Source organism: Bradyrhizobium sp. HKCCYLS1011 (assembly GCF_051167795.1).
Lineage (GTDB): Bacteria > Pseudomonadota > Alphaproteobacteria > Rhizobiales > Xanthobacteraceae > Bradyrhizobium.
This window is the reverse complement of record NZ_JBNPTT010000002.1, coordinates 173,014-401,394: the sequence shown is the minus strand read 5'-3', so window position 1 is coordinate 401,394 and position 228,381 is coordinate 173,014. Positions and strand designations below refer to the sequence as shown.

Annotated in this window: 210 protein-coding genes, 1 tRNA gene, 1 pseudogene and 2 riboswitches (2 of these 214 cut by a window edge); of the genes and pseudogenes, 84 read left to right on the top strand and 128 right to left on the bottom strand. The window is 64.2% G+C overall.

What is annotated here, in order from left to right:
- Positions 1-1,529 carry the 5' portion of a 3-hydroxyacyl-CoA dehydrogenase NAD-binding domain-containing protein gene (locus ACQR1W_RS06430; RefSeq protein ID WP_434850007.1) on the bottom strand. The gene continues 568 nt to the left of window position 1, outside the view, so 1,529 of the gene's 2,097 nt are visible here — the first part of the coding sequence; its start codon is at positions 1,527-1,529; the stop codon falls past the left edge of the window.
- Between the two features lie 197 nt (positions 1,530-1,726).
- Between ACQR1W_RS06430 and ACQR1W_RS06425 the strand changes: the two genes are divergently transcribed.
- The 8 genes from ACQR1W_RS06425 to ACQR1W_RS06390 all read left to right on the top strand — a co-directional run bounded on the left by ACQR1W_RS06425 (position 1,727) and on the right by ACQR1W_RS06390 (position 10,299).
- A complete protein-coding gene (locus tag ACQR1W_RS06425; RefSeq protein ID WP_434850006.1) occupies positions 1,727-2,635 on the top strand; it encodes an IclR family transcriptional regulator in 909 nt (302 codons plus the stop codon).
- A gap of 51 nt (positions 2,636-2,686) precedes the next feature.
- Entirely contained in the window at positions 2,687-3,484 is a 798-nt protein-coding gene (locus tag ACQR1W_RS06420; RefSeq protein ID WP_434850005.1) for an ABC transporter ATP-binding protein, read from the top strand.
- Positions 3,481-4,194, top strand: coding sequence for an ABC transporter ATP-binding protein (locus tag ACQR1W_RS06415; RefSeq protein ID WP_434850004.1), 714 nt, complete (start codon positions 3,481-3,483; stop codon positions 4,192-4,194). The genes ACQR1W_RS06420 and ACQR1W_RS06415 overlap by 4 nt, the downstream gene beginning before the upstream one ends.
- An 11-nt stretch (positions 4,195-4,205) precedes the next feature.
- The gene (locus tag ACQR1W_RS06410; RefSeq protein ID WP_434850003.1) at positions 4,206-5,084 is read left to right on the top strand and encodes a branched-chain amino acid ABC transporter permease; all 879 of its coding nucleotides are present in this window, start codon (positions 4,206-4,208) and stop codon (positions 5,082-5,084) included.
- 3 nt (positions 5,085-5,087) lie between these two features.
- Positions 5,088-6,104, top strand: coding sequence for a branched-chain amino acid ABC transporter permease (locus ACQR1W_RS06405; protein ID WP_434850002.1), 1,017 nt, complete (start codon positions 5,088-5,090; stop codon positions 6,102-6,104).
- 41 nt (positions 6,105-6,145) lie between these two features.
- Positions 6,146-7,372, top strand: coding sequence for an ABC transporter substrate-binding protein (locus ACQR1W_RS06400; protein ID WP_434850001.1), 1,227 nt, complete (start codon positions 6,146-6,148; stop codon positions 7,370-7,372).
- Between the two features lie 315 nt (positions 7,373-7,687).
- Positions 7,688-8,911 (top strand): ABC transporter substrate-binding protein, encoded by a 1,224-nt coding sequence (locus tag ACQR1W_RS06395; protein ID WP_008971275.1) that lies wholly within the window; start codon positions 7,688-7,690, stop codon positions 8,909-8,911.
- Positions 8,912-9,018: 107 nt separating this feature from the next.
- Positions 9,019-10,299 carry a glycerate kinase type-2 family protein gene (locus ACQR1W_RS06390; RefSeq protein WP_434850000.1) on the top strand — a complete coding sequence of 427 codons (1,281 nt, stop codon included), beginning with the start codon at positions 9,019-9,021 and terminating at the stop codon, positions 10,297-10,299.
- Positions 10,300-10,358: 59 nt separating this feature from the next.
- On the opposite strand, the gene ACQR1W_RS06385 is transcribed toward ACQR1W_RS06390, so the two are convergent.
- On the bottom strand, positions 10,359-10,889 hold the full coding sequence (locus tag ACQR1W_RS06385) for a MarR family winged helix-turn-helix transcriptional regulator (RefSeq protein WP_434849999.1): 531 nt from the start codon (positions 10,887-10,889) through the stop codon (positions 10,359-10,361).
- A gap of 193 nt (positions 10,890-11,082) precedes the next feature.
- Between ACQR1W_RS06385 and ACQR1W_RS06380 the strand changes: the two genes are divergently transcribed.
- The 4 genes from ACQR1W_RS06380 (at position 11,083) to ACQR1W_RS06365 (ending at position 16,320) form a co-directional block, all read left to right on the top strand.
- Positions 11,083-12,123, top strand: a complete 1,041-nt coding sequence (locus ACQR1W_RS06380; RefSeq protein ID WP_434849998.1) for a branched-chain amino acid ABC transporter permease — start codon at positions 11,083-11,085, stop codon at positions 12,121-12,123.
- A 4-nt stretch (positions 12,124-12,127) separates the two neighbouring features.
- Entirely contained in the window at positions 12,128-13,897 is a 1,770-nt protein-coding gene (locus ACQR1W_RS06375) for a branched-chain amino acid ABC transporter ATP-binding protein/permease (RefSeq protein ID WP_434849997.1), read from the top strand.
- On the top strand, positions 13,894-14,622 hold the full coding sequence (locus ACQR1W_RS06370; protein ID WP_434849996.1) for an ABC transporter ATP-binding protein: 729 nt from the start codon (positions 13,894-13,896) through the stop codon (positions 14,620-14,622). Before ACQR1W_RS06375 ends, ACQR1W_RS06370 begins: the two co-directional genes overlap by 4 nt.
- Before the next feature lie 231 nt (positions 14,623-14,853).
- Positions 14,854-16,320 carry a hypothetical protein gene (locus ACQR1W_RS06365; RefSeq protein WP_434849995.1) on the top strand — a complete coding sequence of 489 codons (1,467 nt, stop codon included), beginning with the start codon at positions 14,854-14,856 and terminating at the stop codon, positions 16,318-16,320.
- 74 nt (positions 16,321-16,394) lie between these two features.
- Here the strand turns inward: ACQR1W_RS06365 and ACQR1W_RS06360 are convergent, their stop codons facing one another.
- The 6 genes from ACQR1W_RS06360 to ACQR1W_RS06335 all read right to left on the bottom strand — a co-directional run bounded on the left by ACQR1W_RS06360 (position 16,395) and on the right by ACQR1W_RS06335 (position 23,230).
- Positions 16,395-17,540: an ABC transporter substrate-binding protein gene (locus tag ACQR1W_RS06360; protein ID WP_434849994.1), complete on the bottom strand. Its 1,146-nt coding sequence runs from the start codon at positions 17,538-17,540 to the stop codon at positions 16,395-16,397.
- A 137-nt stretch (positions 17,541-17,677) separates the two neighbouring features.
- Positions 17,678-18,097, bottom strand: a complete 420-nt coding sequence (locus tag ACQR1W_RS06355) for an acyl-CoA thioesterase (protein WP_434849993.1) — start codon at positions 18,095-18,097, stop codon at positions 17,678-17,680.
- Between the two features lie 156 nt (positions 18,098-18,253).
- A complete protein-coding gene (locus ACQR1W_RS06350; RefSeq protein ID WP_434849992.1) occupies positions 18,254-19,015 on the bottom strand; it encodes an SDR family NAD(P)-dependent oxidoreductase in 762 nt (253 codons plus the stop codon).
- A 25-nt stretch (positions 19,016-19,040) separates the two neighbouring features.
- On the bottom strand, positions 19,041-20,909 hold the full coding sequence (locus ACQR1W_RS06345) for a feruloyl-CoA synthase (RefSeq protein ID WP_434849991.1): 1,869 nt from the start codon (positions 20,907-20,909) through the stop codon (positions 19,041-19,043).
- A 37-nt stretch (positions 20,910-20,946) separates the two neighbouring features.
- Positions 20,947-21,747: a crotonase/enoyl-CoA hydratase family protein gene (locus ACQR1W_RS06340; protein WP_434849990.1), complete on the bottom strand. Its 801-nt coding sequence runs from the start codon at positions 21,745-21,747 to the stop codon at positions 20,947-20,949.
- Between the two features lie 985 nt (positions 21,748-22,732).
- Positions 22,733-23,230: a hypothetical protein gene (locus ACQR1W_RS06335; protein WP_434849989.1), complete on the bottom strand. Its 498-nt coding sequence runs from the start codon at positions 23,228-23,230 to the stop codon at positions 22,733-22,735.
- Positions 23,231-23,860: 630 nt separating this feature from the next.
- Here ACQR1W_RS06335 and ACQR1W_RS06330 point away from each other — a divergent pair.
- On the top strand, positions 23,861-24,169 hold the full coding sequence (locus ACQR1W_RS06330) for a hypothetical protein (protein WP_434849988.1): 309 nt from the start codon (positions 23,861-23,863) through the stop codon (positions 24,167-24,169).
- 178 nt (positions 24,170-24,347) lie between these two features.
- Here the strand turns inward: ACQR1W_RS06330 and ACQR1W_RS06325 are convergent, their stop codons facing one another.
- From ACQR1W_RS06325 to ACQR1W_RS06315, 3 genes are all read right to left on the bottom strand, one after another.
- Positions 24,348-24,587, bottom strand: coding sequence for a DUF1127 domain-containing protein (locus ACQR1W_RS06325; RefSeq protein ID WP_434849987.1), 240 nt, complete (start codon positions 24,585-24,587; stop codon positions 24,348-24,350).
- Positions 24,588-24,775: 188 nt separating this feature from the next.
- Entirely contained in the window at positions 24,776-26,239 is a 1,464-nt protein-coding gene (locus tag ACQR1W_RS06320; protein ID WP_434849986.1) for a hypothetical protein, read from the bottom strand.
- Positions 26,240-26,875: 636 nt separating this feature from the next.
- Entirely contained in the window at positions 26,876-27,793 is a 918-nt protein-coding gene (locus tag ACQR1W_RS06315; RefSeq protein ID WP_434849985.1) for a DUF1127 domain-containing protein, read from the bottom strand.
- Between the two features lie 159 nt (positions 27,794-27,952).
- On the opposite strand from ACQR1W_RS06315, the pseudogene ACQR1W_RS06310 reads away from it, so the two are divergent.
- A pseudogene (locus ACQR1W_RS06310) lies at positions 27,953-28,279 on the top strand (winged helix-turn-helix domain-containing protein); the annotation flags it as partial.
- A gap of 860 nt (positions 28,280-29,139) precedes the next feature.
- Here ACQR1W_RS06310 and ACQR1W_RS06305 read toward each other — a convergent pair.
- The 4 genes from ACQR1W_RS06305 to ACQR1W_RS06290 form a co-directional block, all read right to left on the bottom strand.
- Positions 29,140-29,619, bottom strand: a complete 480-nt coding sequence (locus ACQR1W_RS06305) for a DUF3237 domain-containing protein (protein ID WP_434849984.1) — start codon at positions 29,617-29,619, stop codon at positions 29,140-29,142.
- The gene (locus tag ACQR1W_RS06300; protein ID WP_008974004.1) at positions 29,619-30,938 is read right to left on the bottom strand and encodes a TRAP transporter large permease; all 1,320 of its coding nucleotides are present in this window, start codon (positions 30,936-30,938) and stop codon (positions 29,619-29,621) included. Before ACQR1W_RS06300 ends, ACQR1W_RS06305 begins: the two co-directional genes overlap by 1 nt.
- A gap of 6 nt (positions 30,939-30,944) precedes the next feature.
- Positions 30,945-31,454 carry a TRAP transporter small permease gene (locus ACQR1W_RS06295; protein WP_434849983.1) on the bottom strand — a complete coding sequence of 170 codons (510 nt, stop codon included), beginning with the start codon at positions 31,452-31,454 and terminating at the stop codon, positions 30,945-30,947.
- A gap of 207 nt (positions 31,455-31,661) precedes the next feature.
- The gene (locus ACQR1W_RS06290; RefSeq protein WP_434849982.1) at positions 31,662-32,678 is read right to left on the bottom strand and encodes a TRAP transporter substrate-binding protein; all 1,017 of its coding nucleotides are present in this window, start codon (positions 32,676-32,678) and stop codon (positions 31,662-31,664) included.
- 404 nt (positions 32,679-33,082) lie between these two features.
- Between ACQR1W_RS06290 and ACQR1W_RS06285 the strand changes: the two genes are divergently transcribed.
- Positions 33,083-33,502, top strand: coding sequence for a PaaI family thioesterase (locus ACQR1W_RS06285; RefSeq protein ID WP_434850444.1), 420 nt, complete (start codon positions 33,083-33,085; stop codon positions 33,500-33,502).
- Between the two features lie 6 nt (positions 33,503-33,508).
- Here ACQR1W_RS06285 and ACQR1W_RS06280 read toward each other — a convergent pair whose 3' ends face one another.
- A complete protein-coding gene (locus tag ACQR1W_RS06280; RefSeq protein ID WP_434849981.1) occupies positions 33,509-34,393 on the bottom strand; it encodes a LysR family transcriptional regulator in 885 nt (294 codons plus the stop codon).
- 121 nt (positions 34,394-34,514) lie between these two features.
- Between ACQR1W_RS06280 and ACQR1W_RS06275 the strand changes: the two genes are divergently transcribed.
- Positions 34,515-35,144: a pyridoxamine 5'-phosphate oxidase family protein gene (locus ACQR1W_RS06275; protein ID WP_434849980.1), complete on the top strand. Its 630-nt coding sequence runs from the start codon at positions 34,515-34,517 to the stop codon at positions 35,142-35,144.
- Here ACQR1W_RS06275 and ACQR1W_RS06270 read toward each other — a convergent pair whose 3' ends face one another.
- Together ACQR1W_RS06270 and ACQR1W_RS06265 are read right to left on the bottom strand one after the other, a co-directional pair.
- Positions 35,145-35,873 carry a glutathione S-transferase family protein gene (locus ACQR1W_RS06270; RefSeq protein ID WP_434849979.1) on the bottom strand — a complete coding sequence of 243 codons (729 nt, stop codon included), beginning with the start codon at positions 35,871-35,873 and terminating at the stop codon, positions 35,145-35,147.
- Complete coding sequence (locus tag ACQR1W_RS06265) at positions 35,873-35,995, bottom strand: hypothetical protein (RefSeq protein ID WP_434849978.1); 123 nt, start codon at positions 35,993-35,995, stop codon at positions 35,873-35,875. The genes ACQR1W_RS06270 and ACQR1W_RS06265 overlap by 1 nt, the downstream gene beginning before the upstream one ends.
- A 105-nt stretch (positions 35,996-36,100) precedes the next feature.
- Between ACQR1W_RS06265 and ACQR1W_RS06260 the strand changes: the two genes are divergently transcribed.
- Together ACQR1W_RS06260 and ACQR1W_RS06255 are read left to right on the top strand one after the other, a co-directional pair.
- Positions 36,101-36,799, top strand: coding sequence for a helix-turn-helix transcriptional regulator (locus tag ACQR1W_RS06260; RefSeq protein ID WP_434849977.1), 699 nt, complete (start codon positions 36,101-36,103; stop codon positions 36,797-36,799).
- On the top strand, positions 36,792-37,103 hold the full coding sequence (locus ACQR1W_RS06255; RefSeq protein WP_434849976.1) for a YkgJ family cysteine cluster protein: 312 nt from the start codon (positions 36,792-36,794) through the stop codon (positions 37,101-37,103). The genes ACQR1W_RS06260 and ACQR1W_RS06255 overlap by 8 nt, the downstream gene beginning before the upstream one ends.
- A gap of 16 nt (positions 37,104-37,119) precedes the next feature.
- On the opposite strand, the gene ACQR1W_RS06250 is transcribed toward ACQR1W_RS06255, so the two are convergent.
- The 6 genes from ACQR1W_RS06250 to ACQR1W_RS06225 form a co-directional block, all read right to left on the bottom strand.
- A complete protein-coding gene (locus ACQR1W_RS06250) occupies positions 37,120-38,688 on the bottom strand; it encodes a tetratricopeptide repeat-containing sulfotransferase family protein (protein WP_434849975.1) in 1,569 nt (522 codons plus the stop codon).
- A gap of 100 nt (positions 38,689-38,788) precedes the next feature.
- A complete protein-coding gene (locus ACQR1W_RS06245; RefSeq protein WP_434849974.1) occupies positions 38,789-40,795 on the bottom strand; it encodes an alkaline phosphatase family protein in 2,007 nt (668 codons plus the stop codon).
- Positions 40,796-41,257: 462 nt separating this feature from the next.
- A complete protein-coding gene (locus tag ACQR1W_RS06240; RefSeq protein ID WP_434849973.1) occupies positions 41,258-41,650 on the bottom strand; it encodes a hypothetical protein in 393 nt (130 codons plus the stop codon).
- 130 nt (positions 41,651-41,780) lie between these two features.
- Positions 41,781-42,131, bottom strand: a complete 351-nt coding sequence (locus ACQR1W_RS06235; RefSeq protein WP_434850443.1) for a DUF3307 domain-containing protein — start codon at positions 42,129-42,131, stop codon at positions 41,781-41,783.
- A gap of 370 nt (positions 42,132-42,501) precedes the next feature.
- Positions 42,502-43,386 carry a DUF6537 domain-containing protein gene (locus ACQR1W_RS06230; protein WP_434849972.1) on the bottom strand — a complete coding sequence of 295 codons (885 nt, stop codon included), beginning with the start codon at positions 43,384-43,386 and terminating at the stop codon, positions 42,502-42,504.
- A gap of 20 nt (positions 43,387-43,406) precedes the next feature.
- Positions 43,407-44,075: a Crp/Fnr family transcriptional regulator gene (locus ACQR1W_RS06225; protein ID WP_008974020.1), complete on the bottom strand. Its 669-nt coding sequence runs from the start codon at positions 44,073-44,075 to the stop codon at positions 43,407-43,409.
- Positions 44,076-44,385: 310 nt separating this feature from the next.
- Between ACQR1W_RS06225 and ACQR1W_RS06220 the strand changes: the two genes are divergently transcribed.
- The 5 genes from ACQR1W_RS06220 (at position 44,386) to ACQR1W_RS06200 (ending at position 48,646) form a co-directional block, all read left to right on the top strand.
- Positions 44,386-45,501, top strand: coding sequence for a cyclic nucleotide-gated ion channel (locus ACQR1W_RS06220; RefSeq protein ID WP_434849971.1), 1,116 nt, complete (start codon positions 44,386-44,388; stop codon positions 45,499-45,501).
- Complete coding sequence (locus ACQR1W_RS06215) at positions 45,498-46,295, top strand: enoyl-CoA hydratase/isomerase family protein (protein WP_434849970.1); 798 nt, start codon at positions 45,498-45,500, stop codon at positions 46,293-46,295. The genes ACQR1W_RS06220 and ACQR1W_RS06215 overlap by 4 nt, the downstream gene beginning before the upstream one ends.
- A 484-nt stretch (positions 46,296-46,779) precedes the next feature.
- Positions 46,780-47,514 (top strand): LuxR family transcriptional regulator, encoded by a 735-nt coding sequence (locus tag ACQR1W_RS06210; protein ID WP_008974024.1) that lies wholly within the window; start codon positions 46,780-46,782, stop codon positions 47,512-47,514.
- A 105-nt stretch (positions 47,515-47,619) separates the two neighbouring features.
- Positions 47,620-48,303 (top strand): acyl-homoserine-lactone synthase, encoded by a 684-nt coding sequence (locus tag ACQR1W_RS06205; protein WP_434849969.1) that lies wholly within the window; start codon positions 47,620-47,622, stop codon positions 48,301-48,303.
- Between the two features lie 160 nt (positions 48,304-48,463).
- A complete protein-coding gene (locus tag ACQR1W_RS06200) occupies positions 48,464-48,646 on the top strand; it encodes a hypothetical protein (RefSeq protein ID WP_008974027.1) in 183 nt (60 codons plus the stop codon).
- Positions 48,647-48,735: 89 nt separating this feature from the next.
- Here the strand turns inward: ACQR1W_RS06200 and ACQR1W_RS06195 are convergent, their stop codons facing one another.
- The 7 genes from ACQR1W_RS06195 to ACQR1W_RS06165 form a co-directional block, all read right to left on the bottom strand.
- Positions 48,736-49,383, bottom strand: a complete 648-nt coding sequence (locus ACQR1W_RS06195; RefSeq protein WP_434850442.1) for a nitroreductase — start codon at positions 49,381-49,383, stop codon at positions 48,736-48,738.
- An 86-nt stretch (positions 49,384-49,469) separates the two neighbouring features.
- Positions 49,470-50,717: an acyl-CoA dehydrogenase gene (locus ACQR1W_RS06190; RefSeq protein WP_434849968.1), complete on the bottom strand. Its 1,248-nt coding sequence runs from the start codon at positions 50,715-50,717 to the stop codon at positions 49,470-49,472.
- Positions 50,718-50,840: 123 nt separating this feature from the next.
- Complete coding sequence (locus tag ACQR1W_RS06185) at positions 50,841-52,085, bottom strand: acyl-CoA dehydrogenase (RefSeq protein ID WP_434849967.1); 1,245 nt, start codon at positions 52,083-52,085, stop codon at positions 50,841-50,843.
- A 123-nt stretch (positions 52,086-52,208) separates the two neighbouring features.
- On the bottom strand, positions 52,209-53,336 hold the full coding sequence (locus ACQR1W_RS06180; protein ID WP_434849966.1) for an acyl-CoA dehydrogenase family protein: 1,128 nt from the start codon (positions 53,334-53,336) through the stop codon (positions 52,209-52,211).
- Between the two features lie 172 nt (positions 53,337-53,508).
- On the bottom strand, positions 53,509-55,383 hold the full coding sequence (locus ACQR1W_RS06175; protein ID WP_434849965.1) for an AMP-binding protein: 1,875 nt from the start codon (positions 55,381-55,383) through the stop codon (positions 53,509-53,511).
- A 224-nt stretch (positions 55,384-55,607) separates the two neighbouring features.
- On the bottom strand, positions 55,608-56,366 hold the full coding sequence (locus tag ACQR1W_RS06170) for an SDR family NAD(P)-dependent oxidoreductase (protein ID WP_434849964.1): 759 nt from the start codon (positions 56,364-56,366) through the stop codon (positions 55,608-55,610).
- An 87-nt stretch (positions 56,367-56,453) separates the two neighbouring features.
- Positions 56,454-57,113 carry a TetR family transcriptional regulator gene (locus tag ACQR1W_RS06165; protein WP_434849963.1) on the bottom strand — a complete coding sequence of 220 codons (660 nt, stop codon included), beginning with the start codon at positions 57,111-57,113 and terminating at the stop codon, positions 56,454-56,456.
- Between the two features lie 137 nt (positions 57,114-57,250).
- On the opposite strand from ACQR1W_RS06165, the gene ACQR1W_RS06160 reads away from it, so the two are divergent.
- From ACQR1W_RS06160 to ACQR1W_RS06145, 4 genes are all read left to right on the top strand, one after another.
- Positions 57,251-58,423, top strand: coding sequence for an acetyl-CoA C-acetyltransferase (locus ACQR1W_RS06160; protein WP_434849962.1), 1,173 nt, complete (start codon positions 57,251-57,253; stop codon positions 58,421-58,423).
- Between the two features lie 169 nt (positions 58,424-58,592).
- Positions 58,593-60,134: an acyl-CoA synthetase gene (locus ACQR1W_RS06155; RefSeq protein ID WP_434849961.1), complete on the top strand. Its 1,542-nt coding sequence runs from the start codon at positions 58,593-58,595 to the stop codon at positions 60,132-60,134.
- A gap of 328 nt (positions 60,135-60,462) precedes the next feature.
- Entirely contained in the window at positions 60,463-61,536 is a 1,074-nt protein-coding gene (locus tag ACQR1W_RS06150; RefSeq protein ID WP_434850441.1) for an alpha/beta fold hydrolase, read from the top strand.
- A 114-nt stretch (positions 61,537-61,650) separates the two neighbouring features.
- The gene (locus tag ACQR1W_RS06145) at positions 61,651-62,031 is read left to right on the top strand and encodes a hypothetical protein (protein WP_434849960.1); all 381 of its coding nucleotides are present in this window, start codon (positions 61,651-61,653) and stop codon (positions 62,029-62,031) included.
- Between the two features lie 77 nt (positions 62,032-62,108).
- Here ACQR1W_RS06145 and ACQR1W_RS06140 read toward each other — a convergent pair whose 3' ends face one another.
- Complete coding sequence (locus ACQR1W_RS06140; RefSeq protein ID WP_434849959.1) at positions 62,109-62,831, bottom strand: hypothetical protein; 723 nt, start codon at positions 62,829-62,831, stop codon at positions 62,109-62,111.
- Between the two features lie 200 nt (positions 62,832-63,031).
- Between ACQR1W_RS06140 and mbfA the strand changes: the two genes are divergently transcribed.
- The 4 genes from mbfA (at position 63,032) to ACQR1W_RS06120 (ending at position 67,003) form a co-directional block, all read left to right on the top strand.
- Positions 63,032-64,003: an iron exporter MbfA gene (gene mbfA, locus ACQR1W_RS06135; RefSeq protein ID WP_008974041.1), complete on the top strand. Its 972-nt coding sequence runs from the start codon at positions 63,032-63,034 to the stop codon at positions 64,001-64,003.
- An 11-nt stretch (positions 64,004-64,014) separates the two neighbouring features.
- Positions 64,015-64,887: a hypothetical protein gene (locus tag ACQR1W_RS06130; RefSeq protein ID WP_434849958.1), complete on the top strand. Its 873-nt coding sequence runs from the start codon at positions 64,015-64,017 to the stop codon at positions 64,885-64,887.
- 24 nt (positions 64,888-64,911) lie between these two features.
- A complete protein-coding gene (locus ACQR1W_RS06125; protein WP_434849957.1) occupies positions 64,912-65,454 on the top strand; it encodes a cytochrome b in 543 nt (180 codons plus the stop codon).
- Positions 65,455-65,533: 79 nt separating this feature from the next.
- Positions 65,534-67,003: an amidase gene (locus ACQR1W_RS06120; RefSeq protein ID WP_434849956.1), complete on the top strand. Its 1,470-nt coding sequence runs from the start codon at positions 65,534-65,536 to the stop codon at positions 67,001-67,003.
- A gap of 95 nt (positions 67,004-67,098) precedes the next feature.
- Here the strand turns inward: ACQR1W_RS06120 and ACQR1W_RS06115 are convergent, their stop codons facing one another.
- Positions 67,099-68,187 carry a Zn-dependent alcohol dehydrogenase gene (locus ACQR1W_RS06115; RefSeq protein ID WP_434849955.1) on the bottom strand — a complete coding sequence of 363 codons (1,089 nt, stop codon included), beginning with the start codon at positions 68,185-68,187 and terminating at the stop codon, positions 67,099-67,101.
- A gap of 35 nt (positions 68,188-68,222) precedes the next feature.
- Positions 68,223-70,007 (bottom strand): acyl-CoA dehydrogenase family protein, encoded by a 1,785-nt coding sequence (locus ACQR1W_RS06110; protein ID WP_434849954.1) that lies wholly within the window; start codon positions 70,005-70,007, stop codon positions 68,223-68,225.
- A 153-nt stretch (positions 70,008-70,160) separates the two neighbouring features.
- Here ACQR1W_RS06110 and ACQR1W_RS06105 point away from each other — a divergent pair, with 153 nt between their 5' ends.
- Both ACQR1W_RS06105 and ACQR1W_RS06100 read left to right on the top strand, forming a co-directional pair.
- Positions 70,161-70,862, top strand: a complete 702-nt coding sequence (locus ACQR1W_RS06105; RefSeq protein WP_434849953.1) for an SDR family NAD(P)-dependent oxidoreductase — start codon at positions 70,161-70,163, stop codon at positions 70,860-70,862.
- A gap of 210 nt (positions 70,863-71,072) precedes the next feature.
- Positions 71,073-71,903 carry an enoyl-CoA hydratase gene (locus ACQR1W_RS06100; RefSeq protein ID WP_434849952.1) on the top strand — a complete coding sequence of 277 codons (831 nt, stop codon included), beginning with the start codon at positions 71,073-71,075 and terminating at the stop codon, positions 71,901-71,903.
- Between the two features lie 43 nt (positions 71,904-71,946).
- Here ACQR1W_RS06100 and ACQR1W_RS06095 read toward each other — a convergent pair whose 3' ends face one another.
- Positions 71,947-72,543, bottom strand: a complete 597-nt coding sequence (locus ACQR1W_RS06095; RefSeq protein ID WP_434849951.1) for a GNAT family N-acetyltransferase — start codon at positions 72,541-72,543, stop codon at positions 71,947-71,949.
- Positions 72,544-72,611: 68 nt separating this feature from the next.
- On the bottom strand, positions 72,612-72,791 hold the full coding sequence (locus tag ACQR1W_RS06090; protein WP_434849950.1) for a DUF1127 domain-containing protein: 180 nt from the start codon (positions 72,789-72,791) through the stop codon (positions 72,612-72,614).
- Between the two features lie 118 nt (positions 72,792-72,909).
- Here ACQR1W_RS06090 and ACQR1W_RS06085 point away from each other — a divergent pair, with 118 nt between their 5' ends.
- From ACQR1W_RS06085 to ACQR1W_RS06070, 4 genes are all read left to right on the top strand, one after another.
- Positions 72,910-73,821, top strand: coding sequence for a transcriptional regulator GcvA (locus ACQR1W_RS06085; RefSeq protein ID WP_434849949.1), 912 nt, complete (start codon positions 72,910-72,912; stop codon positions 73,819-73,821).
- A 141-nt stretch (positions 73,822-73,962) separates the two neighbouring features.
- Positions 73,963-75,276, top strand: a complete 1,314-nt coding sequence (locus tag ACQR1W_RS06080) for an MFS transporter (protein WP_008973529.1) — start codon at positions 73,963-73,965, stop codon at positions 75,274-75,276.
- Between the two features lie 66 nt (positions 75,277-75,342).
- Positions 75,343-76,377, top strand: coding sequence for an esterase (locus ACQR1W_RS06075; RefSeq protein WP_434849948.1), 1,035 nt, complete (start codon positions 75,343-75,345; stop codon positions 76,375-76,377).
- Between the two features lie 49 nt (positions 76,378-76,426).
- The gene (locus tag ACQR1W_RS06070; RefSeq protein WP_434850440.1) at positions 76,427-76,909 is read left to right on the top strand and encodes a CinA family protein; all 483 of its coding nucleotides are present in this window, start codon (positions 76,427-76,429) and stop codon (positions 76,907-76,909) included.
- A gap of 186 nt (positions 76,910-77,095) precedes the next feature.
- On the opposite strand, the gene ACQR1W_RS06065 is transcribed toward ACQR1W_RS06070, so the two are convergent.
- The 10 genes from ACQR1W_RS06065 to ACQR1W_RS06020 form a co-directional block, all read right to left on the bottom strand.
- A complete protein-coding gene (locus ACQR1W_RS06065) occupies positions 77,096-78,418 on the bottom strand; it encodes an HlyD family type I secretion periplasmic adaptor subunit (protein WP_434850439.1) in 1,323 nt (440 codons plus the stop codon).
- A 26-nt stretch (positions 78,419-78,444) separates the two neighbouring features.
- The gene (locus ACQR1W_RS06060; protein ID WP_434849947.1) at positions 78,445-80,190 is read right to left on the bottom strand and encodes a type I secretion system permease/ATPase; all 1,746 of its coding nucleotides are present in this window, start codon (positions 80,188-80,190) and stop codon (positions 78,445-78,447) included.
- A 203-nt stretch (positions 80,191-80,393) separates the two neighbouring features.
- Complete coding sequence (locus ACQR1W_RS06055) at positions 80,394-80,663, bottom strand: GlsB/YeaQ/YmgE family stress response membrane protein (protein WP_008973524.1); 270 nt, start codon at positions 80,661-80,663, stop codon at positions 80,394-80,396.
- Positions 80,664-80,786: 123 nt separating this feature from the next.
- On the bottom strand, positions 80,787-81,770 hold the full coding sequence (locus ACQR1W_RS06050; protein ID WP_434849946.1) for an ABC transporter ATP-binding protein: 984 nt from the start codon (positions 81,768-81,770) through the stop codon (positions 80,787-80,789).
- 343 nt (positions 81,771-82,113) lie between these two features.
- A complete protein-coding gene (locus tag ACQR1W_RS06045) occupies positions 82,114-83,526 on the bottom strand; it encodes an amidase (RefSeq protein WP_434849945.1) in 1,413 nt (470 codons plus the stop codon).
- Positions 83,523-83,720: a hypothetical protein gene (locus tag ACQR1W_RS06040; protein ID WP_008970024.1), complete on the bottom strand. Its 198-nt coding sequence runs from the start codon at positions 83,718-83,720 to the stop codon at positions 83,523-83,525. The genes ACQR1W_RS06045 and ACQR1W_RS06040 overlap by 4 nt, the downstream gene beginning before the upstream one ends.
- A gap of 11 nt (positions 83,721-83,731) precedes the next feature.
- Positions 83,732-84,790, bottom strand: coding sequence for an ABC transporter ATP-binding protein (locus tag ACQR1W_RS06035; RefSeq protein ID WP_434849944.1), 1,059 nt, complete (start codon positions 84,788-84,790; stop codon positions 83,732-83,734).
- 235 nt (positions 84,791-85,025) lie between these two features.
- Positions 85,026-85,928 (bottom strand): ABC transporter permease, encoded by a 903-nt coding sequence (locus tag ACQR1W_RS06030; RefSeq protein ID WP_008968158.1) that lies wholly within the window; start codon positions 85,926-85,928, stop codon positions 85,026-85,028.
- A 2-nt stretch (positions 85,929-85,930) separates the two neighbouring features.
- Positions 85,931-86,884 carry an ABC transporter permease gene (locus ACQR1W_RS06025; RefSeq protein ID WP_434849943.1) on the bottom strand — a complete coding sequence of 318 codons (954 nt, stop codon included), beginning with the start codon at positions 86,882-86,884 and terminating at the stop codon, positions 85,931-85,933.
- A gap of 194 nt (positions 86,885-87,078) precedes the next feature.
- Positions 87,079-88,698 carry an ABC transporter substrate-binding protein gene (locus ACQR1W_RS06020; RefSeq protein WP_434850438.1) on the bottom strand — a complete coding sequence of 540 codons (1,620 nt, stop codon included), beginning with the start codon at positions 88,696-88,698 and terminating at the stop codon, positions 87,079-87,081.
- A 268-nt stretch (positions 88,699-88,966) separates the two neighbouring features.
- On the opposite strand from ACQR1W_RS06020, the gene ACQR1W_RS06015 reads away from it, so the two are divergent.
- A complete protein-coding gene (locus ACQR1W_RS06015; RefSeq protein ID WP_434849942.1) occupies positions 88,967-90,562 on the top strand; it encodes an ABC transporter substrate-binding protein in 1,596 nt (531 codons plus the stop codon).
- Between the two features lie 235 nt (positions 90,563-90,797).
- Here the strand turns inward: ACQR1W_RS06015 and ACQR1W_RS06010 are convergent, their stop codons facing one another.
- A complete protein-coding gene (locus ACQR1W_RS06010) occupies positions 90,798-93,026 on the bottom strand; it encodes a CHASE2 domain-containing protein (protein ID WP_434849941.1) in 2,229 nt (742 codons plus the stop codon).
- Positions 93,027-93,172: 146 nt separating this feature from the next.
- Positions 93,173-99,448 (bottom strand): Npun_F0296 family exosortase-dependent surface protein, encoded by a 6,276-nt coding sequence (locus ACQR1W_RS06005; RefSeq protein ID WP_434849940.1) that lies wholly within the window; start codon positions 99,446-99,448, stop codon positions 93,173-93,175.
- A gap of 613 nt (positions 99,449-100,061) precedes the next feature.
- Here ACQR1W_RS06005 and ACQR1W_RS06000 point away from each other — a divergent pair.
- The 3 genes from ACQR1W_RS06000 to ACQR1W_RS05990 all read left to right on the top strand — a co-directional run bounded on the left by ACQR1W_RS06000 (position 100,062) and on the right by ACQR1W_RS05990 (position 103,208).
- Complete coding sequence (locus ACQR1W_RS06000) at positions 100,062-100,844, top strand: transglutaminase-like cysteine peptidase (protein WP_434849939.1); 783 nt, start codon at positions 100,062-100,064, stop codon at positions 100,842-100,844.
- Positions 100,845-100,935: 91 nt separating this feature from the next.
- On the top strand, positions 100,936-101,685 hold the full coding sequence (locus ACQR1W_RS05995) for an ABC transporter ATP-binding protein (RefSeq protein WP_434849938.1): 750 nt from the start codon (positions 100,936-100,938) through the stop codon (positions 101,683-101,685).
- Positions 101,682-103,208 carry a permease gene (locus ACQR1W_RS05990; RefSeq protein WP_434849937.1) on the top strand — a complete coding sequence of 509 codons (1,527 nt, stop codon included), beginning with the start codon at positions 101,682-101,684 and terminating at the stop codon, positions 103,206-103,208. The genes ACQR1W_RS05995 and ACQR1W_RS05990 overlap by 4 nt, the downstream gene beginning before the upstream one ends.
- Before the next feature lies 1 nt (position 103,209).
- Here the strand turns inward: ACQR1W_RS05990 and ACQR1W_RS05985 are convergent, their stop codons facing one another.
- Positions 103,210-104,151, bottom strand: coding sequence for an alpha/beta fold hydrolase (locus ACQR1W_RS05985; protein WP_434849936.1), 942 nt, complete (start codon positions 104,149-104,151; stop codon positions 103,210-103,212).
- 112 nt (positions 104,152-104,263) lie between these two features.
- On the opposite strand from ACQR1W_RS05985, the gene ACQR1W_RS05980 reads away from it, so the two are divergent.
- Entirely contained in the window at positions 104,264-105,079 is an 816-nt protein-coding gene (locus ACQR1W_RS05980) for an MBL fold metallo-hydrolase (protein ID WP_434849935.1), read from the top strand.
- 21 nt (positions 105,080-105,100) lie between these two features.
- Here ACQR1W_RS05980 and ACQR1W_RS05975 read toward each other — a convergent pair whose 3' ends face one another.
- Positions 105,101-105,553, bottom strand: coding sequence for a cupin domain-containing protein (locus ACQR1W_RS05975; protein WP_434849934.1), 453 nt, complete (start codon positions 105,551-105,553; stop codon positions 105,101-105,103).
- Positions 105,554-105,862: 309 nt separating this feature from the next.
- Here ACQR1W_RS05975 and ACQR1W_RS05970 point away from each other — a divergent pair, with 309 nt between their 5' ends.
- The gene (locus tag ACQR1W_RS05970) at positions 105,863-106,339 is read left to right on the top strand and encodes a DUF4399 domain-containing protein (RefSeq protein ID WP_008968171.1); all 477 of its coding nucleotides are present in this window, start codon (positions 105,863-105,865) and stop codon (positions 106,337-106,339) included.
- Positions 106,340-106,426: 87 nt separating this feature from the next.
- Here the strand turns inward: ACQR1W_RS05970 and ACQR1W_RS05965 are convergent, their stop codons facing one another.
- Positions 106,427-107,683, bottom strand: a complete 1,257-nt coding sequence (locus tag ACQR1W_RS05965; protein WP_434849933.1) for an aminopeptidase — start codon at positions 107,681-107,683, stop codon at positions 106,427-106,429.
- A 205-nt stretch (positions 107,684-107,888) separates the two neighbouring features.
- On the opposite strand from ACQR1W_RS05965, the gene ACQR1W_RS05960 reads away from it, so the two are divergent.
- From ACQR1W_RS05960 to ACQR1W_RS05950, 3 genes are all read left to right on the top strand, one after another.
- Positions 107,889-108,209, top strand: a complete 321-nt coding sequence (locus ACQR1W_RS05960; RefSeq protein WP_434850437.1) for a heavy metal-binding domain-containing protein — start codon at positions 107,889-107,891, stop codon at positions 108,207-108,209.
- Entirely contained in the window at positions 108,209-108,433 is a 225-nt protein-coding gene (locus tag ACQR1W_RS05955) for a hypothetical protein (protein WP_434849932.1), read from the top strand. Before ACQR1W_RS05960 ends, ACQR1W_RS05955 begins: the two co-directional genes overlap by 1 nt.
- Before the next feature lie 141 nt (positions 108,434-108,574).
- Positions 108,575-109,525 (top strand): c-type cytochrome, encoded by a 951-nt coding sequence (locus tag ACQR1W_RS05950; RefSeq protein ID WP_434849931.1) that lies wholly within the window; start codon positions 108,575-108,577, stop codon positions 109,523-109,525.
- A gap of 32 nt (positions 109,526-109,557) precedes the next feature.
- Here the strand turns inward: ACQR1W_RS05950 and ACQR1W_RS05945 are convergent, their stop codons facing one another.
- The 8 genes from ACQR1W_RS05945 to coxB all read right to left on the bottom strand — a co-directional run bounded on the left by ACQR1W_RS05945 (position 109,558) and on the right by coxB (position 116,409).
- Entirely contained in the window at positions 109,558-110,322 is a 765-nt protein-coding gene (locus ACQR1W_RS05945; protein ID WP_434849930.1) for an SURF1 family protein, read from the bottom strand.
- Between the two features lie 154 nt (positions 110,323-110,476).
- Positions 110,477-110,860 (bottom strand): DUF983 domain-containing protein, encoded by a 384-nt coding sequence (locus tag ACQR1W_RS05940; RefSeq protein ID WP_434849929.1) that lies wholly within the window; start codon positions 110,858-110,860, stop codon positions 110,477-110,479.
- 157 nt (positions 110,861-111,017) lie between these two features.
- On the bottom strand, positions 111,018-111,914 hold the full coding sequence (locus tag ACQR1W_RS05935) for a cytochrome c oxidase subunit 3 (RefSeq protein ID WP_008968179.1): 897 nt from the start codon (positions 111,912-111,914) through the stop codon (positions 111,018-111,020).
- 88 nt (positions 111,915-112,002) lie between these two features.
- Positions 112,003-112,644, bottom strand: coding sequence for a cytochrome c oxidase assembly protein (locus ACQR1W_RS05930; RefSeq protein WP_434849928.1), 642 nt, complete (start codon positions 112,642-112,644; stop codon positions 112,003-112,005).
- Positions 112,644-112,811 carry a hypothetical protein gene (locus tag ACQR1W_RS05925; RefSeq protein WP_008968181.1) on the bottom strand — a complete coding sequence of 56 codons (168 nt, stop codon included), beginning with the start codon at positions 112,809-112,811 and terminating at the stop codon, positions 112,644-112,646. The genes ACQR1W_RS05930 and ACQR1W_RS05925 overlap by 1 nt, the downstream gene beginning before the upstream one ends.
- A gap of 20 nt (positions 112,812-112,831) precedes the next feature.
- Positions 112,832-113,767 carry a heme o synthase gene (locus ACQR1W_RS05920; RefSeq protein ID WP_434849927.1) on the bottom strand — a complete coding sequence of 312 codons (936 nt, stop codon included), beginning with the start codon at positions 113,765-113,767 and terminating at the stop codon, positions 112,832-112,834.
- A gap of 110 nt (positions 113,768-113,877) precedes the next feature.
- Positions 113,878-115,491, bottom strand: coding sequence for a cytochrome c oxidase subunit I (gene ctaD / locus ACQR1W_RS05915; RefSeq protein WP_434849926.1), 1,614 nt, complete (start codon positions 115,489-115,491; stop codon positions 113,878-113,880).
- Positions 115,492-115,578: 87 nt separating this feature from the next.
- Positions 115,579-116,409: a cytochrome c oxidase subunit II gene (coxB, locus tag ACQR1W_RS05910; RefSeq protein WP_434849925.1), complete on the bottom strand. Its 831-nt coding sequence runs from the start codon at positions 116,407-116,409 to the stop codon at positions 115,579-115,581.
- Positions 116,410-116,877: 468 nt separating this feature from the next.
- Here coxB and ACQR1W_RS05905 point away from each other — a divergent pair, with 468 nt between their 5' ends.
- Positions 116,878-117,444, top strand: coding sequence for an invasion associated locus B family protein (locus tag ACQR1W_RS05905; protein WP_050886381.1), 567 nt, complete (start codon positions 116,878-116,880; stop codon positions 117,442-117,444).
- A 33-nt stretch (positions 117,445-117,477) separates the two neighbouring features.
- Here ACQR1W_RS05905 and ACQR1W_RS05900 read toward each other — a convergent pair whose 3' ends face one another.
- Positions 117,478-117,993: a GNAT family N-acetyltransferase gene (locus ACQR1W_RS05900; RefSeq protein WP_434849924.1), complete on the bottom strand. Its 516-nt coding sequence runs from the start codon at positions 117,991-117,993 to the stop codon at positions 117,478-117,480.
- Positions 117,994-118,077: 84 nt separating this feature from the next.
- Between ACQR1W_RS05900 and tldD the strand changes: the two genes are divergently transcribed.
- From tldD to ACQR1W_RS05885, 3 genes are all read left to right on the top strand, one after another.
- Entirely contained in the window at positions 118,078-119,505 is a 1,428-nt protein-coding gene (tldD, locus tag ACQR1W_RS05895; protein WP_434849923.1) for a metalloprotease TldD, read from the top strand.
- Complete coding sequence (gene lepB / locus ACQR1W_RS05890) at positions 119,502-120,290, top strand: signal peptidase I (protein ID WP_434849922.1); 789 nt, start codon at positions 119,502-119,504, stop codon at positions 120,288-120,290. The genes tldD and lepB overlap by 4 nt, the downstream gene beginning before the upstream one ends.
- A 92-nt stretch (positions 120,291-120,382) precedes the next feature.
- Positions 120,383-120,952 carry a nucleotidyltransferase family protein gene (locus ACQR1W_RS05885; RefSeq protein WP_434849921.1) on the top strand — a complete coding sequence of 190 codons (570 nt, stop codon included), beginning with the start codon at positions 120,383-120,385 and terminating at the stop codon, positions 120,950-120,952.
- Positions 120,953-120,998: 46 nt separating this feature from the next.
- On the opposite strand, the gene ACQR1W_RS05880 is transcribed toward ACQR1W_RS05885, so the two are convergent.
- The 3 genes from ACQR1W_RS05880 to ACQR1W_RS05870 form a co-directional block, all read right to left on the bottom strand.
- A complete protein-coding gene (locus ACQR1W_RS05880) occupies positions 120,999-121,643 on the bottom strand; it encodes a PAN domain-containing protein (protein ID WP_434849920.1) in 645 nt (214 codons plus the stop codon).
- Between the two features lie 236 nt (positions 121,644-121,879).
- Positions 121,880-123,250 carry a glutamate--cysteine ligase gene (locus ACQR1W_RS05875; protein ID WP_434849919.1) on the bottom strand — a complete coding sequence of 457 codons (1,371 nt, stop codon included), beginning with the start codon at positions 123,248-123,250 and terminating at the stop codon, positions 121,880-121,882.
- A gap of 96 nt (positions 123,251-123,346) precedes the next feature.
- Complete coding sequence (locus tag ACQR1W_RS05870; RefSeq protein WP_434849918.1) at positions 123,347-123,835, bottom strand: MarR family winged helix-turn-helix transcriptional regulator; 489 nt, start codon at positions 123,833-123,835, stop codon at positions 123,347-123,349.
- Between the two features lie 145 nt (positions 123,836-123,980).
- On the opposite strand from ACQR1W_RS05870, the gene gstA reads away from it, so the two are divergent.
- Positions 123,981-124,595 (top strand): glutathione transferase GstA, encoded by a 615-nt coding sequence (gstA, locus tag ACQR1W_RS05865; RefSeq protein WP_434849917.1) that lies wholly within the window; start codon positions 123,981-123,983, stop codon positions 124,593-124,595.
- 223 nt (positions 124,596-124,818) lie between these two features.
- Here the strand turns inward: gstA and ACQR1W_RS05860 are convergent, their stop codons facing one another.
- The 4 genes from ACQR1W_RS05860 to ACQR1W_RS05845 form a co-directional block, all read right to left on the bottom strand.
- Positions 124,819-127,032 (bottom strand): FAD-dependent oxidoreductase, encoded by a 2,214-nt coding sequence (locus tag ACQR1W_RS05860; RefSeq protein ID WP_434849916.1) that lies wholly within the window; start codon positions 127,030-127,032, stop codon positions 124,819-124,821.
- A 135-nt stretch (positions 127,033-127,167) separates the two neighbouring features.
- On the bottom strand, positions 127,168-128,376 hold the full coding sequence (locus ACQR1W_RS05855; protein ID WP_434849915.1) for an acetyl-CoA C-acetyltransferase: 1,209 nt from the start codon (positions 128,374-128,376) through the stop codon (positions 127,168-127,170).
- A gap of 89 nt (positions 128,377-128,465) precedes the next feature.
- Positions 128,466-130,256 (bottom strand): acyl-CoA dehydrogenase C-terminal domain-containing protein, encoded by a 1,791-nt coding sequence (locus tag ACQR1W_RS05850; protein ID WP_434849914.1) that lies wholly within the window; start codon positions 130,254-130,256, stop codon positions 128,466-128,468.
- 131 nt (positions 130,257-130,387) lie between these two features.
- Entirely contained in the window at positions 130,388-130,774 is a 387-nt protein-coding gene (locus ACQR1W_RS05845) for a nuclear transport factor 2 family protein (protein ID WP_434849913.1), read from the bottom strand.
- A 137-nt stretch (positions 130,775-130,911) separates the two neighbouring features.
- Here ACQR1W_RS05845 and ACQR1W_RS05840 point away from each other — a divergent pair, with 137 nt between their 5' ends.
- The 5 genes from ACQR1W_RS05840 to ACQR1W_RS05820 all read left to right on the top strand — a co-directional run bounded on the left by ACQR1W_RS05840 (position 130,912) and on the right by ACQR1W_RS05820 (position 138,019).
- The gene (locus tag ACQR1W_RS05840; protein WP_434849912.1) at positions 130,912-131,499 is read left to right on the top strand and encodes a PadR family transcriptional regulator; all 588 of its coding nucleotides are present in this window, start codon (positions 130,912-130,914) and stop codon (positions 131,497-131,499) included.
- A 190-nt stretch (positions 131,500-131,689) separates the two neighbouring features.
- Entirely contained in the window at positions 131,690-135,160 is a 3,471-nt protein-coding gene (locus tag ACQR1W_RS05835; RefSeq protein ID WP_434849911.1) for a hypothetical protein, read from the top strand.
- Between the two features lie 122 nt (positions 135,161-135,282).
- On the top strand, positions 135,283-136,104 hold the full coding sequence (locus ACQR1W_RS05830) for a hypothetical protein (RefSeq protein ID WP_434849910.1): 822 nt from the start codon (positions 135,283-135,285) through the stop codon (positions 136,102-136,104).
- Positions 136,105-136,319: 215 nt separating this feature from the next.
- Complete coding sequence (locus ACQR1W_RS05825) at positions 136,320-137,246, top strand: sulfite exporter TauE/SafE family protein (RefSeq protein ID WP_434849909.1); 927 nt, start codon at positions 136,320-136,322, stop codon at positions 137,244-137,246.
- Positions 137,243-138,019, top strand: coding sequence for a TIGR02186 family protein (locus ACQR1W_RS05820; RefSeq protein ID WP_434849908.1), 777 nt, complete (start codon positions 137,243-137,245; stop codon positions 138,017-138,019). The genes ACQR1W_RS05825 and ACQR1W_RS05820 overlap by 4 nt, the downstream gene beginning before the upstream one ends.
- A 54-nt stretch (positions 138,020-138,073) precedes the next feature.
- Here ACQR1W_RS05820 and ACQR1W_RS05815 read toward each other — a convergent pair whose 3' ends face one another.
- Both ACQR1W_RS05815 and ACQR1W_RS05810 read right to left on the bottom strand, forming a co-directional pair.
- Positions 138,074-138,835, bottom strand: a complete 762-nt coding sequence (locus tag ACQR1W_RS05815) for an MBL fold metallo-hydrolase (protein WP_434849907.1) — start codon at positions 138,833-138,835, stop codon at positions 138,074-138,076.
- Complete coding sequence (locus tag ACQR1W_RS05810; protein ID WP_434850436.1) at positions 138,832-139,740, bottom strand: DMT family transporter; 909 nt, start codon at positions 139,738-139,740, stop codon at positions 138,832-138,834. The genes ACQR1W_RS05815 and ACQR1W_RS05810 overlap by 4 nt, the downstream gene beginning before the upstream one ends.
- Before the next feature lie 160 nt (positions 139,741-139,900).
- On the opposite strand from ACQR1W_RS05810, the gene ACQR1W_RS05805 reads away from it, so the two are divergent.
- A complete protein-coding gene (locus ACQR1W_RS05805) occupies positions 139,901-140,767 on the top strand; it encodes a LysR family transcriptional regulator (RefSeq protein ID WP_008970002.1) in 867 nt (288 codons plus the stop codon).
- A 115-nt stretch (positions 140,768-140,882) separates the two neighbouring features.
- Here the strand turns inward: ACQR1W_RS05805 and pdeM are convergent, their stop codons facing one another.
- From pdeM to ACQR1W_RS05785, 4 genes are all read right to left on the bottom strand, one after another.
- Positions 140,883-141,572 (bottom strand): ligase-associated DNA damage response endonuclease PdeM, encoded by a 690-nt coding sequence (pdeM, locus tag ACQR1W_RS05800; RefSeq protein WP_008970003.1) that lies wholly within the window; start codon positions 141,570-141,572, stop codon positions 140,883-140,885.
- A gap of 63 nt (positions 141,573-141,635) precedes the next feature.
- Positions 141,636-144,251: a ligase-associated DNA damage response DEXH box helicase gene (locus ACQR1W_RS05795; RefSeq protein ID WP_434849906.1), complete on the bottom strand. Its 2,616-nt coding sequence runs from the start codon at positions 144,249-144,251 to the stop codon at positions 141,636-141,638.
- 177 nt (positions 144,252-144,428) lie between these two features.
- Positions 144,429-145,658, bottom strand: a complete 1,230-nt coding sequence (locus tag ACQR1W_RS05790) for an ABC transporter substrate-binding protein (RefSeq protein ID WP_434849905.1) — start codon at positions 145,656-145,658, stop codon at positions 144,429-144,431.
- Between the two features lie 116 nt (positions 145,659-145,774).
- The gene (locus ACQR1W_RS05785; RefSeq protein WP_434849904.1) at positions 145,775-146,701 is read right to left on the bottom strand and encodes a methyltransferase domain-containing protein; all 927 of its coding nucleotides are present in this window, start codon (positions 146,699-146,701) and stop codon (positions 145,775-145,777) included.
- A gap of 51 nt (positions 146,702-146,752) precedes the next feature.
- Here ACQR1W_RS05785 and ACQR1W_RS05780 point away from each other — a divergent pair, with 51 nt between their 5' ends.
- The 5 genes from ACQR1W_RS05780 (at position 146,753) to ACQR1W_RS05760 (ending at position 152,193) form a co-directional block, all read left to right on the top strand.
- Complete coding sequence (locus ACQR1W_RS05780; RefSeq protein ID WP_434849903.1) at positions 146,753-147,802, top strand: ligase-associated DNA damage response exonuclease; 1,050 nt, start codon at positions 146,753-146,755, stop codon at positions 147,800-147,802.
- Complete coding sequence (locus ACQR1W_RS05775) at positions 147,799-149,622, top strand: ATP-dependent DNA ligase (protein WP_434849902.1); 1,824 nt, start codon at positions 147,799-147,801, stop codon at positions 149,620-149,622. The genes ACQR1W_RS05780 and ACQR1W_RS05775 overlap by 4 nt, the downstream gene beginning before the upstream one ends.
- A 109-nt stretch (positions 149,623-149,731) precedes the next feature.
- Positions 149,732-150,037, top strand: coding sequence for a DUF6460 domain-containing protein (locus ACQR1W_RS05770; protein WP_434849901.1), 306 nt, complete (start codon positions 149,732-149,734; stop codon positions 150,035-150,037).
- A gap of 13 nt (positions 150,038-150,050) precedes the next feature.
- On the top strand, positions 150,051-150,785 hold the full coding sequence (locus ACQR1W_RS05765) for an MBL fold metallo-hydrolase (protein WP_434849900.1): 735 nt from the start codon (positions 150,051-150,053) through the stop codon (positions 150,783-150,785).
- Positions 150,786-150,861: 76 nt separating this feature from the next.
- The gene (locus ACQR1W_RS05760) at positions 150,862-152,193 is read left to right on the top strand and encodes an MATE family efflux transporter (protein WP_434849899.1); all 1,332 of its coding nucleotides are present in this window, start codon (positions 150,862-150,864) and stop codon (positions 152,191-152,193) included.
- A gap of 116 nt (positions 152,194-152,309) precedes the next feature.
- Here ACQR1W_RS05760 and ACQR1W_RS05755 read toward each other — a convergent pair whose 3' ends face one another.
- Together ACQR1W_RS05755 and ACQR1W_RS05750 are read right to left on the bottom strand one after the other, a co-directional pair.
- On the bottom strand, positions 152,310-153,404 hold the full coding sequence (locus ACQR1W_RS05755; RefSeq protein ID WP_434849898.1) for a quinone-dependent dihydroorotate dehydrogenase: 1,095 nt from the start codon (positions 153,402-153,404) through the stop codon (positions 152,310-152,312).
- Positions 153,401-153,745 (bottom strand): DUF952 domain-containing protein, encoded by a 345-nt coding sequence (locus ACQR1W_RS05750; protein WP_008974748.1) that lies wholly within the window; start codon positions 153,743-153,745, stop codon positions 153,401-153,403. Before ACQR1W_RS05750 ends, ACQR1W_RS05755 begins: the two co-directional genes overlap by 4 nt.
- Before the next feature lie 270 nt (positions 153,746-154,015).
- On the opposite strand from ACQR1W_RS05750, the gene ACQR1W_RS05745 reads away from it, so the two are divergent.
- Positions 154,016-154,765: a carbonic anhydrase gene (locus ACQR1W_RS05745; RefSeq protein WP_434849897.1), complete on the top strand. Its 750-nt coding sequence runs from the start codon at positions 154,016-154,018 to the stop codon at positions 154,763-154,765.
- A gap of 392 nt (positions 154,766-155,157) precedes the next feature.
- Positions 155,158-156,099 carry a 2-dehydropantoate 2-reductase gene (locus tag ACQR1W_RS05740; protein ID WP_434849896.1) on the top strand — a complete coding sequence of 314 codons (942 nt, stop codon included), beginning with the start codon at positions 155,158-155,160 and terminating at the stop codon, positions 156,097-156,099.
- A gap of 102 nt (positions 156,100-156,201) precedes the next feature.
- Here ACQR1W_RS05740 and ACQR1W_RS05735 read toward each other — a convergent pair whose 3' ends face one another.
- Positions 156,202-157,107: a LysR family transcriptional regulator gene (locus ACQR1W_RS05735; protein ID WP_434849895.1), complete on the bottom strand. Its 906-nt coding sequence runs from the start codon at positions 157,105-157,107 to the stop codon at positions 156,202-156,204.
- A gap of 114 nt (positions 157,108-157,221) precedes the next feature.
- Here ACQR1W_RS05735 and ACQR1W_RS05730 point away from each other — a divergent pair, with 114 nt between their 5' ends.
- Together ACQR1W_RS05730 and ACQR1W_RS05725 are read left to right on the top strand one after the other, a co-directional pair.
- Complete coding sequence (locus tag ACQR1W_RS05730; RefSeq protein ID WP_434849894.1) at positions 157,222-158,580, top strand: FAD-dependent oxidoreductase; 1,359 nt, start codon at positions 157,222-157,224, stop codon at positions 158,578-158,580.
- A gap of 4 nt (positions 158,581-158,584) precedes the next feature.
- Positions 158,585-159,811: an MFS transporter gene (locus tag ACQR1W_RS05725; protein ID WP_434849893.1), complete on the top strand. Its 1,227-nt coding sequence runs from the start codon at positions 158,585-158,587 to the stop codon at positions 159,809-159,811.
- Positions 159,812-159,969: 158 nt separating this feature from the next.
- Here the strand turns inward: ACQR1W_RS05725 and ACQR1W_RS05720 are convergent, their stop codons facing one another.
- The 7 genes from ACQR1W_RS05720 to ACQR1W_RS05690 form a co-directional block, all read right to left on the bottom strand.
- Complete coding sequence (locus ACQR1W_RS05720; protein WP_434849892.1) at positions 159,970-161,610, bottom strand: lysine--tRNA ligase; 1,641 nt, start codon at positions 161,608-161,610, stop codon at positions 159,970-159,972.
- Positions 161,611-161,756: 146 nt separating this feature from the next.
- Positions 161,757-162,665, bottom strand: coding sequence for a transporter substrate-binding domain-containing protein (locus tag ACQR1W_RS05715; RefSeq protein WP_434849891.1), 909 nt, complete (start codon positions 162,663-162,665; stop codon positions 161,757-161,759).
- Positions 162,666-162,764: 99 nt separating this feature from the next.
- Positions 162,765-163,358 carry an SCO family protein gene (locus tag ACQR1W_RS05710; protein ID WP_008974757.1) on the bottom strand — a complete coding sequence of 198 codons (594 nt, stop codon included), beginning with the start codon at positions 163,356-163,358 and terminating at the stop codon, positions 162,765-162,767.
- Positions 163,359-163,376: 18 nt separating this feature from the next.
- Positions 163,377-163,571: a hypothetical protein gene (locus tag ACQR1W_RS05705; RefSeq protein WP_434849890.1), complete on the bottom strand. Its 195-nt coding sequence runs from the start codon at positions 163,569-163,571 to the stop codon at positions 163,377-163,379.
- Positions 163,572-163,693: 122 nt separating this feature from the next.
- Positions 163,694-164,221, bottom strand: a complete 528-nt coding sequence (locus ACQR1W_RS05700) for a hypothetical protein (protein ID WP_008974759.1) — start codon at positions 164,219-164,221, stop codon at positions 163,694-163,696.
- A 422-nt stretch (positions 164,222-164,643) separates the two neighbouring features.
- Positions 164,644-164,907: a hypothetical protein gene (locus ACQR1W_RS05695; RefSeq protein ID WP_434849889.1), complete on the bottom strand. Its 264-nt coding sequence runs from the start codon at positions 164,905-164,907 to the stop codon at positions 164,644-164,646.
- 154 nt (positions 164,908-165,061) lie between these two features.
- Positions 165,062-165,325, bottom strand: coding sequence for a hypothetical protein (locus ACQR1W_RS05690; protein ID WP_434849888.1), 264 nt, complete (start codon positions 165,323-165,325; stop codon positions 165,062-165,064).
- Positions 165,326-165,608: 283 nt separating this feature from the next.
- On the opposite strand from ACQR1W_RS05690, the gene ACQR1W_RS05685 reads away from it, so the two are divergent.
- The gene (locus ACQR1W_RS05685; RefSeq protein ID WP_434849887.1) at positions 165,609-165,974 is read left to right on the top strand and encodes a nuclear transport factor 2 family protein; all 366 of its coding nucleotides are present in this window, start codon (positions 165,609-165,611) and stop codon (positions 165,972-165,974) included.
- A 308-nt stretch (positions 165,975-166,282) separates the two neighbouring features.
- Positions 166,283-168,130 carry an AMP-dependent synthetase/ligase gene (locus ACQR1W_RS05680; RefSeq protein ID WP_434850435.1) on the top strand — a complete coding sequence of 616 codons (1,848 nt, stop codon included), beginning with the start codon at positions 166,283-166,285 and terminating at the stop codon, positions 168,128-168,130.
- Between the two features lie 27 nt (positions 168,131-168,157).
- Here the strand turns inward: ACQR1W_RS05680 and ACQR1W_RS05675 are convergent.
- A tRNA-Gly gene (locus ACQR1W_RS05675) sits at positions 168,158-168,231 on the bottom strand.
- Between the two features lie 258 nt (positions 168,232-168,489).
- On the opposite strand from ACQR1W_RS05675, the gene ACQR1W_RS05670 reads away from it, so the two are divergent.
- Complete coding sequence (locus ACQR1W_RS05670; RefSeq protein WP_008974766.1) at positions 168,490-168,891, top strand: SPW repeat protein; 402 nt, start codon at positions 168,490-168,492, stop codon at positions 168,889-168,891.
- 147 nt (positions 168,892-169,038) lie between these two features.
- Here ACQR1W_RS05670 and ACQR1W_RS05665 read toward each other — a convergent pair whose 3' ends face one another.
- On the bottom strand, positions 169,039-169,551 hold the full coding sequence (locus tag ACQR1W_RS05665) for a GcrA family cell cycle regulator (protein WP_035984201.1): 513 nt from the start codon (positions 169,549-169,551) through the stop codon (positions 169,039-169,041).
- 487 nt (positions 169,552-170,038) lie between these two features.
- Here ACQR1W_RS05665 and ACQR1W_RS05660 point away from each other — a divergent pair, with 487 nt between their 5' ends.
- The 3 genes from ACQR1W_RS05660 to ACQR1W_RS05650 all read left to right on the top strand — a co-directional run bounded on the left by ACQR1W_RS05660 (position 170,039) and on the right by ACQR1W_RS05650 (position 173,414).
- Entirely contained in the window at positions 170,039-171,250 is a 1,212-nt protein-coding gene (locus ACQR1W_RS05660; RefSeq protein WP_434849886.1) for an aspartate aminotransferase family protein, read from the top strand.
- Complete coding sequence (gene argF / locus ACQR1W_RS05655; protein ID WP_434849885.1) at positions 171,247-172,173, top strand: ornithine carbamoyltransferase; 927 nt, start codon at positions 171,247-171,249, stop codon at positions 172,171-172,173. The genes ACQR1W_RS05660 and argF overlap by 4 nt, the downstream gene beginning before the upstream one ends.
- A gap of 242 nt (positions 172,174-172,415) precedes the next feature.
- Positions 172,416-173,414 (top strand): Hsp33 family molecular chaperone, encoded by a 999-nt coding sequence (locus tag ACQR1W_RS05650; protein WP_434849884.1) that lies wholly within the window; start codon positions 172,416-172,418, stop codon positions 173,412-173,414.
- 266 nt (positions 173,415-173,680) lie between these two features.
- Here ACQR1W_RS05650 and ACQR1W_RS05645 read toward each other — a convergent pair whose 3' ends face one another.
- A complete protein-coding gene (locus ACQR1W_RS05645; protein WP_434849883.1) occupies positions 173,681-176,014 on the bottom strand; it encodes a molybdopterin-dependent oxidoreductase in 2,334 nt (777 codons plus the stop codon).
- Between the two features lie 873 nt (positions 176,015-176,887).
- Positions 176,888-177,280, bottom strand: a complete 393-nt coding sequence (gene apaG / locus ACQR1W_RS05640; protein ID WP_008974776.1) for a Co2+/Mg2+ efflux protein ApaG — start codon at positions 177,278-177,280, stop codon at positions 176,888-176,890.
- A gap of 355 nt (positions 177,281-177,635) precedes the next feature.
- Here apaG and ACQR1W_RS05635 point away from each other — a divergent pair, with 355 nt between their 5' ends.
- The 3 genes from ACQR1W_RS05635 to ACQR1W_RS05625 are packed head-to-tail and all read left to right on the top strand — an operon-like array spanning position 177,636 to position 180,806.
- Positions 177,636-178,889, top strand: a complete 1,254-nt coding sequence (locus ACQR1W_RS05635; RefSeq protein ID WP_434850434.1) for an OpgC domain-containing protein — start codon at positions 177,636-177,638, stop codon at positions 178,887-178,889.
- Positions 178,889-179,674, top strand: coding sequence for an SGNH/GDSL hydrolase family protein (locus ACQR1W_RS05630; RefSeq protein WP_434849882.1), 786 nt, complete (start codon positions 178,889-178,891; stop codon positions 179,672-179,674). The genes ACQR1W_RS05635 and ACQR1W_RS05630 overlap by 1 nt, the downstream gene beginning before the upstream one ends.
- Positions 179,675-179,687: 13 nt before the next feature.
- On the top strand, positions 179,688-180,806 hold the full coding sequence (locus tag ACQR1W_RS05625; RefSeq protein WP_434849881.1) for an SGNH/GDSL hydrolase family protein: 1,119 nt from the start codon (positions 179,688-179,690) through the stop codon (positions 180,804-180,806).
- 131 nt (positions 180,807-180,937) lie between these two features.
- Here the strand turns inward: ACQR1W_RS05625 and ACQR1W_RS05620 are convergent, their stop codons facing one another.
- Positions 180,938-182,152: an O-succinylhomoserine sulfhydrylase gene (locus ACQR1W_RS05620; protein WP_434849880.1), complete on the bottom strand. Its 1,215-nt coding sequence runs from the start codon at positions 182,150-182,152 to the stop codon at positions 180,938-180,940.
- A 76-nt stretch (positions 182,153-182,228) separates the two neighbouring features.
- Positions 182,229-182,308, bottom strand: a riboswitch (SAM riboswitch).
- Between the two features lie 132 nt (positions 182,309-182,440).
- Here ACQR1W_RS05620 and ACQR1W_RS05615 point away from each other — a divergent pair.
- Positions 182,441-183,547, top strand: a complete 1,107-nt coding sequence (locus tag ACQR1W_RS05615) for a 2'-deoxycytidine 5'-triphosphate deaminase (protein ID WP_434850433.1) — start codon at positions 182,441-182,443, stop codon at positions 183,545-183,547.
- A gap of 21 nt (positions 183,548-183,568) precedes the next feature.
- Here ACQR1W_RS05615 and ACQR1W_RS05610 read toward each other — a convergent pair whose 3' ends face one another.
- The 18 genes from ACQR1W_RS05610 to ACQR1W_RS05525 form a co-directional block, all read right to left on the bottom strand.
- Entirely contained in the window at positions 183,569-184,090 is a 522-nt protein-coding gene (locus ACQR1W_RS05610) for a hypothetical protein (protein ID WP_434849879.1), read from the bottom strand.
- A complete protein-coding gene (locus tag ACQR1W_RS05605; RefSeq protein WP_434849878.1) occupies positions 184,087-184,488 on the bottom strand; it encodes an SRPBCC family protein in 402 nt (133 codons plus the stop codon). Before ACQR1W_RS05605 ends, ACQR1W_RS05610 begins: the two co-directional genes overlap by 4 nt.
- A gap of 15 nt (positions 184,489-184,503) precedes the next feature.
- Positions 184,504-184,863, bottom strand: coding sequence for a VOC family protein (locus ACQR1W_RS05600; RefSeq protein WP_434849877.1), 360 nt, complete (start codon positions 184,861-184,863; stop codon positions 184,504-184,506).
- Between the two features lie 54 nt (positions 184,864-184,917).
- Positions 184,918-185,757, bottom strand: a complete 840-nt coding sequence (locus ACQR1W_RS05595) for a helix-turn-helix transcriptional regulator (protein WP_434849876.1) — start codon at positions 185,755-185,757, stop codon at positions 184,918-184,920.
- A gap of 9 nt (positions 185,758-185,766) precedes the next feature.
- A complete protein-coding gene (locus ACQR1W_RS05590; RefSeq protein WP_434849875.1) occupies positions 185,767-186,339 on the bottom strand; it encodes a methylated-DNA--[protein]-cysteine S-methyltransferase in 573 nt (190 codons plus the stop codon).
- A gap of 303 nt (positions 186,340-186,642) precedes the next feature.
- Positions 186,643-187,347, bottom strand: a complete 705-nt coding sequence (phoB, locus tag ACQR1W_RS05585) for a phosphate regulon transcriptional regulator PhoB (protein ID WP_008972608.1) — start codon at positions 187,345-187,347, stop codon at positions 186,643-186,645.
- Between the two features lie 15 nt (positions 187,348-187,362).
- A complete protein-coding gene (phoU, locus tag ACQR1W_RS05580) occupies positions 187,363-188,079 on the bottom strand; it encodes a phosphate signaling complex protein PhoU (RefSeq protein WP_008972607.1) in 717 nt (238 codons plus the stop codon).
- 183 nt (positions 188,080-188,262) lie between these two features.
- Complete coding sequence (pstB, locus tag ACQR1W_RS05575) at positions 188,263-189,084, bottom strand: phosphate ABC transporter ATP-binding protein PstB (RefSeq protein WP_035983084.1); 822 nt, start codon at positions 189,082-189,084, stop codon at positions 188,263-188,265.
- Entirely contained in the window at positions 189,081-189,956 is an 876-nt protein-coding gene (pstA, locus tag ACQR1W_RS05570) for a phosphate ABC transporter permease PstA (RefSeq protein ID WP_008972605.1), read from the bottom strand. Before pstA ends, pstB begins: the two co-directional genes overlap by 4 nt.
- Positions 189,957-189,972: 16 nt before the next feature.
- Positions 189,973-190,971: a phosphate ABC transporter permease subunit PstC gene (gene pstC / locus ACQR1W_RS05565; RefSeq protein WP_035983082.1), complete on the bottom strand. Its 999-nt coding sequence runs from the start codon at positions 190,969-190,971 to the stop codon at positions 189,973-189,975.
- 109 nt (positions 190,972-191,080) lie between these two features.
- Complete coding sequence (pstS, locus tag ACQR1W_RS05560; protein WP_434849874.1) at positions 191,081-192,091, bottom strand: phosphate ABC transporter substrate-binding protein PstS; 1,011 nt, start codon at positions 192,089-192,091, stop codon at positions 191,081-191,083.
- A 142-nt stretch (positions 192,092-192,233) separates the two neighbouring features.
- Complete coding sequence (locus tag ACQR1W_RS05555; RefSeq protein WP_008972602.1) at positions 192,234-193,541, bottom strand: sensor histidine kinase; 1,308 nt, start codon at positions 193,539-193,541, stop codon at positions 192,234-192,236.
- 182 nt (positions 193,542-193,723) lie between these two features.
- The gene (locus ACQR1W_RS05550) at positions 193,724-194,779 is read right to left on the bottom strand and encodes a lysylphosphatidylglycerol synthase domain-containing protein (protein ID WP_434849873.1); all 1,056 of its coding nucleotides are present in this window, start codon (positions 194,777-194,779) and stop codon (positions 193,724-193,726) included.
- Positions 194,780-195,235: 456 nt separating this feature from the next.
- Entirely contained in the window at positions 195,236-195,664 is a 429-nt protein-coding gene (locus tag ACQR1W_RS05545) for a GNAT family N-acetyltransferase (protein WP_434849872.1), read from the bottom strand.
- A gap of 59 nt (positions 195,665-195,723) precedes the next feature.
- Positions 195,724-196,635 carry a haloalkane dehalogenase gene (locus ACQR1W_RS05540; protein WP_434849871.1) on the bottom strand — a complete coding sequence of 304 codons (912 nt, stop codon included), beginning with the start codon at positions 196,633-196,635 and terminating at the stop codon, positions 195,724-195,726.
- The gene (locus ACQR1W_RS05535; protein WP_434849870.1) at positions 196,632-197,222 is read right to left on the bottom strand and encodes a TetR family transcriptional regulator C-terminal domain-containing protein; all 591 of its coding nucleotides are present in this window, start codon (positions 197,220-197,222) and stop codon (positions 196,632-196,634) included. The genes ACQR1W_RS05540 and ACQR1W_RS05535 overlap by 4 nt, the downstream gene beginning before the upstream one ends.
- Positions 197,223-197,316: 94 nt before the next feature.
- A complete protein-coding gene (locus ACQR1W_RS05530; RefSeq protein WP_434849869.1) occupies positions 197,317-197,622 on the bottom strand; it encodes a hypothetical protein in 306 nt (101 codons plus the stop codon).
- A 5-nt stretch (positions 197,623-197,627) separates the two neighbouring features.
- Positions 197,628-199,022 carry an OmpA family protein gene (locus ACQR1W_RS05525; RefSeq protein WP_434849868.1) on the bottom strand — a complete coding sequence of 465 codons (1,395 nt, stop codon included), beginning with the start codon at positions 199,020-199,022 and terminating at the stop codon, positions 197,628-197,630.
- Between the two features lie 397 nt (positions 199,023-199,419).
- On the opposite strand from ACQR1W_RS05525, the gene ACQR1W_RS05520 reads away from it, so the two are divergent.
- Positions 199,420-200,478, top strand: a complete 1,059-nt coding sequence (locus ACQR1W_RS05520; protein WP_434849867.1) for a polysaccharide deacetylase family protein — start codon at positions 199,420-199,422, stop codon at positions 200,476-200,478.
- A gap of 204 nt (positions 200,479-200,682) precedes the next feature.
- On the opposite strand, the gene boxB is transcribed toward ACQR1W_RS05520, so the two are convergent.
- The 4 genes from boxB to ACQR1W_RS05500 form a co-directional block, all read right to left on the bottom strand.
- Complete coding sequence (gene boxB, locus ACQR1W_RS05515) at positions 200,683-202,134, bottom strand: benzoyl-CoA 2,3-epoxidase subunit BoxB (protein WP_434849866.1); 1,452 nt, start codon at positions 202,132-202,134, stop codon at positions 200,683-200,685.
- Between the two features lie 115 nt (positions 202,135-202,249).
- Complete coding sequence (boxC, locus tag ACQR1W_RS05510) at positions 202,250-203,938, bottom strand: 2,3-epoxybenzoyl-CoA dihydrolase (RefSeq protein ID WP_434849865.1); 1,689 nt, start codon at positions 203,936-203,938, stop codon at positions 202,250-202,252.
- A gap of 97 nt (positions 203,939-204,035) precedes the next feature.
- Positions 204,036-204,839: an alpha/beta fold hydrolase gene (locus ACQR1W_RS05505; RefSeq protein WP_434849864.1), complete on the bottom strand. Its 804-nt coding sequence runs from the start codon at positions 204,837-204,839 to the stop codon at positions 204,036-204,038.
- 134 nt (positions 204,840-204,973) lie between these two features.
- Positions 204,974-206,563, bottom strand: coding sequence for a benzoate-CoA ligase family protein (locus ACQR1W_RS05500; RefSeq protein ID WP_434849863.1), 1,590 nt, complete (start codon positions 206,561-206,563; stop codon positions 204,974-204,976).
- Positions 206,564-206,639: 76 nt separating this feature from the next.
- Between ACQR1W_RS05500 and ACQR1W_RS05495 the strand changes: the two genes are divergently transcribed.
- From ACQR1W_RS05495 to ACQR1W_RS05485, 3 genes are all read left to right on the top strand, one after another.
- The gene (locus ACQR1W_RS05495) at positions 206,640-207,563 is read left to right on the top strand and encodes a helix-turn-helix transcriptional regulator (protein WP_434849862.1); all 924 of its coding nucleotides are present in this window, start codon (positions 206,640-206,642) and stop codon (positions 207,561-207,563) included.
- 138 nt (positions 207,564-207,701) lie between these two features.
- The gene (locus ACQR1W_RS05490; protein ID WP_434849861.1) at positions 207,702-208,058 is read left to right on the top strand and encodes a PilZ domain-containing protein; all 357 of its coding nucleotides are present in this window, start codon (positions 207,702-207,704) and stop codon (positions 208,056-208,058) included.
- 5 nt (positions 208,059-208,063) lie between these two features.
- The gene (locus tag ACQR1W_RS05485) at positions 208,064-208,327 is read left to right on the top strand and encodes a hypothetical protein (protein ID WP_434849860.1); all 264 of its coding nucleotides are present in this window, start codon (positions 208,064-208,066) and stop codon (positions 208,325-208,327) included.
- A 4-nt stretch (positions 208,328-208,331) separates the two neighbouring features.
- Here the strand turns inward: ACQR1W_RS05485 and ACQR1W_RS05480 are convergent, their stop codons facing one another.
- Positions 208,332-208,709 carry a hypothetical protein gene (locus tag ACQR1W_RS05480; RefSeq protein WP_434849859.1) on the bottom strand — a complete coding sequence of 126 codons (378 nt, stop codon included), beginning with the start codon at positions 208,707-208,709 and terminating at the stop codon, positions 208,332-208,334.
- A gap of 15 nt (positions 208,710-208,724) precedes the next feature.
- Here ACQR1W_RS05480 and ACQR1W_RS05475 point away from each other — a divergent pair, with 15 nt between their 5' ends.
- The gene (locus ACQR1W_RS05475) at positions 208,725-208,865 is read left to right on the top strand and encodes a hypothetical protein (protein ID WP_434849858.1); all 141 of its coding nucleotides are present in this window, start codon (positions 208,725-208,727) and stop codon (positions 208,863-208,865) included.
- Here ACQR1W_RS05475 and ACQR1W_RS05470 read toward each other — a convergent pair.
- The 12 genes from ACQR1W_RS05470 to ACQR1W_RS05415 form a co-directional block, all read right to left on the bottom strand.
- The gene (locus ACQR1W_RS05470; RefSeq protein ID WP_434849857.1) at positions 208,859-210,064 is read right to left on the bottom strand and encodes an agmatinase family protein; all 1,206 of its coding nucleotides are present in this window, start codon (positions 210,062-210,064) and stop codon (positions 208,859-208,861) included. The two genes, ACQR1W_RS05475 and ACQR1W_RS05470, sit on opposite strands and share 7 nt — an antisense overlap.
- A 35-nt stretch (positions 210,065-210,099) precedes the next feature.
- Positions 210,100-210,873: an ABC transporter ATP-binding protein gene (locus tag ACQR1W_RS05465; RefSeq protein ID WP_434849856.1), complete on the bottom strand. Its 774-nt coding sequence runs from the start codon at positions 210,871-210,873 to the stop codon at positions 210,100-210,102.
- Complete coding sequence (locus tag ACQR1W_RS05460) at positions 210,873-211,694, bottom strand: ABC transporter permease (protein ID WP_434850432.1); 822 nt, start codon at positions 211,692-211,694, stop codon at positions 210,873-210,875. The genes ACQR1W_RS05465 and ACQR1W_RS05460 overlap by 1 nt, the downstream gene beginning before the upstream one ends.
- A 76-nt stretch (positions 211,695-211,770) precedes the next feature.
- Complete coding sequence (locus ACQR1W_RS05455; RefSeq protein WP_434849855.1) at positions 211,771-212,841, bottom strand: putative urea ABC transporter substrate-binding protein; 1,071 nt, start codon at positions 212,839-212,841, stop codon at positions 211,771-211,773.
- Between the two features lie 80 nt (positions 212,842-212,921).
- Positions 212,922-213,028: riboswitch (guanidine-I (ykkC/yxkD leader) on the bottom strand.
- Positions 213,029-213,173: 145 nt separating this feature from the next.
- A complete protein-coding gene (locus ACQR1W_RS05450; RefSeq protein ID WP_434849854.1) occupies positions 213,174-213,887 on the bottom strand; it encodes an ABC transporter ATP-binding protein in 714 nt (237 codons plus the stop codon).
- A complete protein-coding gene (locus tag ACQR1W_RS05445) occupies positions 213,880-214,647 on the bottom strand; it encodes an ABC transporter ATP-binding protein (protein WP_434849853.1) in 768 nt (255 codons plus the stop codon). The genes ACQR1W_RS05450 and ACQR1W_RS05445 overlap by 8 nt, the downstream gene beginning before the upstream one ends.
- On the bottom strand, positions 214,640-215,587 hold the full coding sequence (locus tag ACQR1W_RS05440; RefSeq protein WP_434849852.1) for a branched-chain amino acid ABC transporter permease: 948 nt from the start codon (positions 215,585-215,587) through the stop codon (positions 214,640-214,642). The genes ACQR1W_RS05445 and ACQR1W_RS05440 overlap by 8 nt, the downstream gene beginning before the upstream one ends.
- Complete coding sequence (locus tag ACQR1W_RS05435) at positions 215,584-216,501, bottom strand: branched-chain amino acid ABC transporter permease (protein ID WP_434849851.1); 918 nt, start codon at positions 216,499-216,501, stop codon at positions 215,584-215,586. The genes ACQR1W_RS05440 and ACQR1W_RS05435 overlap by 4 nt, the downstream gene beginning before the upstream one ends.
- A gap of 139 nt (positions 216,502-216,640) precedes the next feature.
- Entirely contained in the window at positions 216,641-217,813 is a 1,173-nt protein-coding gene (locus tag ACQR1W_RS05430) for an ABC transporter substrate-binding protein (RefSeq protein WP_434849850.1), read from the bottom strand.
- Positions 217,814-218,056: 243 nt separating this feature from the next.
- On the bottom strand, positions 218,057-219,271 hold the full coding sequence (locus ACQR1W_RS05425; protein WP_434849849.1) for an ABC transporter substrate-binding protein: 1,215 nt from the start codon (positions 219,269-219,271) through the stop codon (positions 218,057-218,059).
- Between the two features lie 73 nt (positions 219,272-219,344).
- Positions 219,345-219,668: a 2Fe-2S iron-sulfur cluster-binding protein gene (locus ACQR1W_RS05420; RefSeq protein ID WP_434849848.1), complete on the bottom strand. Its 324-nt coding sequence runs from the start codon at positions 219,666-219,668 to the stop codon at positions 219,345-219,347.
- Between the two features lie 8 nt (positions 219,669-219,676).
- Positions 219,677-220,912 carry a cytochrome P450 gene (locus tag ACQR1W_RS05415; protein WP_434849847.1) on the bottom strand — a complete coding sequence of 412 codons (1,236 nt, stop codon included), beginning with the start codon at positions 220,910-220,912 and terminating at the stop codon, positions 219,677-219,679.
- 77 nt (positions 220,913-220,989) lie between these two features.
- On the opposite strand from ACQR1W_RS05415, the gene ACQR1W_RS05410 reads away from it, so the two are divergent.
- The 3 genes from ACQR1W_RS05410 to atzF all read left to right on the top strand — a co-directional run bounded on the left by ACQR1W_RS05410 (position 220,990) and on the right by atzF (position 225,201).
- Positions 220,990-221,520, top strand: coding sequence for a MarR family winged helix-turn-helix transcriptional regulator (locus tag ACQR1W_RS05410; protein WP_434849846.1), 531 nt, complete (start codon positions 220,990-220,992; stop codon positions 221,518-221,520).
- Positions 221,521-221,905: 385 nt separating this feature from the next.
- The gene (locus ACQR1W_RS05405; RefSeq protein ID WP_434849845.1) at positions 221,906-223,180 is read left to right on the top strand and encodes an NAD(P)/FAD-dependent oxidoreductase; all 1,275 of its coding nucleotides are present in this window, start codon (positions 221,906-221,908) and stop codon (positions 223,178-223,180) included.
- Positions 223,181-223,407: 227 nt separating this feature from the next.
- On the top strand, positions 223,408-225,201 hold the full coding sequence (gene atzF, locus ACQR1W_RS05400; RefSeq protein WP_434849844.1) for an allophanate hydrolase: 1,794 nt from the start codon (positions 223,408-223,410) through the stop codon (positions 225,199-225,201).
- 4 nt (positions 225,202-225,205) lie between these two features.
- On the opposite strand, the gene ACQR1W_RS05395 is transcribed toward atzF, so the two are convergent.
- The 5 genes from ACQR1W_RS05395 to ACQR1W_RS05375 all read right to left on the bottom strand — a co-directional run.
- On the bottom strand, positions 225,206-225,949 hold the full coding sequence (locus tag ACQR1W_RS05395) for a hemerythrin domain-containing protein (protein WP_434849843.1): 744 nt from the start codon (positions 225,947-225,949) through the stop codon (positions 225,206-225,208).
- Between the two features lie 11 nt (positions 225,950-225,960).
- On the bottom strand, positions 225,961-226,179 hold the full coding sequence (locus ACQR1W_RS05390) for a hypothetical protein (RefSeq protein ID WP_434849842.1): 219 nt from the start codon (positions 226,177-226,179) through the stop codon (positions 225,961-225,963).
- A 75-nt stretch (positions 226,180-226,254) separates the two neighbouring features.
- Positions 226,255-226,986: a GntR family transcriptional regulator gene (locus ACQR1W_RS05385; protein WP_434849841.1), complete on the bottom strand. Its 732-nt coding sequence runs from the start codon at positions 226,984-226,986 to the stop codon at positions 226,255-226,257.
- 3 nt (positions 226,987-226,989) lie between these two features.
- Entirely contained in the window at positions 226,990-227,382 is a 393-nt protein-coding gene (gene hpxZ, locus ACQR1W_RS05380; RefSeq protein WP_434849840.1) for an oxalurate catabolism protein HpxZ, read from the bottom strand.
- Positions 227,383-227,385: 3 nt separating this feature from the next.
- Positions 227,386-228,381: the 3' portion of an AtzE family amidohydrolase gene (locus ACQR1W_RS05375; protein WP_434849839.1), read on the bottom strand. Its footprint extends 381 nt past the window's final position; only the last 996 of its 1,377 coding nucleotides appear in the window; the start codon falls outside the window, past its right edge; the stop codon is at positions 227,386-227,388.

Sequence of the window (228,381 nt, the reverse complement as noted above, 5' to 3'; positions counted from 1 at the left end):
GTGACGACCGCATCGACCTGTTGTGGCAGCGCGCCCTCGAACAACAGCTTCTCGGCCTGCTTGCCGCGCTGTGCCAGCATGCGATTGCCGACGAAGCCGTCGCAGACGCCGACCACCGCCGGCACCTTGGCGATCTTGCGCGCGATCGACACCGCCGTGACCAGCGCATCCGGCGCGGTCTTCTCGGCGCGGACGATCTCGCACAGCTTCATCACATTGGCCGGCGAGAAGAAGTGCATGCCGAGCACGTCCTGCGGCCGGCTGGTCTGCTTGGCGATCTCATCGATGTTGAGATAGGAGGTGTTGGAGGCGAGCACGGCGGCGGGCTTGGCAAACTGATCGAGCTTGCCAAACACCTCTTTCTTGACCGCCATGGTCTCGAACACCGCCTCGATGACGAGGTCGGCATCCCTGACATTCTCCAGGCCGACCACGCCATTGATCAGCGCCATGCGCTTGGCCGGCGCATCCGCCGGGATGCCGCCACGCGCCGCGGTCGCCTCCCAGTTCTTCTGCATGATGCCCAGGCCGCGCTTGAGCTGCTCCTCGCCGGTCTCGATCAGCGTGACGGGAACGCCGGCATTGGCAAACGACATCGCGATACCGCCGCCCATGGTGCCCGCGCCGATGATCGCGACGCGTTGCACCGGACGCGACTTGGTGCCTTCGGGCACGCCGGCGATCTTCGACGCCTCACGCTCGGCGAAGAACGCATAGCGCTGCGCCTTGGACTGATCGCTGGTGAGCAGGCGGAGGAAATCCTCGCGCTCCTTCTTCAAGCCTTCGTCGAACGGGAGATCGATCGCGTAGCCGACCGCATCGGCGGCCGCGAGCGGCGCTTCCAGCCCGCGCGACTTCTTGGTGAGCGTGGCCACCGCGCTGGTGAAGATCGAGCGGTCGGCCTTGGCGGCCGCGAGCTTGGAATCATCGTCGCGCAGCTTGCGCAGCGGACGGCCTTCGGCCACGACCTTGCGTGCGAACGCCTCTCCGCCGGACGCCGGACCTTCGACGATCTCCTCGATCAGCCCGGCCTTATGTGCCTCCGCCGCGCCGATCGGATCGCCGCCGACGATCATCTTGACCGCGAGCTCGGGGCCGACCGCGCGCGGCAGCCGCTGGGTGCCCCCGGCGCCGGGCAACAGGCCGAGCTTCACCTCTGGCAGGCCGAGCTTGGCCTCCTTGGTGGCGACGCGATAATGACACGCCAGCGCCACTTCGAGCCCGCCGCCGAGCGCCGTGCCATGGATCGCGGCGATCACCGGCTTCGGGCTGTTCTCGATTGCGCTCAGGACGTCGTTCAGCGCGGGCGGCTTCGGCGGCTTGCCGAACTCGGTGATGTCGGCGCCGGCGATGAAGGTGCGGCCCGCGCAGGTCAGCACGATGGCCTTGATCGCAGGGTCCGCGACGGCGGCCTCGACGCATTCCAGAATGCCGCCGCGCACCGCGGCACTCAGCGCATTGACCGGTGGACTATCGACGGTCACGATACCGACGATGTCATGGGACTCGAGCTTCACCACTTCGCTCACGCTGCGCTCCTTGGGAATAGCGTTTTCTTGTTAGCCGATTGATTTGCCGCCCCGGACTTGCGTCGAGTAGCTACACGGCTTGCGTTTACCCGCTGCAGAACCCCAATTTCGCACTGCGAAATTCAATTCCGCATCTTGACATCAACGGTTATTTTGAAGCACGACCGTTGTCAACGAAGCAATCGACCACCGGTGAGATGAAACGTCCAGGGAAGAAAGCCGCGACCGATCGCAGCTTCGTCATCGCGCTGTCCCGCGGGCTCGACGTCCTGCGCGCGTTCCGTCCAAATGACGGACTGCTCGGTAATCAGGAGATCGCCGCGCGCACCAATCTGCCCAAGCCGACCGTATCGCGCCTGACCTATACGTTGACCAAGCTCGGCTATCTGATGCCGGTGCCGCGGTTCGAGAAATATCAGCTGGCGCCGGCGGCGATGGCGCTCGGTTACGCCGCGCTTGCCAATCTCGGCGTCCGGCATCTCTCCGAGCCGTTTCGCGAACAATTGATGCGGGAGACCGGCGGCGCGGTGGCGATCGGGGCGCGCGACCGGCTGAGCATGATCTATTTCGGACAGAGCCGGAACGGGGTCGTCAATGTTCAACTTGACGTAGGATCACGCATTCCGATCGCAACTACGGCGATGGGCCGCGCCTATATCTGGGCACTTCCCGATGAGGAACGCATTGCTCTCCTGCGCGAACTGCGCGACCATTACGGCAGCCGCTGGCCGAAGATGCGCGACGGGATCGAGCGTTCCGGCGAGACGGTTGCGAAATATGGTTTCGCGATCTCCGCCGGCGAATGGCAGGACGACGTGCATGCGGTCGGCGTCGCGTTGAAGCTGAATGACGGTACGGGACCGTACGCTGTGAATTGCGGCGCGCCGGCATTCCGCTTCACGGAGGAGCGGCTGCGCACCGACGTTGGACCGCGTCTGGTGGCAATGGTAAGGACCATCGAGGCGGCGCTCGGAGGGGTCGCGCCGCAGCCAACAAAGCAATTGAACTCAAAACAAACAACAAACAAAGAAAACAGCAAAAAGCTGAAGCCAGGAGGGAAAGTTGCCAAGGTTGCCGAAGGAATCAGACAGCCGTCATCGTCCTGACCGGACCAATGTGCACCGTATCGCTCCGCTGCATGGCAGGGGCGAGACGACATGACGCAGCTTAAGCTCGCGCAGGCTGCGGATCCGCTGCTTGCGGTGCGCGACGTCAGCGTCGTGTTCGGCGGCATCGTCGCGCTCAACGGCGTGTCATTCGACATGCATTACGGCCAGATCCTCGGCCTGATCGGACCGAACGGCGCCGGCAAGACGACGCTGTTCAACTGCCTCTCACGGCTCTATCAGCCCAGCGCCGGCGACATTCTGCTGGAGGGCCGCAGCATCCTGAAGCGGCCGCCGCACCGGATCGCCGAGATCGGCATCGGCCGCACCTTCCAGAACGTCGCGCTGTTTCCCAATCTTTCAGTGCTCGACAATGTCCGCGTCGGCACCCATGCCCGCACCGCGAGCGACATCATCTCGGATTCGCTCAAGCTCGCCTGGGTCCGCCGCAGCGAAGCGGCTGTCAACGCCAAGGTGCAGGAGATCCTCGCCTATCTCGAGCTCGAGAGCGTCGCCCACAAGACGGTGTCGGGCCTGCCATTCGGCACCCAGAAGCGCGTCGAACTGGCGCGCGCGCTTGCCGCAGATCCCAAGATCCTGCTGCTCGACGAGCCGGCGGGCGGCCTCAATCACGAGGAAGTCTATGTGCTCGGCGACCTGATCCGCCGCATCCGCGACCAGCGCGACGTCACGGTGCTCTTGGTCGAGCATCACATGGGCCTGGTGATGTCGATCGCCGATCACGTGGTGGCGCTGAATTTCGGCAAGAAGCTCGCGGAAGGCACGCCGGCCCAGGTGCAGGCCAATCCGGACGTGATCAAGGCCTATCTCGGGAGCAAGGATCAATGACGGCACTTCTGAACGTCAGGGATCTTCGCGCTTATTACGGCCAGGTGCAGGCGCTGCACGGCCTCTCCTTCTCGCTCAACGAAGGTTCGCTGACGACGCTGCTGGGCGCCAACGGCGCCGGCAAGACCACCACCTTGCGGGCAATCTGCAACATGGTGCGGACCACCGGCACGATCGAATTCGACGGCAGGCCGCTCACCAGCCGCTCGACCGAGGCCATCGTCAGCCTCGGGATCGCCCACGTGCCGCAGGGCCGCGGCACTTTCACCACCCTGACCGTGGAGGAGAACCTGCAGCTCGGCGCCTACACGCGCAACGACAAGACCACCATCGCCTCCGACATCGAGCGCATGTACGCCTATTTCCCGAAGCTGAAGGAGCGGCATACCCAGCAGGCCGGCACGCTCTCGGGCGGCGAGCAGCAGATGCTGGCGGTGGCGCGTGCGCTGATGCTGCGGCCGCGGCTGATGCTGCTCGATGAGCCGTCGTTCGGCCTGGCGCCACTGATCGTGCGCGACCTGTTCAAGATCCTCGGCCAGATCAATCGCGAGGAGAAGGTCTCCCTGCTCGTGGTCGAGCAGAACGCCCAGCTCGCGCTGGAACTCGCCGATCAGGCCTATGTCATCGAGACCGGCCGCATCGTGATGGCGGGCGGGGCCAAAGAGATCTCGAACGACGAAAACGTCCGCAAATCCTATCTGGGCTATTGAAGGGAGCGGCCATGGAACTTTTCACCAACCAGGTCCTGGCCGGCATCGCCACAGGCGCGATCTACGCCTGCATGGCGCTCGCGGTCGTGATGATCTACCAGGCGATCGACCATCTCAACTTCGCGCAAGGCGAGATGGCGATGTTCTCGACCTTCGTGTCCTGGCAGCTGATGCAATGGGGCCTGCCCTATTGGGCCGCGTTCCTGCTCACGCTGGCCTTCTCCTTCGCCGGCGGCATCGCAATCGAGCGCATCCTGTTCAAGCCGCTCGCGAAAGCGCCGATCCTGACCCAGGTCGCAGGCTTCATCGCGCTGTTCTCGATCATCAACTCCTGCGCTGGACTGATCTGGGACTTCACCATCAAGCAATATCCGACCCCGTTCGGCTCCGCGCCGTTCCTGGGGAGCCAGCTGATCTCGACCCATCAGGCCGGCATGATCGGCATCACCGTGCTGCTCCTGATCGGGCTCTATGTCTTCTTCCAGTATACCCGCGTCGGGCTTGCCATGCGCGCGGCCGCCTCGGTGCCGGAATCGGCGCGCCTGGTCGGCATCAACACTTCCTGGATGATTGCGCTCGGCTGGGGCATGGCGGCGGCGATCGGCTCGATCGCGGGCATGCTGATCGCACCTGTGGTCTTCCTCGAACCCAACATGATGGGCGGCGTCCTGATCTACGGCTTTGCCGCCGCGGTGCTCGGCGGGCTGACAAGTCCGTTCGGTGCCGTGGTGGGCGGCTTCCTGGTCGGCATCTTCGAAAATCTCGCCGGCACCTACATCCCGGGCGTCGGCAACGAGCTGAAGCTGCCGATCGCGCTGGCGCTGATCATCACCGTCCTGGTCGTCAAACCCGCAGGCCTGTTCGGCCGGCACATCGTCAAGCGAGTCTGATCCATGAGCGCAGTCGAGGAACTCGCAAGCCAGGCGCCCGCGGTCCAAGCCGTTCCGAAGCGCGCCATGACCTTGAGCTCGGGCACCGCTTTCGTGGTGGTGCTGCTGCTCCTGATCGTCCCGCTGTTCGCCAAGAACTTCGTCATCTTCCAGCTGACGCAGCTCCTGTACTACGGGCTCGCCGTGCTGGCGCTGAACATCCTGACCGGCGGTTCGGGCCAGTTCTCGCTCGGCCAGAGCGCGTTCTACGCCATCGGCGCCTATACCTCGGCGATCCTGATGGAGCAGTACGATGTCAACTACGCACTGACCTTGCCGATCGCCGGGATCATCTGCTTCGCGGCCGGGTTCCTGTTCGGCCAGCCGGCGCTGCGGCTCTCCGGCGTCTATCTGGCGCTCGCGACCTTTGCGCTGGCGACCGCGATGCCGCAGCTGCTCAAGCTCGGCTTCTTCGAGAAATGGACCGGCGGCGTTCAGGGCCAGGTCGTCACCAAGCCTGACGCACCGTTCGGCCTGCCGATGTCGCAGGACATGTGGCTGTACTACTTCACACTGGCTGTCACGATCGCGATCTACATCTTCTCGGTCAACCTGCTGCGGTCGCGCTCGGGCCGTGCCTTCATGGCGATCCGCGACAACGAGATCGCGGCCTCCGCGATGGGCATCAACGTGGCACTGTACAAGACGCTGGCCTTCGGCGTTTCCGCTGGCATCACCGGCGTCGCCGGCGGCTTAGGGGCCATCGCGGTGCAGTTCGTGGCACCCGACAGCTTCACGATCACGCTCGCCATCCAGCTGTTCCTTGGCATGGTGGTGGGCGGTGTCGGCTGGCTGCCGGGCTCGTTCATCGGCGCGGCGTTCATCATCTTCGTTCCGAACATTGCCGAGAGCATCTCCAAGGGCCTGTCCGGCGCCGTGTTCGGCGTGCTCCTGTTCCTGGTGATCTTCCTGGTGCCGCACGGCGCCAGGCAGGTGGCCATGGTGGGTCAACAGCTGCTCGAACGGGCGCGCAAACGCTGAAGATCTCTGAGTCTGGCTTAGTGTCAACCAGGAGGACAGTTTTGAACCTCAGCCCAATACTTCGAATCGCCGCGTTTGCGACGGCGGTCATCGCGCTCACCTCGGGCGGAGCACTCGCCCAAAAGAAATACGACGCCGGCGCATCCGACAGCGAGATCAAGATCGGCAACATCATGCCCTATAGCGGCCCCGCATCGGCCTTTGGCGTGATCGGCAAGACCGAGGAAGCCTATTTCAAGAAGATCAATGCAGAAGGCGGCATCAACGGCCGCAAGATCAGCTTCATCAGCTATGACGATGCCTATTCGCCGCCGAAGGCGGTCGAACAGATCCACAAGCTGGTCGAGGACGACGAGGTGCTTCTGGTTTTCAATCCGCTTGGCACGCCCTCGAACTCGGCGATCCAGAAATATCTCAATGCGAAAGAAATCCCGCAGCTGTTCGTGGCGAGCGGCGCCTCCAAGTGGAACGCCCCCTCGAGCTTCCCATGGACCATGGGCTGGCAGCCGAGCTACCAGGGCGAGGGCCGCATCTATGCGAAGTACCTCCTGAGGGAGAAGCCGGACGCCAAGATCGGCGTGCTGTTCCAGAATGATGATTTCGGCAAGGACTATCTCAAAGGCCTGAAGGACGCGCTCGGCGAGAAGGCCGACGCGATGATCGTGGCGGAGGAGAGCTACGAGACCTCCGAGCCCTCGGTCGACACCCATATCGTCAAACTGAAGGCCTCAGGCGCCGATGTCTTCTTCAGCGTGACCACACCGAAATTCGCCGCACAAGCGATCAAGAAGCTGGCCGAGATCGACTGGCACCCGATGCACCTCCTGGTCAGCATCTCGGCCTCGGTCGGCAGCGTGATCCAGCCGGCAGGATATGAGAATTCGCAAGGTATCCTGTCGGCCGCCTACGACAAGGACGCCGCCGATCCGCAGTGGAACAACGATCCCGGGATGAAGAAATTCACCGAATTTCTCCAGCAATATTATCCTGATGGCAACAAGCTCGACAGCTCGACCATCTATGGCTATGGCGCCGCGCAGACGCTGGTGAAGGTGCTGCAGATGTGCGGCGACGATCTCACCCGCGCAAATGTCATGAAGCAGGCCGCGAGCCTGAGGGATTTCCAGCCGGATACGCTGCTGCCGGGGATCAGGATCAACACGACACCGGACGACTTTGCGCCGATCCAGCAGCTCAGGATGATGCGCTTCAAGGGCCAGAACTGGGAGTTGTTCGGCGACATCATGAGCGGAGAGATGGAGAGGTGAGCCGCATGGCGGCGTGCTGGCCCGGCTATCATACCGTATCCAGCAGAGCCCCTGCGGTCACGCGCGGGGGCTGTTGTTTTCCGGTCATGCGATCGGAACGGCCCTGACGCCCACCTTTGGAGTCAGCAATCGGCATCGTTTGTTAACTCTTCCGCACTGCACCCGCGACCTGACATGCGGCCTTTGTCGCATGCACTCTCCCACGTAGCTTCTGTTATAGTCCCGGCGACAAGAAGAGCCTTCAGTAAAGGAGGCCAGCGACACGTCATCTTAAAATTGTCGTCAAGAAAACAAACCCGGAGGGAGAAACACATCATGAGCATTGCCCGGAAAGCAGTCGCTGCAGCGGCGGCCTTTGTCGTCCTTAGCGCTGCCGGCGCACTCGCCGCCGAGAAGAAATACGATCCCGGCGCATCCGATACCGAGATCAAGATCGGCAACATCATGCCCTATAGCGGACCAGCCTCCGCCTACGGCATCATCGGCAAGACCGAAGCTGCCTATTTCAAGAAGATCAATGACGCGGGCGGCATCAACGGGCGCAAGATCAATTTCGTCTCCTATGACGACGCCTACTCGCCGCCAAAAGCAGTCGAGCAGGCGCGCAGGCTGGTCGAGAGCGACGAAGTGCTGTTGATCTTCAACTCGCTCGGCACGCCCTCGAACTCGGCGATCCAGAAATACATGAATGCAAAGAAGGTGCCGCAGCTGTTCGTCGCAACCGGCGCCACCAAGTGGAACGATCCGCAGAATTTCCCATGGACCATGGGCTGGCAGCCGAGCTACCAGGCGGAGTCGCGCATCTACGCCAAATGGCTTCTGAAGGAGAAGCCCGACGCCAAGATCGCCGTGCTCTATCAGAACGACGATTACGGCAAGGACTATCTCAAAGGCTTGAAGGACGGGCTCGGCGCGAAGGCGGCATCGATGATCGTGGCCGAAGAGAGCTATGAGACCACCGAACCGACCATCGACAGCCATATTGTCAAGCTGAAATCATCGGGCGCCGACGTCTTCATCGACATCGCAACCCCGAAGTTTGCAGCACAAGCAATCAAGAAGACGGCCGAGATCGAGTGGAAGGCGCTGCACATCCTCAACAACGTCTCGGCCTCGGTCGGCAGCGTGATCAAGCCGGCCGGCTTCGCCAACGCTCAAGGGATCGTTTCCGCGCAGTACCTCAAGGACACCACGGATCCGCAATGGGGCAGCGACCCCGGCATGAACACCTATCTGGAGTTCATGACCAAGGATTTCCCGGAAGGCGACAAGCTGGATAACGGGACGGTCGTGGGCTACGGCGTCGCGCAGACCTTGGTGCAGGTGCTCAAGCAATGTGGCGACAACCTGACCCGCGAGAACGTGATGAAGCAGGCTGCCAGCCTGCGCGACTTCCGCACCGAGGTGCTGCTGCCCGGCATCACCATCAACACCTCAGCCACCGACTTCGCGCCAATCAGCCAGTTGCAGCTGATGCGCTTCACCGATGAGCGCTGGCAGTTGTTCGGCGACGTCATCTCGGCCGATGTCGGTGGCTGATCAGCTGCCGACGCTCGAGTGCGTCCCCCGCAAGGCTGCTTGCGGGGGTTTTCTTTTGCACACGGACAAGGGATAACGGCAGCAATGTCACATTTGCCCGGGGACCAATGACCGACCGCCGTCCGCTGTTGCGCGCAATCTTCGATGCCGCGGTTGCCGCGGCGCATCCCGACGTGGTGCTTGCCGCGCACCTGCCCGCGCCACCGCAGGGCCGCATCATCTGCCTCGCTGCCGGCAAGGGCGCAGCCGCGATGGCCGCGGCCGCAGAGCGGCACTATCTCGACACGCTCGACTTCGATCCTGCGCGGCTCACCGGTATCGCGACCACGCGCCATGGTCATGGCGTGCCGACGCGGCGGATCAGGGTGATCGAGGCCGGTCATCCGATGCCGGACGAGGCCGGGCTGAAAGCCGCGGACGGAACCTTGGCGCTGGCGGCTGAAGCCGGGCCCGATGATCTCATGCTGGTGCTGCTCTCCGGCGGCGGCTCGGCCAACTGGATCGCGCCCGCTGATGGCGTGACGTTCAGCCAGAAGCAGCAGCTGACGCGGGCGCTGTTGCGCTCCGGCGCACCGATCGGCGACATCAATACGATCAGGAAACATCTGTCGCGGATCAAGGGCGGACGGCTGGCCCGCGCCGGGCAGAGAGCCAAGATCGTCACGCTGGCGATCTCCGACGTGCCGCACGATGATCCGTCCGCGATCGCCTCAGGGCCGACGGTGCCGGATCCGACGACGCTTGCCGACGCACGCGCGATCATCGCGAAATACAAGCTCGCTTTGGACCCGGCGGTTGCGCGCGCGCTCGACAATCCCAACAACGAAAGCTGCAAGCCGGGCGATGCCGCCTTTGCGCGCACCAGCTTCGTGCTGCTCGCGCGCCCGCGCGCCTCGCTCGATGCGGCGGTCGCGCGTGCCAAAGAGGTCGGCTATGACGTGATCGACCTCGGCGCCGATCTCGAAGGCGAGGCGCGCGAGGTCGCCGCCGACCATGCCAAGCTCGCGCTTTCGGCCCGTGCACAAGGCCGTCGTGTCGCGATCCTCTCCGGCGGCGAGCTCACGGTCACCGTCACCGGAAATGGCCGTGGCGGCCCCAACCAGGAATATGCGCTGGCGCTCGCCGGCTTGCTGAAGGATACGCCTGATGTCGCAGCGCTGGCCGGCGACACCGACGGTGCCGACGGAGGCGGCGGCAGTGCCTCCGATCCGGCCGGCGCAATCATCGACGGCGCAACGATTGCGGCGATGCACGCGCAGGGGCTCGATCCGCAGGCCTATCTCGCCAACAATGACGCCACCGGCTTCTTTGCTGCGACCGGCGACCTGTTGCAGACCGGGCCGACGCTGACGAATGTGAACGACGTCAGGGTGATCTTGGTGGATTGATGCGTCACGTCATTCCGGGGCGGTCCGTCAGGACCGAACCCGGAACAACACCGAGGACCTCAAAATTCCTGCGCGATCTTGGTCAGCATCGACAGCAGCGTCTCGCGACCATCGGAGCCCAACAGCTCGTTCAACCGCGACTCGTGCTTGGAGATGACCAGCTTCTTGGCTCGCGCCAGCACGCCGCGACCCTTCTCGGTCAGCACCAAAATGTGCGAGCGGCGGTCATGCGGCGAGCGGACCCGGGTGCAGAGGCCGCGGCTCTCCAGGCTGTCCAGCAGCGAGACGAAGTTCGGCCGGAGAATGCCAAGCGTGTTGGCGATCTCGGTCTGGTTGCGGCCGGGATTGTTGTCAAGCAACAGCAGCACCGAGAACTGCGCCGGGGTCAGTTGCAATGGCGCAACGCAGCTCAAAAAGTCCTCGAACACCTTGAGCTGAGCCCGCTTGAGCACATAGCCGAGCAGATCGGACAGCTCGCCCAACTGCACCGCTTGCGTCTCGTTGGCCGGTTCGGCAGGCTCCTTCGGAATCCTGGCTTGACCGGTCCGGGCTTGACTGCTTCCGGCTGGATTTTTGGCGCCGTCAGCCATCGCAGTTCATGGTGAGGGTCATGGCGTCGGGCTCCCATCCCGCTCCCGAAGGCCGCATTGTTACAGTGGCCTTGAGATTATACTTGATAATTGTTATCCACCATATCAAACATCCGCAGCCGATTTCAACTGCTGCGACCGAACGGCGGCGCGTGCCGGCCCGATCCGGTCATCAAAGGGGGAGCGTCCGGTCTTGAACACAACGATCATGCTGTTCCTGCTGCAGGACGGCATCACCAACGGCGCGATCTATGCCCTGCTCGGGCTGGCGCTCGTGCTCGTGTTCGCGGTGACGCGCGTGATCCTGATCCCGCAGGGCGAATTCGTCACCTATGGCGCACTGACCTATGCCTCGCTTGCGTCCGGCCAGATGCCCGGCACCGCCAAGCTCGCCTTCGCCATGGGCCTTGTCGCCTTTGCCTTCGATCTCTACGCGGCGCGCAAATCGCTGCATTGGCAGCGCATTGCGCGCGCTTTCGCGCTCAATGTCGTCTTCCCCGGCCTGGTTCTGGCCGCGACCGTCTGGGCTGCCGGCCAGCGTCCACCGGCCGGGATCAACCTCGTGCTCGCACTGCTGATCGTGGCGGCGATCGGGCTGTCGCTCTACCGCGTCGTGTTCCAGCCCTTGGCGCACACCTCGGTGCTGGTGCTGCTGATTGCCTCAGTCGGCTGCCATCTGGCGCTGCAGGGCTTGGGGCTATTGTTCTTCGGTGCCGAGGGCCAGCGCGGCCCGACCCTACTCAATGCCTCTGCCGTGCTGGGTCCCCTGCGCTTTACCGGTCAGGGCATGGCGGTCTACGGCATCACCGTCGCCTTCATCGTCGCGCTTTGGCTGTTCTTCGGGCTCACGCTCTACGGCAAGGCGCTACGCGCCACGGCCGTGAACCGGCTCGGCGCGCGGCTGGTCGGTATTCGTACCACGCTGTCGGGCCAGATCGCCTTCCTGCTGGCCGCCACGATCGGCGCACTGTCGGGCATCCTGATCGTGCCGATCACGACACTCTACTACGACTCCGGCTTCCTGATCGGCCTGAAGGGTTTCGTCGCGGCGATCATCGGCGGCCTCGTCAGCTATCCCCTGACCGCCGTCGCGGCGCTCTTGGTCGGGATCGTCGAGGCCTTCTCCTCGTTCTACGCCTCGAATTTCAAGGAAGTGATCGTCTTCACGCTGCTGATCCCCGTCCTGGTGTTGCGCTCGCTCGCTGCGCCTGCGGTCGAAGAAGAGAAGGACTAGCGCGATGCGCGAGCGTTGGCCCCTCATCATCTTCGCCGCGGTGATGGCCGCGGTCCCGTCCATTCCGGGCATGCCGCCGTTCTGGATCGTGCTGCTCGACAATATCGGCCTGTCAGCGCTGGTCGCGATGGGACTGGTGCTGCTCACCGGCGTCGGCGGCCTCACCTCGTTCGGCCAAGCCGCCTTCGTGGGCTTCGGCGCCTACACCACCGCGGTGCTGTCGGCGAACTACGGCGTGTCGCCCTGGCTGACCCTCCCGCTGTCGCTTCTGGTCGCGGGCGGAGCGGCCGTGCTGCTCGGCCTCGTTACGGTGCGGCTGTCCGGCCACTATCTGCCGCTCGGCACTTTGGCCTGGGGGCTGGGGCTGTTCTACCTGTTCAGCAAGCTCGCATTTCTCGGCCGCAATGACGGCATCTCCGGCATCCCGCCGCTGTCGATCGACGGGCTGAAGATGCTCGATCCCGGCACCATCTACTATGCGATCTGGATCGCGGTGCTGCTCTCGGCGCTGCTGACCATGAACCTGCTGGACTCCCGCACCGGCCGGGCCATCCGCGCGCTGCGGCGCGGCCACGTCGCGGCCGAAGCGTTCGGCGTCTATGCGCCGAGCGCCAAGCTCCTGGTCTTCATCTATGCCGCGGTGCTGGCCGGTCTCTCCGGCTGGCTCTATGCCCATTTCACCCGCGCGGTGAACCCGACCCCGTTCGGCGCCCAGGCCGGCATCGAATATCTGTTCGTCGCGGTGGTCGGTGGTGCCGGCTATGTCTGGGGCGGCGTGCTGGGTGCAGCGATCGTCGTGATCCTCAAGGAGGTGCTGCAGAGCTATCTGCCGCTGCTGCTGCACGGCGAGGGTCAACTAGAGACCATCGTGTTCGGCATCCTGCTGGTTGCTCTGCTCCAGCTCGCACCGACCGGCCTGTGGCCGTGGCTGACGGCATGGCTGCCGTTAAAGCCTGCGGGCAAGAAGCCGAACACCTCGCTCACGCTGCCCGCGCGCGAACGGCCGGAAGCCATCCCCGACCTGCTGCTACAGGTCGACAATGCCCGCAAGCAATTCGGCGGTGTAGTCGCGGTCAACAACGTCTCCTTCGACGTGCAGGCGCGCGAGATCGTGGCGCTGATCGGCCCGAACGGCGCCGGCAAGAGCACGACCTTCAACCTGATCACCGGCGTGCTGCCGGCCACCTCAGGTAATATCTCGATGCTGGGCAGGCCGATCGGCAAGGCTCCGCCGCAGGACGTCGTCAAGCTCGGCATTGCCAGAACCTTCCAGCACGTCAAGCTGGTACCCGATATGACCGTGCTGGAGAACGTCGCGATCGGCGCGCATTTGCGCGGGACCGCCGGCGCGCTGTCCAGCATGGTCCGGCTCGACCGCGCAGACGAGGCCAAGCTGCTCGCGGAAGCCGCGCGGCAGATCGCGCGCGTGGGCCTTGCCGAACAGATGGACCAGCTCGCAGGCTCGTTGTCGCTCGGGCAACAGCGCATCGTCGAGATCGCGCGCGCGCTCTGCGTCGACCCAGTGCTCCTGCTGCTCGACGAGCCCGCCGCCGGCCTGCGCCACATGGAGAAGCAGCGACTCGCCGCCCTCTTGCGCGAGCTCCGCGCCGGCGGCATGTCCGTGCTGCTGGTCGAGCACGACATGGGATTTGTGATGGATCTCGCCAACCGCATCGTGGTGCTCGATTTCGGTACCAAGATCGCCGAAGGCACGCCGGCCGCGATCAAGACCAATCCCGAGGTGATCAAGGCCTATCTCGGAGCCACCGCATGAGCACGCTGCTGTCGGTTGAGGACGCGCATGTGTCCTATGGCAAGGTCGAAGCGGTGCGCTCGGTCTCGCTCGAGGTCGGCGACAACGAGATCGTCACCATCATCGGCGCCAACGGCGCCGGCAAGACCACCCTGCTCAGCGCCATCATGGGCGTGCTGCCGCTGAAAGGCCGCGTCACGTTCGCCGGCGAGAACCTCGCACGGCTCGAGATCGAGGACCGCGTGGCGCTCGGCCTGTCGCTGGTGCCGGAGCATCGCGAGCTGTTCGCCAGCATGAATGTCGAGGACAATCTCGAGCTCGGCGCCTTCCGGATGAGCAAGGCGCGCACCGCGGCCGGCTTCGAGCACGTCTACACGCTGTTTCCCCGGCTGAAGGAGCGACGCAAGCAGCTTGCTGGCACGCTGTCCGGCGGCGAGCAGCAGATGCTGGCGATGGGCCGGGCGCTGATGGGCGCGCCGAAACTCCTGATGCTGGACGAGCCCAGCCTGGGCCTTGCGCCAATTATCGTCGCCGGCATTTTCGAGATCATCGCCAAGCTGCGGCAGGACGGCGTTTCGGTGCTGCTGGTGGAGCAAAACGCCAAGGCCGCGTTGCAGGTCGCGGACCGCGCCTATGTGATGGAGCTCGGCGAGTTCGTGCTGAACGGCAAGGCCAGCGAGATCGCGACCGACCAGCGCGTGGCGGCGAGCTATCTGGGCTTTGCCGAGAGCGCTGCGGCCGGCTGAACCACACACCATCGGCGAAGCGCAGCCGGAGCTTGAGGAAGGCGGCGGATGCGAGCGATAGTGTGCTCATGCTACGCCGCCATTTGTAGTTGACTCGATCCGGCAAGCTATGCAGCCTGCGTCCAGCCAATCGAACATCGATCGTGCTGGACGGAGGTTCGCTTGCCCGACCTTGCCGCAGTCTTCTCGATATGCGCGGACAGAGGCCGCCGAACGCCTTTGGCATCGGTCATGGCTCTCCTGCTGATGCTTGCGGGAATGTCCATGGTCGCGCCGGATTGCCGGGCAGAAGATGCGGCAAGCGACGCCAGCCGGCCGGCCGCTCCCGTGGCCGGCGGCCCGACGATCAGCCCCTCGCCAACGATCCCGCCTGCCGGTGATGCAAGCAAAGCTGCAACCCCGCCGGAGGCCAGCCTGAACGATTGCGCGGGCGGTGAGGATTTCAAGGACCGGCTGTCTCATTCCGCCAACAGCCCGGCCATCGTCTATGACGCCAACCTGCTGCCCGCGGGAAACTCGGTGGATGTCGGCCTCGCCACGCCGATCGCTTCGGATGCGCATTATTTCGCGATCCTGCTCGACAAGAACAATCAGCCGCTCGAGGGCGGCACGCTCCGCGACGACATCAGCCGGCGCGCGCGCGAGAGAAAAGCCGCCAACACCGACGATCTCGTCACCAGACATCTGCTCTCTCCCGGCGAGACGATCGTGACGATCGATGTTCCGACGGCGGCTGCGGGTTTCTGGACCAAGCGAAATCTCTTCATCTATCAATGCCGGGGGCGGCGCCCCTTCAACGTGTCCTTTATGCCGGTGCATGTCAGTCCGCTCGGATGGAGCATCGCCTTCACCATCCTGATCGGCGTCGCCGTCTACGGCGCGGCGGCCCGAGCCATTCAGCGGGTAACCAAGCTCAAGCTGACCGGTCTTCAATCCTGGAATCCGATCCGCATCACGGCCGGTTCGGACAATCGCGGAAGCCTGTCGACCTTTCAGGTGTTCTTCTTCACGGTCCTGGTGTTCGTGATGCTCGCCTTCGTGCTGATGCGCACCGGGGTGCTGTCCGACCTCTCGACGACCGTGCTCGAATTGCTGGGCATCTCCGGCATCGGGGCCGCCGCCGCGAAAGGAGCCGAGACCTCTAAAACCGCCGTCGATCCCGCCAACCAGGCCTGGCTGTTGAACAAAGGATGGTTCGACACCCCCAACATCCGCCTCGACGCTGATCCGACCTTCTTCGACCTGATCTCGACCGACGGCAATTTCGACGTCTATCGGTTTCAGAGCCTGCTGTTCACGGCCGCCGTCGGAGGAGCGCTCTTCATCGGCGGGGTGTCGCAATTGTCGTCGTTCACGGTGCCGCAAAATATCCTGGGCATCCTCGGCCTCAGCCAAGTGGTCTACATCGCCGGCAAGCTCGTCAACCAGAGCAGCGCCTCGCAGATCAACGCCGTCATCACCGATCTGCGCAACGCCGAGGCCGAATTCCGCGAGGCCGTTCTCACCTATCGCCCGTCGCCCGGAGCTGCGGTGATGGCTCCGCCTTCCGGACTGGAGGAGGCGGTCAACCGTGTCGGCGCGGCCGCCTACGCCAGATATCTCGACAAGGCCAAGGCCGCGGCAAGACTGTTTACCAGTGCGACCGGCTATGTGGTCGACGCCGACAAGCTCAAGCCGTCGATCGGCGCCCTCGCCTAGTTGCCGCTCCTTCGTGAGAAACGGGCCAGCCCAGAGAGCCGGCCCGTCTTGTCTGCCTCAATGACTCCGCGCGCTCACTGCGCCGGGACGTATTTGCCGTCCTTCACCGTCAGGATGATGCGGGCGCGATCGTCGAGGCCCGAGCGGTCCTTTTCGGTGAAGTTGTAGACGCCCTGGCTGGCGGCGAGGTCCTTCTCGCTCAACAGCGCCTGGCGGATCGCCTCGCGAAACTCCGGCGTGCCGGGCTTGGCGGTCTTCAGCGCCACCGGAATGATGCGCTTCAAGATCTCGAAGGCATCATAGGAATGGCCGGCGAACTGGCTGCGGCTGTTCGCGCCGTATTTGGCCTCATAGGCCTGGTCGAGCGCAAGGCCGGGCGCCTTGGTCAGCGCGCTGTCTGCTTGCGTCTCCGGTGACATCACCGGACCCGAAGCCATGATCACGCCTTCCGCCGCCTTGCCGGCGATACGGATGAAATCCATGCTGGCGGCACCGTGGGTCTGATAGATCAGGCCCTGGTAGCCGCGCTCGCGCAATTCGGACTGAGGCAGCGCGGCTGCGGTGCCGGACGCGCCGACCAGGATCGCATCCGGGTTGGCGGCGACCAGCTTGAGCACCTGGCCGGTCACAGAGGTGTCCGGACGCGCGAAGCGCTCCTCGTCGACGATGGAAATCCCCATCGGCACCGCCTGGTTCTTCAGATCGTTGAACCAGAGATCGCCGTAGGAATCGGAATAGCCGATATAGCCGACGGTCTTGATGTTGTGCGCCTTCATGTGCTCGTACAGCACCTTGCCCATGATCGGCACCGGCTGCGGCATCACCACCGACCACTTCATCCGCTCCGGCGTGACCGGGAACGGCGCCAGGCCGAAATGCGGAATGCCGGCTTCATTGGCGACGTTGGACACGGCGATCGTCGGCGGCGTCAGCGCCGAGCCCATGATGATGTCGGCCTTGGACTCCGTGACAAAGCGCCGCGCATTGGTGGTGGCGGTGGTCGGATCACCACCGTCATCGAGCACGATCACCTTCAGCGGCACGCCGCCGATCTCCTTCGGCACGAATTCCAGCGCGTTGCGTTCGGGGATGCCGAGGGCCGCACCGGGGCCGGTGGTCGTGGTCGTGATGCCGATCGTGATCTCGCTCGTCTGCGCCAGCGCCGGTACTGCCGCCGATATTGCCGCGACGGCTGCCGCCGCTAAAAGGGCCTTTCTCATTCACTCCTCCCAGGGATGTCGTTCAGTTCGGGTCTCGCGTTTTTCTTTAGCTTATGATCCAGAAAATTCGATAACGACCTTCGTCAAAGCACGGGCAAGCCGTAAAGGAAAGCATTTCAGGCGTAACGCAGGCGCCATCAAGCTTGCAGGAATTTAACCTTCATCTCCTCCGGAAAAGGGGCCGACTTGAGCTTGTCGGGATTGTCGGGGTCGCGCCCGACCAGGACGCGGGTCTCGAACCCTTCGATCGCAAGCTGATCGCCCTTGAACACCTTGTGCAGCACCTCGAAGGAGGAGCGCTTGATGCTCTCGATCCGGCTCTCGATCGTGATCCAGTCGCCATAGGTCGAGGGGATGTAGAACTTGGCGCGGGTGTCGACCATGGGGATGCCGACCAGGCCGTAACGGCGGACGATGTCCTGCTTGGAGAAGCCGGCCGCCTCGAACATGACCGAGGTGGAATCGTCGAACATCGCGAAATAACGCGGGTAGTAGACGATGTTGGCGGGGTCGCAGTCGCCCCATTGGATCTGCACGTCGCGGCGGTGGATGAACATGTTGGCTACCGATTTCTCTCCGCGGTCATTCCGGGGCGGCTCGAAGAGCCGAGGCCGGAATCCATCTCACCACCGCCACTGACGCCAAATCGATTCCGGGCCCGACGCTCACGCGTCGTCCCGGAATGACGGCCATGATCAGTTGATCCGACGAGCTCACTTCGGCGCCATGCGCAGCGCGGCATCGAGCCGCACCACCTCGCCGTTCAGATAGGGGTTCTCCACCATGTGCAGCGCGAGCGCGGCGAACTCGGAGGCATCGCCGAGTCGGCGCGGGAACGGGATCGCGGCGGCGAGCGAATCCTGCGCCTCCTGCGGCAGGTTGGCGAGCAGCGGCGTCAGGAACAGGCCCGGCGCAATGGTCAGCACGCGGATGCCGAACTGCGCGAGCTCGCGCGCGATCGGCAAGGTCATCGCAACGATGCCGCCCTTCGACGCCGAGTATGCCGCCTGGCCGATCTGACCGTCATAGGCCGCGACCGAGGCCGTGTTGACGACGACGCCGCGCTCGCCGGTCGCCTGCGGCTCGAGCTTCGACATCTCGGCGGTCGCCAGCCGCAGCATGTTGAACGAGCCGATCAGGTTGACCTTGATCACCTTGTCGAAATCGGAGAGCGCCATCGGCCCCTCGCGGCCGATCACGCGCTTGGCCACGCCGATGCCGGCGCAGTTGATCAGAACCCGCGCCGGTCCATGTGCTTTGGCCGCCTGCACGATGCCGGCTTCGGCGGACGCGGCGTCGGAGACGTCGCACACGACGGCGGTGCCCTTGATTTCCGCCGCGACCTCCTCCGCCAGCTTGGCGTTGAGATCGAACACGGCGACCTTGGCGCCTTGCGCGGCGAGCTTGCGGGCAGTCGCCGCGCCCAATCCGGAGGCGCCGCCGGTGACGATCGCAGCCTGATCCTTCAACAACATGATTGTTCTCCTTCTGATGCGCGGTTCAGCCGACCACGATGATCTCGTCCGACGGCGTGGCCGCGTAGAGCTGCTCGATCAGCTCTTTCCGGTTCTCCAAAACCGCACGCTGGTTGATCGAGCCTTTGTCGGTAACCTCGCCCTTGTCGATCAAGAGCGGCGTTCCCAACAGCACCGCACGGGTGATCCGGGTCGACGAGCCGGTCGCGGTGGCCAGGAATTTCACGAAGCGCTCGCGGAACGCCTCGCGGACCAGCGGATCGGCCGCGGTCGCGGCGAGATCATCATAGGGCAAGGTCGCGTTGATCAGCCGGCAGCCGTCGAGATCGAGCACCACGATGGCGGCGACCTCGTCGCGGTTGATGCCGGCGATGACGACGTCGCGCGCCAAGGGCGCGCAGGCCGCGATGAAGCGGGCGCGCAACGGACCGACCGAGACCCAGGTGCCGCTGGCCAGCTTGAAGTCCTCGGCGATGCGGCCGTCGAAATCGAAGCCGGCATCGAGATCAGCAGGATTGGCCGGCTTCAGCGCATCGCCCATCCTGTAGAAGCCTTCCTCGTCGAAGGCCGCAGCTGAGACGTCCGGCTGGCGCCAATAGCCTGGTGTGACGTTCGGTCCCTTGGCGCGCACCTCGAGCTTGCCATTGTTGGGCACGAGCTTGGCCTCGTTGCCGGCGACCGGCAGCCCGACATGGCCGGAGCGGCTGGTGCGCGGATTGACCGACATGAAGAACGGTGCGGTCTCGGTCGAGCCGAGGCCGGTGAGCATCGGCACGCGCGTCCCGGTCTCCAAGACCGAGAGCTCGTCGAGTTCGCTCCAGACATGCGGCGCCATCGCCGCGCCTGAGAAGAACATCGCGTGCAGGCGGCCGAAGAATGTCTTCCGCAGGGACGCGTCCTCACGCAGATAAGGCAGCAGCGACTCATAGCCCTTGGGCACGTTGAAGTAGACGGTCGGCGAGATCTCGCGGAGATTGCGCACCGTCTCTTCGATGCCGCCCGGCACCGGCTTGCCCTTGTCGAGATACATCGAGCCGCCGTTGTACAGGGTGAGCCCGACATTGTGGTTGCCGCCGAAAGTGTGATTCCACGGCAGCCAGTCGATAATGACCGGCGGTTCGTCCTTCAGGAACGCCATGGTCTCGCGGATCATCACCTGATTGGCGCAGATCATCCGCTGGGTGTTGATGACCGCCTTGGGATTGCCGGTCGAGCCTGAGGTCAGCAGGAATTTCGCGATCGTCTCCGGGCCGATCTGGTCATGAGCTGCATCAAGCCCCGGATGAAGCGGGGTCGCGATCAGATCGGCCAGCATCGTGACCGTGCGGCCCGGCACCGCGCCGAACGAAGCGGCCATCTCCGTCCCCTCAGGCACGTTGGCTGTGAGCGCATCGGCAAACTTGTCGGCGTCGTCGACGAACACCAGTCCCGGCGTCAGCAGCTTCATCAGGTAGGACAGCTTGCCGTAGTCGCGCGACACCAGCGAATAGGCAGGGGACACCGGGCAGAACGGCACGCCGGCATAGAGCGCACCGAACGCCACCAGCACATGGTCGATCGAGTTGCCGGACAGGATCATCACCGGACGATCCGGCGACAATCCGCGCTGCAGCAGTGCCGATGCGATGTGCCGGCTCGCGGTCAGCAGCGTGGCGTAGCTCAGCTCGCGCCAGCCCGTCGGCCCAACGCGTTCGGCCATGAACACGCGCTGTGGCGCGGTCTCGGCGAAATGATGCAGGCGGTCAGTGATGCGCCGCGGATAGTCCGCCAGCGGCTGCTTGGGGCGAAGATAGATCGTGCCGTCGCCGCGACGCTCGATGGTCACCGCGGGGTCGTTGAACGAGATCGCGCGCAAGGGATGGGCACCCGGCGTTTGCGCCGGCGTCTCGTTCATTCCTCCCTGTGTGCTTGTTATGATTGGCGCGTTCATGTCACGTCGGTTTCACCTTTGCGGTCTTGTGATCGAGAAAGGCGCGGATACGGCGCTTGGCCTCCTGGTCGCTCTGCGCGACGGTGGCCATCAGCGATTCCATCAACAGGCCGGTCTGCGGGTTTGCTTCCGCGATCAGCGGCAAGGCCTGCAGAACGGCGAAATTGGTCAGCGGCGCGTTGCTCGCGATCTTCTCGGCGAGTTCCAGCGCCTTGGCCAGCGCGGTGTCCGCGTCGACCAGATATTGCGCGAAGCCATAGGCCGAACCTTCGGTGGCGGAATAGACGCGGCCCGTGAGCATCATATCCATCATCCGCGCCACCCCGATCAGCCGCGGCAGCCGCACCGAGCCACCGCCGCCGACGAAGATGCCGCGCTGGCCTTCCGGCAGCGCGAAATAGGCCGACGGCTCGGCGACGCGGATATGCGCCGCACAGGCAAGCTCGAGTCCGCCGCCGATCACCGCGCCCTTCAGCGCCGCGATCACAGGCACGCGGCAATATTGGATGCGGTCGAACACGCGATGCCAGGTCTGCGAATGCACCAGACCCTCGGTGGCGTCACGCTCACGCAATTCCGAGAGATCAAGGCCAGAGGAGAAATTGTCACCGAGGCCATGGATGACCACAGCACGAACGTCATCCGGCAGGCCGGCAAAGCAGTCACCGATCTCCTGGATGATGGCATCGTTGAGCGCGTTGCGCTTGGCCGGCCGGTTGAGGCCGACGGTGAGGACGGCGCCCCGCTGCTCGATCTGAAGCAGCGCGAAGGCTTGCGCTGGTGCGCTGTCGGCGTTTCCCATGGGCGCTATTGTGTCCTATTCAGAATAGTTATGTTTTATAACGATTTTGCCAACTGTCAACAACCGCCTCGCGGCATCGTGTTGTGCGATGCGGTATATGCGGCGCAACAAAGACATGCGCGCGCAGTCTCGCGGCAGATTATGCCCGAGTGTTGAAGACGATAGGCCCCTCTAGAGATCGAGAGGGCGCAAGGAAGGCCGGGCGCCGGCCGGCGCCCGCGGCCCGCCTGCAGCAAAAAATGCAGGCGGCAGGTACCACAGGCTCAGCCGAGACGACCCGGCCTTCCCTGCGCGATGGTCTTCACGCTTATACGTGATCTCCCCGGGGACCGGCTTGATTGCCCCCGTCTGCGTGAAGCGAAGCTTCATCGCGCTGCGCATGACGCTTGCGCGTCAGCGCGGCCTCAGCACCGGGAGGCCAGGACCACACGACTTCACGTCCGCAAGAACATCGTTCGTCCGCATCTCCGCAAAGGACATGCTGCGACATCTCGCGGCCACCGCTCCCCGCCCCGCGTGTCGTGACGATCGCGCGCAACGCCCCTCTTCGATGAGGCGGGATGGGAAGAGACAAACACAATTTCTGGAAAAGCGAAAGAGGAAATTTAGGAGATATTGCTCCCGCGAGCCGCACCATATTGAAACGGTTTGCGAAATAAGTTTTTCCAAGAGGACGAATCTTTCCCGTCTGGCGAACATACTCTGCCGCCTGACCATGCAAACTCGCAAACTGATTTGCCCGACAAGCTATCAAGTTCACAGCGTCGTCCCCGGCGAACACCGGGACCCATAACCACAGGCAGAGGTGACGAAGCAAGCTGATCGCGCTAGCCTTCGGCAAAAGAAGGCCGGTGGGTATGGGTCCCGGCGTTCGCCGGGACGACATCGCATATGCGGCGCGCTTGAGCGATCAATCGAGAACTTCCCATGACGCCCGCAGTTTCGTCGTCCGTCATTGCGAGGAGGGCATAAGACAGAACACGCCTCACGCATCAGGCAGCAATCCCGCCAATTGCTTCAGCTCATTGACGATCGGGTCTACGCGCCAAAATCGAATGGCAATACGCCGCTTAGGCATGAACTTTGCTCGGTCACCGAACTCAGTGGCGACCCTAAAATAGATCGTGACTGGTCGGATATTTAGCCAACGATTTTGTCTAACGTCCTGAACGGCGTTTAAAGGGATGCAGATTTCGCGACGGTAGTTGGAGACAAACAGCTGTCGTCCATCTGCGCGCACTCGCTTTAGTCCGGCGCAAACCCACAAAATGAATACTGATCCTACAATCCACACCCCGAGGAATACAAACTTCTCCACCGAGGGCGGCAATTCGTTGTTTCTACCGTGGAAAGCGTCCAACCAAAGAGAGACGGTTCCTAGTCCAAAGCCTGATATCCAGAGAGCCGGAAATACAAACTTGGCTGAAAACGTCCAAGCCGACGATAGACCGATCTTGCGCATGACGCTGCCGCTCAGTTCCACCCGTGACGTCCAGATGGATTCTCATCCAGTTTTGTCGATTCGATAAAGTTCGGTTTCACACCATGCGCAGCGGTAGATGCGCCCCGCACTGATCACTCGGGCTCCCAATGCCTTGCGCCGGCATCGGCTACAAACGACGCCCTCCGCTTCGTCGCAGCCGGGGTGGGTTGCCAGATACTGCTCAAGTGTGGGGTAAGACTTCCAGCGGCGGCGATAGATCAACTGGTTGAGTAGCAGGACTGCCGCTAGGGCAGCGAAGCCAACGATCCAGCCGTGATACCGATCAAGGAATTCCAATACGGGTGAGAGGGGTTTCCACATGCCTCAGATGAGCGGAGGGATTTGGCTCGCCACGTTCACGAACTATGATGAGTTTACCTCGACGATCCACTCAGGTGCGAGCAGGCCGGCGTCCGAACCGAAAGTGTTGCCCAGGTCTCCCGAACAAACCGTAAATTCATCTGTCCGGAATGGGGCCCCATGCAGACTTGATCCCAGGCGGGCAGCGGCAATTCTGGATTCCGAGGCGCGGAGGCCGGCTTCGGAGATGAACGGCGAACAACGGCATGTTCAGCATGGCTTCAATGCGCGCCATGTAGAAGGTAACCACCATTCAAATGGAGGGGACACATGGCTTCGCTCAAGACATCTCTCACAGGCGGTATCGCCGCGCTCGCCGTGACCGCAACTCTGTTCGCCGGCACGGCGCCAGCTCAAGCCCATGACGGACGCAACGCGGCGCTGATCGGCGGCCTGGTTGTCGGAGCTCTCATCGGCGGCGCACTGGCCTCGGAAACGCAAGCGTATGAGCGCGCGCCTGCCTACCACTCCCACTATCGCTACCCGGCCTATGACGGCTACGGCTACGCGCCGGCTTACCGATATCGAAATTGCGACCACGACTACGGCAGCGTTTCGGATTGGGACGACGACGAGTAGACGACTGGCAGATCCAGGCAGTCGTTGCGAGCGAAATGACTCGTCCGCCATAGGCCCGAACGGCTATGGCGGACGCGATGCAGACGACGTCTGCAGAACGACTGGATTGCTTCGAGCTATCGCTCCTCGCAAATGACGGGGACGTCGGAGGTCTGCGACACCCCAGCGGATTTCGGACCTATTCGGCGGATACAGCGCCCCTGGGGTCGATATCCCGATGCGACGCGACAAAGTCGATCTCGCCGCGCGTGGTGCCGATGTCCAGCAGCTCCCTGTCGCTGAGGCCGGACAAGGTGGCGCGGACCATTCGGCGCTCGCGCCAGTCCCGAAACGTCACCTGAAGCCTCGCGAAAAATCCGACGGGTTTGATCGGCACGAAGGTGCGCGGTAACCTCAGTATGTCGTGGGTCGTGCTCATCGCGGCAGCTCCGCCGATTGATCCACCCGGCACGATGCTGCCACACCACGACGGGTGCGCTTGTTACCCAGATTACATTTTGCTGATCGCAGGCTCGTTCTTTTCGGACATCACGTCATCGCGATTGCAGTCGGTGGGGCGCCCTGATCTGGCTTCACCGGTGGGAATAGCAGCGCGTTGAGCAGCGTCTACTTCACAGCGCGAACATGCACCACGGCCCAGTCGTTGGCGAACACTCTGTGCCAGCCGTCGAGACGATCGAGCAGCTGCGCGGCGGGTGTCGATGAAAGCAGAAGCGTGGCCTCGATCTTGTTCTCATCGAGAATGCGAAACAGCACGTTGGGATCCTGCAACGATACCGCGTTGAAGTAATCAAGCCCGAACTGCTCGCCGTAGAGTTCGGAACGTCCATCGATGAACGGCGCCATGCCCTTCCAGATCATGTAGCCGCCGAGCGCGTCCTCGTTGAACACCCGCGTCACGTTCTGGGCGCGCAGCGCCGCGATCGCCGGCTGGAACTGCTCATCAGCCGCGAGCCGGATCGGGCGCAGCGCGGCGACGCCGATAATCAGCAACACCGCCGCGACAACCGCCGTGACCGTCGCCACGCTCCGCGCTGCAGGAGCAGCGTCGCTCGGCCCGCCGAACCGATCGGCAAGCGGCGTCAGCAACACCAGGGGCAGCAGCAGCGCGAACACCTCAATGTGGCGGTCATGGCTCAGCGCCATATGCAGCAGTCCGAGCGCGAGGAGGATCCGCGTCGGCGGCAGCATCACGCCAAAGTAAAGCACCGCCGCGATCGCCACCAGCAGGCAGACTTCGAACGTGCTGACTTGCGCGAAGCTGACTGGCCCCCATTCAGAGATCAGCGCCAGCACGCCGCCGAGATCGAGAATCTTCCGGGCCGCGAACAGCGTGTCCCAGCCATAGGGCGTCGCACAGCTGGCGATCAACGCGCCGATGCCAAACAATGCCCATTTGAGTGCGAGCATCTTGCGCCGCGGCGCTTGCGCATTCCACACCGCATCCAAACCGATCGGGGCGACCAGTCCGAGCCCGAGCAGGAAGCTGCCATGAACGTTGGCCCAGAGCGCGAGCAGCGGCAGCAGCCATGGTGACGGCGCGGCGCGACGATCGGCCGCAGCAATGAGGCCGGAGACCCAGGCGACCATCACCGGCATCGCCAGCACATGCGGCCGCGCCAGCAGATGATGCTGCGCCAGCGCGAACGCGACCATCGCCACCACACCGGCGGCGGCGATGGAGGTCCGCGAAGTCAGCACCCGCACCAGCAGCGCGAACGCGGCCGCGATGGCGAGCGCGGACAGCGCGACCACGCCAGGCCATCGCGCCAACTGGTAAGCGGCTGCGAACAGCATCTGCGACAGCCATGACGATGATATCCAGGGCGCACCGGCCTTGGTCCAGGAGTAGATGTCGACATGGGGGACCGCATGCTGCGCAAGGATCCACCCGCCGACCTTGATCTGCCAGAACGTATCGGTGTCGGTGAGCAGGTTGTTGCCCTGGAGCACGACCAGCACGCCAACGATGACAGCGGCCCAGAACCAGGCCGGCACCCGGGCCAGAATCTGGGCGCGGCCGTCCATGAGGCCGCAGCCGCGCGCCCTGTCGACGCTGGTAACGCTCATGGTGAGAACCCTGCCGGACCGCCAAGGGAAGCGCTGGGTACGACGGCGGACGCCTCATGCAAGCAGGCAAGCGGTAATTTTTCGTGAATCGCGGCCTGGCAGCGCCCTGCCCCTGCAGCACCAGATGCACGTTCGACAACCCGTTGGTCGACGTGGCGGACGACAGAGGCGACGAAGAGTTGCTGCATCAGCCAGCGATGGTTTTCCCCATTGGCAGACCAAGCCGTCAGGGCTGTTTTCTTCTGCCGAGTGCCTTTAAGAAAGTCGCGATCACGAATGGTGCCAAAACCAGAAGACAGGCACCAATTGCAAATCCTAGGAAGTCTTGCACCAACGCCTTCGAAAAGAGGATCGGAGAGTAAGAACTATCCCTGAGGCTCCCGAGAAGCTCAACCTTCCCTGTCGTGTACCAGATATAAATTGCCGCGCCATTGTACCCGGCCAAAATGAAGCCAGTTGCGACTATCACCCATATCCCTATTGCAACTGCCCGCCGTGGCGTCATAGGGACAATTCAACACGTCAAAGGTGAAAACCCTCTGAACGCAATCTACGTGGATATCGGCCTTTAGCCAATCGACCGTGGTCGCCACTTCAGAGCTGAGAACAGCTCACATCGGATCCGTGCATGACGTACTAATTGGCCAGTGCTGCGGTCTCCGCAGCGGCGGATGGATTGGGCCGCTCGAATACAAAACGTGATGTCACCGAAATTTCCGCATCGTCGCGGGCCTCCTGGCCGATCAGAATGAGGCCTGCTCCGCCATTGGCGACCGTCAGGATGACCGGTTCACCCGCCGACGTCCTGATCGGCTCCATCCCGATGATCAGAAATTCACCGATCGGTTGATCCATGTACTGAAGCCTCAGTTGTGGACCGATTTCGGCGGGCGCGAGCCGGAAACCCAGCCGTTGTGCGCGCAGATAAATGTCCTTCAAGGGAGCCGTCTCGCCCTTAAAGCCGAGTTCGGTGCCCGAGACAGCAACAAGCTGCACGTCAGCTTTCTTTCCGCTGACAGCAAAATACGGCTGGCCAAGTATATCGGCTGCGGAATTTCCGACGCCGCAACCCATTGCACGCATGGCGCTACGAAGAGCGAGCGAGTCCGTGAACGTTCCTATCGCAATCGTCTTCCACACCGGAACACCGGTAGCCGAGCTGACAGGAACCAGCGATTCCGGTGGCCGCGGAACGGCCTTGAGCGTCGCGTAGTTCCGCAGAACGTCTCGCGCAGTGCATTGAGCTTGGGCGTCATTTGCGAAAGCGAGAATAAGCATCTGACAAAGCAGCAGGACAACGAAGGTAACGCCGCTGTGCCGGCCTGTCGAACGAGGCGGCCTCGCGATACCTTTCTGCGAGGCGACGTAGTCGATCTCGCTACGCGTCGTGCCGATATCCATGAGCTCCCTATCGCTCAGGCCGGACAAGGTCGCCTGTACCATTCGGCGCTCGCGCCATTCCCGATAGGCAACCCGAAATCTCTCGAAAAGCCCGAAGGATATGGCCGGCACGAAGGTGTGTGCCGAGCTGATCGTGTCGTGGGTCTTGCTCATCGCGGTAGCTCCGCCGATTGATCCACCCGACACGATGCTGCCACACCACGACGGGTGCGCTTGTTATCTGGCTTACATTTTCCTTACCGAGGGCTTATTCTTTGAGGGCAGCGCTGCCACACTCTCGGGCGACCGAGGGCAAGCCAGAGGAATGGTGCCATGCGCTATTTCTTCGAGGACTTTGCGTTGGACACCGAACGGCGCGAGTTGCGGCGGGGCGCTGATGTCGTGCCTACGACGCCGCAGGTTCTCGATCTGCTCGCATATCTGATCCTCAGCAGGGATCGCGTCGTCAGCAAGGACGATCTCATCAAAGCGGTTTGGAATGGTCGGATTGTGTCTGACGCGGCGGTGACAACCCGGCTGAACGCCGTTCGACGCGCGATCGGCGACTCCGGCGAACAACAGCGGCTCATCAAGACATTTCCACGCAAGGGCATTCGTTTCGTGAGCGCTGTCCGCGAGGAGGATCGGCACCCAGCAACCGTGGTGGCCTCAGACACACTCGCTGAGCCGTCCGAGCTCGCCGGGTCGGCCGGGAAGACGGCGGTATCCGGCCCTGATCTCTCTCAAAAAGTGGTTAGCAAACAGCACGCGGATGGCTGGCTGCATCACCTCAGAAATCATTTGCGGCTCGTCGGCGGGGCGCTGACATCGATTGCCGCCATCGGCGCAATTGCCGGTGGCCTGATCGGCTATTGGAATGTCTGGAGGACAGTTCGTAGCGACGTCGTTCGGGACGCTCAAAAGATCCAGGGTCAATTCAGGCGCGACATCGCGCCTCGTCTGGCTGTCGTCGTGTTGCCGTTTGCCGACCTCAACAACGATCCGGAGCAGGCCCATCTTGCTGACGCCATCACCGCGGATTTGACGGCCGAGCTCGCGAGGACGCCGGCCAGTTTCGTGGTCGGACGCGAGGCGGCCTTCGCCTACAAGAACAAGCCAATCGACCTGAAGCAGCTCGGGATGGATCTCGGCATCCGCTGGGCCGTACGCGGCGCGGTCAAGCGCAACGGCGACCAGGTGCGGGTCAACGTATCGCTGACCGATCTTCAGAGCGCCCGCGACATCTGGTCAGATCGGTTCGATGGCGACCATGCAAATCCGGCGGTCTTGCGCGACAAAATCACGGCGCGACTTCTCTGCGTTGCCTATCTGCACCTCCGGCAATATGAAGAAGCCGTCGAACCGTGCAGCCGCTCGTTGAATATGACCGGCGTGGACTCTCAACCTTACCCGGATCTGATCTCGGCCTACCGGCCGACAGGGCAGATGGAAAAGGCGCGAGCTGGCCCTGTGGACGGCACATCGTGATCTTACATGGCAGCTTTGTCGCCGCGCGCCGCTCACAGCACTATGTGCACGTCGATGACGACGCGATCGGCGTGGCGCGCGGCGGAGGCGACGAAGATGTGCTGCATCAGCCAGCGATATTTGTCGTGGCCGGTCTCGAACCGCGGGGTGGTGCGGAAATAGATCAGCGCGGGATCGACCGGCTCGCCGCGCTTGAGCTTCTGCAGCAGCTCGACCGGCCCGAAGCGGATGCCGCGGTTCTCGACATAGACGATGGCGCCGTCGTCGGTCTCGAAGGCGTATTTCGCCTCGAGCTCGATCAGCTCGTTGGGACGGATGATCTGGAAGTCGGCACCGAAGCCGCAGACCGTGCCCCAAATGCCTCCGCCATCCAAACCCGGGCCCTTCACCTCGCCGCCTGTGATCGGGATGATCCGCCGGACGCCAGTGCCGATCTCGCCGGCGGAGGTGACATCGCCGATCCGCGCGGTGATGGTGAAAACGTATTTCGTCTGAAGCGTGGGTGTCGACATCAGCGCGCCATCATCTGTTGCGGCAGCCAGGTGGCGAGCAGCGGGAAGGCGATCAGGATCACCAGCCGGACCAGGTCGGTGGCGACGAACGGCAGCACGCCCTTGAAGATCGTCGCGAAGGAGACGTCCTTCACCACGCTCTTGATCACGAACACGTTCATGCCGACCGGCGGATGGATCAGCCCGAGCTCGACCGTCATCACGATGATGACGCCGAACCAGATCGGGTCGAAGCCGAGATGCTGGATCACCGGGAAGATGATCGGCACCGTCAGGATGATCATCGCCATGGCATCCATCAGGCAGCCCAGCACGAGATACATCACCATGATCAGCGCCAGCACGCCGTAGGGCCCGAGCCCCAGGCCGGTGAGGAATTCGGTGACCTTCTGCGGGGTCTGCGTGACTGTGAGGAAGTAGCCGAAGATCAGGGCGCCGATCAGCACGGTGAAGACGGCGGCCGCGGTTCGCGTGGCCTGCAGCAGCGAGGCCAGGATCTTCTCCTTGTCGAGCCGGCCGGTGACGAGGCCGATGATGAAGGCGCCGGTGGCGCCGACGCCGCCCGCCTCGGTGGGCGTGAAGCGCGGCAGGAACGGCAGGCCATAGAGCCCGCCGATCACGAACAGGAACAGCAGCACCGGCGCCCAGATGTCGCGCAGGCCCGCGAAGCGCTTGCGCCAGGGCAGCGGCTCGCCTTTCGGGAGGAAGCCAGGGGCGACGCGGCCGATCACCGCGATGGTGATCATGTACATGCTCATTGCGAGCAGACCCGGGATGATGCCCGCGATGAACAGCTTGCCGATGTCCTGCTCGGTGATGATGCCGTAGACCGCAAGCACCGTGGAGGGCGGCAGCATCGCGCCCAGGGTGCCGCCGGCGGCGATCACGCCGGTGGCGAAGGATTGCGGATAGCCGAAGCGGCGCATCTCCGGATAGGCGACGGCGGAGAAGGTGGCGGCGGTCGCGACCGACGAGCCGCAGATCGCGGCAAAGCCGCCGCAGGCGGCGACGGTGGCGATGCCGAGGCCACCGCGCATATGCCCGACGAAGCCGTTGGCGGCGCGGAACAGCTCGCGGCTCATGCCGGAATTGGAGACGAAGGTCCCCATCAGCAGGAACATCGGGATCACGCCGAAGGTGTAGTCCGTCACCGTGCGCATCGATGTCTGGCCGACCAGCTTCAGCGCGGCAGGACCCGAGACGAGATAACCGAAACCGGACACGCCGACGAGGCCCATCGCCATGCCGACCGGCACGCGCAACAGCATCAGCGCAAACAACGACACGAAGCCGATGACGGCGACCGCATCCGTGCTCATCAAAGGCTACTCCGTGACCTTGACTTTGGGTTCATGGATCTCCTCGGGATGGAAGATCAGTCGATAGGTTCTGATTGCGATCAGCAGCACCGCCGAGACGTCGCCGATCCAGGCGATCGCGAAGAACGGCCAGGTCGGCATGTGCAGATCGAACGTCAGCACGTTGTCGCGATAGGTGCCGCGCACCTTGTCGAACAGCGTGTAGGTCTGCACCGTGACGACGAACAGCAGCACCAGCGTCGCGAAGATGTCGATCCAGCGCTGATAGCGCGGCCCGACATTACCCCAGATGAGGTCCACCGTGATGTGGGTGCCACGATAGGAGGTTGCGGCAATGCCCCAGAAGATGAGGATGCCGAGCAGCATGCGGCCGATATCGAAGGAATCCGGGATCGAGTAGTTCAGCGTATTGCGCAACAGCACCGACAGGAAGATGTCGAGCGCGACGATGCCGACGAAGAACGCCGCGATCCACTCGATCCCGTCGATGATGCGATCCATGACAGCGCGATTCATGGGGCCTCTATCCATACGTTAGGCACACACATCCTCGAGATCATGAGTAAGCTGTTGCGCAGCTGGCGGTAGGCTCCCTCGCCCCGCTTGCGGGGAGAGGGTTGGGGCGAGGTTACACCCAGCATGCGGCGAGATCTGTGCATGCTGCTAGCATCCAAAAGGACAACAGCAGGCGTCCACGCCCACCATCGCCGCGATGTATGGAGGCTATTGCGCCAGCGCGTTGTACTTGGCGAGCGAGGCCTTCAGCTCGGCCATCGCCGCGTCGGCATCGATGCCGGTCTTCTTGACGCCCTCCGCCCAGGTCTTGAACAGCGGCTCCGCGGCCTTCTTCCACTGCGCGGTCTGTTCCGGCGTCAGCTTGTAGACCTCCTGGCCTGGCTCCGCCTTGATCTTGTCGACGCCGGCATCCTCGAATTTGCCCCAGGGCTCGCCGACCTTGCCGGCCATCTCGGGGGTGCAGTTGTCGTCGATCGCCTTCTTCTGGCGATCGGACATCTCGTTGTACTTGTCCTTGTTCATCACGAAGACGAAGGTCGTGACATAGAGCGGCGCGTCCATGTGGTACTTCGTGACCTTGTCGACGCCGAACAGCACCAGCGAGCCCGCCGGGAAGGTGACGCCATCGGCGACGCCGCGCTCGATGATGTCGCGCACCTCAGGGGCCGAGGACTGCACATTGGTGCCGCCGAGCTGGGTGACGAAGTTAGCAATCGTCGCATCCGCCGGGCGGATCTTCATGCCCTTGACGTCCTCCGGCACCACGACCTTCTTGGTGCGGGTGTGGAACGACGACGGCGTATGGACGAAGGCAAGACAGTATTTGACGTCCTTCATCTCCTTGTCGGCATATTTGCGATACCAGGCATCGAGCCCCTCCGAGCCGCCCTTGGCGTCGGAGACCAGGAACGGCAGTTCGCCGGCGCCGATGATCGGGAAGCGGCCCGGCTGATAGCCGGGATTGACGTAGGTGACGTCAGCGATGCCGTCGCGCGCCATGTCGTAATGGTCGAACGCCTTGCCGAGCTGCTGCGCAGGGAACACCTTGGACTTGATGGTGCCGCCGGAGGCCTTTTCGACCGCGGCCGCCCAGTCCTCGAGCGCCTTCTGCAGCGGATGGCTGGCCGGCACCCAATGTGAAATCTTCAGATCGAAGGTTTTTTCCTGCCCAAACGCGGGCGTCACGGCGGCTGCAAGCCACAACGCCAGAAGCGTCTTCCTCATCGAGATCGTCTCCCTGTACCGAGCCTCCGCGGGCCCTTTGGTTCATTGTTATATGATATAACCATCATTGCAAGCGTCGCGGCGCCGCACGCGACCGCCTGCCGAAACCAAGCCTATAGCATCAGCAGATGCAAATATTGCGAGTTGCAGGCGCAACCGCAGGCTTGACCGGCGCGGAATTGACCCTCGCGACCCGGCTGCCGGAATATCGAGACCGCATCGCCTTCGTTCCGGACAACCGTCGGTACTCGCGCAGCATAGCCCAAAGCTGGAAGGTGACGCGCGCAATCCAAGACGATTGCAGCATTTCAAAGCGAAAACGCGGTTTAAAACTTTGTAGGCAGTGCAAACCGCGTGCGCATGACGTTCAATGGCCGCGCCCCGGAAAACCACGGACGACGCGCATGAGCCTTGAAACCATTCCGCCCGGATTCGAGCCGCATTTCCGCAAGAGCCCGTTCACCGATCCCTGGGAGCCCCTTTATGCGAAGAAGACAGAGAAGGCGGTGATCATCGGTCTGCGCTTGGCAACGCCGCACACCAATGCGCGCGGCCTCATTCATGGCGGGCTGATTGCCGCGCTCGCCGACAATGCGATGGGCTACAGCTGCGCCCAGGCGCTTGGCTGGGAGGTGTCGCTGGTGACGATCAACCTGTCCGTCGACTATGTCGGCAACGCAAAAATCGGACAATGGCTCGCGGTCGAGAGCGACGTGATCAAGACGGGCAGCACGATCTGCTTCGCGCAGAGCCTTGTCGAAGCCGATGACGCCGTGATCGCGCGCGCCAACGGCACCTTTCGCGTGGTGCCGAAACAGCAGTGACGATGCTTAATCGAAACGCCAGTCGCAGGTCTCGGTGACGAGGTCGACAAAGGCGCGGACCTTCGCGGACAACAGCCGCGAGGTCGGATAGATGATGTGGATCGGCAGCCGGGGCTGCTCGAACTTCGCCAGCACGATTTTGAGCCGACCGCGCCGGATCGCATCCGCGGCCTGATAGGCGAGGACGCGGGTCAGACCGCCACCGGCCTCGGCATATTGGACGGCCACGTCGGCATTGTTGGTGACGAAGCGCGGTGCGGTCGCGATCCGCAGCTCATGGCCGTCTTTCACAAAGCGCCAGTCGGACGCCGGTCCGAACTGGATGATCTGGTGCGCTGCAAGCCCGTCGGGCGACCGCGGCTCGCCATGCGCTTTCAGATAGGCCGGCGCGCCGACGACGATCCGCCGCATCTCGCCCACCTGCCGAGCAACCAGCGTGGAATCCGGCAGATGGCCGACGCGCACGGCGAGGTCAACGCCATCCTCGACCAGATTGATGATGCGATCCTCGAGCCGCAGCTCGCCTGAGACCTCCGGATAACGCTGCAGATATGCGGTGACAACCGGACCGACATGAAGCCGGCCGAAGCCGACCGGCGCCGACACCACCAACCGGCCGCTCGGCTTTTGCCGCTCACCCTCGGCGGCGAGCTCGGCCTCCTCGATATCGGCGAGGATGCGCCGGGCACGCTCCAGATAGCGGGTGCCGGCGTCGGTCAGCGCCACCGAGCGCGTGGTCCGCTGCAACAGCCTGGCGCCGAGATGCTCCTCGAGCGCCGCCACCAGCCGGGTCACGGCCGACGGCGACAGCTTCAGCTTTCGGGCCGCCGGCGCAAAGCCGTTGAGCTCGGCCACCGTCACGAAGGCTTCCATGGCGTCGATGCGGTCCATGGAGATTATTGCATAATGAGCAATGATGAAGTGTCAATCCGCCAGATTGTTTCGACACGCTTGAAGGCGCACATCGAGGCGGCAGGTAGCCCATGGCGCGCCTGCATCAGGGAGCATCCCGATGGCCGATACCCTCATTTACCCGAGCGACGTCGCCTTCTCGCCGGCCGTCAAGGCGATCCAATCGCGCAAGGGCTCGCGCGAGGCCTATGCCCATGTCGAGCAGGACCGCGGCTGGCGGACCGAGATCGATCCCGATTTGGCGGCATTCCTGGCTCAGACCACGAGCTTCTATCTGGCGACGGCCTCGGCCGACGGTCAGCCTTACATCCAGCATCGCGGCGGACCTGCCGGCTTCCTCAAGGCGCTCGATACGCGCACGCTGGCGTTTGCGGACTACAGCGGCAACCGCCAATACATCAGCCAAGGCAATCTGTCGGAAAACTCGAAGGCGCAGATCTTCATCATGGATTACGCGCACCGCCGGCGCGTCAAGATCTGGGGCGAGGCGCGCGTGGTCGAAGACGATCCGGCACTGACGCGCTCGCTGATGCCGCAGGGTTACAGGGCGCGTCCCGAGCAGGTGATCCTGTTCACGATCACGGCCTGGGACACCAATTGCCCGCAGCACATCCCGCAGAAATTCGATGCGGCCGACGTCGCGGCAGCGCTGGCCGCGCGCGACGGCAGGATCGCCGAGCTCGAGGCCGAGCTCGCCCGGCTGAAGGGCGAGCCGGCCGCAACGGTCTGATCAGGCGGCTTCCGCCGCAGTGCTCCACGCAAACTCCGGATAATACTGCACCATCATGCGGTCGACATAGGCGACGAGATTGCCGAAAGTCTCGACGCGGCGGCGCAGGTCCGATTCGAAGAACGGCGTCAGGATGCCTGCGAGCACCGCAAATGCGGTCGCGTCGGTGCCGCAGGGCCTGTCTCCCATCAGATAGGGCTTGTCGCCGAGTTGGACCGCGAGCGCGCGCACCGAACGGACCGCGAGCTCGATATCATCGCCGGGCGCGTGGCGGCCGAGCCCGGAGATCAGGTAGTTCTCGGCGACGCGGAACTGCGCGTCCTCGCGCAACCGCTCGCGCTTGTCGTCAGGCGCGCCGTCGAAGAAGTGCGACGGCCCCTTGGCAAAATTCACCGGATCGACCCAGCGGGCGCCGACCAGCGCGAAATAGAGATGATGCTCGATCATGCGCTCGCAGGCCCAGGCCTGCGCGCGCGCCTCCAGACCGTAGCCGTCGTCGAAGTCGACCCCGTATTTGCGCTCCAGATGCGCCCGAATGAAGGTCGAATCCGCGATCAGCTCGCCGTCGTCCTCGATGAAAGGCAACTGACCCTTCGGCGAGGCCGGCGGCATCGCCCGCTGTTTGCGATAAGCGAGCCCGGCCATCTTCAACTGGACCTCCGTCTTGGTGGCGAAGGGGCTGATCTCCGGCAGGCCGAACCCGGTACCCAGGCCAAACAGCGTAATCATCAGATCGCTCCCGATTTCTTCAACAGGCGGCGGACGCTATCGAGACCCTGCTGCCACCATGGTGTCAGCAGCGGCAGTAGCGCGGTCCAAAACCCATAGGCATAAAGCACCATCATCGACATCACCCCTTCAATTGCAGCGTTGCCCCGGTATAAAACCCGGCTGCTGCCAACATGCTGTCAGCATCAGGGAGCCGGCTGTCGTCAGGGAGCCGGCAGGACGAGATCATGAGACGCGCCGACCGGCTTTTTCAGATCATCCAGGTGCTGCGGCGAACGCGAAACCCGCTGACGGCGGACGCGATCGCGGCCGAGCTGGAGACCTCGAAGCGCACCATCTATCGCGATATCGCCACCCTGATCGGCCAGCGGGTGCCGATCCGCGGCGAAGCAGGCATGGGCTATATCCTGGAGAAGGGCTTCGACCTGCCGCCCTTGATGCTGACACCGGACGAGATCGAGGCGGCCGTGCTCGGGGCACAATGGGTGGTCGGACACGCCGATCCGGTGCTCGCCCGCGCCGCCGAGGACCTGATGGCGAAAATTGCCGACACGGTTCCCGAACGGCTGCGGCCATTCGTGCTGGAACCTGCAAGCCGGGCGCGGGCACCCTGGGCGCGCGAACCGGACCGGATCGATATGGCGCGCACGCGTGCCCAGATTCACGAAGGCAAGAAGATCAGCTTGCGCTATCGCGACGAGCAGGGACGGGACAGCGAGCGCACGATCTGGCCGATCGCGATCGGCTATCATGAGGCGGTGCGCATCCTGGCCGCCTGGTGCGAGCTGCGGCACGACTTCCGCAGCTTCCGCACCGACCGCGTGATCGAGGCGGACTATCTTGACGAAAGATATCCGGAAAGGCGCGAGGCCTTGCGCGCGAAGTGGCGACGCAGCCTGGTCTGGGAGGCACCGAAGGATGTCTGACCTGCTCCCGCCCGACGCCAATCCGTGCCAGACCTGCGGCGCCTGCTGCGCCTATTCCGCGAACTGGCCGCGCTTCACCGTCGAAGAGGATGCCGATCTCGAGCTGATTCCGGCCGAACTCGTCAACGACAGGCTATCGGGAATGCGCTGCGAGGGCGATCGCTGTTCGGCGCTGAAGGGCGAGATCGGCAAGGCCACAGCCTGCGGCATCTATGCGCTGCGGCCGGAGGTGTGCCGGACCTGCATGCCCGGCGACCCCGAATGCGCCATGGCGCGCCGCAGATACGGCTTGCCAGTGCTCTGACGACTGCGCGACTGCGTCAGGGCAGCTCCGACGGTGGAAGCTCGCGTGCCAGCCGCTCGCGCAACGGCGCAAGACGGTCGGCGTGATGTCGCCACTTGCCGATCGAGGACGCATAGATCGGTCGACGCACCTGCACGGCGCTAGCGGTCGCTGACGGCGCCTTGCTCTGATGAAACTGCAGCACCTCGTCGTCCCAGGTCAGACCGACGAAATCGATCAGGCGGCGGCTGACGGCCGCGTGGTCATTGATGATGTCCTCGTAGTGTACCTCCAGCAGCCTGTCCGCAGGCAACGTCGCCCTCCAATGCTGGGAGAGCCGCCGGAACGCCAGAACATAGTCGGCCAGTTGCAGCTGATCGTAAGAGAACTGAAACTTGCCCTGGAAATGCGCCTTGTACATTGCCCAGCCTACGTCGAGCGGATGCCGCTGCACCAGGATGATCTTCGCGTCGGGCAGCGCAGCGTGGATCAGCCCGCAATACAGATAGTTCTCCAGCGTCTTGTCGACGACGCGTGTTCCGCCGCCCTGGTCCAGGGCAGCCGCCGTTTCCCAATAGCGGCGACCGAGCTCGGCCGGATCGGGTCGTACGCCGGCCGACATCGCCCGCTTCAGCTCGGCCGCAAACGCGCCGGTTTCGCCGACCGAGCTCATGGCGGGATGGCTGGAGATGATGCGTTCGACGAGCGTCGTCCCGGTGCGTGGCAGCCCCGTGACGAACACCGGAGCAGCCCCTGCGTAACCGGGCGGCGCCTGCGCGATCCATTCGCGCGTGTGCGTACGGATGATGTGCTCGATCTCGGCCAGGCCAGAAGCGGGATCGGTATTGGCCGAAACACGCTGCAGATCGCATCCCGCCTGGATGTGCGCGAAGGCGCGGTCGTGCTGATCGAGATCTTCGCATTCCTTGCCCAACGCGAAGCGCAGCAGAATCTCGCTGGACGGGGCCAAGCGGCGCTCTCCCAGAAGCGCTTCCATCTCCGCGACATGGTTGCGTTCGGAAGTCTGAATCCGCAGATCGCTTCGCAAGTAGTGCGCCAGCGCATAGCCACGGTCGCGCGCAATGGCAGCATTGCAATGCCGTTCCGCATCGTCGAGCGCGCCGACCATGCGCTCGGCGGCAGCAAGATTGAACAGATATTGCGGCACGTCAGGCCGAAGCCCGACGGCCCGCGCAAACAGGATCATCGCGCGGTGGTGCCGGCCAAGCAGGCCGAACATGGCGCCGACGGCGTCGAGGGCCTCGGCCGCATCGCCGACACGCTGCGCCGCCGCTTCCGCCGTCTGCAAGGCCGCCCGAGGATCGCCGCTGAGGAACAGGCATTTCGCGCGCAGCGCAAGCGCAATCGGGTCGTCGGGCGCGGAGGCGAGGGCGCGGTCGGCGCAAACGATCGCCGCATCATGACGGCCGCGCTGCAAAGCAGTTTCGGTGAGCAGCGACCAGGCATCGTAATCCCCGGGGTTTGCCGCCACGATTTGCGCGCAGATCCGCTCCGCGGTCCCGACATCCCCGGTCCGAAACGCAGATCGTGCAGCTTCGATGGCTGCCGATCGCGACGATGCTCCGGTGCGTGTTCGCAAATCCATCTCACGCGACGGCTGACGGCCGTCCCCCTCAAATGCGCTTGGCGGCCCCGAACGGAGCCGCCAAACAAAGCCCATATTGGACCACGCCGATCAAGCCGGTTCAGTGATCGTCACGATCGCCGAAATTGAAGCTTGCGAACAGATCGCCGAGCGCCGGACGGTTCTGCGGAACGTAAGGGTTCTCGAACGAGCCCTTCGGGTTCGGCAGGTTGTCGCGGCTGCGCGAGGAGATCTTCGGCAGGTCCCAGTTGCGCTCGATGAACTTCGCGATCGAGGCGTGATCGGCATATTCATGCGAGACATGACCGCCGGTCGAGTACTTCGAGACCAGGATCATCGGGATGCGGGTGCCGTCGCCGAAATAATCGACGGGCTGAACGTAGCCGGAGTCGTAGTAGCCGCCGCCCTCGTCCACCGTGAGCAGGATCGCGGTGGATTCCCAGAGCTCCTCGTTGGCCTGGACCTTCTCGATGATGTTCTGCGCAAAGGACTCGAGCAGATCGATCTTCGACGACGCCGGGTGACCGTCGTTGAAGGTCGACGGCTTGACCCACGACACCGCCGGCAGCTTGCCCTTGGCAATCGAGTCATAGAGATCATTGGTGTCGGCGAGGTGATCCTCCCGCTGCTCGGCATGGGTCATGATCGATGCCGAGTAGAGGAACGGATTGCAGATGTTGCAATAGAGATAGGCGAGCGGCGCGATCGCCGGGTTGAGGCCGAGGCCGGGCGCGGTCTTGAAGTCGTTCCAGCGCTCGCCGAAATAGGCCCAGGAGACCTTGGCTTCGTTGAGCACGTCGCCGATGTGCTTCTGGCTCTTGACCGGCGGCAGCGTGAACGGACCGTTGTTGGTCGGATCAGTGACACCGGCGCCGATATAGGCCGGAACGTAGTTGTTGAGGAGGTAGTAGCTCGACGGTGCGCAGTTCGCCGAAACCTTGATGCCCTTGAGGTAGGCCGTGATCGGGGCGACGCCCGGCTGGGTCTGGTCGGAGCAGTTGGTGTAGCTGCCGCCACTATAGCCGTCGTTGATGTACCAGTTGTTGGTACCGGCCAGCGGATTGGGATTCTCGATCTGGTTCGCCGGCGGGGTCGCCGGATTGCCGCTGTCGTCCTCATAATAGAGTGCGTCGGCATAGCCGAACATCATCTGGTTGGCGAAGGTGCCGCCCATCACCGGCTGATGATAGTTGTCGAGCAGGGTGTATTCGCGGGCGAGCTTGGTCAGATAGGGCGCGTCGCCCTTGGCGACGTTGTAGAAGCCCATCGCGATGTTGCCCTCAGTCAACGCATGCGGCTGGCCGCCATTGGCGCCGGACGACACGGTTTCCTCGACCCAGGGGAACAGATCGGCCTGACAGCCGCTCGGATTGCCATGCGTTGCCTTGGACACGTCGCAGTCGAGCTGCTGCCACATCTGATAGAAGCGATGCACCGGGCTGCCGCCATAGGTGTCGAACAGGCTGCCGCCCTGCCCCGTCACCAGCGGATAAGGACCGTTCGGCAGGTTGCTATAGTTGGCAATCCGCGAATCCGGCGAGCCGCCGGGCAGACCGGTCGCGCCTGTCGTGATCAGCGCCAGGTTGGCGATGCTGTAATGGGCGCCATTGTCATCGCTCTCGGCCTGCTTGGCCAGTGCGGGCGTCGCCACGCAACCCGGCCCGTTCACGGCGGCGGTCTTGACATCGGTGTAGCAGGTCTGCGGCGCGTAGGAGGTGCCGGGCGCCTGCAGCTTGTTGCTGGTCTGGTTGTAGGGCGTCTTGTTGCCGGGCGACTGCGTGAAGACATTGGTGTCCTGCGCCGCGAACTGGGCCGCCTTGGCATAGTTCGGACCCGGCGTGCCATCCTTGTTGATGATGCCCTTCGACAGCAGGTTGTCGACCGTCTCGCCCCAGCGCGGTTCATAGGTGGCGAACACGTGATCGAAGGTGCGATTTTCGCCCATGATCACGATCACATGCTTGATCGGGCTCCTGGTCTTGTGGTCGTTGACTTTGGGTCCGCCAAGATCGGCATCGATCGCGTGGGCGTTGCCTCCCATCAGGGAGATAATGGCTGCGGTGATCACAGTGCGATCACGCATCTGTTTCGTCAGCTGCTTCAGCATCGAGTCCTCGTGCAGATCGATAGGGGGTGCGGGGAAAGCGGGCGGCGCAGGGCGCGCCGCGTTTCAAATCGGTTACGCTCTGTTGCAGAACGTTGCGACGCTAAGCCGCACTCATGTCAGCCTGACTGCGGGAATATGTCGCATTGATTACGGGCGTTTGACTGGAGCTGCGACCTGGCCCCAACGCCGTCGTTCCGATGACAGGTTGGATTTTGGGCGGCGTCCAGAAAATGCAGACGGGTCAGCGAGGTGCAAGCGCGGAGGTAAGCCGACACGGACCTGACGCGCCGCGCCTGTCATGCAGCTTTTAAGAAACTGTCACGGGCTGATGGCTCAGCGGCTGCGCAGAGAACCAGCGGCTGCGATCAATTGCGCTCGGCCGGGGAGGTACACTCGCGCTACAAACGGCTTGCGCCTTGCGAGGCAATGTTGGCGGTAAGCGGCCGGCCTTGATTGATCGCTTTAGCCCGTCACCGGCGCGAGATCGTCATCGAGGTCGTCCTCGAGCGGGGCGAGCACCGACAAAGGCTTGGTGGAGAGCGAGATCGGCTTGCGACCGCTCGAGGCGGTGCTGCCCTGCGACACTTTGCTGTCGCGCGATTGGGCATAGAGCACGGCGCCGACCCGCCCGCCGGATTGCAGGAGTTCACGCTCGCTACAGGTTGCGGCGATGGCGAGAGCCAGCGAATGCAGGTGGCTGCGGCGGTAACAGAACAGCGCCAGCATCGCCCTCACGTCGCTCGACACGCTTTCGACCAGCGCCGGCAGACCGTTCTCGCTGGCGCGATACATCTCGCCAAGCAGTTCCTCGCCAACTGGGCAGGAGTCGTCAAACGCGTCGCGGTTTGGAAACATCGCTCGATCCCCTCATGCGCAGATTGCAATGCGAATCCCTAATGAAGGGTTAACCACCGCGACCGGTAGTTGTACGGGGGGCCTTGATATTCCAGCATTTGCCCAGTCCAGGCCGGGTTTGAGGGCCGAATCAGCCGTTCGCGGCCATGAAAATCGACAGCCCGAACCCGGTCAGGTGGTGGAGAGCCTGATCCACCCCGATCAAAGTCCAGAACCAGGGATGCTCCAGCGTCATACCGAAATGGGACGAGCAGATGCCCTTGGCACGATCGACCGTGATGTGGATGGCGAAATCGATGAAGGCGACAAACCAGAACCGTGGCGCGACGGCCAGGATCAGGGTCAGAGCACAGGCAAGGTGGATCAGGCAATGCACGAGAAGCGGCAGTGCCCACCCCTTCTTCTGATCCTTGCCATAGGCCATCCAGGCGGTCTGGAGCACGAAGTCGGCAATGATGTGCTTGAAGGTGAGCAGCAGCATCCAGCCAAGGAGCGCACCAACCGGAACCGATGACGATAGAGAAGGAAGAGACAAAGCTGACGCTCTCGCTACGACTAAGCTTCGACGCACCGGAAACGGGAGGCGTTCAGCGGCATCGGTTCGAAGGCCGGCCAGTTCGACGCGTGTGCAGCTTTTATGACATTTCCGATCTCGGATTGCACGTGAAAGGGAACTCGGGACAGCAGTCGCAAGGCGGCTTCCGCACTTAACGGTAAATCCATGCAGCGCCAACTTTCCATTGACTACCGATCTGATCGCCGTCTCGGCAAATCATCTTCATCTCAGCTGGTTGCGTGATTGGAAAAAGATACCACCAGCGCAGCATCGCTGAAGACCCGTCACTCCGGTTTCACTCCGCGGCCTTGGCATCGGGATGTTCCGCCAGGGCGCGGGCGCGGATCTGGGCGATGGTCCGTTTCAGCGCGGCTTGCCGCGGATCAGGCATTGCCGCGGCCCGTGCTTCCGCAATCGCGCCGCCGAGGTCGGCCAGCGGCAGCGCGCCGTCAAAGGTCGGCTTGGCCAGCCCGTTGACGATCGCATGCCAATCAGCAAGCCCCTGCCAATAGGCGTCGCCCTGCCCCTGGACCATGGTCGCCGTCGCGATCAGGGCTGGCGCCGAAGCCGGCTGCTTGTCCAGGCAGCGAGCGATCATATGCAGCCAGCGCTCGACCCAGATCCGCTCCTCGGCGTAGCGCACCGACAACAACCGCCATCGCTTGAGCGCGGCAAAGGATTTCAGGCGGCTGACCGCGCCTTTGGAGGCAATCGAGAAACGGAGCGACATCCGCCTGCGGCGCAGCCAGCCGACCTTCTCGAACGCGGTCATCAAGGAGTTCGCCGCAGCCTCCGGCAGCACGGCGACCAATTCATCGAGGCGGAACCGCCTGATGTCGTGGATTGCGCGATGGCGGGCCATCGCGCCGGCTTCCAATTCAGCGAGCTTGAGCTCCGCGATGCGGATCAGATCCTCATAGGCCATCCGCAGCGCCAGCAACCGCGCGATCTCACACAGCATCGCCGTGTCGACGTGCGGCCGGCCGACAAAGCGCCTGATGCGATCGACATAGAGCTGCGCATAACTCGGCCCCTGATAGTCGATCAGGAGATGGATGTGCTCCGAGACGATGGACGCCGCCGCCTCCGGGAGGCCCTCAGGCAGGAATGGCGTCGGCGCATCGTCGTCGCCGATGACATCCGCGAACAGGTAACGTAGTGAGGAGAGAATGCTCGCCACCTCTGCCCATGACCTCCCGATCAGGCCGACTTCGCCGTAACGGCGGCCGCGGCGGTCTGCTGTGCCAGCCGGCGCTCCAGAGTCTCGATATTCTGGAACAGCCGCGCGCTGGCGAGGCGCAGGAAATAGAAGGCGAAAGCAGGGTTCTGCACGTAGAGCTGCTCGACCTGGTCATAGCTGACCGAGAGGATGAGGCCGTCCTCGTCGCATTCCAGCGTCTGCGTCCGCGTATTCGAGGGTGAGATCATGCCGAATTCACCGACGATGGCGCCGACCGGCAGTTCGATGCCGGACTCGACCAGGCGAAAGCGGCCGCTGACGATGTAATACATGCTGTCGGCCTTCTCGTCCTTGTAGAACAGCACTTCGCCCGCGGTGCATTTGCGCTCCGTCATGAACGGCTTCAGCCATTCCATGGAGAGATCGCTGCTGACCGACCGCTTCACGTCGCGAACGAGCTGCAGCATCTGGTGAAGGCGATAGCTGTTCAACGGCAGCAGCACGCCGTGAAGCGCGATCACCGGGTAATTGTGGGTCGGTATCGCGGTCGCGATCAGGACGATGTTGGTGAGGATCGCAAAGACCCGAAGCGGGATCATCGTCCGCATCGACAGCGTCGCTACCACGAAAATCGAAGCAAACAGGCTGCCGGCGGCGCCTGCGTGCTCTACGAGATGAGAGGTGTCCATTCGAGCTCAACCAGACTTCTGGACGCGAGACGGAAACGTCGCCACTAGGACGTTTCGGTCTTCACTGACTGTGTCCGCCAGGACTCTTGATATACGGCGAAAAAGCGACGTTTTAACCGGCTTTCGCCGTGCAGCAGAGAAATTCCGCTCCATAAGCCGTCCGAAAAGGAGACAGGAGCAAAAGAGGAGAGGTAAGAGAAGGCGCCTGGGGGGTGTCGTTGACGACACTGGCCCGGACAGGCACCTTCCCCGCCACCTTCCATAAACGCCCCAGACCGGGATTTTCATCGAGCACAGGCGCCCATTTTCGATGTCCAAACCGTTGCTGTTCTCGAATTTGGCGTCGTTCCTGACCGCAACGGCCGGTCGTCAGGCGACGCGGGCGGACTATGCGGCTGTTGTCATCGGCACTGGCGCCATGGTCCTGCTCACGGTGGATGCGGCGTATGACGCGGCAGCAGGCGCAATTTGCGGCGTGCTGTGGGCTTGCCTTGCCTTCTTCGTCTTGCAGTGGGGGGTGCGGGTTCACTGGGCGCGGCAGGCCCGCTATACCCTCTCTTATCTATGTTCCGAAGGCGGCGTGCTTGATACCGCCTCGGCGCTGGGGGTGCCGTTCGCGCTGGCGCTCGGCGTGGAGCAAAGATCGGCCTGGCTGTTGGCGGTCTTGTGGCTGGTCAAGGTCATCCCTGGAATTCCCGGTCTGCAGCGGCTGCGCCGGGTGCTGGTGATGGAGGCCAGGCCCCTGCTCAGCGTATTCGTGCTGTTCCTTCTGGTGTTGTTTCTCGGCTCGGTCGCTGAATACACACTGGAACACGAGGCCCAGCCGGCGACCTTTGGCAGCGTGCCGCAAACCTTGTGGTGGGCGGTCGTGACCCTGACCACCACGGGCTACGGCGACGTCGTGCCCGTCACGCCGCTGGGACGGGTGATCGCGGCCATGGTGATGATCTCGGGCTTGGGCGTGTTCGGGCTGTGGACCGGTATTCTCGCCACCAGCTTTGCCGCCGAGACCAGGCGGGACAATTTCCTCAAGACCTGGGAGTCCGTCAGCAAGGTTCCCTTCTTTGCCACGCTCGGCCCGTCCGCCATCGCCGACGTGACCCATATGCTGCGCACCATCGACCTGCTGCCGCGGACCACCATCATCCGCAAGGGGCAGCCGGGCGATTGCATGTACTTCATCGCCTCCGGCGAGGTCGAGGTGGACCTGCCCGGCAAGAAGGTCCGGCTCGGCGAAGGGGCCTTCTTTGGCGAGATGGCGCTGCTTGGGAATAATCTGCGCTCCGCCAATATCTCGACCACCAAGCTCTCGAAGCTGTTGGTGCTCGATCTGGTGGATTTCCGCCTGCTGATGGCCCGCCACCCTGATCTGGTCCAAAGTATCGACGCCGAGGCCAAGCGGCGCGCATTGGAGAATACGACATGACCGACGCACCGGCCGAGCAGGCCATTCCCGAGGCGAGCACGCCGCTGCTTTCCATCGAAGGGGCGCGCGCGACCATCCGCCTGAACCGGCCAAGGCATCTGAACCGGCTGCAACGCGAGGACCTCGAGGCGCTGCTGGCGCTGTTCGACCGCATCGAAGCCGATGCCGCCATCCGCGTCGTGGTCCTGACCGGCACCGGCCGCGCCTTCAGCGCCGGCTATGATCTCGGCTCGATCGCCGAGCGCGCCGAGGGCGCCCGGCAGGACAATCCGGGCGCCAGCTTCGAGGTCGTGGTCAACCGGCTCGAAGACCTCGCGCTGCCCACCATCTGCCGTCTCAATGGCGGCGTCTATGGCGGCTCGACCGACCTGGTGCTGGCCTGCGACTTCCGGATCGGCGTCGATACGGCTGAGATGTTCATGCCGGCAGCCCGACTTGGCCTGCACTACTATCCGAGCGGCATCAGGCGTTACGTCTCGCGGCTCGGCGCCGACAATGCGAAGCGGTTGTTTCTGACCGCGGAGAAGATTGACGCAAATGAGATGCTGCGCATCGGCTATCTCACGACCCTCGTGCCGGTGGACGCGCTCGATTCCGCGGTCGACCGGCTTGCGACGCAGCTTGCGGGCAATGCGCCGACCGCAATGGCAGGCATGAAGCGTGCGATCAACGAGTTTGCCCACGGAAGCCTCGACGAGTCGGCCGCCGCGCAAAGGAATCGCGACAGCATGTCCGGTGCGGAGATCCGGGAAGGCATCAAGGCCTTTGCCGAGAAGCGGCCGCCGAAATTTTAGACAGGCATGCCAGATGCGGATCTGACATTCGCTGCAGGATCGAGCGAGAATCCTCGCAAGCGAATGCCAAATTCAGAGCCGCATGAGCGTGGTGCTCAGTTCCGCGGCGATATCGATGTTGCGAATTCGAAGCAAACCGCATTTGGACCGGAGGGTTTTCCGGTGTCCTTCGAATCCGACATTCGCTTCCGGGAGCGCCTTGAATGAAACGAAGCTCGATTCGGGACAATAGAAACTTGATTCGCTGATGTCCTCGAGCCGCTGATGGTCGCATCAGGGTTTGCTGCAATTTGATACGAATGTCAGCGCAGGAGGCAGGACCAACATACTATACCAACATACTATAATGAGAATGGCTGCGGAGCTGTGCATTCAAGCCACCTTATCCCGCATCAGTTGATAACAGGATTGCTGATCTCATTCTAGTTTACGATTGACAGCAATGCGTCGGCGGCTAGCCTCAGTGCGGGCGGAGATGCGCAACATGGACGGGACCGACGCATATTGGGGGCGCCGCGCGCTCGACTTTGTCGATGCCCTGGAGTCATCGACGACGAGCGCCAGCGTGATCACCCAATTCGAGCGACTGATCGGCGAGATCGGCTTTCGTTCCTACATCATCGCGGGAATACCGACATCGACCCAATCATTGGATCAACTGATGCTGGCCAACGGCTGGCCTGCCGGATGGTTCGAGTTCTACACCCGCGAGAATCTCCATATGGCCGATCCAATCCCGCGGCATTGCCTGGGGACGCTGAACCCTTTCATGTGGTCGGAGGCGCCGTATGATCGCGAGCGAGACCGTTCCGCCCATGAGGTGATGATGAGGGCGCGGGACTTCGGCCTCCAGGAGGGCTTCTGTATCCCGATTCATTATGACGATGCGGTCGGCGCGATCAGCCTCGCCGGCGAGCGGCCGCACCTCGATACCGAGAGCAAGAGCGCGGTTCATCTGATCAGCATCTTCACTTATGGCCGGTTGCGTGCATTGGGGCGTTCGTCACCGACAAAGCAAGGCCGCCGCCTGTCCGAGATCGAGGCCGAGGTGCTCCGCTGGGCGGCCCGCGGCAAGACCGCATGGGAGACGGCGCAGATTCTCGGCCTGTCGGAGCGCAATGTGCGCTGGCACCTCGAGGAGGCGCAGCGCAAACTGATGACCAACAACAAGACCGCGACCGTCGCGACCGCATTGGTCAATGGAGAAATCCTGCTCTGATTAGGTCATTTCAGGGACGAGGTCCGAGCTGTCATTTCTTCCAGTGGAATCTCTGAGCTGCATCGGCATGCTTACCGCGCGATTGAACATTGAGCGGGAGCTTCGATGCCTGAGATCCATGTTGTTCGAAGGGATAATCGACATCTCTACGAGCGCTACTTCGACCCTTATTTCCGGATGCGCCATGACATCTACGTCAAGCAGCGCAAATGGATGGCGCTGGACCGGCCGGATGGGCGCGAGATCGACCAGTTCGACACCGAAGATGCGGTCTATCTGTTTTGCCTCGACCAGGGACAGCTGATCGGCGCGATGCGCGCGGTGCCGACCCTGCTGCCGACCCTGATGAGCGAGATCTTCCCCTATCTCAACATCCGAGGACCTATCCAGCGGCCCGACGTCTATGAGCTGTCGCGCATCTTCGTGATTCCGGAGCGGCGCGGCGAGCATGCCGGGCCGCGGATCGACATGCTGCTGCTCACCGCGATCATGGAATACGGCATTTCGATCGGTTTGACCGGCTTCTCCATCGTGCTGGAGAGCTGGTGGCTGCCGCGCTTCGAGCGCTGCGGCTGGAAAGCCCGACCGCTCGGCCTGCCACACATGATGGACGGGATGTCGGTGCTGGCGGTGCTCGTCGATTGCGACGACACGACGTGGCAGTCGTTGTGCCAGCAGATCGGCCTCAACCAGCCGACGCTGACATGGCAAGGGCTCGACGACGTCAGCCGTCAGGCCCTTCCGGACATCTTTCTTCCGCTTCCACCAGCTGTTCAGCCATCGCAATGAGTTGCTCACGATGCCGCTTCAGACGCAGCTTGTGGAAGGATTTGAAGAGCCGATGGCCAAGGACCGTCGACTCGTCCAGTTCCAAATCTGCCAGTTCCAAGGCTGCGCGCTCAGGCGGCGTCTGCATGGAATCCATCACTGACTTTTCAGGGTATGAGCCGTGACCGAAGCTTCACTCGAGAAGATCATTGAGCGCCTGCAATTTTGCATTGTCGACGCCAGAGCCCTTCAACTCAAAATGTTGGAGCGGGTTTTGTCAATATCGCTGCTGGAAGCCCATGAACTGAAGGACCAGTTCAAGGACAAATTGGGCAAGCGCAGCAACGGAACCGCTTGCCACTGACGGGCTTCGAATCCGAAGTCCGCCCCGTAGCGAGCTGCGGAGGCAGGAGCGCACTGCGATATGCTAAGGGCAACGCAGCGATCGCCGGCTCATTCCTCGAAAAAGCGAGCCGTGTCAGTGATGGCCGCGCGGCTGGTGCGGTATGAATTCGCCTTGTGGTCGCGATCGGGATGGCCGAAGGAAATGCCGCAGATCACCTTGCGGTCCTCGCCGAGGCCGAAATGGGCACGAACGACGTCGGAATGAAAGGCGAGCGCTGCCTGCGGCACGGTGGCCACACCGAGCGCCTGCGCCGCCAGCATGAAGCTCGTCACATAGCCGCCGCAATCGATCGCACCGTAGACCCCGAGCGCCTCGTCGCTATGGATGATCGCGACATGCGGCGCACCGAAGAAGTTGTAGTTCTCCAGCGCCTGCTTCGCATAACCGGCCTTGTCGCCGCGAGGAATCCCAACCGCGTTGTAGAGCTGAAAGCCGCTCTCGCGCCGCCGGTCGAGATAGACGCCGCGATATTCGCGCGGAAACTCGAAATCGCCGACGGTGGGCTTGCCGCCTGAGGCGGCGGCGTACATCGCCTGCCGGAATTTCTCGGTGCCCGCCCCTGAGGTGATCTCGACCCGCCAGGGCTGGCTGTTGCACCAGGACGCGGTGGTCTGCGCCACGCCAAGGATCCGCTCGATGGTGGCGCGCGGCACGGGATCGGGCAGGAAGCGGCGGCAGGAGAAGCGCGCGCGCATCAACGCTTCCAAGGTGGTGATGGCGTCTGGCTCGGGCTTTGCGGCGAACGTCATGGAAGACCTTTCCTCATCAAGAGCGCGAGAACCTAGCCTCGCCCCTTCGTCGGCACCTTGTTGAAGGGGACATCCTTGTCCACCCGGATATCGCCGGGCAGGCCGAGCACGCGCTCGGCGATGATATTGCGCAGGATCTCGTCGGTGCCGCCGGCAATCCGCATCGATGGTGACGTCAACAGCATCTGCTGGAACTGGCCCTGTGTCGTCTCTTCGTCCGCGCCGGTGAGAGCACCGGCTGCGCCTTGGAGATCCATGGCATAGGCTGCGATGTCCTGCAGCATGGTGCCGGCGACCAGCTTGCCGATCGAATTCTCCGGCCCCGGCCGCTCGCCGCGCGACAGCGCCGAGATCGCGCGATAGCTGGTGTATTTCAGCCCGCTCGCCTTCACCGCCCATGACGCCAGCTTCGAGCGCGTCGCACGGTCATCGATCGCAAGTCCGTTTTCGCTCATCAGGTTCGCGCAGAACGCAAACATCTCAGGGAAACCGGTCGCAAGCCGGGCGCCGATCGACATGCGCTCGTTCATCAGCGTGGTCAGCGACACGTTCCAGCCGTCGCCGACCGCACCGAGCCGGTGGCTGTCCGGGATCACGACGTCGGTGAAATAGACCTCGTTGAACTCCTGCATGCCGTTGGCCTGCCTGATCGGGCGGACCTCGACGCCTTTGCTCTTCATGTCGAGGAAGAACATCGTCAGCCCCTTGTGCTTGGGCACGTTGGGGTCGGTGCGCGTGATCAGGAGGCCGTAGTCGGAATAATGCGCGCCCGAGGTCCAGATCTTCTGGCCGTTGACGATCCAGTCGTCGCCGCGCTTCTCGGCGCGGGTGCGCAGGCCCGCGACATCGGAGCCGCCGGCCGGCTCGGAGAACAGCTGGCACCAGATCTCCTCGCCGGACGCCAGCTTCGGCAGATAGCGGCGCTTGTGCGCTTCGCTGCCATAGGCCATCACGGTCGGGCCGCACATGCCTTCGCCGATCTGGAACGGCTGTGTCAGCTTGCCGTAGACGCCCTCCTCCTGTTGCCAGATCACGCGCTCGATCGGCGAGGCGCCCCGCCCGCCATAATCCTTCGGCCACTGCAGACAGGCCCAGCCGGCCTCGGCCTTCCTCTTCTGCCAGGCCTTGCCGACCTCGACGATGTCGGCGTTCTTGAGGCGGATACGTCCGAGCGAGGCGCTCGAAAGCTCCTGTTCGAACTGCTTCGGCGCATTGGCGTCGATCCAGGCCCGCGCCTCGGCGCGGAATGCGGCTTCTTCGGGAGTGTCGTCGAAGTTCATGATCTAGCCTCACTCCATATGCGTAGGGTGGGTTAGCCGAAGGCGTAACCCACCACCTTGATGAGCATCGCACGAGCCAATGGTGGGTTACGCTCCGCTAACCCACCCTACGACTCCACGACCTTAGCTTCGTCCCCTGGTCGGGATCTGATTGAACGGCAGATCCTTGTCGACCCTTATATCGCCCGGCAGCCCGAGCACGCGCTCGGCGATGATGTTGCGCATGATCTCGTCAGTGCCGCCCTCGACGCGGGTGCCCGGCGCGCGCAACAGCATCGCCTGGAATTTGCCGGCCAGCTCGGCCTCGGCGCCGCTCAGAACGCCGGCCGCGCCCTGCAGATCAAGCGCGAAGGTGGCGACGTCCTGAACCATCGATGCCGCGACCAGCTTGCCGATCGAGTTCTCCGGGCCCGGCCGCTCACCCTTCGACAGCGCGGAGATGGCACGGAAGCTGGTGTATTTCAGGCCGCTCGCTTTCACCGCCCAGTTCGCGAGCTTGGCGCGCACGTTGCGGTCCTCGATCGCCGGACGATCGTCGAGCATCAGATTGGAGCAGAACTCGAACAACTCCGGGAAGCCGGTGGCGACGCCGGCCCCGATCGACATCCGCTCGTTCATCAGTGTGGTCAGCGCCACGTTCCAGCCGTCATTGACGGCCCCCAAGCGCTGTGAGTTCGGAATCACGACATCGGTGAAGTAGACCTCGTTGAAATCCGAATGGCCGCTGGCCTGCTTGATCGGGCGCACCTCGACGCCTTTGCTCTTCATATCCAGGAAGAACATCGTCAGACCCTTGTGCTTGGGCACGTCCGGATCGGTGCGGGTGAGCAGGATGCCATAGTCGGAATAATGCGCGCCGGAGGTCCAGATCTTCTGGCCGTTGATCACCCACGCGTCGCCGCGCTTCTCGGCGCGGGTGCGCAGGCCGGCAACATCTGAGCCGCCCGCGGGCTCGGAGAACAGCTGGCACCAGATCTTTTCGCCCGAGGCCAGCGGCGGCAGATAGTGCCGCTTATGCTCCTCCGAGGCGTAGGCCATCATGGTCGGTCCGCACATGCCGTGGCCGATGATGAAGACAGCCGAGAGCTTGCCGAACGGACCTTCCTCTTGCTGCCAGATCACGCGCTCGATCGGCGAGGCGCCGCGGCCGCCATACTCTTTCGGCCAGTGCAGACAGGCCCAGCCGGCATCGGCCTTCTTCTTCTGCCAGGCTTTCGCGACGTCGAGGATATTGGCATTCTTCAGCGCGGTGCGACCGAGGGAGGACGCGCGCAGCTCTGCTTCGTATTCTTTCGGCGCGTTGGCGGCGATCCAGGCCCGCGCTTGGCTGCGGAACGCAGCCTCCTCAAGGGTGTCGTCGAAGTTCATCGTCGTTCTCTTTCCCGTCATTCCGGGGCGAGGCCAAAGGCCTCGGACTCGGAATCTAGAGGTGACTCATTTGAGATTCCGAGTTCGGTTGCTTCGCAACCGCCCCGGAATGACGTGCATGGATCACGCCGCATTGCGCTTGCGCATGCGGTCGATCAACTGGTCCTCCCAGTAGGAGAGACTGCCCAGGCCGAGCGCCAGCGCATTGGCGCGGCGGTAGTACATGTGGCAGTCGAACTCCCAGGTGAAGCCCATGCCGCCGTGCACCTGAATGTTGTTCTTGGCGCAGTGCTGAAAGGCCTGGGTCGCGCTGATGCGCGCCGACGCCGCGGCCTCCGGCAATTCGGGCGCATTGGTCGATAGCGCCCAGGCGCCGTAATAGCAGTTGGAGCGCGCCAGCGTAGCGGACACGTACATGTCGGCCAGCATGTGTTTGACCGCCTGAAACGAGCCGATCGGCCGGCCGAAGGCGATGCGATCGAGCGCGTAGTCGCGGCCCATCTCCAGCGCACGATCGGCGCCACCGACCTGCTCGAAGGCGACCAGGACCGCCGCACGGTCGAGCACCTGGGCGATGATGGCCCAGCCTTCGCCGGCTGCGCCGAGCAGCTCCGCCTTGCAGTTGGTGAAGACAAGCTCGGCCTGGCCGCGGGTCGGATCGAGATTGGTCAGCACCTTGGCGTCGACGCCGCCGGCCTTCGTGTCCGCGATGAACAGGGAAATATCGCTGTCGCGGCCGGTGGCAGCGCTGCGTGCGGCGACAATGACAAAATCCGCAATCGCACCATCCGCCACCGGCTTCTTGACGCCGTTGAGCACGCCATTCGATGCGTCAAGCTTGATGGCCTTGGGCGACGGATTGCCGGTGCCTTCGAACAATGCGAGCGTGCCGATCGCCTCACCGGAGGCGATCTTCGGCAGCCATTTTCGCCTCTGTGCCTCGCTGCCGGCGAGCATCAGCGCCTCCGCTGCAAGATACACCGTCGAGGAAAACGGCACCGGCGCTAAGGCGCGGCCCATCTCCTCGGCGATCACGCAAAGTTCGAGATGGCCGGCGCCTGCACCGCCGAATTCCTCGGGGATCGCGACGCCGAGAAAGCCCATCTCGGCAAGACCCTTCCACAGCTCGCTGTCATAGGGTGACTGCCCGTCGAGCACGGCGCGCACCGCCTTGGGCGAGCACTTCTCGGCCAGGAATTTCCGCGCCTGATCGCGCAGCTGCTTTTGGTCGTCGGAGAAATCGAAATTCATGGCGCTACTCTATTGTTCGAACGGGATTTTTGGTCGTCGTCCCCGCGAACGCGGGGACCTATAACCACCGGCAGTTCTATGTGCCCGGAGCTAGCTCCAGCCTGACACAGATAGTTCCCGGAGTATGGGTCCCCGCGTTCGCGGGGACGACAACGAACGGGTGGCAACATCGTCAGCACAGCACGATCACCTCGTTCGCCGGCGGATCGGCATAGAGCCGCTCCACCAGCGCGGCGCGGCGTTCGAGCCCGGCGCGCTGATTGATGTAGCCCTTGTCGGTCAGCTCATGGCCGTCGATCGACGGCGGCTCGACCATCAGCATCACGCGGGCGATGCGCCGGCTGGTCGCGCCTTCGCATTCTCGATTGTGCGCATCGAACCCACGCTTGACGCAGGCGATCACCGCAGGGTGTTTGACGACCTCCTCAAAGGTCGCATTGGGATCGCCGATCATTTGACGGCAGGCGTGCAAATTCGGCCAGGCCAGCAGACCAACCTCATCACGATCCTGTCCCGTGACGAGAGCGTCCTGGATCACCGGCGTCGCGGCCGCGATCGCATCGGTTCGCAGGGCACCGACATGCACGAAGGTGCCGGTCGTCAGCTTGAAATCCTCAACCACGCGGCCGGCGAAGATGATCCCTTGCACGGGATCGTCAGGGTCGACAAACACGCCGGCATCCCCGATGCAGTAGAAACCTTCCTCGTCAAAGGCGTTCCTGGTCAGTTCGGGCTGGCCGAAATAGCCCGGCATCACATTGGCACCGCGCAGCCGCAGCTCGTATTTCGCGCCCGATGGCACCATCTTCAATTCGACGCCGGGGAATGGCAGACCGATCAGGCCGACGCGTTCGGTGTCCCAATAGGTTCCGGTCGAGGTCGGGCCGGTCTCGGTCGAGCCCCAGCCGGTGTAGAACACGATGCGCTCGCCGGTGGCGCGCACGGCCAGCGCCTGCATGCGATCGTACAGATCATCCGGCAGGCGCGCGCCGCCATAACCCATCAGGCCAAGGTCCTTGAAGAAGGAGCGGCAGAGCGCGTCATCCTTTTCCATCGCGGACGCAAGTGCGGCGTAGCCGACCGGGACATTCGCATAATAGGTCGGTGACACCTCGCGCAGGTTCCGGATCGTCTCCTCGAACTGGCCGGGCATCGGCCGCCCGTCATCGATGTAGAGCGTGCCGCCATCGATCAGCAGCGGATTGAATAAGGCATTGCCGCCCATCGTGTGATTCCACGGCATCCAGTCGAGCACCGTGGCAATGGGCGCACCGGGCGAACGCGGACGGACCTGCATCATCATCGCGGCATTGGCGCACATCATGCGCTGCGTGTTGATGACCGCCTTGGGCATGCCGGTCGAGCCCGAGGTGAACAGCAGCTTGCCGATCGTGTCGGGCGTGATCTTTGTGATCGATCGCTCGACCTCCGAGGTCACCGGCGTCGCGGCAAGCTCGGCGAAGCCGAGGCTCTCGATGCCGTCGCAGGGGCGCGCGACATGGATCACGGTGACGCCCTCGAGCGGCAACGCCTTGAGCGCCTTCTCGAAGGTCGGGCCGTCCTGCACCATGATCACGGCCGGCCTGATCAGTTCGAACAGATATCTGAGCTTGAGATGATCATGGCTCATCAGCGAATAGGCCGGCGACACCGGCGCCGCCGGCAGCCGCGCCTGCATCGCGGCAAGCGTGAGCAGCGCATGCTCGATCGAATTGCCGGAGAGGATGGCGACGGGCCGGCCCTCTTCGAGGCCGAGATTGAGCAGGCCCTGCGTCAGCCCGTCAACGGCGCGTTTGGCTTCGCCATACGACATCTTCCGCCACTGCCGTTCGGGTCCTGCGCGCTGCGCCAGCCAGATCCGCTCGGGGGCCTGCTCGGCCCATTTTGCGAGAGGCGCCGGAATGTGCGGCTCGTAGGCCTGCAGTGGGATCCGTGACCTCATGACGATGACGCCATCGTCGCGCCGTTCGACGGCGATGTCGCGCGTCAGCCAGTCAACCTTGCGGAAGGCCGGTTTCTCCAGCACCGCCGCTGCACTCCCGTCCATCTTGCGTCTCCCGAATACGATCGTCCTTTGCGGATCTTGATCTTTGCTTGTTGGTCGAGAGCGGCTCGCATCTCTCTCCACCGTCGTCCCGGCCAAGCGAAGCGCGAGCCGGGACCCATAACCACAGGGTGTCGTTATGGGCACTACATCAGCCACCTGATTCCACTAGCAACATCACGCGGTATGGGTCCCCGCGTTCGCGGGGACGACAGCCGAATGGGCAGCTACCGCGGCGCCATGCGGATCGCGCCATCGAGACGGATGGTCTCGCCGTTGAGCATCGGATTCTCGACGATATGCACGGCGAGATTGCCATACTCGGACGCATCGCCGAGCCGCGCCGGGTGCGGCACCTGCGCGCCCAGGCTCTTGCGCGCCTCTTCGTTGAGGCCCATCAGGAGCGGCGTCAGGAACAGGCCGGGCGCGATGGTGTTGACGCGGATTTTCTGGCTGGCGAGATCGCGCGCCGCCGGCAGCGTGAGGCCGACCACACCACCTTTCGAGGCCGAATAGGCGATCTGGCCGATCTGGCCTTCGAAGGCCGCAACGCTCGCGGTGTTGATGGCGACGCCACGCTCTTCGCCGATGGGCTCAGCGGTGACGAGGCGCTCGGCAAACAGCCGCAGCACATTGAAGGTGCCGATCAGGTTGACATTGATGATGCGGGCAAACTTCGCCAGCGGATAGACGCCATCCTTGCCGACGATGCGCTGAGAGCCGCCGATGCCGGCGCAGTTCACCAGGACGCGCGCGATGCCGTGAACAGCTTCCGCCTTCGCGATGCCCGCCTTGATCTGCTCCTCGTCGGTGACGTCGGCATGAACAGCCACGCCATGAATTTCAGCAGCGACCTTCTCCGCATTCTCCTTGCTCTGGTCGAGCACGGCGACCTTGGCGCCCTTCGCGGCCATCGCACGCGCGGTGGCAGCACCGAGCCCCGACCCGCCGCCGGTGATGAGAACGGCAACTTCCTTCAACTGCATGGATAACCTCCCTGACTTTTTATCTTGCGAATGGCTGATAGCGAATATCGCGCAGGGAAGTGCCTCAACTCCCCTATTCGCTACTCCCTAATCGCCACTCGCCCTCTTGAGTATTCCGCCGCAGATCAGCGCTTCCATGTGCGTGATGTATTGGCGGCAGACTTCGTCGGTCACCGGACCCACGCCGGTCGCGCGCGACATGGCGTGGCGGCCGAAGAACAGATGATCACAGGCGCCGATCAGGCTGGTGTAGAACAGCACCGGATCGACCTCGCGGAATTCACCGGCCGCAACGCCTTCCGCGAGCAGCCTGCGGTGAAACTCCAGCAGCGGCGCGACGAAGAACTTCGACACTTCATCAGCGGCTTCCGCACTGCTCTCGTGCAGGAGGTAATGGATCAACCGGTTCATATAGGGGAAGCGGTGATAGGCGCGGATGATGCCGCCGATATGCAGCTTCAGCTTTGCGGTCGGCGAGAGCGGCTGCGCCAGCAGATATTCGAGATTGGCGACCTCGGTGGCGGCATCGCGCGCAAGCAGCGCCAGCAGCAGGCCATCCTTGTTGCCGAAATGATATTTGACCAGCGCGGCGTTCGCGCCGGACTTCTGGGCGATGTCGCTCAAGGACACGTCAATCGACGCGCGTTCGATCATCAGCGCGCTGGCGGCAACCAGGAGCTTCTCCGCCGTGGCATTCCGCCCGGCGGCAAGCTTGTTCGGTGTGCTGCTCTGGAGCTGAGGTCCCATCCGGTCTCTTCCAAGGATCGCGCCAGATAAGCCGAAGGCGTCCTCGATCACAAGATTTAATTGATCGATTGACTAAGCCCTAACTGCTCGTTTAAATCGCCTCCAACCACGAAGACCAAGTCTAGGGAGGAAACCCCATGGCGGAAGCCTATATCGTTGCGGCTGCCCGGACCGCGGGCGGCCGCAAAGGGGGACGCTTGTCCGGATGGCATCCGGCGGATCTCGCGGCCAAGGTGCTGAATGCCCTGGTCGATCGCTCCGGCGCTGCGCCGGATCAGATCGAAGACGTGATCATGGGCTGCGTGATGCAGGCCGGCGAGCAGTCCAACAACATCGCCCGCAACGCGGTGCTCGCCTCCAAGCTGCCCGAAAGCGTGCCCGGCACCTCGATCGACCGACAGTGCGGTTCATCGCAGCAGGCGCTGCATTTCGCAGCCCAAGCCGTGATGTCCGGCGCCATGGATGTGGTGATCGCCGCTGGCGTGGAATCAATGACGCGGGTGCCGATGGGGCTCGCCTCGAGCCTGCCGGCAAAGAACGGCTTCGGCCATTACAAGAGCCCCGGCATCGAGAGCCGCTATCCGAACATCCAGTTCAGCCAGTTCACCGGCGCGGAGATGATGGCCGAAAAGTACGGCCTCTCCAAAGACGAGCTCGACGAATACGCTTATAACAGCCATCAGCGCGCGATCGCGGCGACGCAAGCCGGCTATTTCAAGGACGAGATCGTTGCGCTCGAGATCGTCAGAGCCGACGGCTCGACCGACACCCACACGATCGACGAAGGCATCCGCTTCGATGTCAGCCTCGACGGCATCAAGGGTGTCAAGCTGATTGCCGAGAACGGCAAGCTGACGGCGGCGACCGCAAGCCAGATCTGCGATGGTGCCTCCGGCGTGCTCGTCGTCAACGAACGCGGCCTCAAATCGCTCGGCGTCAAACCGCTCGCGCGGGTTCATCATATGACCATGATGGGCGGCGATCCCGTGATCATGCTTGACGCGCCGCTGCACGCAACGAAGCGCGCTTTGGACAAGGCCGGCATGTCCATCGACGACATCGACCTGTTCGAGGTCAACGAGGCCTTCGCCTCGGTGCCGACCGCCTGGCTGAAGACCACCGGCGCCGATCCTGACAGGCTGAACGTCAATGGCGGCGCCATCGCGCTCGGCCATCCGCTCGGCGGCTCCGGCACCAAGCTGATGACGACGCTCGTGCACGCGCTCAAGCAGCGCAACAAGCGCTATGGCTTGCAGACCATGTGCGAGGGCGGCGGCATGGCGAATGTGACGATCGTAGAGCGATTGTAGCTCTCGCCCGAACAACGGCGTCGTCCCCGCGAACGCGGGGACCCATAACCACCGAATTGAATATTGGGCAAGCTGGAGCCACAGCTTATCCTCGCCACAGGCCCCTGTGGTTATGGGTCCCGGCGCAAGGCCGGGACGACACCTTTTCCGTAGTCAGCGGTGTGCCCTCATGACCCACCCCTCCATCCACGCTCGCACACATCCCGACAAGATCGCCTACCAGATGGCCGGCAGCGGCACGGCCATCAGCTATCGCGAGCTCGATGAGCGTTCGAATCAGGGCGCACATCTGTTTCGCGCGCTGGGGCTGAAGCCGGGCGATCACATCGCCTTCCTGATGGAGAACCGGCTGGCCTTCATGGAGATCGCCTGGGCGGCGCAACGCTCGGGCCTCTACTACACGGCGATCAGCCGCTACCTCACCAAGGACGAGATCGCCTACATCGTCAGGGATTGCGGCGCCAAGGTTTTCATCACCTCGCCGGGTTGCGCCGCACAGGTCGCCGAGCTCGTGACCGGCACGCCGGGCGAGCCGCTCTTCTTCATGCTCGACCAGGCCGAGCCCGGCTTCCGCGCGTGGGACAAGGAAGTGGCGGCGCAGCCGACGACGCCCATTGCGGACCAGGTTGCGGGCTACGACATGCTCTATTCGTCCGGCACCACCGGCCGGCCGAAGGGAATCAAGAAGGCATTCGAGAACAACAAGATCGACCAGCCGAACCCGTTCCTGCGGGTGCTGTGCGCCGACATGTGCGGCATGAATGCAGAGAGCGTCTATCTGTCGCCGGCGCCGCTCTATCATGCCGCTCCCTTGCGCTTCAACATGATGGCGATCGTGCTCGGCGGCACCTCGATCATCATGGAGCATTTCGACGCCGAAGAGTTCCTGAAGCTGGTCGAGACGCACAAGGTCACGCACACGCAGCTGGTCCCCACGATGTTCGTGCGCATGCTGAAGCTGCCGGAGGAGGTGCGGAAGCGCTACGATGTTTCCTCGCTCAAGGGCGCGATCCATGCCGCCGCGCCCTGCCCGGTCGACGTCAAGGCCAAGATGATCGACTGGTGGGGCCCGATCCTGATCGAGTATTACGCGGGCTCGGAAGGCAATGGCGTCACCGTGTGCAACTCGCAGCAATGGCTGGCGCATCGTGGCAGCGTGGGCCGGGCCGTGGTCGGCAAGGTCAAGATCCTCGGCGAAGACGGCGAGGAAATGCCGACGGGCGAGATCGGCACGGTGTATTTCGCCGATGCGCCGGTCTTCACATATCACAATGATCCCGAGAAGACGAAGCGCGCCTACAATGAGAAGGGCTGGTCGACGCTCGGCGATGTCGGCTATCTGGATGCCGACGGCTTCCTCTATCTCACCGACCGCAAGTCCTACATGATCATCTCGGGCGGCGTGAACATCTACCCGCAGGAGACCGAGGACATCCTGATCACCCATCCTGAGGTGGCCGACGTCGCGGTGTTCGGCGTGCCGAACGAGGAGATGGGCGAAGAGGTCAAGGCGGTCGTGCAGCCACATGATATGGGCCGCGCCGGCAAGGAGTTTGAGGAGCAGTTGATCCTGTTCTGCCGCAAGCACCTGTCCCCGATCAAATGCCCGCGCTCGATCGACTTTGAACCGGAGCTGCCGCGCACGCCGACCGGCAAGCTGGTGAAGCGGCACTTGCGCGAGCGCTATTGGCCGAAGAAGGTATCAGCATAGCCGCCATCGTGGTGACAGGTCGGCGTAGGATCTGTCGCGCTGATCATGACTGCGCCCTCTCCCCCTGCGGGAGAGGGCTACACAATTGCTTGCGACATACTCACTTGGGTGAGGGGTTCGTGCCGCAATCGTAGATCTACGATGAGGAGAGAACCTCTCACCCGGCAGCCTTCGGACGATGCTTCGCATCGCCGCGCGGCTGCCACCCTCTGCCGCAAGGGGAGAGGGTGCACAGGAGTACGCCGCCATGACTGAAGCCTCTCTTCCACGGCCACCGCTTCCGCCGTCCATCCGCTCGCGCCAGATCGAGGGCATCAACGGTCTGTCGATGCATGTGCTGGAAGCGGGCTTCGAGAACAAGGGGCGGCCCTGCATCCTGCTGCTGCATGGGTTTCCGGAGCTGGCCTTCAGCTGGCGCAAGGTGATGCCGGCGCTCGCGGCCGCCGGCTATCACGTGATCGCGCCGGACCAGCGCGGCTATGGCCGCACGACTGGATGGAGCACGGATTATGACGGCGATCTCGCGCCCTTCCGGCTGACCAATCTGGTGCGGGATGCACTCGGCCTGGTCTATGCGTTCGGCCATCGCAAGGTCGATGCCGTGGTCGGGCATGATTTCGGCAGCCTGGTCGCGGCATGGTGCGCGGTGCTCCGGCCCGACGTCTTCCGTTCGGTCGTGATGATGAGCACGCCGTTCGCCGGACCGCCATCGCTGCCCTTCGGAACGGTGGATACGCCGCCAGCTACGCAGGCCGAAGATCCCGTGCATCGCGCGCTTGCAGCGCTGCCGCGACCACGCAAGCACTATCAATGGTACTACTCGACACGACAGGCCAACGCCGACATGCATCGCCCGCCTCAAGGCCTGCATGCCTTTCTGCGCGGCTACTATCACCACAAGAGCGCGGATTGGCCCGGCAATCAACCCTACCCGCTCCAGGCCTGGACGGCAGAAGAGCTTGCGAAGCTTCCGACGTATTACGTGATGGACCTCGACAAGACGATGGCGAAGACGGTTGCCGAGGTGATGCCGGACCAACAGGCGATTGCGAACAATCGGTGGCTTCCTGATTCCGAGCTTGCCTTTTACAGCGCCGAGTATGAACGCACCGGATTCCAGGGCGGACTGCAATGGTATCGCTGCGGCACGTCGCGACTTTTCGACGCGGAGCTGCAGACGTGGTCCGATCGCCGCATCGAGATTCCATCGGCGTTCATCTCGGGCAAGCGGGATTGGGGCACTTATCAGAAGCCAGGCACGTTCGAAGCGATGCAAACGCGCGTCTGCAGCAACATGGTGCTGTGCGAATTGATCGATGGCGCCGGACATTGGGTGCAGCAGGAGCGAGCCGAATCAGTCAATGAGTTGCTGCTCGGATTTATGAACAGACTGACAGGATGAACAAATCGACAGCCTGAATTTCGACGTCGTGCTGAACCATTTAGCTGCGTCGGGGAACGAACCCGTTGGGCTGACGTTTCCGCATCCGGGCGATGCGCATCAGGAGGAGAATTGATGGATAAGAAGATCGCTAGTTTGTTGGGCGCGGTTGCCGCCGTCGGCGCGCTCGGCACAGCGCAGGCCTCGCCGGCACCGGCACCGACCGATGTCCTGAGGGCCAATTCCTACGCGGATCTGCTCGAACCGATTCCGAATGCGGCCAAGGTGCTGCAGGCGCTCGACGAGCAGGCGCCGGCGCGATCGACGGAGCCGAACGTCCAGGTGGCCCAGTGGTACTACCCTCATCACCACCACCATCACCACCATCACCATCACGGCTATTGGCGTGACGGCTATGGGCCGCGCGTCTATGTGGTCCCGCCCCGCCGCTGGTATCACCATCACCACCATCATCATCACCATCACCACCACCACTGGTACTACGACGAGTATTGATCGCGTGTTGATGGCATGACGGAAAGAGGCGCCGATCCTAATGGGGTCGGCGCCTCGCTCTTTGGGCCGAGATCGCTTCAGGACTTGCGCGCCTTCTCCTTCGCGGCGCGATGGAGATGGCGGTAGGTGCCGTCGAACACGGTGTCGGTGGTCGACGTCCATTCCGTGCCTTGGGCCAAGTTCGGCCGGCTCGCATGGATGCGGCGCGCCTGCAGCTCGCGCTCGGCCGCTTCATCCGGCGTCATCGGCTCGAGCGCAAAGTTCGCTTCTTCGGGGATCACGATCACCTGGGCGAACGGCTCGCCGGGACGGAAGATGTGCGTGCGCCCCTCCGCCGGCGCCTTGAACACGCAGAAGAACAGCATCGGCCACCAGTTGCGGATCAGCGCGGGCACGGCGATCGGCACGGTGTCGGTGGCGTCGGCGTAGAAGCGCGGATGCGGCTCGGTCCGAATCGCGTATCCTTTCGGCGCCTTCAGATCGAGCAGGATCTGATAAGTATAGAAATGATCGCCGAAGTTGCGGAACGGCGGCCACTGCAGGGTCGGCGACGGCGGCTCGCCCCAATCGCCCGAGAGGCTGAGCTTGCCGTCGCGCGTGGTGACGTGCAGTTCGAAATCATACGGATAGAACAGCTCGATGCCATATTGCGCGCCTTCCGAGAACGGCACGCAATGCCAGACCTGTTCGTGCGAGCCGTCCGCACGCGGCTGACGCTCGCCGGCCCAGCCCGGAATGTCCATCTTGGTTCGCCGCGGCGCCAGTCGCGGATCGTTCATGCGGAATTTGACGGTCTCCATAGCAACTCCCGTAGTGTCTCAATGCGGAACTCGAACCGCGACCGCCCAAACAGGTTCCGTGGCCGCCGCGCAACGCCTGCAAATGTTTCGCGGAAGCAGAGCGGCAGCAATTTGACCGGGTCACGGCAAATCCATATAGACTTTAGAAACGTTCTAAATCAAAAAACGTTGGCTGGAGAGCCAATCCGGGGACTCTTGGAATGAAGAATTTTGCCGATCTGACCGAGCGCGAGATCCTGGCGATCGCGATCTCGGCGGAAGAGGAAGACGGTCGGATCTATATGACCTTCGCCGAAGATCTGGCGGAGCGCTACCCGGACTCGGCAAAGATTTTCGAGGAGATGGCCGAGGAGGAGAAGGGTCATCGGCACATGCTGCTCGAAATGTATGAGCAGCGCTTCGGCCCCAACCTGCCGCCGATCCGTCGCGAGAACGTCAAAGGCTTTCTGCGCCGCCGCCCGATCTGGCTGACCAAGAACCTGCCGCTCGAGACCATCCGCAAGGAGGTCGGCACCATGGAGTTCGAGGCCGAGCGCTTCTACGCCAAGGCCGCCGAACAGGCCAAGGATGTCGGCGTGCGTCGCCTGCTCGGCGATCTCGCCGAGGCCGAAAAGGGCCACGAGAAGGTCGCGGCGCAACTGACCGACAAGATCCTGACCGAGGGCGTGCGGGAAAAGGAAGACGAGACGCGGCGCCGCATCTTCGTGCTGCAATATGTCCAGCCCGGTCTCGCCGGGTTGATGGACGGCTCGGTCTCCACCCTCGCGCCGCTGTTCGCAGCCGCTTTCGCGACCCATCAGAACTGGCAGACATTCCTGGTCGGGCTTGCCGCTTCGATCGGCGCCGGCATCAGCATGGGCTTTGCCGAGGCACTGTCCGATGACGGCTCGCTGACCGGCCGCGGCTCGCCCTGGCTGCGCGGCGCAGTCTGCGGCGCCATGACGGCACTGGGCGGCCTCGGGCATTCGCTGCCCTATCTGGTCCCGGACTCGCTGCCGAACGCGTTCTGGATCGCAACCGCGATCGCGAGCCTCGTCGTGTTCTTCGAATTGTGGGCGATCGCCTATATCCGCGCCCGCTACATGGATACGCCGTTCCTGCAGGCGGTGTTCCAGATCGTGCTGGGCGGCATCATCGTGCTCGGCGTGGGCATTCTCATCGGCGCAGCTTAAGTGGGGCTATCATGATAGGCTTTTTCGGTTCGACACATGGTCGCGCCTCGATCTCGGTCGGCCTGGCGGCACTGTCGCTGGCACTCGCCGCCCCCGCCCGCGCCACCGACGAGATCCAGGTCTACAACGCCGGCATCGCAGCGCCTGGACAGTTCACGATCCAGCAGCACCTGAATTACATCCCGCTCGGCGTCAAGGACGCGCCGTTTCCTGGCGGCCTGGTCTCCAATCATAGCCTGAACGGCACGCCGGAATTCGCCTACGGCATCACCGATTGGTTCGAGCTCGGCCTCTATCTGCCGTTCTCGGTGCAGGACAACAAGTTCTACTCGGACTACTTCAAGATCCGCACCCTGTTCGTGACACCACACGCCGACCAGAAGACCTTCTTCTATGGCATGAATTTCGAGCTCTCCAACGATGCGCCCGCCTTCTCGCAAACGCGTTGGGCGTTGGAAATCCGTCCCATCATCGGCTGGCGCAACGCCGATTATGAGTTCATCGTCAACCCGATCGTCGATGTCGGCTTTGGCAAGTACGGCGAGGCGGATTTTGCCCCGGCGGTCCGGCTGGTTCGCAAGTTCGGCCAGGATCTGTTTGCCGGCTTCGAATATTATGCCGATTTCGGCAAGATCGGCTCCTTCTCACCGCTGCAGGAACAGCAGCATACGCTGTTCGCGGTCACCGATTTCAAGGTCGGGGTCTTCGACGTCAATTTCGGTGTCGGCTATGGACTGACGCCGTCCTCCGATCGCTGGGTGGTCAAGAGCATCATCGGCTATGCTTTCCCGGTGCCCGGCGGCAATCCATCCTCCAGCGAACGCACACCGACCGGGGGCATCAATCCGATGGCGCATGCGTCGATGCGGACATTCCAGCCGTAACGGCACCAAGCAAGGATCTCGGCCATGACGCGTCAATTGCATTACGGCACACCCGCCAAGGTCTTTCACTGGCTCGTCGTGTTGCTGCTCGCTGTCCAGTATCCGATCGGCTGGCTGATGCCGGACATTCATCGCGGCATGCAGCCGGGCGTGCCGATGACGCTACACGTCTCGTTCGGCCTCACGCTCCTGATCGTGATCGTGCTGCGCTTCATCTGGCGGCTCACCCACCCGGTGGCGCCGGAAAGCACGCTGCCGGCCTGGCAGCGGCTGAGCTCCGAAGCCGTGCACTGGATGCTCTATGTCGCGGTGCTCGCGACCACGCTGACCGGCTGGCTGTTCGCCTCGTTTCGCGGCTGGACGCTGACATTCTTCTACCTGTTTCCATTCCCGATGCTGGCCTCCGACAATGCGGCAGCGGGCCGGACCATCGACGGGCTGCACCAGGCCGCCGAATGGCTGCTGCTGGCACTGATCGTGATCCATGTCGGCGCGGCGCTGGTCCACATCTACGTCTATCGCGACCGCATCATGCAGCGCATGCTGCCGGGCGAGCCGAGCGTTTAGTCTCCAGCAATTAAAGTCAAACGATCGCCATTCGCTTCGGCTAAAAGGCGCCCCAGTAGATCCAAATGGGGAGCGCGCCTTGGCCAAATCGCGATGGAGTTTTGCTACCGCCGTCGACACCGCGAAAGCGCTCGCGGCCAGACAGGTCTCGGCGGTCGAGCTGGCGCAGGATGCCATCGACCGCATCGCGCGCCATGACGACAAAATCAACGCGATCTGTGTCCGCGATTTCGACCGGGCGCTTGAGGCGGCCCGTGCCGCTGATGCAGCGCTGGCCCGCGGCGAAACCAGGCCGCTGCTCGGCGTTCCCCTGACGGTGAAGGAATCCTTCAACGTCGCGGGCACGCCGACCACCTGGGGTTTTCCGCAGCACAAGGATTTCAAGCCAGCGGAGGACGCGCTGGCGATCACGCGGGTGAAGGATGCGGGTGGCGTGATCCTCGGCAAGACCAACGTGCCGATCGCGCTCGGCGACTGGCAGAGCTACAACGAGATCTACGGCACCACCAACAATCCGTTTGACCTCGGCCGGACGCCGGGCGGCTCCTCCGGCGGCTCGTCTGCCGCGCTGGCCGCAGGATACGGTCCGCTGTCACTCGGCACGGATATCGGCGGCTCGCTCCGCGTGCCGGCCTTCCATTGCGGCGTCACTGCACATAAGCCGAGCTATGGTCTCGTTGCGACGCGTGGGCATCTGCCACCAGCGCTTCCGGCCATCCCGATGCAGCGCGATCTCAGCGTGATCGGACCGATGGCGCGATCAGTGCCCGATCTTTCGCTGTTGCTCGACGTCATGGCCGGCCCCGACCCACTCGATGCCGGCAAGGGCTATCGGCTGGACCTGCCGGCACCGCGCCACACTAGGCTGCAGGATTTCCGCGTGCTGCTGATCGCAACCGATCCGTTGATGCCGACCGACAAGGCCGTGCGCGGAGGGATCGAGCAACTTGCGACCAACCTCACCAAGGCCGGTGTCGCGGTGGTGCGCGAGAGCCCGGTGCTGCCGGACTTCGCCGCGTCCAGCCGGGTCTATATGCGGATGCTGCTGTCCGCCCTGAGCCTCGGCATGCCTGCCGACGCCTATGCCGGCGCGAAGGACGCCGCGGCAAAGCTTGCTGCTGACGACATCAGCCTCGCTGCCGAACGCCTGCGCGGCATTGCCCTCAGCCATCGCGACTGGCTGATGGCCGACGGCGCCCGCGCGCGGCTCAAGATGCAATGGCATCGCCTGTTCGAAAGCTTCGATGCCGTGATCTGCCCGATCATGCCAATACCGGCCTTCCCGCACGACCACGCGCCCGACCAGGAGCAGCGCCGCATCCAGATCGACGGCGTCGATCACGTCTATACCGATCAGCTCGCCTGGCCCGGCATCGCCACCCTGCCCGGCCTGCCGGCCACAGCGATCCCGCTCGGCCTGGCCGATGGCCTGCCAGTCGGCGTGCAGATCGTGGGACCCTTTCTCGAGGACCGCACCCCGCTCAAGCTCGCCGAACTGATCGAGCGCGAATTCGGCGGCTTCGCCCCGCCACCGATGTTCGATGATTGAGCGGCTTGCTCATCTGTCGTCCCAGCGGAGCCGGGACGACCTTGACTAACAGTCCGACGTGTTCGCCGTCTGTGCCTCCCCGGAACGACAGCTAGCTACGCATCGAACACCACCACGCTGCGCAGCGTCTTGCCGGCCTTCATATTGGCGAAGCCCTCGTTGATCTCCGACAGCTTCAGCTTGGCCGAGATCCAGTCCTCCAGATGCAGCTTGCCGCGGAGGTAGAACTCGACCAGACGGGGCATGTCGACCCGGAAATGGTTCGAGCCCATCGACGAGCCCTGGATACGGCGCTCGCGCAGGAAGTCGAAGCCGTGCAACTCGATCTTCTGCCCAAACGGAATCATGCCGACGATGGTCGCGGTGCCGCCGGGCGCCAGCATCGCGAAGGCCTGCTCGGCGGTCTCCTTGCGTCCCAGCACCTCGAAGGCGTGATGCACGCCACCCTTTGTCAGCTCGCGCACCTGCTGCACGACATCGCCATCCGCAGGATTGATGATGTCCGTAGCACCGAGTTTCGTCGCAAGCTGCAGCTTGGCCGGATTGGTGTCGATGGCGATGATGCGGCCGGCGCCCGCGATCTCCGCGCCGTTGATCGCAGCCATGCCGACGCCGCCACAACCGATCACCGCGACCGCCTCGCCGGCCTGCACCCTCGCCGTGTTGACCACCGCGCCGTAGCCGGTGATGACGCCGCAGCCGATCAGCGCCGCGAGATCGAGCGGCATGTCGTTGCGGATCTTCACGATCGCATTCTCGTGCACCAGCATCTGCTCGGCGAAAGACGAGAGATTGAGGAACTGGTGCAGCTTCTCCGACCGTGCCCATGACAGACGATTGGAGGCACCCGGCGGCATCTTCACGGTCGTATCGGTGCAAAGCACCGGCCGGCCGGTGGTGCAGTTGTCGCAGGTGCCGCAGAACACCGAGAGGCAGGTGACGACGTGATCGCCCGGCTTCACATAGGTGACGTCGGAGCCGACTTGCTCGACGATCCCAGCGGATTCATGGCCGAGCACCGCCGGCAGCGGATGCGGGTAGAGCCCTTCCATGAAATGCAGGTCGGAATGGCAGAGGCCGGCCACCGCGGTGCGGATCAGCACCTCGCGCGGCCCTGGCTTCGGCACACTGACATCCTCGATCACCAGCGGCTGGTTGACCTCCATCAGCACGGCAGCCTTCATCGTAACCTCCCTGTCGCTTTGTCGTTGCGATGAGCCTACGCGGCTGACAACAGTTCGCCAACCTCCGCCATGCTGACGGCGCGGTCGCTGAGCAGCAACGTTGCGATCGCATCATCGTGCTTATTTCCCGCGAGCCGGAACGGGTCGGCCGGCGTTAGCCGATGCGCGACGACGAGCTTCGACAGCAAAAGCCGGCGCGCGTCGCCGCGCAGCTCGTCGATGCGCGCGGCTTCCCAGGCGAGCGCAACGGCGCTGGCGACGTGATAGAGCAGGCTGGTGGCGCGGCGTGCCTCGGCTTCGTTGTCGGCGTCGGCCGCGACTATCCGCGCAAAACCGACGGCGCGATCGACCAGCCCGCGCAGACGATCACGCCACGCCTGCGGCACTCGTGCACTGTCATCGAGCCGCGCGTGCAGATCAGCGGCCAGCGCAGATTCCGCGCCATGGCGCCCTATCGCGCGCTTGAGCGCATCGATCGCGACGATGTTGCCGGTGCCCTCCCAGATCGAGCCGAGATGTGCGTCGCGCAGCAGGCGCGCGGTGGCGAACTCCTCGACATAACCAACGCCGCCGCGCATCTCCAAAGCATCGCCGCAGACCTTGCGGGCGTCGCGGGTGGCACGGAATTTCAGCGTGGGCGTGAGAATGCGCAGCAGCGCGGCGGCATCCTGGCTGCCGGTCTCGGCGCGGTCGAGCGCGTCAGCGGTCAGGAAGCTCATCGATAGCGCCTGTTCGGTCGCCAGCATGATCTTGAGCAATTGCCGGCGCCCGAGCGGCAGGTCGATGATGCGATGGCCAAACACGACGCGGTTGGTCGCGACCGTCATTGCATCGTGATACGCGCGGCGCATCAGTGCGGTCGACTTCACCCCGTTGGAGAGCCGCGACGAGTTGACCATCTCGGCCATCTGAACGAAGCCGCGATCGAGCCGGCCGACCGCATACGCAATCGCGCCTTCCAGCTTGATCTCGCCCGAGGCCATCGAGCGGGTGCCGAGCTTGTCCTTCAGACGGACGATCCGATAATGATTCTGAGAGCCGTCGTCGAGGAAGCGCGGCATCAGGAACAGGCCGACACCGCGCGTGCCGGTTTCGGCGCCTTGCGGCCGCGCCAGGAGCATCACCACCTTGGCGTCGGCATTGGAGCAGAACCATTTCTCGCCAGTCAGGCGCCAGTGCTCGCCTTCCTGCACAGCTACCGTCGTCAAGGTGCCGACGTCGGAGCCGCCTTCCTTCTCGGTCATGAACTGGCCGCCCTGGGTCAGCTTCGCCATGTCAGTCTGGGTCAGGCCGCTGAGATATCTATCCTGGAGCTCCCGGCTGCCGAACGTCGCCAGCAGCTTGGCGCAGCCGTCGGTGACGTTGATCGGGCAGCCGAGGCCGAACTCGGCCTGGTTGAACAGGAAGGTGAAGGCATGCTTGGCGACGACCGGGTATTTGTCCGGCCAGCCGAGAATGCCCTTGCGGACCGACATCGCGTGGATGCCGAACTCGCCGAAGGCGGCGCGCTCGAGTTCGCGATAGGCAGGGTGATATTCGATCCACTGCGCGTCGCGGCCGAAACGGTCGCGCTGATGCAGCACCGGCGGATGACGGTCGGCCAGCCGCGCGCATTCGTCCAGGTAGCCGCCGGCAAGCTCGCCCAGCCGGTCCAGATGGGGCTCGATATGCAGGAACAGCCGCTCGGGCAGATGGATGCGCAAGAGATCGGTCAAGGCCGGATCGGCGCGGTAGAAGTTCATGCCCGTGGTATCCGGCGCCAGCAGGCCCGGCCGCGCCCCGCCGGTCATGACGTCGTCGCGCTTCAAGAACTGATGCATCTCGAAATTCCCTGATCGTTTCCGTCCCGAAGCCGGATATGTTTTTCTAACTTGGCGCTCCGCTCTCCGTTCTCGCGCGAATGTGGGGCGGACGCCATAGGAACTTGCCGCCGCCAACCCTAGATGCATAGCGCCCTGCATTGGAGAGAACCCATGGAAAGTCCGACCTACAAGACCGCGCTGATCGTCGGCGCCGGCGAGGGCCTCAGCGCCTCGCTGGCGCGGCTGTTCGCCCGCGAGAAGATCCGCGTCGCGCTGGCGGCGCGCAAGGTCGAGAAGCTCGGCGCGCTGTGCAGCGAGACCGGCGCGCGGGCCTTTGCCTGTGACGCCACCAACCACGAGGAAGTCGAGCGGCTGTTCGGCCTGGTCGAGCGCGAGCTCGGCACGCCCGACCTCGTGGTCTACAACGCCAGCGGCCGCACGCGTGGACCGCTGGTCGACCTGGTGCCGGCCGAGGTGCAGCAGGCGATGACGGTCAGCGCTTTCGGCGGCTTCCTGGTGGCGCAGCAGGCCGCGCAGCGGATGCTTCCGAACCGGCAGGGCGCGATCCTGTTCACTGGCGCCTCCGCCAGCGTCAAGGGCTATGCGCAATCGGCGCCGTTTGCGATGGGGAAGTTCGCGCTACGCGGCCTGGCCCAGAGCATGGCGCGCGAGCTTGCGCCGCAGGGTATCCATGTCGCGCATTTCGTGATCGACGGCGGCATCAGGAGCGCCGCCCGGCAGGAGCCTGCGGACAAGCCGGACTCCTTCCTCGATCCCGATGCGATCGCGCTGAGCTATTGGAGCGTGCTGCAGCAGCCGCGCAGCGCCTGGACCTGGGAGGTGGAGCTGCGGCCCTGGGTGGAGAAGTTTTAGTTCGTTGTCAGGCGCGTGACGGTCGCGGCACCCGAGCGTCATCGTCCGCGAAAGCGGACGATCCAGTATCCCAGAGCCAGTCGTCGTACACCGAGAGGCCGCGGAGTACTGGATGCCCCGCCTGCGCGGGGCATGACGACCGAAATTGAGGGCTGCTAGAGTGCGTCCCTAACTTGCCGACTGAAAAAACAAAGCGCAAGGGACAGGAAAATGACCACCGACATCACGATCGACACCGGCACCAACGAGCTGCTGTGCGTGATCCGCGATCGCGTCGCGATCATCACGCTCAACCGGCCGGAGGCGCGCAATGCGCTGTCGGACAATCTGAGCCCGGCGCTGCGGCGGATGATCAGGAGCTGCGGCGACAATCCCGATGTCGGCGCGGTGCTGCTCACCGGCGCCGGCACGGCGTTCTGCGCCGGCGGCGACGTCAAGGGCATGGGCGCGCACCGCGATCCCGGCAAGCTCGCAATGTCGGAGGCGGAGAAGGTCGCCGACCTCAAGGAGCGGCAGCGCCTGCTGACGGGCGCGCTGCACGGCTTGCGCAAGCCGACCATCGCCGCGCTCCCCGGCCCCGCGGCCGGCGCCGGGCTCGCGATCGCCTTGGCCTGCGACATCCGTATCGCCGCCCAATCGGCCTTCGTCGCCACCGGCTATGTTCGGATCGGGCTGAGCGGCGACTACGGCATCGCCTGGCTGTTGACGCAACTGGTCGGCACTGCACGTGCGCGCGAATTGATGTTCACCGGCGAGAAGGTCGATGCCGACAGATGCGCGCAGCTCGGCCTGGTCAACCGCGTGGTGCCGGACGAGCGCCTGCAGGAGGAAGCGTTCGCGCTCGCCAAGTCGCTGGCCGAAGGCCCCGCGCTGGCGCTGCGCTCGATCAAGGACAATCTCGACGAAGCGCTGACGGTCGATTTCGACACCGCCCGCGACCGCGAGGCCGAGCGGCTGATCCCGTTGATGGCGTCGATGGATCACAAGGAAGCGGTGCAGGCCTTCATCGAGAAGCGCAAGGCAGTGTTCAAGGGGAGCTAGACCGTCGGTAGCACGATGTGCACAAGCACCGGATGATGCGCCCCTACGATGCCGATGCAACGAGCCGCAGACTCGCGCCGGTCGTCGCGAGCGGCTCACGCCCCACCTCCTTCTCGAACCGCACCAGGGTCCAGTCATGGGGATGCTGGCGCAAAGCGAAGCCGGAGGCCTTTGCGACTGCGATCATGACATCGTTGGAACGCAGCGTGTCACCGAACAGGCTGGTGGCGCCAAGCGCGGCGGCACGGCCTTCCAGATTTTTCATCAGGGCCGGGCCGATGCCGTGGCCTTGCCAGCGATCGTGGACCGAAAGCCCGAACTCGACACTGGCGGTCTCGGCATGAAACGCATAGCGCGCCTCGCCCACGATCACCTCGACGCCGTCGATGTCCATGGTCGCAAGCAGGGTGAAGCGATCATCCTTGCCGACAGCCACGAAGTCGTCGAGCAGCGCCTTCGGCAATTCGCTCAGGGCGCCGAGAAAGCGGTTGTGACGCGAGCGCGAGCTCAGCGAGCGCACATAGGCCTGCAGGTCGTTCGCATCGGACGGCCCGACAAAGCGCAACGTGACCGCCTCGCCACGCCGGGTGTGGATGAGATCGGAAGGCGCGACAAGTTCAGCGAGCTTCGATGTCAACACGGCGCGCTCCGATGCAAAGAATGACCGGCGCCCCCGCGAGCCGAGCGGCGCCGGCGTGGCGGCCTGACTCAAGCCCGCCAGAACGGCTTCTCGATTTCAGCAGCGATATCGCTGCGCGACAGGCCGAGATCATGCAGATCACGCTCTGACCAGGCGGCCAGCTCGTGGCGGGTCCGGTAGCGCTCACGCCAGATCTGCAGCACTCCGGTAAGACCGGCCCATACCCGCGGACCATGATGATTTGTCATTGGATGGGATACGCAAGTAGACATCAAAGCCTCCTGCAGCTAACTTCGAACGCTACAATGTGCTGTCCGCGGCTCGTTCACAAACGACACTTTGTACCGCTTCGGATGAAATAAACTCATGGATAGCATCGTCCGAACAAGCTCGCGTTTACCCTCGCTCAACGGGCTGCGGGCGTTTGAGGCTGCGGCGCGCCATCTGAGCTTCACGCGGGCGGCCTCCGAGTTGAACGTCACGCAGACGGCGATCAGCCATCAGATCAAGCGGCTGGAGGACGAGCTCGGGCTCAGGCTGTTCGTGCGGCAGAACCGCAGCCTGGCGCTCACGCCGCAGGCCCGTGAGTACCTGCCTCTGGTGAGGGCCGCCTTCGACGACCTGCGGCTGGCGACCGAGCGACTGGTGCGCAGGGACGGCGGCAAGGTGCTGACCGTCTCTACGATCGCCTCTCATGCAGCGAAATGGCTGTTGCCACGGCTTTCAGCCTTCCAGGAGGCGCATCCCGAGATCGACGTCCGGATCACCACCTCGAGCAGCCTGGTCGATTTCGCCAAGGAGGATGTCGATGCGGCGATCCGTTACGGCAGGGGCCACTGGCCGGGCGTGCGCGCCGAATGGCTGATGGGAGATGAGCTGTTTCCGGTCTGCAGCCCCGCGCTGCTGAAAGGCGGCAGGCCGCTGCGCTCTCCCGAGGACCTCGCCCAGCACACCCTGCTGCACAGCAGCTATGACGACGACTGGCGACTCTGGTTGACTGCCGCGGGACTGCCGGTCTCGATCTCGAAGCACCGGGGCGTCAGCTTCGACCTGATCTTCATGACGGTCCAGGCCGCGATCGACGGCCTCGGCGTCGCGATCGGCCGCACCTCCTATGTCCAGGACGACATCAGCAAAGGCCGCCTCGTGGTGCCTTTCCAGATCGCGCTGCCGGTCGATGCGGGCTATTACCTGGTCTCGCCGGAAGGCCGTACCGATGCACCGAAGCTGCGGGCTTTCCGTGCTTGGCTGAAGGCGGCGGCGCAGAACAAATCCTAACAGCGCCGCCGCGCTTATGCTGCGCTGCCGCATTGGATTCCGGTTGGCCAAGCCGCGGGGCCGTGGCAAATAGCCTTGACGTATCAACACGGCTGGCGAAGGCTTCTTCCGCACGGGCCATTCGACGGGAGGAGACATCCAGTGTCGCAAACCACAACAAGCCAACCGGCCACGATCAAATCGCGCATCGGTGCCATCCTGCGGGCGACCAGCGGCAATTTCCTCGAGCAGTTCGACTTCTTCCTGTTCGGCTTCTATGCGAGCGCGATCGCCAAGGCGTTCTTCCCGTCCGAGAATGAGACCGCGGCGCTGCTCAACACCTTCGGCGTGTTCTGGCTCGGCGCCCTGATGCGGCCCGTCGGCGCCATCGTGCTCGGCGCCTATATCGACCGGATCGGCCGGCGCCAGGGCCTGATCGTCACGCTCTCGATCATGGCGGCCGGCACCGTCGTCATCGCCTTCTGCCCGTCCTATGCCACGATCGGCATCGCCGCTCCCATCATCGTCCTGCTCGGCCGCCTACTGCAGGGCTTCTCCGCCGGCGTCGAGCTCGGCGGCGTCTCGGTCTATCTGTCCGAAATCGCCACGCCCGGCCACCGCGGCTTCTACACCTCGTTCCAGTCCTCCAGCCAGCAGGTGGCGATCTTCGTCGCCTCGATCATCGGTTATCTGCTGAGCGAATCCATGCCGGCCGCCACCGTGACGGCCTGGGGCTGGCGCATCCCGTTCTTCATCGGCTGCCTGATCATCCCGCTGATCTTCCTCCTGCGGCGGACGCTGGAGGAAACTCCGGCCTTCCTCGCCATGAAGAAGCACCCGACGGCGAGCGAGGTGTTCGCCTCGGCGCTCGCCAATTGGCGCATCGTGATCCTTGGCATGATGATCGCGATCCTCACCACCACGACGTTCTATTTCGTCACCGTGTACACGCCGACCTTCGGCAAGAACGTGCTGAAGCTGTCGACCGCGGATGCGCTGCTGGTCACGCTGCTGGTCGCGGTCACCAATTTCATCTGGAATCCCGTGGGCGGCGCGCTGTCCGACAAAATCGGCCGCAAGCCGGTGCTGCTCGCAATCGCCACGCTGTCACTGCTGACGGCCTATCCGGCGCTGAGCTGGCTGGTGACCGCGCCGACTTTCGGCAAGATGCTGGCGGTCGAGATGATGTTCTCGTTCTATTTCGGCATGTACAGCGGCACCATGCTCGGCGCGCTGGTCGAGATCGTGCCGGCCCACGTGCGCACCACCTGCTTCTCGCTGGCCTTCGCGCTGGCCGCAGCGCTGTTCGGCACCTTCACGCCGTTCGCGTCGACCTGGCTGATCGAGAAGACCGGCGATAAGGCCTCGCCCGGCTTCTGGCTGATGTTTGCCGCCGTGCTCGGCATCATCGCCGCATTGACCGTCTACCGCAGCGGTGGTCGAACCGTGGAAGTGCGCGAAGCAGTGACGGCATGAGCCTTCTCGCGGACGAGGCCATTCTGCTTCGTCCGCGGGCACGCTGACAGCACCGCAGGTTTCCACATGTCACGTCTTGCAATCCTGCTGACGGCCTTGGCGCTGATCAGTGCTGAAGCCGCGCAAGCGGAGGAACCGATCCATCTGCGCGATATGGGTTCGTTTCACGTCGGCGGCCGCCTGGTGGAGATTTCCGGCAAGCCGGTGAAGGAGGTCACGTTCACGGCCGGCGGCGTGCCGGCCAAGATCGACCCCAACGGTACCTACCAAGTCGAGCAGATGTACGTGCAGTATTTTCTGCCCGAGACCGAAAAGGGCGCCTATCCGCTGTTGCTTTGGCATGGCGGCGGGCTGACCGGCGTCACCTATGAGACGACGCCCGATGGCCGGCAGGGCTGGCTCAACTACTTCCTGCGCAAGGGCTGGAGCGTCTACAACTCCGATGCCGTCGAGCGTGGACGCGCCGGATGGGCCCAATATCCCGACATCTTCAAGGGCGAGCCGGTTTTCCTCACTGTCGCCAACCCGTTCGAGCGCTTCCGCATCGGCGATGGCCCCGGCTCCTATGATCCCGACCCGGCGAAGCGCAGGCTGATGCCGGGAAGCCAGTTTCCGAACGAAGGCTACGACAATTTCGTCAAGCAGAACGTGCCGCGCTGGACCACGACGGATGACGCAACGATTGCCGCCTATATCGCCGAGGTCGACCGCGTTTGCCCCTGCATCCTGCTGTTTCACAGCCAGGCCGGCACCTTCGGCTTCAAGGTGGCACAGGCCCGGCCCGACAAGGTCAAGGCGCTGATCGCCATTGAGCCGGCCGGGGTCGGCGATCCCACGAAAGTGGATCTCCTGAAGTCGATCCCGACGCTGTTCGTCTATGGCGACTATATCGATCGCGACTCGCGCTGGCCGAAAATCCACGCCACCGGAGTGGCTTTCGCCGAGGCGATCAAGGCCGCCGGCGGCAGTGCCGACGTGGTCGATTTGCCCAAGATCGGCATCTCCGGCAATTCGCACATGATCATGATGGACAAGAACAACCTCCAAGTCGCAGGCCTGATCCAGACCTGGCTGGCCAGCAAGGGGCTGGCAAAGCCGTGAGCCCAACACGGTGGACCAAGCCGCGGCGAGCAGGATCAAGGGAATCATCATGCAGGAATTGATCGCGCTCGCGGAACACGTGGCTGGCCGTCTCGTCCAGCGCAAGCAGACCATTGCGGTCGCGGAATCCTCGACCGGCGGGCTGATCTCGGCCGCGTTGCTCGCGGTGCCCGGCGCCTCGGCCTATTTCCTGGGCTCCGCCGTGGTCTATACGCGCGATGCGCGGCGCATCCTGATGGACATCTCGGACGAGGCAATGCGGGGCATTCGCTCGGCGTCGAAGATCTATGCCCGGCTGCTGGCCGAACGCATTCGCGAGCGCTTCGGAGCCGACTGGGGCCTGTCGGAGACCGGCGCGGCCGGGCCGACCGGCAACCGCTATGGCGATGCTGCCGGCCACAGCTGCTTCGCGGTCGCGGGCGGCGAGACCACGGCCATGACGCTGGAGACCGCGAGTCCCGATCGGCTGGCCAACATGCAGGTGTTCGCGAAGACGGCGCTGGAGCTGTTGTTGCGAAGGCTCGATCAATAAATTCACTGTCGTCCCGGCCAAGCGAGCGAATGCGAGCGCAGAGCCGGGACCCATAACCACAGTCCGTCAATTTGCGAAGGCTGGAGCTCCAGCTCGCTTCAACCATGCTCATCGGTGGTTATGGGTCCCCCCGTTCGCGGGGACGACACCGAATTTGCGGTTCCGGCTCCCGAGCCGTCAGGCTGACTACTTCTCCCGGAACGCGCGCATCAGCTGATCGCTGAGCGGCTTCATCAGGTAGGAGAGCACGGTGCGGTCGCCGGTCTGCACGAAGGCCTCGACCGGCATCCCCGGGATCAGCTTGACGTCGCCGAGGCGAGCGATCTCCTCCGGCGGCATCGAGACGCGGATGGTGTAGTAGCTCTGGCCGGTGCGCTGGTCGGTGGTGACGTCGGGCGAGACCCGGCTGACCACACCGTTCAATTCCGGCGTGGTGCGCTGGTTGAAAGCGGACAGCCGCAGCAGCGTCTTCTGCCCAACCTGGAGCTTGTCGATGTCCTGCGGATTGACCTTGGCCTCGACCTGCAGATCGTCGCTCTGCGGCACGATCAGCATGATGGCGTCGCCGGCGGTGACGACGCCGCCGACGGTGTGCACGGTCGACTGCAGCACCATGCCATCCTGCGGCGCGCGGATGTCGACGCGGCGCAGCTGGTCCTCCGCCGTCACCTTGCGCTCCACGAACTCGCCGATCTTGTCGTTGGTCTCGCGCAGATCCTTGGAGACCTCGCTGACCATGTCCTTGTCGATCTGGATGATCTGCAGTTCGGTCTCGGTGATCTTGCCCTTGGCCTGGGCGCGCGAGGCGATGTATTGCGCGCGCTCGCCGTTCAGCCGTGCGGCATCGCGCTCCAACGCGGTCAGGCGCGAGATCTGCACCAGATGCTGGTCATAGAGCTGGCGGACGCCTTCGAGCTCCTTCATCACCAGCTCGATTTCCTTGTCTTTCGACTTGACCTGCGCGGAGAGCCCTTCGACCTCCTCGTTGAGCTGGGTGATGCGCTCGCGCAACTGCGCCTTCTGGCCGGTGCGGCCGGTGACGCGCACCTCGAACAGCTTGCTCTCGCTCGCCATCAGGCTGCTCACGTCAGGATCTTCGGCGCGGGCGACGAGCTGCGGCGGAAAGGTGATCCGGCTGATACCGCGCTGCTCGGCCTCCAGCCTGGCCGATCGTGCCCAAAGCGCATCCAGGTTCTTGGTGACGATGGCGAGGCTCGCCTTGGTTACGGTGTCATCCAGCCGCACCAGGACGTCGCCGGCTTTGACCACATCACCATCGCGGGCGCGCAACTCACCGACCACGCCGCCGGTCGGGTGCTGCACCTTCTTCACGTTGGATTCGACCACGATCTGGCCGGGCGCGATCAGCGCGCCGGAGATCTGCTGCGTCGCCGCCCAGCCGCCGAGCCCCCCGGCCAGGACGGCAACCACGGTGAGGCCAACGATCAAATGCCGCCGGATCGATTGGCGGACGCTGTACGACCGGCCGCCGATCGCCGGCCCCGTCATGACCCCGCTGTTCAGAGCTTGGCTGCTCACGACTTCGCCACTCCGGCCTCGGACACGATCTTGATCGGCGCCTGCCCCGTCCGTTGCTGCAGCACCTGCGCCAGCACCGTCTCCTTCGGTCCGAAGGCCTGCATGCGGCCGTCCTTCATGACCAGGATCTGATCGACCGCCTCGATGCCGATCGGACGGTGCGCGACCACAACGACGATCGCGCCGCGCGTCCGCGCCGCGCGCACCGCGCGCGTCAAGGCCTCGTCGCCTTCGGTATCGAGATTGGAATTGGGCTCGTCGAGCACGATCAGGAACGGATTGCCATAGAGCGCGCGCGCCAGCGCCACGCGCTGAGCCTGGCCGGCCGACAGCGCGGTGCCTTGCTCGCCGACCTGGGTGTCGTAGCCGTCGCGCATCTTGATGATCATGTCATGCACGCCCGCTTCCTTGGCGGCAGCGATGATGCTGTCGGCCGGGGCCTGCGGATCGAAGCGGCAGATGTTCTGCGCGACCGTGCCGGCGAACAGCTCGACATCCTGCGGCAGATAACCGATATGGCGGCCGAGCTCGTTGGAGCTCCACTGCTCCAACGCTGCGCCGTCGAGCCTGACATGGCCGCGCAGCGGCCGCCAGACCCCGACCAGCGCGCGCACCAACGAGGATTTGCCGGACGCGCTCGGCCCGATCACGCCGAGCCCCTGACCGGCCGACAGCGCAAAGGTGACGTCCACCACGATGACCTTCTGATCTCCGGGCGGCGCGATCGAGATCCCCTCGACCGACAGCCGGCTCGTCGGCGGCTGCAGCAAGGTCGGCGCCGGCCGTTCCGGCACCGTCTCCATGAGCTGGTTGAGGCGCCGCCAGCTCTGGCGTGCGGTGACAAAGCTCTTCCAATGCGCAATCGCAAGATCCACTGGCGCAAGCGCCCGCGCGCTCAGGATGGAGCTGGCGATGATGATGCCGGCGGTCGCCTCCTGATGGATCACGAGATAGGCGCCGACCGCGAGCACGGACGATTGCAGCATCATCCGGAGCACCTTGGCGATCGCGCCAAGGCCGCCGGCGACATCGCTGGCGCGCTGATTGCCAGCGAGGTATTTTTCATTGGTCTCGCGCCAGCGCTCCATCAGCCGGCCGGCCATGCCCATCGCGACCAGCACCTCGGCGTTACGGCGGCTCGCCGTCGCGAGGTCGTTGCGCCGTGCCGCAAGCCCCATCGCCTGCTTCGCCGGCTCGCGTGTCAGGTATTCGGTGACCAGCGTCAGCGTCACCAGGATGACGGCGCCGGCCAGCGCCGTGACACCGATCAGCACGTGGAAGGCGAAGCAGATCGCCAGGTAGAGCGGCAGCCAGGGCAGATCGAAGAAAGCGCTCGGTCCCTGGCTTCCGAGAAAGGTCCTGACATTGTCGAGATCGCGAAGCGGCTGCAGCCCCTCATTGCGCCCGCCGACCATGAGCGGCAGCCGTACGATAGTATCGAACACCCGCGCATTCAGGCTCTCGTCCAGCGCCGTTCCGATCCGGCCGAGAATGCGGCTGCGGATCAGGTCGAGCACGCCCTGCGCCAGATAGAGTCCGGCCGCCAGCAGCACCAGTCCGATCAGGGTCGGCACACTGCGGCTCGGCAGCACGCGGTCATAGACCTCGAGCATGAAGATCGAGCCGGTGAGATAGAGCAGATTGATGATGCAGCTCATGACGCCGACGCCGAGGAACGCGCTGCGGCAGTCGCGCAATGCATCACTCAGCTCGGAACGCCTCACGCCGGGTGCGGCCACCATCCAGTCCATCTCTTCGAGTAAGCAGCGGGGCCGCCGGCAATGAGGAACTCAGCGGTACGCGCTGTCAGTTATACAGATTCGCGCTGCAGCCGTGCAACGGGACCGCATTAACCTAAACCAACGCTTCCTCGTCTGTCGCGCGGACGGATGAAACGTTCAGTCCGACGCCACGAAGATGAACGGCAACAGCCCTTCGCAGCGAACTAAAGCCGACCGCCGGTGCGGACCAGCCGCACCACCAAAAGCAGGATGATGGCGCCGAGCGCCGAATAGACGATCTCCGAAACCAGTCCGGAGCCGAGCCGGATACCAAGGCGCGGGAATAGGAGGCTCGCGATCAGTGCGCCGCAGATGCCGACCACGATATCGCCGACGATGCCGAAGCCGGTCCCGCGCACGATCTTGCCGGCCAGCCAGCCTGCTACCAGGCCGACAAACAGAATGACCAGAATACCTTCGTTCGAAATGTACATGCCGCTTCCCCGTCTGCCGGCATACATGTTCCTGCGCGGCCGCCCACCATAGCGAGGCGACTGTGATAGAACGACCCTGCCAGCGCGATCTGGAGCCTGGTTCGTCGCCTTTCCCGCAGACCGTTACGTGGCCGCAACAGTTTGGTCACGCGCAGCGAGGACACAGCGCGCCAGATGACCCGAGGCGACGGAAAGATTCGGCGGCAGGGCTTCGGTACAGCGGGCTTCAGCCAGGCTGCAGCGCGGCGCGAAGGAGCAACTGCGCGGCGCCTGATCCAGCGAGGGCGGCGTGCCCGGGATGGTCTGCAGCCGTTCGCCGCGCCTGGCGCCGTGGATCGTCGAGGCCAGCAGTCCGCGCGCATAGGGATGGGCCGGCTTGCGGACGATGTCGCGCAATGATCCCTGCTCGACGATCTGGCCGGCATACATCACCGCGACACGGTCGCAGATCTCGATCGCCACCCCGATGTCATGGGTGACGAAGATGACGGACATGCCGAACTCGCGCTGCAGCTCGCGCAACAACAGCAGGATCTGGATCTGCACGGTGGCATCGAGCGCGGTGGTGGGCTCGTCGGCCAGCAGCACCTTCGGGCGACAGGCCAGCGCCAGCGCGATCATCGCGCGCTGGCGCATGCCGCCGGACATCTCGTGCGGATAGGAATCCAGCCGCCGCTTGGCCGAGGGGATGCGGACCACGTCGAGCATTTCGAGCGCGCGCGCACGCCCCTCGCCGTAGCTCTTGCCCTCGTGCCGCATCACGGTCTCGGCAATCTGTTTGCCGATGGTATAGACCGGATCGAGCGCGAGCCCTGGCTCCTGGAAGATCATCGACACGATGCGGCCGCGGAACTGCGACAGCTCCTCATCCCCGAGCGCGAGCACGTCGCGTCCCATGACGTTGATGCTGCCCGTGATCTGCGTGCGTTTCTTCGGCAGGAGCCGCATCAGCGCACGCAAAGTCACGCTCTTGCCGGAGCCGGATTCGCCGAGCAGGCCGAGCACCTCGCCGTCACCGAGCGTGAGGCTGACATCGTTCACGGCGTGCAAGGTACGCTCGCCGGTGAAGCGGATGGTGAGGTCCTTGATCTCGACGAGGGCAGTCATGATGGGGGTATCGCCAATGAGGAAGGAAAGGCACCTGACGTGAGTCCTCCGCTGTCGCGGCAGCCGCGGTTCTCACCTCTCCCCGCCTGCGGGGACGCGACGAGCTTTGCTCGCGCTGAGAGCCCGGATTGCATCGAAGATGCAATCCGGGTGAGGGGGTACAGGTCTAACCGCTGACACTTCCCGTGCGTCTGCCCCTCACCCCAACCCTCTCCCCGTAAGAACGGGGAGAGGGAGCCTACCGGACGCGCAGGGAGCGGGCCGGCTCCAACTGATGCTCGCGGACATGGCTCGCGATCCCCAGGGAGCACGAGCATCGTGGACAAAGCTGGGGCCGCATCACTCATGGCAGCGTCGGCACCCTGGCGTGGAAGTCGGTCGCGCGCTGGAACGCGCCGCCGACGGTGAGCAGCGTCGCCTCGTCGAACGAACGCCCGATCAGCTGCATGCCGACCGGCAGCCCTGAGGACGTAAAGCCGGCGGGGATCGCCAGCGACGGCAGGCCGAGATAGTTGATCGGGCGGGTGAAGCGGGTCAGCCGCTGGATCACGGCCTCCGCTCCCGGCGCACCGCCGACGTCGCTCTCGGCAATCGAGGGCGCGACGATCGGCGCCACCGGTGCGATCACGGCATCGACGCTTGCAGTCGCCGCGATATGCGCGGCCAGCGCGGCGCCACGCCAGCGCAGCGCTTCCAGATAGGTCACGCCGGGAATTGCAAGCGCGTTCTGCAGCCGCATCAGCACCTGCGGGCCATAATCCCGCGGGCGCTCGATCATCCAGCGCTTGTGGAAGGCGGCCGCCTCGACCGCCAGCACCAGTTGGCAGGCGGAGGAGAGCTGGCGCTGGTCGGGCAGTTCGACCTGCACGATGTCGGCGCCTTCGGTCTTGAGCAGGGCAATCGTCTGATCGAGCGCTCGCGCCACGTCGGCATCGAGATCGTCGACATAGAACGATTTGGGCACGCCGACCTTGAGACCTTTGATCGAGGCCGACGTGGCCGCGACATAGTCCTGGACCGGGGCCGCGCTCGCGGTCGGATCCTCCGAATCAGGTCCGGCCATCAGACCGAGCAGCAGCGCGCAATCCTCGGCGGTCTGCGCCAACGGCCCGACGGTGTCGAGCGATTGCGACAGCGGCATCGCGCCGGCACGACTGACCCGGCCCCAGGTCACCTTCAGCCCGGTGACGCCGCAGAAATGCGCGGGCATGCGGATCGAGCCGCCAGTGTCGGAGCCGAGCGCCGCGAAAGTGAGGCGCGCCGCGACCGCCGAACCCGATCCGGAGGACGAACCGCCGGTGACATGACCGAGCTTCCAGGGATTCTGCACCGGGCCATAATGCGCGTTGTGGCCGGTCGGGCCGTAGGCGAACTCCGCCATCTGTAACGTGCCGAGCCTGACGGCACCAGCGTCCTTCAACCGCTGGAGCGCGGTCGAGGTCGTGGTGGCGACGAAGTCGCGCCGGATCAGCGAGCCGCAGGTCGAGACATGGCCGGCATCGTAATACATGTCCTTGTGCGCGAGCGGCACGCCGTGCAGCGGGCCCTTGATGGTGCCCTTGGCCAACTCCGCATCGGCCCCGGTCGCGGCCTTCAGCGCCGGTTCGGATTCGATCGCCATGAAGGAGTTGAGATGCGGCTGCCATTGCGCAATGCGGTGCAGGCAGGAGCGCGTCACCTCATGCGACGACAGGTGCTTGTCGGCGATCGCCTTCGCGACTGCGGTCAGCGTCATCAAGGCAGGTTCGGTGCTCATCGCGCCACCTTGATCGACTGCGCCACCACGAAGCTGGCCGGCTCCAGATCCATCGGCAGGGTGCCGGCGATCGGCGCAAAGCCTTCGAAGGCCGGTCCGATTGAATTGGCGATCCGGGTCGCGACATCCTTGTCGACGGGAAGCCCCGCGGCTTCCGCGATTGCGCTCACATGTTGAGGGGTGGGTTTGGTCATGCGATCTCTCGTTAGGTTCCGACGGCACTCAGGCTGCGGCTGTGGCCTGATCCGGGGATCGCCATATAGCACGCGGCCTGATGCCCCATTCTATCGAGCTCGGCCAATTTCGGTGCGGCATTTGCGCAAAGCGGCTCCGCGAACGGGCAGCGGGTGTGAAACCGGCAGCCGGTCGGCGGATCGATCGGGTTCGGCGGATCGCCCGAGATCGGCGGCACCTCGGTGCGCCTGTCGGGATCGGACGACGGCATCGCAGCAAGCAGCGCCCGGGTGTAGGGATGCGCCGGCCTCGCCCAGACCTCTTCGACCGGGCCGAGCTCGACGACTTCGCCGAGATACATCACCAGCACACGGTCGGAGATGTAATGCACGACGTTGAGATCGTGGCTGATGAAGAGATAGGTCAGCCCGAATTCGCGCTTCAGATCCATCAGCAGGTTGAGCACCTGCGCTTCGACGGATTTGTCGAGCGCCGAGACGGCTTCGTCGAGGATGACCAAGCGCGGCGAGAAGGCGAGAGCGCGCGCAATATTGACGCGCTGGCGCTGGCCGCCGGAAATCTCATGCGGATAGCGGTTGGCAAAGGTCTCCGGACGCAAGCCCACCTTGCCGAGCAGCTCGCGTGCCAGCGCACGCGCTGAATTGTCCGCCAAGCCATGCACCTTCGGCCCGAACGCGATCGATTCCTCGATTGTCAGGCGCGGATTGAGCGAGGCGTAGGAATCCTGGAACACCATCTGCATGCCGCGCCGGAGTTCGCGCAACGAGATCTCGTGCCCGACCTGCATGCCGTCATAGATGATCTCGCCGGCGTCGCGATCCATCAGTTGCATCAGGAGCCGCGCGGTGGTCGACTTGCCGCAGCCGGACTCGCCGACGATGCCGACGGTCTCGCCCTTGGCGATCGCGAACGAGACGTCGTCGACCGCGCGCACAGTCTTGCGCGCGCCGAACAGGCCGCCGCGCACCGGGAAATGTTTGGTCAGCCCGTTGACCTGCAACAGCGGCTGCGCCCTGCCGCCGCGATCCGCGATCGGCTCCAATCGATCCGCCACAAACACACCACTCATGATGACGCACTCAGCGCAGCGACAGGCCCTCCTTCTCCCCTTGTGGGAGAAGGTGGCGCGGACGCAGTCCGCGACGGATGAGGGGTTTCTCTCCGCGGAGACGGACCCCTCACCCGGATTGCATCTAGCGATGCAATCCGACCTCTCCCACGGCCGACGACGGCTTCGCCGTCGCGACGAGGGGAGAGGTGGACCGCCTGTGCCGATCGAATGTTGTTCGAGCCCACCATGTTGCTCAGCTCCGGATGTCCATCGCGCTGCGCAGGCCGTCGCTCAAGAGATTGAAGCAAATCGAGACCGCGAAGATCATCACGCCGGGCAAGGCCGCAACCCACGGATTGACGTAGATCGCGGTGCGCAGCGTATTCAGCATCAGCCCCCATTCCGGCTCCGGCGGCTTGGTGCCGAGTCCGAGGAAAGAGAGACCGGCGGCGAGGATCATCGAGACCGAGATCAGGCCGGTGGCGTAGACGAAGATCGGCCCCAGCACATTGCCCAGCATGTGGGCGCGCATGATGGTGAAGGCACCCGCGCCTGAGGCGCGCGCCGCCTCGACGAAATCGCGGTTGCGCACGCCTGTGGTGACGCTTTCGGCGACGCGCGTGATCTGCGGCACGAACACGATGGTCAGCGAGACGATCGAGTTGAGGATACCGGCGCCGAGCGCACCGGAGATCGCGATTGCGAGCAGCACCGAGGGAAAGGCGTAGAACACGTCGATGGTGCGCATGATCGCGGTGTTGACCCAGCCGCCGACATAGCCGGCGACGAGGCCGAGCATAGTGCCGATGCCAAAGGCGAAGATGACGGGCGAGATGCCGATCACCAACGACAGCCGGCCGCCATAGATCAGTCGCGCCAGCATGTCGCGGCCCAGCTCGTCCGTGCCGAGCAGATAGCCCGGCGTGCCGATGTGACGGAGACGCCGGATCATCGACCCCTGATAGGGGTCGGCAAGCCCGAGCCATGGCGCAAGCAGCGCCGAGACGAAGATCGCAAGCAGGATCGCGACGCAGACCATGCTGACCTTGTCTCGGGCGATGCGGCGGCCGACGGTCGCCCAATAGCCGCGCGCCTTGGCGGCGGGGGCGGCCTGCAACGCGGCATCCTGCACAGCGCCGGAAGAGCTGATGCCCATCGCTACCCCCGCTTGATCCGCGGGTCGATCGCGGCCTGCGCGATGTCGACCAGGAGGTTGAGGATCACGAAGAACATCGCCAGCACCAGGATCGTGCCCTGCAGCAGCGGCAGGTCGCGCTGGAAGATCGCCGAATTGAGCAAGAGGCCCGATCCCGGCCAGGAGAACACCGTCTCGATCAGGATCGAGCCGCCGAGCATGTAGCCGAGTTGCAGGCCCATGACTGCGAGCGCAGTCGGTGCGGCGTTCTTCAGCACATGACGGAACACTTGGCGCTCACGCAGCCCCTTGGCGCGCAACGCCTCGACGAAATCCTGGCTGAGGATATCGCCGGTGAGCGCGCGCACCGTGCGCGTGATGATGCCCATCGGGATGACGGAGGTCGTGATTGCGGGCAGCACCAAGAAGCGCAGATGCGCCCAGTCCCACGACCACGCCCCCGAACCCGACGGCCCGGCGCCGACCGCAGGCAGCCAGTTCAGCTCCACCGAGAAGATGATGACCAGGACCATGCCGAGCCAGTAATGCGGCAGCGACACGCCCGCGATCGCGATTCCGGTCGCAACCTTGTCGACCCAGGTATCGCGGAAATAGCCGGCGATCAGGCCGAAGAACAGGCCGAGGGCGAAGCCGACGATTGCAGCTGCAATCGCAAGCGTCACGGTGTTGCTGACCGCGCGCATCACCTCCGCGAGCACCGGGCGACCGGTGGCGATGGAATTGCCGAGATCGCCATTGACCGCGCGCCACAGCCAGAGCCCGAACTGCACCGGCAGCGGACGGTCAAAGCCGTAGGCCGCGCGCAATTGCTGCGCGAGCTCCTGCGACGCATCGGCCGGCAGCACGGCGACCAGCGGATCGCCGGGCGTGATGTGGACGAGCATGAAACAGACCAGCGCGACCCCGAGAATGATCGGGATCGCATAGACAGTCCGCCTGGCAACGTAAGACAGCACGTGTCACCTGATTCTTACCTTCTCCCCTTGTGGGAGAAGGTGGCGCGGACATCGTCCGCGCCGGATGAGGGGTATCGCTCCGCGGACTGTGGCCTGAGCGAGAGATCCGCGTTCGCGGAGACAACCCCTCACCCGGCTTCGCTGCGCGAAGCCACCCTCTCCCACAAGGGGAGAGGGTTCGCAGCGCGTGACACCTACGGTTCGACCGAGATCGGCGAGAAGTCGATGAACCAGCTCTTGGGCTGGATCACGCCCTTCACCTTCGGACTCATCGCACGCGGGCCGACGTCGTGCGCCACGTAGAGGAAGGCGGCGTCATCGACCGAGGCCGCGTGCAGCTCGGCCAGCGCCTTGTCGCGCTCGGCCGGATCAAAGGTCTGCCGCGCCTTCTTCACCAGCTCATCGAACTTGGGATTGTTGATGTAGCCCCAATTGTTCGAGACCGGCGGAGCCATCGACGACTGCAGGAAGCGCACCAGCGCAAAGAACGGATCCATCGCCGCGTAGGTCACGTTGGTGGCATTGGCGCCGTTGGCCGACGGATCCTTGGCGCCGCGCCGCCAATTGGTGAACAACGTGTTCCACTCGATGACGTCGAGCTTGACGTCGAAATAACACTCGGCCAGCGCCTGCTGCAGATACTCGTTCATCGGCAGCGGCTGCATCTGGCCGGAGCCCGATGCCGAGGTCTGCACCTTCACCTCGAGATGCTTGTTCGGGCCGTAGCCGGCCTCCTGCATCAGCTTCTGCGCCGCGGCCTTGTCGTATTTGATCTCGAAGGTCACATTGCCGCGCCAGGGATGGCCGGGCTCGAAGGTGCCCGTCGCCGGCACCATCAGGCCGGCGAGCAGGCCATCTTTCAGGCCTTCGCGATCGACGCAGAGATTAGCGGCCTTGCGGACGCGAATGTCGTTCCAGGGCGAACCTTCGACGCGCGAGAACTGCCAGGGCCAGACATGCGGCTGCTCATTGGCGTAGAGCTTGAAGCCGCGCTGCTTGATCTCAGGCAGCGCATCCGGTGCCGGCGCCTCGACCCAATCGACCTGTCCTGACAGCAGCGCCGCGGTGCGCGCGTTCGCCTCCGGCATCGGCAGCAGCACCATCTTGTCGGTCTTCGGCACCCGCGCCTTGTCCCAATAGTTCGGGTTCTTGACCAGCTCGAGCCGTTCACGTGGTGTGAACTTCGACATCATCCAGGGACCGGTGCCCGAGGCGTCTTTCGAAAACGCGTCCCAGGCGGCTTGCGCCTTCGCCTTGGCATCGGCGCCAGCAGCAGCGTCATAGAACTTCTGCCACTTGGCGGGGCTTGCCATGAACAGGTTGGTGAGATTGATCGGCAGGAAGCTGTCCGGCTCCTTGGTGGTCAGCTCCACGGTCATGTCATCGATCTTGCGCGCCGACATCAGGGTCGGCATGCGCGAGGCGGTGACGCCGACCTGGCTCGGATCAAACTGCGGCGCGTCCTGCTTCAGCACCTTCTCGACGTTCCAGACCACCGCATCGGCATTGAACGGCGAACCGTCGTGGAAGGTGACGCCGGGGCGCAGCTTGAAGATCCACTTGGTCTTGTCGTCGTCGTTGACCTTCCACTCGGTGGCAAGGCCCGGAATCACCACGCTCGGCTTCTCCGCCGACGACAGGTCCCACATCGTCAGACCGTCATACATGGTGACGCCGGTGAAGCGGTTGCCTTCGAATCCCTGGTCCGGCTGGCCGAGCGTGCGCGGAATGTCGGCCGCGGTCATGCCGATGCGCAGCACGGATTCCGCACCCGCACGCGCCGGCACCATGACGACAGAGACCGTCGCCAACATCGCGGCCGCAAAGGCCGCTTGCCCATTCCGGGAATTCGCACAACGCAACAGCACGATCGCAGTCTCCAACTTGGCTGGCTAATTGTTGAGCAGCGGTATGCAACCGTTATGCCAAGGAAGACATTTTCAGGGCAACTGCGGCGATTGATCACAACTGTTTGTATTCAAACGATCTTCATCCTGGCTTGGCATCGCGCTTGCAGCTTCGGGGGCGTCAAATTCGAGCGAATTTTACGCACTGCCTTCATCCCGGATCGGAGTTTCCCGCATGCGTCACCGTCTCTCGCTGCTTGCCGCCGCAGTGGCGCTCAGCCTGTCCGCGCTGTCAGCGCACGCCGAAACCGTGGTGCGCTACGGCATGTCGATGGCCGATATTCCCCTGACCACAGGCCAGCCCGACCGGGGCGCCGGCGCCTATCAGTTCACCGGCTATACGATCTACGACCCGCTGGTGGCCTGGGACATGAGCACGGCCGACAAGCCCGGCAAGCTGATCCCGGGACTTGCGACCGAGTGGAAGGTCAATGATACTGACAAGACCAAATGGCGCTTCACCTTGCGCAAGGGCGTCAAGTTCCACGACGGCAGCGACTTCAATGCCGACGCGGTAATCTGGAATCTGGACAAGGTGCTCAATGATAAGGCACCGCAGTTCGATAAGCGGCAGAGCGCCCAGGTGAAGACCCGCCTGCCTTCGGTCGCCAGCTACGCCAAGATCGACGATAATACGATCGAGATCACAACCAAGACCGTCGACTCCTTCTTCCCCTACCAGATGCTCTGGTTCCTGATTTCGAGCCCGGCCCAATATGAGAAGCTCGGCAAGGACTGGGACAAGTTCGCCAGCCAGCCGTCCGGTACCGGGCCGTTCAAGCTGACCAAGCTGGTGCCGCGCGAGCTCGCCGAGCTCAGCAGGAACACCGAGTACTGGAACAAGGATCGGATTCCGAAGGTCGATAAGCTGGTGCTGGTGCCGATGCCAGAGGCGCTGACCCGCACCAACGCGTTGCTCGCAGGCCAGGTCGATTTAGTCGAGACGCCGGCGCCGGATGCCGTGCCGCAGCTTAAGGCCGCCGGCATGAGGATCGTCGACAACATCACGCCGCACGTTTGGAACTATCATCTGAGCGTGCTGCCGGGCTCGCCCTGGACCGACATCCGCTTGCGCAAGGCGCTCAATCTCGCGATCGATCGCGACGCGGTGGTCGGGCTGATGAACGGGCTCGCCAAGCCTGCCAAGGGCCAAGTCGATCCGTCGAGCCCGTGGTTCGGCAAGCCGACGTTCGACCTGAAATATGATCTGGCGGCCGCGAAGAAGCTAGTCGAGGAAGCCGGCTATTCGAAGGACAAGCCGCTGAAGACCACCTTCATCATCGCGCAGGGCGGCACCGGCCAGATGCTGTCGCTGCCGATGAACGAATTCCTGCAGCAGAGCTTCAAGGAGATCGGCATCGACATCGACTTCAAGGTCGTCGAGCTGGAAACGCTCTACACGCATTGGCGCAAGGGCGCAGCCGACGAAATGAACGCCGGCATCACCGCCAACAACATCGCCTATGTCACCTCCGATCCGCTCTATGCGATCGTGCGCTTCTTCGCTTCCGACCAGATCGCACCTGTCGGCGTCAACTGGGGTGGCTACAAGAACCCCAAGGTGGACGCGCTGATCAACGAGGCCAAGCAGACCTTCGATCCCGCCAAGCAGGACGAGCTGATCGCGCAAGCCCATGCGCTGGTCGTCGACGATGCCGTGCTGGTGTGGGTCGTGCACGACACCAACCCGCATGCGCTGTCGCCGAAGATCAAAAAGTTCGTGCAGGCGCAGCACTGGTTCCAGGACCTGACCACGATCGGCGTGGAGTGAGGCGACACTGTATCAAGGCTTCCCAAGGGCGCACGTTGCGCTACTGTCAAGCTGTCATCACCCGCGCAGGCGGGTGATCCAGTATCCGACGAAGCCGATTGGAGCGAGGCTCTGCCAACAGTATAAAACAGCGATTACTGGATACCCCGCCTTTGCGGGGTATGACGACGACTGATGCAAGTGGGCCGCCTTTGCATCGGTAGATGCTGCAATCTCGTCGGGCCAACGAGACAGGTTACTTCGTCAGCAGCGCATAAGCGCCGTTCCAATCCTCCGGCGGCGGATTGGTCTGGTAGTTGCGGATGCGTGCTTCGTAGAGGTCGTAAAGCCTGGCGAGCTCCTGCCCCTGATCCGTCTTGCGCCCGCGCGCGATCGCGGCGAGCGCCTCCTCCCAGTCGCGGCCGCGATACGCCGCCAGCATCTCGATGGTGAGATTGCGCAGCCGCTGGAAGCGCTCTGAATACATCACGTCCTCGCGGCCGGCGATGGCATAGATCACCTCCGGCTCCTTCTTGCCCTTGACCATGATGAAGTCGAGCTCGAGGATCGCGAGCTGGTCCTTGACCGCGAGCGCAGTCGCTGAGCCGACGATGATCGGAAAGCCGTATTCCTTCGATTGCCCCTCCAGGCGCGACGCCAGATTGACGCTGTCGCCGAGCACCGAATAGTCGAAGCGCAGGTCCGAGCCGAGATTGCCGACCACGCAGATGCCGGTGTTCAGGCCGACGCCGACCTTGAGCGGGATGTAGACGTGGCCGCCATGCTCCGCCTCGCTTTCGCGTTCCTTGTTCAGCGCATCGACCCGCTCCAGCATGTCGAGCGCGGCCTCGCAGGCGTTCAGCTGATGCGCGGGATCGTCGAGCGGAGCGTTCCAGAACGCCATGATGGCGTCGCCCATATATTTGTCGATGGTACCCTTGCGCGCGATGATCGCGTTGGTGAGCGGCGTCAGAAAGCGGTTCATCAGCCGCGTCAATCCTTGCGGATCCTGCTTGTAGCTCTCCGAGATCGTGGTGAAGCCGCGCACGTCGGAGAACATGATGGTCATTTCGCGCTCCTCGCCGCCGAGCACCAGCTTCTCCGGCGAATGCGCAAGCTGCTCCACCAGGGTCGGCGAGAGATACTGTCTGAACGCGGAGCGGATCTGGCGGCGCTGGCTCTGCTCGCGCACGAAGCTTGCGAAGATCAGGGTCAGATAGATCGCCGTGGTCGACAGCATTGGATAGGTGAAATCGACCAGCAGCCGATACTGCATGTAGCAATACCAGGAAATGCCGATCAGCACGGTTGCGAACACGCCGCCGACCACGACCAGCGTGACAGCGCCGAGCTGCGGCGCGGAGGCGATCACCAGCAATCCCAACAGCAGAGCCGCGAGCAGTTCTGTCGCCAGCCCCCAATTCGGTTGCGACAGCACGGCGCCGGTCAGCGCCGTCTCGAGCACCTGGGCATGCACCTCGACGCCCGGCATCGCGGGGGAGACCGGCGTCGTCTTGATATCGTTGAGGCCGACGGCCGACGTTCCGACCAGCACCAGCTTGCCGGACACCCTGTCGAGCGGCACCTTGCCGTCGAGCACGTCGGAAGCGGAGATGTAGATCGAGGGATCCTGCGCGGCGAAATGAACCCACAACTGACTGTTGGCGTCGGTCGGGATTTCCAGCCCCCGCAGGCGGACACTCTTGATGCCGGCCTGGTCCGCCTTCATCAGGATGGTGGGCGTTCCGGACACCACACGCAGCATTTCGAGGCTGAGCGAGGGCATCATGACGCCCTGGGCGCGCAACACCATCGGCACGCGCCGAACGATGCCGTCACGCTCGGTCCGGATCGTAAACAGACCGCGCCCGGCAGCCGTGGCTTCCAGGACCGGGACATTGCGAAGCAGGCCGGGAAACTCGAACAGGAACGGCTCCGCCTCGCCGCCGAGCGTCGCAAATCCGGTCACAGGCAGCGTCTTGTCCAGCTCCGTGGTGACGGTCGCCAATCCCGTCTCGCCCAGCACCACGCGCGCGCGGCGGATCGCATCCGCCAGGATCTGATCATTGCTCGGCAGCTCGCTCAATTTGCTGCGCGTCACCTCGTCCAGATAGCGCATCGTCTTGGCAACGAGCGCCGGATTGAGCCGGTCCGGCTCCGCAAACACGGCATCGAAGGCAATCACGGCCGCGCCGAGATTGGTCAGATTGATGATCATGTCGGCGATCTGGGTCCGCGACCACGGCCATTGACCGAGCTTCGCCAGGCTCTTCTCGTCGATGTCGACGATCACGACCGGCCGGATCGTCTTCACCCGCGGCTGAAGCAGCTGGAAATGGTCGAACGTCCGCAGGCGCAGCTCCTGCATCGGACCTGGATCCGCCAGACGCAAGGCGGCAAAGCCGATCAGCAGCAGCAGGCAGAGCAGCCGCGCATAGCCGAACCTGCGCGCGAACCAGCGGGGCACTGCTTTCAATCGCCTCATGGGACTCCGCCGTCACGCCGCAAGGCGGCCGTCTGCTGATCAGCCTGACCTGTTATCCCCGAGCGCATCGCAGTTCGCAACGCCGGGCCGGCAATCCCGGCGGGCCTGCCAGCCAGCACATTGTAGCGGATGTCAGACACGTCACACTAGACGATGTGAAAATCGTTCTGGTGCGCCTGCAGCTGCGCCAGAGTGACGCCCTTCAGCGTGATCGTCTCATTGGCTGCATCGGTGATGACCGTGTCATGGCCCAGATTGGCGGCCTGGGCGCTGTTCAGTACAGCCTGGACGGAGTTGAACAGCGCGTGGTCGATCTGGATCGTATCCTTCTGGACATCGAAGTCGGCGATGGTCGCACTGTTGAAATGCGAATTGAACACGAAAGTATCGTTGCCGCCGTTGCCGAAGACCGTCACGCCGCCACCGACATTGTCGAAGCTGTCGTTCTGGGCCGTTCCGGCAACGACCGACGACCCGTTTCCGGTCACCGTCACGGTCAACGGCTGCTCGTCGAATGAGCCATGTCCGTCACTGATCCTCGCCAGATAGGTTATCGTCAGCGTATCGCCGGGCTCGAGAAAATCGAGATCGGCGTTCGCCGGATGATAGCTCCAGTGCAGCACGTCGGCGCCGCCATCCGAGACGACACTGTCGAACGTCACGGCATCCGCCTTGACCAGGGAGTCGATGTTGGCCGTGGCCGGAAGATCGAACGACCCGTTATATTCGACGAAGCCCTTCCCGACCACCGAGGCTGACAACGTATCGCCGACATCCCGGTCCAGCACCGTCAGGGTACCGGTCATGTTACTCGCGAGCTTAACATGGGAGTCGTCGACCCAGCCGGCCGAGACGTTGTCGAGTTCGAACGCGTCGTGGGTGCTCGTCAGCACGACTTTGTTGAACGGCGCCAGGTCCGAGAATTCGACATAGCCATTCGACGCGAACGAGCCTTGACCGCCATTGGCGAGCAGCGGCGCGACGGCGTCGCCGGAATATGACGCGACCAGCTTGGTGCCGTCGTAGAACGAGACGCTGTTGTAGCTATCGACCGAGCCCCAATACAGCCCGAAGCTGTTCATCGCGCTGTCGAAGCTGATCGTCTCCTGGGCATGCCCGCCGATGCTGAGATAGTTCGTGTGGTCCTGGCCGTCACCCACAAAGGGCGCCGCCGAATCCGACGAGGAACCATGCACCACGCCGGCGTCGCCAGAGGCCGAAAACGAGGCATGCAACGCGTCGCTGTAGAAATTGCCGTGACCATGACCATTGTTCGAGGCCGATCCGGCAGAGACCTCGTCGAAGGTCTCGGTCGCCATGCCCTGGGCGCTCGTTACTCCGGCAGCGAGCACGGTCGGCGCTTTCGCGAGGATCACGGTCTGCACAGGCGGATTCGTTTCACCGACGATGACCGGCGTGTCCTCAGCCCCGGAGATGGAGACCGTCACCGGCACGTCGACTACGCCGCCATGCCGGTCGTCGATTTCGACCGTATAGGTGAACTGCACCGAATGATCGATGCCAAGATAGTCGAAGATCTTGTCACTGGCCGTAAATGACCAGCCCTGCGAGCCCGTCGCGCCGTTCTGCGAATCTGTGAGGGGCTGGAGGAACAGCCAGCTTTTGACAACGTCCATGTCCGGCAGCCCGCTGCCGTCGCCCGAAACGGAGACGCCGGTCACTTTCACGAGATGCGTGTCAGTGACATCAGCATCGGTAAAGGTGATGGTGCCTCCGGCGGCATCCAACTGATTTGAACCGGAGGTACCGGCGCGCTCGGTGATGCCACCGAGCTGGGCCTCGCTCGTGACAACAGGCGTGTCGTTGCTGCCGTTGATCGTGACGGTCACGGTCGTGGCAGCTTGACCGCCTTTGCCGTCGTCGACCGTGACTGTCGATGTCACGGTGAGGGTCTGGCCGGCGCCGAGGAAATCCAGCGCGCCGTCGGCGATCGAATAGGTCCAGTCGACGGCACCGTTGTTGGTGTTGCCGGGCTCGGCCGCGAGCGCCAGCGCATGCTTCAACGCATCGATTTCGCCCGATGTCAGCGATGCGGAGATGTCGCAGCCATCTGCGGCAGTCCAGGTGACGGTTTGCTCTGCAATGCTCGCACTCGGCCGGTCGGTCAGGTCGACATCCGTGAAGTGAATCGTGCCACTCACGCTGTCGGCCACGGACGATCCGGTGGTGGAATGCTGTTCCGTCAGTTCGCCGTTCTGCGCGGCATCGGCAATAACAGGCGCATCGTCGGTCGCCTTCAGCGTGATCAGCGTGCCACCGCTGCCGTCATTGGAGGCCGCGAAATGCGCGTTGCTGTAGTCCGCCCCGCTCAGCGTCAGGCTAACCGTGTGACCGTCGCTGTCGCTGACCGTCAAGACGCTTGTCGCGGCATCATAGGACGCTGTGGGGTTGTCGTTGAACTTGATGGCCGACAGGTCGAGCTTGTCCGAGGCGACGAGGCCCTCGATCTTGCCGTTGAAGCTTGCGGTGTCGAGCACGAACTCGCCGCCCTGACCGACGAAATCGATGGTCTGCGCGTAGGAGCTGTTCAGCTCCAACCGGGCCCCGGCATCGACGATGATCGTGCCGCTGCCGGAGATCGATCCGGTCAAGTCGAGCGTACCGCTCGTGATCTCGATGATCCCATCGTTGATAATGCTGCTGCTGACGATGCTGAAGCCGCTGGCTTCGATCGTGCCCCACACATGGAGCGTTCCGTCGCCGGTCACATCGGTGCCGACGAGATCCAGTATGGCGCTGTGGTCGACCGTGAAGACGCCGAAATTTTCAACGTGAACACCCGACAGCGTTGCACCGAGCCCTGCAACTTCGAGCGTCCCCACGACACCGACGGTCAGCAGACCGTCCGTGATAGTGGTCTGGCCATCCAGCGTCAGATGCGACGGCACCGGGGCCTCGCCCTCATCATCGACGATGATGACACCGGTGGCGCCATTGTCCACGTTGACGTTGTCGAATGCCGTTTCGGCATTGGTTTCGACGTGGATCGTGCCGGCGTTGGTGAGAGCTCCGCCGGAAATGGTGCTGTTCTCCAACACCAATAGCGCGCCCTGACCGACTGTTACGGCTCCCCCATTGTCAACGGAGACACCGGATAAGGTTGCGCCGTCAGCGGTTGCGATCGCGATCGAGTCGGTTTGGCCGATGGCGAGATGCGCGTCCGCAATGGATGCGCCGTCCTGGATGGTCAAGACAACCGGCAAAGAGCTTTCCCCGCCGCCAGATTGAGGCGCGGTCAGTTCGCCAACGCTCAAGTAACCGCCATCTACCGCGCTGCCGTCGATGGTGCTGCTACCGACGACGTCGATGACGCCGGCATTGTGCACGGCGCCGCCGGCAATGCTGGTCTCGGACAGCGCCAGAACACCGGCAAGCGCGATGGTGAGGGTTGCCCCCACGGTATTGGTGATGATCTCGCTTTCGAGCGTGTTGCCAGCGCCCGAGACCGTAACAATGCCGGAGTTAACCAGCGAACCACCGATCAGGGCGGCGTAGCCCGTGAGCGCGACCGTTCCATCATTCGTCAGCGTGCCGCCGGCGATCCCGGCATGATCCAGCGTGAGATCAGCCAATCCCGCGACGGTGATCGTTCCGTTGTAGTTCTCCCACGCGGTGCCCTGGTCGAGCGTCAGCTTGCCGCCGGTCAGGATGTCCAGCGTGCCGCTGCTCATGACGGCTTCGCCATGCAAGGCATTGCCGCTGCCGGAGACGATGATCGCACCGGAGCTGTCCAGTGTGCCGTCCGACAGCGCCGCACCGCCCTGCAGCGCGAGCGCACCGTCAGCCGGCTGATTCGAGGACGTGACCTCGAGGTTGCGAACGGGTTCGCCCCCTTCGACGATGACGGTGCCGCCGGCAACGCTGCCGCCATTAAGCGCAAGCGTCGCGCCGAGATCGACCTGGATCGCTCCCGTGGCATCATCATTCGCGTTCACGAGGTCGCCGAGAATATTCAGCGTGCCGGAGACCAGCTCAATCGTGCCGGTGTTGGTGATGCTCGCGTATGCACCGAATTCGCCACCCGCGTGAAGCAGCAGAGTGCCGGAATTGTCCAGTTCGCTGTGGTCGAGGAATTCGGCCTGGCCGCCGACGCTGATCGTGGCGCTCGCGAAATTGTACACGCGCGCATCGGCCTTGACGGTCAGCGCCCCGCCGATCGTCAGCGTGCTCAGATTGTCGAGCTCCGGAGTCTTGCCCCCGCCGAAATCGTTCATGGTCACCGACTTGGCGAACGCCGCCTTGTCGATGGTCACCGGGAAAGCCGGATTGAGGCCGCGCAACTGATCGGTGACGATCCAAACGTCGTCGTTCGCGGTGGGTGCGTTGCCGGTCTCCCAATTCGCACCGTCGCGCCAGAGCAGAGGCGGAGCGTCCGAGCTCTCGCCATCGGCCCCACTCGTCGTTGCGATCCAGACCACGGCGGGCGCATCGGTGCCGGTGATCGTCACCGTCACGGTCTGTTGCGTGGCCGCGCCCTGCGAGTCCACGACCGTGACCGTGTAGGTCAGCGTCACCGCCTGCCCGGCTGGAATGAAATCGGCGGCATAGGCCGGCAGATCGGCCAGCGTCCAGTTGACCGTACCAGTTCCGGTCCCGGTGCTATCCGTCGCAATCGACGCGGTGAGCGCCTTGTTGAACAGCTCCCACAATGTCTGCGGAATATTGCTCTGTTGCGGAGACGTAAGGGCGACCGAAACGGTGTGGGTGTCGGTGAGATCGACGTCCGTAAAGCTAAGCGTCCCCGCGGTGTGGTCGGTCGATGTCAGCGCTCCGCCGACCACGCTGGTGCCGCCGGAAAAGGCGACGGTCTGTGCGCTAGTGGTAATAACGGGTTTGTCGTTGGTACCGATCACCGTGATGGTGATGGGGATCTCGGTAAACTCGTTGCTGGGCGCGAAGTTGTTGTCGACGCGAACGATGTAGGTGAGCGTCAGCGTCTCGCCGGCTGCGAGAAAATCGAACGCATTGTCAGCAATGCTGTAGGTCCAGGTCGCGGTCCCGAAGTTCTTGTGGTTGGGATCCTGCACGACCGTGATGCCGATCTCGCTGGCTGTGATGTCCTGAAGCTGCAGCGCATTCAGCGAAAGGTTGGCATGCTGTGCGTTCTGGTAGCTGAAGGACTTGAAGCTGACCGATGCGGAGGGCTGGTCGCCGGGGTTGGCATCGGCGTAGTTGATCGCGCCCTTGACGGTGTCGAGATCGGCGGTGTCGGCCGTCTTCCCAACGCGCTCGGTCAGTGCGAAGGCCGTGGCCGGCTTGCCCGTGTCGTCGAGCACCACGGCATTCGGCTTGCCGGGCATGTGGCCCGACGGATCGAAGGGGATATTCGTGGTCGACGTGCCGGTGGAATTGGTAACAACAAAGGTCGGGATCGCCGTTGTCCCGTCCGCCAGCTTGATCGGGTTAAACGTATCTGGAACGCCGATATCGGTGAAGTGTGTGGTCGACTTCGGATTCGAGTTGTCGGTGAATTTCAGCGAGAAGACGTCGGTGATGAGCTTCTGGATATCCGGCGGCAACGCGGAATCGGTCTGCGTGACGATGCCGTTGCTGATGTTGATCTGGTGTCCGGCCTGATTGACGACGGCGATGGGCTGCAGCGTGACCTTGTCGAACAGCACGTAGGATCCGGTGGTGCCATCCGGCTCGACCAGCACCTGGAACTTGGCGTCGGGCGTCGCGCCCTGGCCGGGAACGGTGAAGTCGATCTGGACCAGAACAGCCGTGCCGCGAATGCCCATGGTGGCGACCGGCGTATCGACCTTCATGTCGCCGTGCTTCGCCGTGGCGCCCGCAACGAAGGAGATGGTTCCTGCGACGAGGCTGATCAGCGAGGAATTGTTCGACCCGTTGGGGTCGTAGACCATCTCGTTGAGCACCATCCGCGCGTTCGAGGCGAGGCCGAACACGGTGCCGTCGATGAAGGTGATGCCGAGCGTGGAGTCGGAGCCCGATTGGACGATGTCGCCCTTTTCGACGTTGTCGCCCTGATGCAGGATGATGGAGACGCCGTTGCGGATGGCTGTCGCTGTGCCCTGCAATTTGGTGACATGGCCGATCACTTGGCCTGCAGCTGGCGCCCCGCCGGCCTGGCTCACCTGAACTGCCCCCGTCAGGGTGCTGACGAGATCACCGCTGAGATGCGCGCCGTCCGGCGACGCCAAGGCAGCCCGCTTTTCGCCCCTGAAATAGTCGTGCAGGACGAGTTCCCGTCCATCGCCGGACAGGATCAGGTCGGCCCCGGAGCGCTTGAACTCTGCATTGAACAGGAAATGAGCGTCAGGAACGACGATGGCGTCGGACGGGGCATGCGCTGGCGGTGCTGAGAAGCGCGCGATCCCTCGGGCATGCGCACCCGAGCCATGGGGAAAAAGCGTGGCGTCAAAACTGCCAGCGGTCACGGGCCCACCAAAAAATGGTTAACAATTACGTTACAATTAGGGATCAAAGCTGCATATCATCCGCCTCTACGCGGCGGAACCACCTTCAGCTTGTGTCGCGCCGGCCCGACAACGCGATCCTTTGCAGTCTTTGCTTCTGGCGATGTAAATTTGCCCACTATTCCCGCCCCCGCTGCAGCTCGTGCTTAGTATTCATAAGTAGAGATCGACGAATATTCTTATATCGCCAGCATTTGCGAGACTTCGAATACTTGCGACGATGCGTACCTGCCCAAATCGGCGTTCCTATGCACTATCTTCTGCAGAAAGACTGTGAGGTGGCTAACAGAATTAACAAATTGTATCGAATTAGCCATATCGGAAGAAGGCAGCGGCGGCGCAACCTCCAGGAGAATTGTGCACAGCGCGCGCCGGATGAGGCGCCGATCGGACTTCTCGTCCGTCAACTTGTCTGCCTGGTCGCAACGGTAAATTTAGCCTGATCGCAGCTTCCGTCCTGCAACGGCAGGCCTTTAAGCAGACCCAAAGTCGTCGCCATCATCATCGCCCCTTGAAATGGGTCGGTCGGATCACGCGCAGGCGAGTACGCGCCAAGGCCGAACAGGGGTGTCGGATGACTATTCTAGGTCGCGCCCGCGCGCCGGTGGCAGCGCTCGTAACCATTGTGCTGTGGGCCTTTGGGACGGCAAACCTGTTTGCCGGCCCGATTGGACAACCGGTCGGACTTGCGGAAGCTGCCGATTTCGCTTTCGAGCCTTTCGGCCTGGGAAAGGCGGACATCTCCGCCGGCCCGCTGCAGGACAAATGGCTGAAGCTGGTGCACCAGCTTGCGGACGACCAGGTGCAACTCGCGCTGTGCGATGGCGACCGCGAGCACTGCGTCTCACCTGCCGCGCTACGCTTCCTTGCGATTGTCGATCAGGGCCGGACCCGCGACGGTCGCGCCCGCCTCGGCGAGATCAACCGGGCCATCAATCTCGCCATCAAGCCGGCGAGCGACCTGGCTGAATATGGCGAAGAGGATGTCTGGAATTCTCCGATCGAGACATTCGCTCGGGGTGCAGGCGATTGCGAGGACTATGCGATCGCCAAATATGTCGCTTTGCGTCTGGCAGGGATCGATTCGGATGACCTGCGGATCGTGATCATGCGGGACACGCTCAGGGGCGAAGATCATGCGGTCGCCGCCGCACGACTGGATGGCCATTGGCTGATGCTCGACAACCAGCGCATGGCGATGGTCGAGGACACGGATGCCAGGAATGTCCACCCGCTGTTCGTGATCGACGAGGGCGGCATCGCGAAATACACTGACGTGCCGCTGCTCGCGCAGGCCCAATTGCCCGATACCGCCGCGCCGGCGTTGCTGCCCGATACACTGGACGCATGGGACTAGCCGGGCATGTTCCCGCGCGAGCTAGAATGCCGGCCTTCTCGCCGCCTGAGTTCGACGCGAGAATGCAACTGAACGGGATCGCCTTGCCATCATGATACCGGAAGCTGCTGCCCTCGCCGTGCGAGGATTGACCAAACGTTTTGACCGCCCAGCGGTGGACGGGCTCGATCTCGCGATACGAGCCGGCGAGTTCTATGCGCTCGTTGGTCCCAACGGGGCCGGCAAGACCACCACGTTGCGCATGGTCGCCGGCCTGTTGCGTCCCGATGCCGGTGCGGTCGAGATCTTCGGCATCGACGCGCTTCGTGATCCCATCGCGGCCAAGCAGATCATGGCGTGGGTCTCGGACGAGCCGATGATCTACGACAAGCTCACGCCGCTCGAATATCTCGAATTCGTCGCCGGACTCTGGGGCATCGATCCCGCCACCTCGGGGCGGACGGCGCACGAGCTGTTGGTCTCGCTTGGCCTGGAGCGCCACCTGCACGAACGCTGCGAAGGCTTCTCCAAGGGCATGCGCCAGAAGGTGGCGCTGGCCGGCGCGCTGGTCCATGATCCGCGCCTGATCATCCTCGACGAGCCGCTCACCGGACTTGACGCGGTATCCGCGCGCCATGTGAAGGGGCTGTTGGCCGAGCGCGTCCGCCAGGGCGGCACCGTGATCATGACCACGCATATTCTCGAAGTCGCCGAACGGATGGCCGACCGAATCGGCGTGATCGCGGCCGGGCGTCTGGTTGCCGAAGGCACGCTCACCGAGTTGCGCCAGCAGAACGGCCATACGGATACCAGTCTCGAGGAGCTGTTCATCGCGCTGGTCGATGTCGAGGCCGCCGCATGACACGGGCGGCGACGCTCGCCTGGTTCGCCCGCCATGAGCTGCGGCTGGCCTGGCGCGAATGGCTCGCCATGATCACGGCCGGCCGCAGCCGGCGTACGCGCGCTGCCATCATCGCGCTCCTGATCTTCGGCGTCATCCTGCACGTGCCGGCCTGGGCCGTGATCGGCCGCTACGCCGATCTGCGGCCACCGCTGGACAAGACCGCGCTGATCGTGATCACGGCCACCCTCCTGCTCTCCTGGGCCTTGATGCTGTCGCAGGCGATCGAGTCCGTCACCCGCGTGTTCTATGCGCGCGCGGATCTCGATCTCATCATGTCCTCGCCGATTCGCCTGCCCGAGATCTTTTCGGTGCGGATCGCTGCGATCGCGCTGTCCGTGACCGGCATGGCGCTGCTGCTGGCGACCCCGTTCGTCGATGTGCTGCTGATCGAGGGCGGCGTGCGCTGGCTTTCCGCCTTCGTCGTCGTGGCGGCTGTCGGCCTCTCGGCCGCTGCCCTTGCGATTGCGATCACCATTCTGCTGTTCCGATTGATCGGGCCGGCGCGCACCCGGCTGGTGGCGCAGATCCTGGCCGCGGTGATCGGCGCGGGCTTCGTCATCCTGCTGCAGATCGCCGCAATCATCTCCTACGGCACCCTCTCGCGCTTTGCGATTCTCACCTCCGACACTGCAGCCGCAATCGCGCCGGATCCCGCCAGCATCGTCTGGCTGCCGGCCCGCGCCGTCGTCGGCGATGGCGAGGCACTGCTTGCGCTGCTCGCCGCAAGCCTGCTGCTGCTCGGCATCGTGATGGCGATCTTCTCGCCGCGTTTTGCCGACACCGCCATCAGTGCCGCAGCCCAGGGCGTCTCCAGCCGGGCCGGCGCGCGGGTCAAGGCGTTTCGTGGCGGCTCGCGCCAGCAGGCGCTGCGCCGCAAGGAGTTCATGCTGCTCAAGCGCGATCCCTGGCTGATCTCGCAGACGCTGATGCAGCTGCTCTATCTGGTGCCGCCGGCGTTGTTGCTATGGCGCAGCTATTCCGATAGCTCGACCGCGATCGTTCTGATCACGCCTGTCATCGTGATGGCTGCCGGCCAGCTTGCTGGCGGCCTTGCCTGGCTGACCATCTCGGGCGAGGACGCGCCGGAACTGGTGGCGACCGCGCCGTTGTCCGGGACGCGCGTCGTCCGGGCCAAGATCGAGGTGGTGCTGATTTCGATCGGCGTCATCTTTGCGCCGCTGCTTGCAGCGCTCGCCTGGATCGCGCCCTGGCAGGCCAGCGTCACGGCGTGCGGCGTCTTCATCGGGACCATCTCTTCGACCGCGATCCAGTTCTGGTTCCGGGTCCAGGCGCGCCGCAGCCAGTTCCGGCGACGTCAGACCTCGTCGCGTCTGGCCACCTTCGCCGAGGCGTTCTCCTCAATCGGCTGGGCCGCGACCGCTGCGCTGACGCTCATCGTTCCCGCAGCCGCGCTGATCTGCGGCGCGCTCACCGCAGGGCTGCTGGCGGCAACATGGAAGCTCAGCCCGAAGCGGGAGTGAGCTATGATCCTCTGACCAGTTCAAGCACGGCCGCGGCGAACACCTCCGGCTCTTCCTGCGGCAGGTTGTGGCCGGCGTGCGGAATCACGCGATGGGCGCGGCGATCTGCAAAGCGCGCGGCCTGCGCAGTCCCGTCAGTTGCCGGAAACACGCCATCGCCGTCGCCATCCAGCGTGATAGCCGGCACCGTGATGACGGGTTGTGCCGCAAGTCTGTTCTCGATTTCGGCATAGCGCGGATCGCCTTCAGCCAAGCCGTAACGATGGCGATAGCTATGGATCACGACATCCACATAATCGGGGTTGTCGAAGGCCGCCGCCGTACGCGCGAAGGTTTCGTCGTCGAACCGCCAGTTCGGCGACCACTGCGCCCACAAGGTGCGCGCGATCTCGCGCCGGCTGGCGGCGAGCCCGGCGCGGCCGCGTTCGATCTGGAAATACCATTGATACCAATAGCCGACCTCGCGCGCGACCGGCGCGGGCCGCATCGCCTTGGCGATGTCCTGGATCAGATAGCTGTTGACCGAGACCAGGCCGGTGCAGCGCTCCGGCCAGAGCGCGGCGCCGACGCAGGCCGCGCGGCCGCCCCAATCGTAGCCGGCGAACACCGCGCGCGGGACCGACAGTGCGTCCATCAGCGCGATCAGGTCGGCGCCGATGGCGGCCTGCTCGCCTGAGCGCGGCGTGGCTGCGTTCCGGAAGCGGGTCAGGCCATAGCCGCGCAGATAGGGCACGATCACGCGGCAGCCCTGGGCGGCCAGCATCGGCGCCACATCCACATAGGAATGGATGTCGTAGGGAAATCCATGCAGCAGCACCACGGCGGGGCCATCGGCGGGACCGGCCTCGTGATAGGTCACGCTGAGCACCCCAGCGTCGATCTGGAATGTCGGTTCGAGCCGGGTTGACGATGACGCCCTGCCGGTGACTGGCCGATCATTCATCTTGCGCTCCGCACCTTGTTCCCGCGCACATCCTGACGCGCTCTTGATGTCGTCAGCATAGTGCGGCGTTCCGAGCGGCGCTACAGTGCATCCTACGCCCAAGGAGATCGCCATGCTCCGCGCATTATCCGCCCTGCTTGCAACGCTGGTCATGATGGCAGCGCCGGCGTTCGCACAGCAAGCCCAGCGCAGCAGCGAGTGCCTGGCGATGGCCGGCGGTCCGCGCGCAACGCCGGTCAACCTGCGGCGGGCGGCGGCCGATACCAACGAGGTCGCCATCACCTATGCCGGCCACTCGACCTATTTCATCGACACGCCCGGCGGCGTCCGCATCGCGACCGACTACAGCGGGGCCTACCAGGTCGGGCGGCTACCCGACGTCATCACGATGAACCGCGCACATTCGACCCACTACACGCTGGCGCCCGATCCGCGCATCCCGCATGTACTCCACGGCTGGGGTGACGACGGCAAGAAGGCGGAGATCAGCGAGCATATCGGCGACGTCTACATCCGCAACGTCACCACCGACATCCGCCGCTATTTCGGCGACTCCATCGGCATCGACATGATCAAGGACGGCAATTCGATCTTCATCTTCGAAGTCGCCGGCCTCTGCATCGGCCATCTCGGCCATCTGCACGTCAAGCTCGACGACAGCCATTTCGCCGCGATCGGGCGCCTCGACATCGTGATGGTGCCGATCGACGGCACCTATACGATGTCGCTCGACGGCATCTCTGAGATCACCAAGCGGCTGCGCGCCTCGGTCGTGCTGCCGATGCATCGCTTTGCGACGCCGCTCGACGAGTTCATGCGCAGAATCGGCCAACAGTTCGAGATCGACCGCCGCAGCGAGCGAACGCTTCAAATCTCGCGCGAAACGCTGCCGGCCACGCCGACTGTGATCATCCTCGACGGCGTGTGAGCCTGCGGAGGATGCGAGGCCTTATGCTTCGGCGAGGCTCGGAGTGCGACGGCCGTCGGGCGTGATGAACATCCGCTTCAGCTTGTTGATCACGCGCGCCGCGAGGCCGAGAATATAAGGCTGCGTCTTTAGGCAATAGGCCAGCTTCTTGACATGGCCTTCGACATGCCACTTGGCATGCGCGCCGTCCCTGAAGAAGATCACGTCGCCCGCGCCATAGCGCTTCGGCGGCATTCCCTCGCTCTCCAGCACGATCGAGCCTTCCAGGATCAGGATGGTCTCGTCGAAATCATAGTACCAGTTGAACTTGCCCTCGGTGCAGTGCCAGACGATGGTGCAGCCGAGACCGTCGGAACTGCGCGACACCGTGCATGAGGTCGCCTGCGGATCGCCTTCGATGACCCAGGACGGCTCGATCGGCGCCGACGCCAATTCGACGTTCAGATTGGCGATTTCAATCAAGGCGCGCGACATCGATGACCTCAAAGTGTAACGGGCTGAAATGACCTGCCGGCGCGAGCCGCCAGAGCTATAACAACTAGACACACGCACTTAACCCGGACTTTCCCCGCTCATTAAAATCCGAAGCATTGGGCGCGACTGTCCGCCGCATCACGGAATCTCAAATTCGACAAAGTCATCGGGCCGCCGCAATTTGTCCGCGGCTTCGCCGCCGAGCTGTCCTACTCCATGTTGCGGCGCGGCGATGGTCCGGAAGGATCATGGCGGCGTCACGGATCTCGCCTAGAAATGCTTTCCATTTGCCAACGAAGGACTCGCGCAATGCGACGAACGACACTCGCGCTCGCCATGATGCTGTCGACGGCCACGCTCGCCGTTGCCGGTGAGACGCCCGCGCCCGAGGGTGCCAAGGCATACTTCATCAATCTGAAGGACGGCGACACGGTGACTTCGCCGGTCCTGATCCGGTTCGGCCTGTCGGGCATGGGCATTGCGCCCGCCGGCACTGAGGCGCCGAACACCGGCCACCATCATCTGCTGATCGACGCACCGGCGCTCGAGGGAGATGCGCTCAACGAGGCCATCCCGGTCGACGAGCACCATGTGCATTTCGGCAAGGGCCAGACCGAGGCCTCAGTCAAGCTGTCGCCGGGCAAGCACACGTTGCAGCTCGTGCTCGGCGACTGGAGCCACATCGCGCACAAGACGCCTGTGATGTCCGACCGGATCACGGTCACCGTCGAAGGCAGCGAAGCTGCCGGCGAGAAGCCAAGCGAAGCCGCGAGCGCCAAGCAGTAAACTTAGTCCCAGCGATCCCGCCGATGCGGGACCGCTGGATCTGAACTGCGGCCGGCCGGATCGAGCTTCAATCCGGCCCTTATCGCATCAGGCCCACTCGCCCTTGCGGAACACCGGCACGCGGCTGCCGTCAGCGCAGATACCGTCGATGTCGGTGTCTGCGGCGCCGATCATCCAGTCGATATGGATCAGGCTCCGATTGCCGCCTTGCGCGGCGATCTGCTCCTGGCTGAGCTTGGTGCCGTCGACGAAGCATTTCGCGTAGCACTGGCCAAGCGCGATATGCGAGGCCGCATTCTCGTCGAACAGGGTGTTGTAGAACAGGAGCCCGCTTTTGGAGATCGGCGAGGAATGCGGCACCAGCGCGACCTCGCCGAGCCGGCGCGCGCCTTCGTCGGTGTCGAGCACCTTGTTCAGCACCTCTTCGCCGCGCGAGGCCTTGGCCTCGACGATGCGCCCGTCTTCGAACTTGACCGCGATATTGTCGATCAGCGTGCCCTGATAGGACAGCGGCTTGGAACTGACGACATAGCCCGAGACGCGGCGGCAGTGCGGCGTGGTAAACACCTCTTCGGTCGGGATGTTGGCGTTGCAGGTGATGCCATTCTTGGCTGTCGAGGCGCCGCCTTCCCACTCATGGCCGTCGGCCAGCCCGATCGTCAGATCCATGCCGGGGCCGGTATAATGCAGCGCGCTGAAGCGTTGGCCATTGAGCCAGTCGGTCCGCTTGCGCAGCACGGCATTGTGCCGCTCCCAGGCGTCGACCGCATCCTCCTGATCGACGCGCGAGGCGGAGAAGATCGCATCCGCAAGCTTCGCCACCGCGACCTCCTCTGGCACATCCGGGAAGACGAGCTTGGCCCAAGACGGACTTGGAAACGCAATGATGTTCCAGTTAGTGTCGAAATTGGTGATCTTCTCCAGCGCCGGCTGATAGGCCTTGGAGTTGGCCTTGCTGGCGCGCGCGACCTTGGCCGGATCCTGGCCGGACAGCAGCATCGGATTGTCGCCAACGATCGCAAGCCGCGCGGTATTTTCCGAGAACGCCTTGGCCATGCCTTGGTAAAGCCAATCGGCGGCACGGTCGAAGCCTGCTTCGTGACCGAAGCGATAACGCGCCAAGGTCAGCTCCTCGTCGGAGAAGAACGAGGTGACGAGGCCGGCACCGGCCTTGTAGGCATGTTCAGCAACCCTCCGCACCAGCGGCAGCGCGACCGACGGCGCCGTCAGCAACAGATCCTGCCCCGGCTGCAGCCGCAGACCCACCTTCACCGCCACCTCGGCCAGGCGGTCGAGCTTGACGGGATCGATGGCGGCTTCGAGGTTGCGCTGATGTGCGGTCATTGAGGGTCCAATCGGTCTCGTTCAGGATGGCAAAGAGATAGGCCAATCGCCGGTGGGGTCAATGGGCAGCGCTCGCCAGCCCGAACGGGTTGGATGCCGGCTTTCCGCCTTCCTGAGATGATGAAGCAGATTGAACCTGGCCAGCCGGCCTACTGTCAGAACCATCGGCCTGCGCAAGCAGGCCGCAACCGAGACGGAGAGCAAAGTGATCGTTGTGACCACCGAAAATGTAACGGGGCACCGCACCGTGCGGATGCTCGGACAGTGCTTCGGCGTCGTGGTGCGCAGCCGCGGGCTGGGCGGCAATCTCGTGGCGAGCCTGCGCGCCATCGTCGGCGGCGAAATCCATGAATATACCCAGATGCTGGAAGAAGCGCGGCGCCATGCGCTCGATCGGCTCGTGCATAACGCGACCGCAATGGGCGCCAACGCGATCCTGATGATGCGCTTCGACAGCGCCGAGATCGGCCAGACCATGAGCGAGATCGTGGCCTATGGCACGGCTGCGGTGATCGAGCCGGTGTGATGATGACCGGGCTTGCGATCTGGCTCACGGTGATCCTTGTGGTCGTGCTGGTCTGGGCGCTGTTCCGGCAGGGCGGCTACAAGCGCGAGCCGCTCGACAGGCCGCCCGGATCCGGCTGGGTCAAGACCGACGAGCGCTTCGTCGATCCGAATTCCGGCGAGACGCTCGAGGTCTGGTTTCATCCGGCACGCGGCGAGCGCGCCTATGTTCGGGCGCGGGATTGACAGACGCCGGCGATGCCGCTGGCGCGGCGTTACGCCCGTAACGCGTGAGCGTCTTGGCGAAATCGTCAGGTATCACGCTCGCTGTACCCTTCCCCATTCGCCGCGACGGTGTCGCGGGTCACGAAACGGGGGGAGTTCCTAATGTCCGAAATCTACGAAGCCGCGATCCCGCTTCTGGCGGCGCTGCTGCTGGTGTGGATAACCTGGCGTGCGTGGCGGAAGAAACGTCCGCTGCTGAAATGGGCCAGCACCGTCGTAGCCGGCGTGCTAACGGCAGCGGCAACGGCAGCGAGCGCGCTCGCTCTGCTCGGACTTGCCAAGCTGGGCGCGCGCGATGCGCCGCAGGTCTCCGTGCAGGTGGCCGGCACCACGGATCAGATCGATCGCGGCCGCGAAATTTCGGACGGCTTCTGCAGCGGCTGCCATTCGCAGACCGGCACGCTGACGGGCGGCCGCGATCTCGGCCACGACATCCCGCTGCCGATCGGCTCGTTCGTCGCCGCAAATCTCACGCCCGCGGGCGCGCTCGCGCGGTGGTCGGACGGCGACATCTTCCGCGCCATCCGCAACGGCGTCGGTGCCGACGGACGCTGGCTGATCATCATGTCCTACACCAATGCCGGCAAGCTCAGCGACTGGGACACGCTCGCAGTCATCGCCTATCTGCGCAGCCTGCCGCCGGCGGGATCGGACACCGGGAGATCGCCCGACCGCCTCAGCCTGCTCGGATTGCTGATGCTCGGCGCAGGCCAATTGCCTGCAGGCAAGCCGATCATGCGCGGCGCCGTCAGCTCGCCGCCGCGCGGACCGACCCGAGAGTTCGGGGAATACATCCTGTCCTATCAGGACTGCCGCGAATGCCACGGCCCGCGTCTCACCGGCGGCACGCCCGGCCAGCTACCTCCGCTCGGCCCCGATCTCGGCATCGTCAAGGGATGGAGCTTCGACCAATTCCAGGCCACCATGCGGTCAGGCGTCGATCCCAACGGCCATCAGCTTGCCGAAACCATGCCGTGGCAGCCGATCGGACGGATGGCGGAGGACGAACTCCGCGCGATCTACGCCTATCTGATCAACCTTCCGACCAGCTGAGCCGAGACGAGCGCGAACAGGAGTCCGGCTCTTCATCTTGCTGGAGGGATGCTGTTGCGTGCTCGTGCCCACACCACGAATGCGATCAGCAGCGCCATGGCAAGCGAGAACCAGGTGATCGCATATTGCATGTGCTCGTCGCGCAGGTGCGGCGTCAGCGGGCCGGGTTTCGGGATGCCGTTGTCCGGCACCGGAGCTTCAAGATCGACATAGAACGGCGCGACCTCGCCCCAGCCGAGCGCCTTCGCCATCGCCAGATGGTCGCGGGTGAACCATAGCCGTTTGTCGCGGTTCTCCGCCGGCGTCAGCAGGCCTGCGCTCTCCGGGAAACGCAAATAACCGGTGAGCGTGACGGGTTCGCCCGTGATCAGCTTACCGGCCGCACGATCCTCAACGCCGCGCTCCTGCATGGTGTTGGCGACGAAGCCGGCGTCGATCACCACCAGATCGCCTGAAGGCAGGCGCGCCGGCAGGAAGGCCCACGTGCCGGGACCGGAGACATCCTCGCGCACTGCGGAGCCCGCACTGTAGGCCATCGCATCCGGCAGCTTGGCGTAAGTCGCAGAGAAGGTGACGCGGCGGAATTCATCCGTTCCGGCACCGAGCGCGCGCCACTCCGACGGCGGCGGCAGCGCGACCGGCGTGGCGCTCACCCGCTCCGTCAATGCCGCGATCAGCGCATGCTTCTCGGCCCTGCGCTGCAGCTGCCAGACGCCGAGGCCAATAAACAGCGCGACCATCACCACGGTGAAGGCCGCGAAGGTGCGGAGGCGCGATGGGCGAGGAGCGATCGTCATGACGACGTCCGCACGTTGCGGCACGCCCGCCCTGACCTCTCGCCGCCTGCAGCGAGAAGAAACCCACTGCGTTCCCGGCGATCGTTCGCAACCCACATCTCGATCTTTGCGCCCGCCTCAGCTCGCAGGCCGGCACATCGCGCAGGCGTCAACTTCATCGCGGCGCGCGATCGACCAGCCGCCCGGGCGCGGCCTTGTGGTGGAATTGCAGCGCGATCAGCAGCGATTTCATGGCGCGCAGCGGCAGCAGCGTGGTCACCAGAATCAGCGGCAGCCACAGCGCCGCGTGCACCCAGAACGGCGGCTGATACTTCACCTCGACAATCAGCGCGGCAAAGACGACGACCGCCCCGGCGATCATCATGATGAAAATCGCCGGACCATCGCCGGTGTCGATGAAGGCGTAATCGAGATCGCAAGCGTCGCAGCGCTTGCGCAGCGTAAGGAAGCCGGAGAACAGCTTGCCCTGGCCGCAGCGCGGACAGCGGCAGGTGAGCCCGCGCAGGATGGTTTGGGAGAGAGAGACGGGTTGAATCATCGATCTAACCTCCTTGCCCCGTGCGGGGAGGGAGCGCAGCGCCGGCGCGGCCGCATTCGTACTAGCAAGGACCTGTCAAACGATAAAGGGCGGCCTCGCGCCGCCCTTTATTAACATGACCTGGCGCAACCTGCGCGCGCCGATATTGGTACCGACCTCAGTGCGCGCCGTGGGCCATCGCCTCGGCGCCGTGGCCCCAGACGTAGATGCACACGAACAGGAACAGCCAGACCACGTCGACGAAATGCCAGTACCAGGCGGCGAATTCGAAGCCGAGGTGCTGCTTGGGCGTGAAGTGGCCGGCATAGGCGCGGGCAAGGCAGACGATCAGGAACACGGTGCCGACCAGCACGTGGAAGCCATGGAAGCCGGTCGCCATGAAGAACGTCGAACCATAGACGTGGCCGCCGAAGGAGAAGGCAGCGTGGCTGTATTCAAAAGCCTGCACGCAGGTGAAGGTCGCGCCCAGCAGAACGGTGAGGATCAGGCCATATTTCAAGCCCTGCCGGTTGCCTTCGAGCAGCGCGTGATGCGCCCAGGTCACCGTGGTGCCGGAGGTGAGCAGGATCAGCGTGTTCAGAAGCGGCAGGTGCCAGGGATCGAAGGTTTCGATGCCCTTTGGCGGCCAGACGCCGGGGACGGCGCAGGCGCCCATCTGGGTGCCGGGGCCGCAGCCGAACACGGCATCACGGGTGGCCTGCACCGCATCAGCCGGGAACAGCGCCGCGTTGAAATAGGCCCAGAACCAGGCGACGAAGAACATCACCTCGGAGGCGATGAACAGGATCATGCCGTAGCGGTGGCTGATCTGCACCACGCGGGTGTGGTCACCTCTGAACTGGGCTTCGCGGATGACGTCGCCCCACCAGCTCGCCATGGTGTAGAGCACGCCAATGGCGCCGATGCCGAAAATGATCGGCGCCGCCGCAAACAAATGATGCATCCAGGTGACCGCGCCGACCGCCATGATGAAGGCCGACAGCGAGCCGACGACCGGCCACGGGCTCGGGTCAACGAGGTGATAGTCGTGATGCTTTGCGTGGGCGGTTGCCATATCAAGTCTCTCCCCAGCTCTAGTGCCGATCAGATCGGCACATGTTCGTTCAAAAGATCATTTCCCCGTATTGCCGGACGTCCGCCAATTAGAGATTGCCCCGCGGTTTGTCCGGCTCGCCCGCAGCGACCGGCTTGGGGGCCGGGTCGCGCACGGGATAGAAGGTGTAGGACAAGGTGATGGTGTTGAGGCCGTCGTTCTCGGGATCGGCGGCAAGCGCCGGATCGACATAGAACACCACTGGCATCTGGCGCTTCTCACCCGGCTCCATGGTCTGCTCGGTGAAGCAGAAGCAGTTGATCTTCTGGAAATAGGCGCCAACCGTCAGCGGCGCGACATTGTAGGCAGCCTGGCCCGTGGTGGTGCGTGCGGACTGGTTGGTCACTGTGTAATACACGGTGACGACCTCACCGATCGCAACCTCGATCTCGGTCTGCTCGGGCTCGAACTTCCAGGGCAGCCCGCCGGCGACGTTGGAATCGAAGCGGACCGAGATCTTACGCGCGATCGGCCCCGAGCGAGGCGCCGATGTCGCGACCTGCGTGGTGCCGTTGAAGCCGGTGGCGCGGCAGAACCAGTTGTAGAACGGCACGGCGGCATAGGATGCGCCGACCATCAACACGACCACGGCGCCGCAGATCGCTCCCACCAGCGCGTCGCGGTTGAGACCGCGCGGCTTGACGGGCGCGGCAGTCGGTTGTTGCGAAGCGCTATTGTCTTGGCTTTCCATCAGATCGGCCGCCTCAACACTGCGGGCCCCTTGACCAGGGTCACCGCGAAGAACAACACCACCAGCACCCCGAGGGCGAGCGCAATTGCGATCGAGCGCCGGCGCCGCGCGCGCAGCTGCGCCTCGGTGAGCACGATCCCCTCTTCTGGCTCGTTCGGCTCGGCCATCTCAGCGCCATGCGCCCCTGCTATGTCCACGACCCGATCATGCGCACGACCGCCTCGACCCCCAAGGTCAGAAACAGCGCGAACAGATACAGGATCGAGAACGCGAACATCTTTCGGGTGGCGCGCAAGGACGCAGATCGCTCGCGCTTGCGGTAGATCTCGAGCGCCAGCCACAGCATGCCGGCGCCGAGCACCAGCGAGACGACCCCATAGACCGCGTCGAAATAGCCGAGCAGCCAGGGCGCGGTGGCGATGGCAACCAGCACGATGGTGTAGAGCAGGATCTGCAGCCGCGTGGCATCAGGGCCGGCAACGACCGGCAGCATCGGAATGCCGGCGCGGGCGTAATCGTCGCTGCGGAACAGCGCCAGGGCCCAGAAATGCGGCGGGGTCCAGAAGAAGATGATCAGGAACAGCCACAGCGGCTCCGGGGCGATTCCGCCGGTCGCCGCGACCCAAGCCACCACCGGCGGCAATGCGCCGGCGGCGCCGCCAATCACGATGTTCTGCGCGGTCCAGCGCTTCAGCCACAGCGTGTAGATCACGACGTAGAAGAAGATGGTGAAGGCGAGCAACGCTCCGGCATACCAGTTGACGAGGATGCCGAGCGTCAGCACCGCGAAAAAGGCGAGCGTCGATCCGAAGGCGAGCGCCTCGGCGCGAGTGATGCGGCCGCGCGGGATCGGACGGTTGGCGGTGCGCGACATCTTGGCGTCGATGTCGCCTTCCAGCGCCATGTTGAGCGCGCCGGACGCACCCGCGCCGACCGCGATGCAGAGCAATGCGGTGATCGCGAGCACCGGATGGAAATGCCCCGGCGCGATCAGGAGCCCGACCAGCGCGGTGAAGATCACGAGCGACATCACCCGCGGCTTCAACAGCGCGATATAATCGGCGACATCGGCCTCCGAGATCCGAGGGCCGACGGCGAGGGCGTTCTGATCGATAACCGACACGACTGATCCAGACTTTCCGCTTCATGTGCCCGGAAAGCCCACCGCGAGGCGGGCAATACGGGCGACCTGAGCGCGGCGCCTGTGCGGCGCCGCGCATTGATTGGCGAGAGCTACTGCACCCGCGGCAGCACTTCGAACTGATGGAAGGGCGGCGGCGAGGACAAGGTCCATTCCAAGGTCGTCGCGCCCGGTCCCCACGGATTGTTCGCCGCCTGCTGCTTGCGCACGAAGGCATCGACCACGCCGTAGATGAAGATCAGGACGCCGAAGCCGGAAATGTAAGACCCGATCGAGGACACCAAGTTCCAGCCAGCGAACGCATCCGGATAGTCGATGTAGCGCCGCGGCATGCCTGACAGCCCGAGGAAATGCTGCGGGAAGAACACCAGGTTCACGCCGATGAAGGTGACCCAGAAGTGCGCCTTGGCGATGCTCTCCGAATACATGTAGCCGAACATCTTCGGGAACCAGTAGTACCAGCCGGCGAAGATCGCGAACACGGCGCCGAGCGACAGCACGTAGTGGAAATGCGCCACCACGTAGTAGGTGTCCTGCAGCACGCGGTCGACGCCGGCATTGGCCAGCACCACGCCGGTGACGCCGCCGACCGTGAACAGGAAGATGAAGCCCACGGCCCACAGCATTGGGGCGCGGAATTCGATCGAGCCGCCCCACATCGTGGCGATCCAGGAGAAGATCTTCACGCCGGTGGGCACCGCGATCACCATGGTCGCGGCGACGAAATAGGCCTGCGTCGCCGAGGACATGCCGACCGTGTACATGTGGTGTGCCCACACCACGAAGCCGATGCCGCCGATCGCGACCATCGCGTAGGCCATGCCGAGATAACCGAACACCGGCTTGCGCGAGAAGGTCGAGACGATCTGGCTGATCATACCGAAGCCCGGCAGGATCAGGATGTACACTTCGGGGTGGCCGAAGAACCAGAACAGGTGCTGGAACAGGACCGGATCACCGCCGCCCTCGGCCGCAAAGAAGGTGGTGCCGAAATTGCGGTCGGTGAGCAGCATCGTGATCGCACCGGCGAGCACCGGGAGCGACAGCAGCAGCAGGAACACCGTCACCAGGATCGACCACACGAACAGCGGCATCTTGTGCAGGGTCATGCCGGGCGCACGCATGTTGAAGATCGTGGTGATGAAGTTGATCGCGCCGAGGATCGACGACGCACCGGCAAGATGCAGCGACAGGATGGCGAAATCGACCGCGGGGCCGGGATGGCCCGAGGTCGAGAGCGGCGCATACATGGTCCAGCCGGCGCCGACGCCGTTGGAGCCCGGCTCGCCCTCGACGAAGGTCGACATCAAGAGCAGCGCGAAGGACGCCGGCAGCAGCCAGAACGAGATGTTGTTCATGCGCGGGAACGCCATGTCGGGCGCACCGATCATGAGCGGCACCATCCAGTTGCCGAAGCCGCCGATCATCGCCGGCATGACCATGAAGAAGATCATGATCAGGCCGTGAGAGGTCACGAACACGTTGTAGGTGTGGTTCTCGTGGAACAACTGGATGCCCGGATACATCAGCTCGATCCGGATCGCGATCGACATGGCCGCGCCGATGATGCCGGCGCAGACCGCGAAGATCAGATACATCGTGCCGATGTCTTTGTGATTGGTCGAATACAGCCAACGCCGCCATCCGGTCGGATGGTCGTGGGCGTGATCGTCATGGCCGGCCTGGGCCGTCGCGCTCGTCGCCATTGTCAGTCCTCGTATGCCCTTAGTGTCCCCTGGATGTCCCCTCAAGGCCCGCAAGCGGGCCTTGCAAAAGTTGCCGCGGCTTGCGCCTTACTGCGACACGCCGGCCGCAGAAGCGTAGGTGCTGCCTGGCGCGCTGGCGAACTTCTTCTTGGCGTCCTCGACCCAGGCTGCGAAATCCTGGTCGCTCACGACACGCACCGCGATCGGCATGAAGGCGTGATCCTTGCCGCAGAGCTCGGAGCACTGGCCGTAATACATGCCGACCTTGGTCGCCTTGAACCAGGTCTCGTTGAGACGGCCGGGAATAGCGTCGATCTTGATGCCGAAGGCCGGCACCGCGAAGGAGTGGATCACGTCGGCGCCGGTGGTCTGCACCCGGACCACCTTGTTGACCGGCACCACCATCTCGTTGTCGACGCCGAGCAGCCGCGGCTGCTTGTCCTGCGCGAGCAGCGAATCGAACTCGAACTTGCCGTTATCGGGATAGGCATAGCTCCAGTACCACTGCTTGCCCGTCGCCTTCACCGTGAGGTCGGCCTTCGGCACGTCGAGCTCCAAGAACAAGAGCCGGAACGAGGGCACCGCGATGGTGACCAGGATCAGAACCGGGATCAGCGTCCAGGCCACTTCCAGCAGCGTGTTGTGGGTGGTGCGCGAGGGCACCGGATTGGCGCGCGCGTTGAACTTGATCACCACAGTCACCAGCAGCGCCAACACGAACAGCGTGATGACGGTGATGATCGTCAGCAGCAGGCCGTGAAACCAGGTGATGTTCTCCATCACCGGCGTAGCAGCTTCCTGCAGCCTGAATTCCCACGGTGCGGGCTGGCCGAGCTCCGCAAACGCCGATCCACCCGACACCAACGCCACCGCCATCCCCAGCAGACAGGCGCCCAATTGGCCCTTCGACATCTTCATGTCGTTCGCGCTCCCTTCAGAACTTTCCCCCTTCAGCAAACCGCCACTTCAAGCGGTGCGCTGTTATGACCCGCTCCCCCGGACAAACGGCCTTGGCGGACTCATAGGAAAGCACCTGGGCCAGTTCACTGGAATGACGAAATCTTTCTTCTCAAATCATAATTCTTGATCTATCGCAATGCAGCTCTTCAGCCGGATATGGTTGGCGTCGCAAGCTCTGTGCCTGCGGGATTTTTCAGCGAAAATTGCCGCATGACGAGGATTCGCGGGTAACGGGTGCTTGACAGGCGTTCCGTGCGATGTACGCAACGGACGGGGGCCATTTTTGAAGCTGATTCGACGGCGCAGCTGCGCAGCCGTTTTGCCGAACGACGCGCCGTCAAGACGCCATGATTCCCGGCTGATGCCGTGGTGCAGACAGACCACCCACAGGAAAGTGTCATGGGATCGACCCGGATGGGGCCTTCAATGGACCACACAGCGCGCAAGTCGCACCGAGATGCGAATGACTCGCGACGAGGATCCCGCCGTCTGCGCGGCAGCATCGCCGCGCTGGCGCTTGCGGCTGCGGCGGCGATCAGCCTGCCGGGTGCAGCGGTCCGCGCCCAGGGCGCGGTCCGCTCGGTGCATGGCGACTGGCAGATCCGTTGCGACACGCCGCCGGGCGCGCAGAGCGAGCAATGCGCCCTGATTCAGAGCGTGGTGGCGGAGGACCGTTCCAATGCCGGCTTGACGGTCATCATGCTCAAGACCGCCGACCAGAAGAGCCGGCTGATGCGCGTGGTGGCGCCACTCGGCGTGCTGCTGCCCTCCGGGCTCGGGCTGAAGCTGGACAACCAGGATGTCGGCCGCGCCGGCTTCGTGCGCTGCCTGCCCAATGGCTGCGTGGCGGAAGTCGTCATGGACGACAAGCTGCTCAACCAGCTCAAGACCGCCAAGACCGCCACCTTCATCATCTTCGAGACGCCGGAGGAAGGCATCGGCTTCCCGTTGAGCCTGAACGGGCTCGCCGACGGCTTTGACAAGCTGCCCTGACACTCCGGCGCCGAGACACATTGCCGTGATCGGTCAGCGCGGCGGAGCGTGACCCGGCCGTTCCAGGGCCAGCGCCATGACTAGGCGCGTCTTGTCGATCTCCTCGGGACAGGTCTCCGGCGGCTCGACCGCCTTGATCACGAAACCTGCCTTTTCGTACAGCCGGATGGCGTTGGCGTTGCTGCGGTAAACCGTCAGTTCCACCCGGGCAAAACCGTAGGCGCGCGCGGCCTCCAGCACCCGGCTGATCAGCCGGGTTCCGATGCCTTGGTGCCGGAACTGCGGCAAAAGGCCCATGCCCAACACGCCGATTCGGGCATCAATGGGCCCCGATTTCGGCGTCACGTCGCACCAGCCGACCACCTCGCCCGCCGAAAGGACCACAAACTGCGGATAGCCCTCGGCAATGCTGTTCAGAATGAAGGCACGCGTGGATTCAAGCGGCGGCGCTGCCACGAAGGACAGATAGCGCCGCTCCCGCGCCACCAGATCCAGTGTGCGGTGAAAGCTTTCGATGTGACCTGCGCCGATGGGTACGATCTCAACCATGTCAGTTCGGTAATCATCCAGCCCCTCGCGCCCCGACCCGGAAACAACTATCTTGGATCGTATCTTCCGACAACGGACCAGCTGATGACAAATCCCGCCACACTTTCACTGCTTGACCGCGCCCAGCTCGATCGCGACGCCGTCCGTCACGAGATCACGCGCGGCCTTGCCGGCGCCGACGATGGCGAATTGTATCTCGAATATAGCCAAAGCGAGGCGCTGACCTTCGACAATGGCCGGCTCAAGCAGGCGACCTATGACACGAGCCAGGGTTTCGGCCTGCGCGCGGTGAAGGACGACGCGGTCGGCTACGCCCATTCCTCCGATGTCTCGCTGCCGGCGCTGATGCGCGCGGCCGACACCGTGAGCGCCGTGCGCGGCGGCTATTCCGGCACGTTCGCGGCGGCCCCGCCGCACACCAATGTGCGGCTTTACGGCGACGACAATCCGCTCGACGCACCGGGCTTCGAGATCAAAGTGAAGCTGCTCGGCGAGATCGACGCTTATCTGCGCGACAAGGATCCGCGCGTTCGTCAGGTCACGGTGAGCCTGGGCGCGACCTGGCAGGTGGTGGAAATCCTGCGTCCCGACGGCGAGAGCTATCGCGACGTCCGTCCGCTGGTGCGCGTCAACATCTCGGTGGTCGCCGGCGACGGCGACCGGCAGGAGAGCGGCAGCAAGGGCTATGGCGGACGCGAGGCCTATGCGCGTTTCATCGAGACCAAGGCCTGGCGCGACGCCGCCGACGGCGCGTTGCGCGAAGCGCTGGTCAATCTCGAATCGGTGCCGGCGCCGGCCGGCGAGATGGATGTCGTGCTCGGCGCAGGCTGGCCCGGCGTGATGCTCCACGAAGCGGTCGGTCACGGGCTCGAAGGCGATTTCAACCGCAAGAAGACCTCGGCCTTCGCCGGCCTGATGGGCAAACCCGTGGCGGCGAAAGGCGTCACCGTGGTTGACGACGGCACCATGTCGTCGCGCCGCGGCTCGCTGTCGATCGACGATGAAGGCACGCCGACCAGCCGCACCGTGCTGATCGAGGACGGCATCCTGGTCGGCTACATGCAGGACCGCCAGAACGCGCGGCTGATGAACATGAAGCCGACCGGCAATGGCCGCCGGCAAAGCTATTCGCACGTGCCGATGCCGCGCATGACCAACACCTACATGCTGGCGGGCACGCGCGATCCGGCCGAGATCATCGCCTCGGTGAAAAACGGTATCTATGCCGTGAACTTCGGCGGCGGCCAGGTCGACATCACGTCGGGCAAATATGTGTTCCAGTGCACCGAGGCCTATAAGATCGAGAACGGCAAGGTCGGCGCGCCGGTCAAGGGCGCGATGCTGATCGGCAACGGTCCGACCGATCTCAACCGGATCAGCATGATCGGCAATGATCTGTCGCTCGACACCGGCATCGGCACCTGCGGCAAGAACGGCCAGGGTGTGCCGGTCGGCGTCGGCCAGCCAACCCTGCGCATGGACCGCATCACGGTCGGAGGAACGGGTCGATGAGCGTCGAAAAAATGTCGACTGACAAGAGCGCCAAGGCGAGCGCAAACGGCACCACTTGGGGCGGCCAGATCGCGCAGCTGGCCGCTGTCGTGCTGGTCGTCTTCGTCGCCAAGGGCGCAATCGCCGAGCCGTTCTACGTGCCATCGGGCTCGATGGAGCCGACCCTGATGATCGGCGACGCGCTGCTCGCCTCCAAATTCCCCTATGGTTACGGCACCTCGTCGCTGCCGATGCAGATCACTCTGCCGGAAACTGGCCGGCTGTTCGGCGAAACGCCGAAGCGCGGCGACGTCGTGGTGTTCCGCTGGCCGGGCGACAACTCGCAGGCCTGGGTCAAGCGCGTGGTCGGGCTTCCGGGCGACCGCATTCAGATGCGCCAGGGCCAGCTCTTCATCAATGATCAGGCGGCAACGTTGAAGCCCGACGGCGTCGGCCAGGCTGAGGACGACAGCGGCCGCACCGAATCCGCCTATCGCTATGTCGAGACGCTCCCGAATGGCGTCTCGCACCTGATCTTCAAGCTGCGCGACAACGGCCGGCTCGACAACACGCAGGAAATCACGGTGCCGCCCGGAAAGCTGTTCGTGCTCGGCGACAACCGGGACAACTCCGCCGACAGCCGCGTGCCGGTGCGCGACGGCGGCGTCGGCCTGTTGCCGATCGACAATCTGGTCGGCCGTGCCGACGCCGTGGTCGGCTCGTGGGATCTCGGCGTCCGCCATCAGCCGGTCTGGGCCTGGCTCTCCGGCTTCCGGCTCGACCGCTTCTTCACCGCGGTGCGCTAAACAAGCTCTGGCACGACGGCAAGAAGCCGACGGTGTGTGCTGTCATTCCAGGGCGGTTCGAAGGACCGAGCCCGGAATGACGGGGGCAAAGGATGGACCGGACAGACTTCGTCGCCGCGACGCTCCGCAATCCCGTCAACGCCACCATTGCTCAGGCTCTGCACGCCATGGCATTGCCCGACGCCTGGATCGTCGCCGGCTGTTTGACACAGACGGTTTGGAACGGGCTGACCGGGCGGCCGATTGGTTATGGCGTCAACGACTACGACATCTTCTATTTTGACCCCGATACGTCATGGGAGGCCGAAGATGCCGTGATCCGCGCGCTGCGGGCGCGGTTGTCCGGCTGTGAGGCCACGATCGAGATCCGCAACCAGGCGCGTGTGCATCTGTGGTATCCCGTCAAGCACGGCCTGCCCTATCCGCCATTGACCTGTTCGAGCGACGGCATCGACCGCTTTCTCACCGTCAATACGCAGGTCGGCATTCGTCCGAGCGCGGACGGGCACGACGTCTATGCGCCCAAAGGTTTCGACGACATCGCCGGCATGATCGTGCGCCCCAACCGCACTGCGAATTTCTCGGCTGCGAACTACGCGGCCAAGGCCGCGCGCTGGAAGACGCTGTGGCCGGAGATCCGGGTGATCGCGCCGGACGATTAGTCCATCAGCCGTCGTGACGACGATGCGGCCGCACGTCGCGGAGTGATTAACGCACCACGCCCGACGTAAACCCGGCACGGCGGCGCGGCGGCTTGATCTCCTTCTTCAGGAAGCAATGCGCCTCCTTCCCTGCATAGCCCGGGCGGGCGAAGGTCCAGGCGCGGCATTTATTGTCGCCGGTGCAGGCGGCCTTGCAGATGTCCTCGGCGTCAGCGGCCTTCTCCGCCTGCTTGTCCTTGTCTTTCTCTTTGTCGGCGCCCTTCTCGGCCCCTTTCGGCTCCGTGGTCTTGATCTCGAAGCCGCGGTAATCGCCGCCGGGCCGATCGATCGAGGTCTCGACGGCATCGTTGCGGATCTCGACCACGCCGGCACCACGTACCCCGGAGACGCAGCAATTGTCAGGCACGCGCGACGGCACGCTGTTCTTCAGCCAGCATACGGCGCCCGTCTCCACCACCGTCGGATAGGTGAAGCTCCAGGCGCGGCAGCGCCGGTCATGTTCGCACAACAGCGCGCAATCGGCTGGATCGCCGGAGGAGATCGGCGCGCTCATATAGTCGCCGCCGGGGCGATCGGAGTAGGTCTGCGCCACCGCCGGAGAGCCGGGCGCAACGACGATCAGGCACGCCAGGAGTGCCTGGCATGCCGCGATGATGCGCCCCGCGCCGATCCGCTGATGTATCCGACCCATTGGTTACGCTTGCGTTTTCTTGAGCGGCCATTTGATCGCCACGAACCTGTATGGCCGATGAACGAGCCAGACACGTTTGGACATGTGCGGCGGGCGACCTTACTGCCTCACAGGCAGACGGCGCACGTTACGATATCGTAGGCAAGAGAGCCCTCCTCAACCCTCCCTTGCAGGCAATCGAAGCCGGCTCGACGCCTCAAATTCAGGATGCGGACAGAACCGTCGATCCGATCTGATTAGAACGCATACTCATTATAGGCCGGTTCGACCGAGCCGTGCCACGGGCCGTGATACTTCTCCAGCATCTCCTCCGCCGGGGTGCGGCCGCATTCGATGATGCGGTCGAGCGGCTCGAGGTGGCGCGTCTCGTCGCGGCCGAATTGATCGACGCGGTTGCGCCGCCGCAGCCCCAGATGCGCCAGCGTCAGGCATTCCTTGGCGATCTCGAACGCGTAACGGTTGCGGATGCGGGCCTTGAATCCGAGCCGCGGCACGTCATCGCGCAAATGCTGGCGCTCGAAGGCGCTCCAATCCTTGACGATATCCCAGGCGGCATCGAGGCTGACATCGTCATAGAGCAGGCCGACCCAGAAGGCCGGCAGCGCCGGCAGGCGTCCCCATGGCACGCCATCCGCACCGCGCATTTCGAGATACCGCTTGAGCCGCACCTCGGGAAAAATCGTCGACAGGTGATTGGCCCAGTCCGACAGGGTCGGCCGCTCACCCGGCAGCGCCGGATTCCTGCCCGCGAAGAAATCCCGGAACGAGGTGCCGGACACGTCGATGTAGGTCTCCTCGCGCTTGACGAAATACATCGGCACGTCGAGCGCATAATCGACCCACCGCTCGAAGCCCATGCCATCCTCGAACGCCCACGGGATCATGCCGGCACGCGCATTGTCGGTGTCGCGCCAGATCTCAGAGCGGAACGACAGAAAGCCGTTCGGCTTACCTTCGGTGAACGGGGAATTGGCAAACAAGGCGGTGGCAATCGGCTGCAGCGCCACCGAGACCCGCAGCTTCTTCACCATGTCGGCTTCCGAGGAGAAGTCGAGATTGGTCTGCACCGTGCAGGTCCGGTACATCATGTCGATGCCGTAGCGGCCGACCTTCGGCATGTAGTTGGTCATGATCTTGTAGCGGCCCTTCGGCATCACCGGTATCTCGGCGCGCGACCAGGACGGCGTCATGCCAAGGCCGAGGAAGCCGATGCCGAGCGGGGTCGCCACCTCGCGCACCTGTGCGAGATGCGCCATCAGTTCGGCCTGGGTCTGATGCACGTTCTCCACCGGAGCCCCGGAGAGCTCGAATTGGCCGCCGGGCTCGAGCGAGATCGCGCCGCCACCAGTCACGTCATAGAGACCGATGATGTTGCCGCGCTCCATGATCGGCTCCCAGCCGAGCAGAAGCTTCATGCCTTCGAGCAGCGCCCCGATGCCGCGCGCGCCGGCGTAAGGGACCGGATGATGGCCATCCAGCGTGAACGGCGTCTTCTCATGCTCGGTGCCGATCCGGAATGCGGATTGGGGTTTCACGCCCGCCTCCAGCCACGCGACGAGTTCGTCGCGAGACTGGAGCGGGGTCATATCGATCTGGTCACGCGCCATGCGAGTCCCGGTTCAGAAGCGCATCGATGATCGCGCGCGGTGACAGGAAAGTCCGCGGGCCCGACGGGACCACGGACGGGGAAAATGACAGAGAGATCATCGGGCCGACGCACTTTCTCCGGCAGACAGTTGCTGGGCCTGGCTGCAGGAGCAGCCGAGACGATCGAGCAGCGCACAGAGCTTGGCGGCGTCCACATCCGACAATTTCGAGCCGATATGCTTTTCGATCGCCGCAGAATAGGCGGCCCACATCCGCTTCTGCAGGTCGCGCCCGGCCTCCGTGATCTCGATGAACTGGCCGCGCTTGTCGATCTTGCATTCGCGGCGCACCGCAAGGCCTTCGTCGACCAGCCGATCGATCAGCCGCGAGGTCGAATATTGCGGGATCAGCATCTGCCGCTCAAGCTCCACCGGGCGCAGCTCCCCCGACGGCGCCCGCGACAGTTCCAGAAGCGCGTCATACCAGGCGAGCGGCGGAAAGCCAGCCTTCTTCAGGTCCTGTTCGACCGCAGCCAGCACCCGGCTCTGGACCCGCATCAGGCGGATCCAGGCGCCGGTGGCCTCGGTCGATGGTTTGCGTTTCATGGTCGGGCTCGTATCCTCGTCGACAGTACTTTACTCTACTGAATGCAGCTGCATCAATCTTGACTATTCCATGCATCTGCATTTAATTCCGTCACCTCGTTTATCAACCCAAATCCTAAACGACGGTTCTGACGGAGGAATTGCGATGAAACTGTACTACTCCCCAGGCGCCTGCTCGCTCTCGCCCCACATCGCCCTGCTCGAGGCGGGCCTTCCCTACGAGCTGGTCAAGGTCGATCTCCGGGCCAAGAAACTGGAAAATGGCGACGATTATTGGAAGGTCAATCCGAAAGGCCAAGTGCCGGCACTGGCGCTCGATGGCGGCGAGCTGGTCACCGAGGGGCCGGTAATCGTGCAGACCATCGCGGACCGCGCCGCGGACAAGGCGCTCGCCCCCGCACCGGGCAGCGCCGAGCGCTACAAGCTCTTGGAATGGCTGAACTTCATTACCTCCGAGCTGCACAAGAATTTCAGCCCGCTGTTCCAGCCGGCTTTTTCCGACGAGGTCAAGGGGTTCTTCAAGGACCGGCTGATGGGCAAGTTCAAGTACGTCGACAGCCAGCTGGCCGGCGGCGACTATCTGATGGGCAAGGACTTCACCGTCGCCGACGGCTATCTGTTCACAATGCTGGCCTGGGCGGAGCGGATGCAGTTCGACCTGTCCAGCCTGCCCAATCTGACCGCCTACAAGGCCCGTGTCGCCGCCCGGCCCAACGTGCAGGAAGCGCTGGCGAAGGAAGGCCTGCTGAAGGCGGGGTGAGAGCTCCCCTTCTTACGTCGGAGAGATCTTTAGGCACGCTGTCTCAACGCCCCCCGGTGTCATCCCCGCGAAAGCGGGGACCCATAACCACAGGGTTCAGTTGGGGCGCGCGATCGCTGCGACGTCTTTCGTTACATTAAACGACCGCTGCGGAGTACGGGTCCCGGGGTCTACGCTCGGCAACGCTGCCGCGTTGCCGAGCTTGCCCGGGACGACAGTCAACCTAAGCCGCGGCCTTCTTCGGCGGGAAGCGGCCGTAGAAGGTCTCGCCCTTGGCCGCCATTTCCTCCAGGAGCTTCGGCGGCGCGAAGCGCGGGCCGTATTTGGCGGTGAACTTGTGGCACAGCTCCACGAACTGCTTCGTTCCCATGAAGTCGATATAGGACAGCGTGCCGCCGGTGAACGGCGCGAACCCGAACCCTAGGATCGAGCCGACATCGGCCTCGCGCACGTCGGTGATGACGTGATCCTCGACGGTGCGCGCGGCCTCTACCGCCTGCACCACCAGGAAGCGCTGCTTCAGCTCCTCGACATCGAGCATGTCAGGGTCGAGATGCTTGGGCTGCAGCTTCGGAAGATCGGGCCACAGGCTCTTCTGGCCCTTGCCCTTCTCCGGATAGTCGTAGAAGCCCTTGGCGTTCTTGCGGCCCAGGCGTCCCTGCTTCTCGACCAGCTCGACCATCAGCTTCTTGTGATCCTGGTTGATCGCGTTGGCGCCGAGATCATGCTCGGTCGCCTTCATGATCTTCAGGCCGAGGTCGAGGGCGACCTCGTCCGACAGCGACAAGGGGCCGACCGGCATGCCGGCCATCTTGGCCGCGTTCTCGATCATCGCCGGCGGCACGCCTTCCAGGAACATCTCGTTGCCTTCGGCGATGTAGCGCATCACGCAGCGGTTGGCGAAGAAGCCGCGAGAGTCGTTCACGACGATCGGCGTCTTGCCGATGGTGCGGACATAGTCGAGCGCGGTGGCGAGCGCGACGTCGCCGGTGGTCTTGCCCATGATGATCTCGACCAGCATCATCTTTTCGACCGGCGAGAAGAAATGGATGCCGATAAAACGGCCCTGGTCCTTGAACTCCTCGGCCAGCGAATTGATCGGCAGGGTCGAGGTGTTGGAGGCGAAGATCGCGCCCTCCTTCAGCAGCGGCTGCGCCTTGGCATAGGTTTCCGCCTTGACCTTGCGGTCCTCGAACACGGCCTCGATGACGAGGTCGCAATCCTTCAGCGCGTTGTAGTCGGCCGTCGCGGTGATGCGCGACAGGATCGCCTCGGCCTCGCCGGGCTTGGCGCGGCCCTTCTTGACGAGTTCGTCAATGACGCCCTTCGCGTGTGCCTTGCCCTTGTCGGCGCTCTCCTGGTCGCGGTCGATCAGCACCACGTCGAGGCCGGCGCGGGCCGAGACGTAGCCGACGCTCGCGCCCATGAAGCCGGCGCCGATCACGGCGAGCTTCTTGACCTTGGTCGGCGGCACATTGGCGGGACGGCGCGCGCCCTTGTTCAATTCCTGCATCGACAGGAACAGGCTGCGGATCATCGCCGCGGCCTCCTTCGAGCGCAGGATGTGAGCGAAATAGCGCGACTCGACGCGCAGCGCCGCGTCGATCGGCAGCTGCAGGCCCTCATAGACGCAGCTCATGATGGCGCGCGCGGCCGGATAATTGTCGTAGGTCTCGCGGCGATAGATGGCGTTGCCGGCCGGGAACATCATCATGCCGGCCTTCGAGAACACGGGACCGCCGGGCAGCTTGAAGCCCTTCTCGTCCCAGGGCTGGACGGCCTTGCCGCCGCCCTTGATCCAGTCCTTCGCGGCCTTGATCAGGTCGGCGGCCGGCACGATCGCATCGACAAGCTTAAGCGCCTTGGCCTTGTCGAGGGTGAGGGCCTCGCCTTTCAGCAGCATGTTCATCGCATCCTGCGGCTGCACGATGCGCGGCACGCGCTGGGTGCCGCCAGCGCCCGGGAACAGGCCGACCTTGATCTCGGGCAGGCCGAGCCGGGTCTTGGGGTTCTCGGCCGCCACACGATAATGGCAGGCGAGTGTCAGCTCAAAGCCGCCGCCGAGCGCCAGGCCGTTGATCGCGGCCACCCACGGCTTTCCGCTGGTTTCCATCGCGCGATAGATCAGCGAGAAACGGCGGCTGTTGTCGAACAGCATCTGGTTGGCCGCTTCCTCGCCCTTGGTCTTGAGCAGATCGACATAGGCGCGGTTCATGCCCTCGAGCATGGAGAGATCAGCGCCGGCGCAGAACGCCTCCTTCGCCGAGGTGATGACGACGCCCTTGATGGCGGCATCCGCGGTCGTCTCCTTGACGATGGTCTCAAGCTCGATCGCCGAGGTCTCGTCCAGCACGTTCATCGAACGTCCGGGAATGTCCCAGGTGACGAGCGCAATGCCGTCGGCGTCGGTTTCGATCTTGAAGTTCTTGAAGGCCATTTTGGTGCTCCCTCGATGCCAGCGGCCGTTCGGCGCGGCGATAGTCTTGCGATCGTAGGGTGGGTTAGCGAAGCGTAACCCACCACTTCCCGTAACATGGTGGGTTACGCCTTCGGCTAACCCACCCTACAGCAGTTACACCCGCTCGATGATGGTCGCGGTGCCCATGCCGCCGCCGATGCACAGCGTGACCAGCGCGGTCGCCTTGCCGGTACGCTCCAACTCGTCGAGAACTGTCCCTAAGATCATCGCGCCGGTGGCACCGAGCGGATGGCCGAGCGCAATCGCGCCGCCGTTGACGTTGATCTTCGAATTGTCGATCTCGAACGCCTGGATGTAGCGCAGCACGACCGACGCAAACGCCTCGTTGAGCTCGAACAAGTCGATGTCCGACTTGGTCATGCCGGAGCGCTCGAACAGCTTGTTGGTGACGTCGACCGGGCCGGTCAGCATCATCGCCGGCTCCGAGCCGATATTGGCGAAGGCGCGGATTTTCGCACGAGCCTTGAGGCCGTACTTCGCACCGGCCTCCTTGCTGCCGAGCAGCACCGCACCGGCACCGTCAACGATGCCCGAGGAGTTGCCGGCGTGATGCACGTAGTTGACGCGCTCGATCTCCGGATGCGACTGGATCGCGACCGCATCGAAGCCGCCCATCTGCGCCATCTGCACGAACGACGGCTGCAGCTGCGCCAGCGACTGCATCGTCGTCGACGGGCGCATGTGCTCGTCCTTGGCGAGGATGGTCAGCCCATTGATGTCCTTCACCGGCACGACGGACTTGTCGAAGCGGCCCTCGTCCCAGGCCTTGGCCGCGCGCTGCTGGCTCTGCACGGCATAGGCATCGACATCGTCGCGCGAGAAGCCGTATTTGGTCGCGATCAGGTCGGCCGAAACGCCCTGCGGCATGAAATAAGCCGGCACCGCAATCGAGGGATCCACCGGCCAGGCGCCGCCGGAGGCGCCGATGCCGACGCGACTCATCGATTCGGCACCGCCGCCGATCGCGAGCTCATGCTGCCCGCTCATGATCTGCGCGGCGGCGAAGTTGACGGCGTCAAGGCCGGAGGCGCAGAAGCGGCTGATCTGCACGCCCGGCACGGCTTCGCCGAGACCCGCGTTCAACGCCGCGAAGCGCGCGATGTCGGAGCCGGCCTCGCCGACGGGATCGACCACGCCGAGCACGACGTCGTCGACGGAATCCTCCGGCAGATTGTTGCGGTCCTTCAGCGCCTTCAAGGGCACAGTGGCGAGCGCCAGCGCCGTCACCTCATGCAGCGCGCCGTCCGGCTTGCCGCGACCGCGCGGGGTTCGAACGTGGTCGTAAATATATGCCTCAGGCATCACGCCCTCCTGATATTATGATGATTGTCATCTCTAGCAGACTTTGCGAGGGCCGGCGCATGCCGTGAACGACCGGCCCATCACGCGTGTCAGAATGCCTCCGCCGGCAGTTCCATCACGGTGGCGCAGCCGGACTGGATCCGCGCCAGATGCGCCGCCGTCTCCGGCAGCACGCGCTCCATGAAGAAACGTCCCGTGGTGAGCTTGGTGGACAGATATGAGGTGCTGCCCGAAGCCGCAATCTTGTCCTGCGCGACCTTGGTCATCTTCGCCCACATATAGGCGAAGGTGACGAGGCCGAAGAGATGCAGATAGTCGGTGGCGGCGGCGCCGGCATTGTCCGGCTTGGTCATCGCATTCTGCATCAGCCAGGTGGTCGCCTGCTGCAGATGGCCGAGCGCCATCGACAGCGGCGTGACAAACGGCTTCATCGCTTCGTTGCCGCCATGCTCCTTCGCGAAGGCGCCGACCTCGGCGAAGAACGCCATCACGGCGCGGCCGCCGTCGCGCGGCAGCTTGCGGCCGACCAGGTCCAGCGCCTGAATACCGTTGGCACCCTCGTAGATCATCGCGATGCGGGCGTCGCGCACGAACTGCTCCATGCCGTGCTCGGCGATGTAGCCGTGGCCGCCATACATCTGCTGCGCCTGCACCGCATTGGCAAAGCCCATGTCGGTCATGTAGCCCTTCATCACCGGGGTCATCAGGCCCATGTGGTCGTCAGCGGCCTGCCGGTCCTTCGGATCCTGCGAACGGTGCGCGACGTCGCTCTTCAGCGAGGTCCAGATCACCATCGCGCGCGCAGCTTCGTTGAAGGCGCGGATGGTCAGCAGCGTGCGCCGCACGTCCGGATGCACGATGATCGGGTCAGCCGGCTTGTCCGCCGCCTTCGCACCCGTGAGCGCGCGGCCCTGGATGCGCTCGCGCGCATAAGCGGCGGCGTTCTGATAGGCGACCTCCGATTGCGCGAGGCCCTGCACGGCGACGCCGAGCCGGGCCTCGTTCATCATCACGAACATGCCCTGCATGCCCTTGTTCTCTTCGCCAATCAGCCAGCCGGTGGCGTTGTCGTAGTTCATCACGCAGGTGGAGTTGCCGTGGATGCCCATCTTGTGCTCGATCGAGCCGCAGCTGACGCCGTTGCGCGCGCCGAGCGACCCGTCGGCATTGACGAGGAATTTCGGCACCACGAACAGCGACACGCCCTTGATGCCGGCGGGCGCGCCCTCGATGCGGGCGAGCACGAGATGGATGATATTGTCAGTCAGATCATGCTCGCCGGCCGAGATGAAGATTTTGGTGCCGGTGATCTTGAAGCTGCCGTCGGCCTGGCGCACCGCCTTGGTGCGCAGCAGGCCGAGATCGGTGCCGCAATGCGGCTCGGTCAGGTTCATGGTGCCGGTCCATTCGCCGGCCACCATCTTCGGCACGTAGGTCTTCTTCTGCTCCTCATTGCCGTGCACGAGCAAGGCTGCGGTCGCGCCCATGGTGAGGCCGCCATACATCGCGAACGCCATGTTGGCGGAGCATTGGAATTCATTCACCGCCTGGCTCAAAGTCACCGGCAGGCCCTGTCCGCCATATTCCGACGGCACCGACAGGCCGAGCCAGCCGCCTTCGGCGACCTGTTTGAAGGCTTCCTTGAAGCCCTTCGGCGTGGTGACGCTGGCATCGTCATGGCGCTTGCAGCCTTCGAGGTCGCCGGTGCGGTTCAGCGGCTGCAGCACCTCCTCGGCGAGCTTGGCGGCCTCACCGATGATCGCATCCCGGACGTCGGCCGAGGCGTCGGAGAAGCCGGGCAGATTGTCGTAGCGGTCAATCTGGAAAACGTCGTTGAGCAGGAAACTCACATCTTCGACGGGGGCTTTGTAGATCGGCATCTTTATCTCTCCGGCAGGCGGGCTGAAGCGGGGATCTGGAAGTTCGACGCGACGATCACGAACGGCTGGCCGCGGACTGTAGCGGCTTCAGGCCCGAAACGCAGCGCTTCGATTGTGGTCCTATGGTGCAATCACGTCTTCTGCAGCTGCTCGCCCATCAGGCGATGCAGCAAATTGATCGCCTTCAATGGGCGAACCATCACCTTGAAATGGGTGATGCGATCATCGGCGTCGAAGGTGATGATGTCGACGCCGTTGATCGTGATACCTTCGATCTCATTTTCGAATTCGAGTACGGCGCTTCCATCGTTGCGCCATTCGCCGACATATTTGAAGCCGGGCCCGCCCAACACTTTCTCGGCACTCGAGAGGTACTTGAATGTGATGTCGCGGCCGCGCTGCGGTGTGTGGACGACCGGGCTCTCGAACACCGCGTCCGGATGCAACAGCTCCCACAGCGCTGCTGTGTCGTGCGACTTCATGTAGCCGTACCATTTTGCAAGGCCGGTCGTTGTCATCAGACGTCTCCTCCAGGTTCCATCGTTGCGAACCAGAACGCCTCCATATGCACATTGACGCATATGCGCAGGTGTGCATAATGTCAAGCGTGCAGGCGATCAGAACGCAATCAGAAAAAAGGGAGCAGCTTCCCGCCATGGCCCTTGGTGACGCCATCCTCGCCTGCCTGACCGAACATCCGATGACGGGCTACGAGCTCGCCAAGACATTCGACTCCTCGATCGGCTTCTTCTGGAAGACCGACCACCAGCAGATCTATCGCGAGCTGTCGCGCCTGCGCGATCGCGGCTACATCCAGGGCCGCGAGGTGGTGCAGACCGGCAAACCGAACAAGCTGGTCTATACGCTCACGCCCGAGGGCCGCGCCGCCTTCCGGCACTGGGCCGCACGGCCGAGCACGCCGGCCTCGACCAAGGACGATCTCCTGGTCCGGCTCTATGCGCTCGGCGCCACCGACATCGAGCCGTTGCGCGCCGACCTGATGGCGCGACTGGAGCACCATCGCGATCGCGCCGACCGCTACGACCGCATCTTGAAGAAGCGCTTCCCGGACGGCACGGCCGCACCAAGCGACCTCGGCAAGCTTCTCAACCTTCGGCTCGGACTGCGTCACGAGCGGATGGTGGCCACATGGTGCGAAGAAGCGATCACGGCGCTGTCGAGCCTATCGAGCGCGAGCACCGTAGTGTCGCTCGCTTCCGACGCGAGTGACAACGCAAGTTGAGCCATTTCCGCGTGCGGCTGCGAACTTTTAGCGAGGCCGGGCCGTCGGCTTAACGCGTTATTTACCGTAAAAGTCAAATGTCTGGAACTGGAGCAGACGACCTTCGTGGATTCCGATCATCTTGACGCCGGGACGCGTGGGGAGGCTGGAGGCGCTTGGTGGAGCGCCGGAAGCGGAACCGGACGAAAGCATGAATTCGCGCGTATCGTGGAGTAGTGAAGGCATCGAGCCGTCGGTCCGTGAAAGGGCCGAGGCCGCGGCGCAACGCGCCGGCATGTCGCTCAACGACTGGATCAACTCGACGCTTGGCGCATCGGCCCCGCCGGATGTTCGTCGGCCGCAGGATTCGCGCACCACCATAGCTCCACGCGAAACGCGCGAGCGTGAGACCCGCGAGGTCGCCGACATTCATCAGCGGCTCGATTCGATCGCACGCCAGATCGAGCAGATGTCGCGCCCCAACGCACGCAAGGACAATCTGCGCGACGAGCAAGGCGTCGCGCGCCAGCTTAACGATGCGATCTCGCGGCTCGATGCACGGCTGTCGCAGATCTCGACGCCGCTGCGCAAGCCGACCACCGAAGAGCATTACCAAGGGCCGGACGGCGTCGAGCGCGCGGCTGCGCAGGTGTATCGCCACGCGCCGCCACTGAGCCCTGCTTCATTCGACATCGCGGTGGCCGAGATCACGGCCCGCCAGAACGAGCTGGACAATCCGGCTCCGCAGCCGCTGCCACAGCATCAGGCGCCGCCGATCGCGCCCGTAATGGCCCCCGCAGCAGCCCCGGTGATGACGCCGCCGGCTGCACCCGCGCCCGACTATTCATCGCTCGAGCGTCAGCTCATGAAGATCACGAGCCAGATCGAGGCGCTGCAGCGTCCCGATGATGGCATCGAGCAATCGATCGCGGCCTTCCGCAACGAGCTCGCGGAAATTCGCCATGCCATCACCGAGGCGATGCCGCGGCGGGCGATCGAGACCATCGAGAACGAAATCCGCTCGCTGTCGCGCCGCATCGACGAGAACCGGCAGAGCGGCGTCGACAGCCAGGCGCTGGCGGGAATCGAGCGGACGCTCACCGATATCGGCGATGTCGTCCGCTCACTCACGCCGGCCGAGCATCTCACCGGCTATGCCGAGGCGATCCACAATCTCGGCGCCAAGCTCGATCTGATCCTGCGCACCAATGACGATCCCGCCACGGTGCAGCAGCTGGAAAGCGCGATCGCCGCCCTGCGCGCGATCGTCGCCAACATCGCCTCCAATGACGCGCTGGAGCGGCTGTCGGAAGATCTGCGGCTGTTGTCGTCCAAGGTCGATCAATTGACCGAGGTCCGCGACAACAGAGATTCCTTTGCGGCGCTCGAACAACGCATCGCGGCCCTGGCCTCGACGCTCGAGAACCGCGAGCGGGCGACCGCGCCGGCCGAGAACACCGCGCAGATCGAAGACGCGCTGCGTGGATTGTCCGATCGCATCGACCGGCTGCAGGTCGGCAACGACAGCGCATCGGCCTTTACGCATCTCGAACAGCGCATCTCCTATCTCCTGGAGCGCCTGGAAGCCGCCAACGATCCGCGCGGCGGCAACATGTCGCGCGTCGAGAATGGGCTGCAGGACATCCTGCGCTACCTCGAGCGGCAGCAGGCGACGTTCGCCGCTCTGGCCGAAGCGCGCTCGCAGCGCAGCGAACCCGCGCGGGACACTGGCTTAATCGACCTAGTCAAGCGCGAGCTCTCCGACATCCGCTTCAGCCAGACCGAGACCGGCCGCCATACCCAGGATTCGCTGGAAACGGTTCACAACACGCTCGGCCACGTCGTCGATCGGCTCGCGATGATCGAAGGCGACCTGCGCAATGTGCGTCCGGCCGCGGCGCAACCAGCGCCGCCACCGCTCGCACCGCCGGTCGAGCCGCAAATGGCGCCGCCGCAGCTCGAGGCCGATGCACTCAGGCCAGAAGCCGGCAAACCCGAAGCCTACCGGCCCGAACTGCCGAACCCGGCGGCCCAGGCGAGCCCGCCCGGCCTGAATCAAGCCGCATATCAGGCTTCGAGCCAGGCCGTATTCGCCGCGGCACCGCGCGATTTCCACGCGGCCGGAGCACCCGCCTCGGGCCCGACACCGCCGATTCCACCCAAAGCGATCGCCGACATTCTCGAGCCGCATACGTTGCAGGCCGCGCGCCCTGCCGCCACCGTGCCGGAACTGCCCCCGGATCATCCGCTGGAGCCGGGCACGCGGCCGCCGGGGCGGTCGTCACCAGCCGAACGCATCGCGGCCTCGGAGAGCGCGCTCAGCGATCTTCCGGCCGGCAAGCGCGAACCGGTCTCGACCTCGAGCTTCATCGCCGCTGCGCGGCGGGCAGCGCAGGCCGCGGCTGCCGCCCAGCCTGCCGACAGCAAGAAGGCCGCCGCGGCAGAGAAGACCAAGAAAAAGGACAAGCCCAAGGAGACGAGCAAGGTCGCGGCAACGATTAGGGAACCGTCGGTCGTTGTCGGCACGGATGCCGACGAAGATGTCTCCACGCTCGGCGCCAAGATCCGCTCGCTGCTGGTCGGCGCCAGCGTGGTCGTGATCGTGCTCGGAACCTTCAAGTTCGCGATGTCGCTGCTCGACAGCGGCAACACGCCGCCACCACCTCCCTCGATCGAAAGCCAGAGCCAGAACGAGGCACCGTCAGCACAGATGCCGGCCGCGCCGCCTAAGCCCGCCGCACCGGACCAGATGACGCCGTCGCTGACGTCGCCGACGCCGATCGATCGACAATCCTACAACCGTTCGATGCCGACCGAAGCCGAAACGATTGCGATGCTGGCGATCCCGCCGGACGAGGACAAGTCGGCGGCCGCTCCGGCCGCGGCAGCCGACGTCACCGGCACTATCCCGACCGCGGCCAACGGCCAGAGGCTCGGGATGATCCAGGTGCCGCCGACGGAGCGACTGCCGGACGCGATCGGCGGCCCGGTGCTGCGCAATGCTGCGCTGAAAGGCGATCCGACCGCGGCCTATGAGGTCGCCCTGCGCTTTGCCGAAGGCAAGGGTACGGCGCCGAACCTCGACGAGGCCGCGAAATGGTATGACCGCGCAGCGCAGGCCGGCTTGATCCCGGCGATCTTCCGCCTCGGCACCTTCTATGAGAAGGGCCTGGGGGTGAAGAAGGACGCCGACATCGCACGCCGCTATTACGTGATGGCGGCCGAGCGCGGCAACGCCAAGGCCATGCACAATCTCGCGGTGCTGGACGCCGATGGCGGCGGCAAGGGCGCGAACTACAAGAGCGCCTCGCAATGGTTCCGGAAAGCTGCCGAGCGCGGCGTCGCCGACAGCCAGTTCAATCTCGGCATCCTCTATGCCCGCGGCATCGGCGTCGAGCAGAACCTGGCCGAATCCTACAAATGGTTCTGCCTGGCGGCCGCGCAGGGCGATGCCGATGCGGCCCGCAAGCGCGACGATGTCGCCAAGCGTCTCGATCCGCAGTCGCTGGCGGCCGCGAAGCTCGCGATCCAGACCTTCACCGCCGAGCCGCAGCCGGACGATGCCGTCAACGTTCCGGCGCCTGCCGGTGGCTGGGATGCACCGGTGCAAACGACGAAGCCTGGCACGAAAGCTCCCCTCCCAAAGCGCGCGGCCACGGCGACGGCCACAGCGGCGCGCTGACGGTCTTTCATCTCACGAACCACTCCACCCATTCGGCATCGGTCATAGTCCTGCGCCATATATCCGTGTAGAGAAGACGCTCCGCGCCCACACCGCGCGGCGATCTCACGGAGTGCGCTGACGTGTCGGCCGACCCACAAGAGCAGGATGGACCGCGCTTTCGCAGCTCTCCGACTGGCCCCTGGGTGGCGCCGCCGCGGGCCGCGCCGGGTCCGTTGCCGCCGCCTCGGCGACGGGTCAGCAACAGCTATTCCGCCGCATTCCGATGGCGAGGTCTCGCCTCGATCATCTTCTTCGCCGTCATGGTGGCCAGCGTCGGCGTGCGCGCCTACCGCGACCTGTCGAGACCCGAGGCCTGGTCCTTTTGGAAGGACATGTATGTCTCGCCGAGCCTGTCGTCGGCGCTGATCTCCAATGTCGACATCGATCATTCCGGGCGGTTGCGCACCGCGCTCGCGATTTCCGGCCGGATCGGTCCCGCCGCCGCAAACTGGCTGCGCGACCGCCTTGACGAGGCCAACCTCAAACCCGGCGACGTGATCCTGCTGTCCTCGCCCGGCGGCAATCTCGACCAGGGCGTGATCATGGGCGAGATCATCCATGCGCATGCGCTGGCGACCGCGGTGGGCGCAGTCGACGGCGCGGGCCGGATCGGACCGGCCTATTGCGCCAGTTCCTGCGTCCTTGCCTTCGCCGGCGGCACGCCGCGCTATGGCATCGACGGTTCGGCGCTGGGCGTGCACCGCTTCACCACCAGCGTGCCGGGGCGCGATCCGGTGGCCGACACCCAGCGCGTGACCGGCGCAATCCTGGGCTACATGACCAAGATGGGCGTGTCCTCGCAGGTCGTCGAAGCGATGTCGGAGACCCGGGACATCCGCTGGCTCGCGCCGAAGGAGGCGCTGGCGATGAATCTCATCACGACGCCGCTCGCCAAGCCGTGACGGCCAGCCCGCGCCCGGGCTGATCCCCGATCACCCGGCACAGAATCACCGGCAAAGAGATGCCACATCCTGCGGCAAAAAGAGCCGCGAGGGCGGATTCTGTGGTCCCTCCGCACCGGCATTTCGGCTATCAAGGAGGATCAAGCCACCACGCCGTGAGCGGGCCCGGCCGCGCACGCGCGAGAGCCTCAGGTCAAGAGCAAGAGCCGACGCGCGTGCAGATCTATCTCCCGATCGCCGATCTTCCGGTCAACATCTTCCTGCTGCTCGCGATGGGCGCTGCGGTTGGATTCGTCTCCGGTATGTTCGGCATCGGCGGAGGCTTTCTGATGACGCCGCTGTTGATCTTCATCGGCATCACGCCCGGTGTCGCCGTCGCCTCGGTGTCCAGTCATATCGCTGCATCGTCGTTCTCCGGCGCCCTCTCCTATTGGCGTCGGCGCGCGATCGATCCGTCGCTGGCCTCGGTGCTGCTGATCGGCGGCGCGATCGGCACGGCGCTCGGAGTCTACACCTTCACGCTGCTGCGCGCGCTCGGCCAGCTCGACCTGATGATCGCGCTGTCCTATGTCGCGCTGCTGACATCTGTCGGTGGCGTGATGTTCTGGGAAGGCCTGCGGGCGATGCTGCGCGCCCGCCGCGGCGAGGTTGTTACGGTGCGTCGGCCGGGCAGCCATGTCTGGATCCACGGCCTGCCGCTGAAGATGCGCTTCAAGCGCTCCAAGATCTACGTCTCCGTGGTCCCCGTGGTCGGTATCGGCATCTTTATCGGCTTCCTCGGCGCGGTGATGGGGATCGGCGGCGGCTTCATCCTGGTGCCGCTTCTGATCTATCTGTTGCGCGTGCCGACCTCGACCGTGATAGGCACCTCGATGGTGCTCACGCTTGCCACCATGATGATCGCAACCATGCTGCACGCCATCAGCAACCATCTGGTCGACGCCGTGCTGGCGCTGATCCTGATGGTCGGCGGCGTCACCGGGGCGCAGTTCGGCGCCCGCGCCGGGCAGATGATCCGCGGCGAGCAATTGCGCCTGCTGCTCGGACTTCTGATTCTCGCGGTCGGGGTCCGCTTTGCGGTCGAGCTCGTGATCCGGCCCGAGGACCTGTTCACGATCCGCGCAACGGGGATCAGCGAATGAATGTCCCCTGGCTCGCCGCCGGCGTGGCGCTGGCGCTCGCCGCCGCGACCCCGACCCATGCGGAGCGGCTGATCGTTTCAGTGTCGAACCACCGCGTCACGGTGACGCCGAACTATGCCGGCGAGGAGCTGGTCCTGTTCGGGTCGGTTGAAAGGGATGCGCAGGCGCCGACGACGCGGACGAGCTACGATCTCGTGGTGACGGTGATGGGCCCACGGGCCGACATGGTGACGCGGCGCAAGGAGCGCAGATTCGGCATCTGGATCAACACCGACTCCCGGCAATTTCTCAAAGTTCCGGGTTATCTCGCGCTGTTCGCCAACCGTCCGTTCGAGGCGATCGCCTCGCCCGAGGTGCAGCGCAGACAGCAGCTCGGGCTCAACAATGTGCTGCTGACCCAGCGCGTCGGTCCCGACTATGCCGACGTGGTGCCTAACGACGCCTTCCGCAGCGCCTTCGTTCGGCTGCAGTCGCAGCACGGCCTTTATCGGGAGGATACCTCCGCCGTCACCTTTCTGACGCCGACCTTGTTCCGCACCGGCATCCCGTTGCCCGCGGCGGTGCCGATCGGCACCTATGAGGTCGAGATCAAGCTGTTCGCCGACGGCGCCCTCGTCACCAAGACCGAGACCGCGTTCGAGATCGTCAAGATCGGCTTCGAGCAGTTCGTGGCGGGCGCCGCGCGACAATATGGGTTGGTCTATGGCGTCGTCACCACGCTGATGGCGCTGATGACGGGATGGATGGCCTCGATCGTGTTCAAGCGGGATTGAGCTGCCGCGCGTAATGAGAGGAAGTGCGCGCCAGGGGCGCGCATGACGACCGAACTACACCTCGATCACAGTCCTTGCCCCCGGCTCCAACAGCTTCAACCGCGCGCCGAAGCCGAGCGCGTCGAAGGTCTTGCGCAGATCCTGCGCGTTCTGGCGGAAATGCGCCCAGCCATCGGTGTGAACGGGCACGATCAGCGCTTCTGGAAAGACGCGCGCCGTCTCCACCGTATCGTTGGTATCCATGGTCAGATGAAACGGCCCGCGGGTCTGCGCCGCGCCGGCGAAGGGCAGCACCACGGAGGCCCTGAAACGGCGCGCGACCTCGGCGACCCCGTCATAGAACACGGTGTCGCCGCTGACATAGACCGGTGCGCCGTCACCCCGCTGCAGCACGAAGCCGATGACGTCGCCCGACAGCGGCTCGATCCCGGCCGGGCCATGCCGCGCCGGCGTCGCCGTGATCGTGAGCGTCTTTCCTGCCTTGGTCAGCTGCGTGGTCACCCAGGGCATCAGGCCTTCCGCGTGGGCGCCGAGCCGCTTGGCACCCGCCTCCGTGGTCAGCACGCGGGGAGCACGCTTGAGAAAATCGCGACCACCGTGATCGAGATTGTCCGAATGCTGATCATGACTCAGCAGCACTGCATCGACCTCGCCGATCGTGTCAGCGCCGAGCGCCGGACCGACAAGCTTCTCCAGCGTCACATGCGGCAACTGATAGCTGCCCGGCTGGTCGAAGGTCGGATCGGTGAGCAGGCGGAAACCGTCAATCTCGATCAAAGCGGTCGGACCGCCAATCAGCGTGATGGCAAGACTCATGACTTGGCTCCCGCGACCTGTACAGACGGCGTCGGCGTGCGCGTCACCAGGTAGATGCCGAGCGCGACAGGAACCACGCCGAACAGATCCTGCAGCGCGACGTGCTCGCCGAGCACGAAAAAGGCGAAGATCATCGCGAGCGGCGGCATCAGGAAGTGATAGGCGCTGGCGGCGGTCGCGCCACACACTTTCAGGAGATGGAACCAGAGCACATAAGCGAGGATCGATCCGCCGAGCACCAGGAACGCGAAGGCTCCGATGAGCTGCGCGTTCAGCGTGATCGCATCGGCGCTGGAAAACGCGTACGCAAACGGCCAGAGCACAATTCCGGCGGAGAGATTCTGGATGCCGTTGCCGATCCAGAGGCTGCCTTTCGGCGCCAGCTGCTTGAACAGGATGGTGCCTGATACGATCGAGGCGAGTGCCGCCAGGGTGTAGAGGATGCCCTCGAGATGATCGGTACCGACCGACATCCGGTGCCAGACGATCATGGCGACGCCGACGATGCCGAGCGCGAGGCCTGCGACCTTGCGCAGGGTCAGCGCCTCTCCAAGCAGCAGCGCGGCGAAGACGGCGGTGAACACCGGGTTCGCTGAAACGATCAGGCCGCCGAGACCGGCCGAGACCGTCTTCAGGCCGGTGTAGCCCAGGCCGAGATAGAGCGCGTTGTTGGCGATCCCGATCACGGCGAACACCAGCGCATCCCGCCAGGACATGGCCCAGTCGTCGCGGCGGACCGCCGAGATTGCCAGAATCAAGATGCCTGCCAGCGAGAACCGCGCGGCCAGCAACAATAGCGGGGGGCAATAGGTGACGCCGATCTTGCCGGCGACGAAGGCAAAGCTCCAGAGCAGGCAGAACAGGCCGATTTCGAACGGCAGATAATTCAATCCGGAGCGCGACATGGAGACCGAAGGGGCGAGGGATGGAGCAAGGGATGGCGTGAGGGACGACGGGGCAAGAGACATGGGTGTTCTCCTTCACCCTTGCATCTAGGGGACGACCCTTCCCATTTGGAAATTAAATGATAAACTGACTGTCAGTGGATTTTCGAATAGGGCTGCTATGCTCGATCTGGACCTCCTGCGCAGCTTCGTCTCGGTCGTGGAAGCCGGCGGCTTCACCCGCGCCGGCGAACGCGTCCACCGCACCCAATCGACCGTGAGCCAGCAGATCAAGCGGCTGGAGGAGGATCTCGGCCAGGTCCTGCTCAATCGCAACGGCAAGGATGTCACCCCGACCGAAGCCGGCGAGCGGCTGTTGTCCTATGCGCGGCGTCTGCTGTCACTGGCCGAGGAAGCCCGCGACGTGGTCGGACGGCCCGGTCCTGAAGGCGCGGTGAAGCTCGGCATCCCCGAGGATTTTGCCGCCTATCGCCTGGCCAAGCTGCTGGCGTCGTTTTCGCGCGCACATCCCACGCTGCGGCTCGACGTGCGCGCCGACCAGAGTCTCTATCTGAAGCGAGACCTTGAGCGCGGCGATCTCGATCTCGCCCTGCTCAAGCGCAGCGCCGATGACGAAAGGGCGGCGATCGCGGCTTGGCCGGAGGAGGTCTATTGGGTGACCAGCAGGAGCCACCCGGTCGACCTCGACAGCCCGTCGCTACCGTTGATCGGCTTCCCACCCGGCTGCCTCTATCGCCGGCGCGCGATCCATGCGCTCGAAAGCGTCGGCCGCGCCTGGCACATGGCCTACACGTCCTCGAGTCTGGCCGGCATTCAGGCCGCAGTCGCTGCCGGCCTCGGCTTGAGCATTCTCAGCGATATGTCGGTGCAATCGGACCACCGCGTGCTGACGACGAAGGAAGGCTTCGCGCCGATCGAGCGCACTGAGCTCGCGCTCATCGCCTCCCCCGATGCGAGTCCCGCGACCTTGCGGCTAGCGGATCGGTTGGCCGAATTCTGCGAGAAGGCGCAAGCCAAGGCGGCGTAGACCATTGACGACGATCGCGAGCATTGAGCCACACGGGCAGTCCCTTCCCTCTCCCGCTTGCGGGGGAGCGGGCGCAGCGAAGCTCGCGCCGCATACGATCGCCCTAATTTCTGGTCTAGTAACACCTCGCCGCGGCGATGCTGTGCAACCTGGTATCACCCAGCACATGGGCGATGAAGGATCGCTTCGGGAAGATCCTTGCGAACGCCGCGTCGCGCACGCTCAAGCCGCCGGCATAGGCGCCGAACGCCGGCATGATGGCGCGCTCGCCGTCCGAGACGAAGCAGCGCCGCTCCACGGTGCGCGCCCGCGTTGCCACACGGGCCTTCGGATGCAAATGCCCGGCGATCTCGCCGCGTGCGCCGGTCGGCTCGTGGCGGAATACGACCGCACCAATTGCGATCTCGCTTGCGACGCTGCCTCCGACATTATCAGGCGCAGGATCGTGATTTCCGGCAATCCACAGCCAGTCGCGGCCGACCTGCAGGCTGGCGATGCAGGCCCGATCGTCGCCCGATAACCGCGTATGCGCATCCCGATCATGAAAACTGTCGCCCAGCGCGATGACGCGGCGGGGATTGTAACGCGCGACCACGGCGGCGAGCCGGCCGAGCGTCGCGGCGGTATCGAACGGCGGCAGCAAGGTGCCGCGGGCGGCGAAGCTCGAACCTTTCTCCAGATGCAGGTCGGAGACGATGAGCAACCGCTCCTCGTCCCACCACAACGCGCCGGAGAGATCGGTCACGAAGGACTGATCACCAAGGTGAAGGTCGCCCGATGACGTGGTGAGTGTTGCGCCCCGCAAGTCCGTGTCCTTCAGTCTGTCGCCGCGGAACGCATTGCCGCGGACCAGCCGAACGGCAACGCGCTACCCCATTGCCTCCTTGACCAGCTCGTCGGCGGCTTCCGCAAGCAGTTCGTCGGCGGCCTCGCCATAGACCGACTCGCGGCCAATTTCCAGCATCACCGGCACCGCGAGCGGGGAGACGTGATCAAGTTCCCGATGGGTGATTCGTCCTTGGATTCGCATGAGCATATCACCAAGACGGCGCAGATCGAGTAGGCCGGTCGCGGCGTCGGCGCGCGCGGCGCGGAGCAGCACGTGATCCGGCTGGTGCTTTCGCAGCACGTCATAGACCAGGTCGGCCGAGAACAGCACCTGGCGACGGGTCTTTTCCTCGTTCGTGGAACGGCGAGCGATGAGGCCGGAGATGATCGCACAGGAGCGGAAGGTGCGCTTCATCAGCGCGGATTCGGCAAGCCAGGCTTCGAGGTCGTCGCCCAGCATGTCCGGATCGAACAAGGCCGCCAGATCGAGCCGGCCATCGCGGACCATCTGCGACATGTCGCCGAGCCCCCAGACCGCCAGTGCATATTCATTGGCGACGAAGCCGAGCGGCCGGGCCCGCGCGCGCTCCAGGCGTCGCGTCAGCAGCATGCCCAACGTCTGATGGGCAAGGCGCCCTTCGAATGGATAGCAGACGAAGTAATGCTTGTTGCCGCGCGGAAACGTCTCGACCAGCAGCTCGCGCCGCGCCGGCACGCGCGAGACATCCTTCTGCAGCGACAGCCAGTCGCGCACCTGCTCCGGCAACACCTTCCACGCCGCGCTGTCGTCGAGCAGCCCGCGCACGCGATCAGCGAGATAAGTCGAGAGCGGGAACTTGCCGCCCATATAGGACGGCACCTTGGGATCACTATCGTTGGCGCGGCTGACATAGACCTGGTCCTCGACCAGCGCCTCGTAGCGCACGATCTCGCCGCTGAACACGAAGGTGTCGCCGAGCGTGAGGCCCTCGATGAAGGCTTCCTCGATCTCCCCTAACAGCCGGCCGCCGCGTGCGATCGCGCCGGTCGAGCCGGCGCCCCCGCCGCGCGAGCGCACCAGCCGCACCTTCAGCATCGCCTCTTCGACGATAGTGCCGACATTGAGTCGATAGCTCTGCCGCACGGCTGGGTTGGCGACGCGCCAGCGGCCCTGCGCGTCCTGCTTGATCCGCGCGAAGCGCTCATAGGTTTTCAGCGCATAACCCCCGGTCGCCACGAAATCGAGGACGTCGTTGAAGTCCTCGCGCGACAGCGCTGCATAGGGCGCGGCCGTGATCACCTCCAAATACAGATCGTCGGAGAGAAACGGCTCTGCGCAAGCGCAGCCAAGCACATGCTGGGCCAACACGTCGAGCGCACCCGTGCGCAGCGGCGGCGTATCCTGCGCATTATCGGCGATGGCATCGATTGCGACGCTGCATTCCAGCACCTCGAAGCGATTGGCCGGCACCAGCACCGCGCGGGACGCTTCGTCGAGCCGATGATTGGCGCGGCCGATTCGCTGCATCAGTCGCGAGCAACCTTTCGGCGCGCCGACATTGATGACGAGATCGACATCGCCCCAGTCGACGCCGAGATCGAGCGAGGAAGTGCAGACTACGCCCCGCAGTCTGCCGGCGGCCATCGCGTCCTCGACCTTGCGGCGCTGTGCGACGTCGAGCGAGCCGTGATGCAGCGCGATGGCGAGATTGTCGTCGTTCATGCGCCAGAAATCCTGGAACAGCATCTCGGCCTGGCTGCGTGTGTTGACGAAGATCAGCGTGGTCTTGTTCTGCTTGATGAGCTCGTACATCTCAGCCAGCGCATGGCGCGCGGTGTGGCCGGCCCAGGGCAGCCGCTCGCGCGTGTCGAGCATCTGGACGATCGGCTGCGCTGCGCCGCCGGCCACGACGACATCAGCAGCTGCGCGCCTGCCTTCGGGCTGCGGCACCAGGAATTGCGCCAGCTGCTCGGGCTCGGCGACCGTCGCCGATAGACCGATCATGCGCAGCTGCGGCGCAAGCTGCCACAAACGGGCGAGATCGAGAGAGAGCAGATCGCCACGTTTCGAGGTGACCAGCGCGTGCAGCTCATCGAGCACGACGCGCTTTAGCGAGGAAAACAGATAGGGCGCGTCTGCCGATGATAGCAGCAGCGCGATCTGTTCGGGTGTCGTCAGCAGAATGTCCGGCGGGTAGCGCCGCTGCCGCTGCTTGCGCGAGGCCGGCGTATCGCCGGTGCGGGTCTCGACCTTGATCGGCAGGCCCATCTCGTCAATCGGAGTCTGCAGGTTGCGCGCGATGTCGACCGCAAGCGCTTTCAGCGGCGAGATGTAGAGCGTGTGCAGGCCGCTGCTGCGAACCACGCTGCGGCCGGTGCTCCTGACATCTCCCCCTTTGTGCGGGAGAGCCTGCCCCCGACTTGATCGGGGATCGGCAGCCGGACCCTGCCCACCCAACTCGACCAGGCTCGGCAGAAAGCCCGCCAAGGTCTTGCCGGCGCCGGTCGGCGCGATCAGCAGCGCCGAACGGTTTTCGCGCGCCTTTTCCAACAGCGCCAGCTGATGCGCGCGCGGCGCCCAGCCGCGCGATGCGAACCATTTCAGGAAATGGTCCGGCAACAGCGCTGCGGCGTCATCGGTCAGGGCTGGTTTGACGCGGGGCGGCACAGGTGACAAGTAGGTCCTCGACGCCCTTTCGTCGAGGGTCGCGAAGCCATGGATGCGAAGCCGTCGGGTGGGCCAAGCGACGCCGTCAGGCGGCGCGTGCCCACCATTCCAGGCGCGCTCAAGCTGGTGGGCACGCGTGCGCTTTAACCACCCTGCAGTTTGCGCCGGCGAAGCAGCAGATAAAAGTCACTCCGTCACCGGCCGGTCCGAGATCTGCCAATCGGCGCCGTCGAAGATCGAGATGTAGAGCGTCTTCATCGGCGTGTAGTCATCCGGCTGATAGCTGTAGGTCACGCCATCGAGAAAATACGGCGAGTGGAAGCCCGCCAGGGTCGAGGCCTGTTTGAGCACGTTCTCGCGCGTCAGCGTGTCGCCGCAGCGGCGCAGGATCTCGGCCATGGTCGCCGCCTGGCCGTAGCCGGCATAGGCGATGGAATTGTCGGGATCGATGCTGGGCAGATATTTTGCCCGCAGCGCCTCGAAGCCCTTCACCTCCGGATCGTCCTTCCAGCGCGGCACGCCGGCGTCCTTGGCGTAGCGGATGGCAACAATATCCTTCGCGTTCTCGAATCCTGCGGCGTTCAGAATAGAACGTCCGGTCGATCCGGCCGACAGCAGCTGCAGCGGCTTCCAGCCGAGCTCCGCCGCCTTGCGGATCGATTGCGACGATGCCTTGCCCGTGCTGATGTTGTAGAAGACGTCAGCGCCCGACTTTGACAGGTTGACGAGCTGCGAGTCGATGGTGGGATCGGTGAGATCATAGGTCTGCTCCATGATCACCTGGGCCTTGCCGCCGGCGTCCGCCAGCACCTTCTTGAACGGGCCTAAGAAGTCGCGGCCGAAATCGTCATTCTGATAGAGAATGCCGATCTTGGCTTCCGGCTTCACGCTGATCACGTGCTTGGCGAGGATGCGCGCTTCGGTCGGATAGAGCGGCAGCCCGGCCATGGTCCATTTGTAGTTCTTCGGATCATTCCACTTCGACGCGCCGGTGTTGAGCAGAAGCTGCGGCACGCCCTTGGAATTGAGGTATTTGTGCACGGCGGTCTGCGGAGCGGTGCCGAGCGACCCGTACAGCGCCAGCACCTCCTCCTGCTCGACCAGCCGCCGCGTCGCCTCGACGCATTTCGGCGCGCTGTAGGCATCATCCATGGTGAGAAACTTGATCTTGCGGCCGTTGATGCCGCCCTGCTCGTTCAGCATCTGGAAATAGGCTTCGCCGATGCGGCCCAGCACGCCATAGAGCGAGCCGGGACCAGAATGCGGTATGGTCTGCCCAAGCTTGATCTCGGTATCGCTTGCACCCGCATCGTATTTCTTCTCGGCGGCCCAGACATAGGGCGAGCTCATCGTCGCAGCGCCAGCAGTGGCAAACGCGGTGGCGCAGAACTGGCGCCGCGTCGGATGATTTTTCATTTGTTGTGTCCTCCCTGAACGCCATCATTTTTTGGCATCAGAGGACATGCGGCAAGCGTGAAGTTGGCACAGCGGAAGAGAGTGCGGTGCAATTCGCACCGATCTAGCGTGTCAACTCAAGTTTTCGCGGCAATGACGACGAGCCCGCGTACCGGCACCTGATCCTCGGTGCGCGGGCTGGCCGGCTCGAGATGGGAAAGCGTCAATGCCGCTGACGCGATCACATGGCCAATATATTCCGCGCTGTGGGCATACCGCAGCCCCTCGCCCATGACGATGCCGTTGCCGTCGTGCGTCTCCACGGTGAAGGCAACCAGACCGCCAGGTATCAGCACGCGCTGCACTTCCTGCAGGACCGGCGCGAGCTCGCCGACATAGACCATCGCGTCCGCGGCGAGCACGAGATCGGCGCTCGCGTCCGGCTGCTTCTGCAAGGCAGCCGTCATGTCGTCGACCTCGAGCTCGGCATAGAGGCCGGTGGCGCGCGCCTGCTCGACCATGCCAGGCGATAGATCGATGCCGACGAACGCATCGACATTGTTGGCGAACGCGGCTGCGCCGAGCCCGGTGCCGCAGCCGAGATCGATCGCACGTTTGAAGACCGCCGGCCTGTTCTCGGCAGCGCGCAAGGCGTGCACCGCCTTCAACAGGATCGCAGGTGCGCGATAATGCAGGCGCTCGATCAGCTCCGCCTCGAAGCGAGGCGCGTATTGATCGAACAGGGACTGCACATAGGCCTTGGGCATATCAGCGAGCGGCGCTGCACCGAGGCGCATCAGTTGCACAGCGGCGCCGTGATGATCCCTGGGATCGGCGGCGCAGGCCTTCTGGAATGCCGCGATCGCCGCGCTGGCCTCGCCCATCGCGTCGCGGATCTCCCCCAATGCGAACCAGGCCGAAGCAAAATTCGGCGCAAGCTCGATGGCCTGCTCCAACACCTCGGCTGCGGCGGCGAGATCGCCCTTCGCTTGCAGGTCACGGGCGAATTCATAGCGGCGGTCGGCGATCAGATCGCCGGAGGACAGGAACAGGCGGCCAAGCATGACGGGAACTGAGTTGAGGCAGTCTCGATTGGTGCGTCGAGGTTCCTATATATGATCGACATGCGCCCGCAAGACATCCTGACGCCCGTCCCGGCCGGCCTGTGCTGCAAGGTCGGCGGCTTCCATATCGATCCGGTCCGGCCCGTGGAGCGGGCGCTGATCACCCATGGCCATTCCGACCATGCCCGCGCCGGCCATGGCGCGGTGCTGGCCACGCAGGAGACGCTCGACATCATGCGGCTGCGCTACGGCGAGAATTTCGCCGGCACCACGCAGGCCGTGCGCTATGGCGAGACGATTAAGTTCGGCGAGGTCAGCGTGAGCTTTCATCCCGCAGGCCATGTGCTGGGCTCGGCGCAGATCAAGGTGTCCTGCAAGGACACCTGCATCGTCGCGTCCGGCGACTACAAGGATGCACGCGATCCGACCTGCGCACCGTTCGAGCTTGTGCAATGCGACGTCTTCATCACCGAGGCGACGTTTGGGCTGCCGGTGTTCCGGCACGGTGACGCGGCTGCCGAAGTGAAGAAGCTGCTGGCGTCCGTCGCCCTGTTTCCGGAGCGCGCCCATCTGGTCGGCGCCTACTCACTTGGCAAGGCTCAACGTGTGATCGCGCTGATCCGCGAGGCGGGCTATGACGCGCCGATCTACCTGCACGGCGCGATGGAGAAGATCACGCGCTACTATGATGCGAAGGGTATTCCGCTCGGCGAGCTGCGCCCCGTGAAGGGCCGGAAGAAGGCCGAGCTTGCCGGCACCATCACCTTGGCGCCACCGAGCGCGACCTCCGACCTCTGGACTCGGCGCTTCCCCGATCCAGTCACCGCCTTTGCCTCGGGCTGGATGCGGGTGCGCGCCCGCGCCCGGCAGCGCGGCGTCGAGCTGCCGCTGGTGATTTCCGACCACGCCGATTGGGACGGGCTGACCGCGACCATTGCGGCCACCGGCGCCGGTGAGGTCTGGGTCACCCACGGCCAGGAGGACGCGCTGGTGCATTGGTGCCGCTCGCAGAGGCTGGCGGCGCGGCCGCTCGATCTCATCGGCTATGGCGATGAGGAGGAGAGCGAGGTTGTCGGCGCGGCGGAGGACGCGGACGCATGAACCGTTTCGCCGAACTGCTCGATCGGCTGGCCTACGAGCCCGGGCGCAACAACAAGCTGCGCCTGATCACCTCCTATTTCCGCGAGGTCGAAGATCCCGATCGCGGCTACGCGCTGGCGGCGCTGACCGGCGCCCTGTCGTTCAAGCATGCGAAGCCCGCACTGATCCGCGACCTGATCGCCGCGCGCACCGATCCGGTGCTGTTCGCGCTGTCCTACGATTACGTCGGCGATCTCTCCGAGACGGTCGCGCTGATGTGGCCGAGGGGCACGTCGCTGCAGCCCGGGGCCCAGTCTGCTCCCTTCCCCCCCTGCGGGGGAGGGCTGGGGTGGGGGCAAGCCCACACACTGCTCGCGGGCGAAGCGCCCCCACCCGGATTGCCGTGCGGGTCCGGCAATCCGACCTCCCCCGCAAGCGGGAGAGGTGAGAACCCACTCCCACCGGGCCACAACAACCCGCCGCCTCCGACACTCACCGAAGTCGTCACCACGCTCCGCACGCTCGGCAAGACCGACATGCCGCGACAGTTGGCGCGCTGGCTGGACGAGCTCGACGAGACCGGGCGCTGGGCGCTGTTGAAGCTCGTCACCGGCGCGTTGCGGATCGGCATCTCCGCGCGGTTGGCCAAGACCGCGGCAGCAGCGCTCGACGACAAGGACCCGCACGAGATCGAGCTGATCTGGCCTGGCCTCTCGCCCCCCTATCTCGACCTGTTCGCCTGGCTGGAAGGCCGCGGACCCAAGCCTGAAAATCGTGATCCGGCGCCGTTCCGCCCGGTGATGCTGGCGCATGCGGTCGAGGACGAGGATTTCGCCGCGATGGATGCCGCGGACTACATCGCCGAATGGAAGTGGGACGGCATCCGCGTCCAGGCCGTCAGCGGCCGCGACCCGCAGGGGCACATGGTGGCGCGGCTCTATTCGCGCAGCGGCGAGGATATCACCGGCAGCTTCCCGGACCTGCTGCCGTCGCTGCATCTGCCCGGTGCGCTCGATGGCGAATTGCTGGTGGTCCGTGGCGGACGGGTGCAGAGCTTCAACGTGCTGCAGCAGCGGCTGAACCGCAAGACGGTCTCGCCGAAACTGCTGAAGGAGTATCCGATCCACCTGCGCGTCTACGATCTGCTCGGCGATGAGGAGAACGACCTGCGCGAGCTGCCCTTTGCCGAGCGCCGCGAGCGGCTGGAAGGCTTCGTCAGGCGGCTCGACGATGTCCGAATAGATCTGTCGCCGACGATCGCCTTTGCGAGCTGGGACGAGCTGAAGGCGGCGCGGGCCAATCCGGCCGCAGCCGGCGCGGGCGAAGATGCCGAGGCTGTCGAGGGCGTGATGCTGAAGCGCCGCGATGCGCCCTATCTGCCGGGACGGCCGAAGGGCCAATGGTGGAAATGGAAGCACGATCCGCACATCATCGACGCCGTCCTGATGTATGCGCAGCGCGGACATGGCAAGCGCTCGTCCTATTATTCCGACTACACCTTCGGCGTCTGGACGTCAGGCGAAGGCGGCGAGCAGCTGGTCCCGGTCGGCAAGGCCTATTTCGGCTTCACCGACGAGGAGCTGTTGCAGATCGACCGCTTCGTCCGACGCAACACGATCGAGAAATTCGGCCCCGTACGGGAGGTCGTGCACGAGCCGAATCAGGGCCTGGTGCTGGAGGTTGCCTTCGAAGGGTTGCAGCGTTCGCCGCGGCACAAGAGCGGCATCGCGATGCGCTTTCCGCGCATCAACCGGCTGCGCTGGGACAAGCCGCCGGGCGAGGCCGACCGGCTGGAGACGCTGGAAAAGATGCTGAAAGCAGAAAACGCCCCGGCGCCATGATCTCACATTAAAAGCCGGTAAGCCGCTTGCGGCGATCGGGCGGGTTCCCCACCTGCCACGCGTTGCCTATAATGGGCCTCGCGCATTGGCGCCCCGAGGAGAGGATGGCATGTCCAACGACGTCAGGGATTATCCGGCCCGCAGCAGCCAGGACGGCCTGTCACGCTTTCTCGGCGGCTCGCCGCTGTCGGTGGCGTTCCGACTGATCCTGTTATCGATCCTGGTCGGCGTGGTGCTGTCGGCGATCGGATTCGATCCGCTCAACATCCTCAACAGCATTCGCCTCTTGATCCGACGGCTCTATGAGCTCGGCTTCGACGCCATCAACTGGCTATGGCGCTATTTCCTGCTCGGCGCCGTTATCGTGATCCCGATCTGGCTGCTGTCGCGGCTGTTCGCACCGCGCGGCAGATGAAGGACTGCGGCCGATGCAGCTTCGTTTTGTCGGCTGCGGCGATGCCTTCGGCTCCGGTGGCCGCTTCAACACATGCTTTCATCTCACCGGCGACAGCACCAACTTGCTGATCGATTGCGGCGCATCGTCTCTGCCGGCGCTGAAGCGGCTCGAGATCGCGCGCAACGACATCGAGCTCATTCTCATCACTCACTTCCACGGCGATCATTTCGCCGGCCTGCCTTTCTTCCTGCTGGATGCACAGTTCTCGCGCCGGACCAAACCGCTCGTCATCGCCGGCCCCGCGGGCATCGAGATGCGGCTGAAGCAGGTGATGGAAACCCTGTTCGAGAACTCATCCAAGACGCAACAGAAGTTCGATCTGTCGGTCGTGAGTCTCGAACCCGAACATCCGGTTCGCTTCGGCGAACTCACCGTGACGCCCTATCCGGTCGTGCACGGCGAATCCGGCGGCCCCTTCCTCGGCTATCGCATCGAGGCCGAAGGCCGCGTCGTCGCCTACAGTGCTGATACGGAGTGGACGGAAACGCTGGTCCCGCTCGCGCGAGAGGCCGATCTGTTCATCGCCGAAGCCTATACTTACGACAAGGTGGTCAAGAATCATCTCAGCTTGACCGCGCTGCAGGCGCATCTCGACGACATCCGGCCCAAGCGCCTCGTGCTCACCCATATGGGCGACGACATGCTGTCCCGCCTGGACGCGCTGTCTCACACGGCCGCGCATGACGGCATGAGCATCGACCTCTAGCGGCGCCGCGGAATCACCGATAAACGAGCGCTCGCGCCGGACGCAAGGGTCCGGTGAACGAACCAGCGAGCGTCCGTTGCATTCCCCGGGGACCATCCAGCCGAACGTGACGAGCCGCGAGGTGTTCGCCATCGCCGGCCCCGCGATGGTGGCGAACGTGACCACGCCGCTCATCGGCATCGTCGCGACATCCGCGATCGGCCGCCTCGGCGAAGCCAGCCTGCTCGGCGGCGTCGCCATGGCCTCGGTGATCTTCGACTGTCTGTTCTGGCTGTTCGGCTTCCTGCGCCTGAGCACGCTCGCCTTCACTGCGCAGTCACTCGGCGCCGGCGCGCGCGACGAGCTGCCGGTCGTGCTGGTGCGTGGCCTGCTCGTGGCCGCCGGTGTCGGCGCCATCCTGATTGTCTTGCAGCTGCCGCTGGGCACGCTCCTGTTCGATGCCATGGGCGGCAGCGAAGCGGTCACCCGCGCCGGCCGAACCTATTTCACCGTCCGCATCTGGTCGTCGCCTCTGGCGCTTGCCAATTATGTCGTGCTCGGCTGGCTGGTCGGGCAGGCCCGCGCGCGGCTCGCACTCGCCGTCCAGATCGCAATCAACCTGATCAACATCGCCGCGACGCTTCTGCTGGTGCTGGTATTGGACGCCGGGATCGCCGGCGCGGCGGTGGCCGCGGTGATCGCGGAGGCGGCCGGCCTCGTCCTGGGCGTGGTGATCGCGCGGCGGCTGTTGCCGGGCGGCATCGTGGTGTCGCGACAGGTGCTGCTCGACCGCGAGGGCGTGAAGCGGATGCTGGCGGTCAACCGCGACATCATGATCCGCACCGCGGCGCTGATCACGGTGTTCCTGTTCTTCAACGCGCAGGGCGCACGCGCTGGAGACGTCACGCTGGCGGCGAACGCCGTGCTCAACAATTTCCTGCTGGTCAGCGCCTTCTTCCTCGACGGCCTTGCCAATGCGGCGGAGCAGCTCTGCGGCTACGCGGTCGGTGCCCGCAATCGCCGCAACTTCATCCGTGCCACGCAGCTGATTCTTGCCTGGGGTGTCGGCTTTTCGCTGGTCGTCAGCACGACACTTGCCTTGTCCGGCTCCGCGCTGATCGACCTGATGACGGCGAGCCCCGCCGTGCGGCTCGCCGCCCGCGACTTCCTCGTTTTCGTGATCGTGTCGCCGCTGCCCGCCGTGTTCGCCTTTGCCTTCGACGGCATCTACATCGGCGCGACCTGGGCGCGCGACATGCGCAACCTGATGATGGCCTCGCTGTCGATCTTCCTCACCACGTGGTTTGCGCTGCGCAGCTTCGGCAACACCGGGCTCTGGATCGCCTTTCTCGCCCACTACGTCGCGCGTGGCGGCTTGCAGGGCCTGCGCTATCCGACACTGTTGCGGCAGTCGTTCGGGAAGGGCTGATCTCTCACAGTCCAACGCCGTCATCGTCCGCGAAAGCGGACGATCCAGTACGCCGTGACGCCTCGGTTCAATCACAACTGCCGCGGAAGACCGGATGCCCCGCCTGCGCGCAATCCTCACACCGGCCAATCCTCCGCCGTGATCGTCGCGGCGTCGGCGCCGACGATCTCCGACAGAGAATCTCGCCCGGTGCGCAGCAGGGTCGAAGCGAGATCGGTCTTGATGCTCTCGACCAGACCAAGCCCCTTATAGACCAGCGACGAGTAGAGCTGGATCAGGCTGGCACCGGCGCGAATCTTGGTCAGCGCCGCGCCGCCGGAATCGATGCCGCCAACGCCCACCAGCGGAAACGCGCCTTCCACCCGAACGAAGGTCTCCGCCACCATCCGCGTCGACAACCGGAACAACGGACGCCCGGAAAGGCCGCCCTGCTCCTTGGCGCGCGCCTGCTCGCGCAACGTCCTGGGCCGCGCCAGCGTCGTGTTGGCGACGATCATGCCATCGACCCGGCGCGAGCGCGCGACATGGACGACGTCGTCGAGCTCGGCGAGGCTGAGGTCGGGAGCGATCTTGAGCAGCACCGGCGTGTCGCCGGATTTCTGCTTCACCCGGTCGCGCGCCTCCAGCACTTTGGCCAAGAGGTCGTCGAGCTGGGCGGCCTGCTGCAGGTTGCGCAGGCCCGGCGTGTTCGGCGAGGAGATGTTGACCGTGAAATAGCTCGCCACCGGCGCGAAGGTCTCGATCAGCCGCACATAGTCGGCAACACGGTCAGTGGAATCCTTGTTGGCCCCGACATTGACGCCGACGATGCCGCCGAAATGGGCGCGGGCCGCCAGCCGCCGCAGCACCGGATCGGCGCCGTCATTGTTAAAGCCCATCCGGTTGATGATCGCTTCGTCGCGCTCCAGGCGGAACAGCCGCGGCCGCGGATTGCCGCTCTGCGGCCGCGGCGTGACAGTGCCGATCTCGACGAAGCCGAAGCCGAGCCGCAGCAGCGCGTCCGGCGCCTCGGCGTTCTTGTCGAAGCCGGCTGCCATGCCAACGGGATTGGGGAAGTTCAGCCCGAAGGCGCGCACCGCAAGCTTGGCATCGTCGGGCGCCGGCCGCATCGCCGGCAATAGCTTGAGGCCCTGGATCGCCAGCCGGTGCGCGTCCTCGGCATCGAGCCAGCGCAGCAGGGGCAGCGACACGGTGTCGAAGATGCGGATCACGGCGTCAGTCCGGGAATGTCGTGGCTGCCGTCGGCACGCGCATGCATCTGGTGCACGGCCGTGACGGCGCCGAGATCGAGCTCACCATAGAGATGCGGGAACAGTTCGTCGTTGCGCGAACGCTCCCAGCGCAGCAGGTCGCCGAGCGCGTCGGCCTCCACCTCGACCAGGAACAGCGCGGTCTGGCCAAAGAAGTGCTTGCGCGCCGTTTCCGGCACCTGGGTCGCGGTGGAAAAATGGATGAAGCCGTCGCGCTTATCGTCCGCGCTGCCGCGATAGACGCCCTGCCGCTCGGCCTCGCGCCAGGCGGACGCGGAGCAGATCTTGTAGATTTTGGGCATTTTGGCGGATATCCTGCCTGGATCTTGAGTTTGTTGACGTTTTTGCCAAGGCGCCGACCGTATCGGCAGGTGTAGCCGAACTCAAGGACCGTTTGGTCAGGGCGGCTGGTCGAAAACGCCCGCGCAGGTTGCGCCCGACCAGCGATCACGATGGACGCCCATCAGCCGAATCGGCAATGGTTCCCAAGATCATTGAGGCCACTGCTTGGACCCTCGCGCCTCCTGCCATCGGAATTTTGCAACGTCTCAACTGAGCCTGGAGAGATTGCCATGAACCGCCGTCACGCGTTGAAGGCTCTTGCCGGCCTCGCACTCTGTCCGGTCTGCGCCCACGCCGCAGATGCTGCGCATTGGAGCTATGAGGGCGACACCGGCCCTGCCAAATGGGGCGACCTCGATGCCGCCGACAAGGTCTGCGGCATCGGGACCCAGCAGTCCCCGATCGACATCGAGAATCCCACCAAGGCCCGCCTGCCCGACCCCAAGCTCTCCTGGAGCAGGACCGCCGACACCATCATCAACAACGGTCACACGATTCAGCTCAATTTCGCTGACGGCAGCAGTACCTTGAAGCTCGGCGACACCACCTACAAGCTGGTGCAGATGCATTTCCACCGGCCGAGCGAACATCAGATCGGCGGCAAGAATTTTCCGATGGAGGCGCATTTCGTGCACCGGGCGGAATCGGGCCGGCTCGCCGTGATCGGGGTGCTGATGACCACGGGACATCCCAATCCGGTCTTCGCTCAGATCGTGTCGACGATGCCGCCGCAGGAGGGGCCGGCGGTCAAGGCAGATCCCCGCATCGACCCGAACGTGCTGTTGCCGGCCCGACGCTCCTATTATCGCTATGAGGGCTCGCTGACGACGCCGCCCTGCTCGGAGGTGGTCGAGTGGCTGCTGCTGACCAATCCAATCTCGGTCGCGGAAGCGGACGTGGCGAAATTTGCCAAGCTCTATCCGATGAACGCGCGCCCCGTTCAGAAGCTCGAGCGCCGCTTCGTGCTGCAGTCGGCGTGAACCACTCCGAAGCTACTCATTCGATCGCGCACGAGCCTGCGCACCGGCAGCTGCACGTCCGCTGCATTTGCACCGAGGCATGGCCGCAACCTCCCATGTCGTCCCTGCGAACGCAGGGACCCATACCGCGGAATCGAAATTTCGTGCGAGATGGCAGACGTCCTTCACCTCACCACGGCCGGTGGTTATGGGTCCCTGCGTTCGCAGGGACGACAGCTGTTAGGGCGCGGAGAGCCGGGCCATCATGCCGACCTGTCAGGCTGATAACTCAACCGTGAGCCGAAACGGCTGAAATTGCCGCAACGCTGAGGTCATGATGTGCAGCCCCGCTGTCGGCTTTGTGCAATCATGCACCGGGACGATGCCATGTTGGCACAAGGAGCGGCGGCGCGATGACAAGTGTTGAACGTTCGGCGCGGACGACGGTCGCCGTGATCGGTCTCGGCAGTGTTGGTGGCGTGATTGCGGGATTGCTGGCAGCGCTCGACCGTTACGACGTCATCGCCTGTGTCCGGCGTCCACTTGATCGGCTCGTCGTCGAGCACGCCGAAGGGACCATCGACGCGCCGATCCGCGCGTTGACGGATCCTGCAGCCGCGACACAAGTCGATTGGGTCCTGCTCTGCACGAAGACGCAGGACACCGAACAAGCCGGCGCCTGGCTGCAGCGGCTCTGCGGCCCGAACACCCGGGTCGCGACCTTACAGAACGGCATCGGGCACGCGGAACGGCTGGCGCCGCTGGTGGGATCTGCAACCGTGATCCCGACCATCGTGTACTACAATGGCGAGCGGCTGGCGCCGGACCGCGTGCGTTTCCGCCGTGCCGGCCAGTACGAGCTTGCGGTCGGCGACGACGAAGGTGGACGCGCTTTCGTCGCGCTGCTCGAGGGCACCTCGACGCGAATCCTCGTGAGCCCCGACTTCAAGACGCTGGTCTGGCGCAAGCTGCTGCTCAATGCGATGGCCAATCCGGTCACCGCGCTGACCTTGCAGCGGCAGGCGGTGTTCCGGCGCGACGATGTCAAGGAGCTGTGTCTCGATATCCTCGAGGAAGCCGCCGCCGTGGCACGTGCCGACGGCGCGCGCTTTCCCGACGATGAGCCGGAGCAGTTGCTTGCGACGCTCCTTACCTATCCGCCCGACGCCGGCACCTCGATGTATTTCGACCGGCTCGCCGGCCGGCCGCTCGAGATCGAGGCCCTGACCGGCGCCGTGGTGGCGATCGGCGAGCAGCATGGGATCGCGACCCCGATCAACCGCGTGCTGTTGACCCTCGGCCGCGCTGTAAGCGAGGCGCCGGCGCGGATTACGACGACGGCAGCGGAAACCTAGGCGCGGCCCGGCCTGGATCTCTTTACGACACGCATGCACGTCGTCACTGTGGACCGACGCTATAAGGCGCTGGACAACAACGGGTGCGCGCGCGACAGGCAACTAATCAGAAGCCGCGGCCCATGGCGGCGATGGCGAGAACGCGTCCTTGAGGAATTGCGCCAGCGCGCTGATGCGGGCCACCTGCATGCGCGCTTCGGGAATCAGCATCTTCACCCATCGCGCAGGTAGCTGGTAGTTTTCCAGCACGGGTACCAGCTCGCTCGTGGCCAGTCTCGGAGCCGTCAGATATTCAGAAAGCTGGGCAATGCCGTTTCCGGCGAGCGCTGCACGTAGCAGGACCTGTCCGTCATTGGCGCTGATCCTGGGATTGATCTCGATCGTAGTCGGTCCCTGCGGGCCGTTGAACGACCAGATCGATCCGGTCGGCGCAAAATTCAGCGTATCATGCGCGATCAGGTCGCGCGGATGCGCAGGCGCACCGCGGCGGGCGACGTAATCGGGCGATGCGCAGAGCATGGGTCGCAGCGGGCACAGCGGGATATCGACCACGTCGCTGAAAGCGGCTTCGAACGCTGCGATCGCGACGTCGAAGCCTTCATCCGCGGGATTTACCGCCCGATCAGCCAGCACGATTTCCATGCTGAGCTTGGGGTTCAGCGCCTGGAAGCGCGTCAGGATGTCGGCGAGATAGAGCACGGTGAGCGTCGTCGGCGCCTTGACACGGATCGGCCCCTCGAGGTCCTGCCCCGTGTCGGACACCTGCCGCATCGTGTCGTCGAAATCCGCCACCAGCGATCGCACCCGCTCGATCCAGCGCCGGCCGGCCTCGGTCAGGGTCACCGTCCGAGTGGTTCGAACGAACAGCCTGGTCTTCACCGCGCGCTCGAGCTGATCGACCCGCTTGGTCAGCACCGATGTCGCGAGCCCGCTTTGGCGGGCCGCTGCGGTGAAGCTGCGGGTCTCGGCCACGGCCAAGAAGGCCCGGAGGTTCTGAAAAGCGTCCATCTCTCACCTTTCTCGAATCGCGAAAAGTATTACCGCATTTCGGAATATTCTTCGCGAATTACGAGTGAGTTAGAGTTGCGGCAAAGCTAACGCAGACAAATCAGGGAGGTCCTCTTGGTCCAAGCGGCTGTTCGTGAGCCAAACCGCGACACCACCGTGCTCGGTTCTTATGATGTCGTGGTCGTGGGCGGAGGTCCGGCCGGTCTTGCCGCCGCCACCTCGGCGGCGAGGGGCGGCGCCGATGTCCTCTTGGTGGAACGCTACGGCTTCCTGGGTGGCATGGGCACCGCCGGAGGCGTCACCAACTTCGCCGGCCTGTTCGGGCTCGTACGTGGCGAGACCCGTCAGGTCGTGCACGGCGTGGTCGACGAACTGCTGGACCGGCTCGATCAACTCGGCGGTCTGAACGAGCCGCAGCAGGGCCTGCAGGGGCGGATCACGGTCCGCTCTTATGACGTCTCCGCTCTCAAATGCGCGGCTGACGATCTCTTGCTTTCCGCGGGCGTGAAGCTCTTGTTTCACGCCGTCGCCGTCGATGTCGCGATGGACAATGGCCATATCACCGCGCTGGTCGTCGAGACCAAATCGGGCCGCCGCGCGATCCGCGCGAAGCTCTTCGTCGACTGCAGCGGCGATGCTGATCTCGCCGCCCGAGCCGGCGTCCCGTTCGAGACCGGCGACGGCCATGGCGGCGGCCTGTTCCCGACCACGATGTTCCGGGTCGGCGGCGTCGATCCGCATCGTGCGATCGCGGCGATCGGCGACTTCAAGGCGATCGACCGGCTGATGAGCGAGGCCGCAGGCCGCGGCTATCGGTTTCCGCGCGAAGGCGCCATCGTCCGGCCGCAGAAGAACCCGACCGAATGGCGGGTCAACGTGACGCAGATCCGCAATGCGCAAGGCAGCGTGATGGACGCCACCGATGCGCTGCAACTCAGCGACGGTGAGATCGAGGGGCGCCGGCAGATCCAGGAATATTTCCGCTTCCTGAAGAACGAGGTCCCCGGCTTCGAGCACGCGCATATCGTCGAGATCGCCCCGCAGGTCGGCATCCGCGAGAGCCGGCGCATCGAGGGCCTCTACCAGCTTTCCGGGCAGGACATCGTCGGCTGTGCTGACTTCGACGACACCATCGGCGTCAATTCATGGCCGATGGAGCTGCATGTCGCGGGCAAGGTCGAGTGGGGATTTTATCCGGACGGCAGCCGTGGCTTCTGCCAGCTCCCGTTCCGCATGCTGCTGCCGAAGGGCGTCTCCAATCTGCTCGTCGCCGGCCGCTGCGCCTCCATGACGCACGAAGGCCAATCGGCGGCGCGCGCCAGCGGCGCCTGCTTTGCGATGGGCCAGGCCGCGGGCACCGCCGCGGCCATGGCCGCGAGCGGGCCGACCAACGCCGCGCTTGGCGAGCTCGATGTGACCTCGCTGCAGAAAAAGCTCGTTGAACAGGGCGCCTATCTCGGGACCGACATGTAAGGCCATGACTGCAAAGATCGAAACCGTCGGTGCGCGCGCGGCGGCCGCGTCCGAATATTATCGCTGGGTCGTGCTGCTGATCGCGTGGCTGAGCTTCCTGTTCAGCTTCATAGACCGCCTGACCTGGGCCAACGTCGCCGTGTCCGCCGGACAGTCGTTGGGCCTCTCGGTGGCGCAACTTGGCGTGTTCGTGACCGCCTTCTATATCGGCTATGTCGTCTGCAACGCTGTCGGTGGCGTGATGAGCGATGTCGTCGGCGGCCGTACGACGTTGACGATCTCCATGCTGTCGCTGGGCGTCGCCACGTTCCTGTTCGGATTCACCTCGTCGCTGACCATGGGCATCGCCTTGCAGGCGATGATGGGTCTCGCAGCAGGCGCCGACTACGCGTCCTGCATCAAGCTGATCGTCAACTGGTTCGATCGCGGCAGCCGCGGCCGCGCCATGGGACTATTGCTCGTCGCCTCGTCCCTCGGCGTCACCGCCACCAATGCGATTGTGCCGACCCTTGCGGCCTGGCTCGGGTGGCGCGGGGTCTATCAGGCGCTCGGCGTTGCGACCGTCCTGATCGGCGTGATCGCCTATGCCTTGTTGCGCGACCGGCCGAGCGACCAGCCGGCGGTCGCGGCCAAGACCCCGCCGATCGGACCATTGCTGCGCGACCGGAACGTGCTGCTGCTGACATTCAGCGGCTTTGGCGCCTTCTGGGGCACATGGGGTTTCGCGTTCTGGGCCAACGCACTGATGATCCGCGGCCATGGCCTGACGGCCGTGGAGGCCGGCTTGATCATGTCGCTCTCAGGCATTGCCGCCATGATCGGAAAACCGCTGATCGGCCTGTTGGCCGACTGGCTGGGCGGAAAGGAAAAATGGCTGGCGATTGGCACCCTGGCGCTGTTCGCAATGATGCTGCTAGTATTTGGGACGTTGCATGACCGCCTGGCATTTCAGATCGCCGCGCCCCTGCTCGGCTTCGGCGCGTTCGTCTACAGCCCCTTGCTGGCCGTGATGGTCGCCGATGTTGCCGGCACGGCGTTGGCCGGATCGGCGACCGGACTGACTGCCAGCGTCTGGCAGCTCGGAAGCGCCATCGTGCCGGTTGTGGTCGGCGTGATCTTTCAGGCGACGGGCTGGTTCATGGCCGCCTTCGCGACGCTTGCAGTCGGCCCGGCGCTGGCAATCCTCTGCCTGCTGTTTCTGAAGCTGCGCAAACAAACGGGAGATGCGTAGCAGCCGACTGCCGTCATTCCGGACGACGCGCGAGGAGCGCGTTGATCACAGATGCGCAATTGCGCATCGGGGAAGCTCGAGCGGATTGAGCGAATTCATCAGATCGAGATTCCGGGTTCGCGGCGCTGTGTGCCGCGCCCCGGAATGACGGAGCGCGACTACGCCGAGCGCGCCAGCGCGCCGTCGATCATGGCGACCGCGTTGCTGATGCCGTAGACCGCGACGAAAGAGCCGAAGCGCGGGCCCTTCTCCTGGCCGAGCAGCACCTGGTAGAGCATGTTGAACCATTCCAGCGAGACGCCGGGGCGGCCGTCCTTGCCCTGTTTCTTGTGATCGAGGAATGGCTCGCGGCGGCCGATCTCATAAACCACGTTCTGAATGTCCTCGGCCGAAGCGTCGGTCTCCAGGTTCGACAATGCATCGCGCAGGTCCTGCAGCGCGGCGCGCTCACCTTCGCTCGGCTCACGGAACACCTTCGTGGGCGCAACGAAATCGCGATAGTAGTTGATGGCATAGCCGACCATGGCATCGAGCTTCGGATGCGTGGCCGGCGTCACGCCGGGTCGGTAGCGGCCGATGAACCCCCACAAGGTCTCGGCATTCTCCGCATTCGACGACGACACCAGCGTCAGCAGTAGCTGGAAGGTGACGGGCATGTCGGCCTTCGGCGGCTGGCCGGAATGGATGTGCCAGACCGGATTGCCGAGCTGCTGCTTGGTGTCCTGGCGGGGGAAGCCTTCCAGGAATTGCTGATAGTCATCGACATTGCGCGGGATCACGTCGAAATACAGCCGCTTTGCAGCCTTCGGCTCGCGATACATGAACAGCGACAGCGATTCCGGCGAGGCGTAGCGCAGCCACTCGTCGATGGTAAGCCCGTTGCCCTTCGACTTCGAGATCTTCTGCCCCTTCTCGTCCAGGAACAGCTCGTAGTTAAAGCCCTCCGGCGGCGTGCCGCCGAGCGCCGCACAGATCTTGCCGGACAGCTTCACCGAGTCGATCAGGTCCTTGCCGGCCATTTCATAGTCGACGCCGAGCGCATACCAGCGCATCGCCCAGTCCGGCTTCCACTGCAGCTTGCAGTGGCCGCCGGTGACCGGAAGCGTGACGCGCTCCTGGGTGTCAGGGTCGTCGTAGGAGATCGTGCCGGCCTTCACATCATGCTCGACGATCGGCACGTAGAGCACGAACCCGGTGCGCGGGCAGACCGGGAGGAACGGCGAATAGCTCGCCGCGCGCTCCTCGCGCAGGGACGGCAGCATGATCGCCATCACCTTCTCCAGCCGCTCCAGCATGCGCAGCAGCGCCGCGTCGAAGCGGCCCGAAGTGTAGTAGTCGGTCGAGGACGCGAATTCGTAGTCGAAACCGAACCGGTCGAGGAAGGCGCGCAGCCGGGCATTGTTGTGGGCGCCGAAGCTGGCATGGGTGCCGAACGGGTCGGGCACCTGGGTCAGCGGCTTGCCGAGATGCTGCGCCAGAAGCTCCTGGTTCGGCACATTGTCCGGCACCTTGCGCAGGCCGTCCATGTCGTCGGAGAAGGCGAGCAACCGCGTCTTGATCTTGTCCTCGGTCAGCACCCGGAAGGCATGGCGCACCATCGTGGTCCGGGCAACTTCGCCGAACGTGCCGATATGCGGCAGGCCGGACGGGCCATAGCCGGTCTCGAACAGGACTTCGTCCTTCGGGTGTTTCTTCAGCCGGGCCACGATCGCTTTCGCCTGCTCGAACGGCCAGGCGTTGGATTGTTCAGCGAGCGCACGCAGGTCGCTCGGGCTCATGGCGGGATCGATCGTGGACATTTGAGGAAAAGCTTCTCCAAAAGCAAAAAAGACGGTCCGACTATAAGCCGGAGGGTGGGCAAAGCGAAGCGTGCCCACCGATAGCACGATGCTGGTGATGGTGGGCACGGCGCTCCGCGCCTTTGCCCACCCTACGGGCGATGTTGCTAGAACGGGCTGATCGAGAAATAGCGCAGCCACAGATCGGTGTAGCGGCCCTTTTCCCAGACCCGGAACAACGCCCAATTGAGCGCCTGACGCAACAGGTCGTTGCCCTTGCGGACCGCGATCCCGATGCCTTCGCCGAAATAGCGGCTCTCGACGAAGGGGCCACCCGAGAAGGCGCAGCAATCCGCCGAATCGGTGCCGTTGATCCAGAACGCCAGCGAAATGCCGTCGCCGAAGATGAAATCGACCTCGCCCCGCCTGAGCGCCGCACGCATCGTCTCGCTGTCCGGATAGGACTTGATCTCGGCGTCGGTGAACATCGCCTTCAGATAGGCCTCATGCGCCGAGCCGGCGACGGTGCCGATCTTCTTGCCTTCGAGATATTCGGGCCGGACCTCCGGCATCACGGCGTCCTTGCGCGACACGAAACGCGCCGGCGCACGATAATAGGGATCGGAAAAATCGACCCGGGCGCGCATCGGCGGGGTCACCGCCATCGAGGCGATGATGGCGTCCCCCTTATTGGAGGTGAGAGCGTCGAGCAGGGTGTCGAACCGCCGCATCTGGATGGTGCAGGTAACCTTGATCTCGTCGCAGATTGCCCGGGCCAGATCGACGTTGAAGCCGGCCGGATTGCCGTCGGGACCGGTGAAGTTGAACGGCGGATAGTCAGTCTCGGTCAGGAAGCGAATCACGGTCAGGCGCGACAGATCCGGCCGCTCCGGACGGCGCCTGGGGTCCCAGAAGCCGGGCACGGCCTGCGGCGCGGCCTCGACCGGCGGCTTCGGCGCGGCCTGGGCTGCGGCCTCCCGCTCGCCCAACGCGAGCGCGCCACAAAAGGCGAGCGCCGCCAGGACGGCGCGGGCGGACAGAGACAGGGAGGAGTGCTGGAACAAGGTCGTGAGCATCGGCGATTTCGGGATCACCGGCCTTATAGACCATCTTGTCGCGTTTTCGAGGGCCGATTGCGCGGCTGAAATCCGGCCCGCACGCGGCCTTAACCGGGCTTAAAGGTATTTCTTGAGCTCGGACGCCGCCTCGTCAGGGGTTCGCTTCAGGTTGAACGGCGCGACGAACCGGCCGTCGCGGTCCATCAGATAGACCAAGGCGGTGTGGTCCATGGTGTAATCGCCGTCCTTCAACGGCACCTTCTTGGCATAGACCCGATATTCCGAGGTGACCTTGGCCATCACCTCAGGGTCGCCGGTCAGGCCCTTCAGGTGCGGGTCGAAGCTCGACAGATAGTCCTTCATGGCGGCCGGCGTGTCGCGCTCGGGATCGACCGAGATGAAATAGGCATTCACCCGGTCCGCATCCTGCCCCATCGCCCGCAGCACCTCGGACATCTCGAACAGCGAGGTCGGGCAGACGTCCGGGCAATGGGTGAAGCCGAAGAAGATCAGGGTCGGACGGCCCTGCAGGCTCTTGTCGGTGATGGTCTGGCCATCCTGATCGGTCAATTGGAACGGGCCGCCGATCGCCGCGGGCGCAGCGATATTCCGGCCGCCGCCCATGACGAGAAACAGCAGGACAAGTCCAACCAAAAGGCTGGCAGCGAAGGTGCCGACGATCACCAGCGGGCGGGCAGTACGATTGTCCATCTTGATCCTGCCTTCCGATCAGAAACAGGCCTCGAGGCCGGCGACGATCGTCTCAAAGAATACGGTGGTCCCGAAGCGGGCCCAGAGCACCAGGGCGCCCGCCACCAGACCAACGGTGATAAGGCCGGCCGCCAGCCCGACCGCCCACGTTCCGCGCCGGGCCGCCGGGACGGCAAGCGACATCTGTTGTGGCGATGAAACGGGCTGGATCATGGCGCGCTCGCTGGGCCGATGCCTGCGATCATCAGCCGGTTCCTCTGAGATAGGCCCGGCCTCCGCAGGAGGCAAGCACGACGGGATCCAACCCAGTCACGTCGTGCTGAACGCGATACCGATCAGTGCGAAGCAGACGCCCCAGCGGCGGTGGGCGAGAGGACCGGCACGTGAGAGGCGCCGCCGAATTGGGAGCCTCGCGACGAGGCCTGGGCGTCCATGTAGCAGGGCCGATACAGCGTCTGCAGCTCCCTGCCGCGCAGGAAGATCATCCGGGGCGTGAGGCCGCCCCGCTGGGCGATCCAGCGCCGGATCGGGGATGGGTACATGGAATAGAGCATCTGGGTGGCTTCGGGGTTGGTGACGGCGCGGCCATTGGCGCCGAAATCCCAGGCCGCGTGGAAGCCGAGATTGGCATGCGAGGTCACACAGATCCGGTCGTGCGGGATGGCGCCGAGAACGATGGTGCAGGCCGAGGCACAGAGACCGTCGATGATCACATATTCGCCGGAAGAGCGCAGGCCCTGATACCGGTCCACATAGGTTCCGATCCGGCCGCCGCGATCGTCCGCGATGCGGACCACGGCGCGGCTGGCGCCCATCCCCGCCAGCAAGAGGACAACCGCGAGCAACCCCGTCAAAAATTTCATGCCGAGCCCCAGTTCAATCCCGTCGAAACCGATCTGACCGACTGTGATGCGTTTCTTGTGATGCGTGGATCGCGACCAATCTCTCCCTCGCGCGCCATCCCAAAGCAGGCGCACAACGGCGAATTCATGACCGCACGTGCAGCGTGTTTCGAGATCGTGGTTTTGTCCAGGACGGCCCCGCAGCTCACAGTAAATTCACCGCAAGTGTTGCAGCCTCGCTGCACTCGGACAGATCATCGCCGCTCGGTCGGTTCCGCGAGTGGCCGTCGCGCCGCGATCAGAGTACGCAGCACAATCTGTGCGTGACAGAGATGCCACGCTGCCGACGCAAAAAAGCCCCGGGTTTTCCCGGGGCTTCATGTAACCATTTGTTCCGTTTGGCTCAGGCCGATTCGCCGATGCGATCAGCTCATTCTTGCAGCTCAGTCGTGATCGTGCTCGTGGATGATGACCTTGCGGTCGGGATCAACGTGCTCTTCCTTGCGGATCACGGTGGTGCGCTCGCCCGGTTCGTCCTCGCGTTTGATCACGGTGGTGCGGTCGCGGTCGTAGCTGTGCGATTCGCCGACCGTCACGCCTGCGCCGACCGGGCCCACGCCAACACCGACCCGCGCTTCATCCGCCTGTGCCGCCGGGATTGCCAGCGCAATTCCCGCCGCCGTCGCCAATGCAATGGCAAGTTTCATGTGCCTCTTCTCCAAAGCTGCCCACGCGACAAGTCGCAGCTGCTGCGGAGTGTTCCGGCGCTTTTTGGCAGATCGCGGGGAACCATTCTCGGCCTGGCGATCCGGATTCGCTGAAGCAGCGGTGGCGCGCTCATGCGCCGGAAGTTCAAGATCGTTAATTGTCGGGCAAGCGGATGCGCGCGCCAAACGTGATGTGCGGCGCGTCGTCGGAGGTGAGCTGGATCTGTTTGTCCGGCAGCGCCTGGTAGCTGCCGTCATCAGTCTTCCTTAACGCATATTGCCAAACCGTTAACGGCTGCCCTTGCGCGAGCGCTTGCTGAAGCCGGCTGGCGCGGAAGCCCGGAAGCTTGAAAAGATCATCGCGCATCATGCCGATCATGGTCGGACTGTCGCCCCGATGCAGCTCGAAGAACACCATATGATTGGGCTTCTCAGGCGCCTTCAACAGAGTGTCCGCCGCGAACAGCGCGAGGCAGATCCCGACCGCGATCCATCTCCATGTGTCGGGTCTCATAACTCGTCATCCCCTGCGATCAAACGTATCTCTGCGCGATTCATGCGTGCGCATGAAGTAGTCCTCCGTCGTCAAACCGCAACTTACAGTCTCGTTATCGGTATCGCGATGACCTGCGACGTAATCGCATCACGCTGCGTGAAGCGCGAGGATCGGACGTCAGCACTTCACAACGAGGAGAGCACCGATGACCGATCTCAATGCAGTCGCCAACACCTACATCTCGCTCTGGAACGAGCGCGCGCCGCAGAAGCGGCGGGCGTTGCTCGAGACCAATTGGACCGAAGATGCCGTCTATGTCGATCCGCTGATGCGCGGCGACGGCCGTGACGGTGTCGACGCGCTGATCGCGGGTGTCCAGACGCGCTTTCCTGATTTCCGATTCCGCCTGATTGGTCAAGCCAACGGTTATGGGGACAACCTGCGCTTCTGCTGGGGCCTCGGTCCGGATGGCGCTGATTGTCCTATCAAAGGCACCGATTTCGTCGAGCTCCGGGACGGTCGCATCCGCCGCATCATGGGCTTCCTCGATCAGGTGCCCGAAGGCGCCTGATCACCACTCGTTCAATGGCCGATCGTGATGATGTGGCGGCCGCTTCCTTTTGCGGGAAGCGGCCGCTGTGTTTGCGGCGAGCCGCCGCAGTACGCCGCCTCCGATACCGCCATCCATTCCCAGCATCCATTCCTGGCATCCTTTCCTGAAATGCTTGGCTCCCATGCCGTGATGAATGCGCGGACCACGCCCTCTTGCGCTAGGTCAACGTCGAGATCAGAGCATTCCAGCAAGACCTCGGACTCGAGGCGGAGCCTTTCGGAGGCGCGTGCGTGCAAGTCGAGACCAAGCCCATCACCCGACCGACCGTGTCGGGTGAAAGCATCGGTGGATTTTCAGATGTCAGGACGCTGCCCGAGCTCCTGCGTTGGCGCGTGAGCCTAACGCCGGACAAAGAGGCCTATCGGCAGTTCGACCCGAAACAGGGACGCTGGGCGAGCTTTTCCTGGCGGACCATCGACCGCGAGTTCGATCGCTTCCGGCGCGCCCTTGCCGCCGAACGCTTTGCCGCCGGCGAACGTCTCGCGATCCTGATGCCGAACGGGCTTGCGCATGTCGCAATGGATCAGGCGGCGCTGGCGCGCGGGCTGGTGCCGGTGCCGATGCACGCGATCGACAACCCCGACAGCATTGCCTACATCCTGGAGGATTCCGGCGCGCAGCTCCTGTTCCTGGATTCGGGCGAGCGCTGGCGCGACATTGCCGCGATCGGCAATGCGCTTGCGAACCTCAAGCGGGTGATCTGCGCCGATCTCGAGGCCACGCCGGAGCTTGCGAAAGCCGATCCGCGCGTCATCGCCCTCGACGCCTGGCTCGCTGCCGCCGCGACCGCCGACCTGCCGCAACAGGACATCGCGGTGCAAGCCGATGACCTCGCGGCCATCGTCTACACCTCCGGCACGACAGGGCGTCCGAAAGGCGTGATGCTGTCGCACGATAATGTCGTGTCGAACCTGAAGGCGATCCACCGGCGGCTCGCCGCCGGGCGGGACGACGTCTTTCTCTCCTTCCTGCCGCTGTCGCATACGTTCGAGCGCACCTGCGGCTACTACTATCCGATCGCGATCGGCGCCTGCGTCGCCTATTCGCGCTCGGTGAAGCAGATTGCCGAAGACCTGATCGAGGTGCGGCCGACGCTGCTGATCTCGGTGCCCCGGATCTATGAGCGCATCTACTCGCTCGTCATGCACCATCGCGCCTCCGCGGGGCCAGTCGAGCGGACCTTGCTCGATCTTGCGATCGCGATCGGCGGGCGGCGTTTCGATGCGCGCCAATCCGGCGGGATGCCACTATCCTTGTTCGATCGCCTGGCGTGGCCGCCGCTGCAGCGGCTGGTCGCCAACAATGTGCTGGCGCAGTTCGGCGGACGCCTGCGGGTCGCAATCAGCGGCGGCGCGCCGATCGCCGAACCTGTGGTGCGGCTGTTCCTCGCGCTCGGGCTGGACGTGCTGCAGGGTTATGGCATGACCGAGACGTCGCCCGTCGTTGCCGTCAACACGCCTGACGACAACGACCCGCGCTCGGTCGGTCGTGCGCTGCCGGGCGTCGAGGTCAGGATCGGCGACAATAATGAGCTCATGGTCCGTGGCCCCAGCGTCATGCTCGGCTATTGGCACAGACCGGAGGAGACCGCGCGCGTCAAACAGGCCGACGGCTGGCTGCACACCGGCGACCAGGCCCGCATCGACAATGGGCGCATCAGCATCACCGGCCGCATCAAGGACATCTTGGTCACCTCGACCGGCGAGAAGATCGCGCCCGCCGATCTCGAAACCGCCATCCTCACCGATCCCCTGTTCGACCAGGCGCTGGTCATCGGCGAGAACCGCCCGTTCCTGACCGCGCTGGTCGTTCTCAACGCCAAGGGTTGGGCCGAGCAGCAGAAAAAGCTCGCCAGCCATGGCCAGCAGGGCACTGAAGCCGAAGCGGCGTCGCTGCTCCGCCATATCGCCCGCACCGTGAAGACCTACCCGGCCTATGCGACGCCGAAGGCGGTGTGGTGGACGCTCGAGCCCTGGACCATCCAGGCCGGGTTGATCACGCCGACGCTGAAGAACAAGCGGCCCGCGCTGGAGCGCCGCTTCGCCCCGGAGATCGAGGCGATTTACGCCAAGCGGCCCGCGGCCGCGAAGGTCGGCGGCGCGACGGTCCGCTAACCGGCGTCAAACTGCTCAGGGGAAGGCTGGAGCGGGCGAAGGGAATCGAACCCTCGTATGCAGCTTGGGAAGCTGCCGTTCTACCATTGAACTACGCCCGCGCTGGCTCATGATTAGCCGAGACGACGGCGTCCGCCAAGCGGCTTCTTGGCCGCACGGGATCGCCAACCCCGCCCTGCCCCTCAAAAATCGTGGCATCCAGACGCAGCTCGCGGGCCGATCGCCCGATCTTGATGCGCCACCGTACCAGCGGCTGGAACCGAAGTCGAAGGTGCCGCTTGTTGCTGGTGAGGCCGCAAGCGGCTCCGTCATCGCCTCAGTGTCATCGCCGCGACCGGCCGGACGCTGGAGCAGTGATCATGATCAACTCGCTTATCACCCGCAAGCCGCGGCTTATCGTGTGGAGCCCTTCCGCGCTCGACATCTACACCCTGCTGTGCGGCATCTTCCTGGCGGCTTCGCCATGGCTGTTCGGCTTCACCCGCGCCTATGGCCGGCTCGACGCCGAACTCGGCGGTTACGCGCTGATCGCGCTATCGGCCGCCGGCATCCTCGCCTTTGCCGATTGGGAGGAATGGCTGAAGCTGGCGCTCGGCCTCTGGCTGATCGCGGCGCCCTGGCTGCTCGGCTTTGTCCATACGTCTGCCATGCATGTCAGCATCTCGATCGGCCTGATCGTGACCTTCCTGACCCTGCTGGAGCTCTGGCTCGCTCACGATCCGGATTTTGCCGAGGACATTAAGGCGGCCTCGCGCCACTGACAGCGCCGATAGCCCAACGCCCTGCGTTCTGGGGCGCGGCTCGCGCTCAAGCCGGACGGCACGTCCGGCTTCACATCGGCGGCGCGATGCGATCGGCTTCGATCGCCATCGCGCAGCAGGCGGGCGCCAATCGCAGATAATCCGCGTTCAGCGTGTCGGGCTCTTGCCCGGTTGCCGGCGGCGATCCGCCGCGGGCTGATAGGCAATGCGCGAATGCTGCGCGCAATAGGGCAGGCCATTGAGCGCCTTGCCACCGCAGAAGAAGAAGTCCGGGCTTGCGGGATCACCGACCGGCCAGTGGCAGGTGCTTTCCCTGAGCTCGAGCAGCGACAGCCGCTGGCTCATCGGCACAACATTGTCGAACGTGACCGGATCGGGCTCCGCTTCGACCTCGAACACCTGCGCCAGCGCGGTGTTGCCGCGGGCGACCGGGCGCGCCACCCGCATCATCGGCTGAGCGGGTCGGGCCTTGCGCTGACGCGGGGCAGCGGCGGCAGGGCTCTTGGCGCGGCCGGAGAGGCCAAGCCGGTGCACCTTGCCGATCACGGCGTTGCGCGTCACATTTCCGAGTTCCGCGGCGATCTGGCTGGCCGATAATCCGGCCTCCCAGAGCTTTTTCAATTGCTCGACGCGATCGTCGGACCAGGTCAATACCGTCATCGCACCTTTCCCTTCGCGTTGCGCTGGCCAATTCTGGGACAGCGCTGCGATGCCAACCTCTAGAAAATCCCTGCAGGCAGAATCCCTTAACCCTCGCCGGGCGCGATGCGCGCGCCCGGACGTGTACGCCAAACAACCGAACTCTTAAGGATCAGACCTGCTGCACGAGATGTCGTACTCGATGGAGAAAACGCTACAATATGCCGTGACTCCCGCGCAAGAGTCGGGGGCCCTCGTCCACACCTTCCGTGACCGCCGATTGGGCATCGTTCCCACTGTCATCTGGCTGCAATCTCTCGCGCAGCGGCCCGCAGCGGTTCGCGCGGGCGTGTTGACAGCCAACGTTCCGCGCATACAATAGCTGTGCGTGCCGCCTTGAAAAGGCGGCACATTTTGTTTTCCAGGGCCTGGTCCCTGATGCGCGATGGCGCCGCTCTGCGCCTCGTCGTTTGCGTCTTGACCAGCTCGTTAGCTCAAGTGATCAGCCATGACCACCGACGTCGCCTCGCATCTCCTCCCCGTATTCGCCCGGATCGATCTTGCCTTCGAACGCGGCGAAGGCGCGTGGCTGATCGCGACCAATGGCGAACGCTATCTCGACTTCACCTCCGGCGTCGCGGTGAATGCGCTGGGACACGCGCATCCGCATCTGGTGAAGGCGCTGCAAGAACAAGCCACCAAGCTCTGGCACATGTCGAACCTGTTCAAGAGCCCCGACGGCGAGCGGCTGGCGGCGCGGCTGTGCGAGCAGAGCTTTGCCGACTACGTGTTCTTCGCCAATTCCGGCGCCGAGGCGATGGAATGCGCGATCAAGATCACGCGCAAACATCACGCCGCCAAGGGACACCCTGAGCACTACCGCATCATCACCTTCGAGGGCGCGTTCCATGGGCGCACCCTGGCGACGCTCGCGGCGACTGGCTCGGCCAAATATCTCGACGGCTTCGGCCCGCCGATGGACGGCTTCGACCAGGTGCCGCTCGGCGATCTCAATGCGGTGAAGAAGGCGATCGGCCCGCACACCGCCGGCATCCTGATCGAGCCGGTGCAGGGCGAAGGCGGCGTCCGCACGGCGCCGCTTGCGTTCTACAAGGCGCTGCGCGAGCTCTGCAACGAGCACGGCCTGTTGCTCGTATTCGACGAGGTGCAGACCGGCATGGGCCGCACCGGCGAGTTGTTCGCGCATCGCTGGATTGGTGTCGAGCCAGATGTGATGTCGCTGGCGAAGGCGCTCGGCGGCGGCTTCCCGATCGGCGCCTGCCTCGCCACCGCGGATGCCGCGGCCGGCATGACGCCGGGCACCCACGGCTCGACCTTCGGCGGCAATCCGCTGGCGGTCGCGGCTGCCAATGCCGTGCTCGACGTCATGCTCGCGCCCGGCTTCTTCGACCACGCGCGGAAGATGTCGCTGCTGCTGAAGCAGAAGCTCGCCGCGGTGATCGATCGTCATCCCGAGGTGATCTCCGAGGTCCGCGGTGAAGGCCTGTTGATCGGCGTCAAGGCCGTGGTTCCCTCGACCGATCTGATTGCCGCGTTGCGCGACCAGAAGCTGTTGACGGTCGGCGCCGGCGATAACGTCGTGCGCTTCCTGCCGCCTTTGATCGTCACCGAGACCGAGATCGGCGAGTCCGTGCAGCGGCTCGATCGCGCCTGCGCGGCGCTGTCGTCGGGAGAGCACAAGCAGGCGGCCACATCATGAGCAAGACCCTCCGCCATTTCCTCGATATATCCGAGGTTCCGCTTGCCGAGCTGCGCACCATGCTCGCGCTCTCCAGCGACCTGAAGAAGAAGCTCAAGGCGCATGAGCCGCCGAAGAAGCCGCTCGAAGGCAAGGTGCTGGCGATGATCTTCGAAAAGCCGTCGACGCGCACCCGCGTCTCCTTCGATGTCGGCATGCGCCAGCTCGGCGGCGAGTCGATCATGCTGACCGGCGCCGAGATGCAGCTCGGCCGCGGCGAGACCATCGCCGACACCGCCCGCGTGCTGTCGCGTTATGTCGATGCGATCATGATCCGGATCCTGAGCCACGACGCGCTGCTCGAGCTCGCCGCACATGCGACCGTGCCCGTGATCAATGGGCTCACCCGCCGCTCCCATCCCTGCCAGGTGATGGCCGACGTAATGACTTATGAGGAGCATCGCGGGCCGATCGAGGGCAGCACCGTGGCCTGGAGCGGCGACGACAACAACGTGCTGGCCTCCTGGGCCCATGCGGCGGAGCGCTTCAAGTTCAGGCTCAATGTCGCCACCCCGCCGCAGCTCGCGCCGGGCAAGGCGATAAAGGATTTCATCCGCGCCACCAGGGCCGACATCCGTCTTGGCCATGATCCGGAGGAAGCCGTAGCCGGCGCCGACTGCGTCGTCACCGATACCTGGGTGTCGATGGGCGACAAGGACGGCGAGCATCGCCACAACCTGCTCAAGCCCTATCAGGTCAATTCCAAGCTGATGTCGCTGGCGAAGCCCGAGGCGATCTTCATGCATTGCCTGCCCGCCCATCGCGGCGAGGAGGTCACCGACGAGGTGATCGATGGCCCGCAGTCGGTGGTGTTCGACGAGGCCGAAAACCGCCTCCATGCGCAAAAAGGCATCCTGGCCTGGTGCTTCGGCGCGGGGACCTAAGCGCCCACGATCGACGCGCGGCGCAAAGCGGTACAAACACAATAAGTGTCGTCCCGGACAACCGAGCGAAGCGAGGGCAGATCCGGGACCCATACCGCGTGATTTATCTGTCTGACGCAGGTGGCTGTTATTCTGCGTAATGACGGCGGCCCGTGGTTATGGGTCCCTGCGTTCGCAGGGACGACAGCGGAGCACGCCGCACACCCCTTTCATTTGCGCATCTTGACCCCAGATAGAGGCCCATGATGGCCAATTCCCCCGACACCGAAATCAATCTCGCAAGCGACATCCGCGCGCCGTCGGCCGTGCCGGTCGACGACGCGGTGCTGCCGTTCGAGGTTGCCGCGCTCGATCTGCGCGGCCGCCTCACCCGCATGGGGCCGGCGCTCGACGATATCCTGACCAAGCACGCCTATCCGCAACCGGTCGGCAAGCTGCTCGGCGAAGCGATCGTGCTGACCACCCTGCTCGGCTCGTCACTGAAGTTCGACGGCCGGTTCATCCTGCAGACCCAGACCGACGGTCCGGTCTCGTTCCTGGTGGTCGACTTCCAGGCGCCCGATCGTCTGCGCGCCTATGCACGCTATGACGAAGCCCGTCTCGGCGAAGCCAAGGATTCCGGCGGCCTGCTCGGCAAGGGGCATCTGGCGATGACCATCGACCAGGGCCCGGATATGAGCCGTTACCAGGGGCTGGTGGCGCTGACCGGCGGCAGCCTGGAAGAAGCGGCGCATGAATATTTCCTGCGCTCCGAGCAGATCCCGACCCGAGTGCGCCTCGCCGTCGGCGAGGAATGGAGCGGCGGCAAGCGGCGCTGGCGTGCCGGCGGGCTGCTCACGCAGTTCCTGCCGAAGGCGCCGGAGCGCGCGCGCCAAGCCGACCTGCATCCTGGCGACGCGCCAGAGGGCACCGTGCTGCACACGGTGGAGGAGGACGACGCCTGGGTCGAGGGCCAGTCGCTGGTCTCGACCGTGGAGGATGTCGAGCTGATCGATCCGGCGCTGTCTGGCGAGCGGCTGTTGTACCGGCTCTTCCATGAGCGCGGCGTGCGCGTGTTCAAACCCCTGAGCCTGCAGGCGCGCTGTTCCTGCTCGCGCGATGCGGTAGCGAGCATGCTGAAGAGCTTCTCGCCGCAGGACCGCGCCGAGATGGTGCAGGATGACAAGGTGGTCGTCACCTGCGAGTTCTGCTCCTCGGTCTATCAGTTCACCCCGCACGAAGCCGGCGTGACGGAGAATTAGTCCTCACGCCTGCCCTGCTTGCGCGCTACTCGGCGACGATCCCTCTCGTGGCCGTCCTTCGAGACGCTCGCCTCCCGGCGAGCTCCTCAGGACCAGGCTTTAGCTCGCGGCGAGACGACAGACCCTCAAGGTGAGGGCGCGGCGAAGCCGCGCGTCTCCGGACGATGCTTCGCATCGCCGGGAGAACCATGAGGCCCGGAAATTCGAGACAGATGCGATAGCCGTCCCCGCGGCAGTTCGGACGGCATATCGCATGCTCGTTGCGATCAGCTCCGCGCTTGCGCCTGCGCCCCATGAATCCGCCGCGAGCGCGCCTCGGCGGCCGCGGCCTCCGTCGCCGTCAGTCTCTCCAGTCGCACCGCCACATGCTTGTGATACGGCGTGCCGGCGATGGGATCGCGGTTGAGACTATCGGTCAGCGCATTGATGCGCGGGCCATTGGTCAGTCGTTCTCCGTCGTCGGCGGGATAGGACTGCCCGTAACCGTGCGGCAGCGCCAGCTGCCCCTGGCGCATGCTGTCGTCAGCCTTGCAGCGGACCACCACCCGGCCCGCCGGCGAGCGGACCGCGATCCATTCGCCGTCGCCTGCACCCAGCGCTTCGAGATCGCGTGCGTTGACCAATAGCGCGCCGTCCGGATCGTCGCGACGCCAGGCCGGATCGCGGAAGATCTGGTTGGCGTTGAACATGCGGCGCTGTCCGGCCGCAAGCACGAACGGATAATCCTTCGGCGCTGCAGCCGCGGCCGGGTCGAGCCCGCCGAGCCAGTCCAGCATGGCCGGGATCGCAAGCCGGATCTTGCGATCGGGATGAGCGACCAGCGACCACACATCTTCATAGCTATGCGTCGTGATCGCGACGCCGCTGCGCGTGCCAGCGATCGCATCAAACAGCGCGTCACCAAGCTCATGATCCGGAATCGGCCTATCAGCACCGAGCGCGCGCCGCACCGCGTCGGGATCGCGTTTCGCGCATGTCTGCGCGGCCTGCCAGAGCGGCGCGGCCGCAGCGGTGCCGTCCGGCAGCGTGGCGCCGAGCGTGTGGTAGAGGATCAGCGCGCCGAGCGGCGCGGCCTGCGGATTGGCGCCAATGAAGGCGCGCAGCGCCGTCGCGAACTCAGTGCGCGACTTGAATGCGGCGTCTCGCAGTGAACCGAGCACATTGTCGCCGGGCAGGAGCCCGAGGGCACGCGCCAGCCGGCTGTAGATCTCCGGCTCCGGCAGAGTGCCTGCAAGCGGCGGCGCCACGGCCGCGCGCACATGGAAGTAGTTGGTCGGAAATTCGAAGTTGAACAGCGTGAATTCGGTCTTCTCATATTGCGAGGCGGCCGGCAGCACATAATGCGCAAGACGCGCGGTCTCGGTCAGGGCGACATCGACCACGACGCAGAGATCGAGCGCGGACAACGCCTTCTCCACCTCCGCGGTGTTGGCGACGGTGTTGGCCGGGTTGGAGCTGTCGATCCACAGGCCGCGCAGCCGCTCCGGATGATCGTTGAGGATCGCCTGCGGCAGCAAGTTCGGCGGCAGCAGGCCGGCGATGATCTCGGTGTCGGTCGGTGCATAGCGCTGGTTGGGCGAATTGCCCCATAGCGGCTGTAGCCAGGAATGCAGCTGGTTGGTGCCCTTCCGGCCAAAGCTGCCGGTCAGCATGATCAGGAGCTTTTCCAGGTAGGAGTTGAGGGTCGAGTTGACGCCCTGCTGAATGCCGAGTTCGACGCGAACGGTCATGGCCCTCGCCGCCACGATCATGTCGACGCAGCGCTCGATCTCGTCGAGCGGGATGTCCGCCGCGGCGGCCCACTCCGCGACCGGAATGCGCGCCAGCGCCGCCTTGACCTCGGCAAAGCCGGTCGTGTGACGCTCCAGGAAGTCATGATCAACAGCATCGCGACGGACGAGCGTCGCCAGGATGGCGCCGAGCAGGAACGCATCCGCGCCCGGCCGCACCGGAAGATGCAGGTCGGCCATCTCGGCGGTCTCGGTGCGGCGCGGATCGATCACGATCATCTTGCGGGTAGGATCCTTGCGGATCTGGTTGAGATGGTCGCGCGCATTGGCAAAGCCGTGGGCGATCCATGGATTGGCGCCGATCACGAACAGCAGGTCGCAATGATGGATGTCCTCGGCGGTGTGGCAGGTCTGGCTGCCGAACATGTGGCCGTTGACCCAGAAATCGCCGGTCTTCTCCTGCGACAGCGCGTTGAAGACCGAGCGGACCCCGAGCGCCCGCAGCACGGCGTTCGCATAGGCGCCGCCGGCGTGGTTGCCCTGCCCGCCGCCGCCATAGAGCGCGATGCTCTTGCCGCCGTGTTTCTGCACGATATCGCGCAGCCGCACTGCGATCTCCGCAATCGCGGTATCCCAGTCGATCTCCTCGAAGCCGCCGTCGGCACGGCGCCTGAGCGGCGAGGTCAGCCGGTCCTTGTGACGCGCGTAGTAGGGAATGCGCGCCGCCTTGTTGCAGATGTAACCCTGCGATTTCGGGTTCTCACGGTCGCCGCGCACCTTCGTGATGCGGCCGTCCTCGACCAGCATCTCGACGCCACAATTGATATAGCAGATATTGCAGGCGGATTTTTGCCACTCCGGCTTCGACATCGTCGCGCTCCCGATCTGCGTCCCCGTCCGTTTGGGGGCATTTTATATGATTATCGTCATATGAACAACCGTCTTTCCGAACCTGCAATGGGCGTGAAGCACGGGCCCGTGATCGCCGGCCTGCGCAACACTGACGAATTTGCCCGTCGTGCCAATGTGCCGCAGGCGTTGTGGCTTGCGGCGTCGGGCAAATCAGGTTCACATTTCTGCCCGTCCTGCCTCCACCAGGAGGGGCGTATCGCGGTCGTCACGAACGTGGGAAGCGGGATGCGATGGACGCATCTGACTGTAGCGCGACCTGGTCGCGCCGACGAACGGTCGTGATGCGGACGTGAAATCGTGTGGTCCTGATACTCCGACGCTAGTATCAAGTTCGCGGACAGAGGCTTTGCCTCGCGCGGATGACGGTGGCCAGAAAGCCCGGTGCACCGAGGAGAGCTCGTATAAGCGTTAAAACCGTCGCGCAGGGAAGGCCGGGATGTCTTGGCCGATCCTGTGGTACCTGCCGCCTGCATTTTCTTTCGCAGGCGGGCCATGGGGGCGGCGAGCTCCCGGCCTTCCCTGCTCCCTCTGCTTAGGAAGAGGGTGACCTGATCAGCAAAGCTCGGACAGATACGTGTCGCGAGAACATAGCTGCACGACTGTCAGGAAGGGGCGACGACGTCGCTCCATTTTCGACGGTCATCGCCCGCCACCTGGTCCGGCCCACGGCCGGCCAGATAACAGGCTCCGTCGGGCGATCCAGTACGCCGAGGCCCCTCGATGAAATGCTGCCGTCTCTGGAATACTGGATCGCCCGGCTGAACCGGGCGATGACAGCGGAGTGTTAGCTACTGCGTGCCAGGCGAGAGACAAGCGAAAGAAACAATGCCTCTAATTCAACACCCGCTTGCCGTCGGGGCTGTCGAGCGAAAAGGCCGGCACTTCGATCTCGAAGCGCTCGCCGCTTTCGCTCTCCATCTCGTAATGGCCGGCCATGAAGCCCGTAGCCGTGGCGAGCGGCACGCCGGAGGTGTATTCGAAATGCTCGCCGGGCGCGAGCACCGGCTGCTCGCCGACCACACCCTCGCCGCGGACTTCCTGCCGGCGGCCGGCCCCGTCGGTGATGATCCAGTGCCGGTTGCGCAGCTGCACGGTCTCCTCGCCGGTATTGGTGATCACGACCGTGTAGGACCAGAAGTACCTGCTATCCTCGGCCGAGGACTTCTCCGGCAAGAAGGTCGGCTCGACGGTCACTTCGATCTGGCGGGTCACGGCGCGATACATGGATATCAGTCTAGCGGAAAGTCAGGGCAGAACCAATCACCGCGCTGTCGCGCTTTGACCACAGTTCCGGATCATGAGACCAATCGTGTAGAGTGCGTGGCGGCTTTGAGATGCCGCAAATTCGTGCGGCCGAAGCGGGATCTATACGCCACAAGCCGCCGATTCGCTCGTAGTGCCGGTATCCCTGAGCGTGTGCAACCGTCATGCGTGACGGGATCGCCACAATGATCCGCCGATGGCGCAAAAGCCGGGCCTGTTCCCGGCCGATAACTCCTTCATCGCTTGCGCAAAAGTTGCGCGGGCCTACATTCCCCCTGCCGCGCCTTCAAAGGCGGCAGCAGTGACGCGGTGCCTGATGACGTCGATTGCCGATCGCCTTGCCGGACCTACGGTCCCCGAAGCGCCTGCGCTGGCGCCCGCAGCGCCGGCCGCTACGGCTGTGCCTGCGATCAGCTTTCCGCCGGCGGGCGAGCGCGAGCTCAGGCTCGACCTGTTCCGCGGGCTCGCGCTGTGGCTGATCTTCATCGACCATCTACCGCCCAATCTTCTGACCTGGTTCACGATCCGGAACTACGGCTTCTCCGACGCCACCGAGATCTTCATCTTCATCTCCGGCTATACCGCGGCCTTCGTCTATGGCCGGGCGATGCAGGATTCCGGCTTCGTGGTCGCCACCGCGCGCATCCTGCGCCGCGTCTGGCAGATCTACGTCGCGCACGTGTTCCTGTTCACGATCTTTCTCGCCGAGATCTCCTACGTCGCGACCAGCTTCGAGAACCCGCTCTACACCGAAGAGATGGGGATCATGGATTTCCTGAAGCAGCCGGACGTGACCATCGTGCAGGCGCTGATCCTGCGCTTCCGTCCCGTCAACATGGACGTGCTGCCGCTCTACATCGTGCTGATGCTGTTCCTGCCGCTGATCCTGTGGCTGATGCGCTGGAAGCCTGATCTGACGCTCGGCCTCTCGGCTGTGATCTATGCCGTGACCTGGGAATTCGACCTGTATCTGTCGGCCTACCCGAACGGCTTCTGGGCCTTCAACCCGCTTGCCTGGCAATTGCTGTTCGTCTTTGGCGCGTGGTGCGCGCTCGGCGGCGCCAGGCGCATGACCCGCATTCTCAATTCGCCGGTTACGCTTTGGATCAGCGCTGCCTATCTATCGGCTGCGTTCCTCGTGACGCTGACTTGGTACATTCCGCAGCTCGGCCATCTGCTGCCGCGCCGGCTCGAGCAGTGGATGTATCCGATCGACAAGACCGACCTTGACGTGCTGCGCTTCGCGCATTTTTTGGCACTGGCTGCGCTCACCGTCCATTACCTTCCGAGGGACTGGCCGGGCCTGAAATCGCGCTGGTTGAAGCCCCTGATCGTGTGCGGTCAGCACTCACTGGAGATCTTCTGCCTCGGCGTCTTCCTCGCATTCGCGGGACACTTCATCCTTGCCGAGGTGTCGGGTGGCGCAGCAATGCACGCGCTGATTAGTCTCAGTGGCATCCTCATTATGTGGGGGGTTGCATCGTTGATTTCGTGGTACAAAAACGTGGCAGACAAGAGTGCACCGCGAAAGGCTGCGCTTGCGAATGCCGATCTGGCGGGAGGGGGCTGATGCAGTCCGTCTCGTGGTTAAGGCGACGTAAATACGGCCTCATGAGGCTTGGGCTGCTGACACTGGCCACCGTGCTGGTGACGGCGGCGCGCGCCGAGGAGAACGTCCCGAACTGCGAGGTGCCGCCCTATCTGCTCGCCACCGAAAGCAAGCTGCCGAAGGTCGCCGAAGCCGTGAAGAACGGAAAGCCGCTCGATATTCTCGTGCTCGGCAGCCGCTCCTCCACCATCGTGAGCACATCCGACAACAACGCCTATCCCTTCCGCTTGCAGGCGGCCCTGAAGGAAAAACTGCCTTCGGCGACCGTCAATCTGAGCGTCGAATTGCAGCCGAAGAAGACGGCCGAGGAGATGGCCGGCAGCTTCGTTAAGCTGCTGGAAGCAAAAAAGCCTAATCTGGTGATCTGGCAGACGGGGACGGTCGACGCGATGCGATCCATCGATCCCGATGAGTTTCGTGCCGCCGTCAACAACGGCGTGACGGAGCTGCAAGATGCGGGGGCGGACGTCATCCTGATGAACCTGCAATATAGCCCACGTACGGAAACCATGATTTCCGTGCCGCCTTACATCGACAACATGCGCGTCGTTGCGCAGGAACGCGACGTGCCGCTGTTTGATCGGTTCGCCATCATGCGGCAATGGAACGAAAATGGCGATTTCGACCTGTTCAATCCCACGCACGGGATCGAGCTCGCCAAGCAGGTTCACGACTGTCTCGGCAAGGCGCTCTCGAAACTCATCATCGATGCGGCGCAGCTTGGGCCGGTCGCGCAGCAGAACTAGGATGTCTCGGTTTATGACGTTAACGAGTTGTCACCGCGTATTTCGAGGACTGGCGCTTCCGGCTCTCATGGCAATCGCACTCGCCGTGCCAGCATCATCGCTCTCAGCACAGACTGCGGCGCAAGCCGCGCCGGCCTCACCGCCCGCAGCTGACGCGCCGGCATCGCCGCTAACCGAGTTGCGATCGACGATCGGTCATGCTGCAGCGGGCGATCCGCAGAAGCCATCGGCACCACAGGTCGCTGCGGTGCATCAGGGCGCTCCGGCAGGCAGCACGGCAGGCACGCAAGGCGTAGCTCAGCAGCCTCCCTCCGCGCAGCCTGCTAATTCCACCGTGCCGAAGAGCTTCACCGAAAAGGCGCTCGACAAGGTGAAGCAGGTCGCCAAGTCCGCGGGCGACATCTTCAACCGGGTGCCGTGCCTGCCGCCGAAGGGCGGCGCGAAATCGTTCGGCGCGCTGCCACATGTCGCCAACAAGCTCGCCTCCGGCCTGCCGGTCGTGATCGTCGCCTTCGGATCGTCCTCGACGCAGGGTTACGGATCGAGCGGTCCGGAATACACCTATCCGAACCGCTTGGCGGCGCAGCTGCGCCGGCAATATCCGATGGCCGATATCACCGTCGTCAATTCAGGCATTGGCGGGGAGGATGCGCCTGAGATGATGAAGCGGCTGCAGACCGCTGTCATCGACCGGCATCCGGACCTCGTGATCTGGCAGGTCGGCACCAATGCCGTGCTGCGCAATCTCGACCCGACCGAGACCGCCAAGATGGTCGATGACGGTGTCGCGAAAATCCAGACCGCAGGCTCCGACGTCGTGCTGGTCGATCTGCAATATTCGCCACGCGTGATCGAGCGGCCCGAACGGGCGAACACGATGATCAAGCTGCTCAGCCACATCGCCGAGCTGCATCATGTCGGCATCTTCCCGCGCTTCGAGGTGATGCGCGACTGGCACGAGCGGCAGTCGATTCCGATCAACGACTTCGTCATCTCCGACGGGCTGCACATGAACGATTGGGGCTATGCCTGCTTTGCGCAGCTGCTCGGCGACGACATCATCCTCTCGGTGGGCCAGGTCAAACTCGGCGTCAACCTGCCGACCAACGTGCTGACCTATCGGCCGATGTGACGCCGAAAGCGGCATCCCGGGGCGGCACGCCAGCACGCGAACCCGGGATTTCGAGAGGCGAATAGGAAATAGCCCGGCAGCGAGTAGCGAATGAAAGACTCTATTCGCTACTGACTACGCGCGGCGAAAGCTCACGCTTTCGCCAGGGCCGCATCCAGATCCGCGATCAGGTCGTCGGCATGTTCGAGGCCGGCGGAGAAGCGGATGAAGCCCTCGCTGATGCCAAGTTCGGCGCGCACCTCCGGCGACAGCCGCTGATGGGTGGTGGTGGCAGGATGGGTCACCAGCGTCTTGGCGTCGCCGAGATTGTTGGAGATCCTGGCGAGCTTGAGCGCGTTGAGCGTCCGGAACGCTGCCGCCTTGCCGCCCTTGACCTCGAAGCCGACCAGGGTCGAGCCTGCGCGCATCTGCTTCTTCACGGTCGCAGCCTGCGGATGGTCCTCGCGGCCCGGATAGATCAGCCGCGAGATCTTCGGATGGCCGGCCAGCCAGTCGGCGATCTTGCCTGCCGTCTCGGTCTGCGCGCGCACGCGCACCGCAAGCGTCTCGAGGCCCTTCAGCAGCACCCAGGCGTTGAAGGGCGACATCGACGGGCCGGTCTGGCGCATGAAATTGTGGATGTGCTCGGCGATGAAGGCTTCCGACGACAGGATGACGCCGCCGAGACAGCGGCCCTGGCCGTCGATGTGCTTGGTCGCGGAGTAGACCACGACGTCAGCGCCGAGCGCGAGCGGGCTTTGCCAGAGCGGCGTGGCGAAGACGTTGTCGACGATCAGCCGCGCGCCATGGGCATGCGCGATCTCGGCGATGGCCCCGATGTCGAGCACGTCGAGCGTCGGGTTGGTCGGGCTTTCCAGGAAGAAGCTCTTGGTGTTCGGCCTGACCGCGCGCTGCCACTGGTCGAGATCGAGCCCGTCGACCAGGGTGGACTCGATGCCGTAGCGCGGCAGCAGGTCTTCCACCACGTAACGGCAGGAGCCGAACATCGCCTTGGGGGCGACCATGTGGTCGCCGGCCCGCAAGGGCGCCAGGATCGCGGTGGTTACCGCGGCCATGCCGGTCGCTGCGGAGCGGGCGGCCTCGGCGCCCTCGAGCTCGATCATGCGGCGCTCGAACATCGCCATTGTCGGGTTGGAATAGCGCGAATAGATGAAGCCGGGTTCCTCGCCCTTGAACCGCGCCTCGCATTCCTCGGCGGAGGCGTAGACGAAACCCTGGGTCAGGAAGAGCGCTTCGGCGGTCTCGCCGAATTCGGAGCGCAGGGTGCCGGAATGCACCAGCCGGGTCTCGGGGCGATACTGGGTCAGCGAGGGGGTGGTAGTGGACGCCGGAGCGGACTTGGACATATGACCTCCATCGTGACCATCTCGGCGATGGCCACAATAAAAAACCGGCCTGGGAGAACTCTCCTCATGGCCGGGATCACATCTGTCCCCGGCCTGTTTAGCGATTTATTTAACGTGGCTGCAAGCCGGCCGGCTCAAATCACCACGGGATAAATGATGCTCTTAATCGTCGGCGGCCTTTCCGTCAAGGCGGCCATCGGATAACGGGGAAGAGGCACAATATATGGACCTGAGGTCCGGTATCGGACCGCAAGGAACAGTGAAGTGATCAGGTCAAGGGATCAGGTCTTGTCGTTCTCGCTCGCCCCCGACGCCCATGGCATCCTGCCCGATCGCATGATCGCGCAGATGGCGGACGCCGGCCTGATCCTCCCCGCATACGACTTCGTCGAGAGCCAGATCCAGCCGGCCAGCCTCGACCTGCGGCTCGGTGACATCGCCTATCGGGTCCGCGCGAGCTTTCTGCCGGGGCCTGACGCCACGGTCGCCGAGCGGATCGACGAGCTGAAGCTGCACGAGATCGCGCTGGCTGACGGCGCCGTGCTGGAGACCAACTGCGTCTATATCGTGCCGCTGTTGGAAAGCCTGGCGCTGCCGAAGGACATCGTCGCCGCCGCGAATCCGAAGAGCTCGACCGGGCGGCTCGACGTGTTCACGCGCGTGATCGCCGACGGCACAAGGCGGTTCGACATGATCGGCGCCGGCTATCACGGCCCGCTTTATGCCGAGATCAGTCCGAAGACATTTCCGGTTCTGTTGCGCGAGGGCTCGCGGCTGTCCCAGGTCCGCTTCCGCCATGGCGAGGCGGCGCTCTCCTCCATTGAGCTCGACGCGCTGCACCGGGCCGAGCGGCTGGTTGATCGCGACGACGCCGATCTGGTCGGCGGCGTGGCCGTGTCGGTGGACCTGTCCGGCGAGAGCGCGGGTGGCTTTGTCGGCTACCGCGCCAAGCGCCACACCGGCGTCGTCGATATCGATCGCCGCGCCGGCTATCCGATCGAAGAGTTCTGGGAGCCGATCAAGGCGCGGCCGGACCGCAGCCTCATTCTCGATCCCGGCGAGTTCTACATCCTCGCGTCCAAAGAAGCCGTCCAGGTGCCGCCGGACTACGCGGCGGAAATGGTGCCGTTCGATCCTCTGGTCGGCGAATTCCGCGTCCACTATGCCGGCTTCTTCGATCCCGGCTTCGGCTATGCCGGCGCCGGCGGGCTCGGCGCCCGCGCCGTGCTGGAGGTGCGCTCGCGCGAGGTGCCGTTCATCCTCGAGCATGGCCAGATCGTCGGCCGCCTGGTCTATGAGAAGATGCTGGCGCGGCCCGATGCGCTGTACGGTCAGCGCATCGGCTCCAACTATCAGGCGCAGGGCTTGAAGCTGTCGAAGCACTTCCGGCTGTGAGCTGCGCCTGCGGCGGCGCACTCACATCCGACGACGACGCGCCATGAACTCCGTCACCAGCCGCCAATGTGCGCCCTGGTCGGCCGAGCTCTCGCCGCGCCAGAGAAACGACGCCTCCGTGATCTCGCGAAAGCTCCAGCGGATCAGCCGCCCGTTCTCGTCCGTGCCAAGCTGCACGATGTCGGGCCCTTCGGCGCGGCCGATCATCTGCAGGAAGATCTGGCTGACGGGATCGGACCATTGGATGCGCCAGGCATCAAGACTGGTGTCGTAGATGCGCAGCGTCGTGCCGTAAGGGCCCGGCAGCGCCGGATCTCGCTGCCCGCGGGACGGCACGATCCAGACGTCCTGGATCGCGCGCCCCTCGAGCACCCATCCGAAATGCCACTCGCCATTGCGCCGCCGCGCGGGCGCGTTTTCCGGGAAATGCGTGACGTCGAGCTCCCAGGAGCCGATGAAGCGGCCGTAGAGGTCCATCTTGCCGGCACGATCGGCCGAAGGGCCGGTCGCGCCCAGCGCGTCGAGAAACGCGGATGAGGTCATGAGCGTCGGCCTCCCAAAGCCTTCTGCATGGCCGCCGCGCCGAGCTCCATCTGCCCATCGATATAGGGCGCGATCTCGTGCGGCAGCACGTCGGTGATCCAGACCATGCGACACCGCGTCTCGCCGTCAGGAAAGATCTGGACCGACGCGCTGTGCTGCGCGATGCGCTCATGTCCAACGGAATAAACCAGACGCCGTCGCGTCTCGTCGCAATCGACCAGCCTCTCGCGCGCCACGCTCCCGTTGGCGAAGGTCAGGATGCGCACGTCGCCATCAAGCTTCGCGTCAAGCACGAAACCTGGCGCCAGCCGCGTATGCACGGCGGCGAAATCGCGCACTGCGTCCCAGGCGATGGCGGCCGGCGCATCGATCGGAATGTCCTTGTGAATGGATGCCATGATACGCACTCCGATTCAGGCACAGACCGCTTCGACATTGTTGCCGTCGGGATCGATCAGAAACGCAGCGTAGTAGGTCGGGCTGTAGTCGAGGCGTGGCCCGGGCCCGCCGTTGTCGCTGCCGCCAGCCTTGAGGCCTTCAGTGTAGAATTTGCTCACGGCAGTATGATCCGGCGCGCGGAACGCAATATGCGCACCGGCCTGCCGCTCGCCCTTCTTCAGGTACAGCCACAGCGCCGGCGCACCTTTCGGGCCCAAGCCGGCAGAGGTCTCGTCCTTCGAACACAGGACATGGCCAAGCGGCGCCAGCGCGGCCGAATAAAACCGCACACTGGCATCGAGGCTGCTCACTCTCAGGCCGATATGATCGTACATTGGTGATCTCCATTCCTCGCGCGCGACAATCGCGCGGCGCTGGCGATCACCTAATCAATGCCGGCTCAAGCCTTCTTGGAGAATCTTGCGCATGCCGCGCGAGGCCTTGCGGAACCGCAAGGGCGAAACACCCGCTGCGCGCGTGAAAGTGCGGGTAAAGTTGGAGAGATCGGCGAAGCCGACGTCGTAAGCGATGTCGGTGACGGGCGCATCGTCTTCGCTGAGCCGCCGCGCAGCATGGCGCAGCCGAGAACGAACCAGATATTGGTGCGGCGTGACACCAAGCGTGGCCGCAAACAGTCTGAGAAAATGAAATGGGCTGAGGCCGGCCTGATGCGCAGCATCCTCGAGGTCGATCGCGCGATGCGAATTGGCGTCGATCCATAGCGCGGTCTCGACCGCGCGGCGGCGAACACGCCCGGCGGCGACAGCCGGATTAGGCGACTTGCCGGCGATGGCCGCCACGAACCGGCTGGCGAACAGATGGCCGACCTCGTCGAGGCCGAGATCGCTGCTACCGGCAGCCGCGGCCTGAGCCAGCTCGCCAATCACCATCAGTTCCGGCAGCGGCGGTACGGCGCCGGCCTGCCAAACGTCCCTGCTGCCGCCGATCTCCTCGACCAGCTCCGGCGCAAGAAAGAACGACAGGCACTCATCGCCACAGACATGATCATGCGTGCACGTGAACTCGTCGCCGGGATGCCCGATCAGGATAGAGCCGGTGACGAGCTCGAAAAAGCGACCGCGGTGATGGCAGCCGAAACTGCCCTTGCGCACATAGGAGACCGAATGGCTGCCAAACTGCTCGGCATAGGGCAGCTCACCCGACACTGCAGTGCAGCGGAACTCGGAGACGGTTACGGAGCGGCTGGTCAGCAGGATGGTTGTGGCCATCCGCTCGATCTAGTGCGTGGCGCGCGGCCGATCAACCGCCAGCAGCGCGTCGAACAAAGTCATCCCTGTCTGCGCCCCGGCACCTTCGAGCGACAGCAGCCGGCGCTGCGAGATCGCGCCTCGGTTCGGCGAGGCTTTTTCGATCCCGTTTGCGGCCAGTACACGATGGCAAGGTACGATCAGCGGAAGCGGATTTTTCGCCAGCGCCTGGGCCACCGAGTAGAACGCTCCCGTGGCATGCAGGCTGGCTGCAATCTCGCCCGGCTCGCGGGTTTCGCTACGCGGAATGCGGCGGATATAGTCATACACGCGCTGATTGAACGGGGTGATCCCGGTCATGTCGAGGCTGACGTCGGCAAAATCCGCAGGCTGCCCACGCAGTATCATCACGATGGCGTCGATAGCGGACTCGGCATTTGGGGGCGGGGCCAATTCGCGGGTTTCGGGAAATTGCCGGAACAATCGCCGGCGCGTCTCGATCTCCCGCGTCTCCGGTAATTGAACGCCGATGATGCCAACGTCGCTCCAGACAATGCCGCAACGACCGACCAACGTATCGAAGATCGTATACCCACGCCCCATGACGCCACCCCCAACCCGCGGGGATCATATCATCGTCACAATCGGGCGCACCAGGTTTGTGACAAGTTGTAAACACGATGCGCGCAAGAAGCGTTCGACCGACCAGTCGGCAACTCCCGGATCGGTCCGGGGTCTTTTCGAGGGGCGCGATCGCGCAGCCTATCAGTCGTCCGGCACGTAAGCCCGCCGATCGTTCGCGGACTCGCTTGAACAGATGCAACCCGCGGTCGCAAGAAAAAGGCGGAGCCAAAACGGCTCCGCCTGATCTTTCTGATCCTGATGGCTGCGGTGGCGGACTGAGCGCTACGACTCCGCTTTGGCAAATCGATCGTCGAGCGCGTAGCCGGCACCGCGCACGGTGCGGATCGGATCCTGCTCGCGACCCGGATTGAGCAGCTTGCGCAAGCGGCCGATATGAACGTCCACCGTGCGCTCGTCGATATAGATGTCGCGTCCCCAGACGCTATCGAGCAGCTGCTCGCGGCTGAACACACGACCCGGATGCTCGAGGAAGAATTCGAGCAGCCGATATTCGGTCGGGCCCAGATCGATCGGCCGCCCTGAACGCGCGACGCGGCGCTTCTCGCGGTCGAGCTCGATGTCGCCATAGGCGAGCACTGTGGCGAGCCGCTCGGGGCTCGCGCGACGCAGCAGGCCTTTGACGCGCGCCAGAAGCTCGGGCACCGAGAACGGCTTGACGATGTAGTCGTCCGCTCCGGTGGCGAGCCCGCGGACGCGCTCGCTCTCCTCACCGCGCGCCGTCAGCATGATGATCGGCAGCTGCTTGGTCTCCGGCCGCGCGCGCAGGCGGCGGCACAGCTCGATCCCGGACAGCCCCGGCAGCATCCAGTCGAGCACCACGAGATCGGGCACCCGCTCCTTGAGCCGGGTGTCGGCATCGTCGCCACGCGCGACCGTCTCGACCTCGTAGCCCTCGGTTTCCAGATTATAGCGCAGCAACGTGGTCAGCGCTTCCTCGTCTTCCACAACCAGAATGCGCGCACTCATCGGTCAGCTTCTCTCTCAGTTGCCGGGGGCGGTAACGGCGAAGGACGTCATGTCACCCTTCGGTCGCTTGTCGACCATCTGCTGGCCCTCGATCATGTAGAACACGGTTTCCGCAATGTTGGTGGCGTGATCGCCGATCCGCTCGATGTTCTTGGCGCAGAACATCAGGTGGATGCAGAACGAGATGTTGCGGGGATCTTCCATCATGTAGGTCAGCAGCTCGCGGAACAGCGAGGTGCAGATGGCATCGACCTCCTCATCGCTCTTCCAGACCGTCATCGCCGCCGGCAGGTCATGGGCGGCATAAGCATCCAGCACCGACTTGACCTGCGACTGCACGAGGTCGGTCATATGCTCGAGCCCACGGATCAGCTTCAGGGGATGGAAATCACTCTCCAGCGCCGCGACCCGCTTGCCGATATTCTTGGCGAGATCGCCGATCCGCTCAAGATCGGTGGCAACCCGCATCGCACCGACGATCTCGCGCAGGTCCACCGCCATCGGCTGCCGGCGCGCGATCGTCAGCACCGCGCGCTCCTCGATCAGCCGCTGCAGATTGTCAATCTCGCCATCGGCCGCGATCACGCGCTCACCGAGCGCGATGTCCCGCCGCACCAGCGCGTCGACGGAGTCGACGATCAGCCGCTCGGCCAGGCCGCCCATCTCTGCGACCAACCGGGTCAGTTCCTGAAGATCACTATCGAACGCCTTGACGGTATGTTCACTGGCCATGTCTCTCTCCTCGGCAATGCGTCGTGTTCCGTTGCGTCAATTCAGCCCTCATTGCCCTAGCCCACCGCCCAAGACAGTGGGGACGCATACCGTGCCGGACCGCATTGACTGTTTTAAGCGGACTGCCCCCTGCCGATCCGATGCAAGGGGGCTACGCGAACGGACGAACGTTCCGATCCGGCCTCAGCCGAAACGGCCCGTGATGTAGTCCTGGGTTCGCCGATCGCTCGGCGAGGTGAAGATCTTGCTGGTATCGTCGAACTCGATCAACTCGCCGAGATACATGAAGGCGGTCTTGTCGGAGACGCGCGCCGCCTGCTGCATATTATGAGTGACGATCGCGATCGTGTAGTTCTCGCTCAATTCCTGGATCAGCTCCTCGACCTTGGCGGTCGAGATCGGGTCCAGTGCCGAGCACGGCTCGTCGAACAGGATCACCTCGGGCCGAACCGCGACAGTACGGGCGATGCAAAGACGTTGCTGCTGGCCGCCAGACAGGCTGAGGCCCGACGCGTTCAGCTTGTCCTTCACCTCGTTCCAGAGCGCACCGCCGCGCAGCGCCTTCTCGACCCGGTCATCCATCTCCGATTTCGAGATCTTCTCATAGAGGCGGATGCCGAAGGCGATATTCTCGTAGATGGTCATCGGGAACGGCGTCGGCTTCTGGAAAACCATGCCGACACGAGCGCGCAGCAGATTCAAATCCAGCTTGGGGTCGAGAATATCGGTCTTGTCCAGCATCAGCTGGCCTTCAGCACGCTGACCCGGATAGAGGTCGTACATCCGATTGAAGATGCGCAGCAGCGTGGATTTGCCGCAGCCGGACGGGCCGATGAAGGCCGTGACCCGGTTCGTCCCTAGCGACAGGTTGATGTTCTTCAGCGCATGGTGATCGCCGTAGTAGAAGTTCAGGTTCCGGACAGTCACCTTCGCCGGGGCGTCCGGCAGGGATTTGTTCGGAATGGCGCCCGCCGGGCTGGACACGGAAACGGACATGTCGGTCATTTTGCGCTCCTCTCGGCGCCCAGAATGCGCGCGCTGATATTCAGGGCAAGCACGGTCAAGGTGATCAGAAGGGCTCCGCTCCAGGCCAGCTGTTTCCAATAGGCATAGGGGCTCTGGACGAAGTTGTTGATGGTTACGGGCAGATTGGCCATCGTGTGGGTGAGATCGAGGCTCCAGAACTGGTTCGACAGCGCGGTGAACAGAAGCGGCGCGGTCTCGCCGGCGACGCGCGCCGTGGCCAGCAGCACGCCCGTGATCAGGCCCGAACGCGCGGCGCGATAGGCGATGCGCCGGATCACCAGCGACCGCGGCAGGCCAAGCGCGGAAGCCGCCTCGCGCAGCGGATTGGGCACCAGCAGCAGCATGTCCTCGGTGGTCCGCAGCACGACCGGGATCACGATCACGGCGAGCGCCAGACAGCCCGCGATGGCCGAGAAGCCGCGCATTGGAACCACGACCGCGCCGTAGACGAACAGACCGATGATGATCGAGGGCGCCGAGAGCAGGATGTCGTTGATGAACCGGATCACCGAGGTGAGCCGGTCGTGGCGGCCATATTCGGCAAGGTAGGTGCCGGCGAACAGGCCGAGCGGCGCCCCAATGCCGACGCCGATAATGGTCATGATGACCGAGCCGACGATGGCATTGCGGAGACCGCCGTCGCTCGATCCCGGCGGCGGCGTATCGGTGGTGAAGACCTGCAGGGTGAGGCCCGCGAGGCCCTGATACAGGAGATCGATCAGGATCAGCGCGAGCCAGGTGACGCCAAACAGCGCGGCCAGCACGCACAGGCCGCGAACGAAGATATCCTTGCGGCGGCGCCGGCCATAGATCGGGTTGACCGGATTGATGGGCGTATCGACGGATGTCATCACTATTTCCTCAGCCCTACTTTCCGGCCTTGGCTTCGAGACGCAGCAGCATCAGCCGTGCGGCGGCCAGCACGAAGAAGGTGAGAACGAACAGCAACAGACCAAGCAGGATCAGGGCCGATTGGTGCAGCCCGTCGCTCTCCTGGAATTCGGATGCGATCGCCGCGGAGATCGTGGTGCCCGGAGCGAAGATCGACGAGGAGATGCGGAACGAGTTACCGATGATGAAGGTGACGGCCATGGTTTCGCCAAGCGCCCGGCCGAGCGCCAGCATGACGCCGCCGATGACGCCGACGCGGGTGTAAGGAATCACCACGCTACGGACCACCTCCCAGGTGGTGCACCCGACGCCGTAGGCAGCCTCCTTCAACACCGGAGGCACGGTCTTGAACACGTCGACCGAGATCGAAGTGATGAAGGGCAGCACCATGATCGCAAGGATCAGCGAGGCATTGAACAGGCTGAGATAGGACGGCGGTCCCGCGAAGATATCCCGCAGGATCGGAATATTGGCGCACAGGCTGATCATGAACGGCTGGAACGTATAGGCCAGGAACGGCCCCAGCACGAAGAAGCCCCACATGCCGTAGATGATCGAGGGGATGCCGGCGAGCAGCTCGACGGCGATGCCGATCGGGCGGCGCAGCCATTGCGGGCAAAGCTCGGTGAGGAAGATCGCAATGCCGAGGCCAACCGGAATGGCAATCAGCATCGCGATGAAGGAGGACACCAGCGTGCCGTAGATCGGGCCCAGCGCGCCCAGCACGGGCGGGTCGGCCGACGGCGCCCAGCGGCGCGTCCACAGGAATTCGAAGCCATATTCCTTCATCGCCGGCCAGGCACCGACGATCAGCGACAGGATGATGCCGCCGAGGATGAGCAGCACCGAGATCGCCGACAGGCGGGTGATCCAGTAGAAGGTGACGTCGCCAACCTTGAAGGCGCTCAGCGCCCGGGCGCGGTCATAGGGGCCGGCGGCATCGCTGACAGTGCTCGCGTCGCTTTGAACGGCCATCTCTGCCAAGTCAGCCCCCTGTTTTGATAGACTTATCGTTCGGTATTCGGACTTGCGGACTTAAGGTCCCCTCTCCCGAGGCGGGGAGAGGGGTTGCGCTTGAGACGACTTAGCTCTTGATGTCCGCCGACCAGGTCTTCTCGATCATCTTCACGACGCTGTCGGGCATCGGGATGTAGTCGAGCTCCTCGGCCATCTTGCCGCCCTTCTCGAACGACCACTTGAAGAACTTGAGGGCTTCGTCGGAGGCCGCCTTGTCGGCCGGCTGCTTGTGCATCAGGATGAAGGTCGCAGCCGTCATCGGCCAGGACTTGTCGCCCGGCTGGTTTGCCAGGATCACGTAATAGCCCGGAGCATGGGCCCAATCAGCGTTCGCGGCGGCGGCCTGGAAGGCCTCGACGGTGGGCTCGACGGTCTTGCCGGCCTTGTTGACCATCTTGGTGTAGGTCAGCTTGTTCTGCTTGGCATAGGCGTACTCGACATAGCCGATCGAGTTCTTGGTCTGGCTGATGTTGCCGGACACCCCCTCGTTGCCCTTGGCGCCGACGCCGGTCGGCCACTCGACGGCGGTGTTGAAGCCGACCTTGCTCTTCCAGTCGGGGCTGACCTCGGAGAGGTAGTAGGTGAAGTTAAAGGTCGTGCCCGAGCCGTCGGAGCGGCGCACCACTGCGATAGCGTCGGACGGCAGCTTGACGCTCGGATTGAGCTTCTTGATCGCGGCGTCATCCCACTTGGTGATCTTGCCAAGATAGATGTCCGCCACCGTCTGACCGTCGAGCACCATCTCACCGGGCTTCACGCCCTCGAGGTTGACGACCGGCACGATGCCGCCCATCACCATCGGCCACTGTACCAGGCCGTCCTTCTCAAGCTGGTCGGCCTTCAGCGGCGCGTCGCTGGCACCGAAGGTCACGGTCTTGGCCTGGATCTGCTTGATGCCGCCGCCGGAGCCGATCGACTGATAGTTCAGACCGTTGCCCGTCTCCTTCTTGTAGGCGTCGGCCCACTTGGAATAGATCGGGAACGGGAACGTCGCACCCGCTCCGGTGATGTCGGCGGCGAAGGCCGACGTCGATGCGGCGACCAGGCCGGCAGCGACGAGAGCTTTAACGAAATTCATTGCTGGTCTCCCATTTGGGGAGCGAAGCGCCACGTGCGCCCGATCGCGCTCCCGCCGGCCCCTTTAAAAGGCCTCGTTGCCGCTTTTATAAAGGTTTGATGACAGTCGGATGACACCACCAACCTATTGGAAAAGCTTGATTTTATGCTCCGAAGGGCGGCTTCGGCTGGGGAAAACAGGCGGTGAAGGTTGCTCCGTTTTTGGGCACGCTTTCGATCAAAAGACGGCCACGGTGGCGGTTAAGGATATGTTTCACCAGGGACAATCCGAGGCCCGTCCCGCCCTGCGCGCGACTGTCGCCGACATCAACCCGGTAGAAGCGTTCGGTGAGCCGCGGCAGGTGCTCGGGCGCAATACCGGGACCAAAATCACGCACCTTGACCCGGATCTCCGGGATGCCCTCTCCTGATACCGCCGAGGTCAGCGACACAATCACCCGCCCGCCCGATGCACCGTATTTGAGGGCGTTCTCGATCAGGTTCTCGAACAGCCGCAACAGCTCTTCCCGGTCGCCGGCAATGGTCACCGGCGTCTCCGGCAGATCGATCTCGACCTCGACCTGGCGCTCCCGTGCCAGCGGCTCGAGGCCATCAGCCACCTGGTGAATGATCGGGACCAGGTCGACCGTCGCGTCGGGGCGGACATGCGCGGAGAGCTCGACCCGCGACAGCGACAGGAGATCATCGATCAGGCGCGCCATGCGGCCGGCCTGGGTGTGCATGATCCCAAGGAAACGCTCGCGCGCCCGGGGATCATCCTTGGCCGGCCCCTGCAGGGTATCGATGAAGCCGGACAGCGCCGCCAGCGGCGTGCGCAGCTCGTGACTTGCATTGGCAACGAAGTCGGCCCGCATCTCCTCGACCCGGCGCAGCGGCGTGAGGTCGTGGAAGGTCATCAGCATGCACTTGTCGGTGCCGCCGAAGGCGGTCGGGACCGGGACCGGGGTGATGATCAGCTCCATCCAGCGGTCAACCGGCACGTGATCGTGATAGGTGGCTCGGCGGGGCTCGGTAGTGGCGATGGCCTCGCGCAGAGCAGTGATGATTTCCGGCGAGCGCAATGCGAATTGCGCAAGCTCGTTCTTGCGCAACGCCGGAGCAAGCTGGGCGGCGGCGGCATTCAGGTGGATGACGCGGCCGGCGCGATCGAGCAGCACCGCCGGATCGGACATCCCAGCGACCACCGCGCTGACCGCAGGCGTTTCCACCGGATTGGTGCCGCGGACATCCTCCCGCGTGGCTACAGCGCTGTGCAGACGCCAGGGCACCAGCGCCGCTGCGGCGATGCAGACGAAGACCGCGGCGGCCCGAAACGGCAGCAGCTCGTCGCGCATCACGAGCACGCCCAGCGCGAGCGCCGCCGCCAGCAGGATGATCGCGGAATGCCGGAGCCGGTCCGGCCAAGGCGAGAAGATGGGCGAGGAAGACCGTGAAGGAGCATCCAGGGCCATCGAACCTGCCTCTTCGTGTATCCGCCCGCCGCTGTCAGGTCTCTGCGCCACGTCCATTACTTCTCAATGTCGACTTCGGATCGAGACGTGATGTCGGGGATTTGGCTCCGCGACCTCTGGCCGAAATCCCCGAGCGCCGTTCCCCACGGGCATTTGCGGCATCGACAGGTCGTCCCTCGCCTTCAAACGCCGGGATCTCTTCGGTCTGTCACATAAGCAGCTTCAGGCGCACGCCCTGGCTCGAAATGCAGGGCCGCCTGACGCAGCCGTTTGGATCGAGCGCTGATAATAATCTCGCGAAACGTCAGCAAGATTACAGATATGACGAAGGGCGCGAGATAATACAGCATTCGGAACAGCAGCATGCCGGCAAGCAGCTCCTCCCGGTCCATCTGCCAGAGGCCGACCAGCATGGCGGCATCGAACACGCCCAGGCCGCCGGGCGAATGGCTCGCAAATCCCAGGAGCGTCGCGGCGACAAAGATCACGGCGACCACAACGAAGCCGAGGTTGGGTTCGTCCGGGACCAGCACATACATTGCGAGCGCGCAGAAGCCGAGATCGATGATCCCGATCGCGATCTGAAGCAAAGTGAGCGGGCCGCCCGGCAGCATCACCGTCCAGGGACCGCGGCCGACCATGCGCGGCTTGGTCCAGACCCAGGCGACGTAGCCAAACAGCGCGAGCAGGATCGCGATCGCCACCACGCGGTTCAGCCACGGCGGCAGCTGGTCGATCGAAGCGGCGGCTTCCGGATGATAGGTGATGCCGAGGCCGAGCACCGCGGCATTGCCGAGCCAAAACGTCAGGCCGGCAAGGAAGCAGATCTTGGCGACGTCGATCGCATTCAGACCATAAGCCGAATAGATCCGGTAGCGCACCGCGCCGCCGGTGAAGACGCTCGCCCCGACATTGTGGCCGATCGAATAGCTGGTGAAGGCGGCGAGCGCGTTGACCCGGTACGGCACCTGGCTCTGCCCGATCGCACGTACCGCGAAAAGGTCATAGAAGGTCAGGGTGAAATAGCCCGCCGCGACGAATAGCGCCGCAAGCGCGATCTGGTACGGCTCCGTGCTCTTGATCGCTTCGAGCACCTCGCTGATGTCGATGCCCCGCAGCATGTGATAGAGCACGCGGCATGCGATCACGATCACCGCGATGCTGATAATCACTCCAAGCTTATGCAGCACCTGTTTCTGGCGCAGGACAGAGGTCGCTCCGCGTATGGCTTCAAGCATCTACACCTCTAACCGTGACCCGGCGAACCGCTTGAGAAAGTCCGCTCGGGAACGCGACAGCTCGCACAGAGAACAAACGCGAATCCAGGCAGTTCGCGCCATGTCTCATGCAAGGCCCTCGTACCGCGTTTCGGGCCCTTGGGGAACTCGGCAGGTGTGAACAAAACACGGGCACATACAGTATACTTAGCAAGCTTCTGACCGATCCGATGCATCGTTTTGCCGCACGGGCGACGACACCGTATTAGCCCAGGATGAGCCCAGGGAGGGCCGCCTAGCCTGCCGGCTCCAGGTTAAACTTCTGTGAGGATGAGGGGAAGCAGAAGGTTTCCGGAGGGCGCACCACGGAAGCCAGCGGCGCGGACCCCGGCCGGCCTGATCGCTTGGAATTGCATCTCGCATCGCCGCGTTCACGTCCCCTTGCATTGGGCCCTTCTGCGGGGAACGTCCTCGCGCTCAGTCCTGCTCCAACAGACCACGCGCGCTCGCAGACGCCTGATCGGCGAAGACTGCCATCGCCGTGGTCATGCGGCGAAAACCGAAACGTCGGTAGAAGGCCTCCTTCCCCGGCACGGCATAGAGGATAATCTTCCGATGGCCTTTTGACAGCTGCAGCAGCCGCTCAATGATTTGTGTTCCAGTCCCGCGGCCCTGCTGGTCCGGCATGACGGCGACATCGCAGAGATAGGCACAATCGCAGCCATCGGCCAGCACGCGCCCGGCCCCCACCAGGCGGTCCGCCTCCAGCGCAAACACGCGGAACATGCTGTTGCCGAATACCCGCGCGAGATCGTCCGGCGACTTGTCGCCCATTGATGCGGCGCGATAGAGCGCGGCGAGCGCCTCCCAATCGACGGCATCAAGCCGTTCGGTCAATACAGGCACGTCCGCTCTCCCTGGCCGCGCCGGTTCGCGACCGCTTTGGGCGTCAGCGGTGGCGCGAACTAGGCCGCATTGCCGAGCGCGGTGGCCGTCTCGACGCCGGCGATCCAACCGGCAACAGAGCGACCGATCGCCTCGGGATGATCTTCCTGCAGAAAATGCCGGCCCGCGCCAAGTGGGATCACCGCAATGTTATGCAGCGATGCCGCAAATTCCTTCGCCCGGGATGGCGGTACCAATGCGCCGGGGTCGCCCACGAACAGGAGCTTCGGATAGCGCGATGCAGCAAGGGCCGCGTGCGCCGTCCGGAGCGCTTGATCGACGTCGGCCGGCTCGCCGCCGATCGGCAGTTCGCGCGGCAGCACCAGCATCGGACGGCGGCTGTCAGGCGTCGCGAATGGCGCGCGGTAAGCCGCCATCTCGTCCTCGCTCAAGGCGCGCACCACGCCACCCGGCAGCACCCGCTCGACGAAGGCGTTGCCTTCCAGGATCATCGCCTCGCCCTCGCCGGCCGTCCTGAACCTGCGGAAGGTCTGCTCGCGAACGCCGTGCGTGGGATCGAAATCCGACCAGTCCGCCATCGGCCGGATGAACTCCATGAACGCTAGCCCGCGCACGAAGGAGGGGCGCCGCGCGGCGAGATGGAAAGCGAGCGCCGTGCCCCAATCCTGCGCCACCAGATAGGCCGAGCGCAGACCGAGGCCATCGACGAATGCATCGAGATAACGGGCCTGGTCGAAGAAGCGATAGCCGATATCCGGTTTGCCGGACTGTCCAAAGCCGACGAGATCGGGTGCGATGCAGCGCGCCACCGGCGCCACCAGCGGCATGATGTTGCGCCAGATGTAGGACGAAGTCGGGTTGCCGTGCAAAAACAGCGCGACGGGCGCGTCAGTGCGGCCCATCTGCCGATAGGCCATGGTGGTGTCGAGCACGTCCAGACGATGGAGGCCGGATTGAGCAGTCTCGGTCATGATGGCTCCTTGAAGACGGTGTTGAAGGCGATAGTCTTGAAACGCTCGAGCGCCGCTGGGCTGCGCTGCACCTTCATGCGCAGCATCGCGCCCTGCCAGGAGGCGAGCAGGAACTCGGCAAGCTCATCGGGAGCAAAGTCCGCGGCGATCTCGCCCGCTTGCTGAGCCTCGGCGATGCAGGCGGCGAACGGGGTGCGCCAGGCTCTGAAGATCGTGTCGAGCTGGGCGCGCAGGAGCTCGCTGTTCCCGGACGCCTCCAGGCTGAGGTCGCCGATCAGGCAGCCGCGCATCCAATCATCGGCCGCGAGCCGACCCGTGATGATGTCGAGATAGCGCCGCAGCCGCGCCCGCGGCGTCAGTGACGTATCGTCCAGCGCCAGTGCGACCAGCCCTTGCACATGGGAAAAATAGCGCTCCAGCACTTCGCTGGCGAACGCCTCCTTGGAGCGGAAGTGATTGGTGAACGACCCCTGCGGGGCTCCCGCTTCCTGCACGACGTCGCGCACGCTGGAGCCATGATAGCCGGCCCGGAACATGACCCTGAGCCCGGCGTCGAGGATGGCGTCTTTGAGCGATGGCTTCGGCATGACTCAATTAATACGTACGTACGTATTAATGTCAAGCACAAACCGACGGGGCGAGCGGCATGGCGCCGCCGCTGCGCAATGACCGCAGGACAATTCAGCCGGCAGCCCCCAGCCGCATACTGCGGGCGACCACAAGCGCCCGCAGCCAGGAGCCGATCGTGCAACCGAGCAGATAGGGCACGAACATCACGAGCAGGAGCTCGAGCCAGTATCCAGGACGCCCGGGCACCACATGCGTGATGGCGATTGCGACCAGAGCCATTGCGAGCGCTGACAACCCCAGCATCACCGGGCGCGACACGCGGGGCCCGCGATGGACTACCGCCACCCAGCCCATCGCGAGGCCGATCAACAGCGCCCCCAATAACCAGCCCCAATGAAATGCGATCAGAAAGGCCATGGCCGTCACCTCACCAGGAAATCGATGCGCCGGTTCTGGGCCCGCCCCTCGCCGGTGTCATTGGATGCGACCGGCTGCGTGCTGCCATAGCCGACCGCCGTAAACCGGTCGGCCGGCAGCCCCGCCTTGACGAGATAATCGACAACCGCCTGCGCTCGCTTCTGCGAGAGCGCCTGATTGGCGGCCTCCTCGCCCTCGGCATCGGTGTGACCGGCAACTTCGATGTTCGCCGACGGGCATCGAAGCGCAATTTCGACCAGGCGGTCGAGCAAGCCGGCGGAGTCGCGATCGATGTCGGCGCGACCGGTCTCGAAGCGGATCCTGGCCTTGCCGAGCAGATCGGAGAACAACTGCTGACAGACCGTCGCATCGACGGGCGCAGCCGCGGGCTTGACGGAAATCTCCGCCTTGACCTGCCAGCCTTGCGGCACGTCCTTGGCGAGGCCAGATTGGATTTGCCGCGCCGCCTCGTCATACAGCGCATCGCCGGACAATTTGATTTCCCGGTCCGAGACCGCCAGCGTGCCGGTCGACAGCCGCGACAGCGCTCCAAGTGCCGGGACCACCGCATTGACGAAGCCGGACGGCGCACCGAGGCTGGTCTTGAGATTGTCGACGACCTTTTCGTTGAAGAAGCGGCGCGACGCCGCACCGACCACCACGGCGTGGATGTTTTCGTCGGGAACGCTGCCGGACAGGGTCACGGTGACGGCGACCGGATCCTTGTAGGCCTGGAAGATGTAGGGCGGGGCCTTCACCTCGTTGCTGGCGATCTTGAAACCCTCAGGCAGATCCTTCAGTGCCAATGCGAGCGATTCGCGGCCGCCGAGCTCGCGCGCCATGCCCGTCAGCGCGATATCTCCGTCGGAGATCGTGAATTTGCCGTCCTTCAGCTTGCCGATCTGGCCGATCAGCAGCAGCGCGGCATCCTCGAAGCGCAGCGGCGCGCCGCGCGCAAGCGCCATCTGATCTGCGACCTCGACGCCCTTGAGCGCCGAACGCGCCGCCTCCGAAAGCTTGGCCTTGACCGCCGGCAGAGGTGCATTGCCGCCGAGCGTCACCCTGACCACATCGCGTTCGGCTGACCAGACGAACGGCTTCGCTTCCGCCACCAGACGGGTCTCGTCGTCGACCAGCCGCACACCGGGCACGGCAGCGACCAATGCGAGCGCGTCACGGCGCCCCTCTTCGGAGAAGGCGTAGGCGCCGAGGCTGACGTCGCGGCCATCGACCGCGATCTTTGTTCGGTCCAGCACGGCGCTTTTCAGGGCCGCGGCGCTCCGCGCGCTCAGATCATTTTCAAGTGGCGCCGTGCTGACCCAGGCGGCGAAGCCCCAAAGTATGAGCAACGGGATGATTCCAGGCCACCATTTGCCGCTCCACCGGAAAAGTCCACGCATTCGTCATCCCGTCTGGTCAGGAAACGGAGACAAAACAAACCCTTGCAGGCCTGTCAAACCGGAAATGCGCAGCCCTTTTGAGGGGTGCGGCAAATGATCCGGCTAACCGTTTCTTCAACGATTTGTCGCTAACGTTCCCGTTACATCCTCGTCGTCCATCCGAATTCCCTGTCATCTGCCGCAACTGCCTCGGGGAATCTGGAGTCAATGACGGCGCCAGTGGAGCTCTGGGTTTGACGTTCGCATCCGCTACCACGGCAGGCAGGCCGCGAACGTCAAATCCGCTCCGCTGGAACGATATCATTTGCGAGTGTCCGTGGGGCTTCCGAAGTTCGCGCAGAGGTGGTGAGGCGAGCTGTGATCCCAACATTCGCACCAGTTGAGCGCGCGCTTTCCGATGAAGCGATTTCGTAAGACCTTTATCCGCGCCGGCCTCGAAGCGCTGTACCTCAGCGGCGCCCATATCTGGCTGCGGCCGATCTTCGCCGGCGTCGGTGCCATCTTCACGCTGCATCACGTGCGACCGCCTCGCAACGTTGATTTTCAGCCGAACTGTCACCTGGAAGTCACGCCGGAGTTCTTGCGCGAGATGCTCGCCCATCTGCGGGCTCATGAGATCGACATCATCACGATCGACGAGCTGCATCATCGGCTGGTCGAACGGGATTTCGCCAGACGCTTTGCCTGCTTCACCTTCGACGACGGCTATCGCGACAACCGCGATTTCGCACTGCCCGTGATGCGCGAGTTCGAGGCGCCGTTCACGATCTTCGTCACCAGCGAATTTGCCGAAGGCTTGGGCCGACTATGGTGGCTCGCGCTCGAGATGGTCGTAGCACAGGCCGACGTGATCGAGGCGACCATCGGAGGCTCGCCGACCCGTCTGGATGCAAGAGACGCAACGGCCAAGTGCACGGCTTTCCAGCAGTTGCACGATTGGCTGCGCGGCCTGCCCAGCGAGCATGACCTCGGACGCGAGGTCAGCGCGTTGTGCGCACGACATGGAATCGACGAAGCCGCCATCTGCCGTGAGCTCTGCCTGTCGTGGGACGAGCTCAAGGCCTTTGCGGACGAGCCGCTGGTCACGATCGGCGCGCATTCAGCAAGTCACTGCAATCTCGCCAAACTCAGCGAAGAGACGGCGTTGCAGGAAATGGCCGGAAGCCGAGCGCGCATCGAGGCCGCGCTGCAGCGGCCGGTGCTTCACATGGCCTATCCCTATGGCGATCGCGCGGCAGCCGGCCCACGCGAGTTCGCGCTGGCTGCAGGCGCCGGCTTCAAAACCGCGGTCACCACCCGTCCCGGCATGATCTTCCCGGCGAATGCGGGTCGCCTCACCGCATTGCCGCGAGTCTCGCTCAACGGTCATTACCAGGATGCGCGCGTTCTACCGGTTCTGACATCCGGCGCGGCGACCGCGATGTGGAACGGTTTCCGGCGGGTGGATGCGGCTTAGGAAGCCAAGCTTAGCGAGACGTCAGGCCCAGCCTTCGCAACATCATCAGTCGTCATTCCCCGCGCAGGCGGGGAATCCAGTACGCCGTGCTGCTTCCATTTGGCACGTCGTCTCGACAACTACCGCCTGCGTTTACTGAATCACCCGCTTCGCGGGTGACGACAGCATTTGTTGCGGTGACCTCAATACAGACGGCTTAAAGCCTTACGACTCGATCTTCACATATTCGAAGTCGCCGGGCTTGTTGTCGATCCCGACCCTGGGCGGCGCGATCCAGGGCGCGAAGCCGCCGATCTCGGTCACCGGCTGCATCAGCGAGGCGATGTAGGCGCCGTCGTCGCTCGAGGGCAACCACTCGCTCTTGCGCTTCGCCCACGTCCCCTCGTCGATGAGGATGCCGTCCGGCGTCGCACGGACGTCCTTGAACTCGCCGATGGCGCGGTGGAAGGCGACATGCGGCAGCTTGAGCTGGAAATCGTAGCCGGCCGTGGTGATGATCTTGTTCCAGCGCAACATCCCCTTGATGCAGTCCTGCGAGTAGTCGTCGCGCAGCCGCATGTTGAGCGCGGTCAGCGCCGGCTCGTCGACCCGCTTGATCTCGCCGTCAACCAGCTTCAGCACCGGATAGGTCGAGTTCTTCAGCTGATGGTCGTCCTGGATCTGGGTCTCGTGATAGCGCCCCTTGATGCCGGCGTTGAAGGCGTTGGCTGCGTTGGTTGAGACCTCCGAGCCGAACAGGTCGAGCGACAGCGTGTAGTGCAGGTTCAGCTTCTTCTGAATGGTCGGAAGATCAATGACGCCGAGCGCGCGCACCTTGGCGACATCGGTCGGGTCGTCGATCCCGGCCGCGCGCATCGCATCACATGTGCGCTGGATCACGCGCCCGACGCCGGTTTCGCCGACGAACATATGGTGCGCCTCCTCCGTCAGCATGAAACGGCAGGTGCGCGACAGCGGATCGAAGCCGGACTGCGCGAGCGAATGCAGCTGCATCTTGCCGTCGCGGTCGGTGAAGTAGGTGAACATGAAGAAGGACAGCCAATCCGGCGTCTTCTCATTGAAGGCGCCCAGCATGCGTGGGCTGTCGGCGTCGCCGGAGCGGCGGCGCAACAGCTCGTCGGCCTCCTCGCGGCCGTCGCGGCCGAAATATTTCTGCAACAGATAGACCATCGCCCAGAGGTGACGGCCCTCCTCGACATTGACCTGGAACAGGTTGCGCATGTCGTAGAGGGACGGCGCGGTCTTGCCGAGATGGCGCTGCTGCTCGACCGAGGCCGGCTCGGTGTCGCCCTGGATCACGATCAGGCGGCGCATCAGCGCGCGGTATTCGCCGGGCACCTCCTGCCAGGCCGGCTCGCCATAATGCTCGCCGAACGGAATGACGCGGTTTTCCTCCTGCGGGGCAAGGAGAATGCCCCAGCGATAGTCCGGCATTTTCACGTAGTCGAACTTGGCCCAGCCGCGCGGATCGACCGAATAGGCCGTGCGCAGATACACCAGCGACTGCTGGAATCCGTCCGGGCCCATGTCGTTCCACCAGTCGACATAGCCGGGATGCCAGCCCTCCAGCGCCTTGAGGACCTGCCGATCCTCAGCGAGATTCACATTGTTCGGAATCTTGGTGCTGTAGTCGACGTTCATGATGTTCATATTCATGGCGACCTCCCGTGTGGGACCTGATTGTTGGAGGTGAATAGCGAGTAGCGAGTGGCGAATGGGGCATTGGCCCGGTTCGCAACCTCCCTATTCGCTATTCGCTACTCCCCATTCGCTAAACTCGTGTCATATCGTAGCGGGGCTTTTGTCCCGTGCCGTAGCGCCTGAGCGCGCCTTCCTCGCCGACCGCATTGGGCCGCTGGAAGATCCAGTTCTGCCAAGCGGTGAGGCGAGCGAATATCTTCGATTCCATCGTCTCGGGACCGGCAAAGCGCAGGTTGGCTTCAAGACCGGTGAGACTGTCCGGCGAGAAGCTTGCGCGCTCCTCCAAGAACACGCGCACCTCATCGTCCCAATCGATGTCGTCGAGCGCGAAGGTGACGAGACCGAGCTCCTCGGCATCTTCTGCCTCCAGCGGCTGGCCGAGATGATCGCGCACGCGCTGCAGATCCGAAGGCTCGGCGAGGAAGCGCGACTCCAGCCGCGTCAGGCCATGACTCATCGGATAGGGCCCGAAATTCATCGCCGACAATTCGATCGCAGGCGGCGGTCGGTTGTCGCCCTGGATGGTGCCGATCAGCATGTAGGAGCGGTCGGCCGCGAACACGAGCTCGGCGAGCGTTCCGGCAAAGCACGAGCCGGGCTCGACCAGCGTCACCAATGTCCGCGACGTGACGTCGATCCGCTTCAACACGCGTTTCCAGTAGTGCCTGATCTCATTGACCAGCCAATGTGCCTTGTTGGTTTCCAGGAACGCGTCGTAGGCCAGCACCTGTGCGCGCTCGCCATGCGACTTGAACACGAGCATCGCGATCTCGAGCTCGTTAATGCGCAGATGCAAGATCGCGTCGTCGAGCTCGCGCGCGACCTGCAGCGGCCAGAACGAGACGCCTTGTGCGAGCATGCCATCGATGTCGGCCGGAGGCGCCGCCTCAGGGGCACTGATCGTGATCGTGGCGACGCGCGCGGTGCGGTCGATATCGACATTGACGAAACCGTAGCGCACGCTGTTGGCGTCGATGACGCGCTTGAGCGGCGTGAGCTGAACACCCTTGCCGCTACCGTTGCGCTTCGAGGCGGCGGCGAACTCCTTGGCGCGCTCGGCGACCTTGGCATCGACTTTCGAATTCGGCGCGATCTCATCGACCAGCCGCCATGCGACGGCACGCTTGCCCTTGATGCCTTCCTCAATGGTGCAGAACACGTCGGCGTGGTCACGGCGCACCTTGCGCTTGTCGACGACGCGCGTCAGGCCGCCGGTGCCCGGCAGCACCGCGAGCAGCGGCACTTCCGGCAGCGCGACCGAGGAGGAGCCGTCGTCGGCAAGGATGATATGGTCGGTTGCGAGCGCGAGCTCATAACCGCCGCCGGCCGCCGTACCATTCACGACCGTGATGAAGCGCTGGCCACTATTCTCGCTGGAATCTTCGAAGCCGTTGCGGGTTTCGTTGGTGAACTTGCAGAAGTTCACCTTGTGCGCATGGGTGGCGCCCGCCAGCATGCGGATGTTGGCGCCGGCGCAGAACACCCGCGGCTTGCCCGAGCGCAGCACGACCACCTTGACGTCTGGCTGTTCGAAGCGGAGCCGCTGCACGGCGTCCGCGAGCTCGATGTCGACGCCGAGATCATAGGAATTGAGCTTGAGCTGGTAGCCCTCGAACAGACCACCATTCTCATCGACGTCCATGGTCAAGGTCGCGACCTCGCCGTCGACAGAGAGCTTCCAGTGCCGATAACGCGAGGGATCGGTCTGGAAATCGATGAAGGTCTTGCCTCCCGCAAGCACGCGGTCTTCCCCGGCCATGAAACACCTTTGAGCGGTGAATGATTATCATTTACATGCACAATAATGCATGTTTTAGAAAACGTCTATCCTGAAAAACAAAAATATGCACTTTGTTTCATGATTGTGATGCCCCGGCGGGCAATGTTGCAGCCGCGAAATCGGTAATGGTCTTGAGCGCGGCGTCCGGCGCTTCGCGATGCGGCGAGTGGCCAACGCCTGGCAGCATGGTCACCTCGACCGGGCAGTAGCACTCGTCACGGACGAACTCGACCTGGCGGATGGTGCCGTACTGGTCATCGGCGCCCTGGATCACGGCGACGGGGACGCGGATGTAGGCCAAATAGTCAGTGATGTCCCAGGCGCGGAAGGCCGGATCGAGCCAGGCGCCGTTCCAGCCATAAAAGGCGTTGTCGACGTCCTTGTGCCAGCGCCCAAGCTTCGCGCGCAGTTCGGTGGTCTCGTAGGTCGTCTTGATCGCGGCGATCGAAGCCACCGAAACGTCCTCGACGATCACATGCGGCGCGATCAGCACGATGCCCTCGAGGCGATGGTCCTGTCGGCCTCCGGCATAGATCGCGGCAATCGAGGCGCCATCGGAATGGCCAACCAGGAGGCCGCGATGAAAGCCGATCGCCTCCAGCAGTTTCGGCAGCACGTCGAGCGCTTCACGCTGCATGTAGTCCAGCGGACGCGGCCGCGCGGCCGGGCTCGAATTGCCGTAGCCCGCGCGGGAATAGACGAACACCGAGGCGCCAGTGGCGGCTTGCAGCTTGTCGGGGAACTCGCCCCACAGGCCGACCGAGCCGAGGCCTTCATGCAGCATCACGATGCACGGCGCCGACGACGGCTGCGGGCCGATCAGGCGATATTCGAGCTGTGCGCCAGCGACCGTAAGGAAGCCGGACATTGAAAGGGTCATGATCGATCTTGCTCCGTCATTCCGGACGGCGCACCGCGCCGATCCGGAATCTCGATATTGTCTGGCGCTTAAGTCCACCTACTGCGAGATTCCGGGTTCGGTCGCCGCTGGCGACCGCCCCGGAATGACAGCCACTAATACCCCGTCCCCTCGCGCAGCTTGAAGCGCTGGATCTTGCCGGTCGCGGTCTTCGGCAGTGCGTCCACCACCTCGATCCAGCGCGGATATTTCCACGGCCCGATCTTCTGCTTCACGTGCTCTTTCAGCGCCTCGTGCAGCGTGGTCCGATCCGCGTCCGCACGCAGCACGACGAAGGCCTTCGGCTTCAGCAGGCCTTCCGGATCAGCTTCCGGCACCACGGCGGCCTCCAGCACGGACGGATGCGTGATCAGCGCGCTCTCGACTTCGAACGGCGAGACCCAGATGCCGGAGACCTTGAACATGTCGTCGGAGCGGCCGCAGTAGGTGTAGCGGCCCTCGGCGTCGCGGACATATTTGTCGCCGGTGCGGGTCCAATAGCCCTCGAAGGTCGAGCGGCTCTTGTGGCGCTGATTCCAATAGCCTTCACCCGCGGACGGCGCATGCACCAGCAGTTCGCCGACCTCGCCGTCCGGCACGTCCTGCCCGGCTTCATTGACGAGCCGCACCTGATAGCCCGGCACCGGCCGGCCCGAGGTGCCGTATTTGATGTCATCAGGCGCGTTCGACAGGAAGATGTGCAACAGCTCGGTCGAGCCGACGCCGTCGAGAATGTCGACACCGAAACGCGCCTTCCAGGCGTTGCCGACCGACTCCGGCAGCGCCTCGCCGGCGGAGGTGCAGATGCGCAGCCGCGTCCCGGCGCGCTCGGCCTTCAAGGATTCATCATTCAGCATTGCCGCAAACAAAGTCGGCACGCCGTAGAAGATCGTCGGGCTGTAGCGGTTCAACAGCTTGAACATCAAAGCCGGCGTCGGCCGTTCCGAATTGAGGATCGTGGTGGCACCGACCGAGAGCGGGAAGGTCAGCGCGTTGCCGAGCCCATAGGCGAAGAACAATTTCGCCGCGGAGAGACAGACATCGTCCTCGCGAATGCCGAGCACCTGCTTGGCGTAGGTCTCAGCGGTCGCGGCGAGATTGCCGTGCAAATGGCGCACGCCTTTCGGCATGCCGGTCGAGCCGGACGAATAGAGCCAGAATGCCGGCTCGTCCTCATGCGTGGCGACGGTATCGAAGCTGTCGTTTTCGCGCGCGAGCTCTTCCGACAACAGCTTGTGGCCGAAGGCATTGGCGCCCGAGACGACAACGCAGTCGAGATCAGGCATCCGCCCGACGATGTCCTTCACCGCCGGAAAAAGTGTTTCCGAGACGAACAGCACGCGCGCACGACAATCGGCGAGCACATAGGCGTATTGTTCGGTCGTGAGCAGCGTATTGAGCGGCACCGGCACGACGCCCGCTCTCATCGCGCCCAGGAACACTGCGGGAAAATCGACCGTGTCGAGCATGATCATGGCCACGCGCTCTTCACGGCGGACACCGAGACGGCGCAGGAGATTGGCGACGCGACAGGTCTGCTGTTGCAGACCGCGATAGGTCAGCTCGGAGACCGTGTCGGTGTAAGCGAGCTTGTCGCCACGCCCCGCCTCGACATTGCGGTCGAGCAACCACGATACTGCGTTGTAGGACCCTGAAATCTTGGACTCCAAGGCGTTCCCTCCCCGATTTTTTGAATTATAATGCATAGAAGGCCATTAACGCCGCTTGCTGTCAATGCTTCGCAGCATTATGTTTCCGCTTCGTGATCGCGCCCCGAGGGACATGACGCAAGACATCAGTGCCGAGCAGGACCAGGCGGCTCAATCCGACGCCGAGACTGCATTTCTCGAACAGCTGGGCCAGCGCGTGCGCACCATGCGCGCACTGCGCGGCATGTCGCGCAAGGTGCTCGCCAAGGTGTCAGGCATTTCCGAGCGCTACATCGCGCAGCTCGAGAGCGGCAAGGGCAATGTCTCGATCGTGCTGTTGCGGCGCGTCGCGCAAGCGATGGCCGCGCCGCTGGAAGATCTCATCCCAGGCGGCGAGCCGTCGCCGGAGTGGCCTGTGATCCGCGACCTCCTGAAGAAAGCGAGCCCGAGCCAGATCGCGCAAGCGAAGGAGCTGCTGGCCGGTGGCGCCTCGGCGCCGCTGCGCCGCGCCTTCTCCGGCATTGCGCTGGTCGGCTTGCGCGGCGCCGGCAAGTCCACGCTCGGCAAGCGGCTCGCCGACATGATCGGCTGGAGCTTCGTCGAGCTCAACAAGGAGATCGAGCGGCAGAACGGACTCTCGGTGGCCGAGATCATCAACCTCTATGGCCAGGAGGGCTTTCGCCGCATGGAGCAGGCCGCGCTGGTGCAGCTCCTTGCGCGCAAGGAGCTGATGGTGCTGGCGACCGGCGGCGGCATTGTCTCCGAACCTGTCACCTTCGATCTGATCCTGAAATCCTTCTACACGATCTGGCTCAAAGCCGAGCCGGAAGAGCATATGGCGCGCGTGCGCAAACAAGGCGACCTGCGCCCGATGGCCGACGATCGCTCCGCGATGGCGGAGCTGCGCAACATCCTTGTAAGCCGCGAACCGCTCTACGCGCGCGCCAACGCGGTGGTCGACACCGCCGGTCTTTCGGTCGATGCCGCTGCGACGCGGCTCGCCCAGGCGGTCAAGCCGATGCTGACCGACGACGCGAAGATGTTCGCACGGGGATAGCCTCCGGTTGTGAGCCGCCTTTGACCTGCTGTCGGACAGCGCGCGGCGTTAACCACCACCGTCATTTTGATACCGCCGCGGCTTGGCGACACACGCCCCGATTGCTTAATAGATCGTTAAGTGATCGGAGGACGTATCATGGAAGACCGTCGTCGCGAGGCTCGCCACCGCGTCTATTACGGTGGGGTTCTGACATTCAATGCGCGCTGCTCGACGCTTGCCTGCGTCGTACGCAATTTCAACAATCGGGGCGCCAGGGTCGAGTTCGACGGGACCGCACTGCTTCCCGATCGCATCGATGTCACGATCGAATGGCGCGGATTGTCGCGGACCGCACGCATGGTGTGGCGCGATCACGCGGCCGCGGGCCTCGCCTTCGTCGATGAGCAGGACAGCGACGTGATCCCGCTGGAATGGGCGCGGGTCCTGCGCGAACGCGAGCGCGCCAATCGCAAGCTGAAGTCGCGCATCGAGCAGCTGCTCTCGGAACGTTGAGCGGAATGTCAGACCGTACACAAGATCCCGCGGACGAACCGCTGCTCGCGTCGCCCGATACAACGGCAGCCGAACCGACGCGTGTCGCAACGCGCCGTTCGTGGTGGCGCTGGCTGCGAGGCGCGGCGCTCCTTTTCGCGGTTCAATACATCATCGTGCTGCTGGTGGGTGTCGCAGCGGCCTGCACCGTGCGCGCGCTCGTGCTGCCCGAGGTCCTCGGACGCTTCGAGGCGCTCGCGGCGGCGCTCAAGCGCACGCCGCTGCATTGACGTTTCACGCCTGCCGCTCGATCTCCCTCAGTTCCGCATAGCTCAGCGGGGTCAGGCCGGTGCCGTCGAAATAGACGAACCGCAACCGTCGCCGCCGCGAGATGAAATTCGACGGCAACGGATCGTAGCGGAAGGTACCGCCACCGAGATGCGGCGTCAGGCTGCCGACATCGGTCAGCGCATCGATCTCCACGCGCAGGAGCTTCATGCCGGCCCCGTCCATGACGATCTCAAACGGGATGCGCGCGAGCCTCAGGAAGCTGGTTGGATCGGGTGCGGCAATGAAGCCGTCGACGAACGCCGCCTCGACCTTGTCCAGATCCGGCTCGGGCGCGGCCGCGGCCGGCGCGCCATCCGGCTGATGCGGCGTCTGCCATTGCACGGGGGAGCGCCGGCCGTGCGGATGATTGTGGCCGGGTCCATGCGGCGGATGGTCGTGGTCGTGATGGTGATCATGGTCATGGGGATGATCATGATCGTGAGAGTGTCCGTGATGGTGGTGGCCGTGGTGATGATGACGCATCGCAGCCCTCAATAGCTGACCGGCTTGTTGATGATCTTCTTGTGGCTGCCGAGCTTACCGTGCGCCACCATCGAGCCAAGCGCTTCCACCACGACGCGGACGCCGATCAGCGCGGTAATATCGGAGGTGTCGTAAGGCGGCGAGACCTCGACCACCTCCAAACCGCAGAGGCCTTCGGCGGCGACGAGGCCCAGAATCTTCAGCGCCTCCCGCGGCAGGAAGCCGCCCGGCTCGGGCCAGCCGGTGCCCGGCACGAAGCCGCAATCGATGGAGTCGACGTCGAAGGAGATGTAGACCGCGTCGGCATCCTTCCACGCCAGCTCCAGCGCGATCTCTGCGGTCTTCTCCAGCCCGATCTTCTCGATATCGGCGATGGTCAGCACATTGGTGTTGCGCTTGCGCGCGACCTCGACGCCTTCCCGCGGCACCTGCCAGCCACCGATGCCGAGCTGCACCAGATTGGTCGGCGAGACGTTCGGCAGATTGGTCGCCCAGTACCAGGGCGTGGTGTGCATGCGCTCATCGAGATCCTTTTCCTGGATATCAATATGGCGGTCGAAATGGATGATGCCGATCCGCTTGTCGGTGCACTCGGCAATGCCGCGCACGCAGGGAAAGCCGATCGAATGGTCGCCACCGAGCATGATCGGCAGCGCGCCGGAGGAGAACACATGCGCCACGCCCCGGCTGATCTGGTCAAAGCTCTTTTCCAGATTGGCGGGGATGGTGAAGACGTCGCCGGCATCGCACAAGGTCATCTGCTCGCGCAGGTCGACGCCGAGTTCATAGTTGTACGGCGTGTAGAGCGCGGAGATGCGGCGGATACCTTGCGGCCCAAAGCGGGTGCCGGGGCGATAGGTGGTGCCGGAATCGAAGGGAATGCCGATCACGGCCGCGTCGTATTTGCCGACGTCGCGCACGTTCTCGACGTAAGGCGCCTTCATGAAGGTGTTGATCCCGGCGAAATGCGGCAGTTCGCCACGCGCAAAGGTCGGTATGTCGCGATCAGTGAGGCTGTCGGCGCCCGGCAGGCCCATGTCCAGTGCCCATTGCCGCTCCTTGCGCCAACCGCCATGCGGCAGCTTGCCCTCCGCCTCCAGCGCCTGCCAGCCTTGCGTGGCCATCTTGTCGAAGTCCGGATGATGACGGTGCACGGCCTTGCGCTGGGACATGAGTCCGGCATGGCGTGACCGGCGCATGGATGGGAACGACATCAGAGGTCTCCTTCGTTTCTTCGTTGTTGACGTTGTTACTGGGCCGCCTGCGCGGCCGCGCGGATGAAGCCGAGCACGGGCACCGCGCTGTCGCGGGTCAGATCGAGGTCGTAAGTGATGCGGGCGCCGAAGCGCTCGGGCGCCTGCGGATCGCGCCTGACGCGGTCGAGCGCGATCAGCCGGGTCGCAAGCCCGAAGGCCTCCTTGATGTCGTGCGTGACCATCACAATCGTCATCTTCAGATCGCGCCACAGCGGCTTGATCAGCGCATGCATCTGCGCGCGGGTGCCGGGATCGAGCGCACCAAACGGCTCGTCGAGCAGCAGCACCCGCGGCTGCTTGGCGAGCGCCTGCGCGATCGCCAGCCGCTGCTGCATGCCGCCGGACAGCGCACTCGGATATTTGTCGCGATGTGGGCCGAGGCCGACCGCTTCGATCAGCGCGAGACTCTTCTCGATGGCCGCGCGGCGCGAGGCACCGAACAGCCGTGCCGTGAACGGGCTCTGTGCGAATTCATGGCCGAGCAGCACATTGCCGAGCACGGTGAGATGCGGAAACACCGAGTAGCGCTGGAATACGATGCCGCGGTCGGGGCCGGGCTCGGCCGGAAACGGCTTGCCGTCGAGCAGCACCGCGCCTTGCGTCGGCTTCTCCTGGCCGAGGATCAGGCGCAGGAAGGTGCTCTTGCCCGCGCCCGACGGACCGACGATGGAGAGAAACGTACCCGAGGCGATCTCGAGATTGATGCGCTCGAGCACGACCTGATCGCCATACTCGACCCAGACATTGCGGAACGAGAGCGTGCTCATCAGCGCGCCCCCTGGTCATAGGCCCAGGGAAAAGCACGCTGCCCGATCCAGACCAGCGCAATGTCGAACAGATAGGCGAGCAAGGTGATCCAGGCGACATAGGGCAGGATCACGTCCATCGACAGATAGCGGCGCACCAGAAAGATGCGGTAGCCGAGGCCGACATCGGAGGCGATCGCCTCCGCCGAAATCAGGAACAGGAACGCGGGACCGATCATCAAGCGCAGGCACTTGATCAGCCGCGGCATGATCTGCGGCAGCACCACGCGGATCGCGATCTGCCAGGTCGAGCCGCCCAAGGTCTGTGCCTTGATCAGCTGCTCGCGCGGCATGCCCTGCACTTCCAGCGAGAGATCGCGCACCAAAGCCGGCGTGACGCCGATGACGATCAGCACCACCTTGGACAATTCGCCGAGCCCGAACACGATGAACAGGATCGGCAGCACCGCCATTGGCGGGATCATCGAGAGCACCGCGACCAGCGTGCCGAAGCCCGCGCCTGCAACCGGCAGGAGGCCGATCGCTAGACCCAGCACGAGGCCGATTGTCGCGGAGATGCCGAGACCGAGCGCCAGACGCTGCAGGCTCGCAGCGGTGTCGGCCCACAGCACGTAGTCCCCGGAGCGTCGGTCCGGCTCTGCGGCGAGACGTTTCGACGTCGCGACCATCTCGGCGACCGGCGGCAGCAGCTTGTCGTCGGGGTTGGCCGCGCGGCGCTCGGCCGAACCGATCACATAGATCAGCGCGATCAGCAGGAACGGCAGGATCGCGAGCAGCAGCCGGCTGCCGCGTCCGGGAACGACGTTCATTGCGCGCGGAATGGCAGCCTCCCTCGGTCTCGCCGGCGCGACGCGCCGGCGCTTGGTGATCGATGATGATGGAGCCGGTCCAGGAAGGCTAGAGCTTGCCCTCGGCGGCGAGCTTCATGAAGGTCGGGTCGAAGCGCAGCTTGATATTGCTCGCCGACCCCAGCGCTTTGGAAGGCGTCGAGATACCGACCGCGTCCTTCGATTTCACGTTCTCGCCGAGCAGGTTGTGGTCGAAGCAGAAGGTGCGCACCAGGTCCATGGTCTTGGGCAGCTCGGATCCGGTCATGAAGGCGAGCGCGTCCTTCGGCGTGTAATACATGAAGGTGGTCTTCAGCTGGGTCTCGAAGCCGGCCAGATCGGTGCCGGAGAGCTTCGCCATCGCCTCGCGCGCCGCCTTGCCCTTCTCGCTCTGATCCTTCATCAGACCGATGGTCTCATACCAGATGCCGACCAGGGCCTTGCCGAGTTCGGGATTGTCCTTCAGCGTCTCGGTGTTGATGACCAGAAGATCTTCGATCTCACCGGGGATCTTGCTGGAGTCGAACACCAGCGTCGCGCCCGGCTCGGCCTTCACTTCAAGGAGCTGCGGATTCCAGGTCACGACCGCCGTGGTGTCGGGCGACTTCGCCGCAGCGACGATATCGGCATCCGAGGTGTTGACGGTCTTGATGTCCTTTTCGCTGAGCTTCACGGTGCCGAGCCCGCGCGCCAGCAGATAGTGCGAGACCGACAGCTCGACGAGGTTGATCTTCTGACCCTTGATGTCGGCCAGCGTCTTGCCCTTCTTCAGCACGACGCCATCGTTGCCGTTCGAATAGTCGCCCATGATGATGGCCGACGTGTCGACGCCCCCGGCAGCGGGAATGGTCAGCGCGTCCATATTGGTGACGGTGACGCCGTCAAACTTGCCGGCGGTGTACTGATTGATCGATTCGACGTAGTCGTTGATCTGCGTGACCTTGATCGAGATGCCGTATTTGTCGGCCCATTTCTTGACGATGCCGGCTTCCGCGGCATAGGGCCATGGCATCCAGCCGACATAGATCGTCCAGGCGATATTGAACTCTTTCTTCTTTTCGGCGAACGCGGGCGACAACGATGCACTCGCCAGCGTGGAGGCAGCGATCAAGGCAACAAACAGATTTCGCGCTTTTCCCATATCCAGTCCTCTCACGGTTTTTGGTGGACCCGCGCGGACTGGCATGAAGAACCTCGAGCCTGCCAAGCGCGGCCACTGAGGTCTCCCGGGTTTTTATCCCGCCGTGCACCAGGGCTCTCCCCTGGCGGCTGCTCTCGGACCAGACATTCTCTTGTTGAAGAGAACCGGAACCCTAGCTGCCAACTCTAAGCACCAAGAGAGCAATCATCATGCCAGGGAAAAAGGCTGGCGATTCAGTGCTACGCCCTTGAATGACCTGCTCAATAATTCAGCAAACGAATTGATTTTGAGCGCCACTCGCAACAGCGCGGTGAGCGGGACCAAGCCAGCCCTCAAATCCCCAAGTACCGATGCTGCAGCTCCGGCTCGGCCATCAACTGGTCCGACGTGCCGCTCCAGACGGTGCGGCCGCGTTCGATGATGATGTGGCGGTCGCAGATACGGGTGAGGTGCTCGACATTCTTGTCGATGACCAGAATCGACTGCCCCTTCGCCTTCAGCATCGAGAGGCAATTCCAGATCTCCTGGCGGATCAAGGGCGCCAGGCCTTCGGTGGCCTCGTCCAGGATCAGGAGCTTTGGATTGGTCATCAGCGCGCGGCCGATCGCCAGCATCTGCTGCTCGCCGCCGGACAGCTGATTGCCCATGTTGCTGCCCCGCTCGGCCAAGCGCGGAAACAGCGCGTGAATCTTGTCCAGCCTCCACGGATCAGGATTGCCGAGCCGGTTGGATGACGCCGCCACCAGATTTTCGGTCACGGTGAGATTGGGGAAGATCTGCCGCCCCTCCGGTACCAGGCCGATGCCGAGCTGCGCGATCCTGTAGGACGGCAGCTTGCGCGTCTCATGGCCGGCGAAGCGGATCATGCCGGCGCGCGCCGGCGTCAGCCCCATGATCGAGCGGATCGTGGTGGTCTTGCCCATGCCGTTGCGGCCCATCAGCGAGACCATCTCGCCCGGCCGGATCGACAGCGACAGGCCGAACAGCACCTGGCTGAGGCCGTAGCAGGTCTCGATGCTTTCGACCTCGAGCAGCGCGTCAGCCATGTTTCACCACCACATGCTGGTCGCCGAGATAGGCGCGCTTCACCTCATCGTTCTTTCGGATCTCGTCCGGCGTGCCGGAGGCGATGATGCGGCCATAGACCAGCACGGAGATGCGGTCCGCGAGCGCGAACACCGCCTCCATGTCGTGCTCGACCAGCACGATTCCGACCTCGCGGCGAAGCTCGGACAATAGCTTCACCATGCTCGCGGACTCGGTGACGCCGAGGCCGGCCATCGGCTCATCGAGCAGCAGCAGCTGCGGCCTGGTCGCCAGCGCAACCGCGAGCTCGAGCTGGCGCTGCTCGCCATGGCTGAGCCGGGCGACCGGCACGTCGGCGCGATGCGGCAGACCGACGCGCTCCAGCGCGGCGTGCGCAGCCGAGCGCAGCTGCGGTTCCTTCCGCGCATTGGCGAAGAAGCGGAACGAGTGGCCGTCATGCGCCTGCGCCGCCAGCGCGACATTGTCGGCGGCGGTGAAGTCCGGCAGCAGCGAGGTGATCTGGAACGAGCGGGCCAATCCGAGCGCGCTGCGACGATAGGCAGGAAGACGAGAGATGTCACGCCCGGCGAGATAGATGTAGCCGGCATGCGGGGCGAGATGCCCGGTGAGCTGGCTGATCAGCGTGGTCTTGCCGGCGCCGTTCGGGCCGATGATCGCGTGCAGTTCGCCGCGGCCGACCTCGAGGCAGACATGGTCGGTGGCGACGATGCCGCCGAAGCGGCGCACCAGATTGTCAACGCGCAGCAGCGGTTCAGCCACGGTTCAACCTCCCGAGCAGGCCCATGATGCCACCGCGGCCGAACAGCACGACCAGGAGCAGCAGCGGCCCCATGATCAGCGCCCAATATTCGGTGAGCTGCGACAACAGCTCCTCCAGGACCAGATAGACCACTGCACCCACCACCGGACCGAACAGGGTGCCCATGCCGCCCAGGATCACCATCACCATGAGATCGCCGGAGCGGGTCCAGTACATCACCGCGGGGCTGACGAAATCGGTGTTGTTGGCGAGCAGCGCACCGGCCAAGCCACAGAGCGTGCCCGCGATCACGAAGCACACGAGCTTGTAGCGCTTCGAGGCAAAGCCGATCGCCTGCATGCGCTGCTCGTTGGAGCGCAAGCCCTGCACCACTAGGCCGAAGCGCGAATTGACGATGCGCCAGATCAGAAACACGACGGCGAGCAGGCAGGCGAGGCAGAGATAATAGAACTGAACACGATCGCTCAGATTGATCAGGCCGCCGAAATCGCTGCGCTTGTAGATGGTGAGCCCGTCGTCGCCGCCGTAGCGCGCCAGCCCGGAGGCGACGTAATAAGCCATTTGCGCGAAGGCCAGCGTGATCATGATGAAATAGACGCCGCGAGTGCGCAGCGACAACGCACCGATCACCAGGGCAAACACTGCGGATGCCGCGAGCGCTACCGCGAACTGTGCGTAGCCGGAGCCGATGCCCTCCTGCGCCAGGATGCCGATCGCATAGCCGCCGATACCGAGATAGGCGGCGTGACCGAAGCTCATCATGCCACCGTAGCCCATGATCAGGTTCAGGCTCACGGCGGCGAGCGCCAGGATGACGATGCGGGTGAACAGGGTCAGAATGAAGATGTTGCCGGTGAGGCTCGAATAGGCCGGCAGCAGCAGCAGGGCGGCGACGAGTGCAGCGGCCGCAATGGTCTGGACGGTGAGCGAGGGCTTCATCTGCGGCTGGCCGGAAACAAACCTTCGGGCCGCGCCACCAGCACGATCGCCATCAGGAGATAGATCAGCATCGACGACATCGCCGGCGCCGCGGTCGAGGCCGCAGCCGAGCTCAGGATCTGGCGCAGCAGATTGGGCAGGAAGGCACGCCCCAAGGTATCGATTAGGCCGATCAGGATCGCCGCGATGAACGCGCCGCGGATCGAGCCGATGCCGCCGATCACGATCACGACGAAGGCCAGGATCAGGATATTCTCGCCCATCCCGATCTGCACGGTGAGGATCGGCGCCTGCATCAGCCCGGCAAGGCCGGCGAGCGCCGCGCCCAGGCCGAACACCAGCGTGTAGAGCAGCTTGATGTTGATGCCGAGCGCGCCGATCATCTCGCGATTGGAGGCGCCGGCGCGGATCAGCATGCCGATCCGGGTGCGCATCACGCCCAGATAGAGCAGCAGCGCCACCAGCAGCGCAACCACGATGATCGCGAGCCGATAGGCCGGATATTGGATGCCGGGCAGGATCGTGACCGGGAAGGCAAGCCAGGACGGCAGCGGCAGGGCCAGGCCTGCCGGTCCCCAGACCAGCCGGACCGCCTCGTTGAAGAACAGGATCAGCCCGAAGGTCGCAAGCACGTGGTCGAGATGGTCGCGACCATAGAGGTGGCGCAGTGCCGCCAATTCGAGCACGATGCCGAGCAGCAAGGTGGCGCCGAGCGCCAGCAGCGCGCCGAGGACGAAGCTGCCGGTCCAGGCCACGAATGTCGCCGCGAAATAGGCGCCCATCATGTAGAGCGAGCCATGCGCGAGATTGACCAGGTCCATGATGCCGAACACCAGCGTCAATCCGGCCGCGAGCAGAAACAGCAGCAGTCCGAACTGCAGCCCATTCAGGAATTGTTCGACGACGAGAAGCATGCGCCCCTTACATCAAGCCCGACCATCATGCCCGAGCGAAGGGCGGGAGAACCTGAGTGGCTCTGCCGCTGCTCAGCCTGACTGATCTTAGGCCGAAGATATTTTAGGCTTCAAGCAAATTCCAGGCCGGTTTCTTGGCCTATTTCATCGGGCATTTGTCGTGGAAGCGGTCCTGGTCGTCCTTGACGATGGTGGCGACCGTCTTCAGCGACAGCTGGCCGTCGGCCTCCTTGACCACGTCCTGCAGGTAGAAATTCTGGATCGGAATGTGGTTGTTGCCGTATTTGAAGGAGCCGCGCAGCGACTTGAAGTTGGCCTTCTCCATCTCGGCCTTCATGGCGTCCTTCTGCGAGGTGTCACCCTTGACCGCGACCACCGCGCTGTTGATCAGCTGCGCGGCGTCATAGGCCTGGGCGCCGTAATAGGTCGGCCGCAGACCCGGATACTTCTTGCGGTAGTCCTCGACGAACTTCTTGTTCTGCTCGTTCGGCAGATCGTTGACCCATTCCTGCGCGCCGGGCACGCCGATTGCGTTGTCCTTCTGCAGGGGCAGCGACAATTCGTCGATCGTGAACGCAGTGTAGAGCGGCATCTTCTCCTTCAGCCCGGCCTGCGCGTACTGATTGAGGAATTGCACACCTGCCGCGCCCGGATAGAACACGAAGATCGCTTCCGCGCCGGAATTGCGCGCCTTGGAGAGCTCGGCCGAGAAATCAAGCTGGCTCGGCCAGACCGTATATTCCTCGCCGACCACCTGGCCCTTGAAGGTGCTCTTGACGCCCGCCAGCATGTCCTTGCCGGCGGCGTAATTCGGTCCGATCAGGAAGACGGATTTGACGCCCTTCTGGTTCATAGTGAGGCCCATCGCCGCGGGCGTCTGGTCGTTCTGCCAGGAGGTCGAGAACACGTAAGGCGAGCACAATTCGCCGGCGAGCTGTGACGGCCCGGCATTGGCCGAGATCAGAAAGGTCTTGGAATCCACCGCCGTCTTCAGCGACGCCAGCAGCACGTTCGACCAGATATAGCCGACGATGAAATCGACCTTGTCGGACTGCACCAGCTTCTCGGTCTTCTGCTTGCCGATGTCAGGCTTCTGCTGGTCGTCCTCGTAGATCACTTCGACCGGCTTGCCGTCGATCTTGCGGCCGAGATGGTCGAGCGCAAGCTCGAACGAATTCCGCATGTCGTTGCCGATGACAGCGGTCGGACCGCTGAATGTGGAGACGAAGCCGATCTTGATGCTGTCGGCCGCGAGCGCGGATTGCGACAGGCAAAGCGCCGCTGCGCCGGCGAGCCAGAATGTTGCTTTCATGTTCCTCCCCTCCTGCTCTTTTCTTTATGGACCATCGACCGAATGGAGCATCGGCCAATGACGCGTCGGCGGCGTTTCGCCGCAGTGCGTCCGGGCTTCTAAGGCCTCATGCACCATAATTCGCGAAAACAGCGGATGGCAAGAACTATACTGCCGGTCGACGAGGATGGTGAATGACGCAACGGCCGGCCGCGCTGCAGCCGGTCCGTCGGTCGACCACAGCGTGCGGCCCGATCGCGGTGCTCATTTCACGAGCGGACAGCCACCTTCGGCAAGCGGCCGAAATGCCTGGTCGGCGGGGATGGTCGCAACCAGACGATAGTAGTCATACGGGTATTTCGACTCCTCCGGCTTCTTCACCTCGAACAGATACATCGGATGGATGACGCGGCCGTCCTGCCGGATCGTGACCTCACCAAATAATTTGTCCTTGCCTTTGACCGTCTTCATCTGCGGCACGACATCCTTGGCGTCGTCGCTGCCAGTGGCTGCGACCGCATTCAGATAGGCGAGCGTCGACGCATAGACGCCGGCTTGGTTGCCGCTCGGCATCTTGCCGTTCATGCCGGGGCGCGCGGCGAAGCGCTTCGCAAACGCACGCGTCTCGTCATCCATGTCCCAGTAGAAGGCTTCCAGGAGCTGCAAGCCCTGTGCGGCCTTCAATCCCATGCCATGGACATCATTGATGAACAGTAGGAAGGCGACCAGCGACTGGCCGGTCTGCTGAATTCCGAACTCGCCTGCCTGCTTCACCGCATTGATGGTGTCGCCGCCGGCATTGGCGAGCCCGATCATCTTGGCCTTGGAGCTTTGCGCCTGCAGCAGGAACGAGGCAAAGTCGGAGGTGCCGAGCGGATGCTTGGCCGAGCCCAGCACCTTGCCGCCGTGCTTCTCGATATAGTTGGTGGCCTCGGCTTCGATGCCCTGCCCGAGCGCATAGTTCACGGTGATGAAGTACCATTCCTTGCCGCCGCGTCCCATCATGGCGGCGGCCGTGGTGTTGCCGGTGGCCCAGGCGTCGTTGACCCATTGGATCGTATTCGGCGAGCAGGCCTTGCCGGTCAGATCCGAACTCGCGGTCGATGACGCCAGGAAGGTCATGCGGCTGTTGCGCAGCAGCTCATTGACCGTCAGCCCCACCGCCGAATTCGGCACATCGACGACGGCGTCGACCTTGTCAACCTCGAGCCATTTGCGCACGATCGCTGAGCCGACGTCGGCCTTGTTCTGATGGTCGGCATAGACGATCTCGACCTTGATGCCCTTGCCGCCGCCGTTGAAATCTTCCGCAGCCATGCGGGCCGCCTCGACCGAGCCCATGCCGTTGGTATCCTGGAAGATGCCCGAGATGTCGTTGAGCACGCCGATGCGAACGACATTGTCGGAAATCTCCGCCCGAGCCGGCGCGCAGGCTAAGCTCAGCGCGACCAGCGCAAGCCCATAGTTCAGCTGCTTCATCAATTCCCTCCCCTTTTTTGGTTTGCTTGTTTCTTGTTATTGCGGCCGAGCTGCATGCCGACCGGACGAGACGTCAGCTCTGACGCTCGGGCACGCGCACCACGAGACCATCGAGCGCAGCTGACACTTTGATCTGGCAAGAGAGACGGCTGTTTGGCAGGCGCTCCGACGCCGTGCCATCGAGCAGCGCGTCCTCGTCGTCGCTCATAGGATCAAGCTTCGCGACCCAGGCATCGTCGACATAGACATGACAGGTGGCGCAGACGGCATTGCCGCCGCATTCGGCAACGATGCCGTCAACGCCATGGGTAAGCGCCGCCAGCATGACGCTGGCGCCCTCCTCGGCCTTGACGTCTTCGCTGCGATTGTCTGGATGAATGAAGGTGATCGTCGTCATGCCCTTGCTCAGGCTGGAGTGATGCTGATTGGCAGGCTTTCCAGCCCGCGCAGGGTGTTGTTGTAACGACGCTTGACCGCGCCATTGATCTCGATGGTGGCGACCTTGCGCGCCAGCGCGGTCAGCACCGCCTCGCCTTCGAGACGGGCGACGAGCTGGCCGACGCACATGTGGATGCCCGAACCGAAGCCGACATGGCCGGACACTTTGCGCGAGATGTCGTAAGCGTCAGGCCGCTCCCAGCGGCGCACGTCCCGATTGGCCGAGCCCAGGAACATCAGCACCTTTTCGCCCTCAGGAATCGTGACGCCGCCGATCTCGACCTCGCGCGTGGTGGTGCGGAAGAAGGTCTGCACCGGGCTTTCGAAGCGCACGGCTTCCTCGAAGGCATTGCGAGCCAATGAGGGATCCTGGCGCAGTCGCTGCCACTCTTCCGGAAACCGCGCGAGACAATAAACGGCGGCACCGATGCCGTAGACCGTGGTGTCGAGGCCCGCCGAGAGTAGCGAGCGCACCAGAAGCGGCGCCTCAGCCGGGGTGATGTCACCAGTCTCGGCGAAGGCATGGATGCAGGCACCGAAGCCGCCGGGCGTGAGGTTGTCGCGCTGGCATTGCTCGGTGACATAAGCCTGATGCGGCGCCGAGCGTGCGATCGCCTGCTGCCGGAGCTCGTTGGGCGGTCCGAACGCGTTGAACACGAGGCTCGCGTAGGGAATGAGATGCTCGCGCCCCTCCGGCTTCAGCCCCAAGGCATCCGGAAACACCGACAGCGGATAGGCTTCGGCAAGATCGGTGATCGCATCGAATTGGCCGCGCGCAAGCAGCTCATCGACCTTCGCCTCCGCGGCGGCCATGAACCCATCGCGCAGCCGCTTCATCACCGCCGGCGACAGCACTTTGCTCAACACCGCGCGCGTGCGCGTATGTGCCGGCGGATCGGCTTCCAGGATCAGGCTCGGCGGCCGCCACGGCGTCTCCTTGGCGAAGTCGCTGAGGCCCACGCCACGGCTGGAGCAGAAAGTCTGGGGATCATTCAGCACCGCGTAGACCTCGGCATAGCGGGCGACCCCATAGACATTCCACCGATCAAGATAGATCACCGGCCCCGCCTCGCGCATCGCGTCATGCGCCGGATAGGGATCATCGAAAAAGGCGATCGAGAACGGATCGATGTCGAGGTGCGGAATTCCGTCCGCAGGCGCGGCAGGGCGAGCGGCCGGCGCGGAGACATCTGTCAGGTTCATGCTGTCCTCCCGAAGTTTGGCCTTGTCATGCGGCTTCGGCTATCTCTATGTCTTTGGCGCGAGAGATGATGGAGATCATGAGCGAGCAGACCGGCAAATCGCGCGGCAGCAAGGCCCAGGCGCAAGCGACGAAAGGCCAGGATCCGGACCATGGCCTCACGCTCGATCTCGATCGCTACGTGCCCGCCTTCATCACCTTCATCGCCAACAAATTGTCGAACAGCGCGACCGCATTCTACCAGCGCAATTTCGGCGTCAACGTCACGGAATGGCGGATCATGTCGCTGCTCGTGATCGAGCCGGGCATCCCGGCATCGCGCATCTGCAGCGTGATCGGCTTCGACAAAGGACCCGTAAGCCGCACCTTGGCGGCGATGAAAAAGCGCGGACTGATCGCCATCCGCTCCGATCCCGCCGACGGCCGCAGCCATTCGATCGCGCTGACAACCAAGGGACGCGCGACCCATGACAGGGTCATCATCGCTGCGCTGGAGCGGGAGCGGCGCCTGCTGTCGTGCCTCGACAAGCAGGAACAAGAGCTCCTGATTGTCCTGCTGCGCCGCATTCACGATAATCTCGGCGCCGTGACCGGGCCAATGGAGCCCTGATCCTGCGGCACGCACGGATCTTGCCGCACGCTGCATCGCTCCAACACGCCTATATGCCGCCGCGCTGGCTTGCCGCAGGCTCATCCCGTTTCCATCCCTTGGCCGACGGTGCGCATCTTGCTGCCCGCCCCTTGCCGATCAGCGTTCCACAGAATGGTTGCCTTGGCAACATTAAACTTGAGGTGCCCCCGTTGTGTCGCCCCCAATGCGCGACGATCAATCCGTCACGATATTCCCGACAAGGCAGCAGGCACGGGTTCTGAACGGAAAGATGGCGCCCCCGCCGAGCCGATACCATCCTGCTATCATACGATAGACGCGACGGGCTTGAAGCGGCCACGCTTGCGTGTACCTAAAGTGGGGGTGCAGCAGCGAGAACCAGCCTATGACGATTGAGCCGCGCAATCTTCATCACGTCGTGATCGTCGGTGCCGGTTTCGGCGGCCTGGAAACGACCCATCGCCTGGCCGGCGCGCCCGTGCGCATCACACTGATCGACCGCCGCAACCATCATCTGTTTCAGCCGCTGCTCTATCAGGTCGCGACCGCCTCGCTTTCGACGTCCGAGATCGCCTGGCCGATCCGCTATCTGGTGCGCGATCGTCCCGAAGTGACGACGCTGTTTGGAACCGTCACGGGCATCGATGCCGCGAACCGACGCGTGCAGCTCGAGGACGGCACTGAAGTCGCCTACGACACGCTGGTGCTCGCCACCGGCGCGCGCCACGCCTATTTCGGCCATGACGAGTGGGAGCCGTTCGCGCCGGGGCTCAAGACGCTCGAGGACGCCACGACTTTGCGGCGGCGCATCCTGGTCGCCTTCGAGCGCGCCGAGCGCGAGACGGATCCGGCCAAGCGCGCAGCGTTGATGACCTTCGTCATCATCGGCGCGGGCCCGACCGGCGTGGAGCTCGCCGGCACCATTGCCGAGCTTGCCCGCTCCACCCTGCCGCCTGACTTCCGCAACATCGACACGCACGGAACGCGCGTGCTGCTGATCGAAGCCGGTCCGCGCGTGCTGGCAGGCTTTCCCGATGACCTGTCGGCCTACGCGCTCAAATCGCTCGAGCGCATCGGCGTGGAGGTGGTGCTCAGGCAACCCGTGACCGACTGCAATGCGGATGGCGTCGTCTACGGCGGCAAGCAATTGGACGCCAAGACCATCATCTGGGCCGCCGGCGTGCGCGCATCACGGGCGGCCGAGTGGCTCAACGCCCCGGCGGATCGCGCTGGACGGCTGCAGGTCGCCCCGGACCTGACGGTGCCCGGGCATCCCGAGATCTTCGCCATCGGCGACACTATCACGATTCCAGCCTGGAATGGGCAACCGGTGCCGGGCATCGCACCGGCCGCCAAGCAGGAGGGCCGCTACGTCGCTGAGGCCATCAAGGCCCGGCTCGGCGGGCGCAGCCTGTCGCCATTCCGCTACAGCCATGCCGGCAGCCTGGCGCAGATCGGCAAGCGGCTCGCGGTGATCGATTTCGGCTGGCTCAAGCTGCGCGGCGCGATCGCCTGGTGGATCTGGGGCCTGGCTCACATCTATTTCCTGATCGGCTTGCGCAACCGGCTCGCGGTGGCGCTGAGCTGGCTTTGGATTCATGCGCGCGATCAGCGCGCAGCGCGCCTGATCACGCAGGGGTCGAGCAAGGTGATGGACTGACGTTTGCCCAAAGAATAAGCAATTTGGGAGGCAAACGTCCGCCGCCAGCATGCCGACGCTCGTTCACCGTCGAACAACCGATTGAAATTCAAGCGATAAGCATCAGTGCCGCCCATCGTGCCGATGTACACAATGGCATGTGCCTTGCTACGATCAACGGACTTCTTGACCGGGGGAGCGTCAGCAATGCAACGGACGACAGTCACATCTGATCACCGGAGCCGTTCGTGACCGAGACCGTTGCGGAGATCGTCGCGGCGCATCGGCAGGGCCAGGCATCGCCGGCCGAGACCGTGGCGCGCAGCTTCGAACGGATCCGCGCCCATGGCGATCCCGCTGTCTTCATCAGCCTGCGTGACGAGAAGGACGCCATCTCCGAAGCCGGGCGGCTTGCGAGCAAGGATGCCGCGAGCCTGCCGCTCTATGGCGTGCCGGTCGCGGTGAAGGACAATATCGACGTTGCGGGCCTGCCGACCACGGCGGCCTGCCCCGCCTTCGCCTACACCCCAGCGCGCGACGCGACCGCGGTGGCGCGCTTGCGCGCCGCCGGCGCCATCATTATCGGCAAGACCAATCTCGACCAGTTCGCGACCGGACTGGTCGGTGTGCGCTCGCCCTATGGCATCCCGAAAAATCCGGTGCGCGGCGACCTGCTGCCGGGCGGATCGAGCTCGGGCTCGGCCGTCGCGGTGTCTGCCGGCCTTGTGCCGCTGTCGCTCGGCACCGACACGGCCGGCTCCGGCCGCGTGCCGGCGATGCTCAACAACATCGTGGGCCTGAAGCCCAGCCTCGGCATGATCTCGACGGCAGGGCTCGTGCCGGCCTGCCGGACGCTCGACTGCATCTCGGTGTTCTCACTGACGGTGGACGATGCGATCACGGCGCTCACCGCCCTGGCCGCGCCCGATCCGCTCGATCCATTCTCGCGCGACCGGCCGCTGAAAGCGCTCTCATCTTTTCCGAGTGGCGTGCGGCTTGGCGTGCCGCGCTCGGGCCAGTTGATTTTCTTCGGCGACAAAGCCGCGGAGGCCGCCTATGGCGAGGCGATCGCGCGCTTCTCCAGGCTTGGCGCCAATCTGGTCGAATTCGATCTCGAGCCGTTCTATGAGACCGCGCGGCTGCTCTATGAAGGGCCGTGGGTCGCCGAGCGCTATCTCGTGATCCGCGATCTTCTGGCTTCCGACCCGGATGCGATCCATCCAGTCACGCGCGAGATCACCATTGCCGGTGCGCGCCCGAGCGCGGCCGACGCCTTCGCTGCGCTCTATCGCCTGCAAGGCTTGCGCAAGATCGCGGCGCGCACCTTTGCTGATATTGACGCACTGGTGCTGCCGACGGCGCCGACCACCTACACGACGGCCGAGGTGCTGGCCAACCCGATCGAGCTCAACAGCCGGCTCGGCACCTACACCAATTTCGTCAATCTGCTCGATCTCTGCGGACTGGCGCTGCCGGCCGCCATGCGCGACGACGGCATTCCATTCGGCATCACGCTCCTGGCTCCGGCGGGTGACGATGCCAAGCTCGCCGGCATCGGGCGCGCTTTCCACGCCGATACCAAACTTGCCGTTGGCGCGAAGGCGGTCCCTCAGCCCGCGCTGGCGCCGCTGCCTTCGATACTGCGCGACGGCGAGTTTGCGATCGCGGTGGTCGGCGCGCATCTGTCGGGGATGGCGTTGAATCACGAGCTGACATCGCTCGGCGGCCGCCTGCTGGAAGCGGCGAAAACGGCGCCGAACTATCGGCTGTATGCGCTTCCGACGACGCCGCCGAAGCCCGGCATGCTCCGCATCGCGCCCGGCGAGGGCGTATGCGTCGAGCTCGAACTGTGGGCGCTGTCGGCCGCGGGCTTCGGCCAATTCGTCGCGTCGGTGCCCGCGCCGCTGTCGATCGGCACGATCGCGCTCGCCGATGGGCGCGACGTCAAAGGCTTCATCGTGGAGTCGGCTGCGACCAATGGCGCGCGAGATATCTCATCATTCGGCGGCTGGCGTGCCTATCTGGCGAAAGGGGCGGCTTAGAGGATCAGCGCGGTGTGAACTGATTGAGATCGGCGATGCCGATCTGCTGCTCGAGCGAGGCGACGCGGTGCACCATCATCTCAAAACCGTCGCCGCCGAACATCTGATGTTCCTTCTTCTCGAAATCCTCCGCCATCGCATCATATTCATGCGGCGAGACGATCTTGCGCAGCAGCGGAAATAGCTCGGTATCCTCGCGTGCCGCGTGCGGCCGATACATGGCAATGAAGGCGTTGATGCCGTCGACGACCTGCCGACGTTCATCACCATCCTTGCGGCTGCCGGGCGCGGCTTGCAGAATTTTCGCAGTCACGCGCCGACCGGCGTCGTGTTGCGTCATCAGCGTATCGACGAGCGACACCAGCTTGCCGGCCTGCTTGAAGCGGGGAAAGACCGCCTGCTCCTCGGATTTTTCGTGGTAATTCTCGATGAAGTCGCGGACAATTTCCGCGGCGCCCGTGATCACGGCTGGATCGAAATCCTCATTGGCGGAGAACTTGCGCACCGCCGCTTCGTAGACCAGCAGCACGCGATCGAGCACGCCATGCTCGCGCATGAGGTCTTCGGGCGGGCTGACCTCGGGCTCCTTCTCGCCCTTGTCAGCTTTCTCGCCTCTGTCGGCTTTGGCTGCCAAGGCGATGGCCGGCGATAACACAAGGCCACCGGCCACCGCCGCCCGAGATGCGGCTTTCAGGAAGCGGCGCTTGTCGATTTCGGCAGCGAGATCCGCGGGCCTGATGAGAGGCATACCACGCTCCGTCAGGCCGATTTGCGCCAGGCCGCTTCGTTCTTCTTGTCGTAGTCGTCGAAGGCCTTGATCAGCCCGTTCAGCACTTCCGCCGAGGTCTCGAACATCGCCTTGAGCTGGGGCTCATCGACCTTGCCGATGTCCTCGCGCAGATGCGCCACGGTCTCTTGCAGGCGCTGCGTCATGCGCCGGGTGTGATGACGGGGATCCTTCTCAGAAGCTGAAGCCATGAGCCAGTCTCCTCTGGTCAGGGATGAACAGAGAAAACAACCGCCTCGTACGGGAGTTCCTATTGCGAGGTGCGCCTACACGGAGACCGCGTAGATCTCATATTCGCCGCGCACCAGCTCGATATGGGCGCGCATCGCATTGGCCGCACCGGCCTTGTCACCGCGCAGGATCGCAACCACGACGCGGTCGTGTTCGGCATGCGATTTGGCCAGCCGGCCCAGATTGCGGAACTGCGCCCGCCGGAACGGCTGCACCCGCACCCGCGTCGCCAAAGTGATCTCGGCAATATAGGCGTTGTGCGCTCCGGCATAGATCGTGCTGTGGAACCGCTCATTCACCTCGTGGAACCGCTCAGGATTCCCGGCATGGCTGAGGGTGCGCAATTCATCGTGAATGGCTTCGAGCCGCTGCCGTTCGATCGGCGTCATCCGCTGCGCGGCAAGCCCCGCGCAGAGCGCTTCGAGCTCCGCCATCGCCTCGAACATCCCGGTCAGCCGCTCGACGCCTGGACGCGCCACCTCCGCGCCGCGATGCGCGCGCGCCTCCACCAGGCCCGACGCGGCAAGCTGGCGCAACGCTTCGCGCACCGGCGTGCGGGAGACATTGAAGCGCTTGGCGATCTCGGTTTCGTCGAGCGGCGCGCCGGGCGCCAGCGCGCCGCGCACGATTTCATCCGCAAGTTGCAACCGCAGCTCTTCGGCGCGCGTGATCTTGGCGACGCTGGGCACCGGGCGATCAACACGCTGCAGCTCCGGCTCGCCGACGAGGAGTGGCCGCGGCCGGATCGGAAGGTCGTCGAGACTCATGCCTTAAGCACCCTTCGCTTCATCGATGATGCTGACATGAGCCGCAACGATTCTCCACCCTTCCGGAAAGCGGACCCAGGTCTGCATCTGGCGACCAACGCGGCCGGGTGCACTGTCGCGATAGAACAAGGTCGAGGCGACCGCAGTGTCGCGACCATAAGCGGTGATGACCGTGCGCGCGGTCCGCCGCATCAGGCCGGCCGGCGAGCGCGCCGCGCGGAAAGCGGAGATCTCGCCATAACCATACAGATTCTCGGTGATGCCATAGCGCAGAGTGCGCGAATCCTTTCGAAACAGCTCGTCAAGCACCGCGACATCGTTGCTCACGAGCGCTTGTTCATAACGCTGGAACTGTGCCGTGACCTCCGCGACGACATCGGGCAGATCGACTTCCATGCTCTAATGTCCCTTCGGTGCCGGCGCGGCGACGACGCCCATCTCCTGCAAGGCATGGGCCACGCGAAGTGCGATGTCTTCGCGCCAGGGCGCGGCAATCAGCTGCACCCCGATCGGCATCGGCGACAGCGGCACCGGAACGGCGACCACCGGCAGGCCGATGAAGGAGATCGGCTGAGTATGGATGCCGATATTGGCGCGCACCGGCAGCTCGACGCCGTCGAGCACGAAAGTCGCTTGCCCGAGTTTCGGCGCAATGCATGGCGTCGCAGGCGCGATCAGCAGATCGACCTGCTTGAACAGCTCCAGCACCTGCGCGCGATACCAGCGCCGGAATTTCTGGGCGCGATCGACCAAGGGAGCCGGAATCATCGCGCCTGCGATCAGCCGGTCACGGACGGCGGGATCGAAGTCATAAGCACGCGTGCGCAGCCGGTCGAGATGCAGCGACGCGCCTTCGGTGGTGCTGATGACGTAGGCCGCAGCGCGGGCGCGCGCCGCCTCCGGCACCTCGATCACTTCGGTCACGTTCAACGCCTTGGCAACGCGGCTGACCGCTTCGATCGCTTCCGGGAACAGATGCTTTTGGAAATGGCCGCCGGCCAGAGCGACGCGCAGACCGGGGATGCCCTGCCTAAACAACGGCGTCACCGGCTCCGCCGCGCGGCTCGTGCAGGCCGCATCGTCAGCATCCGGCCCTTGCATGGCGTCGTAGGCGAGCGCGAGGTCCTCGACCGAACGGGCAAAGGGCCCGAGATGATCGAGGCTGGCGACGAAGGGAAATGAGCGTGCGCGCGACAGCCGGCCGTAGGTCGGCTTGAGCCCAAAAATGCCGCAGAACGACGACGGCACCCGGATCGAGCCATTTGTATCTGAGCCGAGCGCGAGCGGCACCAGCCGGCCGCCGACGGCGCTGCCGGATCCACCCGAGGAGCCGCCGCTCATACGGGTGGCATCGTGCGGATTGCGCGACGGCCCGTCATGCACATTCTCGCCGGT

Coding starts and splice junctions, on each gene's coding strand:
- ACQR1W_RS06280 (WP_434849981.1), bottom strand. CDS start 34,393: ATGGACCGCATCGACGCCATGGAAGCCTTCGTGACGGTGGCCGAGCTC.
- ACQR1W_RS05455 (WP_434849855.1), bottom strand. CDS start 212,841: ATGGGAAAAGCGCGAAATCTGTTTGTTGCCTTGATCGCTGCCTCCACG.
- ACQR1W_RS06165 (WP_434849963.1), bottom strand. CDS start 57,113: ATGGGACCTCAGCTCCAGAGCAGCACACCGAACAAGCTTGCCGCCGGG.
- ACQR1W_RS06205 (WP_434849969.1), top strand. CDS start 47,620: ATGCCTGAGATCCATGTTGTTCGAAGGGATAATCGACATCTCTACGAG.
- ACQR1W_RS05820 (WP_434849908.1), top strand. CDS start 137,243: ATGAATGTCCCCTGGCTCGCCGCCGGCGTGGCGCTGGCGCTCGCCGCC.
- ACQR1W_RS05450 (WP_434849854.1), bottom strand. CDS start 213,887: ATGGCTGACGCGCTGCTCGAGGTCGAAAGCATCGAGACCTGCTACGGC.
- ACQR1W_RS05595 (WP_434849876.1), bottom strand. CDS start 185,757: ATGGCCACAACCATCCTGCTGACCAGCCGCTCCGTAACCGTCTCCGAG.
- ACQR1W_RS05410 (WP_434849846.1), top strand. CDS start 220,990: ATGAGCGAGCAGACCGGCAAATCGCGCGGCAGCAAGGCCCAGGCGCAA.
- apaG (WP_008974776.1), bottom strand. CDS start 177,280: ATGTATCGCGCCGTGACCCGCCAGATCGAAGTGACCGTCGAGCCGACC.
- ACQR1W_RS06115 (WP_434849955.1), bottom strand. CDS start 68,187: ATGAAGGCTGCCGTGCTGATGGAGGTCAACCAGCCGCTGGTGATCGAG.
- ACQR1W_RS05745 (WP_434849897.1), top strand. CDS start 154,016: ATGAACCGCCGTCACGCGTTGAAGGCTCTTGCCGGCCTCGCACTCTGT.
- ACQR1W_RS05630 (WP_434849882.1), top strand. CDS start 178,889: ATGCAGTCCGTCTCGTGGTTAAGGCGACGTAAATACGGCCTCATGAGG.
- ACQR1W_RS05780 (WP_434849903.1), top strand. CDS start 146,753: ATGATCGACATGCGCCCGCAAGACATCCTGACGCCCGTCCCGGCCGGC.
- ACQR1W_RS06315 (WP_434849985.1), bottom strand. CDS start 27,793: ATGAGCAAGACCCACGACACGATCAGCTCGGCACACACCTTCGTGCCG.
- ACQR1W_RS06395 (WP_008971275.1), top strand. CDS start 7,688: ATGAGCATTGCCCGGAAAGCAGTCGCTGCAGCGGCGGCCTTTGTCGTC.
- hpxZ (WP_434849840.1), bottom strand. CDS start 227,382: ATGGAAGTCGATCTGCCCGATGTCGTCGCGGAGGTCACGGCACAGTTC.
- ACQR1W_RS06040 (WP_008970024.1), bottom strand. CDS start 83,720: ATGACCAAACCCACCCCTCAACATGTGAGCGCAATCGCGGAAGCCGCG.
- ACQR1W_RS05775 (WP_434849902.1), top strand. CDS start 147,799: ATGAACCGTTTCGCCGAACTGCTCGATCGGCTGGCCTACGAGCCCGGG.
- ACQR1W_RS06090 (WP_434849950.1), bottom strand. CDS start 72,791: ATGACAAATCATCATGGTCCGCGGGTATGGGCCGGTCTTACCGGAGTG.
- ACQR1W_RS05415 (WP_434849847.1), bottom strand. CDS start 220,912: ATGAACCTGACAGATGTCTCCGCGCCGGCCGCTCGCCCTGCCGCGCCT.
- ACQR1W_RS05735 (WP_434849895.1), bottom strand. CDS start 157,107: ATGGACGCTTTTCAGAACCTCCGGGCCTTCTTGGCCGTGGCCGAGACC.
- ACQR1W_RS06015 (WP_434849942.1), top strand. CDS start 88,967: ATGCGTCACCGTCTCTCGCTGCTTGCCGCCGCAGTGGCGCTCAGCCTG.
- ACQR1W_RS05635 (WP_434850434.1), top strand. CDS start 177,636: ATGACGTCGATTGCCGATCGCCTTGCCGGACCTACGGTCCCCGAAGCG.
- ctaD (WP_434849926.1), bottom strand. CDS start 115,491: ATGGCGACGAGCGCGACGGCCCAGGCCGGCCATGACGATCACGCCCAC.
- ACQR1W_RS05525 (WP_434849868.1), bottom strand. CDS start 199,022: ATGCGTGGACTTTTCCGGTGGAGCGGCAAATGGTGGCCTGGAATCATC.
- ACQR1W_RS06425 (WP_434850006.1), top strand. CDS start 1,727: ATGAAACGTCCAGGGAAGAAAGCCGCGACCGATCGCAGCTTCGTCATC.
- ACQR1W_RS05660 (WP_434849886.1), top strand. CDS start 170,039: ATGACCACCGACGTCGCCTCGCATCTCCTCCCCGTATTCGCCCGGATC.
- ACQR1W_RS05880 (WP_434849920.1), bottom strand. CDS start 121,643: ATGGGTCGGATACATCAGCGGATCGGCGCGGGGCGCATCATCGCGGCA.
- ACQR1W_RS05590 (WP_434849875.1), bottom strand. CDS start 186,339: ATGGGGCGTGGGTATACGATCTTCGATACGTTGGTCGGTCGTTGCGGC.
- ACQR1W_RS06290 (WP_434849982.1), bottom strand. CDS start 32,678: ATGAGGAAGACGCTTCTGGCGTTGTGGCTTGCAGCCGCCGTGACGCCC.
- ACQR1W_RS05990 (WP_434849937.1), top strand. CDS start 101,682: ATGACACGGGCGGCGACGCTCGCCTGGTTCGCCCGCCATGAGCTGCGG.
- ACQR1W_RS05385 (WP_434849841.1), bottom strand. CDS start 226,986: ATGAGTCTCGACGACCTTCCGATCCGGCCGCGGCCACTCCTCGTCGGC.
- ACQR1W_RS05955 (WP_434849932.1), top strand. CDS start 108,209: ATGATGACCGGGCTTGCGATCTGGCTCACGGTGATCCTTGTGGTCGTG.
- ACQR1W_RS06410 (WP_434850003.1), top strand. CDS start 4,206: ATGGAACTTTTCACCAACCAGGTCCTGGCCGGCATCGCCACAGGCGCG.
- ACQR1W_RS05860 (WP_434849916.1), bottom strand. CDS start 127,032: ATGGCCTTCAAGAACTTCAAGATCGAAACCGACGCCGACGGCATTGCG.
- ACQR1W_RS05600 (WP_434849877.1), bottom strand. CDS start 184,863: ATGTACGATCATATCGGCCTGAGAGTGAGCAGCCTCGATGCCAGTGTG.
- argF (WP_434849885.1), top strand. CDS start 171,247: ATGAGCAAGACCCTCCGCCATTTCCTCGATATATCCGAGGTTCCGCTT.
- ACQR1W_RS05520 (WP_434849867.1), top strand. CDS start 199,420: ATGAAGCGATTTCGTAAGACCTTTATCCGCGCCGGCCTCGAAGCGCTG.
- ACQR1W_RS06215 (WP_434849970.1), top strand. CDS start 45,498: ATGACCGACGCACCGGCCGAGCAGGCCATTCCCGAGGCGAGCACGCCG.
- ACQR1W_RS06285 (WP_434850444.1), top strand. CDS start 33,083: ATGAGCCTTGAAACCATTCCGCCCGGATTCGAGCCGCATTTCCGCAAG.
- ACQR1W_RS06105 (WP_434849953.1), top strand. CDS start 70,161: ATGGAAAGTCCGACCTACAAGACCGCGCTGATCGTCGGCGCCGGCGAG.
- ACQR1W_RS05485 (WP_434849860.1), top strand. CDS start 208,064: ATGTCAGACCGTACACAAGATCCCGCGGACGAACCGCTGCTCGCGTCG.
- ACQR1W_RS05805 (WP_008970002.1), top strand. CDS start 139,901: ATGCTCGATCTGGACCTCCTGCGCAGCTTCGTCTCGGTCGTGGAAGCC.
- ACQR1W_RS06065 (WP_434850439.1), bottom strand. CDS start 78,418: ATGACGGGGCCGGCGATCGGCGGCCGGTCGTACAGCGTCCGCCAATCG.
- phoU (WP_008972607.1), bottom strand. CDS start 188,079: ATGGCCAGTGAACATACCGTCAAGGCGTTCGATAGTGATCTTCAGGAA.
- ACQR1W_RS05665 (WP_035984201.1), bottom strand. CDS start 169,551: ATGACGGTATTGACCTGGTCCGACGATCGCGTCGAGCAATTGAAAAAG.
- ACQR1W_RS06355 (WP_434849993.1), bottom strand. CDS start 18,097: ATGTTCATCCACCGCCGCGACGTGCAGATCCAATGGGGCGACTGCGAC.
- ACQR1W_RS06220 (WP_434849971.1), top strand. CDS start 44,386: ATGTCCAAACCGTTGCTGTTCTCGAATTTGGCGTCGTTCCTGACCGCA.
- ACQR1W_RS05645 (WP_434849883.1), bottom strand. CDS start 176,014: ATGTCGAAGCCGGAGTGGCAAAAATCCGCCTGCAATATCTGCTATATC.
- ACQR1W_RS05440 (WP_434849852.1), bottom strand. CDS start 215,587: ATGAAGCCCTCGCTCACCGTCCAGACCATTGCGGCCGCTGCACTCGTC.
- ACQR1W_RS05535 (WP_434849870.1), bottom strand. CDS start 197,222: ATGCCGAAGCCATCGCTCAAAGACGCCATCCTCGACGCCGGGCTCAGG.
- ACQR1W_RS05470 (WP_434849857.1), bottom strand. CDS start 210,064: ATGTCGTTCCCATCCATGCGCCGGTCACGCCATGCCGGACTCATGTCC.
- ACQR1W_RS05500 (WP_434849863.1), bottom strand. CDS start 206,563: ATGCATTATAATTCAAAAAATCGGGGAGGGAACGCCTTGGAGTCCAAG.
- ACQR1W_RS06075 (WP_434849948.1), top strand. CDS start 75,343: ATGTCACGTCTTGCAATCCTGCTGACGGCCTTGGCGCTGATCAGTGCT.
- ACQR1W_RS05670 (WP_008974766.1), top strand. CDS start 168,490: ATGATCAACTCGCTTATCACCCGCAAGCCGCGGCTTATCGTGTGGAGC.
- ACQR1W_RS06300 (WP_008974004.1), bottom strand. CDS start 30,938: ATGAGCACGGATGCGGTCGCCGTCATCGGCTTCGTGTCGTTGTTTGCG.
- ACQR1W_RS06045 (WP_434849945.1), bottom strand. CDS start 83,526: ATGAGCACCGAACCTGCCTTGATGACGCTGACCGCAGTCGCGAAGGCG.
- ACQR1W_RS05695 (WP_434849889.1), bottom strand. CDS start 164,907: ATGAAACTTGCCATTGCATTGGCGACGGCGGCGGGAATTGCGCTGGCA.
- ACQR1W_RS06390 (WP_434850000.1), top strand. CDS start 9,019: ATGACCGACCGCCGTCCGCTGTTGCGCGCAATCTTCGATGCCGCGGTT.
- ACQR1W_RS05650 (WP_434849884.1), top strand. CDS start 172,416: ATGATGGCCAATTCCCCCGACACCGAAATCAATCTCGCAAGCGACATC.
- ACQR1W_RS05945 (WP_434849930.1), bottom strand. CDS start 110,322: ATGACGATCGCTCCTCGCCCATCGCGCCTCCGCACCTTCGCGGCCTTC.
- ACQR1W_RS06305 (WP_434849984.1), bottom strand. CDS start 29,619: ATGTCGACACCCACGCTTCAGACGAAATACGTTTTCACCATCACCGCG.
- ACQR1W_RS05505 (WP_434849864.1), bottom strand. CDS start 204,839: ATGACCCTTTCAATGTCCGGCTTCCTTACGGTCGCTGGCGCACAGCTC.
- ACQR1W_RS05740 (WP_434849896.1), top strand. CDS start 155,158: ATGACAAGTGTTGAACGTTCGGCGCGGACGACGGTCGCCGTGATCGGT.
- ACQR1W_RS05390 (WP_434849842.1), bottom strand. CDS start 226,179: ATGGCTTCAGCTTCTGAGAAGGATCCCCGTCATCACACCCGGCGCATG.
- ACQR1W_RS06265 (WP_434849978.1), bottom strand. CDS start 35,995: ATGTCGATGATGGTGCTTTATGCCTATGGGTTTTGGACCGCGCTACTG.
- ACQR1W_RS05705 (WP_434849890.1), bottom strand. CDS start 163,571: ATGATCCAGCCCGTTTCATCGCCACAACAGATGTCGCTTGCCGTCCCG.
- pstS (WP_434849874.1), bottom strand. CDS start 192,091: ATGAATTTCGTTAAAGCTCTCGTCGCTGCCGGCCTGGTCGCCGCATCG.
- ACQR1W_RS06175 (WP_434849965.1), bottom strand. CDS start 55,383: ATGGACGGGAGTGCAGCGGCGGTGCTGGAGAAACCGGCCTTCCGCAAG.
- ACQR1W_RS06235 (WP_434850443.1), bottom strand. CDS start 42,131: ATGCTGCTGCTCACCTTCAAGCACATCATTGCCGACTTCGTGCTCCAG.
- ACQR1W_RS05465 (WP_434849856.1), bottom strand. CDS start 210,873: ATGAGCACGCTCTCGTTCCGCAATGTCTGGGTCGAGTATGGCGATCAG.
- ACQR1W_RS05885 (WP_434849921.1), top strand. CDS start 120,383: ATGGACCGGACAGACTTCGTCGCCGCGACGCTCCGCAATCCCGTCAAC.
- ACQR1W_RS06255 (WP_434849976.1), top strand. CDS start 36,792: ATGTCTGACCTGCTCCCGCCCGACGCCAATCCGTGCCAGACCTGCGGC.
- coxB (WP_434849925.1), bottom strand. CDS start 116,409: ATGAAGATGTCGAAGGGCCAATTGGGCGCCTGTCTGCTGGGGATGGCG.
- ACQR1W_RS05845 (WP_434849913.1), bottom strand. CDS start 130,774: ATGACAACGACCGGCCTTGCAAAATGGTACGGCTACATGAAGTCGCAC.
- ACQR1W_RS06365 (WP_434849995.1), top strand. CDS start 14,854: ATGGCTCTCCTGCTGATGCTTGCGGGAATGTCCATGGTCGCGCCGGAT.
- ACQR1W_RS05810 (WP_434850436.1), bottom strand. CDS start 139,740: ATGTCGCGCTCCGGATTGAATTATCTGCCGTTCGAAATCGGCCTGTTC.
- ACQR1W_RS05495 (WP_434849862.1), top strand. CDS start 206,640: ATGACGCAAGACATCAGTGCCGAGCAGGACCAGGCGGCTCAATCCGAC.
- ACQR1W_RS05965 (WP_434849933.1), bottom strand. CDS start 107,683: ATGACCGCACATCAGCGCAACCTCGAAGCCGCCATCGATCCCGTCAAG.
- pstC (WP_035983082.1), bottom strand. CDS start 190,971: ATGGCCGTTCAAAGCGACGCGAGCACTGTCAGCGATGCCGCCGGCCCC.
- ACQR1W_RS05905 (WP_050886381.1), top strand. CDS start 116,878: ATGGACCACACAGCGCGCAAGTCGCACCGAGATGCGAATGACTCGCGA.
- ACQR1W_RS06155 (WP_434849961.1), top strand. CDS start 58,593: ATGACCCACCCCTCCATCCACGCTCGCACACATCCCGACAAGATCGCC.
- ACQR1W_RS06385 (WP_434849999.1), bottom strand. CDS start 10,889: ATGGCTGACGGCGCCAAAAATCCAGCCGGAAGCAGTCAAGCCCGGACC.
- ACQR1W_RS06125 (WP_434849957.1), top strand. CDS start 64,912: ATGACGCGTCAATTGCATTACGGCACACCCGCCAAGGTCTTTCACTGG.
- ACQR1W_RS05940 (WP_434849929.1), bottom strand. CDS start 110,860: ATGATTCAACCCGTCTCTCTCTCCCAAACCATCCTGCGCGGGCTCACC.
- ACQR1W_RS06145 (WP_434849960.1), top strand. CDS start 61,651: ATGGATAAGAAGATCGCTAGTTTGTTGGGCGCGGTTGCCGCCGTCGGC.
- ACQR1W_RS06350 (WP_434849992.1), bottom strand. CDS start 19,015: ATGTTGTTGAAGGATCAGGCTGCGATCGTCACCGGCGGCGCCTCCGGA.
- ACQR1W_RS06405 (WP_434850002.1), top strand. CDS start 5,088: ATGAGCGCAGTCGAGGAACTCGCAAGCCAGGCGCCCGCGGTCCAAGCC.
- ACQR1W_RS05870 (WP_434849918.1), bottom strand. CDS start 123,835: ATGAAACGCAAACCATCGACCGAGGCCACCGGCGCCTGGATCCGCCTG.
- ACQR1W_RS06375 (WP_434849997.1), top strand. CDS start 12,128: ATGCGCGAGCGTTGGCCCCTCATCATCTTCGCCGCGGTGATGGCCGCG.
- ACQR1W_RS06260 (WP_434849977.1), top strand. CDS start 36,101: ATGAGACGCGCCGACCGGCTTTTTCAGATCATCCAGGTGCTGCGGCGA.
- ACQR1W_RS06330 (WP_434849988.1), top strand. CDS start 23,861: ATGGCTTCGCTCAAGACATCTCTCACAGGCGGTATCGCCGCGCTCGCC.
- lepB (WP_434849922.1), top strand. CDS start 119,502: ATGAGCGTCGAAAAAATGTCGACTGACAAGAGCGCCAAGGCGAGCGCA.
- ACQR1W_RS05555 (WP_008972602.1), bottom strand. CDS start 193,541: ATGGCCCTGGATGCTCCTTCACGGTCTTCCTCGCCCATCTTCTCGCCT.
- ACQR1W_RS05850 (WP_434849914.1), bottom strand. CDS start 130,256: ATGCCGATCTACAAAGCCCCCGTCGAAGATGTGAGTTTCCTGCTCAAC.
- ACQR1W_RS06100 (WP_434849952.1), top strand. CDS start 71,073: ATGACCACCGACATCACGATCGACACCGGCACCAACGAGCTGCTGTGC.
- mbfA (WP_008974041.1), top strand. CDS start 63,032: ATGAAGAATTTTGCCGATCTGACCGAGCGCGAGATCCTGGCGATCGCG.
- ACQR1W_RS05785 (WP_434849904.1), bottom strand. CDS start 146,701: ATGCTTGGCCGCCTGTTCCTGTCCTCCGGCGATCTGATCGCCGACCGC.
- ACQR1W_RS06340 (WP_434849990.1), bottom strand. CDS start 21,747: ATGGGAAACGCCGACAGCGCACCAGCGCAAGCCTTCGCGCTGCTTCAG.
- ACQR1W_RS05420 (WP_434849848.1), bottom strand. CDS start 219,668: ATGACGACGATCACCTTCATTCATCCAGACAATCGCAGCGAAGACGTC.
- ACQR1W_RS06195 (WP_434850442.1), bottom strand. CDS start 49,383: ATGCGCGCGCGCTTCTCCTGCCGCCGCTTCCTGCCCGATCCCGTGCCG.
- ACQR1W_RS06210 (WP_008974024.1), top strand. CDS start 46,780: ATGGACGGGACCGACGCATATTGGGGGCGCCGCGCGCTCGACTTTGTC.
- ACQR1W_RS05425 (WP_434849849.1), bottom strand. CDS start 219,271: ATGAAGCAGCTGAACTATGGGCTTGCGCTGGTCGCGCTGAGCTTAGCC.
- ACQR1W_RS05550 (WP_434849873.1), bottom strand. CDS start 194,779: ATGCTTGAAGCCATACGCGGAGCGACCTCTGTCCTGCGCCAGAAACAG.
- ACQR1W_RS06110 (WP_434849954.1), bottom strand. CDS start 70,007: ATGCATCAGTTCTTGAAGCGCGACGACGTCATGACCGGCGGGGCGCGG.
- ACQR1W_RS05770 (WP_434849901.1), top strand. CDS start 149,732: ATGTCCAACGACGTCAGGGATTATCCGGCCCGCAGCAGCCAGGACGGC.
- ACQR1W_RS05395 (WP_434849843.1), bottom strand. CDS start 225,949: ATGCCTCTCATCAGGCCCGCGGATCTCGCTGCCGAAATCGACAAGCGC.
- ACQR1W_RS06030 (WP_008968158.1), bottom strand. CDS start 85,928: ATGGGCATCAGCTCTTCCGGCGCTGTGCAGGATGCCGCGTTGCAGGCC.
- ACQR1W_RS05855 (WP_434849915.1), bottom strand. CDS start 128,376: ATGCCTGAGGCATATATTTACGACCACGTTCGAACCCCGCGCGGTCGC.
- ACQR1W_RS05405 (WP_434849845.1), top strand. CDS start 221,906: ATGACGATTGAGCCGCGCAATCTTCATCACGTCGTGATCGTCGGTGCC.
- ACQR1W_RS06010 (WP_434849941.1), bottom strand. CDS start 93,026: ATGAGGCGATTGAAAGCAGTGCCCCGCTGGTTCGCGCGCAGGTTCGGC.
- ACQR1W_RS06415 (WP_434850004.1), top strand. CDS start 3,481: ATGACGGCACTTCTGAACGTCAGGGATCTTCGCGCTTATTACGGCCAG.
- ACQR1W_RS05935 (WP_008968179.1), bottom strand. CDS start 111,914: ATGGCAACCGCCCACGCAAAGCATCACGACTATCACCTCGTTGACCCG.
- ACQR1W_RS06325 (WP_434849987.1), bottom strand. CDS start 24,587: ATGAGCACGACCCACGACATACTGAGGTTACCGCGCACCTTCGTGCCG.
- ACQR1W_RS06180 (WP_434849966.1), bottom strand. CDS start 53,336: ATGAATTTCGATTTCTCCGACGACCAAAAGCAGCTGCGCGATCAGGCG.
- ACQR1W_RS05970 (WP_008968171.1), top strand. CDS start 105,863: ATGCGACGAACGACACTCGCGCTCGCCATGATGCTGTCGACGGCCACG.
- ACQR1W_RS06370 (WP_434849996.1), top strand. CDS start 13,894: ATGAGCACGCTGCTGTCGGTTGAGGACGCGCATGTGTCCTATGGCAAG.
- ACQR1W_RS06160 (WP_434849962.1), top strand. CDS start 57,251: ATGGCGGAAGCCTATATCGTTGCGGCTGCCCGGACCGCGGGCGGCCGC.
- ACQR1W_RS05875 (WP_434849919.1), bottom strand. CDS start 123,250: ATGGCGCGTGACCAGATCGATATGACCCCGCTCCAGTCTCGCGACGAA.
- ACQR1W_RS05930 (WP_434849928.1), bottom strand. CDS start 112,644: ATGGAAAGCCAAGACAATAGCGCTTCGCAACAACCGACTGCCGCGCCC.
- ACQR1W_RS06250 (WP_434849975.1), bottom strand. CDS start 38,688: ATGGATTTGCGAACACGCACCGGAGCATCGTCGCGATCGGCAGCCATC.
- pstA (WP_008972605.1), bottom strand. CDS start 189,956: ATGACATCCGTCGATACGCCCATCAATCCGGTCAACCCGATCTATGGC.
- ACQR1W_RS05710 (WP_008974757.1), bottom strand. CDS start 163,358: ATGGACAATCGTACTGCCCGCCCGCTGGTGATCGTCGGCACCTTCGCT.
- ACQR1W_RS06050 (WP_434849946.1), bottom strand. CDS start 81,770: ATGACTGCCCTCGTCGAGATCAAGGACCTCACCATCCGCTTCACCGGC.
- ACQR1W_RS05625 (WP_434849881.1), top strand. CDS start 179,688: ATGACGTTAACGAGTTGTCACCGCGTATTTCGAGGACTGGCGCTTCCG.
- ACQR1W_RS05900 (WP_434849924.1), bottom strand. CDS start 117,993: ATGGTTGAGATCGTACCCATCGGCGCAGGTCACATCGAAAGCTTTCAC.
- ACQR1W_RS05840 (WP_434849912.1), top strand. CDS start 130,912: ATGGCCCTTGGTGACGCCATCCTCGCCTGCCTGACCGAACATCCGATG.
- ACQR1W_RS06020 (WP_434850438.1), bottom strand. CDS start 88,698: ATGTTGGCGACGGTCTCTGTCGTCATGGTGCCGGCGCGTGCGGGTGCG.
- ACQR1W_RS06295 (WP_434849983.1), bottom strand. CDS start 31,454: ATGAATCGCGCTGTCATGGATCGCATCATCGACGGGATCGAGTGGATC.
- ACQR1W_RS05610 (WP_434849879.1), bottom strand. CDS start 184,090: ATGACCTCATCCGCGTTTCTCGACGCGCTGGGCGCGACCGGCCCTTCG.
- ACQR1W_RS05980 (WP_434849935.1), top strand. CDS start 104,264: ATGCTCCGCGCATTATCCGCCCTGCTTGCAACGCTGGTCATGATGGCA.
- ACQR1W_RS05490 (WP_434849861.1), top strand. CDS start 207,702: ATGGAAGACCGTCGTCGCGAGGCTCGCCACCGCGTCTATTACGGTGGG.
- ACQR1W_RS06130 (WP_434849958.1), top strand. CDS start 64,015: ATGATAGGCTTTTTCGGTTCGACACATGGTCGCGCCTCGATCTCGGTC.
- ACQR1W_RS05925 (WP_008968181.1), bottom strand. CDS start 112,811: ATGGCCGAGCCGAACGAGCCAGAAGAGGGGATCGTGCTCACCGAGGCG.
- ACQR1W_RS05765 (WP_434849900.1), top strand. CDS start 150,051: ATGCAGCTTCGTTTTGTCGGCTGCGGCGATGCCTTCGGCTCCGGTGGC.
- ACQR1W_RS05975 (WP_434849934.1), bottom strand. CDS start 105,553: ATGTCGCGCGCCTTGATTGAAATCGCCAATCTGAACGTCGAATTGGCG.
- ACQR1W_RS05690 (WP_434849888.1), bottom strand. CDS start 165,325: ATGGTGTTCTTCGAGCTGCATCGGGGCGACAGTCCGACCATGATCGGC.
- ACQR1W_RS06420 (WP_434850005.1), top strand. CDS start 2,687: ATGACGCAGCTTAAGCTCGCGCAGGCTGCGGATCCGCTGCTTGCGGTG.
- ACQR1W_RS05530 (WP_434849869.1), bottom strand. CDS start 197,622: ATGGCCTTTCTGATCGCATTTCATTGGGGCTGGTTATTGGGGGCGCTG.
- ACQR1W_RS05685 (WP_434849887.1), top strand. CDS start 165,609: ATGACCGATCTCAATGCAGTCGCCAACACCTACATCTCGCTCTGGAAC.
- ACQR1W_RS05620 (WP_434849880.1), bottom strand. CDS start 182,152: ATGTCCAAGTCCGCTCCGGCGTCCACTACCACCCCCTCGCTGACCCAG.
- ACQR1W_RS06345 (WP_434849991.1), bottom strand. CDS start 20,909: ATGAACGAGACGCCGGCGCAAACGCCGGGTGCCCATCCCTTGCGCGCG.
- ACQR1W_RS06060 (WP_434849947.1), bottom strand. CDS start 80,190: ATGGTGGCCGCACCCGGCGTGAGGCGTTCCGAGCTGAGTGATGCATTG.
- ACQR1W_RS05430 (WP_434849850.1), bottom strand. CDS start 217,813: ATGAAAGCAACATTCTGGCTCGCCGGCGCAGCGGCGCTTTGCCTGTCG.
- ACQR1W_RS05835 (WP_434849911.1), top strand. CDS start 131,690: ATGAATTCGCGCGTATCGTGGAGTAGTGAAGGCATCGAGCCGTCGGTC.
- ACQR1W_RS05985 (WP_434849936.1), bottom strand. CDS start 104,151: ATGAATGATCGGCCAGTCACCGGCAGGGCGTCATCGTCAACCCGGCTC.
- ACQR1W_RS05815 (WP_434849907.1), bottom strand. CDS start 138,835: ATGAGTCTTGCCATCACGCTGATTGGCGGTCCGACCGCTTTGATCGAG.
- ACQR1W_RS05605 (WP_434849878.1), bottom strand. CDS start 184,488: ATGGCATCCATTCACAAGGACATTCCGATCGATGCGCCGGCCGCCATC.
- ACQR1W_RS05720 (WP_434849892.1), bottom strand. CDS start 161,610: ATGTCCACGATCGATCCCGCCATGAGCCCGAGCGACCTGCGTGCGCTC.
- ACQR1W_RS06035 (WP_434849944.1), bottom strand. CDS start 84,790: ATGAGTGGTGTGTTTGTGGCGGATCGATTGGAGCCGATCGCGGATCGC.
- ACQR1W_RS06245 (WP_434849974.1), bottom strand. CDS start 40,795: ATGCTGAAGCAGCTGACGAAACAGATGCGTGATCGCACTGTGATCACC.
- ACQR1W_RS06070 (WP_434850440.1), top strand. CDS start 76,427: ATGCAGGAATTGATCGCGCTCGCGGAACACGTGGCTGGCCGTCTCGTC.
- ACQR1W_RS06140 (WP_434849959.1), bottom strand. CDS start 62,831: ATGGAGACCGTCAAATTCCGCATGAACGATCCGCGACTGGCGCCGCGG.
- ACQR1W_RS06360 (WP_434849994.1), bottom strand. CDS start 17,540: ATGAGAAAGGCCCTTTTAGCGGCGGCAGCCGTCGCGGCAATATCGGCG.
- gstA (WP_434849917.1), top strand. CDS start 123,981: ATGAAACTGTACTACTCCCCAGGCGCCTGCTCGCTCTCGCCCCACATC.
- ACQR1W_RS05725 (WP_434849893.1), top strand. CDS start 158,585: ATGACTGCAAAGATCGAAACCGTCGGTGCGCGCGCGGCGGCCGCGTCC.
- ACQR1W_RS06225 (WP_008974020.1), bottom strand. CDS start 44,075: ATGGACACCTCTCATCTCGTAGAGCACGCAGGCGCCGCCGGCAGCCTG.
- boxB (WP_434849866.1), bottom strand. CDS start 202,134: ATGAATATGAACATCATGAACGTCGACTACAGCACCAAGATTCCGAAC.
- pstB (WP_035983084.1), bottom strand. CDS start 189,084: ATGACCGACATGTCCGTTTCCGTGTCCAGCCCGGCGGGCGCCATTCCG.
- phoB (WP_008972608.1), bottom strand. CDS start 187,347: ATGAGTGCGCGCATTCTGGTTGTGGAAGACGAGGAAGCGCTGACCACG.
- ACQR1W_RS05700 (WP_008974759.1), bottom strand. CDS start 164,221: ATGAAATTTTTGACGGGGTTGCTCGCGGTTGTCCTCTTGCTGGCGGGG.
- ACQR1W_RS06150 (WP_434850441.1), top strand. CDS start 60,463: ATGCATGTGCTGGAAGCGGGCTTCGAGAACAAGGGGCGGCCCTGCATC.
- tldD (WP_434849923.1), top strand. CDS start 118,078: ATGACAAATCCCGCCACACTTTCACTGCTTGACCGCGCCCAGCTCGAT.
- ACQR1W_RS06320 (WP_434849986.1), bottom strand. CDS start 26,239: ATGAGCGTTACCAGCGTCGACAGGGCGCGCGGCTGCGGCCTCATGGAC.
- ACQR1W_RS06275 (WP_434849980.1), top strand. CDS start 34,515: ATGGCCGATACCCTCATTTACCCGAGCGACGTCGCCTTCTCGCCGGCC.
- ACQR1W_RS05540 (WP_434849871.1), bottom strand. CDS start 196,635: ATGACCGAGACTGCTCAATCCGGCCTCCATCGTCTGGACGTGCTCGAC.
- ACQR1W_RS06185 (WP_434849967.1), bottom strand. CDS start 52,085: ATGAACTTCGACGACACCCTTGAGGAGGCTGCGTTCCGCAGCCAAGCG.
- ACQR1W_RS06270 (WP_434849979.1), bottom strand. CDS start 35,873: ATGATTACGCTGTTTGGCCTGGGTACCGGGTTCGGCCTGCCGGAGATC.
- ACQR1W_RS05715 (WP_434849891.1), bottom strand. CDS start 162,665: ATGCTCACGACCTTGTTCCAGCACTCCTCCCTGTCTCTGTCCGCCCGC.
- ACQR1W_RS05750 (WP_008974748.1), bottom strand. CDS start 153,745: ATGCCCAAAATCTACAAGATCTGCTCCGCGTCCGCCTGGCGCGAGGCC.
- ACQR1W_RS06085 (WP_434849949.1), top strand. CDS start 72,910: ATGGATAGCATCGTCCGAACAAGCTCGCGTTTACCCTCGCTCAACGGG.
- ACQR1W_RS06190 (WP_434849968.1), bottom strand. CDS start 50,717: ATGAACTTCGACGACACTCCCGAAGAAGCCGCATTCCGCGCCGAGGCG.
- ACQR1W_RS06000 (WP_434849939.1), top strand. CDS start 100,062: ATGACTATTCTAGGTCGCGCCCGCGCGCCGGTGGCAGCGCTCGTAACC.
- ACQR1W_RS05435 (WP_434849851.1), bottom strand. CDS start 216,501: ATGCTTCTCGTCGTCGAACAATTCCTGAATGGGCTGCAGTTCGGACTG.
- ACQR1W_RS06055 (WP_008973524.1), bottom strand. CDS start 80,663: ATGTACATTTCGAACGAAGGTATTCTGGTCATTCTGTTTGTCGGCCTG.
- ACQR1W_RS05790 (WP_434849905.1), bottom strand. CDS start 145,658: ATGAAAAATCATCCGACGCGGCGCCAGTTCTGCGCCACCGCGTTTGCC.
- boxC (WP_434849865.1), bottom strand. CDS start 203,938: ATGGCCGGGGAAGACCGCGTGCTTGCGGGAGGCAAGACCTTCATCGAT.
- ACQR1W_RS06170 (WP_434849964.1), bottom strand. CDS start 56,366: ATGCAGTTGAAGGAAGTTGCCGTTCTCATCACCGGCGGCGGGTCGGGG.
- ACQR1W_RS05995 (WP_434849938.1), top strand. CDS start 100,936: ATGATACCGGAAGCTGCTGCCCTCGCCGTGCGAGGATTGACCAAACGT.
- ACQR1W_RS06240 (WP_434849973.1), bottom strand. CDS start 41,650: ATGTTTCCAAACCGCGACGCGTTTGACGACTCCTGCCCAGTTGGCGAG.
- ACQR1W_RS05950 (WP_434849931.1), top strand. CDS start 108,575: ATGTCCGAAATCTACGAAGCCGCGATCCCGCTTCTGGCGGCGCTGCTG.